We start from the raw sequence: 226,031 nt of genomic DNA, 5'->3' as shown, positions 1-226,031 counted from the left end.
GGCAGCACCAACTTCACCGCCAACGGCGTGTACCGCCAGGCCAACGTGGTGCATGTGCTGGACGACACCGTTGTCGCGGCCAGCTATCTGCAGACGTTCGAGCAGGTCTGGGCAACGCCGGCGGATGTCGGTGCCACCCGGGACTGGATCACCCAGCACAACCCGATGAACCCGGCGCAACCGCTGTTTGCCGGGTTCTCGCCGCGCAGTGGTGGTGCCGATCTGCGCGAGTTCGTCGACATCATTAACGCGGCGAGGAAAGACGTGCTGTTCGTCACGGCATTCGCCTTGCCCGACGCGATTCTCAACGCATTGCTCGGTCAGCCTCACGACGACATCCTGCGTTACGGCCTGCAAAATACGGTCAGCCGCATCACCGGGTTTCACGCTGACCGAACCGCTGAGTTCGCCGCCACCGCGCTGCTCAACACCGGGCTGGAAGGCTGGCTGAAAGAGAACATGAAAGGCCAGAAGGGCAACCTGCTGGTGCACACCAAGGCGATCGTCACCGACTTCACCAGCGACAGCCCGACCATCATCAGCGGCAGCCACAACCTCAGCACCTCGGCCAGCAACGGTAATGACGAGAACTACCTGATCATTCGCGGCGACACCGAACTGGCGGACCGTTACGGCCTTGAGCTGCTGCGCTTCTACGAGCATTACCGCTTCCGCTACTTCGCGAAAAAACTGGCGTTGAAGCAGGTGCAGCCGCTGGCGGCGAATGACAGCTGGACCAACGACTATTACGTCGAAGGGGATTTGCGTCAGCTGTCTCGCCTGCGGTTTGCCGGACGCTAGGGTTTATACATCCATTGCCTGACGGTACTGCCGGGTGCGGCGACTGAGATACAACCGGTCGCGAATCAGCGCCCAGAGTGCCGACACTTCGGGATGCGGCTGGCGACCCCGGCTCAGGCGGGCCATCTGGAAACGCACCACGGCCATGTTCGCCAGTGCGGCCAGCGGTTTGCGTTTCCAGCGGATCGGCGGCAGTTGCGGTTCGCTGTGGCGGCCTTCGCGCCAGTGTTTGACCAGACTCGGTTCGATGGCCAGCGCAGTGGCGATGCCGGCCATGGCGATACCGCTGTCGAGCACTTGTTCGACGATGGGCAGGCGCCGGATACCGCCGGTGACCATCACTGGCATGCGGGCCACACTGGCCAGTTCACTGGCCATCTCCAGAAAGAACGCCTCACGGGCCAGGGTGCGTCCGTCGCGGGCTTCGCCTTGCATCGCCGGCGCTTCGTAGCTGCCACCGGACAGCTCGAGCAGGTCGATTGGCTGTTCGTTGAGCCATTCGATCACATGACGGGCATCGTCCGTGTCGAAGCCGCCGCGCTGGAAATCCGCGGAGTTGAGCTTCACCGCCACGCAAAACTGTGGTGAAACGGCCTGACGCACAGCCTCGATCACCGACAGCAGCAGGCGCGCACGGTTTTCCAGCGAACCGCCCCAGCGGTCGGTGCGGCGGTTGGTCAGCGGCGAGAGAAACTGACTGAGCAAATAGCCGTGGGCAGCGTGGATCTGGATACCGCTGAAACCGGCTTTCTCGGCAAGCGCGGCACTCCTGGCGAAACGTTGAATGACCTCTTCGATGTCGTCCTCGGTCATCGGTTTGGGCTCGGCGAACAGTTTCGAGAACGAACCCATTTCCAGCGCCACTGCCGATGGCGCCAGCGCTTGCTGGCCCATATTGGCGAAGGTCTGGCGGCCGGGATGGTTGAGCTGAACCCAGACTTGTGCGCCTCCACTGCGGGCGATTTCGGCCCATTGACGGAAACGGTCCAGATGCCGCTCGTCTTCGAGCACCACGCCACCAGGGCCGGTCATGGCGCGGCGGTCGATCATGACATTACCGGTCAGCAGCAACCCGGCGCTGCCGTCGGCCCAGGCTTGATACAGGCGAAACAGTTCGCGGGAGGGAGCCTGGTCACGATCGGCGAGGTTTTCTTCCATGGCGGCTTTGGCGATACGGTTGCCGACGGTCTGACCGTTGGGCAGTTTCAAAATCTGGAAGGGCGACATTGCTTGACTCCTCATCAGTGATGGAGAAAGGCTAAGCTTAAAGTCAACTTTAATGTCAAGCAGGCAAATCGAGGCTGAAATGAAAATCGGTGAATTGGCGCAACGGAGCGGGCTGAGCGCATCTAGCATTCGCTTCTACGAGGCCCAGGGCCTGATTCCGAAAGTGGAGCGGCTGGGCAATGGCTACCGGCGTTACCCGCCGCAAGTGCTGCAAACCCTGAACATTATCCGCAGCGCCCAGCAGGCCGGATTTTCCCTGGAAGAACTCAAGCAGTTGCTGCCAACAGCCGGAACCGGCGAATTCAAGCACGAAGAATTGGTGGAAGGCCTGACGCGCAAGGTCGAGCAGATCGAAGTCATGCAGCAGCATCTGGCCCAAAGCAAGGCGCGGCTGCTGGAGGTGATCGACAGTATTCAATCCAGGCCCGAAGGCATGAGTTGCGGTGCGAATGCCGAACGGGTTCTCGCCGCGATCTATCCGGAATCCTGAGGCGACGGCGAAGGCGTACAGATTTTGAAATGATTTCCAGCTGTAGGAAAAGTCATCTGAGCCTGTACGCTTCAAGGCCTTTTTTCATTCAGGATTTGCATGAATACCCTCTCGGAGCCTCCCAGTTCTACTCAAAGAACAACGTTCCCTTCGCGCCATGGCGCGGTCTTGACGCACTCGCAGCATCCAGTCTTCCGACTCCCGACTATCGTTGATGGCGCAGCCTTCGAGCTTTCGCGCCGCACTTTGCCGTGTCCGGCAGCCTGAATTCACTGACGAGAGATAGAGACAGATTATGGAATGGTTAGCGGATCCCACGGCGTGGCTGGGCTTGTTGACACTGATCGTGCTGGAACTGGTGCTGGGTATCGACAACCTGGTGTTCATCGCGATCCTGGCGGACAAGCTGCCGCCGCATCAGCGCGATCGTGCGCGAATCATCGGCTTGAGCCTGGCGCTGATCATGCGTCTTGGCCTGCTGGCGAGTATTTCCTGGCTGGTCACCCTCACGGCACCGTTGTTCGAAGTGTTCGGCAAGAGCTTCTCCGGCCGTGACCTGATCATGCTGTTCGGTGGCGTGTTCCTGTTGTTCAAGGCGACCATGGAGTTGCACGAACGGCTGGAAGGCCATATCGGCGAGCGCTCGACCAACACCGCTTATGCGCTGTTCTGGCCGATCGTGGCGCAAATCGTTGTGCTCGACGCGGTGTTCTCCCTGGACGCGGTGATTACCGCTGTGGGCATGGTCGATGAACTGGCGGTGATGATGATCGCGGTGGTCGTGTCCATTGGTGTGATGATCGTTGCCAGCAAGCCGCTGACCCGCTTCGTCAACGCCCATCCGACGGTGATCATGCTGTGTCTGGGCTTCCTGATGATGATCGGTTTTGCCCTGACGGCCGAAGGCCTGGGCTTCCACATCCCGAAAGGTTATCTGTACGCGGCCATTGGTTTCTCGATCCTGATCGAGATCTTCAACCAGATCGCCCGCGCTCGTCGCAAGCGCTCGATGCAGGGCTTGCGCCCGATGCGCGAGCGCACGGCCCACGCGGTGATGCGTCTGCTGGGCGGTCGCAAACTGGCGGTGGAGGAGGTTGGCGAGGAAATTTCCGACTTGCTGGATAACGGTGAAGCGCCGAGTGCGGAGCTGTTCGACCGTCGCGAACGGGTGATGATCAGCGGTGTGCTGCAATTGGCCGAGCGACCGATCCGCGCCTTGATGACGGTGCGCGCCGATGTCGATCACATTGATCTGGCCGACGACGCTGAGGCGATTCGTACGCGATTGATGCATTCGTCCTACTCGCGCTTGCCGTTGATTCGTAACGGCGCGGTCGATGAGCCGCTGGGCTTCGTGCACAAGAAAGAGCTGCTCAAGGAATATCTGGCCGGCAACGAGCCGAACCTGGAACACCTGGCGCGCAAGACCGTCAATCTGCTGGACAGTTATTCGATCCTCAACGCACTGGAGCAAATGCGTGCGGCTTCGACCCACATTGCCTTTGTGGTGAATGAGTTCGGTGACTTTGTCGGCGTGTTGACCATGACCGACATTCTCGAATCGATTGCTGGCGAACTGCCGGATGCCAGCGAAATCGCCGGCCCGGACGTGGTCGAGGAGCAGGGCGGGTACATCGTCAACGGTGCGCTGAATCTGACCCGCATCCGCGAGCACACCGGTTTTCGCGCCGAGCCAACCGAGGATTACCAGACCCTCGCCGGGCTGGTGATGAGCCTGCTGGATCGCCTGCCGATGAAGGGCGATCGACTGGAACATGAAGGTTGGGGCATGACCGTGATGGCGGTCGAAGAACGTCGCGTGACGCGAGTATTGCTGGTGCGTGAGGCCTGACGGCCTCACTGATGAAAAGTGTACCGGTCCTTGCCGGTATGCTTTGACTCGTACAGTGCTTCGTCAGCCTTGATCAGCGCCTGGTTGAGGGTGTCGCCATCTTCGACCCGGGCCAGACCGATGCTGATGGTCACCGGGTGCCGGGTCGGTTGCTCACGCACCACCCGGCACAATTCTCCGGCCAGCGCCTCGACATCCTCGCGGCGCACACCGGCCAGATAGATCGCAAACTCCTCACCGCCCAATCGTGCATATTCGAAGCGTGACATCACGGTTTTGATGTCCGCCGCGATGCGCTTGAGCACCTCATCGCCGATGTCGTGGCCGTACACATCATTCACTTTCTTGAAGTTGTCGATGTCGATCATCGCCAGGTAATGGTCGTGTTCGCGCGGCACGGCTTGCAGGGTTTTTCCGGCGCGGGTCATGAATGAGCGACGGTTGGGAATTTCGGTGAGGGTGTCGTTATAGGCCTGGTCCAGCAACAGCTTGGACATGATGTAGTTGTAGAGCTTGGCCTCGCGCAGCTTCAAAAACGTATAGATCGTCAACCCGCAGAGAAACACGGCGTAAGCGATGGTCATCACGCCTTTGAGTTCGAACAGCCCGACTTCGGTACCAAAAAACGGATTGAGCACCAGCCATATCACCCCTTGCGAGGTGTAGAACGACCAGCGACTGATGGGCAGAACCGAAATGCTGTAAAGCATGCTCGAGGCGCCCAGCACCAGCCACGCAGGTTGAAAACTGGCGGGCAGGCCGTCGATCAGCAGTCGCACACCAACGGTCATGGCAACGACGAACAGGATGTTCAGGATGTCGAAATGGGCGGCCTTTCGCGTGAACAGCAGAATGACCGCCTGAATCGAAAACACCGTCAGAAACACCATCGATCGCCAGGTAAAACCCTGGCCTCCAAGGAAACTGACGATCAGATCGAAGACAATCCAGACACTGATGCTTGCCAGATAAATCAGCAGGCAGAATGTGTGCAGCCGCTCGAATTCATGCTGAATGAACTCGCTCCACAGTTCGGCGGGCGCGGTCTTCTTCAGGACTTCGTCTTCAATGGTTTTGTACATTGCTGCCCGGATGCTTGCGTTGATTATCGAGGATGACCGAACCCCACGGTCGGTAGCGCAGGGAAAACACCGCGTTCTGATGGCAGCCGGTCGAGGTCGCATCCGGGCTGGCCGGCTCGGCACGGAAGGGTTCGCCCTCGCGGCTGACCTGCCGGAAGGCTTCGCGCACGATACCCACGGAGCAGGGCAGTGCACTGGCGTAACCGTTGCGCACCAGCGGTGACAAACGACCGGTGCCCGCGCCGTCCTGCCACCAGATCTGCGCACCCGCCGCCGTCAATTCGCCCAGCCATTGACCGTTGACCGCCGGGGCCAGCTTGCCGGCACTGAAGGCGCTGACATGCAGCGGCGCATCCAGCTTCGCGGCAAAGTCCTTCAATTGGCGCTGAAGTGTGGCCCGTCGATCTGCCGCCAGAAAGTGCAGGTCGTCCAGTTCCAGCGGCAGATACCACCCGCTGACCTGCAGCTTCCAGTCCTGGCGGAGCTTCTGCTGCTGGGCCAGTGACTGGCCCAGTTGTGCCTGCCAGTAGGCGCCGAGACCGGCGCTGTCCAGTTCATCGATGCGTTTGTAGTAGGCCGGGTCCATCGCCAGGCCGAGCACCAGTTGCAGACCTTCCCGCTGAGCGAGTTTCAGGCTGTTGGCGAGCCAGCCATTGGCGCCGCCGAAGTCCGAGTCGCCATAGGCCGTCCACTGGACGATCACGGTTCGCGTGCCTTGCTTCGCGGTGTCTTGCCAGACTTTCTGCCACTGCGCCTGGGTCAGGCCGGCATCGACATTCAGCGGCTGATAGAAGACACGCTCATCGGCCTTGGCGACAGTGGCACTCATCAGCAGACACAAACACAACATCCATCGAGCCATCAGAAATTCCACTCCACGCCCAGCAGCGCACCGTTGCCGCCTTCATACAGATTGCCGCCCAGCGACTGTTGATATTCGGTGCGAACCGTCAGTTTCGACCGGTAGGCGTTGTAACGATCCTCGTCGTACCACCATTGCCAGCGCAGACCGACACCGGTGCGCAGGTCCTGGCGCCAGTCGTTGCTCGGGTCCTGGCTGGCAAACTCGAGGAAGCCGTAAGGCATGATCGTCTGGGCGCCACTGTCGGGAAGTTTCCAGGCGTGACCTTGCTGGAAGCGCGACAGCCACTGGTGATCGCCGGCCTTGGTCCACCACGCGGCGTCGAGGTAGAGAAAACGCTCGTCCCAATCGTTTTCATCGACCCGCCAGTCGTTGCGGTACTTGCCCTGATCGAGGAATGAGGCGGTGGCGCGCAGCAGGTAATCAGTGGTGGTGTGACCGTCCTTGCGGTGATCGTTGACCTGATCGAACAGCTTTTCCGGCACCAGCATCTGGCCGAGGCTCAGGCTGTGACTGTCGTCATCGTCGAGCTGGCTCTGCTTGTAGATCTCGCCGTAGAAGTTGATGTTCTGTGTGCCCCACGGTTTGTAGCGCAGGCCGACACCGGCGGCGAGGGACTCGGCGTAACTTGAGCGACCTTGTCCGCCCAGCAGGACGCGACCGTACACCGACAGCGTGCTGCCGGCGCGGCTTGGTTCTTCGCCCAAGGCGTGGTCCCACATTGCCAATTGCACATTCTGCGAATCCGAGCGACGGCGTGAACCTTTGCTGTCGTCCGGGCGCACGAAGTCGTTGGTCGAGATCCCGGCCGGCGACCAGGTGCTGGCAATCGTCCGGCTGTCACGCCGTGACAAGGTTTCATGGGCACGGCGCTGGCGATAACGGCGGGCCTCCATGCTGCCGTCTTCGTCATCGGCTGCCACCGGGTTCTGCTCCAGATCGATCACGCGGCGCAGTTCCTTGCGCGCGGAGGCGCTGTCTTCGACTTCGTCGTAGCGCCAGGCCAGGGTTTCGCCGAGACGGTAATCCTCGGGGAAATCCCGGGTCGCCTGTTGCAGATACGGAATCGCCGTGGCGCGCTCTTCGCGGGTTTCGGCACCGGCCAGACGCATGCCGTAGTCGGCGCGATAACGCGGGTTGTTCGGCTCGCGGCGTACCGCTTCGGCCAGCCACGCGGTGCTTTGTGGCAAGTCTCCGGCCTTTTGCGCGGTGACCGACGCGGCGTAGAAGTGCCCGGCATCCGGTGTCTGTTGCAGGGCCTGACGCTGACGTTGCAGTGCCTGGGCGTGATCACCCCGTGCGTCGGCGATGGCTGCGCCGAGGGCCCACTCATTGGCGCCGCGAGTGGTGCTTTGTTGCCAGTAGGTTTCTGCGGTCTGGCTGTCGCCGACATTCAGCGCGCTGCGACTGGCCGTCAGACGCGCGTTGTCGCTGAGTTCGGCGGTCGGGATGCTGCGCCAGATCGTCAGTGCACCGGCAGAATCACCGGCCGCTTCCAGGGCATAGGCCAGCGGCAGACGACTGCCGCGATCGCCGAGCTTTTCAGCCTGCTGGTAATAGACGACGGCTTCACCCGGGCGATCAGGCATGGCGCAGCGACCGAGCGCGCGGTAATCGCCAGCCGCTTGCGGGTGGCTGCCGATGGCTTGCTGCACGGCGTCGCACTGGCCGGTCTCCGCAAGTTGCGCGAGCAGTTGGCCGCGCGTGGCACCGTCCACCCGGTTGAGCAGGAGCGCCATGCGTCGCTGTTGCTCCGGCGTCGTGGAGGGCGCTGCGGCATACAAGCCGACCAGACGCTGCAACGCCGTCGCCGGCAAACGCCCGTCATGACGATCGAACGCAGATTCCAGCAACTGTTGAGCGTGCGCCCGATCACCGGCATTTACCGCAAGATAGGTGGCCTGATTGAGCGAGGAAAGATTGTCGGTCTGTCGGTAATGCAGTTCCCACAGGGTCTCCGCTTCGATCATCCGTCCCATGCGCTGCGTCAGTTCCGCACGGCGCTTGACGATATCGGGCGTCTGTTTCTGACCGGCCAGCCAGGCGTTGACTTCGGCACTGCGACCTTGCTCCTGCCAGATGTCGAGCACCTGTGTTTGTCGTCGACTGTCCCAAGGCTCCGGTAGACGGGTGCTTTGCAATAGATCCGAGGCTTGCAGGCGCTGGGCGAGTATCAGCCAGGTCTGTGGGTCGTCCGTCGGCGTACAGCTGCGCAGTTGCTTGAGTGCCGCTTCCGGATCCTGGCGCGACAGCCATTCCGCGGTTTCCAGGCAAGGCCGTTGCAGATCGTTGCTCAGGCGCTGCACGGTGGGCACGTCTTCGGTCTTGCGCGCCAGTTCCCACAGACGCTGACGCTGCGCCGGATCGGCGAGATCGCTGGCCGGCAGCGACTGCATCCAGCGTTGGGCCTGTTGCTCGTGGCCCATGGCGATGGCGCGGTCGACCATCGCCAGGCGAATGTTGCGTGCGGCCTCGGGACTCGGCGCCTGTTGCAGCAGTTGCTGCAGCGGCTTTTCATCGAGACGCTGCACGTAAGCGTTGGCCAGCCGTTGCCAGCCTTCGGCGTCCAGTTGTTTGCGTGCGGCCAGCGGCGCCAGTTGGTCGATGGTGCCGCTCCAGTCGCGCAATTGCTCCGACCAGTTGGCGCGGGCCAGGCGCAAGATGTTGTCGTCACCCTTGGGCGCCAGTTGTGCCAGCCAGTCATGGGCCTTGGCCGCGCCGCCGAACTTGGCCAGGCTCAGGCTGTAGGCCTGCCAGAGGCGTACGCGGTCATTCAGATTGCTGGTGGCCATCCAGCTTTCAACTTGCGTGCTGGTCGGCGGGTCCTGTTCGATCCAGGTCAGGCGCAGGTCGAGCAGGGCGTCGCTGTTGTCCGGCAACGCTTGCAGCGCTTCCTTGTAACGACGTTGCTTGGCCAGGGATTCCACCAGCAGTGCCCGGGCCTCGTCGTTTTTCGGGACCTTTTCCAGCAAGTGGCGCATCAGTCGTTCGACTTCTTTCCAATTGCCCTTTTTCGCCTCGCGATAGCTGCGGTCCATGTAGGGGTAGCTGCGGAACTGTTCAAAGTCGCTCAGCGGTGCAGCCTGCAGCGGATACGCGGTGCTCAGGCCCAGCAGCAGGCTGCCCATCAGCAAGGTTTGACGATGCACAGGCTTCATGCGACCTCCCGGACAATGCGGTAGGCGGCTTGCTGTTCGCTGGCCTGATCGGCCAGGGCCTGTTCCAGTACTTCCTGGGTAATCATGCCCCGGGAAATCAGGTGTTCACCGAGTGACATCTTCTCGGCATCGAAGTCGATCAGCGCCTGATTGAACAGGGTCGGCGGAACCATGCCGCGCACCTGCAACAGATTGCCCAGCAGCACTTGATGGCGGCTGACCCGTTCCAGCAGGGCTTCATCGTCCTGATGGCGCTCAAGCACTTCGAGCATATGACGCACTTCCTCATTCTGGCGGGGGCTGGCGTACCAGTAACGAATCCCCAATGTGACGCGGCCCTGAGGTGCGAGACGGCTGCGCACCGGGCGTTTCAATTGACGGCTGATGGCGCCGAGCGAGACCTGACTGACCGGGCCTTCGGAGGCCAGAATCAGGGTGTCGCCTTCTTCGGCCACCGGCAAAATGCCGTAGTGGGAGGCGACCCGGCGCGGTACGGCATCGATCAGGCGTTTGTCGAGCTTGAACGGATTGAGCGGCGCCCATTCCAGATCAAGCTGCTCGGCGAGGGTTTGAACCAGCTGAGTGCTGTCGATGTACTCACGCAGCAACAGTTCGCGGCCGAGTCGACGGCGTACGGGGCTGGTGATTGCCGCTTCCAGTTGCTCTTCGGTAAGCAGACCCTTTTCCACCAGTCGATGGCCGAGCGGCGTGCGCTGTGCCTTGGTCAGCGCCGGGAATTCATGGGTGGTCTTGTCCCAGGCCACACGTCGTGAGTCACCCATTTCCATGACCTGACGCAGGGCACGCAGGTTGGCGAAGAAATTGACGAAGTTGCTCCACATCATGCGCGGCGCCGACAGCAGACCTTCGACCAGACCGTAATAGCGGGTGACAAACCAGCCGCGCTGGAACAGGCGATTGAGCAGCATCAGGCCGTTGAGCCACAGCAGCACCGACAGCAGCGAACTGTCAGCGAGGATCGAGGGATAGCGCCACGAGTCCGGGGAAATGATCGTCACCGCCCACATCGCCAGCAGTACCAGGAACAGCAGGTTCACCAAAAAACTCAGCAGGTAGGCGATCAGCCCGCGACGGTCGCGCCACAGGAAGTAGTTGAGAAGACCCTTGCGGCTCCAGCCGAGGTTCTTGGTGCCCTGGAACACGATGCCGACAATCCACCGCGATTTCTGCCGGATTGCATGTTGCAGGTCGCGGGGAAAGTGTTCGCGGACGCAGATCACCTGGGAGAACTCGCGGTTCATCCCGAATACCCAGGGTTGCTCCAATGCCAGTTTCGGATCGCTGACCGAATAGCGGGCGAAGATGCATTTCATGCCTTTCTGCTTGAGGCGGAAACCGATGTCGTAGTCCTCGGTGAGACTCTGCACATCGAAGGCAATGCCATCGCCGTCTTCCAGCAGGGCACTGATGGCCTTACGGCTGAAGCAGGTGCCGACGCCGGCGCTGGGCACCTGGCCGGTGAGGGCTTCGCGGACGATCACGTCCTTGCCGTGGTTCTCGGCGAACTCATCGACGTAGTGCCCGGCGGTGAAGCCTTTCCACTCCGGCGCGTAGGGGTAGACCGGTATCTGGATCAGGTCTTTGTTCGGCAGCAGGTAGTTGTAGAGGCGCAATTCCATCGGCGAAATCACGTCTTCGGCGTCGTGCAGGATGAACCCGGCGAACTGGATTTTCGCCTCGCTCTCGAAGCGCAGGATCGCGTCGATGATGTTGTTCAGGCAGTCGGCCTTGCTGGTCGGGCCGGGGCGGGCGCACACCACTTTGTGCACGTTGGGGTAGTGCTGGCACACCGCGTCGACATCGGCCTGGGTTTCGGCATCGTTGGGGTAGGTGCCGACGAAAATCTGATAGTTCTCGTAGTCGATGGTCGAGGCGGCCAGACGCGCCATTTCACCGACCACGCCGACTTCGTTCCACGCCGGCACCATGATTGCCAGCGGTTTCTCGGGAATCGAATACAGGCGTTCCTCGTCGGCACGCTTGAATTTCTCGTAGATCCGCCAGCGCCGGATGAATTTGCGGCTCCAGTAAACGAGGTCGATGAACAGGTCATCGAGGCCGAGGATGAACATCAACAGGGCGAGGGCAATCGCCACATATTTGAGACCGAACAGCACATACGCGAAAAAATCGACCCAACCCAGACTCATACCCCTTTACCCGCCGCCGAGCGTGCGCTCAGCCAGGCGTAGAGGCGGTTGGAACAGATGTTGAGTGTGATGTCGGGCCACTGACGCAGAACCCGGGCCAGCGGGGCCATTTTGATGGCCTCCGGGCGAGTACCGAAAACCATCATGACATTAAAGGACATTGACCCCTCCTGGGACGAAGCAAGGCCGCGGCCAAAGGGCCGGCAGCACTTATCTCTTTCTGAGAAATAAAGAAAAGCAGCCGGATGGGAGCTTGTCCAATCCGGCTTCGAGGCTAGTTGTTACAGATCAATTGGAACGACGGTGCCATTTCCTGATGGCTCTTAGGTGGCACTTTCAGGAAAAGTTCCATCGTTTTGCGCGGGGGATGGTGCAGAGGGTGCTGAGGGTTTGGTGCAGCCAGGAGAGGGTGTGTCGGGGTTTGCGGCAAGTGGCGGGTGCTTTCACCTTGCCGATGTGTTCGGCGAAATGCTCATGAAGGGATCTTTCATCTCCAATGCCTTTGAGTTTTTTCCGCAGTTTCCCGTCCTGAAAGAAAAGCACCGTAGGGAATCCGTCGACATGAGAAATATTGGGCGACTTTTCCGCTTCGAGCATGTAGATGTTCGCCCGAAGTCGATAAGGCTCCGCGATTTCACGAAAAACCGGGCTGGCATAGGTACAGGCACCGCAGTGCTCGCTGTAGAAATACAGAATCACTGGACGCCATCCCTTCAACACTTTGCGGTAGGCGGGGTGCAACGTTGTGTGGGGGGGACGGGTTCTCATTGGAGCCTCCTGATCAATGAGTCTGGAAGGCCTTTGACGTTAAAGCAGGGCAAAACGGCGGTCTACTGTCAGAAATTACAGGTAGGTCCTACAAAGGATGATTTCGTCCTACTTTGATGCAAGAGCATTCCCTCAGAAGACTCAGGTCCGCAAAGGCCAGGCAGCTGGTATCGTTTTCAGACATTTATCAAAGGAGCTCCTGATGGGCAGCGACGCAGGTTTTAAAGCAGTTTCCGTAGTACAAACTGATGAGGAGCTTATGAATCGCCTTGAGGATCTGGAGCTGATAGCTCTCTGCAAGGAGTGGGAAAATGATCCGACCATAAAAGTTTCGATAGACGACCTTTGAGGTTGGTTCTCGGAAATAAACACTGCCCCTGAATCGATCACCCGTGCACCGACTGGGAACCTGCTACCCGCATTGTTGTAGCCAACGGTAGCGCACGCTCCGCTCTCTCACTGTTTCTCTATTTTTCCTATTTACGTATCTCTTTGATTCCTGTGAATTTTCAAACGGGTGCAGATTCCCCGCGAATCCTGTGGCACACTTTCTGCTGTCTATTCCGTAGTAACAAACCGTGTTCCGGTATAGCGGAATAAACAATTCTCTGGAGTGCTTGCCATGCATCGCCGACCTTCCTTGTTCAAAGCGTGTGTTTTTGTTCTCGCGGCTTCGTCCGCTGTCGTGGGTATGGCCCAGGCGGCTGACAGCAAGCTCGACAGCGTCCTGGCCCGTGGAAAACTGATTGTGGGCACCGGCAGCACCAATGCGCCGTGGCACTTCCAGGGCGCGGACGGCAAGTTGCAGGGCTTTGATATCGACATCGCCCGGATCGTCGCCAAAGGTCTGTTCAACGACCCGAGCAAGGTCGAGTTTGTTGTGCAGTCTTCCGATGCGCGGATTCCCAACCTGCTGACCGACAAGGTCGACATGAGCTGCCAGTTCATCACCGTCACCGCCAGCCGTGCGCAGCAAGTGGCGTTCACCCTGCCGTACTACCGCGAAGGCGTCGGCCTGCTGCTGCCGAACAACAGCAAATACAAGGAAATCGAAGACCTGCAGGCCGGTGGTGACGGCGTGACCGTGGCCGTGCTGCAGAACGTGTACGCCGAGGAGCTGGTGCATCAGGCGCTGCCCAAGGCCAAGGTCGATCAGTACGACAGCGTTGATCTTATGTACCAGGCGGTGAACTCCGGTCGCGCCGATGCCGCCGCCACCGACCAGTCTTCGGTCAAATACCTGATGGTGCAGAACCCTGGCCGCTACCGCAGCCCGACGTACGCCTGGAGCCCGCAGACCTACGCGTGCGCCGTCAAACGTGGCGATCAGGACTGGCTGAACTTCGTCAACACCGCCCTTCATGAGGCCATGACCGGCGTCGAGTTCCCGACTTATGCCGCGTCGTTCAAGCAATGGTTCGGCGTGGATCTGCCATCGCCGGCCATCGGTTTCCCTGTCGAATTCAAATGATCCCGTGAGAGTGGGGCGCCCTGATGCGCCCCGCTCAAGGTACTGTCGACCATGAACTATCAGTTGAACTTTGCCGCCGTGTGGCGCGATTTCGACACCTTGCTGGCGGGGCTCGGTCTGGGCCTCGAACTGGCGCTGGTGTCGATCGCCATCGGCTGCGTGATCGGCCTGCTGATGGCGTTTGCCTTGCTGTCCAGGCATCGCGCCTTGCGGGTGCTGGCATCGGTGTATGTGACGGTGATCCGTAACACGCCGATTCTGGTGTTGATTCTGTTGATCTACTTTGCGTTGCCAAGCCTGGGAATCCGGCTGGACAAGATCCCGTCGTTCATCATCACGCTTTCGCTGTATGCCGGGGCGTACCTGACCGAAGTGTTCCGCGGCGGTTTGCTGAGCATTCCCAAGGGCCAGCGCGAAGCGGGGCTGGCTATCGGTCTGGGCGAGTGGCAGGTGAAAGCCTACGTCACCGTGCCGGTGATGTTGCGCAACGTGCTGCCGGCGCTGTCGAACAACTTCATTTCGCTGTTCAAGGACACCTCGCTGGCCGCCGCGATCGCGGTGCCGGAGCTGACCTATTACGCGCGCAAGATCAACGTCGAAAGCTACCGGGTGATCGAAACCTGGCTGGTGACCACGGCGTTGTATGTCGCGGCCTGTTACCTCATTGCCATGCTGCTGCGTTACCTCGAGCAGCGTCTGGCGATCCGCCGATAGGAGGCTGCGATGTACGAATCCCCCAGTTGGTTGCATGAGTTGTGGATTGCCCGCGAAGCCTTGTGGCAAGGCTTTCTGACCAGCGTGCAGGTGTCGGCGCTGGCGATTCTGTTCGGCACGTTTATCGGCGTATTCGCCGGGCTGGTGCTGACCTACGGCAAGTTCTGGATGCGCGCGCCGTTCCGTTTTTATGTCGACCTGATTCGCGGCACGCCGGTGTTCGTGCTGGTGCTGGCGTGCTTCTACATGGCACCGGCGCTCGGTTGGCAGATCAGTGCGTTTCAGGCCGGCGCACTCGGGCTGACGCTGTTTTGCGGCTCCCACGTTGCCGAGATCGTGCGCGGTGCGTTGCAGGCGTTGCCACGCGGGCAGATGGAAGCCGGCAAGGCCATCGGCCTGACGTTCTATCAGTCCCTTGGTTACGTCCTGTTGCCTCAGGCACTGCGGCAGATCCTGCCGACCTGGGTCAATTCGTCCACCGAAATCGTCAAGGCCTCGACCTTGCTGTCGGTGATCAGCGTGGCCGAGCTGTTGCTCAGCACCCAGCAGATCATCGCCCGGACGTTCATGACCCTGGAGTTTTACCTGTTCGCCGGTTTTCTGTTCTTCGTCATCAACTACGGCATCGAATTACTCGGCCGGCACATTGAAAAGCGGGTGGCCCTGCCATGACTCAAGCTCAAGTTTCCAACGTCCAGAACGGTCAGCTCCTGCTGGACATCCGTGGCCTGCACAAACAATACGGCGCGGTCGAAGTGCTCAAGGGCGTTGACCTGAGCATGCAGCGCGGCAACGTGGTGACGCTGATCGGCTCCAGCGGCTCGGGCAAGACCACGCTGCTGCGCTGCGTGAACATGCTGGAGGAATTCCAGGGCGGGCAGATCCTGCTCGATGGCGAATCCATCGGCTATGACGAACTCAACGGAAAGCGCGTGCGCCACCCGGAAAAAGTCATTGCCCGTCATCGTGCGATGACCGGCATGGCGTTCCAGCAATTCAACCTGTTCCCGCACCTCACCGCGTTGCAGAACGTCACGCTCGGCTTGCTGAAAGTCAAAAAGATGCACAAGGACGAAGCCGTGGTCCTGGCCGAGAAATGGCTGGAGCGGGTCGGCCTGCTGGAGCGGCGCAATCACTTTCCCGGCCAGTTGTCCGGCGGTCAGCAGCAGCGCGTGGCGATTGCCCGGGCGATTGCGATGAACCCGAGCCTGATGCTGTTCGACGAAGTCACCTCGGCCCTCGACCCGGAACTGGTCGGCGAAGTGCTGAACGTGATCAAGGGCCTGGCCGAGGACGGCATGACCATGTTGCTGGTGACCCACGAAATGCGTTTTGCGTTCGAGGTCTCGGACAAGATCGTTTTCATGAATCAGGGGCGCATCGAAGAGCAGGGGCCTCCCAAGGAACTGTTCGAGCGTCCTCAATCGCCGCGGCTGGCGGAATTTCTCAAAAGCACGCGGTTCTGACTTTTCACTTTTTCAATCAGGAGAAACACCCATGAGCATTACTCGTTACGGCACCGGCAGCACCGCCGCTGGCGGCCAGCCACGTCCATTCGCCCGCGCTGTTGAGGCCGATGGCTGGCTGCACGTTTCCGGGCAGGTGCCGGCGGTGGATGGCGAGATCATTGTGGGCGGCATCGTCGAGCAGACGCACCAGACCATGAAGAACCTGATCGCGATTCTCGAAGAGGCCGGTTATGGCCTGGAAGACGTGGTACGCGCCGGCGTGTGGCTGGACGATCCGCGGGATTTCAGCAGTTTCAACAAGGTCTTCGGCGAGTACTTCAAGCCCGAACACGCACCGGCCCGGGCCTGTGTGCAGGCGAGCATGATGGTCGACTGCAAGGTCGAGATCGACTGCATTGCGTACAAGAAGAAGGCTTGAGTGATGTGGCGTCGCTGAGGCCATAGCCCCCTCACCCTGGCCCTCTCCCCCAGGAGAGGGGACTGATCTCTATCGATGCAGATTGTTGTGCCAGACGATGGCATTTGCATCGATACGGTCAGGCTCCCTCTCCCTCCGGGCGGTCCGACGTTTCGGGAGGGCGGGGGGTGAGGGCTGCGATCCAACTGACACAACGCCAAGGGCCAGTTACCATCCCGGCATCTTTTAAGGGAACCACAGAAATGACCGAAGACACCATCAAGCGCCGGGCACGCGGTCTGGACCGGGCGTTCGATATCCTCGATTTCCTCAAGGAAATCGGCCAGCCACTGCGCCCGAATGACATCGCCAACGGCATCGGCAGCCCGAAATCCACGGTCTACGAGCTAGTGGCGTCATTGCTCGAGCGGCGGATTCTGGAGCCGGTGGGCAAGGACGGTCACGTCTATCTCGGTCGTCAGCTGTACTTCCTTGGCCAGGCGCACTTGCGCCATTTCGACCTCAGTCGCGAAGCCGATCACGCCTTGCAGGAGATCGTCAGCCAGACCCGGGAAACCGCGCAGATGTGCCTGCTCAACGGGCGCAAATACACGGTGGCGCTGATGAAGGAGGGCGAGCGGCATTTCCGCATTTCTTCCGATATCGGTGAAAACGCGCCGATCCCGTGGACCGCGTCCGGGCGCCTGCTGCTGGCGCACTTGAGCGATCAGCAGATCAGTGACCTGATCGACCCAGACGATTTCATTCTGCCGGGTGGCGAACGCCTGCCGATGGAGACGTTTCTGGCGGAAATCCGTCAGGCCGGCATCGACGGTTTCTTCTCCTTCGACAGTGTCGCCGACACCTTCACCCATTGCTTCGCCGCCCCGGTCAAAGACCCTCAAGGCGTGGCCATCTGCACCCTGTGCATCGTCGCCCCGCGCGCCGATGCCAAGAACAATTACAACGACTATCGCCGGGTCTTGATCGAGAGCGCCAACAGCCTCGCCCGGCGAATCAACGAATAACCGCGCCTGCCTGCGGGCGCGACTGTGAGGAGTTCGACCATGACGACTGCCAACAACACTGCTGCCGTGGAAAAGGGCGATGCCGCCGTCGGCGCGCAACTGGTGCGTGACATCAGCCTGCCGGCGCTGGTGCTGCATCGCGAAGCGCTGGAACACAACATCCGCTGGATGCAGAAATTCGTCAGCGACAGCGGCGCCGAACTCGCGCCCCACGGCAAGACCAGCATGACCCCGGCGCTGTTTCGTCGTCAGCTCGACGCCGGCGCTTGGGGCATCACCCTGGCCAGCGCCACCCAGACCCGCGCTGCATACGCCCACGGCGTGCGCCGGGTGCTGATGGCCAACCAACTGGTCGGCACACCGAACATGGCGCTGATCGCCGATCTGCTGGCGGCCGATTCCGGCTTCGATTTCTATTGCATGGTCGATCACCCGGACAACGTCGCCGATCTGGGCGCTTATTTCGCATCGCGCGGCGTGCGGCTTAACGTGATGATCGAATACGGCGTGGTCGGCGGCCGTTGCGGTTGCCGCAGCGAGCAGGAAGTCATCGAACTGGCCAAGGCCATCGGCGCGCAATCGGCGCTGGCCCTGACCGGCATCGAAGGTTACGAAGGCGTGATCCATGGCGATCACGCGGTCAGCGGCATCCGTGAGTTCGCCGCCTCGCTGGTGCGCCTGGCGGTGCAGTTGCAGGACAGCGGCGCGTTCGCCATCGCCAAGCCGATCATCACCGCGTCGGGTTCGGCCTGGTACGACCTGATCGCCGAATCGTTCGAAGCGCAGAACGCTGGCGGGCGTTTCCTCAGCGTGTTGCGCCCTGGCAGTTACGTGGCGCACGACCATGGCATCTATAAAGAGGCGCAGTGCTGCGTGCTCGACCGTCGCAGCGACCTGCACGAAGGCCTGCGCCCGGCGCTGGAAGTCTGGGCGCACGTGCAGTCGCTGCCGGAGCCGGGGTTTGCGGTGATTGCCCTGGGCAAGCGTGACGTGGCGTTCGATGCCGGGATGCCGGTGCCGTTGCTGCGTTACAAGGCCGGCGTGCTGCCGGCAGTGGGCGACGATGTCGGCGCCTGCAAGGTGACGGCGGTGATGGACCAGCACGCGTTCATGACCGTGGCGCCCGGCGTGGAATTGCGCGTCGGCGACATCATTTCCTTTGGCACTTCGCACCCATGCCTGACCTTCGACAAGTGGCGCGTGGGGCTGCTGGTGGACGAGCAGCTGTCGGTGATCGAAACCATGGAAACCTGCTTCTGATGAACTCGCTCAGTGCATTGGGTCCGAACACCCCGCGCATCGCCCTGATCGGCGAATGCATGATCGAACTCCAGCAACGTGCCGATGGCAGCCTGCAACAGAGCTTTGGCGGTGACACGCTGAACACGGCGGTCTATCTGTCCCGCGCCATGGGCGACAACGCGCAGGTCGATTACGTCACGGCGCTGGGTGACGACAGCTTTAGTGACGCGATGTGCCGCAGTTGGGCCGACGAAGGCATTGGTCTGGATCTGGTCCAGCGTTTACCCGGTCGTCTGCCGGGTCTGTATTGCATCCAGACCGACGCCGCCGGCGAACGTCGTTTTCTGTACTGGCGCAACGAAGCCGCCGTTCGCGACTGCTTCACCACGCCGGCGGCCGCGCCGATTCTGGCAGCGCTGCCCGATTACGACGTGCTGTATTTCAGCGGTATCACGCTGGCGGTGCTCGGCGCGCAAGGTCGGGAAAAACTGATCGAGACCTTGATCGAAGCCCGTCAGCGTGACGCGCGAATCGTCTTCGACAACAACTACCGCCCACGCCTGTGGGCTTCGGTGGAAGAGGCGCGGGTGGCGTATCGCAGCGTGTTGCCCCATGTCGATCTGGCGTTGCTGACGGTGGACGACGAGCAGGCGCTGTTCCATTTCGAAGACTGTGACGCGGTGTTTGAAGCGTACGCGCAGATCGGCACGCCGGAAGTGGTGCTCAAGCGCGGGGCTGAAGCCTGTCTGATCCGTTGCGCCGGGGAAGCGTTCGAAGTCCCGGCGCAGAAGGTCGAGAAGGTGGTGGACACCACGGCGGCGGGGGATTCGTTCAGTGCGGCGTATCTGGCGAGTCGCTTGTCCGGCGCAAGCCCTGTGCAGGCGGCGGAGGCGGGGCATCGCTTGGCCAGTCAGGTCATTCAAGTGCCTGGGGCGTTGATCCCCAGGGATTGATGCCGATCCCTGAAGGCGCTGCCGAAAGCCGCGCCTTCAGGGCACTGGATCAGTCGCGGTAAAACACCTGCACCAGGTGATACCCGAACTTGCTCTTGATCGGCCCGTGCACGGTGCGCAGCGGTTTTTTGAAGATCACCGCATCGATCGCACCGACCATCTGCCCCGGCCGCACTTCACCCAGATCGCCGCCGCGCTTGCCGGACGGACAAGTCGAAAATTTCTTCGCCAGCACATCGAACGCTTCACCGTTGGCGATGCGTTGCTTGAGTTTTTCAGCCTCTTCGGCGGTCTTCACCAGAATGTGGCGGGCTTGGGCTTTCATCGTGCAATACCTGTAGCGGGGTGACGGCGGGGCGCGGATTATGCCTCAAGTCACGGGTTTTGGCTGATCATCGTGCGGATCTTGCCGGCCAGCTGTTCGATGGAAAACGGTTTGGCGACCATGTCCATGCCGTCTTCGAGGAAGCCCTGGCGCTCGGCGGCTTTCTGCGCGTAACCGGTCATGAACAACACCTTGAGCCCCGGACGATGCTGGCGGGCGATCTCCGCCATTTGCCGGCCGTTCATGCCCGGCAGGCCGACGTCGGTCACCAGCAGGTCAACCCGCAGGTCGGACTCCAGCAACGGCAGGGCACCCTTGGCATCTTCGGCCTCATGGGCGCGATAACCCAGCTCCTTGAGCAGGTCCATGACCAGCATGCGCACTGCCGGATCGTCCTCGACCACCACCACGGTTTCGCCAGTGGCGACAGCCGGAGCCTCGGCAACCGCTTCGATTGCCGGCAGCTCCGCTTCCAGTGCATACAAACGCGGCAAGTACAGGCGCACGCAGGTGCCCTGGCCCGGCAGGCTGTCGAGGCTGACGTGCCCACCCGATTGCTGGGCAAAGCCATAAATCATCGACAAGCCGAGCCCGGTGCCTTGCCCGATGGGTTTGGTCGTAAAGAACGGATCGAACGCTTTGGAACGTACTGAAGGCGTCATGCCGGTGCCGTTGTCGCTCACCGCCAGCATCAGGTAATCACCGGCCTTGATCGGTTCGAGGGTAGTGATGTCGTTGCCGTCGAGGTAGACGTTGGCGGTTTCGATCAACAGCTCGCCGCCGTCGGGCATGGCGTCGCGGGCGTTGATCACCAGGTTGAGCAGGGCGTTTTCCAGTTGGCTGACATCCGTACTGACGGACCATACGTTGTCGGCCAGGCGCAACTTGAGCTCGATCGGATCACCCTTGGTGCGGCGGATCAGGTCTTCCAGCGAGTGGATCAGTTCATTGACGTTGATGGTTTTGCGATCCAGCGACTGACGCCGGGAGAACGCCAGCAGACGGTGAGTCAGCGCGGCTGCGCGGTTGGCCGAAGACACCGCCGCGTCGGTGAAACGGCCGATCTCATCGGCGCGGCCATTGGCGATGTAGCGCTGCATCAGGTCGAGGCTGCCGATGATGCCGGTCAGCATGTTGTTGAAGTCATGGGCGATGCCGCCGGTGAGCTGGCCGACCGCTTCCATTTTCTGCGCGTGGCGCAAGGCATCTTCGGCGCGCTCGCGTTCGAACATTTCGTTCTGCAAGCGCTGGTTGGCCTGGGCCAGTTGCTCGGTGCGTGCACTGACGCGTTCCTCAAGAGTTTCATTGAGGTTGCGCAGGGCTTCTTCGGTCTTTTTGCGTTCGGTCTCGTCGATCACGAAGATGTAGAAACCGTTTACCGCACCGTCCGCGCCGTGACGCGGCAGGTAGTTCATCAAGGCATGCCGCTGGCTGCCGTCGCGGTGCGGCGTGTACAGGCTGAACGAGCAGGGCCGACCGGCGAGTGCTTCGGCGATGTACGGCGCCCGCAGGAAATAGGCCTCTTCGCCGATCACCTCACGGATCGTGCGACCGTACAGCTCTTGCGGCGTGAGCCCGTACCAGTCGAGGTACGCGGCGTTGTTCAGGCGAAAGCGTTCTTCGTGGTCGACATAGCTGATCAGGATCGGCATGGCGTTGATGATCAGTTGCAGCTCGGTCTGGCTTTGCCGCAGTGCCTGTTCGGTGTGCTTGCGTTCGGTCAGGTCCAGCGCCGCGCCGAGAAAACGTATCGGCCGGCCGTGATGATCCTTGTAGCAGCGCCCGCGGGCGAACACCCAGCGCAGCTCGCCATTGGCTTGCAGCAGGCGGTATTCCTCAGCGTATTCGGTGCCGTGGGTAATGCAATGCTTGATACTGCGGGCGATCATAGCGCGGTCTTCGGGGTGCACGCCGTGCAGGTACTCGCTGATCGGCAATTGACCGGCCAGGGCCGGATCGACACCGTGCAACTGGGCGAAATGCGCATCGGCGATGAAGCGGTCTTCGCCAATGTCCCAATCCCAGGTGCCGACCGCATCGGTGGCCGCCAGCGCCAGTTGCAGGCGCTCTTCGCTTTCGCGTTGGGCCTTGAGGCTGTCTTCGGAGCGCTGCTGCAGTTCCAGGGCGATGCGCCGGCGTTCGTTGGTTTCGATGGCGGTGACCAGAATCCCGGCCACTTGCGCGCTTTCGTCGCGGATCGGGCTGTAGGTCAGGTCCAGCCAGAAGTCGGAGTCCTGGCCGTCCCGTTGCAGGGTAAAGCGCCGTTCGCTGTAGGTTCGCACCTGGCCTTGTAGGACGGCGCTGTAAATCGGGTCGGTAAAGTCTCTAAGTTCCGGCCATATCTGGTGCGCCGGTTGTCCGAAAGCGTGCGGATGCTTGCTCCCGGCGAGCAGTGCAAAGCCGTTGTTATAGATCTGGGTGAGTTGCGGGCCCCACAACAGCAGCATCGGCATCGGCGAGTGAATCACGATGTCCACCGCGGTGCGCAGGCTCTGTGGCCAGGTGCCAGCGGCGCCCAGCGGGCTGCGGCTCCAGTCGGTGCGGGCAATCAATGCCTGGGCGTCGTTGGTGTTCGGTACAGCGTTCATCACATCAATCCTGGGCGTCGGTCGGTGAGGCGGCGTCTACTATCCTAGTGCGGTAGACGCTGTAAGGCACGTCGCGTCACGGCGCGGTCTTGTGTTCATTGAAAGCTTCGCAGGTGCTTTTGGCCATGGAAATCGATGCATTGCTCAAACAACTGGCGAGCCGCCACGGTTCGGATCTGTTCCTGTCCACGGGCGCACCACCCAGTGCGCGGTTCGACGGGGTGCTCACGCCCTTGAGCGAGCAGCCCTTCAAACCCGGTGAGGTGGCCAGTATCGCGGTCTCCCTGATGGACGCCGAACAACGACGGGAGTTCGACCGGGATCTGGAAATGAACCTGGCGATTTCCCGCACCGGGATCGGCCGCTTCCGGGTCAACATCTTCAAACAACGCAATGACGTGTCGATCGTTATTCGTAACGTCAAACTCGACATTCCGCGATTCGAAGATTTGAAACTGCCGCCGGTATTGCTCGATTCGGTGATGCTCAAGCAAGGCCTGATCCTGTTCGTCGGCGCCACCGACTCGGGCAAGTCGACGTCGCTGGCGGCGCTGATCGACCATCGCAATCGCCACAGCAGCGGGCACATCATCACCATTGAAGACCCGGTGGAATACATCCATCGCCACAAAAAATCAATCATCAACCAGCGCGAAGTCGGGGTCGATACCCGCAGCTTTCACGCTGCGCTGAAAAATACTCTGCGCCAGGCCCCGGACGTGGTGCTGATCGGCGAAATCCGTGATCGCGAGACCATGGAACATGCGCTGGCCTTCGCCGAAACCGGGCATCTGGTGCTGTCGACATTGCACGCCAACAACGCCAATCAGGCGCTGGACCGGATCATCAATTTCTTTCCCGAAGAGCGCCGCCCGCAATTGCTGCATGCCTTGGGCAATCACCTCAAGGCGTTCGTCTCCCAGCGTCTGGTGCGAACCCGGGACGGTCAGCGACGGGCCGCCGCCGAGGTGATGCTGGGCACGCCGACGATTGCCGACCTGATCCGGCGCAATGATTTTGGTGAGCTGAAAACCATCATGGAAAAATCGGCGGAACTGGGCATGCAGACCTTTGACGGTGCACTGTTCGCGCTGGTAGCAGAAGGGGTGATCGATGAAGACGAGGCCCTGAAAAATGCTGATTCGGTGAATAACCTGCGCCTGCGTCTGAAGCTGCACGCCGACACCATGCCGTCCCCACCGCCCTCGACCGGCGAGTGGGGACTGATGGACTGAACGGCGTCAGTCGCGAAGTTCAACCCGATCGCGAAACTGCTCAAGCGCTTGCGGATTGGCGAGGGCATCGGTGTTTTTCACCGGATCACCGTGCACCACATTGCGCACGGCCAGCTCCACCACCTTGCCGCTGATGGTGCGCGGAATGTCAGTGACCGCGACGATCTTCGCCGGCACATGGCGCGGTGTGGTGTTGGCGCGGATCACCTGGCGGATCTGCTGTTGCAGTGCCTCATCCAGCGTTAGGCCGTCCTTGAGGCGTACGAACAGCACCACGCGCACGTCGTCCTGCCACTGTTGGCCGATGGCTACGCTGTCCAGCACTTGCGGGACTTTTTCCACCTGCCGGTAGATCTCCGCCGTGCCGATGCGCACGCCGCCGGGGTTGAGCACAGCGTCGGAGCGGCCGTGAATCAGCATCCCGCCGTGGGGCAGTTGTTCGGCATAGTCACCCTGGGCCCAGACGCCGGGGAACTGGCTGAAATAGGATTTGCGCAGCTTTTCGCCATCGGGATCGTTCCAGAGTCCGATGGGCATCGCCGGGAATGGTCGAGTGCATACCAATTCACCTTTTTCGCCGATCACCGGTTGTCCGGCGTCATTCCACACTTCCACCGCCATGGCCAGGCTCTTGCCCATGATCTCGCCCCGGCGAACCGCCGACATCGGGTTACCGTTGACGAAGCAGGACACGATGTCCGTACCACCGGACATCGAGGACAGGCACACGTCCGGTTTGAAGTCGCGATAAACGAAGTCATAACTCTGCGGCGACAGCGCGGAGCCGGTGCAAAGCAGGGTTTTCAGGTGGCTCAGGTCGTAGCTTTCGCGCGGCTTGATGCCGCTGCTTTCCAGGGTCGCGAGGAATTTCGGGCTGGTGCCGAACACGCTGACCTGCTCGTCGTCGAGCAGCTCCAGCAATCGCTCGTTGTCCGGATAAAACGGTGAGCCGTCATACAGCACCACCGCGCTGCCGACCGCCAGCGCCGAGACCAGCCAGTTCCACATCATCCAGCCACAAGTGGTGTAGTAGAACAAACGGTCGCCGGGGCCGAGATCGACATGCAGCCCATGTTCCTTGGCGTGTTGCAGCAGCACGCCGCCGGTGCTGTGAACGATGCATTTCGGCACGCCGGTGGTGCCGCTGGAATACAGCACGTACAGCGGATGATCGAACGGCACCGGGACGAACTGCGGCTCATCGCCCGGTTCATAGAAGTCGTCCCACAGCGTGACGTTGGCGGGTGTCCGGTAATCCGTGGCATGGGCCTGGGGTCGCGCGTAGGGCACGATGATCAACTGCTGCAAGGTCGGCAGTTGTTCGAGGATTTCATTGATCTTGACGGTCTGGTCGATCTCTTTGCCGGCATAGCGGTAACCGGCGCAGGTGATCAGCACTTTCGGTTCGATCTGGCCAAAGCGGTCGATCACGCCGTGGGTGCCGAAGTCCGGCGATGAGCACGACCAGATTGCGCCGAGACTGGTGGTCGCGAGCATCGCCACCAGGGTTTGCCAGGTGTTGGGCATGCAGGCGGCAACCCGGTCGCCGACCACGACACCGGCTGCTTGCAGACTGGCCTGGAAGCCGGCGACTTGCTGGGCCAGTTCGGCCCAGGTCAGCAGTTCACGCTGGCCGTTTTCCCCGATAGCGATCACGGCGATGGCATCGTCGCGTCGGCTCAACAGGTGTTCGGCGAAATTCAACGTGGCGCCGGGAAACCATTCGGCACCCGGCATTTTCAGGCCTCCACGCAGAACGGCGTCCGGTTGGGTGTGAAAACTGATGCCGAAGAAATCCACGATCGCCTGCCAGAACGCTTCGCGCTGGTCGATGGACCATTGATGCAGGGCCGGGTAATCGTCGAGGTGCAGGTGATGGCGTTGATTGATGAAGTGCCGAAAGCCGTCCATGCGGGACCGGGCAATGCGTTTGGCATCGGGCTGCCAGAGAATGTCGGACATGGTTTGCCTCTTATTGTTGGTCAGAAGGCTCCCACGACAGCGTGGGAGCGATCAATTGCAAGCTTATTGCGCGAGCCACCCGCCATCGATATTCCACGCGGCACCACGCACTTGGCTGCCGGCCTCGCTGCACAGAAACAACACCAGCTCACCCAGATGTGCCGGGGTGACGAACTCCAGCGACGGCTGTTTCTCGGCCAGCAGATCGTGCTGCGCCTGCTGCGGGTCGACACCCTTGGCTGCGCGATCGTCGATCTGTTTCTGCACCAGCGGCGTCAGCACCCAGCCCGGGCAGATCGCGTTGCAGGTCACGTTGCTGGCGGCGGTTTCCAGGCCGACCACCTTGGTCAGGCCGATCACGCCATGCTTGGCCGCCACATACGCAGCTTTACCGGTGGAGCCGACCAGGCCGTGCACCGAGGCGATGTTGACGATCCGCCCCCATCCCTTGGCGCGCATGCCCGGCAGGCTCAGGCGAGTGCTGTGAAACACCGACGACAGGTTGATCGCGATGATCGAATCCCAGCGCTCTACCGGAAATTCTTCCACCGCCGCGACGTGCTGGATGCCTGCGTTGTTGACCAGAATGTCCACGCCGCCGAACTCGCGCTCGGCATAGGCGATCATGTCGGCGATCTGCGCCGGGTCGCTGACGTCCGCCGGGTGATGGCCGACCTTGCCGCCGTACTGCTCGACTTCGGCGATCACCTTGGAGGCGTCGCCAAAACCGTTGAGGATCAGGTTGGCGCCGGCCTTGGCCAGCGTCAGGGCGATGCCCAGCCCGATGCCGCTGGTGGAGCCGGTAACCAGTGCGGTCTTGCCATAAAGAGTCGTCATCAATACCTCACACAATGCCAGTGGCGTAGAAAGTGCCGATCACCACGAAAACCGCCAGGGTCTTGATCAGCGTAATACAGAAAATGTCCTTGTAGGCCTCACGGTGGGTGAGACCAGTGACGGCGAGCAGGGTGATCACGGCGCCGTTGTGCGGCAGGGTGTCCATGCCGCCGCTGGCCATCGCGGCCACCCGGTGCAGCACTTCCAGCGGAATGTTGGCGGCGTGGGCGGCGCTGATGAATTGCTCCGACATCGCTGCCAGCGCGATGCTCATGCCGCCCGAAGCAGAACCGGTGATACCGGCCAGCAGGGTCACGGTAATCGCTTCGTTGACCAGCGGATTGGGAATGCTCTTGAGCCAGTCGGCCAGCACCAGGAAACCCGGCAACGAGGCGATGACCGCACCGAAACCGTATTCCGACGCAGTGTTCATCGCCGCCAGCAGTGCACCGCTGACTGCGCTTTTGCTGCCCTCGGCGAGCTTGCTTTTGATCGCTTTAAAACCGAACGCCAGCACCATCAGAATGCCCACCAGCAAGGCTGCCTGCACCGCCCAGATCGCCGTGAGTTTGGCGATCTCGGTAGTGACCGGCGCGGCCATGCCCGGCAGCGCGAGGCTGTGGGTCTTGCCGTACCACTGCGGAATCCACTGGGTGAACAGCAGGTTCATGATGCCCACCGCCAGCAGCGGCGACAGGGCAATCCACGGGTTCGGCAGCTTAAGGTCTTCGGCGGTTTCCGGTTCGTTGCGCAGTTCGGTGCCGTAGCCTTCACCGGCACGCTGAGCCTTGTTGCGTTGGCGCTGCAGGAACAGCATGCCGGCGCAGAACACGAAAATCGTGCCGATCACACCCAGCCATGGCGCTGCCCACGCCGTGGTGTTGAAAAAGGTGCTGGGGATGATGTTCTGGATCTGCGGCGTGCCGGGCAGGGCGTCCATGGTGAACGAAAACGCGCCGAGGGCGATGGTCGCCGGAATCAGGCGCTTGGGGATGTTGCTCTGGCGGAACATTTCCGCTGCGAACGGGTAGACCGCGAACACCACGACGAACAGCGAAACGCCGCCGTAGGTGAGCAGGGCGCAGACCAGCACGATCACCAGCATCGCCTGGCGGGTGCCGAGCAGACGAATCGCTGCCGCGACGATCGAGCGGGAGAAACCCGACAGTTCGATCAGCTTGCCGAACACGGCGCCGAGCAGGAACACGGGAAAGTAGAGTTTGATGAAGCCGACCATCTTCTCCATGAACACCCCGGTGAAAGCAGGGGCGACGGCAGACGGGTCGGTGAGCAGCACGGCTCCGAGGGCGGCGATCGGGGCAAAAAGGATAACGCTGTAGCCACGGTAGGCCGCGAGCATCAGCAGCGCGAGGGCTGCCAAGGCGATGATCACACTCATGGTGTGCTCCTTCGATTGTTATTTTTGTGGGTGGAACGGGTGTGGGGAGGCCTGAAGCGAGATCTGTGCCAGATAGTTAAGTTGTTGAAATAAAAGGAATTAATTTGATATTCGGCGGTAGTTTTGGAGTTTTTGTCTCTGTTTGGAGACTTCTATAACTGTGAGGACGATATCGCGGGCAAGCCCGCTCCCACAGTTGTACGCATTCCCCCGGGAGAGCGGGCTCGCCCGCGATGCTTTTAATGTTGTCTCTATATGGGGAATGGTGTCTCTCTATTGAGACTCCGCGATCCCCAGTGCAATCATTTTCTTGTAAAGCGTCGACCGCCCCAGTCCCAGCCGCTCAGCCGCCTCGATCACCTTGCCCCCGCATTGCGCGAGGGTGGATTGAATCAACTGCCGGTCAAACCGCTCGCGAGCCTGACTGAAGGTTTCGTTGGTTATTGGCTCTGAGAGAGGCACCAGCGTTCGCTCAACCGGTGCGAACGTGCCAATCGCGGCACGAATGTCATCCGCCGTCAGCATCAAGTCATCACTGAGCAGTGCTGCTCGCTCCAGCACGTTTCGCAACTCGCGGATATTCCCCGGCCACGCGTGCTGTCCCAACAGCTCCAGCGCTTCGCGGTTCAACTCGTGCTGACTGCGCAACTCCTCAAGAATCGCTTCACTGAGTGCCGGCAGATCATCCAGCCGCTCCCGCAGCGGCGGCACCTGAATCGGCAACACGTTGAGGCGGTAGTACAAATCCGCGCGGAACTCGCCGCGCTTGATCGCCGCTTCCAGATCCGTCGAGGTCGCGGCAATCACCCGCACATCGCTCTGGATTACTTCATTGGAACCGACAGGTTCGAATTCCTTTTCCTGCAACACCCGCAGCAATTTGCTTTGCAGCGGCAGTGGCATGTCGCCGATCTCGTCGAGAAAGAGCGTCCCGCCCTGGGCAATCTGCAACTTGCCGGTGCGGCCCTTGCGATCGGCGCCGGTGAAGGCGCCGGGGGCGGTGCCGAAGAACTCGGCTTCGAGCAGCGCTTCGGGAATTGCCGCGCTGTTGATGCTGACGAACGCTTTGTGCGCCCGAGGCGACGCGCCGTGGATCGCCTGCGCCAGCAGCTCCTTGCCGCTGCCGGTTTCGCCCAATAACAGCACCGGCGACTCGGCGCTCGCGCTGCGACGGGCACGGCGCTTGACCTCGAGGCTGGCAGCGCTGGTGCCGATGAAGTGGGCGAAGTTGTATTTGGTCTGGCGGGCACGCAGCAGCGAGCGGGTCGAGGCCAGCTCTTCCTGCATGCTCAGGTAGCGCTTGAGCATCGGCGACAGCGTGCGCAGTTCGTCGAACAGGGCAAAACCGATGGCGCCGATCACCGCGCCGGCGTCGTCATGAATCGGCAGGCGCATCACCACCAGCGGTTCTTTCGGGGTGTCCTGCATGTCCAGCAGAATCGGCCGCCCGGTGCGCACCACTTCGCGCAGCAGGCTGCCGGGGATCACGCTTTCGCAAGGCTTGCCGATGGCCCCGGCGGCGGAGTCGAGCCCGAAGCGCCGCGCATAGCGCTCGTTCATCCAGACGATGTTCGCGTCGCGGTCGACAATCACCGTGCCTTCACTGGATTGCTCGATGATCTCGAACAACGAACGGATCGCCAGCGTGCGAACCCGTTGGTAATCCTTGAGGCTTTCGGTGGTGTTCATCGATGTTGTTCCAAAAGAGAGAAGTCGCTGACCATACCGTTCGTCAGAATAGTATCGCCACCTGTAATTTCTGACAGTTGTCGGGATTTTCAATCAAGCGCTGAATGCAGGCATTCGGCGCCAACGGCCTGCCCTCGGTCGGTCATGCGCCTGCTATAAAACAGGAGCATGCACATGGCCAGTGACGAAGCACTACCCGAGTCGCAACCAGCACCTGACAACGGTGTATTGGCGATAGACCCGATCTACATTCCGGGCCAGATTCCAGAAATTCACGATGCTGATGGAACACCAAACCCGAATCGGGTGGGAGTCAATCGCAGCATGATTACCTCCAATGCCAAAGGTTTGCTGGTGGATGTATTTCCCTACTTAAACTCTGAGGCAGGAGACAATATCAGGATTTACACCAGCCTTAATCCCGGGACTCCTTTGCTGTCATTCAATCTTCAGGCCGGGCAGGAAAACGAAATCTCGCACGTATTTATTCCTGCACATTTGTTGCTGATGGGATTTCAGACTATCTGGTACGTGATCATTCGCGACAGTAATAACTGGGGTGAGTCTGATCCCCTGCTGGTCTTTATCAGAGTTACGCTTCCTGGCGGTACGGATCCGCAACCTGATCGTCCCGGACATTACCGCCTGCCGGGGCCCACATTGCTCAATGTTCCAGCGGGTGGAGTAACCCTGGAACTCGCACAGTCCGCAGAAGGTGTACAACTTTCCATTCCAGCCTATCTGAACATGCGTCCTTGGGACGTGAATGCGGTCTTTTGGGGCGGGTATGTTTTTTATGTCACCGTGAAGCCCGACCAGGTCGGCCAGGCGATCGTGAGCAAGGTGCCCCTGGAGGTGATCCTGGCAGCGGGCAACGGTGACCACATTCTGACTTATCGCCCGCACGATGAGGTGCACAACATCGCCAGTGATCACTCGCTGCGGACACCGGTGTATGTCGAGGTTGAAGTTGGACTTCTGCGGCCGGTAATACTTGAGGCCGTCCAGGTAGATCCGGCGACCGGCGAACTTTTTTACGACTTGAGTGTGGTGGGCACCAAGGATATTCAATGCGATGTCGTGACCCGTTCACCGACTTTTGCAGTGGGTGATACGGTCGAGCTGAATGTGTCGTGGATCAAGGATGGCACTGAGATAGCCATTTTTACGAAGGCAGGTACTGTTACTCAGATTGACAGCACAGTTAGATTCTTCTTGCCCAATAGCACTTTTACACGGCTGGCCAGAGAGCATATTTATTTCCGTTACAAGTTGATCAGTAAAAGTGACGGTTCCGTACAGCACTCGAGTCGCACCACGGTTTGGCTTGCAGGCACGGCAGTGAACTTGTCAGCGCCGAAATACCTGCCAATCAACGGTATCAAACTGGACCCAAACAAGGCAGCGACCGGAATTGTCTCTCCTGATCCGGCGATTGTGGCAATGTCCTGGGTGCACTTTTTCGCGGTCGGCATTGCACCGGGAGGCGTTGTAAAACTGTTTGATTCCGGGCGCCGGATCAGCAGTTCCCAAGTGTCCCGAGACATGACGTTTCCGCTTTCTCTTGCCTATATTTCCGGACTGGATGGCGGACAGCTTGATGGTTACTACACGGTCGGTTCTGCCAAGGATGATCCCTCGGCGGCCAAGTCACTGGTGCATTCGGTCCGGGTGGGCGAACCCAAGCCTGATCTGAGGGCAGCTGTGGTGGTGGACGCGGTCGATGGTGTGCTGGATCCCAAACAGTTACCGCCTTTTGCCGATGCCGAGGTTCGGGTCCTGCCATTCATTAACATGAAAGGGCATACGGTTTTCCTGTGGTGGCAATCGGATAACCCACAGGACTCCCAGCGCTATGAAGATTCAATCGAAATCGATGATCGTGATCTCGATATCCCGGTATCGTTTTATTTGTTCATTGATTGGCTCAAGGAACAGATCGGGTTCACAGTCACTATCGGGTACTCGGTTGAGCCTTCCAACGGTTCGGGGCCGGAGCGATTCGGAGCCGAGACGCAAGTTCGTATCGGGGCCGGCGCCGGCAAGCTTTTGCCAGCACCCAAAGCGCTCGAGGCCGACGCAAACGGGGTTGTCAATCCGGCGGACACTGCAGCCAAAGGTCTGTCCCTCGTCTGGGAAGGCGCCGATCTGAAAAGTGGCGATTATGTGAAAGGGGACTTCGATGGTGACGCGATCAATGGCGATCACCACTTCGAGAGGCCGATTTCGCAGAGCGGTGAAGGGAAACCTTTTACTTATCAGATTTCTCATCAATACGTTCTGGCCAATCAGGAAAAAGCAGTAAGAGTCACGTGCTCGGTCGAACGAGCAAATGGTGGTGAGGACTTTTCAGATGTCTTGCTCCTGCGGGTGCAACGCGCCGTGTTGCCCGTCATTGCCTTCGCCGAAGCGAAAGGCCCGAACCTGGACTCGATCAACCTGGACGATGTGCCGGCCGCCGGCGGCAGTGCGATTATCTACAAGACTGCGCAGCTCAAGTCCGGAGATGTGGTCAAGATCATCCTCAGCAATAATCCAACACCCATCAGCAAGACGGTCGGTGCCGCCGACGTAGGTCAGGATCTGACGGTGAGGATTCCGCATAGCTATTTCGCTCAGCACAACGGCAGCAGCTTCACTGCAAGTTACTCGATTGCACGAGCAACGGGCGGGCCGGACGAACCTTCGGCGTTCAAGAGTTTCAGCGTGCAGCGCGACATTGGCTCCGGCAAGTTCAAAGTCATGGGGGCGCGCCACAATTCCAATACCTATCGATCTTCCAGCCTCTCGTGCCGCCTGATTGCACTGGACTCACAGAAATTCGCACCGAAGTTGGTCGAGTGGAGTTACGTGGGTGACAACGTGTGGACGGCAGGCAGCGACTTCATTGATACGGATTCGAGTAGAGAGCTGCGTGTTCGCTCAACGACCGATTCGGTGACGCTCAACCCGGTAAATGTCTGTGGTAATGGTGTCGATGGCAATACGACGGGGGCGGCGTCGGTATCGGTGTTGCGCGATGTTCGGGTGTCAGCTGGCGGGGTAGTTGGCGGACGTGACCTGATTGCCGCCGGACATGCGAGCTATGGCGGAGCAGTCCCCGCCAACCTGTTGATCCAGGAAAATCTTAAAGCCCTGCACTGCACCGGTGGCGCCTACGCGATATTGACCGCCAACAACGACATTGCGGCATGGGGTGAAGCTTCCGGTGGCGGCAACCTGGGCGCGGTGAACCCCTCCGGGATCAAGGAACTGGCGAGCAACAGCTATGCATTCGCCGCACTGGATCTCAATGGCAGCGTGCGCTGCTGGGGACATGCATCCTATGGCGGCACACTGCCAGCCGGTGGCCTGAGCAACATCAGCAAGGTCTATAACGGCGGGTTGGCATTCGTGGCGCGCCGCAACGATGGCAGCCTGACCGGTTGGGGCTCGGCGGCGGCCGGTGGTGTGGCCAATCCGGCCCCGGGCATTACTAACCCGAAAAGGCTGATTTGCTCTTACCACGCTTTCGCCGGGATTACTCAGACCAATCGCCTGTTTGCTTTCGGGGATCCCGCTTACGGAGGCAACGCATCGAGCGTCGCCTCGCGCACCGACATCGACCGCCTGTGCTGCGCCAACGCACGAGCGTTTGTGGCGCTGAGTGTCACCAAAAATGCAGTTGCGTGGGGCGATGCAGCCTACGGCGGCGTACTGGCCAGTTATCCGGGCATCGCGACTTTGCGGTTTGTCGATGTGGTGTCGACCTGGCATGCATTTGCCGGTGTCACCGAAAACAATCGCGTCGCCGCTTGGGGGCAGGCACCTGCGGGGGTGGTGCCCGCCAACATCGCTGCACTGACCAACGTCATCACGATCGCTGGCACATCCCATGCGTTCGCGGTGCTCTGCGCCGACGGCAAAGTGTATGCGTGGGGCAATGCAGCGCTCGGTGGTGACACCTCTGCGGTCAGCGGGCAGTTGGTCAATGTTGTTGCCATCTACACCAACTCCCACGGTTTTATCGCGCTGACGTCGGATAACCGTGTGGTGACCTGGGGCAATGCGACTGCGCTTTCCGGCTCGGCGGTGTTCAACGGATTCGTTTCTCACCTGAAGTCATAGGGCGACAAACGCTGCACATGCCGGCTTGCGATTCAGATCAAGCAACCCTGTGTACTCGCTGCTACCTGTGGGCAGCGAGTGCCTGACCGACTCCGAGGTGAATGAAATGTCCGAAGATATCGTTGTAAATGCCATGCTGCCCGCGGCGATTGTCGACGCTGCGAAAGAAGATGGAACGATGGAACCAGTGCAGGAGGGCGAGACAGCTGTCCGGATGGCTGGCGTTTATCCGGGTATGGCGGGAGGACAAAAGGCGCATCTGTTCATCCAGCCCCAAGGGGCTGCGAAGAGCGAGATCGATGCCATCGCAATCAGGGCCAATCAGACCAGCGCCCCGTACCTCTTCGTAGAGCTTGCGGTCTTCGCCCAATACGTGAGTCAGGCAATCACTGTGTTCTGGGAAATCCGCTCAGGTACTCAACTGTTGCATACGACCCGCGAATTGACGCTTAAGGTCGAAGGTGGCTTCGAAGGTGAGCAAACGTTGGATCTGACGAGCCAGAACTACGGGGTTGTTGTCGGTAAACCGCCGGCCAATTCACCACCGTTCACCCGTTTCAGTCGAGTGGCCACATGGGGTGTCGAGCCGTACGCTTACGCCAGCAGCGACGCGAATGTTGTCACGGTCGATCAACAAGGCGAAGTGACGGCCAATGGCGACGGTGTGGTCATCATCAGCGCAACGGATAGCCTGGGCCAGACCAAGCATTACGTACTGACTGTCAAAGGCATTCTTCTTTTTCACTTCCTGACTCCCGGTGCTTCCTGGCAGGGCGCAAACGATGCATGTAGAGCGGCTGGCCTGGACCTGCCGTCCGAGCGTGAACTGACGCGACTTGTGGACACCTATCCCGAGCATCGAGGATCGCTGACCGATTTCTTCGGCTTCCTTCCGTATGGGTTCTGGGCTGGCGATCTGAGCGGCGCCAACACGGCGCCTGTCGTGAACCTGGACAAACCGATGGACGATGATCTTGACCCCAATCCTTCTTCGGCGGACCTGAACGAGCATCACCAGGCCATGGGTGTCAGTCGGTCTTGAAAGTCAATCCGATGGACTGACATCGGGAGGGAATCATGAACATCCATCGTCTGCTGACTGGCGGCACGCTATCGCTTTGCCTGCTGTTTGGTGAAATGGCCTGGGGTATCAGCGGCCCCCAGGTCGCCCAGCTACTCAATACACGCTATGCCAACGACACCGCCAGATGTGCGGGAGATACAGACCCGACCCATTGCAGCGGCGCAATGGTGCGCCGTTCGCAGACAAGTCCCGGGCGGCCGTTCTGGATGCTCAGTCCGCAGGCGATCGGCGCCGGTTACGAACTGTTCGCCTACGTGCGCAAGGACATTCCACGGGGAGCCGGTTTGTTGCAGAACGGCTTTGTGCTGACCGACACATTCACCGCTATTGGCCTGGGTAAACCGCTCGATGTGCTGCAGCCAGACTTGAACGGCAAGGTGCGGGTCAAAAACTGGGATGAGCAGGCACCCAGGGCGCTACCGGTTCAAGCGCTGTACTACGAGCGCAACTGGGCGCCTGCGCTGCTCGCGGCACAGCGCGATCAATTGGATTACTTCCAGCGGACTGGGGAATGGCTGCCAATTCTGCGACTGGATCTGGCCGATCCTGCACAACAGATCTTCGGCTTCAATCAGCAGGAGCAATTGTATTACGGCTATCAGATCGCCTCTCGACTCAATGCACGTTTTCGCGATACCTCGCCAACTTGCCGCGATGGTTCACAGCCGCTCAATTGCAACGGTGTGATGATCCGTGGTGTCGCGGCTTCCCCTCAGTTTCATGCCTGGGATGCCAGCCCCAACTCGATAGGCCGCAACGGTGTGTCGTGGTCATGGGCGAGGGCCGATGTAGGCATGACGCAGATCGCCGGGACGCAGGGCCTGATCCTGCGTGATGGATCAGCGCCATCAGCCTTCAAGCCTGTGTTGCGTTGTCTGTACCCGTTCAATGCCGGCACCAGCGGCATTCCGGATAGCTGCCGTCGTTATTGCGATTCAATCGGTGTGAACACCGTGGCGACCTATAACTCGCTCGGGAGTACCTGCTCCCTGAACATTACTGCGCCCCAGGTGCAATTGAGCAATGACGTTCGCAACCGTAATCCGGCGTGGAACGAGCTGATCATTGCCGTCTGGCCTCTGAACATGGCCAGCCAGCTTCCGTTGGAAGCGCTGTTCTTTGTCAGCGGGTCTGCGGGCTTGAAAGATGCCCGGTTCATCCAGCGAGATTTCTATCAGCAAGCCAGCCGAACGCTACCGATCATGCGCGTAAACCTGGCTGCGCTGCCCCCGTTTGTCTACGACCCCGCCGACCAGAACACGGAGTGAGAAAGCACAGTTGATGCACGGCTGATCTCACAAGGAGCGTTTGTCATGACTCACCTCCAGAACGCAATCAAGTGGTTGTATCTCGTTGCTCTGCTGTGCGTGTTCAGCCCGGCGGCCAGCGCGCTGAGCGGACCGCAAATCGCTCAGGTACTCAACAATCGTTATCAGCAGGTCATGGTCGACTGCCCGGGAGGCAATAGTGTGTATTTTTGCAGCGGCGTATTGCTGCGTCGTACGCAGAATTCGCCGACGGTAGATTTCTGGAAGCTCACGCCGTCGGCGATTGCTGATGGTGTGGTGCCATTCGAGTATTGGCGAGGCGATCGCGCGCCTGCGCCAACTGGCGGCGCCAACGGTTTTGTATTTGCTGATGTCTTTACTGCAATCGGTTCGGGCAAGCAATTGGACGTGCAGGCATCCGCGGTGAATTCAGAAGCGCTGGTCAAGATCTGGAACGATGCGCAACCGACCAGCATGGCGATACAAGCGTTGTTTTATGATTTGGCGACGCCAGGTGCATTACGTGGCGCGCAAAGGGATCAACTGGCGTGGTTTCGCGCCACGGGCGAGTGGATGCCGGTTCTGCGGCTGCAACGCGACGATGCGCTGCAAACCTTGTTCGGGTTCAATCAGCTGGATCAGTTGTATGTGGGCTATCAAGTGGCAGCGCGTTTGAATGCGCGGTTTGCTGATACATCGCCAACCTGTCGGGATGGGCGGGCGGCGCACTACTGCAATGGTGTGTTGATCCGTACGACGGACCAGTCGACGGCATTTCACTCGTGGAATCCGAGTCCGAACTCCGTGCGCGGCAATGGGGCCTCGTTCAGTTATCTGCGTGCTGACGCCGGCGTCAGCCGATTCTATAAATCCCAGGGTTTTGTCATCCGTGAACAGGCTGCACCAGCCGGCAATCCCATGAGTTTGCGCTGTGCCTATCCGTACGATGCCGGCACCGGCGGCAGTCCAGATGTTTGCCGCACGCACGGTGGGCTGTGCAGCGAGTTGGGTATCAACAGTGTCCAAGCTTGGGTTGCGCGGTACGGAGGGGCAGTCAATCGCTCATGTGCCTTTGACCTTGATCCCCAACAATTTCAGCTGAGCATCGATGTGCGACAAAATCGCGGCGACTATTTCGGATGGAACGAGTTCATGGTCGCGGCGTGGAATCAGAACAAACCCGCACAATTACCCATCGAAGCCTTCTTTTACAATGTTCAGGCACTTGTACCTTCCAGTGGTCTGACTGGCGCCCAATATGATCAGAAGGACTATTTTCAAGTGACCGGGCGCTATGTCCCGCTCCTGCGAGCAACACTGGGTGCCGCAGGCGGGCAGGTGTTCGTTTTCAATCCCCTGGAGCAGGGCCTCCAATAGCTCACCCCGGATGCGCCGCCGCCAACAGCTCTTTGGTATAGGGATGCTGCGGTGAGTCGAACACGTCATGGCTGGCGCCGCTTTCGACCACCTTGCCGTCCTTGATCACGATCATGTCGTGGGCCAGCGCCCGCACCACGGCCAGATCGTGGCTGATGAACAGATACGTCAGGCCATGTTTTTCCTGAAGCTGGCGGAGCAGGGCGACCACCTGTTTCTGCACGGTGCGATCCAGTGCCGAGGTCGGTTCGTCGAGCAGGATCAGCGCGGGTTTGAGTACCAATGCCCGGGCGATGGCAATGCGCTGACGCTGGCCACCGGAGAACTCATGGGGATAGCGATGACGGCTTTCGGGATCGAGCCCTACTTCCTTGAGCACGCGGATCACCTGGTCGTCGCACTCGTCGGCAGTGGACTGGCAATGCACTTCCAGCCCTTCGCTGATGATCTGCGCCACCGACATGCGCGGGCTGAGGCTCCCGAACGGATCCTGGAACACCACCTGCATCTGCCGGCGCCACGGCCGCATCTGTTTCTGGTCGAGGCCGTCGAGGGCCGTGCCCTGGAAGCGGATGCTGCCCTTGGAGTCGAGCAGCCGTAGAATCGCCTGGCCGAGGGTCGACTTGCCCGAACCGGACTCGCCGACGATGCCCAGCGTCTTGCCACGCTGGATGTTCAGACTGATACCGTCCACCGCGCGCAGGTATTGCTTGCGCTGGAACAACCCGCCGCCGACCGTGAAATCAACCCGAAGGTCATCGACTTCCAGAACGTTTTCGCGTTCGTCCCGGGGCAGTGCTTCGCCTTCCGGTTCAGCGTTGAGCAACACGCAGCTGTAAGGGTGTTTCGGTTCGGTGAACAGGGTTTCGCACGGCGCCTGCTCGACGATTTCCCCGGCCTTCATCACGCACACCCGTTGGGCGATGCTGCGCACCAGATTGAGGTCATGGCTGATCAGCAGCAGCGACATGCCCAGGCGCCGTTGCAGGGACTTTAGCAGCAACAGGATCTTGCGCTGTACGGTCACGTCGAGGGCGGTGGTCGGCTCGTCGGCGATCAGTAATTCAGGTTCGCAGGCCAGGGCCATCGCGATCATCACCCGTTGGCGCTGGCCGCCGGACAGTTGATGCGGATAAGCCTTCAGCCGTTCTTTCGGTTTCTGGATGCCCACCAGTTCGAGCAGTTCGAGGATTCGCGCCTGAGCTTCCTTGCCACCGAGGCCACGGTGCAGCAACAGGGTTTCGCCGATCTGCTTTTCAATCGTGTGCAACGGATTGAGCGAGGTCATCGGCTCCTGGAAAATCATGGCGATGCGGTTGCCTCGCAGATCGCGAAGGGTCTTGGGATCGGCGCCGACCAGTTCCTGCCCACGATAACGGATGCTGCCGGTGGTCCGGGCATCGCATTCGGGGAGCAGTTGCAGGATCGAGTGGGCCGTCACCGACTTGCCCGAACCCGACTCACCGACCAGGGCCAGGCACTCGCCGGGGCGGATGTCCAGGCACAGGTTGCGCACCACGGTCTGGCCATGGAAGGCGACGCTGAGGTCACGGATTTCGATCAGGTTGTCAGTCATATCAAATATCCGTTCATGAGCGCGGGTCAAAGGCATCGCGCAGCGCTTCGCCGATGAATACCAACAGGGAAAGAATCAGCGCCAGGGTGAAAAATGCGGTCAACCCGAGCCACGGCGCTTGCAGGTTCTGTTTGCCCTGACCGATCAACTCGCCCAGTGAAGCGCTGCCGGCAGGCATGCCGAAGCCGAGGAAGTCCAGCGCGGTCAGGGTCGAAATCGCCCCGGTCAGAATAAAGGGCAGGTAGCTCAGGGTCGCGTTCATCGCGTTGGGCAGGATGTGCCGGACAATCACCTTGCGATCGCTCAAGCCCAGGGCCCGGGCAGCCTTGACGTACTCCAGGTTGCGCCCGCGCAGAAACTCGGCGCGCACCACGTCCACCAGCGCCAGCCAGGAAAACAGCGCCATGATCCCCAGCAGCCACCAGAAGTTCGGCTCGACGAATCCCGAAAGAATGATCAGCAGGTAAAGCACCGGCAATCCCGACCAGACCTCCAGCAAACGCTGACCGAGCAGATCGACCCAGCCGCCGTAATAGCCCTGCAGGGCGCCGGCCGCGATGCCGATCAGGGCGCTGACGAAGGTCAGCATCAGGGCGAACAGGATCGACACCCGCGCGCCGAAGATCACCCGAGCCAGTACGTCACGCGCCTGATCGTCGGTGCCCAGCCAGTTGACTGAAGTCGGCGGGCTCGGTGCCGGTTTGTTGAGGTCGTAGTTCGGGGTGTCGTCACTGAATGGAATCGGCGGAAACAATAGCCAGCCACCGTCCTTGCGGATCAGCTTCTGCACGTAGTCGCTGCGGTAGTCGGCCTGGAACGGCAGTTGTCCGCCGAACTCCTGTTCGGTGTGGCGCTTGAATACCGGGAAGTACCATTGGCCCTGATAACTGACGACCAATGGCTTGTCGTTGGCGATCAGTTCGCCGCCGAGGCTAAGCAGAAACAGGCCGATAAACAGCCACAGCGACCACCAGCCCCGGCGGTTTTTCTTGAAGCGTTCGAAGCGGCGACGGCCCAGAGGCGAGAGCTTGAACATCAGGCGTTCCTCGCGGCGAAGTCGATGCGCGGGTCGACCAGCGTGTAGCACAGGTCGCCGATCAGTTTTATCAGCAGGCCGAACAGGGTGAAGATGAACAGCGAGCCGAACACCACCGGATAGTCACGGGACACGGCTGCTTCGTAACTCATGCGCCCGAGGCCGTCGAGGGAGAAGATCACTTCGATCAGCAACGAACCGGCAAAGAACACGCTGATGAACGCCTGGGGAATGCCCGACACCACCAGCAGCATCGCGTTGCGGAACACATGCCCGTACAGCACCCGGTTTTCGCTCAGGCCTTTGGCGCGAGCGGTGACCACGTATTGGCGGGTGATCTCATTGAGGAACGAGTTTTTGGTGAGGATGGTAAAGGTGGCGAACCCGCCGATCACCAGCGCCGTGACCGGCAACACCAGATGCCAGAAGTAGTCGGCGATCTTGCCCAGTGTCGACAGGGATTCGAAGTTGTCGGACACCAGACCGCGCACCGGAAACCAGTTCAGCGAGGTGCCACCGGCGAACACCACGATCAGGAACATCGCGAACAGGAATGCCGGCATGGCGTAGCCGATGATGATTGCCGTGCTGCTCCAGATATCGAAATGACTGCCGTGGTGCACGGCTTTGCGGATACCCAGCGGGATCGACACCAGATAAGTGATCAGCGTCGCCCACAGGCCGAGGGAAATGGTCACCGGCATTTTCTGCAGGATCAGGTCGGTGACCGTGGCGCCGCGGAAGAAGCTCTTGCCGAAATCCAGCTGCGCGTAGTTCTTGAGCATCAGCCACAGGCGTTCATGGGCGGGTTTGTCGAAGCCGTACTGTTTTTCGATGTCCTTGATCAGCTGCGGATCGAGGCCGCGACTGGCGCGGGACGTGCCGCTCATGGTCTCGCTCGCACCGCCGCCGACACTGGCGCCGCCGATGCCTTGCAGGTGGGCGATGGCCTGTTCGACCGGACCACCCGGCGCGGCCTGGATGATCACAAAATTCACCAGCAGAATGATCACCAGCGTTGGAATGATCAGCAGCAGGCGTCGCAGTATGTAAGCCCACATCAGTGCGGCCCTCCGGGTCTGCCACGGCTGATTTTCTCGGCCGTCATCTGCTGGTTGGTCAGCGGCGTGCTGCTGATTTCCCACCAGCTCTCGATCGCTTCGTCATTGCTCGCCTGCACGGTGGGAATGCCGAAGCGGTTCCACCACACGGTCGACGTGCCCGGCGGGTAATAGTTGGGAATCCAGTAGTAGTTCCATTGCAGCACCCGGTCCAGCGCATGGGCATAACGCAGCATGTCGGCCTGGGTCGAGGCGCGGATCAGGCCGTTGATCAAGGTGTCGACCGCCGGGTTCTTCAGCACCATGTAATTGTTGGCGCCGGGATCGTTGGCCGATGCCGAACCGAAGTAGTTCAACAGTTCGCCGCCGGGGGAGGTGGTGACCGGGTAACCGGTGACGATCATGTCGTAGTCGCGGCTCATCAGGCGATTGACGTACTGCGAGGAGTCGATGCGACGGATGTCGAGGTTGATGCCGATCTGTTTCAGCGTGCGCTTGTAAGGCAGCAGCAGACGGTCCATCCCGTTCTGGCTGACCAGAAAAGTAAAGCTCAACGGCTCGCCGCGGTCGTTGACCAACTGGTCGCCATCGGGTTTCCAGCCGGCCTGTTCCAGCAGTTCCAGCGCTTGCAGTTGTTTGTCGCGAATAATGCCGCTGCCATCGGTCTTCGGTGCTTCGAAGACCTGAGTGAACACTTCGTCGGGAATCTGTCCGCGCAAGGGTTCGAGAATCTTCAGTTCGGCGGCATCCGGCAACTGGCGGGCGGCCAGATCAGTATTGGAAAAGTAACTCTGCTGGCGGATGTACATGTTGCGCATCATCTGCCGGTTGCTCCATTCGAAATCCCAGAGCATGGCCAGTGCCTGACGGACGCGGCGATCCTGGAATATCGGCTTTTGCAGGTTGAACACGAAGCCCTGTGCCGACTGCGGTGCTTCGGTGGCAAGATGAGCCTTTTGCAGACGACCGTCGCTCAGGGCCGGGCTCTCGTAGCCGATGGAGTAGCCGGTGGCGGAGAACTCACGGTTGTAGTCGTAGGCGCCGCCGCGCAGGACCTGGCGGGCGACGTCGGTGTCGCCGAAGTACTCGATGCTGAAGTGATCGAAGTTGTACAGGCCACGGCTGACCGGCAGGTCCTTGCCCCACCAGTCGGGATTGCGTTCAAAGGTGATGCTGCGCCCGGAGTCGACCTTGCCGACCCGATACGGGCCGCTGCCCAGCGGCGGTTCATAGCCGCCACCGCCGGCGAAATCACGGGTCTTCCACCAATGCTCGGGAAATACCGGCAGGGTCGCGATGTCCAGGGGCAGGGTGCGGTTTTCGTTGCTCTTGAAATCGAAACGTACGGTGAGCGGGGCTTCGACTTCGACGCCTTTGACGTCGGCGAACTGGGTGCGATAACGCAGGCTGCCCTGGGTCATCAGCAAATCATAGGTGTAGCGCACGTCTTCGGCGGTAATCGGCTTGCCATCGGCGAAGCGGGCCTTGGGATTGATAAAGAAGCGCAACGACAGGCCGTCATCCGAGCGTTCCATTTTCTGCGCCACGAGGCCGTATACGGTGTAGGGCTCGTCGAGCGAGCGCTGGGCCAACGGGGAATACAGCAGGCCGTCGATCTGGCTGACGCCGATGCCTTTGTCGATGTACGGCAGGACATGGTCGAAGTGGCCGATCTCGATGGCCGAGCGGCGCATCGTCCCGCCCTTGGGCGCCCGGACGTTGGTGTAATCGAAGTGACTGAAACCGGGCGGGTATTTTGCCGGTTCGCCATAGACGGTCATCGCATGCTGCGGTGCGGCGTCCACACCGGTGATCCCGAGCAGCAGGGTCACGGCAGTGAACATCAAAGTCGGGAAAGCCAGTCGCATTGTCAGCCTTAAAGCCGGGTAATCGATAAGCGCAATTTGTACGCGAGCGGCGCGCCGTTCGCCAGCGGTGTGGTGTAACCAAAACAAAACGGCCCGCCATCAGGCGGGCCGTTGCACAGCAGGTCGGGCTGAAATCAGTCCTGGCGGCTGGTGACTTCCAGCAGGTGGTAGCCGAACTGGGTCTTCACCGGGCCTTGCACGACGTTGATCGGTGCGCTGAATACCACGGTGTCGAATTCCTTGACCATCTGGCCAGGACCGAACGAACCCAGGTCGCCGCCCTGACGGCTGGACGGGCAAGTGGAGTTGGCCTTGGCCACTTCGGCGAAATCAGCGCCACCTTCGATCTGGGCCTTGAGTTCGTTGCACTTGGCTTCGCTGGAAACCAGGATGTGGCGGGCAGTGGCTTTAGCCATGGGGAAACTCTCCAATCAAATCAGTAAAAGGGGGAGCCTACCGGATTCAGTGGCCTATTTCTCGCCAAAGTTCCATTCGCTCGTCTGATACCGGCCCCTAGAGATTAGCTGCTTGCAGGCGCAGGGCGTGTTCGATGTAGAGCTCGACGGGATCGTTTTCTGTGGTGCGCTGGCCGATGCCCCGACGCAGGCTGCGCAAATGGTCGAGCGGATAATCGGAGCGGATCACGGTGCCGAGGTGAGAGCTGAAACGGCCGACAAAACCGTCGTTCTGCGCGGGTTCTGTAATGAAATATTCCGACAGGGCCAGGCAGATGCCTTGCACCGGGTCGAGGGACTGCACGGTCAATTCCGGCACAACGCCACTCCACGAATAATAGCGAACGCCATCGACCCGCTCGGCACCCTGGCCACCCCAGGTTTCGGGAAGGCCCTGCGGGTATTTGTCATTGAATTTGCCAACGCCCTCTGTCGTCAGCGCGTTGAGTGCAGCCAGCGCATTGCGAGGCAGTTTTTCTTGCCCGCTGACCAATGACAGAAAGTCGGCAAACAGCGTGGCGACGTTCTGGGCAACGGCCTCCGGCAGTCGTCCGGGGATCAACGCCTTGCGCAGGAAGTCTGCCAGCTCCGAGCCGTGGTTGGGGCCGCTGACCGAAGTCACGGACGCGACCTTGTTTGGGGCAAGCGCTGCAGCATATCGAGCAGACAGTGCACCCTGGCTGTGCCCGATCAGGTTGACTTTGGTGGCACCTGTGCCTCTTAGCACACATTCGATTTGCGATAACAGTTGCTCGCCTCGCATTTCGTTGTCATGGACGGCCGACAAGTGTGGCACGAATACCTGTACTCCGGCGGCCTTGAGTGCCTGTTTGACGTCATGGAACAGTTCGAAAGGGCCGATGCGCTCGAATCCGAACAGACCATGCACCAGCAGAACGGGATAAAGAGTCGTTGCATTTCGTTGCATTTTTCGTCCTTGATCGCAGAGATTCATCGAAGTTGTCTGCGTGCCACTCTAAAACAGTCGCTGCGCTTGCGATGCCTGAAGAATCCTCCTAATGCGTTGGAATCTGGATCAGTGTGTGTATGAAATTTCACTTTTGAATGAGGTCCCGTTCTGAATATTTGGAGGGTTCTCGCCTTATCCAGCGTGTTTTTCCTTTTTTTGCCTACTCGCTTCAGTGCAGTTAACCCTGTCCCGCCGGGTGTGGGGCTGACATCGGGTGATCGATGAAGCGCGTTAAATAGAGGCTCTTTCACGCTGCTCTTCGGCGGCGTGTCACTTCCAGGGAATGGAGCAGCTAATGAACATGACGGATGCACAGGCAACAGCTTCGCGGGAGCGAGCCAATGGGATGGATGCTGAAAGAGTCGGGGCGTTCGAGCATTGTCATGCACGCGAGCAGTCTTTATCACTGCCCGTACCCTCAATCGATTCGTTGGAGGGTGCTGTCCTTGATCCCTCACTGAGCCGGGTTGTCGTGCGGATTGCTCCCTATCCGGGTATGGCATGCGGGGACCGGATCGTGTTGAGCTGGCGTGGCCACGATATCGAAGGTCTGCCTTATCACCATGAAATACCGCGATTTATCAGCGAAGCCCAACTGGGAAGGGCGATCGTTCTGGTCGTCCGGGGCGCACACGTGGCAGCGCTGGACGGAGGTTCGCTGGAGATGTTCTGGACATTGACCAGTGCCGCGCGGCCGGAACCAGTGATTTCCTTGCGCAGGCAACTGGATGTCGGAGACGTTCGGTGCAGCCTGCTGCCAGCCACTCTCGAGGATGCCGTTGGGGGCAGCCTCGACCCCGCACGTGTGATCGATGGGACATCGGTCACGCTTCAGCCTTATGCGGGTATGAGTGCTGGCGACCGGGTGCGGTTGATCTGGGAGGGGGCCGTGCAGGGAGCATCACTTCGAGACACGCTGATCGTCGAGTCCTTTGCTGTCGGTCGGCCTCTGGTGCTGGGGATCGCGCCCGAATTCATCACGCCGCATCTCGGCGGGGAGGTGGTGGTCCGATACTGTGTCGAACAGCAGAGCGGCGCGATTCGAGAATCAGGTGAGACTCGAATCAGCATCGCCCCTCTTGAAAGAGGTGTATTGGCGGCGCCCCAGGTACTCGAAGCCGATGACGGAGTGCTCAACGTGGAGGCTGCAATCGACGGCGTGAGTGTGCTGATCAGCGATGCGCGGGTGGAAGAGGGTGAGCTGGTTTATCTCAAATGCGACGGTGAGTCATTTTTCCACCGCGATGATCGCGAAATAATCAACGGAATGGCGATGCAGCCGTTGGTTTTCATCGTGCCGTATCGATTCTGGCGCGAACATGTGGACACCCTTGTGCAAGTGTCCTATTCGGTCGAGAGGCTTGATGATGTGAGTCAAATGTCCGGCGTGAAGCTGCTGCGAGTAAAGGGTTGATGTGTCGACATTGAGCATCGGCTGGCCCTCCGGGTGAATGACACACCGGAGGGCGGCTTGGCTGTCAGGACTGTTGTCGAATGCGTTGCGCGGCATCCAGCAACAAGCGTTCTGTTGCATCGAACCCGAGACAGCCATCTGTCACCGAAACGCCATAACGAAGCGACTCGCTCAGGGGCTGGCATCCCTCGAACAGGTGCGACTCGAGCATCATGCCGATCAACGAGCGGTTACCTTGCAGTCGCTGCTCCAGCACATCGTTGAACACGCCCGGCTGGCGGAGCGGGTCCTTGCCACTGTTGGCATGGCTACAATCGACCATAATCCGGCTCGGGATCTTCAGGCGGTTCAACTCGGTGTTGATGACGGCAACGCTTTCGCGGTCGTAGTTCGGCCCTTGGTGACCTCCACGCAGCACCAGGTGGGTGTCCGGGTTGCCCGGGGTCTGGATGATTGCCGGGTGGCCCTGGCTGTCTACGCCGAAATGGCGATGGGCATGGGCTGCCGAACGCATTGCGTCAACGGCGACGGTCACACCGCCATCGGTGCCGTTCTTGAAGCCGACCGGCATGCTCAGTCCGCTGGCCATTTCCCGGTGGATCTGTGACTCGGTTGTGCGGGCACCAATGGCGACCCAGCTCAGCAAGTCATCGAAGTACCCGGCAGCCATGGGCTGCAGCAGTTCGGTGGCAATCGGGAGCCCGAGGCGGATCATTTCCAGCATCAGTTCGCGCGACAGCGTGAGGCCGGCAGCCATGTCGTCGCTGCCATTCAGATGAGGGTCGTAGGCAAGGCCTTTCCAGCCGACGGTGGTGCGAGGTTTTTCGACGTAGGCACGCATCACGAGCAGCATGTCATCACGGACTTCTTCGGCCAGGCGCGAAAGTTTGCTGGCGTATTCAAGCGCGGACTCGGGGTCGTGAATCGAGCAGGGGCCGACGATCACCAGCAAACGCGGGTCATGGCCATCGAGAATCGCGCGAACCGCCTGGCGGTGGGCGACGACTTGCTGGTTCAGCGCACTGCTCAGGGGCAATTGCTGTTTGAGTTGCAGCGAACTCGGCAGACGCAGGGTCAATGCTTCGTTGGCAGGGTTAAGGGTGGACAGTGGCAGAGCAGAAACGGACGAGTTCATATTCGGTCTTCCTGGGCGGACGGCGGGTGCTTCCCGCTCACTCGGCCCTACTGGGGTGTTCGACAATTGGCCGGATTGGCTACGTGTGTTGGCTTGCCACCTGTGGGTGACCGATCGGAGGCGGCAGGCTGTCCCGAGCGGAGGCTGGTAAATCGCCAGGCGGTAAAACTGTCGTAACGGTAATAAGTGGCGTAGTTCATTGGTTGAATCCTCAAAGTGTCTGGTGTGTTGCTGAAAAAATTAGGGCCTGAAAAAACAAAACCCCCGGTCGGGAGGCCGACCGGGGGTTGAGAAATCTCTGGTAGGCGACCCGTTCAAATGGGCGCCGGTTGGGTATCAGGCGCGCCAGTGGCTAAACCAATACCCAAAATAAAAGCTTGCAGGAGCAGCGCAGACGCCATTCGCCCGGGCAGCCGCAACCGAACGCGAGGCGCTGGCAGTACGAAGCTGTGAAAGGGCGTTGAACATGAACTGTCTCCAAAGAATGCGCCGAGCTTACTAGAGGCTGCTGCGCGTCAGCAATCAGAAAATGCTATTGAACGCGTAAGAGGGCCTCTATGGGTTGAGCGCCTGCAAAGGTGTGACACACTCTGCTTTCTGAACTTGCGCTCAAGGAAGGTGCGTGAACTTGACTAAGATCGAGGCAGGAATGAGTTTTGAGTTGCGCCAGGCAACGTCCGCCGACCTGTCGTTTGTACGAGAGCTGACTTGCCGAAACATGCTCCGCTACTACATTCACTATGACTTGCTGTGGCAGGACGAGGCGTTTGATGTCGCTTGGGCTGGCCGCGAAAGCTGGTTGATCCTTCGTGATGGCGAATTGACGGGGTATTTCAGTCTGAGTCGAGATGCGCGGGCTGTGTACATCCGAGAATTGCAGATCGTCGAAAGCGCTCAAGGCCAGGGCGCGGGATCCTGGGCGATCGATCAGGTTGTTGCGATGGCTCGGCGTGAGAGCCGCCCGGCCTTGCGCCTGACAGTTTTCAAAAATAATCCGGCGCAAAACCTGTATCGAAGAAAAGGAATGATTGTGCAGGGCGAGGACGAGTGTTTCCTGCGAATGCAGCTCGATTTCAGTACACCTGTGCTCTGAAACCCACGGCTGGCAAGCTCTCGATGAAAAGTTGAAACTTTTTATATGTTGCTTGCCGCTAGGTCTGCCCGGCACTTTTTGCTAAGGTGTCCGGCATCCCAATAAGACCATATCGCGAGGTGTCTGCTTGATTAGGGTGCTAGTGGTCGACGACCATGATCTCGTTCGTACAGGCATTACACGGATGCTGGCCGATATCGATGGCCTGCAGGTGGTAGGCCAGGCCGAGTCCGGGGAAGAATCCCTCATCAAGGCTCGTGAGTTGAAGCCCGACGTGGTGCTGATGGACGTCAAGATGCCAGGCATCGGCGGTCTCGAAGCCACGCGCAAACTGTTGCGAAGTCATCCCGACATCAAAGTGGTCGCGGTCACTGTGTGCGAGGAAGATCCGTTTCCCACACGGTTGTTGCAGGCCGGTGCGGCGGGGTATCTGACCAAGGGCGCCGGATTGCCGGAAATGGTTCAGGCCATTCGCCTGGTATTTGCCGGCCAGCGCTACATCAGCCCGCAAATTGCCCAGCAACTGGCAATCAAATCCTTTCAGCCGACCAACGATTCACCGTTCGATGCGTTGTCTGAACGGGAAATCCAGATTGCGCTGATGATTGTCGGCTGTCAGAAGGTTCAGATCATTTCCGACAAATTGTGCCTTTCGCCGAAAACCGTTAACACCTACCGCTACCGCATTTTCGAGAAGCTCTCGATCAGCAGCGATGTCGAACTGACGCTGTTGGCGGTTCGACACGGCATGGTTGATGCCAGCCTCTGACCATGACTGAAGCATTCGATTCGGGCGCCTTTCTTTCGACCGTCAGTGGGCGCCCCGGCGTGTACCGCATGTTCGACAGCGATGCGCGTCTGCTGTACGTCGGCAAGGCGAAGAACCTCAAGAAACGTCTGGCCAGTTACTTTCGCAAGACAGGCCTGGCGCCGAAAACCGCGGCACTGGTCGGGCGTATCGCCCAGGTCGAAACCACCATCACGTCCAACGAGACAGAGGCGTTGCTGCTCGAGCAAACCCTGATCAAGGAGTGGCGGCCGCCGTACAACATCCTGCTGCGCGACGATAAATCCTATCCCTATGTCTTTTTGTCTGACGGGCAATTCCCGCGCCTGAGCATTCATCGCGGGGCTAAAAAGGCCAAGGGCAAGTATTTCGGTCCCTATCCGAGTGCCGGGGCGATTCGCGAAAGTCTCAGTCTTCTGCAGAAAACGTTCTTCGTGCGTCAGTGCGAGGACAGCTACTACAAGAACCGGACCCGGCCGTGCCTGCAATATCAGATCAAGCGTTGCAAGGCGCCCTGCGTCGGATTGGTCGAGCCTGAGGTTTACGCCGAGGACGTGCGTCACTCGGTGATGTTCCTCGAAGGGCGCAGTCATGCGTTGACCAATGAGCTGTCGACGGCGATGGAAGAGGCAGCAATCAACCTCGAATTCGAACGCGCCGCCGAACTGCGCGACCAGATTGCCTTGCTGCGTCGGGTGCAGGATCAACAGAGCATGGAGGGCGGTACCGGCGACATCGATGTGATCGCTGCGTTCGTCAATCCGGGCGGTGCCTGTGTCCACCTGATCAGCGTGCGGGGAGGGCGGGTGCTTGGCAGCAAGAACTTCTTCCCACAAGTCGGGATTGAAGAAGAAGTGGCCGAGGTCATGGCCGCTTTCCTCGGGCAATACTTCATCAGCAGCCCTGAACGCGATTTGCCGAGCGAACTGATCGTCAACGTCGTGCACGAAGACTTCCCTGCGCTGATCGAGGCCATTCAGGCGCTGCGCGGACGTGAGCTGACTATCAGCCATCGGGTACGCGGCACACGGGCGCGCTGGCAGCAACTGGCTGTGACCAATGCCGAACAGGCGCTGGGCGCCCGGCTGGCCAACCGTCAGCACGTTGCCGCGCGTTTCGAGGCATTGGCAGAAGTGTTGAACCTCGATGAGCCGCCGCAACGGCTGGAGTGCTATGACATCAGCCACTCCAGCGGTGAAGCCACGGTGGCTTCCTGCGTAGTGTTCGGCCCGGAAGGGGCGATCAAGTCGGATTACCGTCGGTACAACATCGAAGGCGTGACCGCCGGCGACGATTACGCCGCCATGCATCAGGCCCTGACCCGACGCTTCAGCAAGTTGAAGGAAGGCGAGGGCAAATTGCCGGACATCCTGTTGGTGGACGGCGGCAAGGGGCAGCTGTCGATGGCGCGTGATGTGCTCAACGAGCTGGCTGTCCCGGATCTGATCTTGCTGGGGGTCGCCAAGGGTGCCACGCGCAAGGCGGGATTCGAGACTTTGTATCTGAATGATGCGGCGCACGAGTTCACTTTGCGGGGTGATTCGCCGGCGCTGCATCTGATCCAGCAGATTCGTGACGAAGCCCATCGCTTTGCAATCACTGGCCACCGCGCACGCCGCGGCAAGACCCGCCGCACGTCAACGCTGGAAGGCGTAGCAGGCGTCGGGCCAACCCGGCGTCGGGACTTGTTGAAACATTTTGGTGGATTGCAGGAGCTGTCTCGTGCAAGCATCGAAGAGATCGCCAAAGCACCGGGGATCAGCAAAAAGCTAGCAGAGTCGATTTATGCAAACCTGCATAGTGAGTAGAATGCCCATTCACCTCGTAGCCAGTTGTGCCGATGAATATCCCTAATCTGATTACCGTTCTCCGCGTCCTGCTCATCCCGATCTTCATTCTGTTGTTCTATCTGCCTTACCAATGGAGCTATCTGGCCTCAAGTTCGGTTTTCGCCTTTGCGGCGGCAACGGACTGGCTGGACGGCTATCTCGCGCGACGCCTGGAGCAGAGCACGCCGTTTGGTGCGTTTCTGGATCCTGTCGCAGACAAACTGATGGTTGCCGTTGCCCTGGTGCTACTGGTGCAAGAACACGGCAATCTTTGGCTCACACTTCCGGCGGCTGTCATCATCGGTCGCGAGATCGTAGTTTCGGCATTGCGTGAGTGGATGGCCGAGCTTGGTGCGCGGGCCCATGTGGCCGTGTCGAATCTGGGCAAGTGGAAAACTGCTGCACAGATGCTCGCGCTGGTGATCCTGCTGGCCAATCCAAAAGATTTCAGCTTTTGGGTTCTGGTCGGTTATGCGTTGCTGATGGTCTCTGCAGGCCTGACCCTGTGGTCGATGGTTCAATACCTCCGCGCTGCCTGGCCACATCTGAAGACCGATGTTGAAAAGAAATAAAACTTTTTTGAATCAAAGGGTTGACGGGGCATCTGGAATCTATAGAATGCGCCACACCAAGCGGGAATAGCTCAGTTGGTAGAGCACGACCTTGCCAAGGTCGGGGTCGCGAGTTCGAGTCTCGTTTCCCGCTCCAAGTTTGTACAACGTTTGTTGTTGCGCTACTGACAGCAAATGTTTTGAGGCCGAGTAGCAAAATGGTTATGCAGCGGATTGCAAATCCGCCTACGCCGGTTCGATTCCGACCTCGGCCTCCACTATAAACAAGCTCCGTAGATCCATGATTTACGGAGCTTTTTTATTTGCGTTGCACTGAAAGATTTAGTCTTTGAAACCGCAACTGCAAACTTGCTTCACCGGGAAGTGATGTATATATTTCCCCCTCTGCCGCCGACATGCAGTTCCTGTCAGGACTGTGAATCGTCGTCAGAACCAAGCAACGCCGCGCTACCGCCCGAATGGCGAAACTGGTAGACGCATGGGACTTAAAATCCCCCGCTCGTAAGGGCGTGCCGGTTCGATTCCGGCTTCGGGCACCATGAATATCAAGGGCTTGCGTGAGTTTACTCATGCAGGCCCTTATCATTTGCGCTCCGCAATTTCGGAGCCTGCTCCGCAACTCACTTGGTCGGGGTGACTTTCTTGCCGATCCTTTTCCGGGTGTCATTCTCCGTCGACACTTCGGTGGTGTGCCCGAGCTGCTCCTTGTTTTCCATAGCGCACAAGTATCGCGAAACGCGCACGGCTTTCTTTAACTCGGCCTAGCGTCGGGTTTTGTATTAAAGATTTCAGCTTTGCAGACGACATAGTGGTGTTAAGAACAATACGCCGGAGGAAAAAATGGGATTTTTCGACAAGGTCAAGGAGCTGGCTCTCAAAGCTAAATGCGGAGTCGGCATTCACGCCGGAGACTATGTCAAGGCTGTTAGTGGCCCGGCGTGTTTGCTGGAAAAAACATGCCCTGACTGTTTTGAGCATTTGACCAAACACAAGCATGAGTTTGGTGAGTTTACCTACAAGAACCATCATACCTGTACGATGATTCGCAACTGCGTACATTGCGAACACGAAGATTCAAAGGTGAAGCATGAAGATTTCGTCGAGATGGGCACAGATGATTTTTGCAAGGTGAAGGAAAAATGCATCAGATGCGGCTTCACTCAGGTGAAGAAGGAGGACCACTACATGACTGAGGTCTCCCGTAACGATACGCATAAAACGCTTTCGTGCATCCGGTGTAACAAGACCGAGACAAGGCAGTTAGAACGATACTGAGTTTGAAAACATCCAAAACCCGGCCACCGAGCCGGGCTTTTTATGCGCATGATTCTTGTCTGAACGCTGTTTTGAAAAGCCACCACCTTTTTCCCTTTCCTATCCCAGGTGTACTTTTCGGTCATTGCGAGCGAAGTGAGCTAGTGTTTCTTTCTGGCTCAACCGAACACAGGACAATGATGATGAAGCGACTGCTATTGAGCGTTTTGCTGATGTCTTCAGGCTTTGCTCAAGCCGGCATCCCGCTGTTGAACGCAACATGCCCGGGCAATATCGAGGTCCATGCTGACAAGGGCGGCCCGATCTATATCAACGGTAAAGAAGGGAAACTGAAGAAATTCAACGATAACGCCTTCGAAGCCAAAGGCAGTGGCGTGACCATCTCGCTGACAATCATGCCCGACGGCTCACCTGATGTTTCTTACACGGGCAAGAACAAAGCCAATGGGGTTTGTCAGGTGAAGGAAACAAAGTAATTCGGGTTGTTCCATTAATAAGCAATGATCAGCGGGGCGTTGAGCAAACAAAAAAATGGGCCGATTTAATCGGCCCATTTTTTTTGCTCAGACAAAAGTTTGCCCAGTAAACCCTCTAGGCAAGCGCTGAAGTCCGGCCATCGCGGTCAACCGCTCGATCCACTCCGAACGCCAGTCGGACGCGGAGTGTGCAGCCCTGGAATGGCGAGCCGCGCGCCGCGCCGCATTGCGCTGGTCTTTGCGCGCATCCTTGTATGCGTCGGTATTGCGGCAGCTGCGGCACTTCACACGATTGAGTTCGCTGCTGGAGGAGAGGTTGTTGCCCTTGTGCCCGCAGGCCAGGTGCCCGTCGACTTTGAAATGAATGACCATAAGACGTCTCCTTGGTGACGTGTAAAGGTATTGACCTCTAACGACCAAGGACGTTCTTTATTCGCGCACCGTGAATCGATGGCTTACCTGAAGCGTGGCAACGGCCGGTCGATCGGTTTGAGCGATGACAGGGTGCTGCGAATCAGCGGGGTATCCTTTTCGATATCGTTCAGCCGGTCGCGGATGCGCAGGGCGGTGGGGTGCCCGCCTTGATGGTCGACCCAGTCGGCGATCTCTTTGCAGGCCGCGGCCAGGCGTGCTTCGCGGGCATCGAGCAAGGTGAGGAGAGTGGTGATGGACTCTCTTTCGGACATGGAACACCTCCGTTCATTAATCCGCTCGGTGGCAGCAAAAAGCCCGCGAAGGGCGAGCTTTCTGCCGTTGGGGCGCTGCTCCTTCAGCTGGTTTGAGTATAGACCCGTAAATGACAGCTATCAGCCCGACGACTCGGGGGCGGTCACTCGCGAGCTGGCGGCGTTGAGCCGATGACATTCCTTGCGGGCGTCTTCTTCCCGATCGTAGCCATCGCCGATGAAACCGCCGGTTCGCGTGTCGCAGATGCGATACCAGCCCAGGGCTTCTGCGGGCTCATGGAGAGTCTCTCCGGCGCGCCGGCCATGGATGACGATCTTGTTGCAGCGCTTCACGACGAATATGTCTTCCATGGCGTCACCGCGGCTGATTCGTACCAGATCAACTATAGAAGCCCTGAGCAATCGTGCAAAAAATAGCCAAGTCAGTTCGTCGGGTGCAGTTGCCAGCCTAATGGGTGCCAGCGCAGATGGTGAGTCGGATTCAACGCCTCGAGGAAGTCCTGATCGTGGGAAACGGCGACAATGGCACCCGGAAATGACTGCAACGCCCGTTCGAACGCTTCCACCGACGGCAGATCCAGATGGTTGGTCGGCTCATCCAGCAGCAACAGCTGCGCAGGATCCGTTCGCCACAAGGCCAGCGCCAGTGCGGCTTTCAGGCGCTCGCCACCGCTCAACGAAACGCAGGGAGCCGTGGCGCGGCTTGCATCCAGCTGCAAGTGTGCGAGATAGCTGCGCAGGGTGCCCTCGGTCAGTGCAGTTCCTTGCATCATCAGCTGTTCGGTGATGGAACGCTGATCGTCCAGTTGCGCCAGTTGCTGATCCAGGAATGCGAATGGCACGTGAGTCGTGGCGGTTCCATCGACGGGTGTCAGTTCCCCGGCGAGCGCTTTCAACAGGGTTGATTTGCCACAGCCGTTGGGACCGCTGACAGCGATGCGCATCGGGCCGTGGATCGTAAGGCTCAGTGCGCCGTTTGACAGCCAGGGCAGCCGAGCGTCAACCAGCGAGCAGATCTGGCGGTTGTTCGGCACCGCGCTCCCGGGCAGGTTGATCAGCACGCTGTCCTCGGGTTGCACCTTGGCGTAAGCCTCGCGCACCTGGGCATCGAGCTCTGACTTGCGGGCCTGATGACCCTGACGTACATGCCCCATGATCTCTCGCGCGGCGCCCTTGATCGCCACGTATTCGAAACTGGCAATGTTGGCGGTTTCGGCGTTGCGCCGCGAGTTGGCGGCGTGGCGCTGTATCGTGTCGTGTTCGCGCCGTAGCCGAATCCGCTCTCGCTGGCGTTCGCTTCTGGCGTGGTCGAGGCGTGCCTGCGCCGCGGCTTGATGGATCCGCTGATGCTCGCGGAATGCCGAGTAATTGCCACCGAATTCGATAGCCCCCGACGCGCTCAACTCGACAATCCGCAGCATCCGGTCGAGCAGCTGCCGATCATGGCTGACGACGATCAAACCAGTGTGCCAGCGTTCCAGTAAGTTCATCAGCCATTGTCGTCCTGGTGCATCCAGATGGTTGGTCGGCTCATCGAGAACCAGCAGCGGAGCCTGACTCAAAAACGCGCCAATCAGTGCGATGCGCGCTTGCTGGCCACCACTGAGGTTTCCGGTCTCGTCGGTGAAGGCGACTTCGGCCAGGCCGGCGTCATCGAGCAGGCGGCGCAGACGGTCCGCCAGATCCCATTGTTCGCCAATGAGATCGAAATCCTCGACTGATCCGCAGCCCCGGTTCATTCGGTCCAGAGCCTGAAGAATCGCGGCGCTGCCGGTGGACTCGGCGACCGTCTCGCCGGGTGCAGCGACAAAGCTCTGCGCCACGTAGGTTGTCGCCACGGCGCGCGTCACGCTGCCGCTGGTGGGTTGCCATTCTCCGGCGATCAGGCGCGCCAGTACGCTTTTGCCAACGCCATTGCGCCCGACGATGGCGGTCGGGGTGTGATCGAATTTCAGATTGAGTGCAGTGAAAATCGTCTCGCCATTGGCGAACTGAAAACCCAGTTGATTCAGGGAGACGAGAGCAGGCGTACGCGAGACGTGAGTCATCGGCACCTCCAGAAAATGTCGTGAACACTGACACGCGCCATGAATGGCGTGTCGCGATTACATTTTTGAAGGCTTAGTTGTTCACTTCTGCGGTCGTCCCGGGGAGGTAGGAGGGCGTAGCCTAGTCGAGACGGCCGAAGGCTTCAAGGCGTGCCTGCCTGCTCGACCATCCGCTCAAGGAATAGCGCCAATGCGACTTCTTCCTTGCGCAGGCCTTTGCGGATGCGCGGCTTCGGCAGCTCGGCCAAGGCGCCGAGCATGAAATGCTCGACCACCGCCGGGTGGATGTAGCACTTTCTACAGACCGCCGGCGTGTTGCCCAGTTGGCGGGCGACGCCCTTCACCATCTCGACCACATGCCGCTTGGCCTCGGTCTCGGATTCCCATTGCAGCTCCCGCAGAACCGCCAAAGCGAGGGCGCTGCCGGCCCAGGTTCGGTAGTCCTTGGCGGTGAAATCCGCGCCGGTCAGGGTTTGCAGGTAGGTGTTGACGTCAGAAGAGCTGACGGTATGCCGCTCGCCATTTTCATCCAGATACTGAAACAGGTTCTGCCCCGGAATTTCCAGGCAGCGCTTGATGATCCGCGCCAGTCGCCGGTCCTTCACCGTGATCTGATGTTCGATGCCGCTCTTGCCGCGAAACTGGAACAGGATCGCGCTGCCGTTGACCTCGACATGCCGGCTGCGCAGGGTTGTCAGGCCGTAGGAGCGATTGTCCCGCGCGTATTGCGTGTTGCCGACGCGGATCAGCGTGGCGTCGAGCAGCGTGATGACCGTCGCCATGACTTTGTCGCGGCTGAAGCCCGGCGAGGCCAGCAGCGCCTCCAGCTGTTTGCGCAGTTTGGGCAGCGCCAGACCGAACTCACGCAGACGCGAATACTTGTCCGCGTCGCGCACTTCGCGCCAGCGAGCGTGATAGCGATATTGCTTGCGCCCACGTGCGTCCCGGCCGGTGGCTTGCAGATGGCCGCGCGGGTCGGCGCAGATCCACACGTCGACGTAGGCCGGCGGAACAGCCAGTGCGTTGATGCGTTTGATCTCGTCAGGATCGGTGATGCGCTGGCCTGCGGGGTCGAAATAGGCGAATTTTCCGCGCAGTTTTTTTCGGGTGATACCGGGCTGTGTGTCATCGACGTAATGCAGATCCGAAGGCAACACTTCGGTGAGCGCAGTATCGGGCATGGCGGACTTCCTTCGCGTCAAATCAGGCTGTTAAAGCCATTGACCGCACGCCATGACGGTCGTGCCCGCGGATTTACGCCAACACCGCGACGGCCTTGATCTGGGCCCACAATGACTGGCCCGGATGCACGCCAAGCTGATCCCGCGAGTAGCGAGTGATGCGCGCCAGCAACGGTGTCCCGCCGGCATCGAGGCGAATGAGCACGTGCGCGGCGTTGTCGGCCGGTTGTTCGCTGACGACCGTGACCGGCAGGCGATTGAGGATGCTGCTGAACTCACTGTTTTGCAGGGTCAGGCTGATGTCTCGCGCGTGAACCTTACATCGCAGTCTCTGGCCCGTCGTCATCGGCGCGTGGGTCACGCGAATGTTCAGTGACGAGTCCGGCAATCGCAGGGTAAGCAATTGATAGTCGGTATCGTAGCCGCTGACCTGGCCTTCGATGATCACCCCGGCGTCATTGTCCATGGCCAGGGGCAGGTCGAGTCGCGCCAGGGTTTCGCCAATCGGACCGCTGGCCAGCGCTTTGCCGTCGCTGAGCAACACCAAGTGATCGGCGAGCCTGGCCACTTCGTCCTGAGCATGACTGACATACAGCACCGGGATTTCCAGTTCGTCGTGCAGGCGTTGCAGGTAGGGCAGGATTTCGCTTTTGCGCTGACTGTCGAGGGCCGCCAAAGGCTCGTCCATCAGCAGCAGTCTGGGGCTCGTCAACAGCGCGCGGGCGATGCCGACACGCTGGCGCTCACCGCCGGACAAGTGCTGCGGATGACGATCGAGCAAGTGGCCGATCCCTAGCAGTTCTGTGGCTTGGGTCATGTCGACCCGGCGCTGTGCCTTGGCAATGCGCTTGAGGCCGAATTGCAGATTGGCCAGCACCGACAGATGCGGAAACAGGCTGGCTTCCTGAAAGACATAGCCGAGCGCGCGTTTGTGCGGCGGCACGAAAATGCCTTTCTCGCTGTCCTGCCAGACCTCGTCATTGATGCGGATAAAGGCCTGTGGCGCGCGTTCGAGCCCGGCGATGCAGCGCAGGCATGTGGTCTTGCCCGAGCCGGACTGACCGAACAGCGCCGTCACACCGCGACCGGGCATCTGCAGATCGACATCGAGGCTGAAGCCCGACCAAGCCAGTTTCAGACGTGCACCAATCATCGATCAGCTCCAGCCCGCGCGGGTCTTGCGGCTGGAATACAGCGCCAGCAACACCAGAAACGAAAACACCAGCATCGCCCCGGCCAGCCAGTGCGCCTGCGCGTACTCCATGGCTTCGACGTGGTCGTAGATTTGTACGGAAACCACCCGGGTCTTGTCAGGAATATTCCCGCCGATCATCAGCACCACGCCGAATTCGCCGACGGTATGGGCGAAGCCGAGGATCGCTGCAGTGATGAAACCGGGACGCGCCAGGGGCAGAATCACGCTGAAAAAGGTGTCCCAAGGATTGGCGCGCAAGGTCGCGGCCACTTCCAGTGGGCGAGTGCCGATCGCGGAGAAAGCGTTTTGCAACGGCTGCACCACGAACGGCATGGAATAGAGCACCGAGCCGATCACAAGGCCGGTGAAGCTGAACGTCAAGGTACCAAGCCCCAGCCACTGGGTGAAATGGCCAATGAAGCCATTGGGGCCGAGGGCCAGCAGCAGATAGAAACCGATGACCGTCGGTGGCAGCACCAACGGCAGCGCGACGATCGCGCCGATGGGGCCGCGCAGCCAGGAACGGCTGCGCGACAACCACAGGGCGATCGGCGTGCCGACGACCAGCAGGATCGCGGTGGTCAGGGACGCCAGTTTCAGGGTCAGCCAGATCGCCGCGAAATCGGCACTCGTGAGCGACATTTACAGGTGGTAACCGTAGGACTTGATGACCGCAGCGGCTTTCGGGCTTTTGAGGTAATCAACCAGCGCCTTGGCAGCGGCGTTGTCTTTGCCTTTGTTGAGGATCACTGCGTCTTGCTTGATCGGGTCGTGCATGCTCGCCGGAACGATCCACGCCGAACCGCTGCTGACCTTGCCGTCCTTGTAGATCTGCGACAGGGCGACGAAGCCCAGTTCAGCGTTGCCGGTGGACACGAACTGGTAGGCCTGAGTGATGTTCTGGCCTTCGACGATTTTGGCTTTGGTAGCTTCAGTCAGTTTCAGTTTTTCCAGCACCTGAGTGGCAGCCAGACCGTAAGGGGCGGCTTTCGGGTTGGCGATGGACAGGTGTTGGTACTCGTTTTTCTTCAGGACGTCGCCTTTGGCATCGACGTAACCTTCCTTGGCCGACCACAGCGCCAGGGTGCCGATGGCGTAGGTGAAGCGCGAACCCTTGACGGTATCGCCTTCTTTTTCGAGTTTTTCAGGGGTGGTGTCGTCCGCCGAGAGGAACACTTCGAACGGCGCACCGTTTTTGATCTGGGTGTAGAACTGGCCGGTGGCGCCGTACGCAGCGACCAGTTTGTGCCCGGTGTCTTTTTCGAAATCGGCGGCAATCGCCTGGATCGGCGCGGTGAAGTTGGCCGCGACAGCGACTTGCACTTCGTCGGCCTGCGCGGCGCCGATGGCGAATACCGCGAGCAGGGCAGGGGCAAAACGTGAGGCACGATTGATCATGTAACGGCTCCGTGGGTGGCAAGTGCAGTGGGCAGTTGTTATTGGAAGGAAGACTGCGCCGATGCGAGGGAGTGAAACGCTATATAGGGAAATATATAGCGAAATGCCGCCAAACGGGAAGCACTGCTTTTAAACCGGGTGAGAGCGCCACGCTCCTCACCCGTTCGGGTTCATCATCGCGTCAGTTTCGCCAGTGCGCCTTCCGCCAGTTGCCGGGTCAGTTCGGCGGTGCCGAGGTCCTTACCAAGTGTGAAGGCCTGGCCGGCCCAAAGGTTACTGAATTCGGCTTCACCCTTCGCGCGCAACGGCATCAAGGCACCGCCGGCCAGCGGAAAGGCGGGGGCCTTGTCCGACATCGGGCCCAGCTCGCGCATCACCCGATTGAGAATCCCCCGCGCCGGGCGCCCGGTAAACAGATTGGTCACCGCTGTCTCGCTTTCCTTGGCGGTGCGCAAAGCTTTGTGGTGAGAGGCACTGACTTTCGCTTCCGGGGTAAACAGATACGCCGTGCCGACCTGGACCGCCGAAGCTCCGAGCAGGAACGCTGCAGCCACGCCGCGCGCATCGGCAATCGCACCGGCAGCGATCACCGGCACACTCACCGCGTCGACCACTTGCGGCACCAGCGCAAACGTACCGACCTGACTGCTCAGGTCAGCGCTGAGGAACATCCCGCGATGGCCGCCGGCCTCGTAACCCATGGCGATGATCGCGTCGCAACCGTTCTGCTCCAGCCAGATCGCCTCATCGACCGTGGTCGCCGACGAGATGATTTTCGCACCGGTGGCCTTGACCCGATCCAGCAGGGATTTTTCCGGCAGGCCGAAGTGGAAGCTCACCACTTCAGGGCGAAACTCTTCCAGCACTTCGCAGGCGGCCGCATCGAAGGGCGCACGGTTGGACACCGGCGTGGGTGCATCGAAATCGACCCCCAGTTCGCGATAGTAAGGTTCCAGCAGGTTTTTCCAGTCACGGGCCTTTTGCTCATCGGCGGCCGGCGGTTGATGGCAGAAGAAGTTGACGTTGAACGGCTTGTTCGTGCCCTGGCGAATGGTCTTCAGCTCTTCGCGCAGTTGCTCGATGGTCAGCATCGCGGCCGGCATCGAACCCAGGCCACCGGCGTTGCACGCTGCGATGACCATGGATGAATTAGTGGCTCCGGCCATGGGGCCCTGGATGATCGGCAGTTCGATGCCGAACAGGTCAAGAATGCGGGTATCAGGCCATTGGCTCATGGAATAGCTTCTCCGACGACAAAACAGGGCAGGGACGGTAGCAGCCGGTTTTTTAACGCAAAGCCACCCCCATGACCAGCACAGATTTGTAGCTTGAACAGCCGGCGCCGGCTCGGCGTTCGGGCCCGATTGGCTAAAGGTCGAGTAGGGCAAAATGTTTCAGTGTGCTATTCCAAACCCTCGACATCCTGAATTCCACCCGTGAGAGGCAGTCATGTTCAAAGGCATTTTGATCGACAAAGACGACAGCGGTTATCGCGCCAACCTGCACGAGATCAACGACGAGCAGTTGCCGGAAGGCGATGTGACGGTTCACGTCGCGTACAGCACGCTGAACTTCAAGGACGGCCTGGCGATTACCGGCAGTAGCCCGGTGGTGCGCAAGTTTCCGATGGTGCCGGGGATCGATCTGGCGGGTACCGTCGAAGTCAGCTCGCACCCCGACTACAAGGTTGGCGATGCGGTGCTGCTCAATGGCTGGGGCGTCGGTGAAAACCACTGGGGCGGTCTGGCGCAAAAAGCGCGATTGAACGGTGACTGGCTGATTCCGCTGCCCAAGGCATTCACCGCCGCGCAAGCCATGGCCATCGGCACGGCCGGCTATACGGCGATGCTTTGCGTCATGGCGCTGGAGCGAAACGGCGTGACCCCGCAACAGGGCGAAGTGCTGGTAACGGGGGCCAACGGCGGCGTCGGCAGTTTTGCCATCGCATTGCTGAGCAAGCTGGGCTACCGCGTGGTCGCTTCGACCGGTCGGGTGTCGGAACACGAATACATGAAACAACTGGGCGCGGGCGAAATCATTGATCGCGCCACCCTGTCCGAACCCGGCAAGCCGCTGGCCAAGGAGCGCTGGGCGGGCGTCATCGATTCGGTCGGCAGTCACACGCTGGCCAATGCCTGCGCCAGCACCCGGGCCGAAGGCATCGTGGCCGCGTGCGGTCTGGCTCAGGGCATGGATTTTCCGGCATCCGTGGCGCCGTTCATTCTGCGTGGCGTGACGCTGGCCGGGATCAACAGCGTGACCCAACCCAAGGCGCGCCGCATCGAGGCTTGGGATCGCTTGGCGAAGGATCTGGATTTTACCCTGTTGCCGCTGATCAGCCATGAAATCGGCCTTGGCGAAGCTATCGACGCGGCACCGAAGTTGCTGGCAGGGCAACTCCGGGGGCGGGTTGTCGTTGATGTGAATCGCTGATTACTGTCGGGGTTTGCCTTCACGCTCGAGCAATTCGCGCTTGCGCTCCACGCCCCAGCGGTAGCCGCTGAGGTTGCCGTCGCTACGCACCACGCGGTGGCACGGAATGGCCACCGCGAGGCTGTTGGCGCCGCAAGCCTGAGCCACTGCGCGCACGGCTTTTGGCGAGCCGATTCGCAGGGCGATGTCCGCGTAGCTGGCGGTGCTGCCGACCGGTACTTCCCGCAGCGCCTGCCACACCCGCTCCTGAAATGCTGTGCCGCGCACATCCAGCGGCAAGTCCAGTCCGATGGCAGGCGCTTCGATGAAGCCGACGACGCGAGCGATCAGTTGTTCGAACTCGGCATCGGCACCGATCAGGTTGGCCCGGCGAAACTGGTCCTGCAGGTCGCACACCAATTGGTGCGGATCGTCCCCCAGCAGAATCGCGCAAATCCCGCGCTCACTCTGTGCCACCAGAATAGCCCCGAGCGAACATTGGCCGACGGCGAAGCGGATGTCGTTGTTCTGGCCGGCGGATCGGAAGTCGCCGGGTTTCATCCCCAGTACCTGATCGGCCGCTTCGTAGAAACGGCTGTTGGAATTGAAACCGGCGTCATACAGCGCTTCGGTCACCGAGCCGCCGTCCGCCAGACGCTGACGAACCCGGCGCGCGCGATGCGCGGCGGCATAGCCCTTTGGCGTCAGGCCGGTTGCGGCCTTGAAGACACGATGAAAGTGAAAGGCGCTCAGACCGGCGGTTTCGGCAAGATCGTTGAGCGCCGGCAGGCTTTCCGACGCTTCGATCTGGCGACAGGCTTCCGCGACGGTGGCGGCGTGTTGCGCTGCGACTTCGGTCTGATCCTTGCTCGCCCGTTTGCTGGGGCGATAACCCGCGGCTTCGGCGTCCTCGGCGGTGTCGAAAAACTCGACGTTCTGCGGTTTCGGCAAGCGCGCCAGGCTGCTGGGGCGGCAATAGATGCCGGTGGTTTTCACGGCATAGACAAACTGGCCGTCCGCCCGAGGGTCGCGTGCGACGACAGCGGCCCAGCGTGGATCGTCTTCAGTGTTCAGCGAGGTGGAAAGCGTTTTCATGATGGAGAGTCCGTTGACCTGTTGAATTTCAGGTTAACCAGTGCCACCGGCCGGAACACTCCGACCCTTGCGGTCAAACTTTGCAGGATTATCCGGCGGTGCGAAACGTCAGGTTGAAACGCTGTTCGCCCAGGCGCGGGTGCCGGCCGGGTTTGATCGGCAGGATGCCGTGATAGCGCAGCCGGTCTACGCCGCCCCAGATCACCATGTCGCCGTGCAGCAGCGAGATTTTCTGGCTCCTGTCGCCGCGTGCGAAACCGCCGAACAGGAATGTCGCGGGCAAGCCCAATGACAGAGAAACGATCGGCGCTTCGTAGGCGTTTTCGTCTTTGTCCTGATGCAACGACATCTTCGCGCCTGGGACATAACGATTGATCAGGCAGGAATCCGGCATGAAGTCGGCAAATCCGGCGCGTTTCGCTGCGGCCTGGGCCAGCTCGCGAAACACTTCGGGCATGGCTGGCCAGGGTTGGTGGCTCACGGGATCTTCGGATGAATAGCGGTAGCCGCTCCGATCGGTGATCCAGCCCAGTAAGCCGCAACTGCTGGTGGCCACCGACATGCTGAAGCCCCCGGGCGTCATCATGTGGCGCAACGGGGCGCAGGCGATGATCGATTCCAGGGCCGGCAACAATTGCTCGATTTGCGGCAGGGCAAACCCGCGCAGCACCCAGGACTGCTCGCCGATCTGTTCGGCGCGTCGGGGCTGCTCGGGTTCTGTGTCGGCGAACAGATCAAAGATGGTTTGCATGATCGTCAGGTCGCGTCGTGGAAAATGATGCCCAGAGTATGCCGTGTTCCGCTGTGCAGTCGGCTGACGCCGTGGCGCATGGTCACCCGATAGTCACCGCGCACGCCTTTGACCGGTCGCTGATTGACGGCAAAGATCAGCGCGTCGCCTTTTCTCAGGTCCATCACGAGTGGGCGCGACTGCATTCTCGGACGTTGCTCGGTCATGACGAATTCGCCACCGGTGAAATCAGTCCCGGGTGCTGACAGAAGAATCGCCACTTGCAGCGGAAAGACATGTTCGCCGTACAGATCCTGATGCAGACAGTTGTAGTCCTGCGGACCGTATTGCAGCAAGAGCGGGGTAGGCCGCAGTTGACCGGCGGCATGGCAGCGCTCGAGAAACTCGCTGTGTCGCTCTGGAAAACGTTCCGGCAGACCCATTCGCTTATGCCAGCGGTTGGCCAGAGGCACGAGGCGTGGGTAAAGCGCGCTGCGCAGGCGTTCCACCACGGGAGGAAGCGGATAGCGCAGGTATTTGTATTCGCCGCGCCCAAAGCCGTGGCGGGACATGATCACCTGTGACCGAAACGGTTCGCTGTGCGTGTAAAGCGCACTCAACCGATCGCAGGTCTGCGGACGCAGTAGCGTGCGGATGACGGCGTAACCGTCCTGATCCAGTTGCTGCTCCAGGGCGATCCAGTCGAGCGCATCGAGCGGGGAGGCGGGTGAGGGTGACATGCTGATTCCTTGGCGTACATTCAGGTATCAGTCTGGGTCGTCCACCCGGCCGCAACACTCCGCCGCTTGCGGTCGAATTTCGTCCGGGTCTTACAAGGCCTTGCTGACGCTGATGTCGCTGATCACATCGTCGCTCTGGCCGTGCAGAGCATCCAGTGCAGCTTTGGCTTCTTCCGGCGTGCCATTTTCCAGCTGGGCGAACTCGAAACGGCGCTCACCGTTGAGTTTGTACTTGATCACGTATTTGGTCGTTTGGGCCACGTTGATGCTTACCTGTCTGCGTTGGCGGAACCGCTCAGCTGAGTTTGGAGCTCGAGCGGCGAATGATCTTGATCGAGTGCGTCAAGGTCGGTTTGCGAGTCACGCTGATCGCGCGGCGGTTGACGGTGTCGATGGTGATGTTCCAGAAACCGGTGCTCGGCGCGGTGATACGGGCCGGGAACGTGTCGAAAGCGCCGCCGTGATAGGTGTGACGGCCGCCATTTTTGAAGCTGCGGAAGTTGGCGTCGTTCATCAAGCGGATGTTGCAGGTTTGCGAGCATTGGATGACGACGATGTCGTCTTCGTTGAGGTGCTCGCGCTGGTGAATGAATTTCATGGGCGCCTCCAGAAGGGCTTTTTCTACAAAATCAAAACGATAGCATTGTCGATTGGCGCAGTTTATCAGCCCGGACGGGTTATTATCCGGCCGTCGGGCGCCGCTTTGACAATTAAAAACAGATATTCACGATTTGATGTGGGTTAAATGCAGTGAGCCTCGGAGAAAAACGGCATTCGTGCTGTCGGAGGGTCTTTATTGGAGGTTTTGTATGAAATGGGGTGTGGTGATTCTGCCGTTGGCATTGGCAATGGGTGGTTGCGCAAGCGTTTCGGAAATCAATGAAACGCTGCCAACCATGAACGTCATTTCCGGCAAGAAACCCCATGAATATGCTGAGTGCCTGGCCGAAAAGCTGTCCGACAGCCGGGGTGCCTTGCAGGTCGAGCGACACAAGGATGAGGTTCGGGTCATCGTTCCAGGCAAGCTGGGATCGGGTCCGGCCGCGGTGTTTGACATCGAGGATCGCTCCGGCGGCAGCAGCATCAAGCTGCATGAGCGAATGTCCAATGTGCCGCTGCGCCCCTGGGATGTGCGCAAAGCCGCCACGGCCTGTATTTCCGGCTGATAGACTGTCAGCAGTCAGCATTGATGCCGTCACAGCGTTGCTGTGGCGGCATTGTCATTTCTGGAGAGGTGAATGAAGAGAGAGCAGGTGCGGGAGCGACACAAGGAAGGGCTCATTGCGGCGACCCATGTGATCCAGAACCCGGCGAATCCGGGGGAGTGGATTGTGTTTTTCAAGAAGAGCGCCGGCCGCAGTTACTTCCTGGTCGACGATAACGACGAAGTCGAGTCCTTCAACCGGCTCGACGACCTGATCGAGGTCGTGCGCGGGCTGGGGATCAAGTTCGCCGAAATTCATATGTAAGGCTATTTACACACGACCACCACGCTGCGGTTTTTGTAGTTGCCGACGTCGACGCCCAGTGTCTTGTCGTCTTCCTTGGGCGCCGGTGTGCCGTCGGTCCCGACGATGCGGTAGCCGGTTCCGGCGCAGGACGCGTCAGCCTTTTCATAGCAGGTGGCCCAGGAATTGGCTTCACCGGAACAGTCGATGCTCAACCCTTGTTCGCCGTTGTTCAGGTAGGTGGTCTGCGAGGTAGCGCAACCGGCCAGAGCCACGAGCGCAATCAAGGGCAGGAAGTTGATGCAGGGGCGGTTGATCATGGCGATGTCGTCTTCGAGAGGGAGAGGGGTAGACGCTATGACAGCGCCGACATGAAAAGGTTATAGCGATTGGCCAGTTCTTTGTGCGAAGCCCAAAAAAAGCCCTGCGCGAAGGCAGGGCCGTGATTTGCAGTCGTCGATCAGTCTTGATCCTTGCCGCGACGCTTCGGTGCAGGAGGCGTGTAATCAAGCACCGCGGCCACTTCAATCGCCATCGCTTCAGTGGGCAACGGACCGGACACATCTTCGCCGTTGGCGGCGGTGATATGCCACTGGCCATCTTTCGCCTTGGCGACGGTGTACCCATTGATGATTTTTGCTGCGGACATCTAGCGGCCTCGTTGGCTGGTTCAAAGGCGTCATGATAACGGTAAATCGGCGAACGGGCGCAGGTCGATGCGGTGTTCCGGCATCTTTGGGCTACGCTGAATGCGCAGCCTCCGTGTGCGGATTGAACTATCTGCCAGATTATTTCTCTATGTTGACATCGGTTAGCCAGTGCGGGGCATTGTAAGGTGCACGCCGCCTGATTAGACTGCGCCGAAACTCGTACACACAGCCCTTTCAAGGACTTATATGATCAAGAAATGCTTGTTCCCAGCAGCCGGTTACGGTACTCGCTTCCTCCCAGCGACGAAGGCCATGCCCAAAGAAATGCTGCCGGTGGTAAACAAGCCACTGATCCAGTACGGCGTCGAAGAAGCTCTGGACGCTGGTCTGACTGAAATCTCCATCGTGACCGGCCGTGGCAAGCGCGCCCTGGAAGACCACTTCGACATCAGCTACGAGCTGGAAAACCAGATCAAGGGCACCGACAAGGAAAAATACCTGGTCGGTATCCGCAAGTTGTTGGACGAGTGCTCGTTTTCCTACACTCGTCAGACCGAAATGAAAGGCCTGGGTCACGCGATCCTGACCGGTCGCCCATTGATCGGTGACGAACCGTTCGCTGTGGTGCTGGCGGACGACCTTTGCGTCAACCTCGAAGGCGACGGCGTATTGACCCAGATGGTCAAGCTGTACAAGCAGTTCCGCTGCTCGATCATTGCCATCCAGGAAGTCGATCCGCAGGAAACCAGCAAGTACGGCGTGATCGCTGGCGAAATGATCCGTGACGACATCTATCGCGTACACAGCATGGTCGAGAAGCCAAAGCCGGAAGACGCGCCGTCGAACCTGGCGATCATCGGCCGCTACATCCTGACCCCGGACATCTTCGACCTGATCGAACAGACCGAGCCAGGCAAGGGCGGTGAAATCCAGATCACAGACGCCCTGATGAAACAAGCCCAGAACGGCTGCGTAATGGCCTACAAGTTCAAGGGCAAGCGTTTCGACTGCGGTGGTGCAGAAGGCTACATCGAAGCAACCAACTTCTGCTTCGAGAACTTCTACAAGACTGGCAAGGCTTACTGATAAAGCCTGATCTGCCTGTACGAAAAAGCCACCTTCGGGTGGCTTTTTCATTTTCCGCCCCTATATCGGCAGGAGTGCTTGCCCAACGGACGACGGCGGGTATGCTGATCGCCTGCCGAGGAGATAGAAATGGCCTACGATTTTGACCTTTATGTGATTGGCGCCGGTTCCGGCGGTGTGCGGGCTGCGCGTTTTGCTGCCGGGTATGGTGCGAAAGTGGCGGTGGCCGAGAGCCGTTATCTGGGTGGTACTTGCGTCAACGTCGGTTGCGTACCGAAAAAACTGTTGGTGTACGGCGCCCACTTTGCCGAAGACTTCGGACAGTCCTCGGGTTTTGGCTGGAGCCTGGGCGAGGCGGATTTCGATTGGGCCACGCTGATTGCCAACAAGGATCGCGAGATCAATCGCCTGAACGGCATTTATCGCAATCTGCTGGTTAACAGCGGCGTGACGCTGCATGAAGCCCACGCGAAAATCGTTGGTCCGCACGAAGTTGAGGTCAACGGCGAGCGCTACACCGCGAAGAATATTCTGATCGCCACCGGTGGCTGGCCGCAGATCCCGGAGATTCCGGGGCATGAGCATGCGATCAGCTCGAACCAGGCGTTCTTCCTCAAAGAACTGCCCAAGCGCGTCCTGGTCGTCGGCGGCGGTTACATCGCCGTCGAATTTGCCGGGATTTTCCATGGCCTGGGCGCCAACACGACGTTGTTGTATCGCGGGGATCTGTTCCTCCGTGGTTTCGACGGTTCGGTGCGTAATCATCTGAAGGAAGAGCTGACCAAGCGCGGTCTGGATCTGCAATTCAATGCCGACATTGCCCGCATCGACAAGCAATCCGACGGCAGCCTGAAGGCCACCCTCAAGGATGGTCGCGTGCTGGAAGCGGATTGTGTGTTCTACGCCACCGGTCGGCGTCCGATGCTGGACAACCTGGGGCTGGAAAATACCGATGTGCAGCTAGACGACAAGGGTTTCATCAAAGTCGACGAGCAATATCAAACCACCGAGCCGTCAATTCTGGCGCTGGGCGATGTCATCGGTCGTGTGCAGTTGACGCCAGTGGCGCTGGCTGAAGGCATGGCGGTGGCGCGACGTCTGTTCAAGCCTGAGCAATACCGCCCGGTGGATTACAAGATGATCCCGACGGCAGTGTTCAGTCTGCCGAACATCGGCACCGTCGGCCTGACCGAAGAAGAAGCGCGGGAAGCGGGTCACGACGTCGTGATCTATGAAAGCCGCTTCCGGCCGATGAAGCTGACCCTGACTGATTGCCAGGAGCGCACGCTGATGAAGCTGGTGGTCGATGGCAAGTCCGACAAGGTGCTGGGCTGTCACATGGTCGGGCCGGATGCCGGCGAGATCGTACAGGGGCTGGCAATCGCGTTGAAGGCTGGCGCCACCAAGCGTGACTTCGACGACACCATCGGGGTACACCCGACGGCGGCCGAAGAGTTCGTCACCATGCGTACACCGGTCGGCGCTTAAGTCTTTTTCGGTTCTGCTGCGTCTGGCGCTGCCGCAGCGGTGGTGGCCAGGCGCAGGCTGTCTTGCGCCTTGGTCAATTCCTTTTCCAGTGACTGATTGAGCTGCGACTGTTCGTCGACGTTTTGCTTGAGCGTCTGGCTTTCCAGCAACGCCACGCGCAGGCGTTCCTGGAGGAGGGTGCGTTCGCTGTCGACGCGGGACGCTTGCTCCAGCAATTGATCCTGACGCTGATTGCTGTGCTTGAGCTGATCCTGCACCAAGCTCAGTTCACGCACGGTGCCGCGATTTTCGGTCAGCAGGCGCTCGTTGTCGCGGTGCAGCTGGGTGATCTCGTCCTGGCGTACCAGCGCACTTTGTTGCGCCTGACGCAACTCCATCTGCAACTGCTGCACCTGGCTTTCGTGACGGCTTTGCTCCTGCTCTCGCTGTTCCTTGATGGCGTTGCGGTAGTGTTCAAGCGCATCGCGGGCGTGCAGGTGTTTCTCTTCCAGCGAGCGGATCTGCTCATCCTTGTCCTGCAAGCGCAATTCAAAATCGGCCAGCGCCTGATTCAGTCCGGCATTGCGAGTCTGCTCGGTCTGCAGCATCGAGCGGGTATCGCTCAAGGCTTCGGATTCCTTGGCCAGCGCGGCGGCCTGGATGTCGTGCTTCTTCTCCAGTTGCGCGTGATCCTGACGAAGCTGATTCAGCTCGTCCTCCAGTGCCTGACGCTGTTGCTCGTACTGCTCGCGCGCCTGATCAATCGGCTCCTGCGCCTGTTCTTTCAGGCGTTGGGCAAGGCGCGTGACGAGTGCCAGCAGCTCGTCATCGATAGGTTCTGCTGAAGGATCGGCCGGTTCGCTGCCGTCATCCAGCTCCTTCAGGTAGCGATGAATCGTGGTTTTGGAACCCGTATTACCCAGCTCGATGCGTACTGCGTCGATGCTGGGGTGTTCGCCACGGGCGAGGATCGCTGTGCGCGCGATCTGAACTACTGCTTTGTTAACGCCGCCACGGGCCATATCTGCTCCTACCATTTCGTACTGTGGTACATGCCACCAAAGTACGCAGTGTACCATGTTGAAAATAAAGTGAAACAAGCACCGATAAACGGGCGGGATATACTGGTATTACCCCATGTGAAACCCCTAAAATCGGTTTCCGCACAAACCCTCATTACGCCACGAGAAAATCAGCCCATGAGCGATATCGATCGCTACCTGCAAGCCGCCACCCGTGACAACACCCGTCGCAGCTATCGTGCGGCCGTCGAGCATTTCGAAACGGTATGGGGTGGGTTCCTGCCCGCGACAGCGGACAGCATCGCGCGGTATCTGGTGGCGCATGCGGGCGTGTTGTCGGTCAACACGCTGAAGTTGCGTCTGTCGGCGCTGGCGCAGTGGCACAACAGTCAGGGCTTCGCCGATCCCACCAAGTCGCCGGTGGTGCGCAAAGTGTTCAAGGGCATTCGCGCCCTGCATCCCGCGCAGGAAAAGCAGGCCGAGCCATTGCAGCTGCGCGACCTTGAACAGACAGTTGCCTGGCTTGAGCAGGAAATGAAAGACGCCCGGGAACAACAGGACCGGCCGCTGCTGCTAAGAGCTTGCCGCGACCGCGCGTTGATCCTGCTGGGCTTCTGGCGTGGCTTTCGCAGCGATGAATTGTGTCGTGTGCAGATCGAGCATGTGCAGGCGCACGCCGGCAGCGGCATCACCCTGTACCTGCCCCGCAGCAAGGGTGATCGGGAAAACCTCGGCCAGACCTATCAGGCTCCGGCGTTGCTCAAGCTATGTCCGGTGCAGGCCTATATCGAATGGATCACTGAAGCGGCGCTGGTACGGGGCCCGGTGTTCCGCGCCGTCGACCGCTGGGGCAATCTGAGCGAGGAGGGCTTGCACGCCAACAGCGTGATTCCGTTGCTGCGCCAGGCCCTGGAGCGCGCCGGGATCTCCGCCGAGCGCTACACCAGCCATTCCCTGCGACGCGGCTTCGCAACATGGGCCCACCAAAGCGGCTGGGATCTCAAATCGTTGATGAGTTACGTGGGCTGGAAGGATATGAAGTCTGCCATGCGCTATGTTGAAGCGAGCCCCTTTCACGGGATGGCCCGGATTACGGATAAGCCGCTGTCGCCGTAGATATCGTTTTCTTCTATTAATACAGTCCGCTAATAGCGAAAACAAATCAGCAGCATCAGGTTTGCCAATGAGCCATCCGTCGAGTGACTGGGTAGGATTCACCCATCGAATTCACAACCCTGACGGAGAGTCATCAATGCCTATCATCAACAGCCAAGTAAAACCGTTCAAAGCTACCGCGTTCAAAAACGGCGACTTCGTACAAGTCTCGGACGCTGACCTGAAAGGCAAATGGTCCGTAGTGTTCTTCTACCCGGCCGACTTCACTTTCGTTTGCCCAACCGAGCTCGAAGACCTGGCTGACAACTACGCCGCCTTCCAGAAACTGGGCGTAGAGATCTACAGCGTTTCGACCGACACCCACTTTGCCCACGCTGCCTGGCACAACACTTCGCCAGCCATCGGCAAAATCCAATACACCATGATCGGCGACCCGACTCAGGTCATCTCCCGCAACTTCGACGTGCTGATCGAAGAAGCTGGTCTGGCTGACCGTGGCACCTTCGTGATCAACCCTGAAGGCCAAATCAAAATCGTTGAACTGAACGATGGCGGCGTTGGCCGTGACGCTTCCGAGCTGCTGCGCAAAATCAAGGCTGCTCAGTACGTCGCTGCTCACCCAGGCGAAGTTTGCCCGGCCAAGTGGAAAGAAGGCGAGGCCACTCTGGCTCCGTCCCTGGACCTGGTCGGCAAGATCTAAGTCTGTGACACACGCAATGCAGGGCGGGATTCCGCACCTACTTAAGTAAGCTGCACCGCCCAATAGAAAAGCCCGGGCGAGATTCGCTCGGGCTTTTTTTCGCCTCAAATAAAGTCAGGAGATCGCCCGTATGTTGGACGCCAATCTTAAAGCCCAGTTGAAATCGTACCTGGAACGGGTCACCCAGCCGATCGAGATCGTTGCTTCACTCGACGACGGTGCGAAATCCCGTGAAATGCTCGATCTGCTGAAAGACGTTGCCAGTCTTTCGCACCAGATTACCTTGATCGACAGCGGCGACGATGCACGCAAGCCGTCGTTCTCGATCAACCGCCCGGGTGCCGATATCAGCCTGCGTTTCGCCGGTATCCCGATGGGCCATGAATTCACTTCGTTGGTGCTGGCCCTGCTGCAAGTCGGCGGCCACCCTTCGAAGGCCAGTGTCGAAGTGATCGAACAGATCCGCTCGCTCAAGGGCGACTTCAACTTCGAGACTTACTTCTCGCTGTCCTGCCAGAACTGCCCGGACGTCGTTCAGGCGCTGAACCTGATGGCCGTGCTGAACCCGAACATCCGCCACGTCGCCATCGACGGCGCGCTGTTCCAGGACGAAGTCAATGATCGCAAGATCATGGCCGTGCCGAGCATCTACCTCAACGGCGAAAACTTCGGCCAGGGCCGCATGGGCCTGGAAGAAATCCTCGCCAAACTCGACACCGGCGCCATCGAGCGTCAGGCCGAGAAAATCAGCGCCAAAGAGTCTTTTGATGTGCTGGTAGTCGGCGGTGGCCCGGCGGGTGCTTCCGCGGCGATCTACGCCGCACGTAAAGGCATTCGCACCGGTGTTGCAGCCGAGCGCTTCGGCGGTCAGGTGCTGGACACCATGGCCATCGAGAACTTCATTTCCGTGCAGGAAACCGAAGGCCCGAAACTGGCGACCGCGCTGGAAGAACACGTCAAGCAGTACGACGTCGACATCATGAACCTGCAACGCGCCGACAAGCTGATCCCCGGCAAGAATGGCGAGCTGCATGAAGTCCGCTTTGCCAGCGGCGCGACCCTCAAGGCCAAGAGCGTGATTCTGGCGACCGGTGCACGGTGGCGTGAAATGAACGTGCCGGGCGAGCAGGAGTACCGCAACAAAGGCGTGGCGTACTGCCCGCACTGCGACGGCCCGCTGTTCAAAGGCAAGCGTGTGGCGGTGATTGGCGGCGGTAACTCCGGCGTCGAAGCGGCCATCGACCTGGCGGGTATCGTCTCCCACGTGACCCTGCTGGAGTTCGACGTTCAGCTGCGCGCCGACGCCGTATTGCAACGCAAGCTGCACAGCCTGCCGAACGTCACCGTGATCACCAGTGCGTTGACCACTGAAGTCACCGGCGACGGCCAGAAGGTCAACGGCCTGCGCTACAAGGATCGCAATACTGACGAGCTGCGCACGGTCGAGTTGGAAGGGATCTTCGTGCAGATCGGTCTGCTGCCTAACACTGATTGGCTCAAAGGCACCATCGAGCTGTCGCCGCGCGGCGAGATCATCGTCGACAACCGCGGTGAAACCTCGATCCCCGGCATCTTCGCTGCCGGTGACGTGACCACCGTGCCGTACAAGCAGATCGTGATTGCAGTGGGCGAGGGCGCCAAGGCTTCTCTCAGCGCTTTCGATCACCTGATCCGCACTTCGGCTCCGGCGTAAATCCCGGGCCTGAAAAAGAAAACCCCCATCAGTGATGATGGGGGTTTTTCTTTGCGGGGGGTGCTTTCTAGCCAGGTTCAGCTTTACAGCGGTGCCGGCTGGATGATCTCGACCCAGTAGTCATCCGGATCCTTGATGAACGCCAGACTCTTCATGCGGCCATCGGTCAGGCGCTTCTGGAAGTCGCAGCCCAGTTCTTCAAAGCGTGCGCAGGCAGCGACGATGTCCGGTACCGAGATGCAGATGTGGCCGAAGCCACGCGGGTCGGTGTTGCCGTTGTGGTAGGCAAAGTCCGCGTCGTTTTCGGTGCCGTGGTTGTGGGTCAGTTCCAGGATGCCGGGAATCGACTTCATCCACTCGGTGCGGGCAGCGGCGTCGGCCGGGATCTGCGATTTGTCGACCAGGGCGAGGAAGTACAGGCTGAATTCAGCTTCCGGAAAATCACGCTTCTCTACCAGCGAGAAACCCAATACACGGGTGTAGAAGTCCAGCGACTTGGTGATGTCTTTGACGCGCAGCATGGTGTGGTTGAACACGAAGTTGCGGGTTGCGCTGTCCGGGGTGGCGGTGACGCCAGGGAAGGTGTTCAGTTCTTGCAGGCTCATGGGCCCTCCGTAACAAATTGGGGCGAGTGAATGGGCGCAATGATACGCATGCCTGGCAGCATCGCCAAACCGAAAGCGCGGGCTTGCCCTGTGAGCGGGCGGGCCTCAGACTTTACGGCTCAATCCGCGAGTGCCTCTGGTAATGATCCGACCGTTCAAATCGCTGTTCGTTTTCCTGGGTTTTTCCCTGCTTGCTCTGCCTGCCTTTGCCGAGGCGCCGAGCATCACCTGGCCGGCTGGCTGGGAAGTCGAGGCGCTGCCTGAAACCTCCCCGGAAGTCTCCCGTCAGCGGGCAGTGAAGACTGACGCCGATGGCAATCAGGTGATGGTGATGGAGTTGACGATGACCCGCGTGGAAAGCGGCCATCAGGTCAACTTGCAAGGCGTGTTGCTGGAGATGCGCAAGTCGGTTCAGAAAGACTTTTTCCAGAGCGGTTATCAGAGTGTCTGCAACAAGGTTCACGCGAGTACGCTGGGCTCGCTGACCGCGCTTGAAACCACTTGTACGGTGACTGAAAACGGCCGCCATGTGTTGTCGCAAACATTGGTTGCAGCGGTCGAGGCGGATAAGGCTTACGTACTTTCGTATGCAGGGCAGGCAGAGGTTTATAAGGCGAGCGGCGACGACATAGTGGCTGCGCGAAACAGCTTGAAATTCTAGTCGTCTGTTCGTGGCCGGTCTGGTGTTAGATACCGGAACTGATTAAACATAAAGTTAACTCCGGCTAACGGGGCAACATTCGGAAGCATAGTTTCAGTGCGAGAGCGGTTTGAGACTCAACTTTCCCGCCAGAAAAATCGTTGTATTTGTTAAATATTGTCCAAAAAAAAGCCCTGCATATGCAGGGCTTTCATGTTTGCGAGGGATTAACCGCGCAACCAGGAATCAACGGTAGCTGCACCGTATTGTTCCTTCCAGGCCTTTAGGCCGCGATGGTTGCCACCCTTGGTCTCGATCAGCTCGCCGGTGTGCGGGTTCTGATAGACCTTGACCACGCGAGCGCGGCGGGTTTTAGGTGCGGCGGTCGATTGCAGACCGGATTTCGCCGGGTTCGGATCGAGAATGGCGATGATGTCTTTCAGGCCTTTGCCGTAGGTTTTCATCAGCCCCTGGAGCTTTTCTTCGAATTCGATTTCTTTCTTGAGCCCGGCATCGTTCTTCAGCGATTCCAGCTGCTTGAGCTGCTCCTGAAGGGCCTTTTCAGCTGCACGAAATTCAGCGAGTCTGGACAATATCTTTACTCCAATAGTGTGTTTGGCTGATACCAACCGCAAACAAAGCTATAAGCCAAGAGCCTTGAAGCGACTCGGTGATAATGGCTCACCTGCCCATCTTGCAACAGGTAAGAAAAATTGTAGTAGTTAATGCGACAAGAGTAAATCCTGACTTTTTCTTCATGTAACAATAACGCTGTTTTGTATCAATTTGGTGCGCGCTGTCGGCGAGTCTGGATTTATCCCGTCAAGTTAATGATGAGTTAATGCTTCGATGAAGTCTGCAGCCGGCATCGGTTTGCCGAAAAGGTAACCTTGCAGAAAGTTGACATGGTGAGCGGCCAGATAATCACACTGGGCTTGCGTCTCCACACCTTCGGCCACGATGCCCAGATCCAGTTTGGTAGAAAGCTCGATGATGGTGTCCAGAATGTGCCGCGACAGGGCATCTTTATCGATCATGGCCACGAATGTCTGATCGATCTTGAGGAAGTCGACATTGAAGGTCCTCAAATAGCCGAGGCTTGAATGACCGGTGCCAAAGTCGTCAATCGCGATCTTCACGCCCATTGCGCGCAGTTGCGCGAACAGTTGATGGGTGATGTCGGACGGCTCGATCAGCTCGCGTTCGGTCAGCTCCAGTACCAGGCTGATGCTGCCAGGCTGGAACGCTGACAAAAATTCACGGCAATCTTCAACCAGCTCCAGATCGTGGCAGTGGCTGGCGGTGATGTTGATGCCGATGTGGAAGGGCGCGGTAAAGGTCGATGACAGCGGCCCCAGCACAACAGCCGTTTGTTGCATCAAGGCGCGGGTCATCGGCACGATCAACCCGGAGTGTTCGGCAAAGGGAATGAACAGGTCCGGACGCACCAGCCCCTCCTTGGGATGTTTCCAGCGCATCAGCACTTCCGCGCCCGACCAGCGTTTGCTGTCGCCGTGCACCACCGGTTGAAAATAGGGAATGAATTCACCTGCTTCCAATGCCCGAAGCATTTCATGGCTGGGCGAGGTGGAGCGCTTCTGAACGATGTAGCCGATCGTTCCTGATACGGCGCCGAAGAACATCAGCAGACTGAACAGCGGCGGATACTCGTCTTTCATGTAGCGCCAGGTTTCGCCTTCCGGAAAAGCCGCTGTCACCGAGAATGCATAGTGTGATGAGTGCAAGATACTTTGCGCCACGGGCAACGCGGGCAGGGCCCCCTGATGCACTTTGCCGTCGGCGGAGAGCCAGTTGTTGCCGACTTGCAGCAACAACAACGTGTGCCGGCCGATCAGGCGCAGGATGTTGCTCAGGTGATAGCCGTCCAGCGTGCTCAGTGCGCCACCGCGTCCCTCGCTCAGGCGATACACCAGCAGCGCGGTGTTTGGCGTCACCGGGTTGCCGTTCATGAGCCACAACTTGCCTTGGGCGTAGTCGCCGGGATTCACGACTTCCTTGAAGTCGCCGAACAGCGAACTGCAATAGAGGTTGTCGTCCCACACCAGATTGGTCGAGCGCACAAACGGGCGGCGGGTGACTTGTTCGCGCAGGGCCAGTTTAACCGTCTCGCAGGTCTGGCCGGCCAGCGGCAGCAACTCCCGGGCGGCCTGGGCAGTGTTGTCGAGCATCAGTTCGAACTGCCGCAGGGCTTCATCGGCGGTGTGTTGCGAACTCTGCTGAAGGGCGCGTCCGGCCTGCATATAAAGAATCACGCTGCCGAGTACGATCGGCAGCAAGCCGCACAGCAATGTCACGATAATCCGTGTGCTGCGCTTGCGGCGGGGCCTGACGGTCAGTGGCATGGGCGCATCCTGTCGCGGTGGAGTGGGGCTCTTGATGGCAGGCGAAGCGTGCGCGCAAAGCCCGAGGTCTGAGCCCATGATAGATGGCCAATGACACCTGCGCCGCTCAACGATAATCCAGCCGGGTTGCCAGCTGAATGAATGCCAGCGTGGCAGGCGATGCCTGGCGCTGGTCCAGCACCGCCAGGCCGACCTGCCGGGTGACTACGGGGGACAGCGGTCGCTTGATGTATCGCGGTTCCGGATCGAAAGGCAACGAACCTTCGGCCACCACGGTCATCGCATCGCCCCGGCCCACGGTGTCGAGCGTGCTGAGCAGCTGCGAACAGCGATAGCGGATGTTGGGGCTCAACCGCGCGGCGTTGAACAGGCGCGAAACCAGTTCCGACGAACCCGCCTCGGTCAGCACAAACGGATCGTTGCACAGGTCTTTAAGACTCACTGAGTCGTGCGCCGCCAGCGGGTGACCGAGCGGAAGAAGGGCGACCATCTGATCTTCAATCAAGGTGAACGTGTCGAAGCGCTCCTCGGGCAGCACCACAAAACCGATATCGATCCGCCGCTCCTCCAGCCACTGAATGACCTGCCGATCCGGGCCTTCATCGATGTGCACTTCGATCCCCGGATGCGCCTCGCGATACTGCTGAAGAATCCGCGGCAACAATTTGATCGAAGACGTCGGCCCGAACGAGCCGATGCGCAGCGTGCCGCGTTTCATGCCGCGCGCATCCGCCGCCTCCTGACGCAAGGTGTTCGCCAGCCCAAGCATCGCCCGTGCCCGCAACAGCAGTTGTTCGCCGATGTCGCTCAGTTCCACTTGCGATTGATGCCGGCGCAGCAGCTCGACGCCCAGTTCCTGTTCCAGCGACTTCAATGCATGAGACACCGCTGACTGGGAAATTCCCAGACGATGGGCGGCGAGGGTGAAGCCGCGCAGTTCGGCCACCAGCGAGAAAATTTCGAGTTGGGTCAGGGTCATGAGTAAAGACTCATTTTACGATGATGAGGAATCAATCGAATGATACGTCATCCGTCAGTCTCATCGTTGGAGCGTTATGAGTTGTCATGAACCTGTTCGTCCGGTCGCCTCGGACATGCCCGTCTATTTGAACCTGGCCTTGGTCACCATGATCTGGGGCGGAACGTGGGTGGCCGGGCGTTTTCTGGCCGGCAGCCTGAGCCCGGTGTTTGCTGCCAGCCTGCGGTTTCTGCTGGCCAGCGTGGCGTTGCTCGTGTGTTTAAGGCTCGCTCGAATACGGTTGGCGCGGCCTACGTTCAGGCAATGGCTGCAACTGGCCCTGTTGGGGTTCTTCGGAATTTTCTTCTACAACCTGTGCTTCTTTTACGGGTTGCAATACATCAACGCTTCCCGGGCCTCGTTGATCGTGGCGCTGAATCCGGCGGTCATTGGTCTGGCGTCATGGCTGCTGTTCAAGGAGCGGCTGAGCCCGTTGAAGGTGACCGGCATCGCAATCTGCATCGGCGGGGCGGGTGTGGTGATCGTCAGTCGCAACCCGCAGCTGTTGAGCGAAACGCCGGACGCGTGGATTGGCGATCTGCTGATCCTCGGCTGCGTTTTGAGCTGGGGCGTCTATTCGCTGTTCTCTCGCGGCCTGAACCAGAGCATCGGTCCGGTGCAGACCGTGACCTTTTCGATTCTGCTGGGCACCCTGATGTTGTGGGCGCTGGCCCTGAGCCGGGGCGAAGTGGACGTTGCAGCGCTGGCGGCACTTGGCACACGCCAATGGCTGAGCCTGGCTTATCTGGGCGTACTCGGTTCGGCGCTGGCCTACATCGGTTACTACGATGGCATCCGTAAAATCGGCGCCACGCGTTCCGGCGTGTTCATTGCGCTCAACCCGCTGACCGCCGTGCTGGCCGGTGCAATCCTGCTGGGTGAACAGCTGACGCTGGCCATGTGCCTGGGCGGCGTGCTGATTCTGGCGGGCATCTGGCTGTGCAACAAACCCCTTGCACCGGCCGGAAAAAAGCGGATTTTATAGAGAGGGCAGACAACCCTATTTACGCTGTGTAGAATCGGGTTACGCATACAATAATAATCGTCTTCTGGCAGCAGAAGCCTCGCCCGCAAGAGCCTTGGGTCGACAATGAAGATATTCGGGTTTCAACTGATCTACGGTGACTTCCTCGCCCGCAGTGTGCGTGGCATCTCCTGTGCGCCACCCACCGGTCTCAGCATTACTGACAAATAACTCTGGTTAATTGATAAGAATGATGAGGCGCCAACCATGGCAGATTTATACGAAAACCCAATGGGCCTGATGGGCTTCGAGTTCATCGAGTTCGCATCGCCGACACCTGGCACCCTGGAGCCGATCTTCGAGATCATGGGCTTCACCAAGGTCGCGACCCACCGTTCCAAGAACGTGCACCTGTATCGTCAGGGCGCGATCAACCTGATCCTCAACAACGAACCCCACAGCGTTGCTTCGTACTTCGCGGCCGAGCACGGCCCGTCCGTTTGCGGCATGGCGTTCCGGGTCAAGGATTCGCAGAAGGCCTACAACCGCGCACTGGAACTCGGCGCCCAGCCGATCCACATCGAAACCGGCCCGATGGAACTGAATCTGCCGGCGATCAAAGGCATTGGCGGTGCGCCACTGTACCTGATCGACCGTTTCGGCGAAGGCAGCTCGATCTATGACATCGACTTCGTGTTCCTCGAAGGCGTTGACCGCAACCCGGTCGGTGCCGGCCTGAAGATCATCGACCACCTGACCCACAACGTGTATCGCGGTCGCATGGCCTACTGGGCGAACTTCTACGAGAAGTTGTTCAACTTCCGCGAAATCCGCTACTTCGACATCAAGGGCGAATACACCGGCCTGACCTCGAAAGCGATGACAGCGCCGGACGGCATGATCCGCATCCCGCTCAATGAAGAATCGTCGAAGGGCGCCGGGCAGATCGAAGAGTTCCTGATGCAGTTCAACGGCGAAGGCATCCAGCACGTGGCGTTCCTCACCGACGACCTGGTCAAGACCTGGGATCAGTTGAAGAAGATCGGCATGCGTTTCATGACCGCGCCGCCGGACACCTACTACGAAATGCTCGAAGGCCGCCTGCCGAACCACGGCGAGCCGGTGGATCAACTGCAATCGCGCGGCATCCTGCTCGACGGTGCGTCGGATAAAGAAGACAAGCGTCTGCTGCTGCAGATCTTCTCGGAAACCCTGATGGGCCCGGTGTTCTTCGAATTCATCCAGCGTAAGGGCGATGATGGTTTCGGCGAAGGCAACTTCAAGGCACTGTTCGAATCGATCGAGCGTGACCAGGTGCGTCGCGGTGTACTCGCTACCGAGTAATCCGCACCAGATGTAAAAAAGCCCGGCCTGCAATTGTGCAGGCCGGGCTTTTTATTGCGCGTCTTATGGGCCCCGCTGGCGCATCAGATGCTTGAAGCCTTCAAACACCAGCACCACCACGGCGAGCCAGATCGGGATGTAGGTCAGCCATTCTCCGGGCTTGATGCTCTCACCCAGCAGCAGCGCCACGCCGAGCAACAACACTGGCTCTACGTAACTCAACAAACCGAACAGACTGAACGGCAGAAGGCGACTGGCAATGATGTACACCACCAGCGCCGACGCACTGATCAGGCCGAGCAGCGGAATCAGCCATGTCAGCGCCGGGTACTGATCGAACACGCCGAAACCCTGTTCGCCGCCGCGCACAAACCAGTACGCCACCGGCAGCATCAGGGTCATGTCGACCCACAAACCGCCGAGGTTGTCGGTCTTGAGGTATTTGCGCAGCACGAAGTACAGCGGGTAACCGACGACCACCACCAGCGTCGCCCAGGAAAACCCGCCGACCTGATACAACTCGTTCAACACACCGAGGCTGGCAAAAAAAACCGCGACTTTTTGCAGGTATGACAGGTTTTCGCCATAAGCGATGCGTCCGGTCAGGACCATGGACAACGGCAGCAGGAAGTAGCCCAGCGACACATCGAGGCTGTAGCCGTTGAGCGGCGCCCACATGAACAGCCACAACTGCACGCCCAGCAGCGCTGACGAAAGAATCAGGCCGCCGATCAACTTCGGCAGCGCAGGGATCCGGCGCAGCAGCTCCAGCACCCGCCGCCATTCGCCGGAAACCAGCATGAACACGGTCATGCAGGGCACGGTCAGCAACATCCGCCAACCGAAGATTTCCACGCCGCTCAACGGGGTGAGCAACGAGGTGTAGTAATACATGACGGCAAACAGCGTCGATGCTGTCACCGATAAAGCAATGCCTTTAGACAAACTGTCCTCGCGGGGGTGATGGTGAAACGGGGCGCGCAGGATACGTGGTTTTTGTGCTGAATATTGGCCGAGTGATCAATATTTCCAACATTCGACACAGGTCCCGTGAGAGCGGGAACCTGTGTCGAAGCATAGGTGCTTAAGCCTGATGCGGTTTACGCCCCGACACAAAATGGCTCACATCATTAAACCCCGGCGTAGAAGCATGCCCCGGCGTCACCAGTGAGTCGATAAACGCTTCATCCTCAGCCGTAATCTTCACCGCCTGCGCCTTGGTGTACGCATCCCATTGTTCTTCAGTACGCGGCCCGACAATCGCCGACGTCACCGCGCCGTTGTTCAGTACCCAGGCAATTGCGAATTCAACGATCCCGACCCCACGCTCCTGGGTGTATTGCTGAATCTGCTGGGCAATGCGCAACGATTCCACCCGCCATTCGGTTTCCAGAATCCGTTTGTCCTGACGCCCGGCACGGCTGTTGGCGTCCGGGGTCACGTCCGGTGCGTACTTGCCGCTGAGCACGCCACGGGCCAGCGGGCTGTAAGGCACCACGCCAAGGCCGTAAGTCTGGGCGGCGGTGATCTGCTCGGTTTCGGCCTGACGGTTGACGATGTTGTACAGCGGCTGGCTGATCACCGGGCGATCGACGCCTAGTTTGTCCGCCACGCGAATCACCTCGGCAATCCGCCAGCCGCGATAGTTCGACAGGCCCCAATAACGGATTTTGCCCTGGCGAATCAGATCGCCAATCGCCGAAATCGTCACTTCCAGCGGCGTGTTGTGGTCTTCGCGGTGCAGGTAATAGATGTCGAGGTAGTCGGTGCCGAGCCGGGTCAGGCTGGCCTCCAGACCGTTGAAGATGTGCTTGCGGCTCAAGCCGCTGCGGTTCGGCACGCCATCCACCGGGCCGAAACCGACTTTGGTCGCCAGCACCCATTCATGCCGATGACGGGCGATGGCTTCGCCGACGATCTCTTCCGAGCGGCCGTTGGTGTAGACGTCGGCCGTGTCGATGAAATTGATGCCCTGATCCCAGGCCTTGTCGATGATGCGCAGCGAGTCTTCCGCGCTGGTCTGTTCGCCGAACATCATCGTGCCGAGGGTGAGGGTGGACACCTGCAATCCCGAGTGACCCAGTGTGCGATAGCTCATGCCGAAATCCTTTTGTCGGTGGGAAAGCTTCCATCAAATACCAGAAGCGCCCGGCGCGGCAAAGTGAATTTATCGGCGTAATGCCTCGCAGCGCTCGCGTAAAAACACCTGCAGCACCTTGACCCGTTCCGACACCTGCACCCGGTGCGGGCACAACAGATTGAACGGCACACTCTCGCCATGCCAGTCATCGAACAGTGTCATCAGTCGCCCGGCACGCACGTCTTCGGCCACGTCGAGCCAGGCCTTGTAGGCGATTCCGTGCCCTACGAGGGCCCAGCGGCGAGCGACTTCACCGTCGTCGCTGAGGTAGTCGCCGCGTACTTCGACCTCGACGGTTTCGTCTTCGCGATGGAAGCGCCAGGTGTTGTAAGGCCGACCGTTGCGCAGATAGAGCAGGGCGCTGTGCTCGCTCAATTCGGCAGGATTTTGCGGTGTGCCGTGGCGCTCCAGATACGCGGGGTTGGCGCAGGCCACACGCCGATGCTCAGGCAGAATCGGCAACGCCACCAGCGTCGAATCACTCGGCACGCCGAAGCGCAGCGCCACGTCCACCGTTTCGCGAAACAGATCCGCATGCCGGTCATTGAGCAGCAATTGCAGTTGAATGTGCGGGTGCTCGCGCTTGAAATCGTCCAGCCACGGCAGCAACACATTGCGCCCGAAGTCCGACGGCGCCGCCAGTTGCAGCACGCCGCTCAAGCCTTCGGTCTGCTGCTTCAGTGCCTGCTCGCCCTCGGCCAGTGTCGCCAGCGCCAGACGCACGCTTTCCAGATAGCGCCGGCCTTCTTCGGTCAGGCGCATGCTGCGGGTGGAGCGGGCGAAGAGGCGTATGCCGAGGCGGGTTTCCAGGCGTTTCAACGCGATGCTGGCGGCTGCCGGCGTCAGCTCCAGCGCCCGAGCGGCGGCGGAGATGCTGCCGGAGTCGGCGGTGCGGACGAAGATTTCCAGATCGAGGATTGAGCTCATTAGTAAAAATCCGTTGAAGATCCTTGGCGTTTTGCGGGATTTTTCCGGGATTGGCAAGCGCAGATACTGAAATCCTGAATAACCGCAGGAGACAGACATGACGTGGACATTTGATCATCTTGCTTTCAACACCGCTGACGGTCAGGCGCTGCAGGACGCTTTTGGTGGGTTGTTGGGATTGACGCCGGGGCGCCGGCCGCCGTTTCCGTTTCCCGGGCGGTGGTTGTATCAGGATGGGGAGGCGTTGGTGCATGTGATTGAGCAGCCTTTGTCCGAGGACGCTGCTTTGAGCCACATCGCGTTTCGTACTGATGAAGACGCGGCGGTGGTTTTGAAGCGGGTGCAGGGCAGTGGGTTGCCGTATCAGGTGGCGCAGGTGCCGGAGGACGGGGTCTGGCAGATTTTTGTGCAGATGCCGGGGGGAGTGGTTCTTGAGTTGGACGCGAAATCGGGTGGTTAGAATCAAGAGCGCCCTCACCCCAGCCCTCTCCCGGAGGGAGAGGGAGCCGAACGAGGTGTTCTCACAAGTTACGCCGACGTGAAATACCGAGTTGAACTCAGGCTTAGAAAAACACACCTCACGACTTATACCGACGTGGGATATTGAGTCGAACGCCGGCCTTGAAAAGCACCGAGATCGGCTCCCTTTCCCCCTCGCCCCCCCTGGGGGAGAGGGCTGGGGTGAGGGGGTAGGTTCTCAAGTACACCGCAGTGTTTAAACCATGCGTTTAAAGGACACTTCCAGACACGCACCCAGGCTACACGACCTTGCGCCGTTGCCTACGACTAAGCCAGAATCCGCCGGCTTGTGCGCTCAAGGGCCGGGTTTTATCGTTGTCCCGTCGCTGAAAAGAACAGCGATCGGGTTTGGTAGCCCGGGTCTTTAAGTGCAGAGTGCTCCATTTTGTAGAGTCTTTTGTCTCTGTTTTATGGTGGTCATTCGCAGGGCACCTTCGGGTGCGCCGTTTCTCCTAAGGCCCGGTCTACCAACCTGCGTCTGGCCACCACCATCGTTTGGTAGCGAGTGTGGTGGCTCCAATAAGCGCCTTAGGAGTTTCACCATGATCAAACCAACACCCAACCCACCCGAAACCGATACAACCTCACCCTACGAATCCCTCGACTCCAAGACCTTCCACGAAGCCGCCGAACGCGCCCTCGATCACTACCTCAATCCGCTGCTCCCCAGAAAACCGCTGCTCAAACCCAACACCCGCTACCTCATCGCCCCCGGCATCGACAGTGAAGAACTGCTGGCCGACGCCTCTGAAACCCTGACCTGCGCCAAAACCATGGCCACCGATTTCGCCGGACTGGTGGACGGCTCGCAGCGGCACGTATTGCTGGGCATTGCCCAACTGATCATGCTGAGTGAACTGGCGGTGAACCGGGCGCTGGATAATCTGGAACTCAAGACTGAAGCACCGCTGTAGCTAGATCCAAAAGAAAAACGGCCCGAAAAGGGCCGTTTCTGTATTTCGACTAATGCTTAAGCCCGCAACGTCCGCGTCATCCGCAGCGCCAGCAGACTCCCGCCAACAATCACACCCGCCAGCAGATACAACGCCGCATCGGTCGACCCAGTGCTGTCCTTCACCCAACCAACAAGGTAAGGGCTCAAGAACCCCGCCATCTGCCCCATGGAGTTGATCAACGCCAACCCACCCGCCGCAGCACCCGCGCTCAGCATGGCAGTCGGCACTGGCCAGAACATCGGCAGACCGGTCAGCGCGCCCATGGTCGCAATGGTCAGACCAAGAATCGCAATCGCCGGATTCGCCGCGAAGTTCACCGCAATCAACAGGCCGACAGCGCCCATCAACATTGGCACCACCAAATGCCAGCGACGTTCTTTACGCAAGTCTGCCGAACGACCCACCACCAGCATGAACACCGCCGCCAGCAGATACGGAATCGCACTCAACCAGCCAATCACGAGGTTGTCGCTGAAGCCGAGGTTCTTGATGATCGACGGCAGCCAGAAGTTGATCGCGTACACGCCGCTCTGGATGCAGAAGTAGATCAGGCCAAACGCCCAGATTGCCGGGTTCTTGAACACCGCGATCAGCGAATCGGATGTGGTTTTCGGTTTGTTCGCCAGGTCTTCTGCCTGATCCGCTTCCAGCACCGAACGCTCATGTGCGGTCAGCCACTTGGCGTTGGCGAAGTTGTCGCTGAGCAGGAAGTAGGCGAGTGCGCCCAGCACCACGGTTGGAATGCCCTGCAGCAGGAACATCCACTGCCAGCCGGCCAAACCACCCTGGCCGGCGGCGAAGTGGTTGAGGATCCAGCCGGAAAACGGGCTGCCGAGCAGGCCGGACACCGGGATCGCCGACATGAACAGCGCCATGATCCGGCCACGGCGGAAAGTCGGGAACCACTGCGAGAGATACAGCACAACACCCGGGAAGAACCCGGCTTCAGCCGCGCCGGTGAACAGGCGCAGGGTGTAGAACTGGGTCGGTGTGGTGACGAACAGCAGGCAGGTCGACAGCGTGCCCCAGGTGATCATCATCAGCGCGATCCAGCGCCGTGGGCCGAATTTGGTCAGGGCCAGGTTGCTCGGTACGCCGCACAGCACGTAGCCGATGAAGAAGATACCGGCCCCGAGGCCGTACACGGTTTCGCTGAATTTCAGCGCGTCGAGCATCTGCAGTTTGGCGAATCCAACGTTGACCCGGTCGAGGTAGTTGAACAGGTAGCAGATGAAGATGAAGGGGATCAAACGCAGAGTGATGCGTTTGTAGACGGCATTTTTATCGTCATCGATGGTCTGGGCGGCAGCGGCGCTCTGCGACATGGCGGCTCTCTCTTTATTATGATTTTTTGCGATGCAAAGGTTAACGTTGATCGCCCTGAGAGTCTCGGCCACCTTTGGCCGGATTGTCTTTGTGCCTGAGCACAGGGTTTGTTGCCAGACCCTGTGCGGGTGAACAACCGTCCGCGCCTGTTTTCAAGGATTCCAACCCTTATGTTCGAACTCGATCACGACCTCGCCCAGGACATCGTCGACCGGGCCATGGCCATTTTGCCGTACAACGTCAACGTCATGGACAGCCAGGGCTTGATCCTCGGCAGCGGCGAGCCGGAGCGGATCAACACCCGCCACGAGGGCGCGCAACTGGTGCTGGCCAACGGGCGGGTGGTGGAGATTGACGCGCAGACGGCGGTGCATCTGAAAGGCGTGCAGCCGGGGATCAATCTGCCGCTGTTGCTCGATCAGCGTTTGATCGGCGTACTCGGCATCACCGGCGAGCCGGAGCAGCTGCGTACTTACGCCGAGCTGGTGCGCATGACCGCTGAAATGCTGGTGGGCCAGCGCAACCAGCAATCCGAACAGCAATGGCGGCGGCAGCGTTGCGATGACTTGCTGGCGTTGCTGTTGAGCGAAGCGGGGGATTCGCCAAGGCTGGTCGACGAGGCCCAGCAACTCGGGCTCAAACCGCAACTGACACGAGTGCCGTATCTGTTCGAGTTGGGCCTGGAACACGGACCGGGGCAAACCGTCGAGGCGCTGAGTGCCTGGCTGATGTCGCGCTATCCCGACAGTTGGTGTGTGAGTTCGGCCAAGTCGTCGCTGCTCTGGTGCCGGCCGGCCAGTCAGAACGTCGAGCATGATCGCCTGCTGGAAAAACTCGATGGTCTGGGCTGGAACATTCTGCGCATCGCAGTGGGCGGGCAGGCCGATGGGCTGGCCGGGTTGCGCCGTTGCTATCGAAGGGTGGGCGACTTGCTCGCCTATGGCCGCGAAGTGCTGCCGCGCTCACGCCTGCTGACCCTCAATCGCTATCGTTTGCCGGTCATGCTCTGGCGTCATCGCAACGATGATGCACTGGATGAACTGCTCAAACCGTTGCGCAAGGTCATCGCCAAAGACAGCAACGGCCAGTTGCTCGCGACTTTGCGCAGCTGGTGCGATCACGACGGGCAGAGCCAGGCCTGCGCCGATGCCTTGGGCATTCACCGCAACAGCCTGCGCTACCGGATGGAGCGGATTGCAGAGTTGAGCGGGGTCGATCCGCTGAAGCTCGACGGGATGCTGGCGTTGTATCTGGGGGTGCAATTGCTGCCACAAACCGACGATTTGTCGAAATGAACAATAAACGCCTGCACGACTTGTGCAGCGGACAGGCGTCAACGCACAAGGCGACTGGCAGCATGAGGGCATTGGAACTGGAGAATTCGTATGAAAATCGTCATCGCCCCCGATTCGTTCAAGGACAGCCTGAGTGCCCAAGGCGTTGCAGAAGCCATTGCGTTGGGCCTGGCGCAGGTCTGGCCGCAGGCGACTCTGGTCAAATGCCCGATGGCCGACGGTGGCGAAGGCACGGTGGAGTCGATTCTCGCCGCGTGCGTAGGCGAACTGCGCCGCACCCGCGTGCGTGGCCCGTTGGGCGCAGCAGTTGAAGCTGCATGGGGCTGGTTGCCGCACAACCACACCGCAATCATCGAAATGGCTGAAGCCAGCGGCCTGCAACTGGTACCGCCGGGGCAGCGTGATGCGTGCATCAGCAGCACGTTCGGCACCGGTGAACTGATCCGCGCTGCGCTGGATGCCGGCGCACAACGCGTCATTCTGGCCATCGGCGGCAGCGCCACCAATGACGGCGGCGCCGGCGCGATGCAGGCGCTGGGCGTGAAACTGCTGAATGCTCAAGGGCAAGCTCTGGTGCCGGGCGGATTGGCGTTGGCGCAACTCGCACGCCTGGACCTGAGCGAACTCGACCCGCGTCTGGCTCACGTCCGTTTCGACATCGCCGCTGACGTCAACAATCCACTGTGCGGCCCCCACGGCGCTTCGGCGATTTTTGGCCCACAAAAGGGCGCATCACCGGCGCAAGTTCAACAACTGGATCAGGCCCTCGGCCACTTCGCCGGACTCTGCGCGCAGGCGTTGGGCAAGGACGTACGCGATGAACCGGGCAGTGGTGCCGCAGGTGGGTTGGGCTTTGCCGCCAAAGCGTTTCTCGGCGCACGCTTCCAGGCCGGTGTCGAAGTCGTCGCAGAACTGGTCGGACTGTCCGACGCAGTGAAGGGCGCAGATCTGGTGATTACCGGAGAAGGGCGCTTCGATGCCCAGACCCTGCGCGGCAAAACCCCGTTTGGCGTGGCGCGGATCGCCAAGCAACACGGCGTACCGGTAATCGTCATTGCCGGTACGTTGGGCGAGGGCTATCAAGCGCTCTACGATCACGGCATCGACGCTGCATTCGCGGTCACCAGCGGCCCGATGTCCCTGGAACAAGCCTGCGCCGAAGCCCCGCGCCTGTTGCGTGAACGTGCAACAGATATTGCTCGCGTATGGGGTATGGCAGCTCCAGCCTGACCTGTCAGTCATCATCTGAAGCGAAGGGTGTTTCACCGCTGAAACACCCGCAACACTTTGAAAAATATTTCATCTTTCCCCGCAATCTTCCTCAAGCCTGGCCGATACAGAAGTCAGGCGCACACAAGACTTCTTAAAACAGTGACGCCGGACTGAAGCCCGCCCCAAGGGCCAGTGATCACGGCATGGACGCTCGTAGTTTCATTCATCCGAGAGTCCTCCTATGTCCTTGCGTAATCTGAATATCGCGCCCCGTGCCTTCCTCGGTTTTGCTTTTATTGCCTTGCTGGTGATCGTGCTTGGCGTGTTCGCCGTCAACCGCATGTCGATCATCCGTCAGGCTTCCCTGGAGATGGACTCGACGCAGTTGCCAAGCGTCACCCAACTCGCCGTGGTCACGGAAAACGTCTTGCGTCTGCGCATTCTGTCGTTCCGCATTCTGGTCAACCGCGAACCGGCTGGTTTGCAGGAAGCCCAGACCCGCATCGGTGTGCTGGTGGACAAGGTGCGCGCTGCCCAGGCCAGTTACGCAGTCCTGCCGGCCGGCCCGGAGGAACGCGCGTTATATCAGGAGTTTTCGACGACTCTCGACAACTATGTGCAAGCGCAGAACCAGATGATGGAGCTGTCGCGCCAGGACAAGCTCGACGAGATGCGCGCCCTCATCAACACGAAGATCAAGGACGGCACCGACAAGATGGGCGAACAGCTCAACAAGCTGATTGCAATCAACGCCGCCGACGCGAAGACCGCTTCCACTCAGGCGGGTGAGTATTACAACAGTGCCATTACCGGCATTGTCGCCGTGGCCGTGATTGCCGCGTTGCTGACCGTGCTGTTGGCCTGGCTGTTGACCCGCAGCATCGTCACCCCGCTGAACCGCGCCGTCGCTGCCGCACAAACCATCGCCGGCGGCAACCTGACCAAAGTCATCGAAATCGACGGCAAGGACGAACCGGCGCGCCTGCTTGAAGCGCTGGCGGCGATGCAGACCAACCTGCGCAAAACCATCGAACAAATCGCCGGCTCCGCCACGCAACTGGGCGCCGCCGCTGAAGAACTCAGCGCCGTGACCGAAGAAGCGTCCCGTGGCCTGCAACAGCAGAACGACGAAATCGAACAGGCCGCGACCGCCGTCAACGAAATGACCGCTGCTGTGGAAGAGGTCGCACGCAACGCGGTGTCGACTTCCGAAGCCTCGAACCAGTCGACCCACGCTGCCCGTGAAGGTCGCGACCAAGTGGTGAAAACCGTCGATGCGATCCAGACCATGACCCACGACGTCCAGAACACCGCGCAAATGATCGAAGGCCTGGCCGCTCAGGGCCGCGACATCGGCAAGGTGCTGGACGTGATCCGCGCCATCGCCGAACAGACCAACCTGCTGGCGCTCAACGCCGCCATTGAAGCCGCCCGTGCCGGTGAAGCGGGTCGCGGTTTCGCCGTGGTGGCGGACGAGGTTCGCGCCCTGGCCCATCGCACTGCGCAATCGACTCAGGAAATCGAAAAAATGGTCGCCGGCATCCAGAACGGCACCGGCGAAGCGGTCGAATCGATGCAGCAAAGCAACCAGCGCACCCAGACCACCCTGGAAATGGCCCGCGCCGCCGGTGTTGCACTCGAGCAGATCACCCAATCGATTCACCAGATCAACGAGCGCAACCTGGTGATCGCCAGCGCTTCGGAAGAACAGGCGCAGGTGTCCCGCGAGGTCGATCGCAACCTGGTCAACATTCGCGACCTGGCCACCCAATCAGCTGCCGGCGCGAATCAAACCAGCGCCGCGACCCACGAACTGTCGCGTCTGGCGGTGGATTTGAATGCGATGGTGGCGCGCTTTGTGATTTGACCTAGGGTGAAGGCTGGAGACCGCGCAATCAGGAGACGTACATGCGCTATTCAGCCTTGACCCAACGAATCGCCGGGGAGGGAGCAGCAGCCTGGCGGATTCACGACCGAGCGCTGGAGCTGCGCGCCGAAGGGGTCGATGTGTTGCTGCTGTCGGTGGGTGATCCGGATTTCGATACGCCGCTGCCGATCATCCACGGCGCCATCGACAGCCTGTTGGCGGGCGATACGCATTATTCCGAAGTGCGCGGCCGGCTGGAGTTGCGCAGGCGCATCGCCGAGCACCATCGGCAACGCAGCGGCCAGGACGTCGATGCCGAGCATGTGATCGTGCTGCCCGGCGCGCAATGCGCGGTGTATTCGGTGGCGCAATGTCTGCTGGATCCGGGCGATGAAGTGATCGTCGCCGAACCGATGTACGTGACTTATGAAGGTGTGTTCGGTGCTTGCGGAGCTACCGTGGTGCCTGTTCCGGTTCGTCCGGAAAACGGCTTTCGCGTCGATCCGGCGGATGTCGCGACGCGGATCACTCCGAAAACGCGAGCCATGTTGCTCAACAGTCCCAACAATCCCTCCGGTGCGAGTCTGTCGCTGCTGATCTGGCAGGAGCTGGCGGCGTTGTGCATCCGTCATGACCTGTGGCTGATCAGCGATGAGGTCTACAGCGAATTGTTATACGAAGGCGAGCACGTCAGCCCGGCGAGCCTGCCGGGCATGGCCGAGCGCACCGCGACCATCAACAGTCTGTCCAAATCCCATGCGATGACCGGGTGGCGGATCGGCTGGATGATCGGGCCGAAACCCTTGGCCGAGCATTTGGTAAATCTGTCGCTGAGCATGTTGTTCGGTCTGCCGGACTTTGTGCAGAAAGCGGCGCAGATCGCGCTGGAGAAAGATCTGCCGGAAGTGATGCAGATGCGCGAGGAATACCGGTTGCGTCGGGATCTGGTGTGCGAGCGGTTGCGTGGTTGTCCGGGGTTGTACCCGATCAAACCGGATGGCGGGATGTTCGTGATGGTCGACGTGCGCCAGACCGGGCTCGGCGCGCAGGATTTTGCCGAGCGATTGCTGGAGGGTTATGGGGTTTCGGTGCTGGCAGGCGAAGCGTTCGGGCCGAGTGCGGCGGGGCATATTCGCATCGGGCTGGTGGTGGATCGGGTGAAGCTGGCGGATGCGTGTTCGCGGATTGCACTGTGCGCTGCGCAGCTTCTCCAGGTGCGCAGCGCCTGATCGCTTTCGCTGATCGTTCCCACGCTCTGCGTGGGAATGCCTCCGGGGACGCTCCGCGTCCCATGTGACGCAGAGCGTCACGGGCTGCATTCCCACGCGGACGGTTCGACGCCTCGACGTGGGAACGATCAATCAAGGGAGGGGGTTCACCAGATTGGCGGGGCTTTCTCCTGCCAACGCCGCCAACAGGTTCTCAACAGCACACCGCGCCATCGCCTCGCGCGTCTCATGGGTCGCCGAGCCCATGTGCGGCGTCGCCACCACGTTGTTCAGCTGCAACAACGGCGAGTCATGATTCAGCGGCTCACGCTCGAACACATCCAGCCCCGCCGCGCGAATCCGGTTATGGCGCAAGGTTTCGATCAGCGCGGCCTCATCCACCACCTTGCCCCGGGAAATGTTGATGAAGATGCTGTCCGGCCGCATCAGCGCAAACTGTTCCGCGCCAATCAAACCTTCAGTCTGCGCCGTCAACGGCAAGGTCAGACAGATGAAATCCGCCTCCTGTAACAGATTTTCCAGGCTGCGGTACTGCGCATCAAAACGTTCTTCAACCGCCGGTTTGCGCGACTGGCTGTGATAGATCACCGGCATCCCGAACCCGAAATGCCCGCGCTGCGCCAACGCCTCGCCAATTCGCCCCATACCGATGATGCCCAGCGTCTTGCCGTGCACATCGGTGCCGAAATGTGCCGGCCCGATGCTGCGATGCCAGTGACCGCCGCGCACCATGTTCGCCAGCTCCACCACGCGCCGGGCGATGGCTAGGATCAGCGCGAAACCGGTGTCGGCAGTGGTTTCGGTGAGCACGTCCGGGGTGTTGGTCAGCATGATCTTGCGGCGGGTCAGGTAGTCGATGTCGTAGTTGTCGACGCCCACCGAAACGCTGGAAATCGCTTCAAGCTTCGGCGCCAGATCGAGCAGCGCCGCGTCCAGTTTCAGGCTCGCGCCGAGCAAGCCGTGGGCACCGGGCAGGGCGTCGCGCAGTTTCATCAGGCCATCGGCGTCGAGGCTGTCGATCAGTGTCACATCGACCTGTTCCTCAAGACGCGCCATCAATTGCGGCGACAGTTTCTTGTACAGCACAACCTGCTTTTTCATCGCAGTCATCTCTCTATCAATTCAGGAATGAGCCGGCTGCGGACGCGGTGCGACGCGCTTGGCCGTCACCCGGTCGCTCGCGCCGGGTTTGAGAAAAATCGTCAGCACCACCGAGAGCATCAGCGCGCCGCTCATCAACAGGTACGAAGCGCCGGGCGAACCGGTGGAGCTGTTCAGGTAACCGACCAGATACGAACCGCCGAAAGAACCGAGGGCGCCCATGCTGTTGATCAGAGCCATGGCGCCACCGGCGACGTTGGCCGGCAGGATCTCCGGGACGATGGCGAAGAACGGCCCGTACGGCGCGTACATGCAGGCGCCGGCAATCACCAGCAGCGTGTACGACCACCAGAAATGCTCCGCGCCCAAGGCGTAGGAGCCGTAGAACGCCACCGAGGCAATCAGCAGCGGCGGCCAGACGAAACGTTTGCGCTTTTGCAGTTTGTCCGAGCCCCACGACACCAGCAGCATGCCGATCACTGCCGCCAGATACGGCAGCGCCGACAGCCAGCCTGCCTCGATCATGTCCATCTGCGCGCCGGCCTTGAGGATCGACGGCAGCCACAACACGAAGCCGTAGACGCCGATGCTCCAGCAGAAAAATTGCAGCGCCAGAATGATCACCTTCGGCGAACGGAAGGCTTCGGCGTAGTTCTTCACCGCTTTGATGCCGACCTGTTCGGCCGCCAGCGCGCTTTCCAGATCGTGCTTTTCCTGCTCGCTGAGCCACTTGGCCTGGGCCGGACGATCATCGGCGAGCTTCCACCAGATGAATGCCCAGAGCACCGCCGGCAAGCCTTCGATGATGAACATCCAGCGCCAACTGAAATGCTGCACCAGATAGCCCGAAACCACCGACATCCACAGCATCGTTACCGGGTTGCCGAGGATCAGGAAGGTATTGGCCCGCGAACGTTCGGCGCGGGTAAACCAGTGGCACAGGTACACCAGCATCGCCGGCATCACCGCCGCTTCGACCACACCGAGCATGAAGCGGATGACGATCAGCCAATAGGCGTTGGAGACCACGCCGGTCAACGTGGCGAGCCCGCCCCAGAGGATCAGGCTGACGAAGATCAGCTTCTTGACGCTGTGCTTCTGCGCGTAGATCGCGCCGGGCACCTGGAAGAAAAAGTAGCCGAGGAAGAACAGCGCGCCGAGCAGCGAGGACAGGCCCGGGGTGATCATCAGGTCGGCGGCCATCCCGGACGCGGCGGCGAAGCCGTAATTGGCGCGGTCGAGGTACGCCAGGCTGTAGGTGATGAACACGATCGGCATGATGTACCACCAGCGGCGGGTGGCGAGGGTTGCGGTTTTCATGGTCTTGCTCCTGAGCTTGTTGTTTTTGTCGCAGCAGGTTCAATGGTTTATTGCTTGCTCGTTCCCACGTCGAGGCGTCGAACCGTCCGCGTGGGAACGCCTCCGGGGACGCTCGGCGTCCCATGTGACGCAGAGCGTCACGAGCTGCATTCCCACGCAGGAGCGTGGGAACGATCAGCGGTGAGTTCGGATCGGGTCGGCAAACCCTCCATGTCGCCACGGCTCTGCACCGCACGACTGCCAATCCAGTTGGCGCGTCTGACGGCTTCGGGAAAACTCTGATGCTCCAGCAGGGCGCTGATCATCCCGACCGCAAATCCATCGCCGGCACCGACCGTATCGACCACGGTTTCAACCGGCACCCCGGCGACAAAACCCTGATCCAGATGCGTGCGGTAATACGCACCCTGCGGCCCGAGCTTGATCGCCACTGCTTCGGCACCCTGATCGAGATAGAACGCGGCGATATCCGCCGGATCTTCAAATCCGGTCAGCAGCCGGCCTTCGCTCAACCCCGGCAACACCCAGTGGGCGAGGGCGGCGAGGCGGTTGATCTCGCGGATCATCTCTCGCTCGCTGGCCCACAGGCTCGGGCGCAGATTCGGGTCGAACGAGACGCTGCGCCCGGCGTTGCGCATGCGGGTCATCAGTTCACGGGACATTTCCCGGGCCGATGCGGACAGCGCCGGCGGAATGCCAGTGGCGTGCAGGTGTCGGGCGCTTAATAACGTCGGGTTGATCGACTGCGATGACAGATGACTGGCTGCCGAGCCGCGACGGAAGTATTCGACCGTCGGATCGCTGCCGTCATCGTTGCGCGACTTGAGCTGAAAACCGGTCGGGTGCGCGTTGTCGACTTCGACATGGCTGCAATCCAGGCCTTCGCGGGCCAGGGTTTCGACGACAAATCGTCCCAGCGAATCGGCACCGACACGGCTCAGCCAGGCCACCTTGAAGCCCAGTCGAGACAGTCCGATGGCGACGTTGCTGTCGGCCCCGGCAATCCGCTTGTGAAACTGCTCGACGGAGGCCAGATCGCCGCTCTGTTCAGCGACAAACATGGCCATGGTTTCGCCGAACGACAGAATATCGATCTCAGACATGAGCAGGCTCCAGGCGGGACTGGCCGAGGCGGGTGAGGGCGGCGACGTGTTCGGTGGTGAGTTGCACCAGGTCTTCGCCCTGCAACGGGTATTCGGCGGCGCGCATGACCCCTTGGGCCATGTGCCGCAGCAGTTGTTCCCACAGATGCAGGTCAGTGGCGGCGGGCGGCACCGCGACCAGTTTGCCGTCGGCACGGCGGGCCACGGCTTTGCAATGCACGTAGCCGACGTGACGGCCCAGCAGGCGTGCGGCACTGGTGGCGGACTGGTCTTGCCACTGCCAGTTGCCGATGTCGAACGTCATCTTGATCGGCAGGTTGTGTTGCTCAACGGCGGCGAAGAAACGCTGGAACGGTTCGATGCGGCCGCCGTGCAAGGTCTGGTCGTTCTCCACCAGCAGTTGTACCGGGCTTTGCGCAAGGATTTGCGCCAGCGTCTGCAGATCGTTGTTGTCAGTGAAGAAACCAAGGGAAACCTTCAGCCACCTCGAGCCGAACGCTTCGGCGTTTTGCAGCGCGGTGATGAGTTCCGGATTGGGCCGCGACTGACCGGCTAGCCACAGTTCGGTCGGTGAGGAATAGATGCTTTGCAGGCCTTCAGCCTGTGTGGCAGCGGCCAGTTGCTCGGGGACTTCGTTGGTCAGCAACTCTTCGCGCCATTCGATGCGATGGGCGCCGGCAGCGGCCAGCACTTCGATGAAAGAGCCTTGGCCGCGACGGCGAACAAGATCGGCGCCGTAGCTGGACAGGCTGATGGAAACGGCAGGTTTATTCATTGTTATCTACCTCTGAAACCGGTTTCATTTTTGTTCAAAAAATTTTGGGTGGCCCCGCAGGGCCTTATTCTGCCTTGCTGCGCGTCGAACCGCGCTCAATCAGCACCGGTGCAAAATCCAGCGTCCGCGCCGCTTCATCATCCCCACGCAACCGCTTGAGCAAGCACTCAAACGCCCGCGCACCAATCTCCTCAGTCGGCTGAGCGAGGGCAGTAATCCCGCTGCCCACCAACGGATACCAGTCCAGATCATCCAGCGCGATCAACCCGACATCCTCGAACAACCGGCCGCCAATCTCGCGCAAGGCGAGGGTGCAAGCCAGCGCCGCCACGCCGTTGGCGCAGAACAGGGCTTTCGGGCCCGAATCAGGTGCGTTCAAAAAGGTTTGAAGATCGTTCGCAAGACTCGAACCGGTTTCCAGCACCGCGCCACGCATGTCTTTGCGCTGACCAATCTGCTGCTGAAAACTGCTGACCCGCTCGATCCGCGAACTGGTGCCGTCATAGGGTTCGGTCACCAGCAGCACATTGCGATAGCCACGCTGCTGAAGATGTTCGAGCGCCATCTCGATGGCCTGCGGGTTGTTCAATCCGACCATGTCACTGTCGAGCCCCTCGACCTTGCGATCCACCAGTACCAGCGGCATTTCCCGCTTCAGCCCATCCAGCTCATCCCGATGATGGCCCAGGGTGTTCACGATCAGCCCTTCGATGTTGTACGAGCGCAGCAGCGCCAGGTGCTGGCGTTCCTGCTCGTCATCGCGGTCGGTGTTGCACACCACCAGGCTGTAACCGTGCCGGCGGCAGGCGGTTTCCACACCGTGCATCACGGCAATCGAATAAGGGTTGCGGATATCGGCCACCAGCATGCCGATCAGGCGGGTGCGGCCGCGTTTCAAACCACGGGCCATTTGATTGGGGCGATAGCCGAGTTCGGCAATCGCCTGCTCGATGCGCTGGGCAATGGCATCGGAGAGCAGGGCGCGGTCATCGCCGATAAAGCGCGAGACGCTGGCCTTGGACACGCCAGCGTGTTCGGCGACATCGAGCATGGTCACGCGGCTGCGCTGGGCGGCGGAGAAATCGTTCACGGTTGAAAAAGCCTTTTTATTGGAATTGTTCGAGTCAGCACGGCAAGGCTGAAACCGGTTTCAGATAACCGCATTAACCATCGCTTCGTCAAGCCCGAGAGGATCTGAATCAGAAACAGCTGAAGGGTCAATTCCGACCAGCGGTCATCAAACCTGTCAGATCTGACAGTAGGCGAAAGCGCGGTTACTGCGTTTAATTTCTTCCGAAGCAAAGTGTTTTTTACGCCTCTGGAGAACAGTGGATGAGCGCCAAAAAATCCATCGGGACATTCGCCTTGCCGTTGACCATCGACGGGGTCGGCGCCGACAAAGTGCTGCCCCTGGATGCGCATATCAACGGCGTCACACTGCAAATCCCGCCGTGGGTTGCACCTTCGATCATTCCGGGCAGAAGTGATTTGCTGGAGATCTGGGTACTTGAGCCCGGGGCAACATCCGAGACGCGTTTCTACAACAACCTGTTTCCGGTTCCGGTGGTCTTTCCGGGCACGATCCACCTGCCTGCGCAGTACTTGCAAAAGACAGGCGACATCACGTTGAGGTACCGGGTGACCTCCGGCGACACCAGTAATGAAGATGACTCGATACCGCAAGTGTTCATCCTCAAGCGCCCGGTTCCGGTCAAATTGAAAGAGGTGGTTTATCCCGACGCGAACCTTTGGGGCTGGCTCATGTGTTTAACATTCCCGGCGATCTGGGATGTGGTGGTCGTGCGGGTTCCGGCGCAACCGGGAACGTTTCTGGCGAATGATGAGTGCGTACTGAATTGGGAAGGCTGCACGAGCCTGAACGGTGTCAACCCAATTCCGGGCACAGCGCTACGAATTCGAAAAACGCTGTCGCAACAGGAAGCGACCTCTCCCCAAGGGTTCGATTTCAGACTCGACAGTAGCTACTACGTCCAATACATCAAACCGATCGAATTCGGATCTGCGATGTGCACCTACACCCACTACCGAAACGGTGTTGCGCTGGCCAGTTCATATCCGGAATTCGTGAAGATCGACAGGCGCCTTTCCGGGAAACCGCCTTGCGGTCCTTGAATCAAGCAGTCCAAAAAAGCAGTGAAAAGCGATAGATCCAACAAAACGTTGGCAGAACGTCAATCCCAGGAACACGCAGCCCGCAGTCGCGAAATTCTTCATTGGGAAACAACGTTGATGGTTCAACAACACACTCATCGATGGAGTTCACGAACATGAATATGCAGGCTAAAACGGGTGGTGGTGCTCTGGCGTTGCCGCCAACGATTGTGGATCAGTTGGCAGATGGTCGACTGACGTATCAACAACTGAAAGTTGATAAAAAAGTGACCTTTCAGTTGGCGGACGTTGATGACAAAACTCCGGATGGTGCGCACCAAATTCAACTGTATATCTTTCCGGAAGGGGCGCAGCTGATACCGGGAGATCCGACTTATTTAGTGGACACTAAGCTTAAAGCCAGCCAGCCAGGAGGTGACTGGACTTTTCCGGTCAGTTTTGACCGGACCGACACGCAGCTCAGTATCTTCGTCGACAAGTTCTCGGCTAGCGGGGATTACAACAAGTTTTTTGCAGCGTTCGTTATCATTGACGCATTCGGGAACCTCGACAACTCTCAACCGCATCTCGTGATCCTCATCGACCTGACTGCACAATGGCAGCGCCAACCCGGCACTGGCAATGGCACCGGCAATCGGCCGCCGCAGATCAGCCTGACAGGTTTGCCAACCCTCATCGATGACGCTTGGTTGAACAACCCTGCCAACGCTGGCGGCTTGAACATCACCATTCCAACGGGCTGGACAAAATTCGAACCAGGCCTTGATCTGGTCAACTTCTTCATCTCCCAACTCACCACATTCACCGGCATGCAAGGTGAGGGCGCTGTTGTTGCAGATTTGCCGGTGCGGCCTGACGGCGTTATCAATATTTCACTGGTCATTCTGCAAGCGTTGAAGGATGGCGCGTATTTTTACTCCTACAACCTAGAGGATGCCGCGGGCAATATCAGCAACAACGCACCCATCACGCTGCTGTTCAATCGGGTCAGCGCACCGGCCCCGGTGCTGGGTATTCCAAGGATTCCGGCGACCGGTATCAACGGTCAGACGCCCATTACGCTCGCATCATTCAAATCTGATCCAGATGCAGTGGTAATGGAGATCGATTTCCCGACCAACTCGTTGCAAGATGACCGAATCCTGCCGCATATCATGGATTCGAAGGGTATTGTCCATGATCTTGCGGAACAGACAATCCCGGCGCCAGGCACTGCCGGGCCGCTGAAATTCGTGATTGATTACGCCTTTTGGGCGGTGGTCTTCGGCGACCCTAACCGGGACACCGAAGAGCAGGTCGAGTACTGGTACGAATTGATTCGCTCGACGATTACACCGAATCCGGTTTCCACGCCTCAGCAATTTGCTACTGTCGATTTTGCATACGCCGGGGATGAGCAGCCGAACCTTCCTGAACTGGAAAACCCCAATGCCATCCCGGTGATCGTTCAGGGTGGCGGCACGCCTGTGCCTGCACCCAACACGCTTGGCCCGGCTCAGGCCGGTCTTGATGCAACCATGATCTGGAACTTGTGGACAAATCCTCTGCGGCCGATTACCGGTCGAGAAATCGTCACGTTCTTCTATCAGGGCAAACAAGTGGGTCAGCCTGTGGGCGTGCAGGTTGGCGCGACGAGGGTCACCACGCGATTGCCTTGGGCCGAGATTCTGTTGGAAGGGAACGGCACCGGCGCTACCGCGCGCGAGGCCTACATTGTTGTCTCCTACCCCGGCAGTTCAAACGCGATGACGCAGACGCCTGTTACGCGTGTCAACGTGACAGCGATCGTGATCAATCTGCCGGCGCCGAAGATTGTCGTTTCGGCTTTCAGAACCCCCACCGGTGCGGTGGTTCCCGAGAGCTTCTTGATGTCCGTCAACTGCCCGTGTCTGGATCACCCGGCTGTCGCGAACGGACCGATGCCGCCGTATGAGGCTACACGCAGACTGCGGATCAGGGTCGAGCGGGATGCCAACATCCCGACAGGTGCAACGGTTGCGTTAAAATTTGAGGGGCGGACGACCAACGGAGCTGGCGGGACGGTGATACCCAACACGCCATTCACAGATTCCAAGCCCATGCCTGCAACGGGCCCTCTGGAATTTGACGTGCCATACACCAATGTCCGTCCGATCCAGCTGCCGAGCCCCGGCCCTGGCCAGCGTCCGGCGACTCAATATGCGTACATCGAGTATGGGGTCAACGGCATTACAGCGTCGGTCATCGTCCCTGTCGCGCTCTTGAACTCGAGCCTGGTGTATTGCGACCAGAACCGTCCTTGATCGTGCATCAACAGTACTTCGAGTGAAGTTTCCTGCGATGGGGACGGCAGTCAATACCGTCCCCATCGTGGGAATCGAAGTCAGATACGGGTGCTCTTACGGGACAAGGGGATAAGTCGTACGAAGATGGAGATTAGTCCTACATATCCCTCGGAAAGTTATCCGTAGTCTGGCGACCGCTTCAGTTCCGGCTCGCAACTCGTTTGAGTCGGACGCTCGTTCCTCACGGAATGTAATCGAGTAGGACTCAACCATGTCGCCCAAATTGAACACCCCGTTTCAGAAAACCTCGATCAGCTTGGGAATTTTGTCCCTGCTGCCCCTATTGATGAATTCGCCGCTCACCCAGGCGGGTACCGTTCCGGCGGGTACCATGCTTGCCATTGACGGCACGACGCCGGTGCAAATCTGGCAACTTCAAGACAACGCCATCCTGAATGCCACCAATGCCACGACACTGGAAATGAACAGCAATCCCGGTGGCCTGATCAATCTGACGGGCTCGAATGTCAACGCCGCAGCGGTCTCGGGGATTTCACTGGTCAACGCCAGCGCAACTCTGGACAACTCAACGGTTAACAATGCCACTGGCATCGGCATTTCGGCAGTACGCAATAACAACAGCGTAGGCGGTTCAAGCGTGACGCTGCGTAATGGCTCAGGTGTTCAGGGCTTGACGGGGGGCATTGCGGGCAACCGATTCAGCGTCATCAGTCTGCAAAACTCCACCGCCGAAGGCACTGGTGCGAACAGCTTCGGGATCAGGATGCTGGAAGGTTCACTGTCGGCCACCGGCAGTACGATTAGCGGCGGTCTTAATGGCGTGACGGTTGGCACTGACACTCAGGTGAACGCCGTTATCCCGACCAAAATAATTCTGGACGGCACTCGTGTCGAAGGCCAGACCGGCTCGGCACTGGTGGTCGGCATCAACGCGCCGAATTTCCCGACAGTGGCAGACATCGAAGTGCGTAACCGTTCGACGCTGGTGGCCGGCAACAACACGTTGCTTGAAGTCCGACAAGGTGCTTCGGCTGGATTCCTCGTCGAGAACAGTGACCTGACCGGTAACGTCACGGTGGTTTCGGGCAGTTCCGCGAATGTCACGTTGCAGAACAATGCGTCGCTGACCGGTGATCTGCAAAACGTCACGACCGCGGTGTTGAACAATCAGGCGCGCATGACCGGCAATGTGCTCGGTGCTTCGAGTGTGGCGCTCGACAACGGCTCGACCCTGACCGGCAATCTCGGCAACGTCGCCACGGTGACGATCAACAATCAGAGCGTCATGAACGGTGACGTCAATGCTTCTGCCAATAGTGCTTCGAGTCTGACGCTGGACAATGCTGCCACGCTCACCGGCCAGGTGAACAATGTCGCCAATTTTGCGATCAACAATCAGGCGCTATGGCAGATGACCGGCAGTCAATCGGTGAACAATCTGTCGCTGGGCAATGGCGGCACGGTAGGTTTCGGCACTCCTCAGCAATACTTTCAATTGAACGTCGCCAACCTGTCGGGCAACGGCACGTTCCGGATGGGCACCGACTTCAATCAGGGTCTCAGCGATCTGCTGAATGTCACGCGCAGTGCTTCCGGCTACCATCAGTTGCTGGTCACCAGTTCCGGTCTTGATCCGGTCAATGACTCGTCCATCAAAGTGGTGCAGAGCGTGGCGTCAGGCGCGCAGTACGGCCTGGTGAACAACCGTGTCGACGTAGGCGCATTCACTTATCTTCTGGTGAAGAAGGGAGATGACTGGTTCCTGCAACCGGACAAGACTGTTGTCAGCACACCGACACGCGCCGCATTGGCCATTGCCGGTACAGCCCCGACAGTGACCTATGGCGAAACGGTTCTGCTGAACAACCGCATGGGTGATTTGCGGGTCAATGGCGGGCAAACGGGCGGATGGGTGCGCTCTTTCGGCAGCCAGTACAGCATCAGTAACAATGCTTACGGAAATGGTTACAAACAACGACAGTATGGTTTCTCGATGGGCGTCGATACGCCGGTGCAAATCGCCGGCGAGCGTGTACTGCTCGGTGTGTTTGCCGGTTACAGCAAATCCGATCTGGATTTGAGCCGCGGCAGCTCCGGGGAAATCGGCAGCACCTCACTCGGTCTTTACGGCACCTGGCTGGGCGACAGCGGTTACTACCTGGACACGGTGGCCAAGCTCAATCACTTTCGCAACAAGGCCGACGTGATGCTGAGTGACAACACCAAAACCAAAGGCAGTTACAACAGTCTGGGTGCAAGCGCGTCGGTGGAGTTCGGCAAGCATATTGAGTTCGCGGATGGCTATTACATCGAACCGTTCACCCAATGGCAGGGAGCCTCGGTGCAAGGCAAGGATTTTCGTCTGGACAATGGTCTGAGTGTCGACGCTGATACAACCCGTTCCATGCTGGGCAAGGCGGGCCTGAACTTAGGGCGAGGCATGAAACTGGCGGATGGCAGTGTCCTGCAACCCCACGTGCGGGTGGCTGCCGTACATGAGTTCGTCAAAACCAACGAAGTGCGGGTCAACGACAACAAGTTCAACAATGATCTTTCCGGCACGCGCTTCGAAGTGGCCGCCGGCGCATCCTGGACCCTGAATGACCGCTGGCAGCTGCACGCGGAGCTGGACACCAGCAAGGGCGACAACGTCACCAAAGACTTCGGTGTGAACATGGGGGCGCATTACAGGTTTTGAGGGAACGGAAACTAAAAAGGGAAGCGATGGCTTCCCTTTTTTGTGCCTGCGGCTGCATCACTTCAAGACTTGAAAACCTCCCTTCAACTGGAAGGTAGTGCCATCGGCGTTCTCCAGCGTCACATTGAAATCGGCCGCGACATTCTTTTGATCGCTCGCAGGCTTGATCTCGATGTCACCTGAAATGCCTTCACTGATCGCAGTGCCGTCTTTATAGCTGACGGCTACGTCAGAGCGGCTGGTCAAGACATGTTTCCCGATCGGGAAACCATCGGGGACGATCAGGGTAAGTTCACGTGCCGGGTTTGTTTTGGCTTTCGTGCCCGAAGGTGGCCGATCAATGGCGGTTATCTCTACCGCGTCGATTTTGTCAGGGCCGACCTTTTTGGTTTCAATCAGTCGGGAAGAGGCAGTGAAGTCCGCGACAGGGGCTCCACCGTTGGCGAAAGCTTTTGCGGTCACAAAATTACCGGGGGCAAAACTGGTGCGTCTGATCACAGCGTTCATGAATTGGATCTCCGTTCACTTTGGGGAAGTATCCAAAGGCCATTGGGCCCTAACTCTGGATGCATCATAAAAGCGCGATTCAGGCGATCTGTACACTGTCAGACTTGACAGGTTACAGCCCTTGAAATCTGTGAGCGAATAGCCACTGACGCCAGCCCTCAGCCAAACAATCCGGCGGCGATGTTGATCGAGAAACCCAGAATCGCTGTGTTGAATACGAAACCGATCAGCGACTGCGCCAGCACGATCTTGCGGATCTCCCGCGTGGCCACGCCGACATCCGCCGTCTGCACCGCGACGCCGATGGTGAACGAGAAGTACAGAAAGTCCCAGTAATTGGGCGTCGTCAGGCCTTCGGCAAAGCGCAGCGCCGGCTCTTTGCCGTCCCAGGTGTAAAACAGCCGGGCGTAGTGGACGCAGAAAATCACCCCGATCAGCAGCCATGAGCCAATGACCGTCAGTGCGGTAAAACCGTAGTGCATCAATTTGTGGTGGGTATCCAGATCCTTGCTGCCGACAAGTTCCAGGGTGATGGCCGCCAGGCTGGCCAGCGCCGCAATACACACCACGAACAGCACCAGCCCGGCGTTTTCATCTTCGACGACGGCGATCTGCTTGACGTCCGGCGCCTTGGCCCTGGCGGTGAGCCAGAGCATCAGCGCCAGGTAGGTCCAGACCCCGGCATTCCAGCCAATGAGTATTTTACTGATGACGGAATCGGCGGGTACCAGAAGGCCGACGGCAAGGCCGACCAGGAACGCGGCAGAGAGGCGAGGGTGGGTGCGGGCGAGGAAGCGCATGGGCGGCTCTTTGTTGACGGCGTCGAGCAAACCATAGCATGGGTGTGGGTTCTGGCTGGCGCGGAGGACTGCAAAAAGAAACCTTGTGACTCTGTCAGCATCGACAAGAAGCCCAAGGTTTTTATGTTTCAGAAGGATGGGCGGGAAGCTGGATCAGTTATGGATCTGAAGCTTGCCTTTGGAGACTGTCACGGTTTTTGGAACAGCGTCACCGTTCTGGCCGAGGAAGTCGAACTCGGCTTCAATTTGCCCCTTCTCCGAGCCGGCAACAGGGAAGCTGAGAAAGGTGACTGTCCCTTGAATCGCTTTGTAAAAAGGATCGATACCAAGCGCGAGTCTTTCCACGAAAACCGCTCTGACCAGACTGACATCCGTATTCAAGTCGTAGGGGGTATTCAAACTGGCGGTTTGCACCACATTCAGAACAATACTCAGACTCCGTTGAGGACGACTCGGGCCATCAATCCACCATTCTCCCCTGGCTGACCAGGCCTCTTGTTTGAAAAGTTGATCGTATTGAGTCGTGAGGAGAACCGTTTCTGCCGTGTAGCTATCCTTCACTGGCGGCTCCAGGCCATCGACGTCAGCGGTCAAGCTACCTTCGGACACTGGTTGAGCAGCACTCATGGTTTTGCTCTCCCTTGGTCGTTCGGCACCAGATGCAGTTCTCCGTTGACAGTCACTTTCTCCTTTCCATCCTGCGACACCGCAACGAAGTCGAACGTTGCCATGGCTTCATCTTTAGCGGCGTCCACGGTGACAGTGACTGTGCCGCTTTGCGCAAAGAAAGGCGCCTCGACAGAGCTTGATGTACTTTTCCACCAGCTGCCTGACGCTTGGCGATCAGGATCGGCGAAATCGAAGGTCTGGTTTTCCATATCGCCCTTGTTTATGAAATTCAGGGCAATGTTTCTGCGTTCATTCGGCCATTGCACCAACGAGGCCCACCCCTGAAGGGAGCGGCCGATACCCAATGAGTAGAACTTTTCTTCTGCGTTAAAATTCCGGAGTTCGGGATCGCTCGTGGTGGCTGTGAATTTGCCATCTGCATTGCCCTTTACATTCGTCATGAGAAGCTCCTGATTCAAGTCAAACCGCTAAGTCAAACGTGACAGGAGCTAGCCTAAGTTTTTGGAGCAATTGGCGAACCTGTCAACTTTGACAGGTGTAAAAACCTATCGGCTTATAGCGAAACTTCATTTTTTGCCAGCCCACCGGGCTACGGCTTTCACCACCACCACAAAAAAAACCGGCACAAAAATCACCGCCAACGTCGCGGTAATCATCCCGCCAATCACCCCGGTACCAATCGCCTGCTGACTCGCCGAACTCGCACCCGTGGCAATCGCCAGCGGCACCACGCCCAGAATGAACGCCAGCGAAGTCATGACGATCGGCCGCAACCGCAGACGCGCCGCTTGCAGCGTAGCGTCAATCAGGTCATGCCCTTCGTTATACAGACTCTTGGCAAACTCGATGATCAGGATCGCGTTTTTCGCCGACAGGCCGATGATGGTGATCAGGCCGACCTTGAAGAACACGTCGTTGGGCATTCCGCGCAAAGTCACCGCCAGCACCGCGCCGAGTACGCCCAGCGGCACAACGAGCAGCACGGAGGTCGGGATCGACCAACTCTCATACAACGCCGCCAGGCACAGGAACACGATCAGCAGCGACAGCCCGAGCAGAATCGGCGCCTGACTGCCGGACAAACGTTCCTGCAACGACAGACCAGTCCATTCCTGACCCAGGCCTTTCGGCCCCTGAGCCACCAGCCGTTCGATTTCCGCCATGGCTTCGCCGGTACTGTGGCCGGGTTTAGGCTCGCCGGAAATTGAGATCGCCGGGTAGCCGTTGTAGCGGGTCAGCTGCGCCGGGCCCTGGGTCCATGTGGCTTTGACGAACGCCGACAGGGGCACCATTTTTCCGGCGTCGTTGCGCACATGCATTTTCAGCAGGTCATCGACCTGACTGCGACGGTCACCTTCAGCCTGCACGACAACGCGTTGCATCCGCCCCTGATTGGGGAAGTCGTTAACGTACGAAGAGCCAATGGCGGTGGACAGCACGGCGCCAACATCGGCGAACGAAACCCCCAGGGCATTGGCCTGCTTGCGATCCACTTCCAGCTGCACTTGCGGTGCTTCGGCCAGCGCGCTTTCACGCACGTTCATCAGGATCGAGCTTTTCTCGGCGGCTTCCAGCAACTGGGTGCGCGCCTCCATCAAGGTCGCATGGCCGAGGCCTCCACGATCCTGCAGGCGGAACTCGAAGCCGCTGGACGTACCGAGACCGTCAACCGGCGGCGGCAGCACGGCGAACGCCACGGCGTCCTTGATCTGGCTGAGGGCGATGTTGGCGCGGTCGGCAATCGAGCTCGCCGAGTCGTCGCTGCCGCGCTGCGACCAGTCCTTGAGCGTGGTAAACGCCAATGCGGCGTTCTGCCCGCTGCCGGAGAAGCTGAAACCGAGAATCACAGTGCTGTCGCCCACGCCCGGTTCGCCGGCGTTGTGCGCTTCGATCTGCTCGACCACCTGCACCGTACGGTTCTTGCTCGCACCGGGCGGCAGTTGGATGTCGGTGATGGTGTAACCCTGATCTTCAACCGGCAGGAACGAGGAGGGCAGGCGCGCGAAGCACAGGCCCAGACCCACCAGCAACACAACGTAGATCAGCAGATAACGACCGGTGCGTTTCAGCGCGTAACCGACCCAGCCTTGATAGCGATCGGTCAGTTGCTCGAAGCGACGGTTGAACCAGCCGAAGAACCCGGTTTTCTCGTGGTGTTCACCCTTGGCAATCGGCTTGAGCAAGGTTGCACACAGTGCCGGGGTCAAGGTCAGGGCGAGGAAGGCCGAGAACAGAATCGAAGTGGCCATCGACAGTGAGAACTGGCGATAGATGACGCCCACCGAACCCTGCATGAACGCCATCGGAATGAACACCGCGACAAGCACCAGCGTAATGCCGATGATCGCGCCGGTGATCTGGGTCATCGCCTTACGCGTCGCTTCTTTCGGCGACAGGCCTTCGGTGGCCATAATCCGTTCGACGTTCTCCACCACCACGATGGCGTCGTCCACCAGAATGCCGATGGCCAGCACCATGCCGAACATGGTCAGCACGTTGATCGAGAAACCCAGCGCCAGCATCGTCGCAAAAGTACCCATCAACGCCACCGGCACCACCAGCGTCGGAATCAGTGTGTAGCGGATGTTCTGCAGGAACAGGAACATCACCGCGAACACCAGCAGCATCGCTTCGCCGAGGGTATAGATCACTTTGGTGATCGAGACCTTCACGAATGGCGACGTGTCGTAGGGAATCTTGTATTCCACGCCCGCCGGGAAATAGCGCGACAGTTCATCCATCTTCGCCCGGATCAAAGTGGCGGTGCTGAGCGCGTTGGCGCCCGGCGCCAGTTGCACGCCGACGGCGGTGGATGGCTTGCCGTTCAGACGGGTGCCGAACTGGTATTCCTGGCTGCCGATCTCGACCCGCGCCACATCCTTGATGCGCACGGTGGAGCCGTCCGGGTTGGCCTTGAGCACGATGTCGGCGAACTCTTCCGGGGTCGACAGTTGTCCCTTGACCAGAATCGTCGCGGTGATTTCCTGAGTGCTCGGGTTTGGCAGATCGCCGATGCTGCCCGCCGAGACCTGGGCGTTCTGCGCGACGATGGCGGCGTTGACGTCGGCCGGCGTCAGGTTGAAACCGATCAGCTTCTGCGGGTCGACCCAGATCCGCATCGCCCGTTCGGCGCCATACAGCTGGGCCTTGCCGACGCCGTCGATGCGCTTGATCTCGTTCATCACGTTGCGCGCCAGATAATCGCTGAGCGCTACGTCGTCGAGCTTGCCGTCGCTGGAGGTGAGGGTGATCAGCAACAGGAAACCGGCGGAGACTTTCTCCACCTGCAAACCTTGCTGGTTGACCGCTTGCGGCAGGCGCGACTCGACCACTTTAAGGCGGTTTTGCACGTCAACCTGTGCCAGTTCCGGATTGGTGCCCGGCTGGAAAGTGGCCTTGATGGTGGCGCTGCCGAGGCTGCTCTGCGATTCGAAATACAGCAGGTGATCGGCGCCGTTGAGCTCTTCCTCGATCAGGCTGACCACGCTTTCGTCGACGGTCTGCGCCGAGGCGCCCGGGTACACGGCATAGATTTCGATCTGCGGCGGCGCGACGTCGGGGTATTGCGCGACCGGCAATTGCGGGATGGCCAGTGCACCGGCCAACAGGATGAACAGCGCGACGACCCAGGCGAACACCGGGCGGTCGATAAAGAACTGCGGCATAGAAGAGCGTCCTGCTTACTGACCAGAGGTCTGGGCAAGTGGAAGAGGGGTGTCGTCGACCTGCACCACTTCGCCCGGACGGGCGTGTTGCAGGCCTTCGATGACAATGCGGTCGCCGGCCTTCAGGCCGCCGGTGACGATCCAGCGGTCGTTCTGCACGGCACCAAGCTGAACCGGCTGCTGGGCGACGCGCATCTGATCGTCGATGGTCAGCACTTGGGCCACACCGGCGCTGTCGCGCTGCACCGCGCGTTGCGGCACGGTAAGGCCGTGCTGGATCACGCCTTGTTCCAGGCGCACGCGAACATAGCTGCCGGGCAGCAGATCGAGATCCGGGTTGGGAAACTCGCTGCGCAGGATGATCTGGCCGGTGCCCGGATCGACGGTGATGTCACTGAACAGCAATTTGCCTGGCAGCGGATAAAGGCTGCCGTCGTCCTGGATCAGCGTGGCCTTGACCTGATCCTGGCCGACCTGCTGCAACTGGCCGGACCGGAATGCCCGGCGCAGTTCGTTGAGTTCGCGGGTCGACTGGGTGAGGTCGGCGTGGATCGGGTTCAGTTGCTGGATCAGCGCCATGGGCGTGGTTTCGTTCTGGCCCACCAGTGCGCCTTCGGTCACCAGCGCGCGACCAACGCGGCCGGAAATCGGCGCGGTGACGGTGGCGTAACCAAGGTTCAACTTCGCGCGCTCGACGGCAGCCTTGTTGGCGGCCACGTCGGCGGCAGTCTGCCGGGCATTGGCGCGGGCGTTGTCGTAATCCTGTGCGCTGATGGCCTTGTCGTCGATCAACTGGGCGTAGCGCTGTTCCTGCAGTTTTGCCTGGAACGCGTTGGCCTCGGCCTTGCGCAGGGCGGCTTCGGCGCTATCGAGGTCAGCCTTGAACGGTGCCGGATCGATGCGGAACAAAACATCGCCCTTTTTCACGTCGCTGCCTTCGCGGTAGGTGCGTTGCAGCACGACGCCGGCGACCCGGGCGCGGACTTCGGCAATGCGCGGCGCGGCAATCCGCCCGCTGAGTTCGCTGCTGATCGACAGGGGGCGCGCCTCAAGGGTTTCGATCCGCACGGTGGCCGGCGGCGCCTGTTCCTCGGCGTTCGAGGATTTATCACAGGCACTCAGCGTCAGCGCCAATGCGATCAGGCCGAGCCCGGCCAGCAGATTCTTCGACATGTACAACCCCCAATATTGATCTGCGCATCCTACGGACAGTCGCCGAGGGTAGCGGTGAAGCTTTGTAGGCGCTGTGTGAAATTGTGTAAGGGTTTTGCTCCGGGACGAGTGAGGGCGTATATCCTTTACGCCTTGATATTTATTGCGACAGATAAAGCACCGCGAGCAGGCTCGCTCCCACAAGGGATTGCATTCCAAATGTGGGAGCGAGCCTGCTCGCGATAGCGGACGATGGGTCGCCACTGTATTTCTGGATCACCTCAATGCCCAACATTCTTCTGGTCGAAGACGACACCGCCCTCGCCGAACTGATCTCCAGTTACCTCGAACGCAACGGTTACTCCGTCAGCGTGATCTGCCGTGGCGACCATGTGCGCGAACGGGCGCGGCTCAATCCGCCGGATCTGGTGATTCTCGACCTGATGCTGCCGGGCCTCGACGGTTTGCAGGTCTGTCGCCTGTTGCGTGCCGATTCGGCCACGCTGCCGATCCTGATGCTCACCGCCCGCGACGACAGCCACGATCAGGTGTTGGGCCTGGAAATGGGCGCCGACGATTACGTCACCAAACCCTGTGAGCCGCGCGTCCTGCTGGCGCGGGTCCGGACTTTACTGCGGCGCAGCAGCCTCGGCGAGCCGATGACCGCCAACGACCGGATCCTGATGGGCAATCTGTGCATCGACCTGTCGGAACGCACGGTGACCTGGCGCGAGCAACCGGTCGAGCTGTCCAGCGGCGAATACAACCTGCTGGTGGTGCTGGCCCGTCATGCCGGCGAAGTGCTGAGCCGCGACCAGATCCTGCAACGTCTGCGCGGCATCGAATTCAACGGCACCGATCGCTCGGTGGATGTGGCGATCTCCAAGCTGCGGCGCAAGTTCGACGACCACGCCGGCGAGGCGCGCAAGATCAAGACCGTGTGGGGCAAGGGTTATCTGTTCAGCCGTTCCGAGTGGGAATGCTGATTCGATGTTCAGAATCCTGTTTCGCCTCTATCTGGTGACGATCGTCTCCTACAGCGCGGCGATCTATCTGGTGCCGGATCTGGTGGTGATGGCGTTCAAGCAGCGATTCGTCACCTACAACCTCGACTATTCCCGAGGCCTGCAATCGCTGATCACCAAGCAGTTTCGCGCGGTGCCGCAGGATCAGTGGCCAGCGCTGGCAGCATCGATGGACAAGGATTTTCAACCGCTGCACATCGTGCTCGCCCGTATTGATGACCCTGGCTTTACCGCCATCGAGCAAGAGCGGCTGCGGCGTGGTGAGAACATGGTGCGGGTGGGCGACTGGGGCTGGCGCACGCTGGCGGTCACGCCGCTCAACGACGAAATGGCGGTGCAGATGGTGGTGCCGCCGGATCCGATGGACGTGAACCTGCTGTACTGGAGCATCAACGTGCTGATCGGCGCCAGTCTGCTGGCGTGCCTGTTGCTCTGGTTTCGCCCGCACTGGCGCGATCTGGAACGCCTCAAGGGCACGGCCGAACGTTTCGGCAAGGGCCATTTGAGCGAGCGCACGCAGATTGGCGCAAGCTCCAACATCGGCAGTCTGGCCAATGTGTTCGACACCATGGCCGGCGATATCGAAAACCTGCTCAACCAGCAGCGGGACCTGCTCAACGCCGTGTCCCACGAATTGCGCACGCCGCTGACCCGCCTGGACTTCGGCCTGGCGCTGGCGCTGTCCGATGACTTGCCGCAAGCCAGCCGCGAACGCCTGCAGGGGCTGGTCGCGCACATTCGCGAACTGGATGAATTGGTGCTGGAGTTGCTGTCCTACAGTCGCCTGCAGAATCCGGCGAAGTTGCCGGAGCAGGTCGAAGTGTCGCTGGACGAGTTCATCGACAGCATTCTGGGCAGCGTCGATGAAGAACTGGAATCCCCGGAAATCGTCATCGATGTGCTGCTGCACAATCAGCTGGAACGCTTCTCCCTCGACCCGCGCCTGACGGCCCGGGCGATTCAGAACCTGCTGCGCAACGCCATGCGCTACTGCGAAAAACGCATTCAGATTGGCGTGCAGGTCTGCCCGAAGGGCTGCGAGATCTGGGTCGATGATGACGGCATCGGCATTCCGGAAGACGAGCGGGAGCGGATTTTCGAGCCGTTCTATCGACTGGATCGCAGTCGCGATCGGGCGACCGGCGGGTTTGGCCTGGGGCTGGCGATCAGCCGGCGGGCGCTGGAAGCGCAGGGCGGGACGTTGACGGTGGAGGGTTCGCCATTGGGCGGGGCGCGTTTCAGGCTTTGGCTGCCAACCCCGACCTGATGATCGCTGAGGTCCCACCCAGAGCGCTGATCGTTCCCACGCTCTGCGTGGGAATGCCGCCCAGGACGCTCCGCGTCCTTTGTGACGCAGAGCGTCACCGTATGCATTCCCACGCGGAGCGTGGGAACGATCAGCAAGTCGGTCAAAGCAGTTCAGTGGACTGGATCAACCCAACCCCAGCTACCTGCATCCGCTCGATCGCCGACGCCAGCGAGCCGTTCAAATCAATCGCCCGGCAAGCATCCAGCACCACAAACGCATTGAACCCCGCCGCCCGTGCATCCAGCGCGGAGAACATCACGCAGAAATCCAGCGCCAGGCCAACCATGTACACCGTGTCGACCCCGCGTTCCTTCAGATAACCGGCCAGACCCGTGGTCGTGACGCGATCCGCTTCCAGAAACGCCGAATAGCTGTCGATGTCCGGGTTGCAGCCCTTGCGGATGACCAACTGCGCGTGGGGCAGATCGAGTCCCGAGTGAAACTCGGCACCGCGTGAACCCTGAATGCAATGATCCGGCCACAGCGTCTGCTCACCGTACGGCAGTTGAATCACGTCGTAAGGCTGGCGGCCTGGATGGCTGGAAGCAAACGAAGCATGCCCGGCCGGGTGCCAGTCCTGGGCAATGACCACTTGCTTGAACTGCCCGGCGAGCCGGTTGATCAGCGGAACGATAAGGTCACCTTCGGGCACGGCCAACTGGCCGCCGGGAATGAAGTCGTTCTGCACGTCGATGACCAGCAGGGCTGTGCGTGGAGAAATCGGCATAAATCCATCCTTCGTGGAAAATCACCCGAGCAGCATAGTGACAAAATTCTTTAAACGTTCAGCTGGGTCTTAAACATTTTCGCCATCTCCTCCAGCTCGTAAGCCGGGTGGTGGCCGATCAGCATCCAGGCGTGTTCGCGTTCGGTCCAGTAAACCACGTTCATCCCGTGCCGGCGTTCATGGGCCAGCGGCTGGCTGCCGCTGTTGGTGCGCGTGACGCATAGCGCCAGCGGGCCGTGGGTGGCGTCGAGCCAGGTCATCTGGGCGATGGGCACGCCGTCATACTCGAGCAATTGCGCGCGTTTGAACTGTGCGCCCGGCAGTTTCAGTTTCGCCGGCGACAGGCTCACGCCCAGCCGCGCATCGACGGTTCGCAGCTGCGCCAGTTGCGAGGCTTCGTCGGTGGGCAGATGTTCGAGGGTCTGCGGCACATACAGCGCCATGTAATCGCCCACCAGCTCGCGCCAGTTGTGCGATTGCTGCGTTTGCCAGGCCAGGAACAAGCGGTCCGCCGCGACACCTGCGAGCGCCACGCCCGCTGCTGCGGCGCCTATGAACCAGCGCCGGCTCAAACCGGGCTCCTGCGGTGACGGCGCGGCATCGAGCCGGGCCTGCAAACGGCCGAGCGGCGCCTGTTGGGCCAGTTCGTCGTAGGCAGCCTTGAATGGCAGGTTGCTGCGACTCAGCCATTGCACGCGCAAACTCAGCAGCGGATCGTCGGCGATGAGGCTGTCGAGTTGGCTGCGCTGTTCGCGGTCAAGTTCATCGTCCAGATACGCCACCAGTTGCTCGTCGGAAGGCGCATTCATTGCCGGTCTCCTGCGGGGCTGTTCGGTACCGCTTGCAGCGGCGGGTATTCGGCCAGTTTCAGGCGCGCGGTGGCCAGCCGGCTCATGACCGTGCCGATCGGCACTTGCAGGATCTCGGCGACTTCGCGGTAGGACAGGCCCTCGACGTAGGCCAGATAAACCGTTTCGCGCTGGGTTTCCGGCAGCGCATCGACCCGGCGGATCACCTGTGCCGCCATGACGTGGGTTTGCGCGGCGTATTCGCCATCGAACGTCAGCTGGCTGTCGGCGTCCGTCACGCCCTGGCCCTGGCGCACCCGGCGGGCGCGCACTTCATTGAGCCAGATCGAATGCAGGATGCTCAGCAGCCAGCGATCCATGCGCGTGCCGGCCAGGTACTGGCCCGAACGCTCGAGCGCCCGCACGCAGGTGGCTTGTACCAGATCCTCGGCCACGTGCCGATTGCGCGACAGCAGCAAGCCGTAGCGCCACAGGCGCGCCAGGTGTTGCCCGAGTTCGGCTCTGAAGGCCTGATCGCTGAAAATGTTCGCCTCCGCGTGTCGTGTCAGGTTTTCGATGAATCGTTGATGGCTTCGGCCAGGTCCCGGTATTCCTCGCAGGTCGTGCCGCAGATCTTCTGGATGTGCTGCAACTGCTCCTGCGCCAGATCGACGCGGCCCTTGATCACATAGGCTTCGCCCAGGTATTCGCGGACTTGCGCGTACTGCGGATCAAGTTTGACCGATTGCAGGTAGTAACCGATGCCTTCGTCGGTGCGCCCCAGTTTGCGCGTGGCGTAACCGCGATAGTTGAGGGCCTTGGCGGTGTTCGGTTGTTCCAGCGTGTCGAGCAGGGCCAGGGCTTCTTCATAACGGCCGGCCTTGGCCAGACGGTAGGCGTAGTCGGTCCGGTCGGCGTCGGGCACCAGATGGCTGGTCTGCATCACGCACTTCTGGGTCTTGGTGTCGAACACCTGGCCTTTGGGGCAGTTGGGTTTCTGCACCGGCTCGTCTTCATCGCCGTGGGCCAGGGCCAAAGGGCTGGACAACATCGCGGCCACCAGCAACGGGGCGGCGAACATAACGGAACGGATAGTCATGGGCAAGGCTCCACAGGGGGTCATGTTTCACTTTGAACACCGCAGGGTGAAAATTTATTCATTGCTTTGTCAGGCTTTGTTAAAGGAAAGCCCTTTTTCCGGCGCTATGCTCGTCAGCATTCGTTGTCGATCTGCAGTTCTACCATGGGAGTTTGGCCATGAAAGATCAGGTTCACCACGCGGCCGCCAGCGGCTACAAAACCGCTGCCGACACCTACGTCAAAGGCCGGCCCGACTATCCGCCGGCCGTCAGTGAATGGCTGACGGGCACGCTTGGCCTCGATGGCCACAAGACCGTTATCGACCTCGGCGCCGGCACCGGCAAGTTCACCGGACGGCTGGTGGCGACCGGCGCCCAGGTGATCGCCGTGGAACCGGTGGCGCAGATGCTGGAAAAACTGTCGCTGGCCTGGCCGCAGGTGCTGGCCGTCAGCGGTACGGCAACGGGTTTGCCGCTGCCCGACGCCTCGGTGGATGCCGTGGTCTGCGCCCAGGCCTTTCACTGGTTTGCCAGCACAGAAGCGCTGGATGAAATCGCCCGGGTACTCAAACCGGGAGGCAAGCTGGGCCTGATCTGGAACCTGCGCGACACCCGGATCGACTGGGTGCCCAAGCTGGACGCCATCGTCAATGCGCTGGAAGGTGACACACCGCGCTTCTACACCGGCGAATGGCGCAAGGCCTTTCCCCATCCGGCGTTCGGGCCGTTGCAGGCGCAGCACTTTCAGCATGGCCATACCGGCTCGCCGGAGGATGTGATTTTCAACCGGGTGCGCTCCACCAGTTTCATTGCGGCGTTGAGTGACCAACAACGTGCGAAGATCGACGAGCAGATTGCTCAACTGATTGCCGGCGAGCCGCAGTTGCGGGGCAGGGAAGTGGTGACGGTGCCTTACGAGACCGCCGCCTTCGTCGCGGTGAAGAACGGCTAGAGTCCCGCATTTGGCCGAACCGCCGTGCTGATGCCTTGTTATAGTTCGGGCCTCATTTTCAGCCCGGTAAAGGACTTCTGCCATGACTCAATACACCGCCTTCAGCGTCGAACTGGCCGACAACATCGCCCATGTGCAGATCAATCGTCCGGAAAAGATCAACTCGATGAACGCCGCGTTCTGGAGCGAAATCGTCGAGGTGTTCCAGTGGATCGACGACACCGACGAAGTGCGGGTGGTGGTGCTCAGCGGCGCCGGCAAACACTTTTCCTCGGGCATCGACCTGATGATGCTGGCCGGCGTGGCCAATGAGCTGGGCAAGGACGTTGGCCGCAATGCGCGCCTGCTGCGCAAGAAGATCCTGACCCTGCAAGCATCCTTCAATGCGGTCGACAATTGCCGCAAACCGGTACTCGCGGCGATCCAGGGGTATTGCCTGGGCGGCGCCATCGATCTGATCGCCGCCTGCGACATGCGCTACGCCGCCGAAGACGCGCAATTCTCTATTAAAGAAATCGATATCGGCATGGCGGCTGATGTAGGCACTTTGCAACGGTTGCCACGGATCATCGGTGACGGCATGCTGCGTGAGCTGGCTTACACCGGTCGCACCTTTGGCGCCGAAGAAGCGCGCAGCATCGGTCTGGTCAATCGCGTCTACAGCGACAAGGACAGCCTTATCGAAGGCGTGATGGACATTGCCCGGGACATCGCCGGCAAGTCGCCGATCGCGGTCACCGGCACCAAGGAAATGATCAGCTACATGCGCGACCATCGCATCGACGACGGTCTCGAGTACGTTGCCACCTGGAACGCCGCCATGCTGCAATCCAACGATTTGCGCGTGGCCATGGCCGCCCATATGAGCAAACAGAAACCCGAATTTCTGGATTGAGAAACCATGACATCTCGCTGGACCACTGCAGTACTGGACACCGATCAACCCGGCGGCTGGGCCGTGGCGCGCAGCCCCGAGGGTTTCCTGTTCGATGACAACGGCGCGCTGTTCCCGCGGGAATGGCTCAAGCGCCAGGACTTGTCGATCCTTGCCGAGCACGGTATCGGTCATCTCGATGGCGAGCCGGTGTATCTGCTGGAACTGCGCAGCACCAGCGAGGTGCCGGGTTGCAACTGGAAAGGCCTGCGGGCGTTCATGCTCGATGGCGATCACACGATCTACAAAGTGCTGGGTTATGCCGCGCAAATCGGGACGTGGGCGCGCGAACACCGTTTCTGCGGCAATTGCGGTCAGGCCATGACCCAGGTGCCACGGGAGCGGGCGATGTATTGCCAGCCGTGCGACCTGCGCAGTTATCCGCGGATTTCGCCGAGCATGATCGTGCTGGTGACCCGTGGCGATGAAGTGCTGCTGGCGCGCTCACCGCGTTTCGTCACCGGGGTCTACAGCACGCTGGCCGGGTTTGCTGAACCGGGTGAGTCGGCCGAGGATTGCCTGATCCGCGAAGTGCGCGAGGAAGTGCAGATCGAGGTGAAGAACATTCAGTACATGGGCAGCCAGTGCTGGCCGTTCCCGCACTCGATGATGCTCGGCTTCCATGCCGAATACGCCGGTGGCGAGATTGTCTGCCAGGAAGACGAGATCGAAGACGCCCAGTGGTTCAACGTGCACGATCTGCCGCCGTTGCCGGCGTCCAAATCGATTGCCCGTTACCTGATCGACGTCTACGTGGCGCGGCGCTTAGGCCACGCTGAACCAGTGCTGCCAGGCTAGACGCACGGTCAACCCCAGCACCACGGTGATGAACACCGGACGAATGAACTTGGCGCCGCCGCTGATCGCGGTGCGCGCCCCGAAGAATGCGCCGACCATCACCGACAGGCCCATGCTCAGGCCGATGATCCAGTCCACCTGCCCGGAAAACACGAACACCGACAGCGCCGCAATGTTGCTGACGAAGTTCATGCTGCGCGCCACGCCGCTGGCCTTGACCAGATCGATCGGGTACAGCAGCAGGCTGCTGACCGTCCAGAACGCGCCAGTGCCGGGGCCGGCTACGCCGTCGTAGAAACCGAGGCTGAAGCCCTGGGTCGATTGCCACTTCTTCTTGATCGGTGCGTCGCTGTCCAGCGGCGCTTTCGGCGTGCCGCCAAACAACAGGTACAGGCCACAGGCGAAGACGATCACCGGCAGCATCTTGTTCAGCCACTCGGCGGGCAGGTAATGGGCGACGACGGCGCCGGTCAGCGCACCGACCAGCGTGCCGACGATGGCGTGCATCCACTGCCGTGGGTGAAACAGCTTGCGTCGGTAGAAGGTGAAACTGGCGGTGGCCGAACCGAAGGTCGAACTCAGTTTATTAGTGCCCAGCACCAGGTGCGGCGGCAGGCCGGCGGTGAGCAACGCAGGCGTGGTCAACAGACCGCCACCGCCGGCGATGGCGTCGATGAATCCGGCAATGAAAGCGACAAGGGCCAGAACGGCCAGGGTGGTGAGGTCAACGCTGAGTTCGAAAGGCATGGAATCGGCTTATTTCGGCAGGGCGCAGAGCTGGGCTGCGGGGAGGGCAGTCATGTTACTCATTTCCGAATGTTGCGGCGACCCATAAGACTCGACCAGCGACGGCTCAACTGTTGCCCACCCAACACGCACCCAACAATTCACCCTCTCACCATGCATGCCGATTTCCGGAGAAACCAATAAAACCGGGTCTCCCGCCGCTGGCACGCTTGCTGCTCTGGCTTACTCAACTTCATCAACTGTCCCGAGGACACGCCAATGAGTCAGCAAGCCGTGAAATTTGCCTACTGGGTGCCGAACGTCAGCGGTGGCCTGGTGGTCAGCAAGATCGAGCAACGCACCGATTGGGGCATCGACTACAACCGCAAACTGGCGCAATTGGCCGAGGCGGCGGGTTTCGAATATGCCCTGACGCAAATCCGCTTCACCGCCGGTTACGGCGCCGAGTTTCAGCATGAATCGGTTGCCTTCAGCCACGCGCTGCTCGCGGCCACCAGCCAACTCAAAGTCATCGCCGCCATCTTGCCCGGCCCGTGGCAACCGGCGCTGGCGGCCAAACAATTGGCGACCATCGATCAACTCACCAACGGCCGGATTGCGGTGAACATCGTCAGCGGCTGGTTCAAGGGCGAATTCCAGGCGATTGGCGAGCATTGGCTGGAGCACGACGAGCGCTATCGTCGTTCTGAAGAGTTCATCCGTTCATTGCGAGGGATCTGGAGTCAGGACAACTTCACCTTCCGTGGCGATTTCTATCGCTTCGACAATTACAGCCTCAAACCGAAACCGCTGGGCCGCCCGGAAATCTTTCAGGGCGGCAGCTCCCGTGCCGCACGTGACATGGCCGCGCGGGTATCGGACTGGTATTTCACCAACGGCAACAGCGTCGAGGGCATCAAGGCGCAGGTCGACGACATTCGCGCCAAAGCGGCAGCGAATCATCATTCGGTGAAAGTCGGGGTGAATGCTTTTGTAATCGCCAGGGATACCGAGGAAGAAGCCAAAACGGTGCTGGCGCAGATCATTGATCAGGCTGACCCGGAAGCGGTGAATGCGTTCGGTGATGCGGCGAAACAGGCGGGCAGGGCGTCGCCGGAAGGTGAGGGTAACTGGGCCAAATCGACCTTTGAAGATCTGGTGCAGTACAACGACGGCTTCAAGACCAACCTGATCGGTACGCCGCAGCAGATTGCCGAGCGCATCGTCGCGTTGAAAGCGGTGGGGGTTGATCTGGTATTGGCGGGGTTCCTGCATTTTCAGGAAGAGGTGGAGTATTTCGGTCAGCGGGTGTTGCCGCTGGTGCGGGAACTTGAGGCCAAAGCGCAATCGGCCCGGACTGCCGAATTCGCCTGAAAATCCCTCCTGCATACTGTGCAGGAGGGATCGGCTACTTAATTACAGACCCAGCTCGGACAATCCCGGATGATCATCCGGGCGCCGGCCCAGCGGCCAGTGGAATTTGCGTTCGCTTTCCTTGATCGGCATGTCGTTGATGCAGGCGTAACGCTGGAACATCAGGCCGTTGTCGTCGAATTCCCAGTTCTCGTTGCCGTAGGAACGGAACCAGTTGCCCGAGTCGTCGTGCCACTCGTAGGCGTAGCGCACGGCGATGCGGGTGTCGGAGTAGGCCCAGAGTTCCTTGATCAGGCGGTAATCCAGTTCCTTGGCCCATTTGCGGGTCAGGAAAGCCTTGGCTTCTTCGCGGTTGTTGGCGAATTCGGCGCGGTTGCGCCATTTGGTGTCCAGGGTGTAGGCCAGCGACACGCGCTCCGGGTCGCGGGAGTTCCAGCCATCCTCGGCCAGACGAACTTTTTCAATGGCCGATTCGCGGTTGAACGGTGGCAATGGCGGACGAACTTCGGCTGCAGTAGACATGTTTGTCTCCCGATCTATTAACAGTTAAACAACTTGTCAGGCTTATTAAGGTGTTACAGGTCCAATAACTTTCGCGCCATGCATTGCGCATTATCGGCGGCACTGTGATCACCCATCACAAGCGCTACGGTAATGGCACCGTCAATCAGGATCAGCAGCTGTTTGGCCAACAGTTGCGGATCCTCGGCACCATGTTCGGTACACAGCTCGCACAGGTAGTCGAGCAGTTTCTGTTTGTGGTCTTTGGCGACCAGGCGAACCGGATCCTCGGGATCGCCGGTCTCACCGCTGGTGTTGATGAAGGCACAGCCCCGGAAACCTTCCGAGGCGAACCAGCCCTTGAGCACGGTAAACAGGTTGAGCAGACGATCGGCCGGGGTTTCGGCCTGATCGACGGCGCTTCTGTACCAGTGCATCCAGCGCACGTCTCGTCGTTGCAGGGCGGCGACGGTCAGCTCCTCCTTGTTGGCGAAGTAGCGGTAGATACTCTTTCTGGAAACGCCGGCGGTTTTCACCAGAAGATCCATACCGGTGGCAGCGATGCCACTTTTGTAGATCAACTTTTCGGTGACATCCAGAATGATGTCTCGGGTCGTGTCGTTGCTGGTGATTTCGTTCATGTGGCGAACAGTAGAACGATCGTTCTCCTTGGTCAAGCAGTTATTTTATGATCGCTCTCGCGTTCTACTTGATCGTTCCCACGCTCTGCGTGGGAATGCCTCAAGGGACGCTCTGCGTTCCAGCTCTGGAAGGGACGCGGAGCGTCCCGGGCTGCGTTCCCACGCAGAGCGCGGGAACGATCAATCAGGCGGGAAGACCCGAAGGAGTTGATGGTGTAAGCTCTCGGTTCTTCGGATTCGACCCATTGCGAGCCCTATGCCGTTGCTTTTCAAACGCTCTCTGCTGCCCAAACTGCGCAGCTTTCCGCTGACCGCCGAGGCCGTGACGATCCTGCCCGGCGCCGCCGATTTCCGCCGTTGCCTGCTGGAGAAAATCGCCCAGGCGACCCAGCGCATCTACCTCGTCGCGCTTTATCTGCAAAACGATGAAGCCGGCCAGGAAATCCTCGATGCCTTGCACGCCGCCAAACTCAAGCGTCCCGAGCTTGAAATCGCGGTGGTCGTCGACTGGCTGCGGGCCCAGCGCGGCTTGATCGGTGCCGGCAAACAGCCGGGCAACTCGGTGTGGTATCAGGAAATGACCCGCACCCACCAGAGCGTGGTGCCGGTCTACGGCGTGCCGGTGCAGACCCGCGAGTTGTTCGGCGTGCTGCACCTCAAAGGCTTCGTGATCGACGATTGCGTGGTCTACAGCGGTGCCAGCCTGAACAACGTCTACCTGCACAAGTTCGACAAGTACCGTTTCGACCGTTATCACGTGCTGCAAAGCCGCGAACTGGCGGACTCGATGCACCATCTGGTCAAGCACGGCCTGATCGAATCGAAAGCGGTGCATCGCCTCGACCTGCCGAACCTGCCGACCACCCGCAGCCTGCGCAACGACATCGGCGATCTGCGCAGCCGCCTCAAATACGCGGCGTATGACACCAGTGCCGGCAGCACGGCGCATACCGGTCTGTCGGTCAGTCCGTTGCTCGGCGTGGGCAAGAACAACCCGCTGAACCGGGTGATTCTGGAGCTGATCGCCAGCGCGCAGAAGCAGCTGACCATCTGCACGCCGTACTTCAACCTGCCGCTCGGCGTGATCCGCGAGATCAACCGGGCGCTGGCCCGCGGCGTGAAGATCGACATCGTGGTCGGCGACAAGACCGCCAACGACTTCTACATCCCGCCGACCGAGCCGTTCAAGGTGATCGCCGCGCTGCCGTATCTCTACGAGATCAGCCTGCGCCGTTTCGCCAAGCGTCATCAGCGCAACATCGACAGCGGCCAGTTGAACCTGCATCTGTGGCGTGAAGGCGACAACAGCTATCACCTCAAAGGCATGTGGATCGACCAGCGCTATACGCTGCTGACCGGCAACAACCTCAATCCGCGGGCGTTCCGTCTCGATCTGGAAAACGCCTTGCTGATCGATGACCCGAAAGGCGAGTGGCTGGAACCGCGCCGCGTGGAGCTGGAAAACATCTTCGTTCACACCACGCGGATCGCACGTTTCCAGGATCTGGAAGCCTTGCCGGACTACCCGGCGGGCGTGGCCAAGTTCCTCAAGCGCGTGAGCCGGGTGCGGGTCGAGCGGTTGCTCTATCGCATTCTCTAAAACCGGCCCACAAAAAATCCCCCGAACGCAGCAAGCGTCCGGGGGATTTTTTTATGCGCGGACTCAGTTCAGCCCGAGTTTGCCACGCAATGTCGACAGGTCTTCAGCCAGGGTATTGACCGGGCCGACCAGCGCCTTGCGGTCGTTGTCCTTCACCTTGTCGTAAGTCTCGAAACCGCCGTCCTTGGTCTTGTACTTCGCCAGGATCTTGTCCACCGTGGCGAAGTTCTTGTCGACTTTGGCAACGAAGGCCTTGTCCTGTTTCTCGATCTGCGGACGGAACAGGTCGACGATTTTCTTCGCGCCGTCGATGTTGCCCTGAAAGTCGTACAGGTCGGTGTGGCTGTAGCGGTCTTCTTCACCGGAGATCTTGGTTGCGGCGACTTCTTCGAGCAGCGCAGCGGCGCCGCCGACGACTTTTTCCGGCGGGAAGGTCAGGCCGGCGACGCGGGTCTGCAGGTCCTTCACGTCCTTGTTCAGGCCATCGGCCAGGGCGTCCAGATCCTTGGTGCTCTTTTCCGAGAACAGCGAGTATTCGATGCGGTGGAAACCGGTGAAGTCTTCGGCTTTCACGCCTTGCTCGTGGTCGTCGACGCGGGAGTCGATGGACGCGTCTAGGTCACTGAACAGCTCGGCGATCGGCTCGATCGACTCGTAATAGACGCGGGTCGGTGCGTAGAGCTTCTGTGCGGTGGCCAGGTCGCCTTTTTTCACCGCGTCGGTGAACTGCTGGGTGTGGCTGGCCAGTTCATCCAGTTGTTCGGTGACGTAGATCTTGTAGTCCGACACCGGCCCCACCAGATCCAGAGGCGCGGTCGCGGCGAACGCCGACAGCGGGGTGTTGAGCAAACCTAGGGTGAGCAATAACGCAAGTGGCGTCTTTTTCATGGGGGCGGCTCCTGTTGAATGCTATGCAGTTGTTTTTGGTTGAGTAGCGTTGAGCAGCGAGCGACCAATGAAATCCTTGTCGCCCGTGACACCCGGCAGGGTGAAGAAGTAACCGCCGCCGACCGGCTTGAGGTATTCCTCCAGCGGCTCGCCGTTGAGGCGGGTCTGCACGGTGATGAAGCCTTTTTCCAGGTCGGCCTGGTAGCAGATGAACAGCAGGCCCATGTCGAGCTGGCCATTCTTGTTCACGCCGTTGGAGTAGTTGAACGGACGGCGGAGGATCAGGTTGGCCTGGCTCGCGGCGGTGCGCGGGTTGGCCAGGCGGATATGCGCGTCGAGTTTGGTCAGCTTGCCTTCCGGATCCTTGCTGTAATCCGGGACTTCGGTTTCATGGCTGGCGCCCATCGGCGCGCCGGTGGTTTTGACCCGGCCGATGATGCTTTCCTGTTCCTGCAACGGCGTGCGGTCCCAGCGTTCGACGAAGTTGCGGATGATCCGCACCGCCTGATAACTGCCGTGGGCCGCCCAGGCCGGTTCGTCGCTGCCCGGTTGCACCCAGACGATGCGGTCCATGGCCTTGCCGTCGTTGGAATCCGGGTTGGCCGAACCGTCACGGAAACCCAGAAAGTTGCGCGCCGATTGCGCCGGCACACCGGGTTTGGCAGGGGCTTGCGGCGGCACGCTGCCTTCCTGTTTCCAGCGCACCAGCAGCAGGTCCGGCAGGTTTTTCACGATGTCGCGCAGGGCGTGGATGTTGGTGTCGGCGGTGTTGGAGCAGAACTGCAGGCTCAGGTCGCCGTGGCAGCAATCGGCTTCCAGCGCATCGTTAGGGAAACCGACCATGCGCACCAGACGCTTGGGTTTGGCGGACGCGAGGCCGAAGCGCTCGTCGAACAGCGATTCGCCCACCGACACGGTGATGGTCAGGTTGTCCGGTGTCACCACCGGGCCGAGGATGCCGGAGTCCGGCGGCGGCAGCTTCGGATCGATCTGCGCCACCGGGCCGCCCTTCATCAGAAATGAGATGCGCTCGTTGAGGGTGCGGAACAGACGCTCCAGGTCTTCACGGTCGCTGGCCAGCACATCGAACGACACCAGCATGCCGGCCGCCGGACGCGGGGTGACGATGCCGCTCTGGTGCACGCCGTGAAAGTCGTGGTGATCCTGGGTCTTGTCGCTGCTCGGCGCTTCGGTGACTTGCGCAGGGGCAGCAGCCATCGCCGGGCAGCTCAACGCCGTGCCGGCCAGTGCGACGCCAGCGGCGCCCATGCCCATCAGTACTCGGCGACGTTGCAGGTTGAAGTGTTCGGAATCGTTCATCGGTATTCGTCTTCTGCTACAGGCCGGAGAGGCCGAGGGCGGGATCAATGTTGTCGAGGGCGTCGGCCAGGGCCTTGGCCTTGTCGGCGATCTGCTTGCGTTGCTCACCGTTGACGGTGTCGTAACTGGCGTAGCCGTCCTTGACCTTGAAGCCGTTGAGCGTGGTATCGAAATCAGCCAGCGCGCCGTCGATTTTCGGCAGCAGGTCGGCGGCGGATTTGCTCAGCAGCGGGCGCAGCAGTTCGACGACTTTGTGCGCGGTCTCCTGATTGGCCGCGAAGCCGTTGAGATCGCTGTGGCTGTAGCGTTCCTCTTCGCCGCTGGCGGCGCGCACGTCGGCGAGGGTGTTGAGGTTGCGCACGACGATTTCCACCAGTTGCTCCGGCGGCAGCGACTGGGCCAGCAGCTGTTGTTTCAGGGTGGTGACGTTGTCGAGCAAGCCTTGGGCAATGGGCGTCAGATCATCGAGTTTGCGTTGCTGGAACAGCGCGTATTCGAGACGGTGGAAACCGACGAAGGCCGGATCCTGCTCGCGTTTTTCGAAGTAATCGGCGCGGGCGTTGATGCTGTTGTCCAGCTCCGCCAGACGTTGTGCGGCGGGGGCCAGACGCTGATACGCGGCGCGGGCCGGCAAATACAAAGCCTGGGCCTGGGCCAGATCGCCGCTGTCGATGGCTTGATTCAGCGCCGTCACGGCTTTGATCAGCGCGCTGCCCTGGCTGGCCAGATACACGCGGAACTCCGACAGCGGCCCGACGAAGGCAACCATCGACGGCTTGGCCTTGGCGGCGGCATCCGAAGCGGCGGTCGGCGTCACGTGCAGCGTGCCGCGCGGGTTGCTCAGCAGGCCACAGGTGATGGCGTAGTCGCCGGGTTGCAGGTTGGCGTTGATCACCTGGCTCAGGCCCGGCGCGATGTTCTCGCGTTCTTCGATCACCAGCACGCCGTCGAGGATTTCCCATTCCACCGCCCGGTCGGAGCGGTTGACGATGCGAAAGCTGGCGTGGCCGGCCGGCACCGTCAGGGCGTTCGGCTCGCAACTGTGCGGATGGATGTTCACCACCACTTCGTCACGGTTGTGCTGACGTTTGGCGGCGGCCATTTTCGAGGCGTAGTAGAACAGGCCACCGGCGGCGATCATCACGACCACCGAACCGGCCACCGCCCAGCGCAAGGCGCGGGGAGGCGAGGCCTGAGGAGTATTAGGCTTTGACATGAAGGCCCTTATTGGCTGGAAACGGAAGACGATTGGGCAGCGGGCTTGGGTGCCGGCATGAAGAACATGACCAGCGCCACCAGCAGATAAATCAGGTAGGCGCCGAGGGTGCTGACGGTCGGCGCGTCCTGATAACCGAACATGCCGGCCAGCACCGAGCCCAGCGGGCCATCCATCGGCAGCGTCGCGCTGAAGTCGAAGAGCACGGTTTGCAGGTGGTTCCACACCCCGGCCTCATGCAGGGCCTGTACCGAGTTGGCGAGAATCCCGGCAGCGACCACCAGAATGAACAGCCCGGTCCAGCGGAAGAACGCCGACAGGTTCAAACGCATGCTGCCGCTGTAGATCAGGAAGCCGACGACAATCGCCAGGATCAGGCCGAGCAGGGCGCCGATCGGCGCGGCCGCGCCTTCGCTCTGCTGGAACACGGCAAGCAGGAAGAACACGGTTTCCAGACCTTCCCGGGCCACGGCAAAGAACACCATGGCGATCAGCGCGATGACCTGATGTTTCGAAGAAGTCAGCGCATGATCGAGGGACGCTTGCAGCGAATGCTTGATCGAACGCGCCACCTTGCGCATCCAGAACACCATTGAGCTGAGAATCCCCACGGCCACCAGCCCGACCACGCCTTCGAACAGTTCCTGCTGCTTTTGCGGGAATTCGGCACTGACCAGTTCCAGGCCACCGCCGACCAGCAAGGCCAGCGCGGCGGCGAGAAAAACCCCGATCCACACCGCCGGCATCCACTGGCCACGGCCGGTCTGTTGCAGGTAGCTGGCGATGATGCCAACGATCAGCGCGGCTTCGATGCCTTCGCGCAACATGATCAAAAAGGGAACGAGCATTCGACGATCACTGTGTAACGAAATGAGGTTACAAGTTGTAACATTATGAAAGTCATTCTCACATGGCATTCATTGACATTTAGCTGAACCGGAGCTGAACGAGTCTGAACATCCACGCCACCGAGTCAGCTGCGCTAAGATGCCCGCCACTCGAACAACAACAGGATTGCGCGCGTTCCATGTCGGAAAAAGACACCATCGCCATTCAACTGGTGCGCGAAGCACTGCTGCAAAGTTGTGCCCCGGGCGTGGCCACGGAAGAAGTCTTGAGCAAGGTCGGGATCGATCCGGCGTTGCTGGCCACCGACGACGCCCGCGTCCCGGCCAGCCAGTACGCGCGGTTGTGGCGCCTTTTGGCCCGGCGCGGCGATGACGAATTCTTTGGCATGGACCCGCGCAAGCTGAAATCCGGCAGCCTGGAATTCCTCTGCCGCAGCGCGATGGCCCAGCCGAACCTGGCCGCTGGGTTGAGCACCGGGTTGAATTTCCTGTCGTTGATGCTCGAGCGCCTGCCGGCGCAACTGGTGCATCAGCAGAGTCTGGCGGAAATCGTGCTGCTGGAAGACGACCCGGAACCGCGCCGCGCCTTCACCTATTTCACTTACTGGATGATCGTCCACGGCGTGGCGTGCTGGCTGGCGGGGCGGCGGATTCCGATCCTGGCCATCGAGCTGCGCTGCCCGGCGCCGGATTTCTGTGATGACTATCGGGTGATGTTCTCGGAAAACCTGCGTTTCGACCGGCCGCGCACGCGGATGATCTTCGCCGCCGACGTGCTGGATCTGCCAATCAAGCGCAGCGCCGAGGAATTGAAGCGCTTTCTGGCCCATGCCCCGGCCAACATTCTAGTGAAGTACCGCGACCCGGAAAGCCTTGCGAGCCGGATCAAGCAGGATCTGCGGCAATTATCCGCAGATAAGTGGCCGGAAACCGACGCGCTGGCCCAGCAGTTGTGCATGTCGGCCTCGACCCTGCGCCGGCGTCTGGCGGAAGAAGGGCAGACCTATCAGGGCCTCAAGGACAGCGTGCGCAAGGAACTGGCGATTACTTGGCTGGCGGAGCCTTCGATCAGTTTTGCCGAGATCGCCACGCGGCTGGGGTTTGCCGATGCAAGCTCGTTCTACAAGGCGTTTCGCAAGTGGTCGGGGACCAATCCTGGGCACTATCGCAGCTTGATCCTCAACGAAGCGGTCTGATCCACCGCTGACTCACCGCCCACCGCCAACTCTCGTTCCCACGCTCTGCGTGGGAATGCCTCAAGGGACGCTCCGCGTTCCAGCTCTGGAAGGGACGCGGAGCGTCCCGGCTGCATTCCCACGCAGAGCGTGGGAACGATCACATCCTCGAATCCACGCAAACCTTGGCCAAACCAGTCATCCACTTTGAGGGCTTTGACCATTGCCGCAGACGGCGTGCGGCGCGAGTATTCCTCTGTTGTTTACGGTTCCCCAACCTAATAAGAACAGAGGGATTCTGGCAATGCGCGATTACTTGTCTGCCACCAAACAGTTTGATTATCAGCACACCGTGGACGCCGCCCTCAGCGGCACGCTCGAGGCGCTTAACGCCTGCGTCGAATGTTGTGACCGCCACGCCTTGCCGGGGCGTATCGCGCTGTTCTGGGAAGGCCGCGACGGCGCCAGTGCGACGTATACCTTTAGCGACCTGCAGGACAAAGCCGCGCGTTTCGCCAATTTCCTTCTCGCCCAAGGCGTGCAGAAGGGCGACAAAGTCGCCGGCCTGCTGCCGCGCAACATCGAATTGCTGATCACCGTGTTCGCCACCTGGCGCATCGGCGCGGTGTATCAACCGCTGTTCACCGCGTTCGGCCCCAAAGCCCTTGAGCATCGCCTGAACAGCTCCGGCGCCAAAGTCGTGGTGACCGACGCCGCCAACCGGTCGAAACTCAGCGAAGTCGCCGACTGCCCGACGCTGGTCACCGTTGGCGGCCCGAAAGGCCAGGGCATCGTCCGTGGCGATTTCAGTTTCTGGGCCGAGCTGCCCAACCATTCAAATGTCTGCGAACCGGTGATGCTGACCGGCGAAGACCCGTTCCTGCTGATGTTCACCTCGGGCACCACCGGCCCGTCGAAAGCGCTGGCGGTGCCGCTCAAAGCCATCGTGGCGTTCCAGAGCTACACCCGCGATGCCGTGGATCTGCGCCCGGAAGATGCGTTCTGGAACGTCGCCGATCCGGGCTGGGCCTACGGCATCTATTTCGGTGTCACCGGCCCGTTGTCGATGGGCCATCCGATCACGTTCTACGATGGCCCGTTCACCCTCGAAAGCACTTGCCGGGTGATCAACAAGTACGGGATCACCAACCTCACCGGTTCGCCCACGGCGTATCGCCTGCTGATTGCCGGTGGCGATGAGTTCGCCAAATCGATCAAGGGCAAGCTGCGCATTGTCAGCAGCGCCGGCGAGCCGTTGAACCCGGAAGTGATCCGCTGGTTCGCCGACAACCTCGGCGTGGTCATTCACGACCACTACGGCCAGACCGAGCTGGGCATGGTGCTGTGCAACCACCACGGCCTCGAACACCCGATCCACCTCGGCGCCGCCGGTTTTGCTTCGCCGGGCCATCGCATCGTGGTGCTCGACGAGCAGAACAACGAACTCGGCGTCGGCCAGCCCGGCATCCTCGCCATCGACCGCACACAGTCGCCGATGTGCTGGTTCGCCGGTTACCAAGGCGCGCCGACCAAGGCCTTCGTCGGCAATTACTACCTGAGCGGCGACACCGTCGAGTGGAACCCGGACGGCAGCATCAGCTTCGTCGGCCGCAGCGATGACGTGATCACCACGTCCGGCTACCGGGTCGGCCCGTTCGACGTGGAAAGCGCACTGATCGAACACCCGGCCGTCGTCGAGGCAGCAGTGGTCGGCAAGCCCGATCCGGAGCGCACCGAACTGGTGAAAGCTTTCGTCGTGCTCAACCCGCAATACCGCGCGGAACCTGCGCTGGCCGAAGAACTGCGGCAACACGTGCGCAAGCGTCTGGCCGCGCATTCATACCCCCGTGAAATCGAATTTGTCAGCGAGTTGCCGAAAACCCCGAGCGGCAAATTGCAGCGCTTTATCTTGCGCAACCAGGAAATCGCCAAGGCTCAAGAGGCCGCGGCGCACAACGTTTCAGCTTGAATCCAAGGAAACAGTCATGCAGATCGAAAACAAGGTTTTTATCGTCACCGGCGGCGCATCCGGCCTGGGTGCCGCCACCGCTGAATTGCTGGTGAGCGCCGGCGCCAAAGTGATGCTGGTGGACATGAACGCCGACGCCGTCGCCGCCCAGGCCCAGCGCCTCGGTGCGCAGAGTGTGGTGGCCGACATCAGTAACGAAGCCGCCGCCGAAGCCGCCGTGCAGGCGACCGTTAAAGCCTACGGTAGTCTGAATGGTCTGGTGAACTGCGCCGGCATCGTTCGCGGCGAGAAAATCCTCGGCAAGAATGGCCCGCACGCCTTGTCCAGCTTCGCTCAGGTGATCAACGTCAACCTGATCGGCAGCTTCAACATGCTGCGTCTGGCAGCGGCAGCGATTGCCGAAAGCGAAGCCAACGCCGACGGCGAACGCGGTGTGATCATCAACACCGCCTCGGTTGCGGCGTTCGATGGCCAGATCGGTCAGGCTGCGTATTCGGCGTCGAAAGGCGCAATCGCCAGCCTGACCCTGCCTGCGGCCCGTGAACTGGCGCGCTTCGGCATCCGCGTGATGACCATCGCCCCGGGCATTTTCGAAACCCCGATGATGGCCGGCATGACCCCGGAAGTGCGCGACTCGCTGGCGGCTGGCGTGCCGTTCCCGCCGCGTCTGGGCAAACCTGCCGAGTACGCCGCGCTGGTGCGGCATATCATTGAAAACAGCATGCTCAACGGCGAGGTGATCCGTCTCGACGGTGCCTTGCGCATGGCCGCCAAGTAAGGAGGATTTCCCATGACCATCTCCAACGATCCGATTGTCATCGTCAGCGCCGTCCGCACCCCGATGGGCGGTTTTCAGGGCGAACTGAAAAGCCTGACCGCGCCACAACTCGGCGCCGCTGCGATCAAGGCGGCGGTCGAACGTGCCGGTGTGGCCGCCGATGCGGTCGATGAAGTGTTGTTCGGCTGCGTATTGCCGGCCGGTCTCGGCCAGGCGCCTGCGCGTCAGGCTGCGCTGGGCGCGGGGCTGGATAAATCCACCCGTTGCACCACGGTCAACAAGATGTGCGGTTCGGGCATGGAAACCACCATTCTGGCCCACGACATGCTGCTGGCCGGCAGCGCCGATGTGGTGATCGCGGGCGGCATGGAAAGCATGTCCAACGCGCCGTATCTGCTGGATCGCGCCCGTGCCGGTTACCGCATGGGCCACGGCCGGGTGCTGGATTCGATGTTCCTCGACGGCCTCGAAGACGCCTACGACAAGGGCCGCCTGATGGGCACCTTCGCCGAGGATTGCGCCGAAACCAACGACTTCAGCCGCGAGGCTCAGGACGCCTTTGCCATTGCCTCGACCACCCGCGCCCAGCAGGCGATCAAGGACGGCAGCTTCAAGGCCGAGATCGTTCCGCTGACCGTGACCGTTGGCAAAGAACAGGTTGTGATCAGCAACGACGAGCAGCCGCCAAAAGCCAAACTGGACAAGATCGCCTCGCTGAAACCGGCGTTCCGCGAGGGCGGCACCGTAACCGCAGCCAACTCCAGCTCGATTTCCGACGGCGCCGCTGCGCTGGTGCTGATGCGTCAGTCGCAAGCGCAGAAACAGGGTCTGAAACCGCTGGCGGTGATTCACGGCCACGCAGCCTTCGCTGACACCCCGGGCCTGTTCCCGGTGGCGCCGATTGGCGCGATCAAGAAGCTGATGAAGAAAACCGGCTGGTCGCTGGATCAGGTCGATCTGTTCGAAGTCAACGAAGCCTTCGCCGTGGTCGGCATGGCGGCGATGACCCACCTGGAAATCCCTCACGACAAGCTCAACATCCACGGCGGCGCCTGCGCCCTGGGCCATCCGATTGGTGCGTCCGGCGCGCGGATTCTGGTGACTTTGCTCTCGGCCCTGCGCCAGAAGGGCCTGAAGCGCGGCGTCGCGGCGATCTGCATCGGCGGCGGCGAAGCCACGGCGATGGCCGTCGAGTGCGTCTGAACCCGAGTTAAGGATTTGCCATGATTCCCAATGACGACCAGCAACAAATCCGCGACATGGCCCGGCAGTTTGCCGAGGAACGGCTGAAACCGTTCGCCGCCGAGTGGGATCGCGAGCACCGCTTCCCGAAAGAAGCCATCGGCGAAATGGCCGGGCTGGGCTTCTTCGGCATGCTGGTGCCGGAGCAGTGGGGCGGTTGCGACACCGGTTACCTGGCCTACGCCATGGCCCTGGAAGAAATCGCCGCCGGCGACGGCGCCTGCTCGACGATCATGAGCGTGCACAACTCGGTGGGTTGCGTGCCGATCCTCAAGTTCGGCAACGACGACCAGCGTGAGCGCTTTCTCAAACCGCTGGCCAGCGGCGAAATGCTCGGCGCTTTCGCGTTGACCGAACCACAGGCCGGTTCCGACGCCAGCAGCCTGAAAACCCGCGCGCGGCTGGAAGGCGATCACTACGTGCTCAACGGCTGCAAACAGTTCATCACCTCAGGGCAAAACGCCGGAATCGTGATCGTGTTTGCGGTGACCGACCCGAGCGCCGGCAAACGCGGGATCAGCGCATTCATCGTGCCGACCGACTCGCCGGGCTACAAAGTTGCCCGCATCGAAGACAAGCTCGGCCAGCACGCCTCGGACACCTGCCAGATTCTGTTCGAAGACGTGAAAGTGCCGGTGGCCAACCGGTTGGGCGAGGAGGGCGAGGGCTACAAGATCGCCCTGGCCAACCTCGAAGGCGGCCGCGTCGGCATCGCTTCGCAATCGGTGGGCATGGCCCGCGCCGCGTTCGAAGCGGCGCGCGATTACGCCCGTGAACGTGACACCTTCGGCAAGCCGATCATCGAACATCAGGCCGTGGCGTTCCGCTTGGCGGACATGGCCACCCAGATCGCCGTGGCGCGGCAGATGGTGCATTACGCCGCCGCCCTGCGCGACAGCGGCCAACCAGCGCTGGTCGAAGCGTCGATGGCCAAACTGTTCGCCTCGGAAATGGCCGAAAAGGTCTGCTCCATGGCATTGCAAACCCTTGGCGGTTACGGTTACCTCAACGACTTCCCGCTGGAGCGCATCTACCGCGACGTGCGGGTCTGCCAGATCTACGAAGGCACCAGCGACATTCAGCGCATGGTCATTTCGCGCAATCTTTGAGAAGGAATCTGCACATGAGTTACGAAACGATTTTGCTGGAAACCCATGGCCGCGTCGGCTTGATCACCCTCAATCGCCCGCAGGCGCTGAATGCGCTCAACGCGCAACTGGTCAGCGAAGTGAATCGCGCGCTCGATGGTTTTGAAGCCGACGCGAACATCGGCTGTATCGTCATCACCGGCTCGACCAAAGCCTTCGCCGCCGGCGCCGACATCAAGGAAATGGCCGATCTGACCTACCCGCAGATCTACATGGACGACCTGTTCAGCGACAGCGATCGCGTAGCCAACCGCCGCAAGCCGATCATCGCGGCGGTCAACGGTTTTGCCCTGGGTGGCGGCTGTGAACTGGCGTTGATGTGCGACTTCATCCTGGCCGGCGACAACGCCAAATTCGGCCAGCCGGAAATCAACCTCGGCGTGCTGCCGGGCATGGGCGGCACCCAGCGCCTGACCCGCGCGGTGGGCAAGGCCAAGGCCATGGAAATGTGCCTGAGCGGCCGCATGATCGACGCGGTGGAAGCCGAGCGCTGCGGCATCGTCGCGCGGATCGTGCCGAGTGCCGAGTTGCTGGATGAGGCGCTGAAAGTCGCGGCGGTGATCGCCAGCAAATCGCTGCCGATTGCGATGATGGTCAAGGAAAGCGTCAACCGCGCGTTTGAAGTGAATCTGACTGAAGGCGTGCGCTTCGAACGCCGCGTATTCCATGCGGCGTTTGCAACGCAGGATCAGAAGGAAGGGATGGCGGCGTTTGTGGCGAAGCGGCCTGCCGAGTTCCAAGGCAAATAACGCGGCGCCCTCAAAAGCCCCCTCACCCTAACCCTCTCCCAAAGGGAGAGGGGACTGACCGAGTTGTTTTCGGGAGTTGCACCGACCTGAGCTACCGAGTTGAACTCATGCTTGAATAGCGCGGGATTGGTGTCTTCGTTTGGCAATTCCATAATCGACCGGGATGTTTCAGGTCGATGTCAGACCTGAGACACCTCGGTCGGCTCCCTCTCCCTCCGGGAGAGGGCTGGGGTGAGGGAAAGGGGCCGACACGGTCACAACTGATAGTTCTTCAACTCCCGAGCAATCACCATCCGCTGTATCTCGCTAGACCCCTCATAAATCTGGGTAATCCGCGCATCCCGGTAGTACTTCTCCACCGGATAATCCTCCAGATACCCATACCCGCCATGAATCTGAATCGCTGACGAACACACCTTCTCGGCCATTTCCGAAGCAAACAGCTTGGCCTGTGAAGCCTCCGACAGACACGGTTTGCCCGCCGTACGCAGCCGCGCCGCATGCAAAATCATCAAGCGTGCTGCGTTGATCTGCATCTGCATGTCCGCCAGCAGGTTGGCGATGCTCTGGTGCTCGACAATCGCTTTGCCGAACTGCACCCGATCACGGGCATAACCCAGCGCCGCTTCGAACGCTGCGCGGGCGATGCCCAATGCTTGCGCCGCGATACCGATACGTCCGCCTTCCAGGTTGGAAAGGGCAATCGCCAGACCTTTGCCGCGTTTGCCCAGCAGGTTCTCTTCAGGAATGCTGCAATTGTTCAGCGTCACCGCGCAGGTGTCGGAGGCGCGGATGCCCATCTTGTGTTCGGTCCGGTCAACGATGAACCCCGGCGTATCGGTCGGCACCAGAAACGCCGAGATCCCGCGCTTGCCCAGATCCGGATCGGTCACCGCAAACACGATCGCCAGTTTCGCCCGTTTGCCATTGCTGACAAATTGCTTGGCGCCGTTGATTACCCATTGCCCGTCGCGCAGTTCGGCGCGGGTGCGCAGGTTGTGCGCTTCGGAGCCGGCCTGGGGCTCGGTCAGACAGAAGCAGCCGATCACTGCGCCGCTGGCCAGATCCGCCAGCCAGGTCTGCTTCTGTTCTTCGCTGCCGTAGTTGAGCACCGGCCCGCAGCCCACCGAGTTGTGAATGCTCATGAACGCGCCGGTGGCGCCGTCACCGGCGGAAATCTCTTCCACTGCCAGCGCATAGGCCACGTAGTCGACGTACGTGCCACCCCATTCCTCCGGCACCACCATACCCAGCAGGCCGAGTTCGCCCATCTTCGCCACCAGGGCGTCATCGATCCAGCCGGCCTTTTCCCAGGCTTGCGCGTGGGGGGCGATTTCGCCACGGGCAAAGTCCCGGGCCATGTCGCGGATCATTACCTGGTCTTCTGTCAATTCGAGATCGTGCATGGCTCAGCTCCCGCTCTCTTCGAAACCGTGGAAGAAACTCGCGACCTGCTCGGCGTGCAGCGCGGCAAGGGTCGGCGGATTCCAGCGTGGTGATTTGTCTTTGTCGATCAGCAAGGCGCGGACGCCTTCGATCAGGTCGCCACGTTCGAACCATTGGCGATCCAGATGCAGTTCGAGGGCGAAGCAGTGTTCCAGGCTCAGGTGCCGGCCGCGACGCAGCATTTCCAGGGTCACGCCCATGGCCAGCGGCGAGCGGGTTTCCAGCAGGTCGGCGGTGGTGGTCGCCCATTCGTGGCTGTCGGCGACGGTCACGGCGCGCAGTTGCTCGACGATGCTCGGCACGTCAGGCAAGGCGAAGAAATGGTCGATGGCCGGGCGCAAGGCCTCAAGCGGCGCATCCGGCAGGGTTTGCACGGCGTGGCGGGCCAGCAGGTTTTGCAGATCCTTCAGCGGCGTATCGTGCCACTCCAGGTGATCGAGCTGTTCGTCGAGGGTGCCGAGTTTGCTGCTCTCCAGATACCAGTCGGCCAGCCCGCAATACAGCGCATCCGCCGCACGGATCTGCACGCCGCTGACGCCCAGGTAAATCCCCAGCTCGCCGGGAATCCGTGGCAGGAAATAACTGCCGCCGACATCCGGGAAATAGCCGATCGCCACTTCCGGCATCGCCAGACGGCTCTTCTCGGTGACCACCCGCAGATCGGCGCCTTGCACCAGACCCATGCCGCCGCCGAGAACGAAACCGTCCATCAGCGCCAGCACCGGTTTGCGGTAGTGGTGGATCGTCAGGTCGAGGGCGTATTCCTCGACGAAGAAATCTTCGTGCAGCGTGTCGCCGCTTTTATGGCTGTCGTACAGGGATCGAATGTCGCCACCGGCACAGAAGGCTTTCTCGCCGGCACCGCGCAGCACGACCGCGTGAATATCGGCATCAGCGGCCCAGGCGTCCAGGTGTTGCTGGAGCTGGCGCACCATGTCGAGGGTCAGGGCATTGAGGCCGGCGGGGCGGTTGAGGGTCAGATGACCGATGTGATTGCGAACCTCGGCCAGCACTTCGTGTGGCGTGGCATCCATGGACGAAGTCCGCGGGGATGAAGCCTGAGCAGTCATCACTAACTCCCTGCTTTTATTGTCTTTATTCGAGAAGCTCGCGCGCGAGCGTTACCGGATCGTAACAGTGCAAATTTGCCGTGTACAACGGGGATATGTGCACGGGCTGTCTGCATTTTTACCTTAGGCCAAATGCACGCGATCGCGGCTTCTTTTCAATCGACAACGCTGACAGGGACTGGCTCTGGACTCAGCGGAACACCTGGCCAATGCTGCGCCGCTTGGCATGCAGTTCACTGGCATGAATCAACTGCTCCAGATCCTCCGGCGTGACATCGATGAATGCCTCCATATCGGCCAGTGCCAATTTCAGATCCTCGGCCGTGATGGACTGAATATCCACCGGGGCCACAGCCGGCGCGGGTTCGGCAGGGCGTTTCGGGTAGCGGATGCGGGTGAGGTTGTTGTAGGCCAGTGCGGCCAGCAGCAGGCACGCGGCGCTGAGCATCACCGGTTCCAGGGCTTTCCAGTCCATGGCGATGGTCATCGGGTCGGCCAGCACCATCGTCAACGCGACGGCGCCGGCCGGTGGGTGCAGGCAGCGTAGCCAGCACATCAGGATCAGCGCCATGCCGGCGGCGAGGCACGCACTGCCCAAGGTTCGGCCGAGGACGTGGGCCACCAGCAACGCAACGACGCCTGCGCACAGGTAGCCGCCGATGATCGACCATGGCTGGGCGAGGGCGCCGGACGACACCGCGAATAGCAAAACCGCCGAAGCGCCCAACGGGCCGATCAGGTGGTAGGCCACTTCAATGCCGAACACCTGACTGCACGCCCACACGCTGAACAACGTGCCCAGGGCCATGCCGATGGCGGCGCGGCTCCATTCGGTGGGGCGGGTGTTGATGGCGGCGGGTAACCAGCGAGCGAGCATGCAGAATCGATCCTTTGCGAAATTCAGGGCAAAAAAAAGGACTTGTCCGTAAACGCGGAAAGTCCTTCGAAGTGTTCCAACTATTGGGGGAGGAACGCGCACAGTGTGCCAAGCAATCACGATGCTGACAAATTCATATAAATGCAGTTTCAGTGCATTATTTATGCAGTAAAGCCACGCGTCGCCCGCTCATGAAACAAAGGAAACCGCCCATCGCCGTCAATGCGCTGAGCGCATAGAACATGGTCGGCGCCGGCGTGTGCATCAGCAGGAAGCCGCAAATTACCGGGCTCAGCGCGCCACCCAGCGCCGCCAGATTCTGCGCGCCGTAATAGCTGCCGCGCAGTTCTTCCGGGGCCAGGGTGTCGACGAACAGGAATTCCGACGGGTAAATGATCATTTCGCCGAGAGTGAAGATGAACATCGCGATGCACCACGTCACCAGGCTGTCGGCGAGGCTGAAGCCGATCAAACCGAGGATGAACAGGCTGGTGCCGGCAGCGATCCAGTAGCGCAGTTTTTCCCGGTTGAGGAAACGACCGATCTGGTATTGCAGCAGGATCACCGCGATGGCGTTGCAGGCGAGCAGGGCGGCCATGGTTTGCAACGCGCGCTGCGAGTCTTCGACCACCAGCAGGTATTGCGACAGGTACAACGTGAAACGCCCGTGAACCACGGTGCTGAGCAAACAGCCGCAGGTGAACATGATCAGCGTGCGGTCGTTTTTCAGGGTGATCAGCGTTTTCAGGAAGCTTTGCGGCTGGCCGATGGCGGCGACCGGGCTGGCGTCCTTCGGGATGCCGATCATCAGGAAGATGCTGCCGAAGGCGATGCCAGCGGCTATCAGGAACGGCGCAATCGGGTACACCCCGGCGATCACCACACCGAGCATCGGGCCCGTGGCGTAGCCGATGTTGGTCAGGGTATAGCGCAGGGAAAATGCCTTGGCCCGTTGGCCCATGGGCAGGTTTTCACTGAGGATCGCCTTGGAGCCGATCAGGAACAGCGCCGAGGCGGTTTCGGTGATGACCAGGGTGGCGGTCGTCAGGTACAGGTCTTTGGCGAATGTCAGCAGCACGAAGCCGATGGCGCTGGAGAGCATCGCCAGAATCAGCAACCGGCGCTTCTCGAGCCGGTCGATGATGTAGCCGCCGTACAGCGCGAGCAGGGTGGCGATGAACACCGCGATGCCCAGCAACAACCCGACATCCTGTTGGTTGAGGCCGAGCTTGTTGCTCAAAAACAGGGTGAGCAACGGACTGGTGATGGCGCGGCTGACGACGATGGTCAGCGAGACGATCATCAGGCGGCGGATAACGAGCGAGTAGGTGGCCACGGAAAATCAAATGTCCTTATTCGGTTAACAGGTGCTCGAGATCGCGCACGGAATCCAGCGTTTGCAGTTGCCGCAGCTGCGCCAGTAACGGCTCGGCCCTGACCGGAGAAATGACCCGCAACGCCAGACTGAAAAACTTCTCCTCCAGCGCCGCCTCGCTCAGCGGATTGCCCGGCGCGCCCAGCGGCACCTCGACACACAGGCTCGCCTGACGCCCGTCGCGGGTTCGAACAATGACCAGCGGCTCGCCATCCTCCGACAGACACTCATCCACTTCAAGGCGAATGCGCATCAGCCAATGGGCAATGCGCGGATCGTCGCGCGGCTGTTCGTCGTAAGCCTCGAGTCGGCAATGGCCGTGCACCAGTCGCGCGGCGAGGGCGTAGGGCAGGCTCATCTGCGCGGCGGCCAGACTTTGGATGTCGCGACCGCCGCACATGTCGAGCAGAAACCCGCACAGGTGCACCTGGATGTCTTCAACCTGATCGGCGCCAACCTGCAATTGCTCCAGCAACAAGCCGAGCGCATCGATCGCCGAATGAGTGCCACGGCAGGCGGCATAGGGTTTGATCGAACAGCGCGCGAGTTTCCAGACCTGTCCCAATTCGGCATCCAGCGCATCCGGCTGCGCGCTGCCCGGCGCCAGGGTTTTGAGAAACCCGCCCCAGACATCCTCGAACAACACCGACGGCCCGCTGACGCCTTCACGGGCAAAACGCGCCGCGAGCAAACCACCCTCGGCCGCACGACCGCTGTGCAGTTTCTTGCTTTGCGAACCGTCATGGATGAACGCCCACAACCCGCCGCTGAAACTGCCGGCGATGCCCAGTGCCGACACGGTTTGCCCGACATCCAGCGCAAAGATCCGTGCACAGGCCGCCGCCGCGCCGAACACGCCGCAGGTGGCGGTCGAATGCCAGCCGGCGCCGTTGTGTGCCGAATAACTGCCGCAGGCTTCCAGCACCCGCCGGCCGATTTCGTAGCCGATCACCACGGCGGTGATGAACTCGTGACCGTCCACCGACCGATCCACCAGTGACAGCGCCGCCATCACCGCCGGCAACACCACCGCGCCCGAGTGATCGCAACCGCCGGTGTCGTCCAGCTCCAGCGCATGGGCGGCGATGCCATTGAGCAATGCCGCATGCCCCGCGCCGACCCGCAACGATGAACCCCAGACCAACGCAGTGCCGGGTTCGGCGCCGAACACCTGCCGCGCCTGAAGCGCCACCGCGCTGTCGGCCCCGGCCAGTGCTGCGCCGAAGGTGTCGAGAATGTGTCGCTTGGCCTGTTCCACCAACGCTGGCGGCAGATCTTCAAACCGTGTGTCGACGCAAAACTGCGCCAGCCGCTGCATGCGTTCGGTCATACGAGGTAGTCCCGATAGTGGCGCTCATACACCGACGCCGGATGATCCTGCGCGACCGGCGCCGCCGTTTGCGCCCACCACTGCGCGACTTCGGCACCGGTGGCGATCCACACGCCGTCATGCTGCTGAATGCCTTGCAGCAATTCCCGCAGCACACCGATACGCCCCGGCGTGGCGATGATTTCCGGGTGCAGGCGCAGCACGTAGCACAGGCCGAAACGGTGGAATCCGGCGAAGTCCATTTGCAGGTTGCCCAGGGTATGGCTGTAGGAGGCGATCCGCGATTGCGCCGGCGGCACGGCCGGGCTCAGATTGAAGGCGAAGTAAGGCTCGTCTTCCAGTTCGTAATGCAGCGGCAACTCGACCACTTCAGGCGCAGTTGGATGCAAGAACGGCAGGTCATCGCCACGCCAAGATGACGACCAGAGAATGCCGTGAGCTTTCAAGGCTTCGATGAATCCCGGCGCACCGTTGCCCGCTGGAATCCGGAAACCGGTTGGATGCACGCCGGTCAATGCTTCCAGCGCTGCACAGCCCTTGGCGACTTCCGTGCTTTGCGCCGCCAGATCCAGCGTGTCGTAATCCTGATGGCGGTAACCGGCGCAGGCGATTTCATGGCCGTCAGCCTGGATGGCCGCTATGTGCTGCGGATTTTCCTCGGCAACGATGCCGGGCACGAACCAGCTGCTGCGCACCCCGAGTTCCCTGAACAGGCCGAGCAAACGCTCGACGCCGCGTTGCGTGCCATAGCGCCATACCGAGAGCGTCTTGTCGCGCCCGGCGACTTCCGGGGCCTGGGTGAGAATGCCGTGGATGTCGTTGTAATCGACGGTCAGCACCACCGCGCAGCGTTTGCCGGCGGGCCAGAGGTTGTCAGCGTCAGCCATGGTGATGCTCCTTCAGCCACCAGCGGGCGACGTCGCGGCAGGTGGCGAACCACACGTCATCGCGCTGGCGCATGTGTTCGAAGAGTTTCTCCAGCAACAGGATGCGCCCCGGTTTGCCGGTGATTTTCGGGTGGAACAGGGTGGTCAGGCACAGGCCTTCGTCCATTGCGCCGTCGTACTCGCGTTGCCAGTTGTCGAGGGTCAGCTCGTAGCTGGCGGTGCGGTCGAGCCCGGACGGGAAGTTCGGTGCGCGGGTGTAGGCGAGGGAGGCGTAGTCGTCCATTTCCCAGCGGCCGGGGATTTCCACCAGCGGCGTGTCGTGGCCGGGGACGTTGACCAGATACGGGCGGTCATCGCCGCGCATGCTGCTGGAATAGATGACGCCGTTGTCGGCCAGCATCGCCGGGGTTTCCGCGCGCCAGTCGCCAGACGGGGTGCGAAACCCCTCGGCGCGGATGTGCAGGTATTGCCAGAAGACGTCGCGGGATTTGTTCATTACGGCCTGCTGCTGGTCCAGCGTCAGGGCGTAGAAGGATTCGTGTTTGTAGCCGTGGTAGGCGACTTCATGGCCGCGCTCGACGATGGCCTGGCATTGCTTCGGCCAGTTTTCCACGACCCACGCGGGGACGAAAAAGGTGGTCGGGATCTTGAAGGCGTCGAGCAGGTCCAGCAGGCGTGGCAGGGCGCGGTAGGGGCCGTAGCCGCCGAAGCCGAAGTATTCGGGTTTGTGCCAGATCGAGCCGTTGAGCATGGCATCGCCGGTCGGGCCGTCGAGGTCGAAGGCCAGGGCGAGGCAGGCTTTGTGCTGGTCGGGCCAGGTGGGTTGGGGTGAGGAGGACATCACAGCGCTCCGATACTCATCTGTAGGAACTGCCGAAGGCTGCGATCTTTGTTCGGGACGCGGAGCGTCCCAGGCTGCATTCCCACGCAGAGCGTGGGAACGAGCAATCAAAAGATCGCAGCCGGGCATCAGTGGCGAAGCGTTACTTGCCCGCGTTAATAGTCACGTCCTTGATCGCACCCAACTCCAGATCCCACTTCTTCAGAATCGCGCCATAGCTGCCGTCATCCACCATGCTCTGCAACGCCACCTTCACCGCTTCACTCAGCTCAGGCTTCTTCTTGCTCACACCCAGGCCGGTGAACTGCACGGAGATCGGTTGGCCGACCGTCTTGTACATGTCCTTTTCCTGAGTCTTGAGGTACGACAGGGTTTCACTGCCCTGCATCGCCGCATCAATGCGGCTCTGACGCAGTTGCGCACGGGCGTCGGCCGAGCCTTCGGTGCCGATCACGTTGATTGCAGGTTTGCCGGCCGCTTCACAGTTTTCCTTGCTCCACGCGGCGATTTCCGCCGGGAAGGTGGTGCGGCGGCTGGTACCGACTTTCTTGCCGCACAGGTCGATGATCTCGTTGGTCGCCGCATTCTTCTGCAAGGTGTAGAACTGCGGGCCGCTGGTGAAGTAGTCGACGAAGGTCACGCTGGCCTGACGCTCGGCGGTGTCGGTCATGCCTGACAGGACCATGTCCACGCGGTCGGTGGTCAGGGCGTTGATCATTTGCTCGAAGCCGGTTTCCTGCCACTTGATCTTCACCCCGAGGCGTTCGGCCAGGGCGTTGCCCAGGTCGTAGTCAAGGCCGGTGAGCTTGTTGGTGGCCGGGTCCTTGAAGTCCATCGGCGGATAGTTGGGCATGATCGCGACGACGATCTCGCCTTTCTCCTTGATGCTGGCCGGCAACTCGGCGGCCACGGCGAAACCGCAAGACATGAGGGAGGTGAGTACTGCTGGAATGACGAAGTTCTTCATGGACGTTCTCTTATGAGTGTTGTGAAGGCCAAAGGGGCCTCAGGTTCGAACGGCAGAAATGAAGCTTTGGGTGCGCGGGTTTTGCGGACTTATTAGTATTTCTTCGGGGCTTCCAGCCTCCACGATCTGCCCGCCGTCCATGAACACCATGCGGTTGGAAACCTCCCGGGCGAAGCCCAGTTCATGGGTGACGACGATCATGGTCATGCCGGTCTGCGCCAGATCGCGCATCACCGACAGCACCTCACCGACCAGTTCCGGGTCGAGTGCCGAAGTGGGTTCATCGAACAGCATCAGTTTGGGGCGCATGGCCAGGGCGCGGGCAATCGCCACCCGTTGCTGCTGACCGCCCGACAACTCGATCGGGTAGCTGTTGCGTTTGTCGGCCAGGCCGACCCGGGCCAGCAGTTCCAAGGCTTCTTCGTGCGCCTCCTTGGGCGAACGCTTGAGCACCTGGCACGGGCCTTCGATGATGTTTTGCAGCACAGTCATGTGCGGGAACAGGTTAAAGCGCTGGAACACCATGCCGGTGGCCAGGCGCTGACGGGCGATCTGCGACTCGTTGAGTTCGTGCAGCTTGTGCCCGACCACGCGGTAGCCGACCAGCTCGCCGTCGACCCAGAGGCCGCCCTTGTCGATCTTTTCCAGCTGATTGACGCAGCGCAGCAGGGTGCTCTTGCCCGAGCCGGACGGGCCGATGATGCACAGCACTTCGCCTTGCTCTACCTCGATGTTGATGTCCTTGAGCGCGTGGTACTGGTCGTAATATTTGTTCAGGCTCACGGCCTTGACGATGTTTCTCATGTTCGACTCCTCAAGAACGCTTGCCGGCGCCGCGAGCGAAACGACGCTCCAGACGGCTTTGACCGAAGGACAGGACGGTGACGGTGGCCAGGTACCAGATACCGGCGACGATCAGCAGCTCCATGACCCGGGCGTTGGCGTAGTAAATGTTCTGGGCGTTGTAGAGCAGTTCCGAGTACTGGATGACGCTCGCCAGCGAGGTCATTTTCACCATGCCGATGAATTCGTTGCCGACCGGCGGAATGATGATCCGCATGGCCTGGGGCAGGATGATCCGGCGCAGCGCCTGCAGGCGTGGCATGCCGATCGACTTGGCGGCTTCGTACTGGCCGGTGTCCACCGAGAGCAGGCCGGCGCGCACCACTTCAGCGGTATAGGCGCCCTGATTGATGCTCAAGCCGAGCAGGGCGGCCACGAACGGGGTCATCAGGCTCACGGTGTCGAGTTCGAACAGGCCGGGAATGCCGATGGTGGGGAAGATCAGCGCCAGGTTGAACCACAACAGCAGTTGCAGAATCAGCGGCGTACCGCGAAACAGCCAGGTGTAGGTCACGGCCACGTAACGCAGGATCGGGTTGGCCGACATGCGCATGATCGCGGTGATCACCCCGAACACGATGCCCAGCGCCATGGCGAGTACGGCCATGATGATCGTGTTGAACAGGCCCCACATGATTGCTTCGGAGGTGAGGAACTGGCCGATGTACGACCATTCGATCTTGCCTTCGGCGAAGGCGCGCACCAGGCCGATGATGGCGATCACAATCAACGTGGCGAAGAAGATCCGCCCGTAATAACGCCGTGGCACATGCTGGTACTGGGTAATGTCGAACTGGTTTTCCGCCAGTTTGCGCTCCGCCTGGAGTCGTTCTGCCTGAGTCTGGCTCATGGTGTTTCTCCGTACACTGTACTTTTCGATCAACCCCCTCCCGGTGGGAGGGGGACCCGGCTTAGAGGCGGAAGCCCTGGTAGTTTTCGGTCCACTGTTGCTGCGCGGCGAGGGCGGTTTTCAGTCGGCCGATCTGCTCGCGCACCTGTTGCGGTGCGGTGCCTCCCCAGCCGCTGCGGGCAGCGATGGCGGCTTCCAGGGTCAGGCTGTCACGCACGTCTGCCGTGAGGCGCGGGTCGATCTCGGCCAGCAGCGCCGGCGAGGCTTCCCACAATTCGAGGTCGTGTTTTTCGCAGGCCTGCACCAGTGCGCCGGTGATTTCGTGTGCCTCCTTGAACGGCACGCCGCGCACCGCCAGCCAGTCGGCAACTTCGGTGGCGAGGGTGAAACCCAGCGGTGCCTGACGGCGCAGTTCCTCGACGTTGACGGTCATGGTCGCGACCATCCCGGCCATCGCCGGCAGCACCAGCAGCAGGGTGTCGACGCTGTCGAGCACGCCGTTCTTGTCTTCGCTCAGGTCGCGGTTGTACGACAGCGGCAGGGATTTGAGCGTCGACAGCAGACCGGTCAGGTTGCCGATCAGACGGCCAGCCTTGCCCCGGGCCAGTTCGGCGATGTCCGGGTTTTTCTTCTGCGGCATGATCGAGCTGCCGGTGGCGTAGGCGTCATCCAGATCGACCCAGCGGAACTGGCGCGACGACCACAGGCAAAACTCTTCGGCCAGACGCGAGATGTTTATCCCGAGCATGCTGGCGATGAACAGGAATTCGGCGACGTGATCGCGGCTGGCCACGGCGTCGATGGAGTTTTCGCAGACCCCGGCGTAACCCATTTCCTTGGCTGACTGCTGCGGCTGACGAGCGATCGCGGAACCGGCCATGGCCGCAGCACCGAGGGGCGACAGCGAAGTGCGCGCGTCCCAATCCACCAGACGCTGTACGTCACGCAGAATCGATTGGGCGTGGGCCAGCAGGTGATGGGCGAACACGATCGGTTGCGCCTGCTGCAAGTGGGTGAAACCCGGGCAGATGCTCTCGACGTGCTGCTCGGCCTGATCCACCAGCGCTGTTTGCAGGGCCAGCACTTCCACGGCCAAGGTGCGGACGTGATCCCGCAGGAACAGGCGCAGGTCGTTGGCAGTCTGGTCATTGCGCGAACGGCCGGCGCGCAGCTTGCCGCCCAGTGCGCCGAGGCGCTCGGTCAGCAAGCGCTCGATAAAGGTGTGAACGTCTTCGTCGTCCAGGGTCGGGGCGATGCGCCCGGCAGCGAAATCGGCACCGATGCCGTCCAGGGCTTCGATCATCGTGCGGGTTTCCTGCTCGTCGAGCAGGCCGGCACGTTGCAGTTCCCCGGCGTGGGCCTTGGAGCCGGCCAGATCGTAAGGCGTCAGGCGGAAATAGCGCTCGGGGCAACGGGACAGGGCCGCCAGGGCTGCGGACGGGCCGCTTTTGAAACGGGCACCCCAGAGACGGTCGGTGGTTTGAGACATTTGTTGTTTTCCTCGTCGGTAACGCGAACTGAAATCGATGTGCCGGGCCTGTCGAGCACGCTGAAAAGTGAGCAGACGGAATCAGGCCAAAGCAGTTTTCAAGAGGGCAGTTGCAAAGAGACAAGAGCTGATCGAAGTGTCAGCTTTTAATATTTGGCGATCAGTGAGTTGGCACTGATGTTCGGGATTTTCTGGCGGTTGCCAAGGCTGGTTTTCTGTGATCATTATTATTAGCCGGCGATGTTTTTGTTGTTGGACACAGATTGTTGAACATTGCGCCAGAGGTAAATCAGCATTATGGAAACCCCACTTTCCAATTCCGGAAACCCACCGGTCAAAACCGCTCACCGGGCACCTTTGGCCCTCAGCGGACTGGATTTCAAACTGCTCAAGGTGTTCAAGGCGGTGGTCGAGGCCGGCGGCTTCAGCGCGGCGCAAAACGAGCTGAACGTGGGCCTGGCCGCGATCAGCAAGCAGATCTCCGACCTGGAAATCCGCATTGGCATGCGCCTGTGTACCCGGGGCCGGGAAGGGTTTCACCTGACCGAAGAAGGGCGTCTGGTGTATCAGGCGTCGATCGATCTGTTTGCTTCGGTCGACAACTTTCGGGATCGGCTTAGTTCGGCACAGAACGAACTTATCGGCGATCTCGGAGTAGGGGTGATCGACAATACGATTAGCGACGATAATTCGCCGTTAGTTGCTGCGCTCAGAAAGATAAATGAACATTCGCCGAAAGTAAGATTTCAACTTCAAGCCACCCAGCTGGATGAAGTTGAAAGAGGCGTAGTTGAAGGGCGCTTAGTTGCCGGAATAGTCCCGGTTTATCAAAAGCGTGAAGAGTTCGATTATTACCCGCTCTATGAGGAACGCTCGCAGGCTTACTGCGCCGTCGGCCATCCGTTGTTCGAGATGCCGGCGGAGCAGATGGGTGGCAACGTGCTGCAGGATTACGAGTGCATCAACCACCGCTATGCGATCCATCGCGACAAGCTCAACTTTGCCCGCTACGACAGTTTTTCCGCCTCGGCGACCCAGGTCGAAGCGGTGGCGTTGCTGATCAAGACCGGGCGTTTCGTGGGCTTTCTGCCCCGGCACTACGCCGCCACGCTGGTGGCCGCCGGGCAGTTTCGCGCGGTGTGCCCGGAGCTGATCCACTTCGACACGCCGTTCAATCTGATCCTGCGGCATAACACCGTGCGCAGTCCGTTGGTCAAGGCGTTCGCCCAGGCACTGGGGGTTGATCTCAAGGCAACGGCGTGAGGATCAGACGCATAGCGCAACGTCGCTCGCCGGGCAATCCGTGAGTGATTTCATCGCGCAATACATCGCGCAGACGTGCGTCCGTGTCTTCGGTGTTCAATAGCGCAAAACCCATGCGTTGATAGAACGGCGCATTCCACGGCAAATCGCGAAAGGTCGTCAGCGTCACCGCCCGAAGTTGCCACAGACGCGCCTGTTCAATCGCCGCCAACAGCAACTTGCGACCGACGCCCCGGCCCTGAAAGTGTTGGCTGACGGACAGTTCCTCAATGTGCAACTGTTGGTCGACAGTCACCGCCTTTAAAAAACCTGCAAGTTGCCCGTCGTTGTTTTCCGCCACCCACATTTCGCCCCGTTCAATGGCCGGTAAATGCGCCGACGCCTGCGGCACGGCAGCACCCGCCAGCCAGGCCAGTGAAGGGTCGAGGCGAAACAGCGCGGCGGCCGAGCGCTCGATGGCGGGGAGGGCGATGGCGTCGGCTGCATGGGCCTGTCGCACGGTAAAGGTCATCAGTCTGCGGTCCCTCTCGAAATCACGTCGCGCAGGTTAAGGCGTCAGCCACAGCAACACATAATCGTTTTTGTCGAAACGCCCGCTCAGCACCGGCTGCAGCGTTCCGAGCGGCGTGCCTTGCAACGCCTGGAAGTCACTGCGATCCATCATCAGCCACGCCGGCCCCTTGAGCGCTTCGAGCGCTTGCGTGGTTTCAGTGAACAGCGGTTGCAGATCCTGCTCGACGTTGACCATGAACTTGATCGCCTTGGCGTCCTTGCCCATGCCGTGCAGCACCAGCGGCGCGGGTTGCGCGTGGATCCGCGCCAGCGACGCCTGGCTGAAGGTTCGCGTGTCATACAGCTGGCGCTCCACCGGCTCGAACACCAGCGCGTACGCCGACCAGACCGCCAAAACAGCGCTGAACGCGAGGACTTCGGTTCGCCAGCGCGGCAGCCACAACCGCGACAACGCGGCCAGTTGCAGCAATCCGAGCACGATCATTACCGGCATCAGGTCGGTCAACGTCTGGGGAAACCGTCGCTTCGCCACCCACAACAAGACGATCAACAATGCGGGAATCAACAACCACAATCCCTGCATGCCGACGCGCAGCCAGGCAAACACCCGACCATGCAACACCTGAAACGGATACGCCGCAATAATCGCCGCCATGGGCAGCATCGGCAGCAGATAACGGGCCTTTTTCGCCTGTGGAATCGACAGCCCGAGCATCACGATCAACCCCGCCGCGGCGCAATATTGCACCAGGCGCAAGGCCGGGCCGCGTTGCCGGGGCTTGCTCAGCCAAGCGGCCGCGAGTGCCAGTAACGCCAGCGGATACGCCAGCGCGTAGTTGCCCAGTGAGCTGGTGAAGTAATACAGCGAACCGCTGACGCCTTCGCTGCCGTCCATGCGCCCCATGAACTGCATGCGGATCACGTCCTGACGAAACGCCGGCCCGCCGCTGACTTCCGCCAGCCACAACAACAGCCCGACGCAGGCCGCCAGCAACAGCGAAGCCAGCACACCGAAGGTCAACAGGCGCGACCATTGGCGATCCAGCAGGTAGTAACTGCACAGCATGCCGGTCGGCACCACCAGCCCGATCGGCCCGCGAATGCCGAACCCCAGCAGCAACAGAATGAACACTAGCGGCCAGCGTCGAGCGGCAGCGAAATGGTCGTGGGCATAGCCGAGGTAGAACACCGAAAACGCCACGGCGGCGAGCATCAGGTCCTGCGACACCGCGCGGGTTTCGCTGATGAAGGTGCTGGTGAGCATCAGCAGCGCGATGCTGACCACCGCCCAGCGCACGGATGCGGGCGCGAGCAAGCGATACATCAACGTGACGATCACCGCGCCGGCGACAGCGCTCGGCAGCCACGCCGTCAGGCTGTTGACCGTCCCGAACGGCAACGACAACAGCCAGATGAACGAAGTCGAGAGCGACGAATAATCGGCGTACGGCTCACCATAGGTGGTGGGAAATACACCGGGCCCGTGCCGGAGCATTTCCTGGGCGAACAACACGAAGCGCGAGTCGAAACCGATGGGCGCCTGCCCGTACACGCCGGCGATGAACAGCAGAAACGCCAGCAGCCCTGCGATCAGGGACTGCCGGCGCAGGGCAGGGGTTAAACCGATCAAGCCACGTCCGAGGCGTGCGGCCATTGCTGCAACGGAATCGGCAGGGAGCGCGATTCGCCACGGCCCATCGGGAAGTAATGGAAGCCGTTGCGGGCCAGGCGTTCGGCGTCGTACAGGTTGCGGCCGTCGAAGATCACCGGGGCCTTGAGGCGTTGCTGGATCAGGTCGAAATCCGGCGCCTTGAACTGCTGCCATTCGGTGCAGATGATCAGCGCGTCGGAACCGGCGAGTACCGATTCCGGGGTGCCCATCAGCATCAGTTTCGATTCGTCCGGGTACAGATGCTGGGTTTCCTGCATCGCTTCCGGGTCGAACGCCCGCACACTGGCGCCAGCGGCCCACAGCGATTCCAGCAGAACCCGGCTCGGCGCATCGCGCATGTCGTCGGTGTTCGGCTTGAAGGCCAGCCCCCACAGGGCGAAAGTCTTGCCGCGCAGTTCGCCCTTGTAGAACGCGTTGATTCGTTCAAACAGCTTGTGCTTCTGCCGCTGGTTGATCGCTTCCACCGCTTGCAGCAAATCGCTGGAGCAGTGCGCCTCTTCGGCACTGTGGATCAGCGCGCGCATGTCTTTGGGGAAGCATGAACCGCCGTAACCGCAACCGGGGTAGATGAAGTGGTAGCCGATGCGGCTGTCGGCGCCGATGCCCTGGCGCACCGATTCGATGTCCGCGCCCAGGTGTTCGGCCAGCTCGGCGATCTGATTGATGAAGCTGATCTTGGTCGCCAGCATGCAGTTGGCGGCGTACTTGGTCAGCTCGGCGCTGCGCAGGTCCATGAACATGATGCGGTCGTGGTTGCGGTTGAACGGCGAATACAGGTCGCGCATCACGTCGCGCACTTCTTCGCGCTCGCAGCCGATGACGATCCGGTCGGGCCGGCGGCAATCGGCGACCGCCGAACCTTCCTTCAGAAATTCCGGGTTGGACACGATATCGAACTGCAACAGGCGCCCGGCCTTGATCAGCGCCTTGTCCAGGTGGGTGCGCAAGGTGTCGCCGGTGCCGACGGGTACGGTGGATTTCTCCACCAGAATCAGCGGTTGTTCACGATGCCGGGCCACGGCGTCGCCTACCGACAGCACGTAACGCAGGTCTGCCGAGCCGTCTTCTTTCGACGGGGTGCCGACTGCAATGAACGCGACCTTGCCGTGCTGCACAGCGAGTTTTTCATCGCAGGTGAATTGCAGGCGCCCGGCGTCCAGGCCCTCGCGGACCAGGCTGGCCAGCCCCGGCTCGAAGATGCTGACGTGACCCTGGCGCAGCAGCTCGACCTTTTTTTCGTCGATGTCCATGCACACCACGTCATGGCCGACTTCGGCCAGCACGGCGGCCTGCACCAGGCCGACATAACCGCTACCAAACACTGTGATTTTCATGGCGAACTCCTCAATTCGGGCGCACGGGCCGGACGAGTGTTGATGGTGATGACCCCGAGCATGACCAGCGCCACGCCCAGTGATTTGGAGAAACTGAAGGATTCGTTGAACAGCGGAAGGCTGGCCGCCAGCAGGTACACCAGCGCGTAGCTGATGCTCAGCAGCGAATAGGCCCGGCCCAGCGGCAGATCGCGCAGGGCGGCGAGCCAGCAGAGCATCGACAGCGCATAGGCGAAGATCGCCGCGAGCACCACGGCCAGCGCAACTGAATCGACGCTTTGTACGGACAGCCACTGATCCGGCCGGGGCAGACGCGTCATGCTCCAGCGCATGCTCAGTTGCGCCACGCTGACCAGCAGCACGCTGGCCAGGGCGAAGAAGATTCCACGACCCTGGTTCATGACTGTTGCCCCAAAAGCGCCACGCCACCGATTACCAGAAACACGCCGAACCAGTGTTGAACGTCGACGGGCTCCTTGAACACGAAGCGGGCGATCAGGGTGATGATCACGAAATTGAGGCTGAGCATCGGGTAGGCGATGCCGACGGGCAGGCGCTGCAACACCAGCAGCCACACCAGCAGACCGGTGCCGAGGGCAAACAGGGCCAGCCACAACCACGGCGAGCGCAGTTTGCGCGACCACGGCAAGCTCGCGCCGCGCCAGCGCTCGACGGCGAATTTCTGCGCGACCTGGCCCAGGCAGGTCAGCAGGCAGGCGAGCAACAGCAGCCACAGGCTCATGACGCCTCCTGCGGAAGAATCACGATCACCAGATTGCCTTGCTCATAACGAACGCCGTCCTTGGGCAGTCTGTCGAGTTCGTCCAGTTCGTCTTGCCCCTTGACCCGCATCACCACGCCGACCGAACCGGTCTTGCGGGCTTCGCGCATCCACTGTTGCACCTGATCGGTATCAACCCGCTGTTGAATGCCATCAGGATAGGCAAGGCCATATTTCAATTCGCCTATCGTGTTGTACATCGCCACCTGCGGGCGTTTGACTCGCCAGGACAGGGCCGACGCGGCGCCCAGGTCGTTGCTCAACAGGTGCGTGGTGGCCGCCAGTTCTGTTTGGTGGGCGAGCACGAACTGGTCAGGCATCTTGTTCGCCACCACCGATTTGGGCAGTGCCGCCGGCAGCAGCGCGATCAGCAGCAGGCTGCCCACCGCCGGTGCTGCCCAGCATTGCAACGGGCGGAAGGCTTGCAGCAGGTTGCTGATGATCCAGCCGGTCAGGGCGATGAACACCAGCACCAGACTGTGCAGTTCGTGGTCGTACAGCGGACGCTTGAGCTGCACGTAAACCAGCCCGATCAGCGTGACGATGCCCAGAAACAGGTTCAGCAGACCATTGAGGCCCAGCGCCCGGCCTTGCTCCACACGCAAGCGATCGGCCAGCGCGTGGCCCAGCAGCAACGCCAGCGGCAGCAGGCACGGCAGGATGTAGGTCGGCAGCTTGCCGTTGCTCAGGCTGAAGAACAGCAGCGGCATCAACAGCCACAGGCCGAGAAACGCGATGCCGGTTTCGCGGCGGGTCTGCCAGGCCTGCTTCAACGCCACCGGTAGCATCCCGACCCACGGCAGACTGAACGCCACCAGCAGCGGCAGATAGAACCACCACGGCGCGTCATGCTGGGCATCGTCGCCGGCAAACCGGCGGATGTGTTCGTGCCAGAAGAAGAACCGCCAGTAATCCGGTTCCTGACCGTGCACCGCCAGCACCCACGGCAGGCTGACGATGATCGCTACCGCGATGGCCACCGGGCCGTACAGCAGCAATTCCTTCCAGCGCTTTTGCCAGAGCATCCACGGCAAGGCGATCAGCACCGGCAGCAGCCAGGCGAGAAAACCCTTGGTCATGAAGCCCATGCCGCACGCCAGTCCCAGCACCGCCCAACCGGCGATGCGCTGACCAATGGAACGGCTGTCGAGGGCAAACCACAGCGCCACCAGACTCAGGTTGACCCAAAAGGTGAATTGCGGATCGAGGTTGGCGTAACCGGCCTGGCCGGCGACGATGACGAAACTCATGTAGAGCAGGGCGCAGACGAAGCTTTTGCGCGGGTCATTCCACAAACGGCGGGCGATGAGGAAGCACAGCAGCACGCTCAGCCCGGTGCTCAGGGCCGAGGCAAACCGCACGCCGAACAGGTTCTGGCCGAACACGGCCTGCCCGAGGGCAATCATCCAATAACCGGCCGCCGGTTTTTCGAAGTAACGCAGGTTCATGAAATGCGGCGACACCCAGTTGCCGCTCAGCAGCATTTCCTGGCTGATCTGCGCATAACGGGTTTCATCGGGAATCCACAGACCATGACTGCCCAGCGGCAGCAGATAGGCGAGCAGGAAAATCCCCAGCAACAGCGGCAATGCCCAGCGTTTGCTCATGCGCCTTGCACTCCCAGCCAGCCTTCGCGGCCTTCGAGGGCACCGCGTTGCACACGGCCGACGGGCAGGGTGTTGAGAAACTCGGGCAGCAAGTCGCCCAGCGGTTGAAAGTTGATGTTTCGCTGGCGTGCGTCGGCCAGCAGTCGACGAAAATCTTCGGCCATCAGAATCCCTTCTACTTCGGCGTGAATGGTGTAGACGTTGAGGTTGTCCGGGCGGAACCGGTCGAGGATGAAGGCGTTGAAATCCTTCGCCGCCACAGTCGTCCCGACCACTTCATCGAAGGTCGGCAAGTCCACCGGAATCTGCGGCGCACCGACCGAGCCATCGGCCAGCAATGGCCGGAACAGCCGCTGCCCACGGCAATCGCTGTTGTAGCGAAAGCCGAAGGCCTGTTTGGCTTCGATCACACGCTCGTCCGCACGCCAACCGGCGGCGGCCGAACACATGACTTTTTCGCCGAGGATGTCGCTCAAGGTGTCGACGCCCTGACGGATCTGCTCGACCAGTTGCGCATCGCTCCAGCGCCCGGCATTGGCCTGCCAACCGTGGTGATCCCAGGCGTGCAGACCGACTTCGTGGCCGGCGGCCCGGGCCTGACGCATCAGATGCCCGAGGTCGCGGCCGATCGGTTTGCCCGGCCACGCCGTGCCGGCCAGCAGGATGTCCCAGCCGTACAGGCCAGCGGCGTTGGAGCGCAGCATTTTCCAGAGAAACTGCGGACGGATCAGGCGCCACAGGTGCCGGCCCATGTTGTCCGGGCCGACACTGAAGAAAAACGTCGCCTTGATCTGCGCTTCATCGAGAATTTCCAGCAAGCGCGGCACGCCTTCGCGGGTGCCGCGAAAGGTGTCGACGTCGATGCGCAAACCGGCCTGCATCATCGCTTGCTCTCGATTTCGGCCATGGCCTCACGCAGGAAGAAATCCAGCGTGTTGCCGATGGTCTCGCGCATTTCCACGGTCGGCGTCCAGTCCAGCAGGCGCTTGGCGTTGGCGATGCTCGGTTTGCGGTGCTCGACGTCCTGGTAACCGGCGCCGTAGAACGCCTTGCTTTCCACGTCGCGGAAACCGGCGAACGGCGGGAAGTTGGAACGCAGCGGATGAGCCTCGAACTGGCGCAACAGTTCTTCGCCCAACTGACGAATGCTCGCTTCGTTGTCCGGGTTGCCGATGTTGATGATCTGGCCGTTGCAGACGTCGTTGTCGTTATCGATGATCCGCGCCAGCGCCTCGACGCCGTCGGCGATGTCGGTGAAGCAGCGTTTCTGTTCGCCGCCGTCGAACAGGCGGATCGGCGTGCCTTCCACCAGATTGAGGATCAATTGGGTGATGGCGCGGGAGCTGCCGATGCGCGCCGAGTCAAGGCGATCCAGCCGTGGGCCCATCCAGTTGAAGGGACGGAACAGGGTGAAGTTCAGGCCCTTGGCGCCGTAGGCCCAGATCACCCGGTCCAGCAGTTGCTTGGACACCGAGTAAATCCAGCGCTGCTTGTTGATCGGGCCGACGATCAGGTTCGAGCGGTCTTCGTCGAAGTGCTTGTCCTGGCACATGCCATAGACTTCCGAGGTAGACGGGAAGATCACGCGCTTGTTGTATTTGACGCAGTAGCGCACCAGTTTCAGGTTTTCTTCGAAGTCGAGTTCAAACACTCGCAGCGGGTTGCGCGTGTATTCGATCGGCGTGGCGATGGCCACCAGCGGCAGCACCACGTCGCATTTCTTGATGTGGTACTCGATCCACTCCGAGTGAATGCTGATGTCGCCTTCGACGAAGTGAAAACGCGGGTGGCTGCGCAGGCGGTCGATGGCGTCGGAGCCGATGTCCAGGCCATAGACTTCGTAGCGCTCGTCACGCAGCAGGCGCTCGGACAAATGGTTGCCGATGAAACCGTTGACGCCGAGGATCAGCACCCGTGTACGGCGCGGGCCACGGCCGGACTCGGCACCGCGCAGCAGCGAACCGTCCACCAGACCCAGTTCATTGGCCAGTTGCGGGCCGCTGAGGTACAGGCCGTTGTCGTTGCGCTGGCCGGCGTTGATCACCAGCGAATCTTCACCGCAGGCGATGCGCAGCGGATCGACACTGATGACCCGGCCCGGCGCCTGGCCTTCGTTGCCCTTGACCACGTCGGCGTTCCACACGATCAGCTTGTGCTCGCCCACGGCGCAGAAGGCGCCGGGGTAGGGCTGAGTCACGGCCCGCACCAGGTTGAACAGTTTTTCGGCCGGTTGCGCCCAGACCAGTTTGCCGTCCGCCGGGGTACGGCGACCGAACACGGTGGCTTTGGATTCGTCTTGCGGGGTTTCGGTGATTTTGCCCTGAAGCATCGCTGGCAGCGCGTCGCGCAGCAGGTCGTTGGCGGCCGTGCGCAGTTTGCCGTGCAGGCTCAGCGCGGTGTCGCTGCGTTCGATGGCCACGCGTTGCTGGGCGAGGATGGCGCCGGCGTCGGCACGCTTGACCATGCGATGCAGGGTGACGCCGGTTTCGGTTTCGCCGTTGACCAGCACCCAGTTGGCCGGGGCGCGGCCACGGTAGCGCGGCAGCAGGGAGCCGTGCAGGTTGAACGCGCCTTTTTTGGCGGTGGCCAGCAATGGCTCGCTCAGCAGGTTGCGATAGTAGAAGGAGAAGATGTAATCCGGATCGAGCTTGGCAATCCGCTCGATCCACAACGGGTGGTTGGCGTCTTCCGGTGCATGAACCGCGATGCCTTTGTTGGCGCACAGTTGCGCCACCGAGGCGTAGAACGCGTTTTCCTGCGGGTCATCGGCATGGGTGAACACCGCCGCAATGTCGTAGCCGCTGTCGAGCAGGGCTTGAATGCCGGCGCAGCCAATATCGTGGTAGGCGAAGACAACGGTTTTTGCGCTCATGAGAGAACCTGATCAGACGAGGAGTTGGAAGTAAGGCCGTCAACGGTGATGGCGGGGGCCGGCGTGGCGGGGTGCCCGCGCAGGACCTTTTCGATGAAGAATCGCGGGCGGGCGCGCACATCGCTGTACATGCGCCCCAGGTATTCGCCCAGCAGGCCCATGCCGATGAACTGGCCGCCGGTGAACACGAACAGCACGGCGAACAGCACGAACAGGCCATCGCCGGCCCATCCGGCACCAAAGGCCAGGCGCAGGACAATCAGCGCCGCCGCGAACAGCACGCCGAGCCCGGCCATGGCGAAGCCGACGATGCTCAGCAGGCGCAGGGGCGTGGTGGTCATGCAGGTGATCAAGTCGAACATCAGGTTGATCAGGCGCATCGGGCTGTATTTCGAATCGCCGTGTTCGCGCTCGGCGTGGGCCACGGTGATTTCCGTGGTGTGGCGGGCGAAGCTGTTGGCGAGGATCGGGATGAACGTGCTGCGTTCGCGGCAGGCGAGCATCGCGTCGATGATGGTGCGGCGGTAGGCGCGCAGCATGCAGCCGTAGTCGCTCATGGCGACGCCGGTGGAACGTTGCACGGCGAGGTTGATGAGTTTCGACGGATAGCGGCGCAGGGCCGAATCCTGACGGTTGCCGCGCACGGTACCGACCACGTCAAAGCCTTTTTCGGCCTCGGCCACCAGGCGCGGGATTTCTTCCGGCGGGTTCTGCAAGTCGGCGTCGAGGGTGATCACCACGTCGCCCTTGCACTGTTCGAAACCGGCCATGATCGCCGCGTGCTGGCCGTAGTTACGGTTGAGGATGACCGCCACGAACGGGCTGTCTTCGACTGACGCGGCGTCTTCGAGCAATTGTGCGGAGGCATCGCGGCTGCCGTCGTCGACCAGCACGATTTCGTAGTCATGCCGCAATTGCTGGCAGGCGGCCTGGGTGCGGCGCAGCAGCTCCGGCAGGCTGTCTTCTTCGTTGTAGACCGGGATGACGATCGACACGCAATGAATCGGATAAGGTCTCACGGGCGTTTCCCCATCAGGTGTTCAATGGCCCCGACGACCCGGTCCAGATCCTGATCGGTCATATCGGGAAACAAGGGAATCGAGCACAGCCGCGCCGAGTTCCACTCGGTGTCGGGCAGGGACAGGTGCGGATCACGCTGGCGATACCAGGTGTGCAGGTGGGTGGCGATGAAGTGGATGCCGGTGCCGATGCCTTGCTCCTGCAAACCCTTCATGAAGGCTTCGCGGTCCATGCCGCAGCGCTCGCTGTCGATGCGCAGGATGAACAGGTGCCAGGCGTGGGTTTGCGCGTAGGCAGGCACCGCCAGCGGTTGCACCGGCAGGCCTTCGAGTTTTTGCAGGTATTGCGTGGCCAGTTCGGTGCGACGGGCGTTGATCGCGTCCAGACGCTCCAGCTGCACCAGGGCAATCGCGGCGTTGATATCGGCCAGGTTGTATTTGAAACCGGGCTCGATCACCTGGGCCTGGGGTTTGCGGCCGTGGGTCAGGCGGTCGTACGCATCGACGCCCAGACCATGAAACTTGAGCATGCGCACGCGGTTGGCCAAAGCTTCATCATCGGTGACGAACATCGCGCCTTCGGCGCAGGTCATATTCTTGATCGCGTGGAACGAGAAGACCGCGGTGCCTTGCGAACCCACGTGACGGCCCTTGTAGCGGGTGCCAGCGGCGTGGGCGGCGTCTTCGATCACGGTGATGCCGTGCTTGTCGGCCAGGGCGTAAAGCGGATCGAGATCGAAAGCAGCGCCGGCGTAATGCACGGGAATGATCGCTTTGGTGCGCGGGGTGATGGCGGCTTCGATGCGCGCGGCGTCGGTCATCAGGGTGTCGCGGTCGACATCGACGAACACCGGCGTGGCGCCGAGCAGGGAAATCATGTTGGCGGTCGAGACCCAGGTCTGCGATGGGGTGATGACTTCATCGCCGGGGCCGATGCCCAGCGCCAGCAGGGTGATGTGCATGCCACCGGTGGCCGAGGACAAGGCCACGGCGTGCCGGCATCCGATGTACTGGGCAAACTGTTCTTCGAGGGCCTGGTTTTTCGGCCCGGTGGTGATCCAGCCGGAGCGCAGGACTTGCTCCACGGCGGCAATTTCTTCATCACCGATACTGGGGCGGGAGAAGGGGAGAAACGCCTGACTCATGCACACCTCATTGCAAAGAAAAAAGAAATAGATCCATTGAATAATTGGATCCAATCAAAGCGTAGACGCGAAAAAATCCTTTGCATCAATAAGTTGCCAAGACGACATAACGTCGGGTTCGGTTGACTTTTCAGGCATTGCCCGGCAGCTTGGGCAGCGCCGGCACAGGACTCAGTGGAATTAAGGTTATGCCCGTTTTTGTGAAAGGAACATGAAAAACCGGTCGGCGAATCGTTTATCTGAAACCCATACAGCCACTGTTCAGACTTCTACCGTTTATCGCGGTTTTTAGTAGAAAAGTCCTACGGAAGTGTTCCCCTTATATTAAGAATGTTGCAGTTGTTAGTTGCTGTGTTGAACTGCTTTTACTCAAGGCCCGACGTTTGATTGACTTACCCGTTGCATCCCCCGACACCCTGAAAACCAACCCGATGACCGTGTATCTGGCGCGTCTGGCTCCCTCCAGCCAACTCACCATGCGTTACGTTTTGCAAGATGCCGCCGACCGACTCGGTTTCGAAGACATGAACGTCGAAGACATTCCGTGGCACGCGCTGCAACCGGAAGATGTCGTTGCGTTAGTCGCTGCATTGCGCGCCGACAATTACGCACCGAATACTTCTTCGCTGTATGTAAACGCCATTCGCGGTGTAATGAATGAAGCCTGGCGCATGAGTCTTATCAGCCAGGACCATCTATTGAAGATGCGCTCGGTCAAAGGCATTGGCGGCACGCGACTGTCTCAGGGGCGCAATCTGAAGCGCACGCTGATTCATGAATTGATGGAAGTCTGCGCGGCCGATCCGCGACCACAGGGTTTGCGTGATGCGGCGGTGATTGCGCTGTTGTACGGCACTGGGATGCGCAAGTCGGAGTCGGTGGATCTTGACCTGAATCAGGTCGACTTCACCGAACGCAGTCTCTTTGTCACCGCCAAGGGCAATAAACAACTGATCAAGTACGCGCCGGCCTGGGCGTTCGCCAAACTCAATGCCTGGCTGGAGTTTCGCCGGTCAGAGCTCAAGGAAGGTGAGAGCGACGACGCATTTCTGTTCAACCGCATCCGCCGTGGCGGCCATATCACCCGCGAGCGCATCACCAAGCACGCGATCTATTACATCGCCCGCCAGCGCGGGACCCAGGTCGGGGTGAAGATCATGCCCCATGATTTCCGGCGTTCGTTCATCACTCGGGTGATTGAGGAGCACGACCTGTCGATTGCCCAGAAACTCGCCCATCACAGCAATATCCAGACGACTGCCAACTACGACGTGCGCGACGACAACGAGCGACGCCGCGCGGTGGATCGCTTCGACTTGTAGGCATTGCGTTTCGATCAGGAGGCGGGCGGGCAGCCGCGTGAGCCGGTGGAAGCCTGACTGATCAACGCAGCCAGGCGCTTGACGTTGTTCTGCTGGGCCACCACCAGATCGTCGATGGTCGGCCCGGACGGGGTTTGCAGCAGCGAGCGGCAGGCGAGCAGGGCGTCGTCTCCGGTGTTGGCCTGGCGCAGGCGCCATTTGACGTCGATCAGCCCGTATTGGCCGGGTATCGAATCGAAGCGTTGCACATCAATGCGCACCGAGGTCTTGCGCGGGCCGCCGGCATTACTGAGCTGATCCACCAGCGCGCTGCGCAACTCATCGCTGAGGCTGGCGCCCCACCATTCGGTCTCAAGGATTGCCAGGCCGCTGTTGCCCTGGCGGATGACGATCTGCGGCCGGTCGACCTGCGGCGGCACGCTGATGCCTTCGATGGCGATTTCCGAACCGGCGCGGCCGGTCATCGGTTGCGTCGGTGTCAGGGTGTGAAAGCTGATCGGGGCGCTTTTACAGGCGCCCAGCAGCAGGCCGATCGCGAGCACGGTGAACTTCAGCGGTAAAGCCATGGGACAGCTCCTGTGCTCAATTGCGCGGCGGCCCTTTTAGGTCCAGTGGCGCGGCGTTGTCGGGGCGGCCGCGAATCAACGATTCCGGATGACGGCCCAGATAATCGGACAGTTCACGCAACGAACGCGACATGCGCCCAAGCTCGTCGAGAGTCTCGGTCAGTTGTTCGCGTTGCGGCGAATCTTCGGCCAGGGTCGAGCTGGCCGACTGCAGGGTCTTGCTCAGGTCGGCGAGGGTGTTCTGCACGCCGGGCAGGGTCCTGGCATTGAACTGGGTCAGGCCTTTGCGCAATTCCACAAGGTTGCTGTCGAGGTTGCCGGCAATCCGTTCCACCGGCAGTTTGTTGAGCTTGTCGATCATCGCTTCGAGTTTTTCCTGCAACTGTTCGAGGCTGCCGGGGACGGTCGGAACGCTGATCGGGCGGGCGGTCGGGTCGAACGCGACTTTTTCGGCTTTGGGGAAGAAATCCAGCGCGATATACAGCTGCCCGGTCAGCAGGTTGCCGCTGCGGGCCTGGGCGCGCAGGCCGTTGTCGATAAAGGTGCCGATCAGACGCACGGCGGCGGCTTCGTCGTCCGGATTGTGCTCGAGTACCTTAAGCATCTTGACGTGAGCCTGACCGAGGCGTTTCGGGTAGATCACGATGCCGACGTTGAGCGGGAAGCTGCGTTTTTTCGGATCGAAGTCCAGGTTGACGCTCACTACCCGGCCGATTTCGATGCCGAGAAACTCCACCGGTGCGCCGACTTTCAACCCGCGCAGGGCCTGATCGAAACGCAGGGTCAGGTATTGCGCCTTGCCGTTGGGCGGGGCGAGGGCGGTTTGCTGGTCGTCGAACAGGTCGTAGGTTCTTTCTTCGGCGGCGGCAACGTCGTTGGGGCTGTACTCCGGCGCGCGGAAGGCGATGCCGCCCACCAGCAAGGTCGACAACGATTCGGTTTTCACCGCAAAACCGTTGGCGCCGACGTTGACGTCAATGCCGCTGGCGTTCCAGAACCGGGTGTTTTCCGTGACGTAGGCGTCGTTTGGCGCATGGATGAACACTTCGATGTTCACGCCTTTGCCATCGGCGTCCAGCGCGTAAGCCACGACCTGGCCGACCGGGATCTTGCGGTAATAGACCGGCGAGCCGATGTCCAGCGAACCGAGATCCGAGGCATGCAAATTGAAGCGTTTGCCCGGCTCGCCGTAGGTGATCGGCGGCGGGTTTTCCAGGCCTTTGAAGTGTTTTGCGCGCGAATTGGACTGACCGATATCGGCGCCGATGTAGTCGCCGGACAGCAACGTGTCGATGCCCGAAACACCGCCCGCACCGATGCGCGGGCGCACGACCCAGAACTGCGAGTCTTCGCGGGTAAAGGTTTCGGCCTGCTTGGCCAGTTTGATCGTGGCGTTGACGCTTTTCTGGTCGTCGCTCAGCTCGACGTCCGTGACCTGACCGATGACCACGTTGCGGTATTTGACTTCGGTCTTGTTGGCGGTCAAGCCGCTGCCGGTCTTGAAGGTGACGATGATGCTGGGGCCTTCCTGCATCAGGTTGTGCACCACCAGCGAGATGCCCACCAGCACCGCGATGATCGGCACGATCCACACCAGCGAGATGCTGAAACGCCGGGTCTTGACCGGCGCCTGGCCGGGCGCTCGCGGTTGATCGGCGGCTGACGACTCCATCCATGACCTCCAGGGTGTGTTGGGCACTGAGCGTCAGGAACGCAAAAGCACTTCATCAATATAGAAGTGCTTCGCGATAGAGCAAATGTGCAGGGCGCTTTAACCGGCAGGCCTCATCCCAGCAGGTCCCGCAGGCGATACCAGAACATGCCCAGTGCCAGCAGCGGCGAGCGCAGCGCCGGGCCGCCGGGGAAGGTCATGTGCGGCACGCCGCTGAACACGTCCATGCCCTGACTGTGGCCGGCATGAATCGCCTCGCCCAGCAGCTTGGCGCACCAGTGGGTGACGTTGAGGCCATGGCCGGAATAGCCCTGGGCGTAGAACACGTTCGGGTGCTGCTTCAAACGGCCGACCTGCGGGAAGCGGTTGGCGGTGATGCCGATTTTGCCGCCCCATTGATAGTCAATGCGCACATCCGCCAGCTGCGGGAAGACCTTGAGCATCTTTGGTCGCATGTAGGCGGCGATGTCCGCCGGATCCCGTCCCGAGTAATGGCAGGCGCCGCCGAACAGCAAGCGCCGGTCCGCCGAAAGCCGATAGTAGTCGAGGCCGACTTTCTGGTCGCACAGCGCCAGATTTTGCGGAATCAGCTCGGCGGCGCGTTCCGGCGACAGCGGTTCGGTGGCGATGATGTAACTGCCGGCGGGCAGGACCTTGCCGCTGAGTTGCTGTTCGAGTTCTTCCAGGTGCGCGTTGCAGCCGAGCACCAGACTGCCGGCGCGCACGGTGCCGCTTGGGGTGCGTACTTGAACGGTCGCGCCATGGACGATTTCCAGCACCGGGCTCTGTTCGAAAATCCGCACCCCGAGGGACGCCGCCAACCGCGCTTCACCCTGCACCAGGTCGAGCGGGTGCAAGTGGCCCGAACCCATGTCGATCAGGCCGCCCTTGTAGACACCCGCGTTCACCACTTGCTGACGAATCAGCTCAGGGGCAACCAGCCGCGTTTCATGGCGGTAACCCAGCTGCGCCAGGCTGTCCTGCTCGGCCTTGAAGGCGTCGAACTGCGCCGGCGTGTTCGCCAGCTCACAGAAACCCCAGCGCAGGTCGCACTCGATGGCGTTGTCGCTGATGCGCTGGCGCACCAGCTCCACCGAGTCGATCCCGGCCCGGTGGAGGTAGCGCACGCCTTCGGCGCCAACATGCCGCGAGAAACCTTCGACGTCATGACCGATCCCGCGAATCAGTTGTCCGCCATTGCGCCCGCTGGCGCCCCAGCCGATGCGCCGGGCTTCGAGCAGAATTACCGAAAGCCCGCGCTGCGCCAGTTCAATGGCCGTGTTGACGCCGGTGAAACCACCGCCGATTACGCAGACATCGGCGATCAGGTCACCCGCCAGTTCCGGATAAGGTGTGCTGGCCCGGGCCGACGCGGCGTAATAGGACTGGGCGTGTTCCTGGGTGTACTGATTCATTTGTTCGACTTCACTTTGCTCCAGGACCGGGTCATCAGACGCATGATCGACTGGGGCGGGGTAGAGGAGATGTAGAGCTTGTCGAGGACTTCCTGAGACGGATAGACCTCGGGATTGTTGACCAGCTCCGGATCCATGTATTGCTTGGCCGCCGGGTTCGGGTTGGCGTAACCCACCGAGGCGCTGACCTTGGCGATCACTTGCGGATCGAGCAGGTAATTGATGAAGGCGTGGGCTTCCTTGGTGTTGCCGGCATCGGCGGGAATCGCCAGCAGGTCGAACCACAGGTTCGCGCCTTCCTTGGGAATCGAGTAAGCGATGTTCACGCCGTTCTTGGCTTCCTTGGCGCGGTTGGCGGCCTGGAACACGTCGCCGGAATAACCGAAGGCCACGCAGATGTCGCCGTTGGCCAGATCGGACACGTATTTCGAGGAGTGGAAATAGGTGATGTACGGCCGGATGCTCAGCAGTTTCTCTTCGGCCTTCTTGTAGTCCTCGGGTTTCTCGCTGCGCGGGTCCATGCCCATGTAGTTGAGGATGGCCGGGAACACTTCATCGGCCGAGTCCATCATCGACACGCCGCACTGGGTGAGTTTCTTCAGGTTCTCCGGTTCGAACAGCACGGCCCAGGAATCGATGTGATCGATGCCCAGCACTTGCTTGACCTTGTCGACGTTGTAGCCGATGCCGTTGGTGCCCCACAGGTACGGCACCGAGTGCTCGTTGCCCGGATCGTTCTTCTCGAGCAGGGCCAGCAGTATCGGGTCGAGGTTTTTCCAGTTCGGCAGTTGCGAGCGGTCCAGTTTGAGGAACGCACCGGCCTTTACCTGACGGGCGAGGAAGTGGTTGGACGGCACCACCACGTCATACCCGGTGCGACCGGCGAGCAGTTTGCCTTCGAGGGTTTCGTTGGAATCGAAGACGTCGTAGATCACCTTGATCCCGCTGGAGGACTGGAAGTCGGCGAGGGTGGTTTCGCCGATGTAATCGGTCCAGTTGTAGACGCTGACCTGGGGTTGGGCGAGGGCACCGGCACTGCACGCCAGGGTCAGCGCGGCGGGGATCATGGATTTCAACAGACGCATATCGACACCTCTTCGATTGATCTTCCCATGCTGATCGTTCCCACGCTCCGCGTGGGAATGCAGCCCGAGACGCTCCGCGTCCCAAAGCGGACGCAGAGCGTCCATTGAGGCATTCCCACGCGGAGCGTGGGAACGATCGTTGGGTTGGGTTGTTTTTATTTTGGTTACACGCTCAGCAACAGGAACTCCCGCTCCCAGGAGCTGATCACGCGCTTGAAGTTTTCATGCTCGGCGCGTTTCACCGCGACGTAGCCGCGCACGAACTTGCTGCCCAGGTATTGCGCGACGGTGTCGCACTCTTCCATCTGGGTCAGGGCTTCTTCGATGGTGATCGGCAGGCGCAGGTTGCGGCGCTCGTAAGCCCGGCCTTCGACGGCGGCGCTCGGATCGATGCCTTCGACCATGCCGATGTAGCCGCACAGCAGGCTCGCGGCGATGGCCAGATACGGGTTGGCGTCGGCGCCGGGCAGACGGTTTTCAACCCGCATCGCCTCAGGGCCGGAGGTCGGCACCCGCAGGCCGACGGTGCGGTTTTCTTCGCCCCATTCGACGTTGACCGGTGCCGAGGTGTCCGGCAGGAAGCGGCGGAACGAGTTCACGTTCGGCGCGAACATCGGCAGCACCTTCGGAATGTACTTCTGCAGGCCGCCGATGTGATGGCGGAACAGGTCGCTCATGCTGCCGTCGGCATTGGCGAAAATTGGCTGGCCGCTGGCGATCTCGACCACGCTCTGATGCAGGTGCATGGCGCTGCCGGGCTCGTCGCCGATCGGCTTGGCCATGAAAGTCGCGGTCACGTTGTGCTTGAGGGCGGCTTCACGCAGGGTACGCTTGAACACGGTGATCTGGTCGGCCAGATCGAGCGCGTCGCCGTGGCGGAAGTTGATTTCCATCTGCGCCGGGCCGTCTTCGTGGATCAGCGTGTCCAGGTCCAGGCCTTGCAGTTCGCACCAGTCGTAGACGTCTTCGAACAGCGGATCGAATTCGTTGGCCGCGTCGATGGAGAACGACTGACGACCGCTTTCGGCGCGACCGGAACGGCCCAGCGGTGCCTTCAATGGCAAGTCCGGGTCTTCGCAGCGCTGGGTCAGGTAAAACTCCATTTCCGGCGCCACGATCGGCTTCCAGCCTTTGTCGGTGTACAGCTGCAGGACTTTCTTCAGTACGTTGCGCGGTGACAGTTCGATCGGGTTACCGAACTTGTCAAAGGTGTCGTGGATGACGATGGCAGTCGGCTCGATGGCCCATGGAATCACGTACACCGCGTCGCTCACCGGCTTGCAGACCATGTCGATGTCGGCCGGGTCGAGCAGGTCGTAGTAGATGTCGTCGTCGACAAAATCCCCGGTTACCGTTTGCAGCAGCACACTTTCCGGCAGGCGCATGCCTCGCTCATGCAGGAACTTGTTGGTCGGTGCGATCTTGCCGCGGGCGATGCCGGTCAGGTCGCTGACCACACATTCCACTTCGGTAATCTTGTGATCTTTCAGCCACGTGAACAGCTGATCGAAAGGGGCATTCATAAAGACCTCGTCGTTGGTTTTGTTGACGCGGGGGAAAAGCGATTTCATCTTTCGCAGACTTCCCCTGTGGCGCGTTGACGACTATCTTGGGCGGGCCTTGCCGTTCCATCTATCCACTTTCAGCAGCACCAAAGCGCACCAAAAGAGTGCGCAAGGTCTCCCATGACAACGTGTAATCCGCTACAGGTTCAAGCGTTCAACACCGCCGATGTCACCGAGCAAATCCGCGCCACGCCGGGTTGGGTTCAGCATTACCAGCAGATGTCGCCGGGGCATTTCGCCGGGCAGATCCGTTATCTGGATTTGCAGGGTGTGGAGGTTTACGAAGAACAGATGAACACCCGGGTCGAGCAGAATTTCAGCGCGCCGGAAGGCTCGCTGGCGTTCTGTTTCGATCGCAGCGACAACGCGCTCTATCTGCTCAATGAAGAGAGCCGCAACATCTGGATCACCCCGGAGAACTATCAGGAAATCGCCGTGGTGTTCGGCCCGGAATTCGTCCAGCGCAACGGCCTGGACGTGGCCAGGCTGGAAGGTCTGTTCATGGCTCCGCTCAATGGCGCGCAGAATGGATTGTTCAGCCGCTGGTTAAGCTCGACTCTCACGAAGTTGTCGCAAACCCTTGATCAGCCAAGCAAAGAAGCGCTGACCCAGCAATTGCTCGAGGACTGCCTGTTCATACTCGACAACGCGAGCGTGTGCCTGGACGGCGGTGGTTTGCAGCGCCGCGCCGAAGAGCGAATCACCCTCAAACGCGTAGGGGAGTGGGCGGCGGATTCACCGGAAGAAACCCTCAATCTGCTGGAGCTGTCGCGGGTGGCCGGGGTTTCCCTGCGTCAGTTGCAGCAGACCTTCAAGGCGTACACGGGGATGTCGCCGAGCCATTGGCTGCGTTTGCGCAGGCTCAACAGTGCGCGGCGGGAATTGCTCAAACGCTCGCCGGCAGATACGACGGTGGCGGAGGTCGCAATGAACTGGTCGTTCTGGCATTTGGGCCGTTTTTCAAGCAGTTACCGGGCGATGTTCAAGGAGTTGCCGAGCGAGACCTTGAAGCGCTCATCGTCGATGTGACGGGCACTCTGCACCACAAAAAAAAGACGGGAGAGGTTTCGGTATTCGCCGAAATCTCTCCCGTCTTTTTCATTTATCGATAGGCCGATGTTGCCAAGCCTGTTGCGCAGCCGACTAACCAACTCTGAGACGTTTGAAGGAGGATGAAAGGGATCTTTTCATCAGTCTGGCCATCGGGGTTTCTATTTCTTTATGGATGACATGGGAGGCACCTATCATCAAAGCGAGGGTGCCCCACAGCAGCACGTGAGGATTCACAGCCGGATAAGCCATATTGAAGATCATGAAGCCGATCATTTGATGCAGCAGGTAAAGCGGGTAAGTCAGGGCGCCCAACGCTGTCCAGTCGAACTTGCCCAAGGCTGCCGTTTTACGCGTCGAGATAAAAAGAAACGTCATGAAAAACAGGGCAATGACACCGCAGATAATCAAGGAATCGTATTCGGTCGAATATTTCAGCTCGATCGACTCGGCCCAGGTGATCGCGTTGAAGCTGGCCAATGCCTGCGCAGCCGCCAGCAGGGAAATACGCGCTTTGGTAAAACCCTTGTCCCAGATGATGTAGAACGTCGCGCCGGCGACGAAATAGGCCGCGTAGTCGGTGATCAGGACCGAGCGCAGTTTTTCGAAAGCAAAGACTTCCGCTGCGGCCGAGATCAGCAGCCAGAGCACAAGGAAGTTTTCTATTTTCTCTATCTTCTTGAAGGCCAACAGGACGGCGATCATCAGGTAGAACTTTATTTCGACGAACAGTGACCAGTAGACCCCGTCGATGGGTGGGACACCGATCAGGTCGCCGAGGAATGTCATGTTGATCATGTATTGATAAAAATCAGCCGAAAATCTTGGCTGACCAATGGCCAGCGTGACGAGAAAAGTGATCGTGCAGCACACCCAGAAAGCCGGGCAGAGGCGGATGACGCGGGAAATGAAAAACGCTTTGAGATCGTTGTTCGAAGCCGTCATCAGGATCACGAATCCGCTGATCATGAAAAACAGTTCGACGCCCAGGTAACCGTATTTGGCAACGTCAGCCAATAGCGGATAGGGCATTACCGACATATCGCCCCTCGCATAGCCGCGAAACGCATAGTGAAAAAACACCACGGCGATCGCGGCGAGGAAGCGCAGCAAGTCCAGTTCGTTCAGTCGTCGCTTGTTCATGTACAGGCGCTCCAGACTCGTCAGCGCGGATCGATCACTGAGGACTGTGTCGTGTGACATCCGACTCAAGGCCAAAGCGGCGTAGGGTGCTCAAGGACTGCGTAGCCACATGCGGATGTAATCGACTTCGAACGTGGAGGGCAGGTCAGCATCGTCGACCACGCCGAACCATTTCCACATGGCCTCACTGTCAAAGACGATCTGCATGGGGTAGAAAAAGTGTTTGTTCTTCGACTCCCTGACCAGTACGCCATCGACGTACCAGCGCAGGGTGTCGGGCTGCCAGTCGAAGCCGTAGACATGAAAGTCGCCGGCCAGCCGCCAGGGGCTGGTCCAGGTGCTGCCGTCGGCGATATGTTCGGTGCTCTGTGGCGTGGCCCAGAGGTGGGCGTTCATGTTGTAGGCGCGGTCCGAGGCCGCCTCTTTGGTCTTGCCGCCGATTTCAAAGATATCGATTTCGGTGGCGTTGTCGGCCATGCCTGTCCACGCCAGCCAGAACGCGCTGGAAGCCGCAGAGTTCATGGGTTTGGCTCGTGTTTCGTAATAGCCGTAGAAGCCACGTTCGAGGGTACGAACCATCGCCGAGGTGTAATCCTTGAAACCTAGCTGCACGTATTTCGGCGGCAGGGTTTCCTTGCGAAAGACAATCTTCAGATAGCCGTTGCCGACGCTGGCATTGCGCTCGGTGAACAACGCCGGCTTGCGTCCCAGCGACTCGTTGCCGATAGCATTGTTGACGTGCCAGCGCGTGCGGTCGAGGGTGGTGCCATCGAACTCGTCGGACAGCGTGGTGTTGAGCAACCACCGGCCGGCATTGGCCTGATCGGACAACGGCAGATCCGGATGGATGTGGGACGGCAGAGCGTCCAGCGGGCCCACACGTGTCCAGGTATCGGCCTGAACCGGTATGGCCACGGACCACTTGTCCGCCAGGTACCGAAATACGCGCTGGCGCTCCGCGAGCGAGGCAAACGGCCGGTCATACACCAGGACTTCGGCGATGTCGCCGCGAAAGTTTTCGGCATTGCCGACGGCATTGCGCCCCACGCCATACGGTCCCAGCGGGACGTCCTGCAGCTCAAGGACAGAAACCGTCGGCTCATAAGCACCGGTTTGCGGAAGGCTCACGGCGAAATTCGGCAGCACGTTATCGTTGCTGGCGGCCTGCGGTCGTGAACTGAACAAACGTTGCCAGGGATCGACCCCGGCCTGTTCCGGCAACCGCCGGGACACGATCAGTACAGTCGCAGGCCCTTTCGCGGTGCGCAGGGTCCGGCCGAGCAATCCAGAGTTGCCGCTCAAGCGCACCACCGAATGGCCATTGAGGCTGTTCTCCATCCGTTGTGGCGGCGAAGAAGCGCCATCGACGGTCGCGTCATTGGCCTTGCCTGACTTGTCGCTCCAGCGCTGGAGACGGTTCTGCGCATCCAGAGTCACTGTTGACGCATCCGCCGCGTCCAGCCACAACATGAGCCCGGTGGTCGGCACCGCAGGAGGTGCCTGCGCGGCGTTGCTGATCAGCGAAACTGAAAACAGCACGGCCAACAGACATTCTTTGAACATCGGCATCACTTCACCGCAATGGGTGCCGGAATCTTGAATGAAGATTGATATCCCTGCGGATTGCACGACTGCCAGCGCCAGGTATCGGTGATCATTTGTTCCAGGCCACGCAGCGCGCTCCAGCCCAGTTCGCGTCCTGCCTTGGCGGGATCGGCCCAGCACTTGGCGATGTCACCCGCGCGTCGAGGGACGAAACGGTAGGGAATGCTGATGCCGGTGATGTCTTCGAAGCTGTGGATGATTTGCAACACGCTGTAGCCAACGCCCGTTCCGAGGTTCCAGTAGTGAATGCCGTTGGCGTGCTGCAGCACCTGCAGGGCCTTGAGGTGACCGATGGCCAGGTCGACCACGTGGATGTAGTCGCGCACGCAGGTCCCGTCCACCGTGGGATAGTCGCTGCCGTACACCGTGAGTTCGGGTATCCGGCCTATGGCAACCTGGGTCAGGCACGGCAACAGGTTGTTGGGGCGGCCCCGCGGGTCTTCGCCGATCATTCCGCTTTCGTGGGCGCCGATCGGGTTGAAGTAACGCAACAATCCAATGCTCCAGCGCGGATCGGAGTTGCACAGATCCGTCAGCAACTCTTCGATCATCAGCTTGGTGCGGCCATAGGGATTGACCGGTTTGCCGGTGCCAAAATCTTCGGCAATCGGCGTGCGCGTCGGCTCCCCGTACACCGTGGCTGACGAGCTGAACACCAGCCGGAATACGTTATTGCGGGCCATCGCCTGACACAGGCCAAGCGTGCCGGCAACGTTGTTGACGTAGTAATCCAGCGGCTTGCGCACGCTTTCTTCGACGGATTTGAGACTGGCAAAGTGCACCACGGCCTCGATGTCGTGCCGGCTGAAGATATCGTCGAGCAGGACCGGATCGCGAATATCGCCCTTGATGAAGTCGACGCGGGTCAGGGTCAGTTGCTCAAGGCGCCGGATGCACTTTCGACAGCTGTTGCACAGGTTGTCGAGCACCAGCACTTTGTGGCCGGCGTTAATCAGGGCTAGCACAGTATGCGAGCCGATGTAGCCGGCACCGCCAGTAATCAACGTGGTTTTGCGCATGGTGAGGCCTTCCTGTCTCAGGGCTGAACTCAGCGGGAGGTGAAAACCGATTTGAATTCCTGCGGCCAGTGCGGGTGCAGGGCGCTGTAACCCACGGCATAACTCAGTGCGCCGAGCACGACGCTGCCGATCAAATGCACGTAGCCCTGGAGACCCAGCTGCGGTAGCACCAGCAGCACGGTTGCAGCCATGACCAGGGAAGCGATCACGCTGCGGTAACTGGCTTCGAAAAAGCCACGCCAGCTGTAGCCGATCGCCGTGTTCAGGCCGCGGATTTGCAACGGCGTGATGACCAGCATGCGCGCCAGCAGAGCGACGGCTGCTGCCATGCCGCCGTACAGGTTGCCGAGGGTGTAGACCAGCGCCAGGGCCAGCGCGGTGGTCAGCACTTCGGCCTTGATCGTGAGGTGGCTGCGGTTGACCGCCACCAGTGCGGTGGTGGCGTACATGGCGCTGTTGCCGATGGCGGCCGTGCAAGCCAGTACTTGCAGCAGCGGGATGGCCTCTGCCCATTTGGCGCCGAAGATCAACAGGATCAGGTCGTTTGCCGTGAGTGCGAGCCCGATGAACAGGGGCGTCAACACAAACCCGCTGACGGCGGTAGAATCGCCAACGATCCCGATCAATCGTTTGGGCTCTGCGCTGCGCCGGGAGAACGCCGGCAGCGCGTAGCTCAGCAAGCCGTTGTAGATTGCGGTGCGTGGCAGTTCGATGATGCGCATCGCCATGTTGAACATGCCGACAGCGTTCGCCCCGGCGGTGATGCCCAGCACCACGTTGACCCCGCGCTGCAGGGTTTGCGAGCTCAGTGCGTTGATGGCCACCGGTGCGCCTGACCTCAACAATTCACGCAGGATCGGACCATCGATGTAAAAAGGGATACGTCGCGGGTCGGCGCGCATCAACACAATGATCGACATCAATTCCATGATCAGCGCCTGGGCAATGACCGCCCACGCACCCAGCCCCCAAAGCGCAACGGCAATGCCACCGACTCCCCCCGCCACTTTGCCCAGCAATGTGCGCGAAGCCAGCATCCTGAAGTTGCTGCTGCGGCGCATCTGCGCCACATAGACCCGCGCCATCATGGTGAACAGGATCTTTATCGAGGCTATCGCCGTCATCCATTGCAGCACCGGGTCGGGGGTGTACAGCATGACCGCGCCCGAAATGACGCCAATGCTCGCCAGACTGACCAGCACCGCCGCCCAGTAGGCGGTGCAGATGTGCTTGTCTTCCAGCCGCTCAAGCCGTACCAGCGGGTCTTCCAGCACCGACGAGTACACCAGGCCGATCAGTTCGACGATGGCAATGATGACCGTGCCCACACCCAGCTCGGCAGGCGACAGCAGCCTGGCGTAGGCGACAAAGGTAATCATCGACAACAGGATCAGGCCGAATTTCTCGGTGAAGATCCAGGTCAATGTCGTCAGACGGTGGTTGGCCATGGCGGATACCGTATCAATGAGCCGTGGTTGACGCCGTTGCCTTGCGCAAGGTTCTGGCGCGGGCATAGAGGTAGCGCAAGGTCGGTTTGCCGCTGGCGAAGATCAGGGCCTGCCAGGAGCAATCCAGCATTCGCCGGTACACGCCGAGGACCTGGTCATGCTCGCCGCGTCGGGAAAACGCCTCGAGAAAATCGGTGTGGTTGCCCAGCACGAAATCGATCCGCTGCTGCCGGGTCAACTGCGCGCCGTAGCGGGCGAGGTACACCTCGATGAAGCGGATTTTGTTCTGGTAGTACTTTTTCGGATTCGCGGTCATGTTGCCGCCATTGACCGTGCGCTCCAGCAACACCTCCGGCACCGTGTGGATCTCCCAATGCTCGGCGATCCGGGTCCACATGAAACGGTCTTCGGAATAACGCAGGCTGGCATCGAAGCCGCCCAGTTGCATGATCACGTCACGTTTGACCAGCGCGGTAGAGACGCCATTGACGACGTTGGCATGGATGAAATCGTAGAAGTGCCTGCCGTTCTTCAACCGGTCGTCCAGCTGGCGCCTGCCATCGCTGTAATTGACTTGTGCATAGCAGTCGATCAGCCCCACCGGCCGGCCCTGGCGGGTGAGTTCGTCATACAGTGCCAGCTGTAACTCCAACTTTCGCGGATGCCATTGGTCATCGGCATCGAGCATTGCCACAAACGTTTCTTCGGAGTGCCGCATCCCATGATTACGGGCGCTGGCCTGGCCTTCGTTGGGTTGCTGTAACAGCGTCAAGCGAAACGGCGCGACAAAGTCTCTGACTCGCTGTGGTCCGTCATCGGTGGACCCGTCGTCGATGACGATGACGTGATCGGGCAGTCGGGTTTGCCGGGCCAGGGAGGTCAGTGTCTGCTCGATGCTTTCGGCGCCGTTGTACATCGGAATGATGACGCACACTGAATCTGCTGAACGGGGAGCTTGGTTTGGCACGGTGATTCTCCTTGGGTTACGCGCGGGCGGAATCGCGCGGCAGTGCGCTGCCCGACGAACGCTGACGCAGCGCTGCCGGTGAGGATTCGGGGTAGGTCGCGTGGTGGTGCCGGAAGGTCAGGGCCAGCGTGCAGAACACCAGAAACTCGGCGGAGCGGTAGTTGGGAATTACGTACGCCACATAATTGGTGACGACGAACAGGCCGATGATGACCAGCGCACTGGCACGAAACCGGGCTGCCTGATTCGCCGTCACGGCGCGGTATTGCTTGAACAGTGCCTCACCCAACATCAGCGCCAGCGCCGTCAGCTGGATGAGGCCACCGTTGAGCAGGGTCTCCATGTAGCCGCTGTGGGCGTTGCCGATATAACCCCAGCGGGTGATGAACGCATCGGCATCGGGGCTGGACCAGAAGGCGCCGAAGCCGTAGCCCTTGAGAAACTGGCTGTCGATAAAGGGCGCGAGCAGCTCCCAGATCAACGTCCGATCGGTCAGTGACGGGTCGCGACCGGCCATTTCCAGCAGCACCGCAAAGTTGCTGTACAGAAACAGACAGACCAACAGGTATAGAAGGGTGCATCCGAGGAACAGCAGCTGTGAGCGATTGATGCCCAGGCGGATCATTGTGAGGAAGTACCAGTAGCTGATCGTGCCGGAAATGATCAGCGCCACGCCGGTGGCTGACTGGGCAAGCAGGATCGCGAGCAGCGAAAAGAACGAACAGAAGAGCGCCCAGCGATTGCGCTGCCGGATCATCGGCAGCAACAGCACGATGGCGATCGCGTTGAGCCGGGCGCCGGCATTCTTTTCGGCGAAAACGCCTTTGAATGCGCCGTCGCGAATCCCCCCTGAGAGAAACGCCACTTCAGGCATGACCACAGCGAGCAACAACCCGATCAGCGCCGCTATGCCGATGGCGCAACCGAGCATGAAGGTGATTTTTTCGAGGGAGTAGTTATAGGCAAGAAAACCGGCGAAAAACACCACGCCGAGCAGGGCGATGAACCGCTTGAGGCTGAGCATCGGGTCGTGGGACCAGCCGATCGACGCGATGACGCAGAGCAGAAAAACCAGCAGGAAGAAGTTGCTGCGATAAAAGGTCTTGCTGAGGAATACCTTGTTGCGGATGAAAAAGAAGAGCGGCACCAGCAGCGTGATAAGGCCGCAGACCTGATTGGCGACGTTGCCTTCGAGGTCTTTATTGATGTCGCCAAAGCTCGCGGCACTGCCCAGACCGAGGACAAAAGTGATCACTTGTATGTAAAACAGGATCCCGAACACGGTGAAGGCGTCGCGTAACGTCGAATACCTGATCGTCAGTGTGCTCATGATGACGGGCTCCCGATCAACGCTTTGAGGTAGGTCTGCACCGCACTGGCACTCATGAATCGTGCGGCCGCATCAAGGCGTGACTGACGCTGCAGATCGCGCGGAATGGACAGTTGCTCGGCGATGGCCTGGGCCAGGGCGATCGGATCATCGACAGCGACAAGCGGCGCCACCACGCCGCCGCTGAGAATCTCCTGAGGGCCATGGGGGCAGCGGGTCGCCACCACCGGCGTACCCGTGGATAACGCCTCGACCAGCGCGTTGGGGCTGCCCTCGAAACGCGACGAGAGTACGAAGCAGTCGGCTGCGGCCACTTCTGTCAGGGGATCATCGGCATAGCCCGGCAGATCGAAGCGCTCCGCCACCCCCAGCTGTTTCGCCTGTTCAAGCAGTTCGGCCCGGAGGGCGCCTTCGCCAAAAATGATCAGGCGGGCATCGCGATCCGGCAGTGCGGCGAATGCTGTGATCAGCGTGTCGAAACCTTTTTGCGGTGCCAGGCGCCCCACGGCGACGATCACCGTGCCGGACTTTTCCAGCAGCCAGCTGTGGCGGGGCAGTCCCGGTGGCCTCTCGCGAAAGTCGTTGTCGAGCACCGGGTTGTCGGCAATGGTCACGTCCTGGCGTCGGGCGAGGGTGGTATCGACCAGGTCCTGAGCGACGCCGCGCGAAACGCAGATCACCGGATTGGGAATCAGCCGATACAGCAGCGGTGCCACCCGATATGCCATGCGCACCATGAAATCGGGGTTCACGTGCCGGTCATGGGAAAAGGCATTGCGCTCGCTGACGTGCAGCCGGGCCAGCGTGCCGGACAGTGCCGCCGCGACGATCGCCACCACGTTGACGTGGGTGAGGGCTGCCAGTTGGGCATCAAAGCGATTGGCACGCAGGAATCGCGTGAGTGCCGGCACCGCACGGACGCTGCGCGGACTGTGCAATTCAATCTTTTTCACACGCGGGTCGAGATGCGCTGCGTGAAGGCCGCCGCCGGTGAGCATCAGCAATGTCACGTCATTGCCCGCATCCACCAGTGCCTTGGCGAGCCGCGCCATCATTTTTTCAGCACCGCCGGCGCTGAGGTCATGGAGGATGATCAGTAACTTTTTCATTGATTCCAGACCTGGTAATACGCCTGCGCCGCGTACTGACTGGTGTACGGGCGCAGGGTGGCAGTGAGCGTCTTTTCGCCGGGAGCGATGTGACCTGAGGTCAGGTTGCGCAGCATGCCGTCGGCCAGTGCCTGTACGTCGTTGACGATCACCAGTTGACCGAGTCGGCCATGGTCCAGCAGTTCTCTGGGCCCGGTCTCGCAATCGCAGGCCAGCACCGGCGTGCCCAGCGCCAAAGCCTCGATCAGCACGGTCGGCATGCCTTCCTGCAGGGAGCTCAGAATGAACAGTCGGGCCTGCCTGAGCACGGGATAGGGATTGCTCAGAAAACCACTGAAGTGCACCCGTTGTGCGATACCCAATTGCCTGGCCTGGGTGACCAAGGCTTCGCGCAATGGGCCATCGCCGACGATCACCAGATCCGGCAGCGCCGCGCTGCGCAGCGCCAACGCGTAGGCATCGAGCAGCAGATGAAACCCTTTGGGTTCGACCAGACGCCCCAGACTCAGCCAGTAGTTGCGGGGCAAGTCGGCGGGCCGGGGCGCCCGGGCGGCTTGAAACAGTTGATCGGTGACGACCGCGTTGGGGCAATAACGGATGCGCTGTCGCCCCCAAGGCACGGCATCGGCAAGGGTCTGGCGCAACGCCGAGGACACCGTCACCACCTTGCCACTGCCACACAGGTACAAGGCGTAGAGCAGACGCAGGCTTGAGGGGCCGGTTTTCTGTTCGCTGCAGTCGAGGGTCGCATGGCGGCTGTAGATGACCTTGCAGGCACTGCCCAGGGTGGCGAACCACGTGCAGAGGTTGGCCTGCTCCTTGGCGGAAATGAGGTGGGTGACACCTTCACGCCGTATGAGCCGGCGCAGCAAAACGATGGACTTGAACAGGCCGACGAGGCCGCTGCCGCCACCGCTGAAGCATTGAATGTCCCGGGTGTCGGGCATGTCCGCGTTCATGACGAAAAAGCTCACGCGCCGGCCGTCCTTGAGAAACTGCTCGGACAACCGTTGCTGAACGCGCTCGACGCCACCGCCGGGCTTGAAATCCTTGAGGGTAAACAGGATGTGCATGGTCATTCCCCAACGCTGATGGCGACTTTGTGTCGAACGATCATGTTCAGCAGGTGCAAGAAGTTGCTCGGGTAATCGATGAGGTAGCGTTTGATCGTGTGGGGCTCGCGGTACATGCGATAGAACGCGCGCAAGTGCAGGCGATTGATCAGCGCCGGGTAGTACTGCCGCGTCGCCAGGGCTTCTTGCCGGATGAACCCGCCACAGCTGAAGGCGACCCCGCGAAAGCCTGCGCGCAGTGCATCCTGCTCGAACTGCTCTTGCCGTCCGGCGCCCAGGCCGACGATCAGAATGTCCGCTGCACTGCGACAGATGTCGTTCCGAATGCCTTCGGCCTGGGCGGCGTCGAAATAGCCGTTGTGATAGCCGGCGATGCTCAGTTGCGGATAAAGGCTCTTGATCTTGCTGATGAACAGGTCGAGTTCGGCTTGTCGGGCGCCGACGAAATAAACCCGTTTGCCCTGTTGCTCGGCGCTGCGCAGCACGACGTCGGCGATCGAGGTGAAGTCGAAGCTGACCCGGCCAATCGGTCTGCCGGTAATGCGAGACATGAAGGTCGACATCAGCATGCCGTCGCAAAAATAGGCAACGCTGCTCGGGTTCTGCTCGAAAAAACTGCCGATCGAGGCAAAGTTGATGAAGGAATAGGCCTGGTTGGCCTCCAGTAATTTCGCCGAGTACTGCCCGACTATCTCCAGTTTGAACATGGCGCGGCTCCTCTCAGAGAACTGAAGGGGTCTGCCGACCCACGGAGACGTAGGTGAAACCGCGTTTGCTCAAGCGCTGCGGATCGAACAGGTTGCGTCCGTCGAAAATCAACGGCTGTTTGAGCAACTGGCTGAGCCGGTCGAAATCCGGCGCCCGGAACGATTGCCACTCGGTGACGATGATCAGGGCGTCGGCATTTTTCAGCGCCGCCTCCTTGGTGCCTGTCAGGGTCAGGTCATCGCGCGAGCCGTAAAGGCGCTGGGCCTCTTCCATGGCTTTCGGGTCAAACGCCTGCACGCTGGCGCCGGCTTGCCACAAGGCCTCCATCAGTACCCGGCTGGGGGCCTCGCGCATGTCGTCGGTATTGGGTTTGAAGCTCAGCCCCCACAGGGCAAACGTCTTGCCGCGAAGGTGACCGTCGAAGTGATCGAATACTTTGCGATAGAGGCTGGCTTTCTGCTCCTGATTGCGCGCCTCCACGGCCTTGAGCACCCGGGCGTCGATGTCGACACCGTCGGCCGCGTGTATCAGCGCCTTCACGTCCTTGGGAAAACACGAGCCGCCGTAGCCCAGACCTGGGTAGATAAACTGGTAACCGATGCGTGGGTCGGCACCAATGCCGTGGCGCACCTTTTCGATGTCGGCGCCGAGCCTTTCGGCGAGGCAGGCCATTTCGTTCATGAAGCTGATCTTGGTCGCCAGCATGCAGTTGGCGGCGTATTTCGTCAGCTCGGCGCTGCGAACATCCATGACGATGATTTTTTCGCGGCTGCGATTGAACGGCTCATACAGTTCGCGCATGACTTCTTCGGCACGCGGGCTGTCGGTGCCGATGATGATCCGGTCCGGGCGCATGCAGTCTTCGACCGCACAGCCTTCCTTGAGAAATTCCGGGTTTGAAACCACGTCGAACGTCAGATCGCCGCGACCGTTGTCGGCCAGCACCTGCTCGATACACGCTCGAACTCGGTCCCCCGTACCGACGGGCACGGTGGATTTGTCGACGATGATCTGGTGCCGATCCATGTTCAGCGCGATGGTCTGCGCCACGCTCAGCACGTATTGGAGATCCGCTGAACCGTCTTCGTCGGGCGGTGTGCCGACGGCGATCAACAGCACATCGCCATGGTGAACGGCGTCCACCAGGTCTGTGCCGAACCGCAGTCGGCCGCTTTGGTAGTTGTCGCGCACCAGGCTTTTCAGGCCGGGTTCGTACAGCGGCAGCGTGCCCTCTTTCAATGCCTCGACCCTGCCGGCGTCGACGTCGACGCAGAGCACGTTGTGGCCGACCTCAGCCAATGCAGCACCCTGGACAAGGCCTACGTAACCAATTCCGAATACGCTCACATTCATGGTCGAACCTCAGGTCGTCGTGACGGTTATCAACGGTCGGGCAGGGGAGCGGCAGACGCGGGAAAGGGGCTCAGTAGATGTTTTTCGAGAACAGCGTGAAGGGGGTCTTGATAAGGATTTTGATATCGAGCCACAGCGACCACTGGTTGATGTAGTTGAGGTCCTGGGCGACGCGCAGCTGCATTTTTTCCACGGTCTCGGTTTCGCCACGATGGCCGGTGATCTGGGCCAGCCCGGTGATGCCCGGCTTGAGGCGATGCCGGGCCATGTAGGCGCGCACCTTGCCGGTGTAATAAAGGTTGTGGGTGACGGCATGCGGGCGGGGCCCGACCAGGGCCATGCGGCCGGATAGCACGTTGAACAGCTGTGGCAATTCGTCGATGGAACTGCGACGCAGAAAACCGCCGATCGGCGTGAGGCGATCATCGTTGCGGGTGGCCTGTCGTACCTGCTGGTCGTCGTGGACGTGCATCGAGCGAAACTTCCAGACCTTGATCACTTCGCCGTTGCAACCGTGACGGTTCTGCTTGAACAGCACCGGGCCGGCGGAGGTCAGCTTGACGGCTATGGCCACCACCAACAGCACCGGGCTGAGCAGAATAATCGCCAGGGCGGCGAGGCTTCGCTCAAACAGATCCTTACAAAACAGGCTGGCGGGGTGCGAACTGATCAGGCTCTCGTTGAGGTAGATGGCCGGCATCCGCTCGATTTCCGAGATCGAATGGTTGAGCAACACCATGCTGCCGAAATCCGGGATCCACACCACGTCGACGTTCATGTCCAGCAGGTCTATGTAGAGGGCTTCGATGGTGGCGGCATGGGCCATCGGCAGCACGATATAGACGCGGCGCACTTCCTGGCCCGTGATGATCTCGCGGATGGCGGAAACGTGGCCGAGCAACGGCAGAATGCTGGGGGCAGGGCCGCAGCTGTCCTCGGCGGCAATGAAGCCCAGCACCAGCGCGCGGTTCGGTCGGGACAGCTTTTTCGCCAGTTCATGGGCCGTCGGGCAGGTACCGATGATCACCGAACGGCGCCCGTTGCAGACCTTGCGCGAGTACAGGCGGGCCAGGTAATGCAGGGGCAGAAAGCTCAAGGCCTGAACCATGAAACCCAGCACCGCCCAGACCATGATCACCTGGCGTGAATAAATGGCGCTGGTCTGGGTGAAGAACGCAATCGCCGCCAGTACGGCCAGCAGGGTCAACCACCCGGCCAGCAACCTGCCAAGCCCGACCAGCAGGCCATGGCGTTTGTGGTAGACCTGCATCACGCTGTAGATCGGCACCGAGCCGAGCACCGTCAGAATGATCAGGATGCGGTATTCACTGGTCAGACTGCCGACGCGCCACTGCACGAGCAACATCAACAGCGCCGTCACCAGCGACAGCGCGCACAGCCACTGGCCCCAGAACGTCAGGCCTCGGCGGTGTGTCATGTGAGCGGTATAGAGCGAAGTCATGGGCTTAACCTCAAGGCAGCATTCATGCATCAGCGCGAATCGAGCAGGCACGGCGTGCCTCCCGATGGCTTTTCCGTAGCTCGGCGGAGGTGAAGCGAGTAGTGCGTTGGCAGAAGAGGGCGTAGCGGCGGGCGTATGCGCCCGATGGTTACCTGGGCGCGAAATCGTAGTTATAGAACGCCCGGGAATGGTGGTAGCCGTACTTGCGCGCCTTGCGCAGGTCGACCTGGTTGAGCACCGTGCCAAAGACCGGCACATGGCTTTGTTGCAACATGGCAATCCCTCGCTGAACCTGGCTGATCGAGGTGCTGTCAGCCTTGACGACATAGATCACCGCATCGGAATGTCTGGCCAGCAACAGCGCGTCACTGATCATCTCCGCAGGGGGTGAGTCGATAATGATGTGGCGATACCTTGATCTGAGCGCCTCGAGCATGCGCGCCATGCGCGGCGAGCTGAGCAAATCCTGTGGCGGCGGCTGAACCGGGTTGAGCGGATCGCCAGGGGACGGCAGGCGTGGCGCAACGAACATATCCAGCGACGGTGGCAAGACCTTCCCGGCCGGCAGCATGTCCAGATTGCCCACTGAAACAATGCAGTCTTCAAGCCTGGCCGTGCCGGCAATGACATTCGCCAGTCCGGGGCTGTCCGGTGGGAAATCGAAGTTCAGCGACAGGGTTGGCTGACGCATGTCGGCATCGATCAGCAACACGCGTTCCAGCGGTGTCAGCGAACTTGCGAGGTTGGTGGCGATGGTGCTTTTGCCCTCGCCGGCAACCGTGGAGGTCACGAGCACCACCTGCGAGGGCTTTTCGCTGCTTTGCAGCATCAGCCAGGTACGCAGGTTGCGAATGGTCTCGGAAAAGCGCGGGTTGTCGTTGTCCTCGAACAGGCGCGCCAGTTGCCGGCGACTTTTCTTTATCACCAGCGGCACGACGCTGAGCAGTGGAACATTCAACACGCTCTCGATCGATTCGTCGGTTTTGAAGGTATTGCTCAGGCTGTCGAAAAGCAGTGCCAGCCCGACGCCGATGACCGCAGCGATCAGCCCGACGATAGCGACAATCAAAGTCTTGCGCGGTTTGCTCGCGTCGACAGGAACGATGGCCGGGTCGACGATGCGCACTTTCGTCGAATCCATGTCGGCGGTGGCCGTGGTTTCTTTCAGGCGGGTGACGAAGGTTTCATACAGCGCGCGCGTGCTGTCGACTTCACGCTGGAATTCGCGCAACTGAAACTCTTTGCGCGCGATATCCTGGATCTGCGCCTTGTTGCTGTTGAAGGATTGACGCAGCGACGCTTCACTCGCGGTGGCGAGCTGGTATTGCCGCTCGATACCGGCCACCACTTGCTGCACCTGCAATTGCAGACTGGTGGTGGCGGTACGCAGCTCGGTTTGTGCGGAAATCAGGCTCGGGTGCTTCGGACCATAGCGCCCGGCCAGTTCATCAACCTTGGCTTGGGCCACAGCGCGATCGGCCTGGAATTTCTGCACCAGAGGGTTGCTCAAGACCGCCGGTACGCTGGAGAGTCGGCTCAGATCGCCGTTGCCCAGGGCCTTCGCCTGCCGGTACTCGCTCTCGGCTTCAGCGCGGTTGCGACGGGCATCGACCATGCGATTGCCGGTCATTTCCAGTTCGTTGGCGCTGATGGTGGCAACGCCGCCAACATCCACCAGACCTTGTTCTTCGCGGTAACCCTGGAGTTTTTTCTCGGCCGCCCGCAGGTTGTCGCGCAGCTTGATCAGACGTGTGTTCATCCAGGCCGTGGTGGTTTGCGACGATTTCTCGCTGGTATCGAGCTGGCTGTCGGTAAAGCCCTGAGCCAGCGCGTTGGCCGCCGCCGCTGCGAGAACAGGGTCTGGCAACTCGACTTCGATTTCGAGCAACTGGCTTTTGCCAACGAACTTGACGCTGGTGTGCAGCATGAGGTTCTGCGTGACCTGGTTGAAAACGTCTGCTTCAGTGAGTGGCTCTTTCTTTTGCGGTAGATATCGACCTAGCCCCGGGATCCATTGATCAAGGTCCAGATCGGCCAGCCATTGGCGCGGAGCAAACCAGGGCTTTGGCTGCTGGCGCGGATCGGTGACCGGGTGAGTCGTCAGCCCGAGTTTTTTCACCGCGCGTTCGGCAAGGTCCCGCGATTGCAGGAGCGCCTGCTGGGTCTGCAGGTAATCAGTGCCGCTGCTACCTGATTCCTTGACTTGCTGGAAGGACATCAGCGGAGGCGTTTTGTCGTTGAACAGCAGGGTGGTGCTGCCGATGTATTGCGGCGTGATGCTGGAAACTACGGCGGCCGCCAGTGCGCAGCTCAGCAGAACCAGCCAGCCGATGCTCCATTTGGCGCGCCAGATGACCCTCCACAGATTGAGCAGATCCAGGGTGTCCTTGTCTTCGCCGTGCTGCGGATGCAGATGCGCTTGAAGAGGACGTTCGACGTAGTTGCTTGGGCTGTTGTCCATGATCAGAAAAAGCCTTGTGCAATGGAAATGGTATCGCCGGGGGCGATCGTGGTGCTTCGCGTGATGTTGTCGGTCACGGTGGCGCCACCATCGCCGCGCAAGATGGTCACTCGCTTCATCGAGGCCCGTTCGGTCAGGCCACCGCCCAGCGCGATGGCCTTTTCCAGTGTCAGTCCGGGCACGAACGGATAGCTGCCGGGCTTTTTCACTTCGCCATTGATGTAGAACGAGCGGTATTCGATCTGGCTGAGACTGACTTTCGGGTCTATCAGATAACCCTGCTTGAGCCCGTCGACGATGATTTTCTCGACCTGACCGGGGGTCAGTCCCTTGGCGGATATTTCGCCGAGGAACGGGTAGGAAAAGGTGCCGGCATCACTGAGCCGGATCTTTTTCATGCTCAATTCCGGCTCACCGAAAACGATGATTCGCAACACGTCGCCGGCAGCGAGTTTGTATTGCGTATCGGGATCTGCCGCATAGGTGTGGGGCAAGAGAAACAACGCGAACAAAAGGACAAGTGTGCGAGTGTTCATGTCGAGACCCTCTTAAAGGCTGACGTTGAAGCTGATCTGGAACACGTTGCGGGTGAAGCTTTCATTGTCGGCATCGGAATCGTTGTCGCGGTACCGATAGCCCAGTTCGATATCCAGCCAACGGCGCATGGCGTACACCACGGCCAGGTTGTAGTCCTGAAGATTGTCGGTACGGCTTTGGCCTTCGTAGACATAACGCCCGTAACCGGCCTGGGCCACGGTAGTAATCCGTTCAGTCCAGCCGTGACGCCAGCCGACCTGGGTAAACGTCGACTTCACGGCATCCGCGCCGTCGTCACCCTCGGCGAGGGCCTGGCGAGCGACGAAGGTGAATGTCGAATAGGTCCGCGGTTTCCATTGCAGATCGACTTGCCATGTCGGGTTGTCGAGGTCTTTGGATTCACTGTTGTCGAAGTTCTTTTTCTCGTAACCGACGCGGACTTTACCCGTCGTGCGTGCCGTGAAATCCCATACGGCACCGGCCATGACGGCGTCGGATTTACTGCTGCGCGGGCTGTTGGCCTGCTGGTAATCAAAGTCGGTGTGGTTATATTCCACCAGACCCCGCGTGTTGCTGCCGATGCGGTGATACCAGGTGCTCGTCAGGGCAGTGGTATTGCGTTCCTTGTCGTCGTTGATGCCATCGGCGTTGTCGTAGCGCAGTTGTGCGTAACTGGCCCCGAGATCGATTTGGTTGTCAGCGCTTTTCGCCCCGAAGGTGTAGAGACCGCCCACCCGTTTGTTGTTGAGTTTGTCGTTGATGCCTTCGACTGCCGTCGATTCCGTGCGCTCCCATTTGCGGTATTCAGCGTCGAGCTTCAGACGATGCCGGTCAGTGAACTCCATGATGCTGTCCGCACGCACGCGTTGTGCCGTGTTCGAGGCATCCGACTCGTCGTGATAAATGTAGCGAGTGGGTTGCCAGATCAGTCGCGTGGCACTGTTGCGATCCTCGGCCTTGAGCTCGAAAGAAGGCGCCAGTTTGGTGACCATGGAGGACTGTTTGCTGTTTTCCAGTTCGCGAAAGTTGTCGTCATAACTTTCCGAAAACAGGAACGATGGCGTGAAGTCGAATCCATACACATCAATGGCTTGCGGATTGATGCTCCAGGCCATTTCGGGATAGAGACAGGCCATCATCAGTGCGACGGGGCATCGTGACTTCAAAGCCATGTTATAGCTCCTGAGCAAGGGCATATAAGGCAAGTCGTTAGTTGTAGGGGTGAAAACCGGCTTGTTGTCGTTCAATCACGCTGAGTGGCAGGCAGACCGGCTGCTCACGGTTGAGAAACTGCAAAAGGATCATCACGCGGTCGGTTCCGTGCAATCCGAGGAACACGCCCTCCAGTGGCGCGAGCGGGCCGCTGACGATCTGCAGATTCTCTCCGGGTTTCAGCGCTTCATCCGGCTCCGACAACGTTGATTCGAGGCAACGTGCACGCAGGTGTTCGATGACGTGCTCGGCCACTGTTGCGGGACCATGGTTGAATTCGACGAAACGACTGACTCCCCGAGTAGAGCGCAAGGGTGCCCAGTTGTCGTCACGACTGAGTTGGATGAACAGATACCCGGGAAAGAGGGATTCCTGGACTCGCTGTCGTTTCCCGCGAATGACGCGTTCACTGACGAGTTGGGGGTGAAAGACCACGTAATTCTGTTGCAGCAGGTTGAGGTGGGCACGCTCATCCTGACGTGGCTTGCATTGTAAAAGGTACCAATTAGGTTGGTCCGAGCTGATGACTGGCATGCTTGTAAACTCTTTGATGATCGAAAGTTTATGGCAGGCAGAAGCTCTATTGATGGCTAAGTAAGGGCAGTCAGCGAAAGTATTTTTTTATTATGGGTTTGTGGAGTGTTTCAATGTTGAATCACAAAGTGTTTCATTGGTGTGCATTGAGCAGTGAAGTTTCGCTCTGTTATGCGGCACCTCTGGAGGAATCATCGGTTCAACTTTTTAGAAGGCAAAGCTACCGCACGGTCTGTTCATGCAGGCTTAAGGTTAGGTAACTAAGTAGTTGTCCCTGAAGCGGCAGGGCGCGAGTAAGTGATTGCTCGCGCCCTGTAAAAAATCAACCTTGGTAGTTATCGGCCAGACTTTACGGTCTGTCAAACGTTAGCAGTCAAAAAACACGCCATCCATCCAGTAATGGTTCTACCGATGGATAACCAACTGTTTTTTAATGACTTATTCTTTTGGCTGAACGGTAGCAACTTTTTCTGCCTGTTATGGTCGCGACTATTATTTAGATCGAAAGCTTTCCCCACTATTGGGTGCTGTTATAAAACCTGGACTGAATAAGTCATTCAGCGCTATAACTTATCGCCTGTCGGCTTGTGTGGAGCAGGGATTATGACCGTTCTTGTTACAGGCGCTGCGGGCTTTATCGGGTATCACGCGGTCAAACGATTGGTGCAGCAAGGCCAGGAAGTTGTCGGTATCGACAACCTTAACGATTACTACAGTGTGGATCTCAAACAGGCGCGGCTTGAACAGTTGAGCGGTCTGCAGAGTTTCAGTTTTGAAACACTGGATATTGTCGACAAGCCTGCCTTGATGGCGTTATTCAAAGCGCACGATTTCACCGAGGTGGTGCATTTGGCCGCTCAGGCGGGTGTGCGCTATTCGCTCGACAACCCGGACGCCTATGCGCAATCGAACCTGGTGGGGTTTCTGAATGTGCTGGAAGCCTGCCGACATTATCCGCCCGCGCATCTGGTCTACGCGTCGAGCAGCTCGGTATATGGGGCCAACAGCAAGTTGCCATACAGCGTCGATGATGCGGTCGAGCACCCTGTATCGCTTTATGCCGCCACCAAGCGAGCCAATGAGCTTCTCGCCGACAGCTACTGCCATCTTTACGGCTTGAAGGCCAGCGGCCTGCGCTTTTTCACGGTTTACGGGCCCTGGGGCAGGCCGGATATGGCGCTGTTCAAATTTACCGAAGCCATTCTTCAGGGACGACCGATCGACATCTACAACCAGGGTCAGATGGCGCGGGACTTTACTTACGTCGATGACGTTGTCGAAAGCATCGTCCGCCTGTGTCCGAAACCGCCAGCGCCGGAGAAGGAGGCGAGTGGCGTGAACCGGATTTTCAACCTGGGGCGCGGCAAACCGGTCGCGTTACTGGATTTCGTCGACTGCCTTGAACAGGCACTGGGCATAAAAGCCCAGCGCAATCTGTTGCCGATGCAGGCAGGCGATGTCATCAAGACCTGGGCTGATGTTTCGGCATTGGAACAATGGATCGGGTTTTCTCCACGAGTGGAAGTTGCAGAGGGTGTGGCGCAGTTTGTGAGTTGGTATCGCCAGTACTATCGGATTTGAGCGGCGCTTTATGCTCCTGGAGTACGGTCATGAGCCGAGACCCACCCGGTTGTTGCGCATGATCGAAAAATTAAGCGCCGCAGCGACACACAGCCAGGCCAGATAAGGAAACAGGATCAACCCGGTGATCACATCCAGGCGCAGGGCCAGGACCACCATCACGGCGACGACCAGCCACAGCAGTACGAGAATGATCATCGCGGCAACGATCCGCTGCGCGCCGAAAAACACCGGCGTCCACAGCGTGTTCAGGGCAATCTGCGCCGCCCACAACGCCAGGACCATTTCGCTGCCGGGAATCATCGTCAAACGGTAACCGACCCAGGCCAGCAGTAGATAGATCGTCGTCCACGCCACCGGAAACACCCAGTTGGGTGGGGTGAACTTCGGTTTGTTGAGCTGCGCGTACCATTGGCCGGGCTTGAAAACCATGCCGGTGGTGGCCGCTGCACCGCAGGCGATCAGAAAAATCAGGAAATTCACCATTTATCACTCCTTGGCCGCAGCCAGTCTGCCTGGTTTATTCCGCCGCAGCGGTCGTTCATTCGGATCTTGAGCACATCAGTTCACTGACCCGCGCCACCAGCGTGTCGACCGCGAAAGGCTTGGTCAGCACCTGCATGCCGGGCCCCAACTGGCCGGCGCCGATCACTGCGTTTTCTGCGTATCCGGTAATGAAAAGTGTCGTCAGATTCGGCCGGATCTCTCTCCCGGCGTCTGCCAGTTGTCGGCCGTTCATGCCACCCGGCAGGCCGACGTCGGTGATCAGCAAGTCGATATGCACATTCGATTGCAGCACCTTCAGCCCGGCAACGCTGTCGCCTGCTTCGAGCAGGTTGTAGCCGAGATCGCCAAGCACTTCGGTCAACAAGGCGCGCACAGTCGGTTCATCGTCCACCACCAGAATGGTCTCGCTGGCCTTGGGTACTACCGCCGGCGCGATATGCTTGTCATCGTGATTCTGCACGGGATCGCCACGGTGACGAGGCAGGTAGATGCACATCGTGGTGCCCTGATCGACCTGCGAGTGCACGCGCACCTGACCGCCGGACTGTTTGGCAAACCCGTAGATCATCGACAAGCCCAGCCCCGTGCCCTGGCCCAGCGGCTTGGTGGTAAAGAACGGGTCAAAGGCCTTGGCGATCACATCCGCCGACATGCCGGTGCCGGTATCGCTGACGCACAGGCACACATATTCACCCTCGGGCATATCCAGCGCGCCGGCGGTCTCGGCGTCCATGATGCGATTGGCCGTTTCGATGGTAATGCGTCCGCCGTCGGGCATCGCATCGCGGGCATTGATGCACAGGTTGAGCAATGCGTTTTCCAGCTGACTGGCATCCACCAGTGTCGGCCAGAGCACCGGCGAGCCAATGGTTTCCAGAAGAATGCTCGGGCCCACGGTGCGCTGGATCAGTTCGGTCATGCCGGTCATCAGCATGTTGATGTCGGTGGGTCGCGGATCGAGGGTCTGGCGTCTGGAGAACGCCAGCAGGCGGTGGGTGAGGGCGGCGGCACGCTTGACCGCGCCCTGTGCGGTGACCATGTATTTGTCGACTTCGCTCAACCGGCCCTGACTGATCCGCGTAGTCATCAATTCCAGTGCACCGGAAACGCCGGCCAGCAAATTGTTGAAGTCATGAGCCAGGCCTCCGGTCAGTTGGCCGACCGCTTCCATCTTTTGCGACTGACGCAGTTTTTCCTCCGCTTGCATCAACTCGGCGGTGCGCGCTGACACCCGTTGTTCGAGTGTGTCGTTGAGCGCACGCAAGGCGGCGATAGCCCCGTCGCGCTCTGCCTCGACGGTGCGGCGTTCCTCGACGTCGATCAGTACGCCGGGGAAGCGCAGTGGTTTGTTGTCATCGGCACACTCAACGCGACCGTTGGCTTCGATCCACTGGTATCTGCCGTCCGCGCGGCGCACACGGTACTGATGGGAATAGGCGCCACCGCGGCCAATGGCTTCGTCGATCGCCGTGGTCAGGCTATCGCGGTCGTCGGGGTGCACGCTGGTGATCACCTGTTCGAGGCTGAGGCCTTCGCGCCCCAGACTCGGGTCGAGGTTGAACACCTGGGCGAAGCCTTCGTCGATGGCAAAACGGTCGGTCAGCAGATCCCAATGCCAGGTACCGATAATGGCGCCGGCGGCGAGGGCCAGTTGCACGCGCTCGACGTTCTCCCGGGCGATCGCCTCACTGGCGCGCAAGCGCTCCTCGGCGTCGCGCCGTTCGGTGACGTCGTTGAACAGGATCGCGATCTGCCGGTCGGCCGGATCGCCGACCCGCACGGCACGCACATCGAACCAGCGTTCGAAGGTATTGGCGTAATTCTCGAAGTTCGCCGGCTCCCCGGTCTTGGCCACATGGCCGTAGGTTTCGAACCAGAAGCGCTCAAGATTGGGCGCGAATTCGGTCACCCATTTACCGCGCAGGTTGACCCCGCACTGGCGCTCGAACGCCGGGTTGGCTTCAACGAAGTAGTAGTCGACAGGCTCGTCGTTGGCGTCGAATTTGACTTTGACGATGGCAAACGCCGATTCGATGGTTTCCAGAATGGTGCTGAAACGCTCTTCACTCTCGCGCAACGCCGTTTCGGCACTGCGCGAGCGCGTGAGGTCAAGCATCGCGCCGATCATGCGTTCGGCCTTGCCGGATTGATTGCGGATCAAGTGACCTCGATCGAGCACCTCGGCATAGGAACCATCCTGACAGCAGAATCGATACTCCGCGCTCCATGTCGTGCCGTCGCCATCGATGGCGGCGCGGATCGATGTCAGCACCCGCGTCTGATCTTGAGGATGGATCCGCGCGAACCGCCAGTCGCCACTGGGATCAACGTTCTCCAGCGCGAAACCGTACGCCTGTTGCAACGCCTGGTTCCAGATGATCTGGTTGGTTTGCAGGTCCCAGTCCCACACCGCATCGCTGGTGGCCATTACGGCCAGTCGATAGCGTTCCTTGGTTTCGATTATGGCGCGCCCGAACAGATGTTCCTGAGTACGGTCGCGGAGAATTTTCACGAAGCCCAAATGAGTCTGGTCTTCATCGTAGAGCGGCATCAGCTCGCCAGAGGCCCAGAATCGCTCGCCGTCCTTACGCAAATGCCATCGCTCATCGTAGGCACGGCCTTCGACAAGGGCGCGCTGCATTTCCTGTTCGACGCGGCCGGCGGCGCGGTCTTCAGGGGTGAAAAAGCAGGATGCGCTCTGACCGCGAACCTCTTCGGCGGACCAGCCCAGCACGTTGGTCGCGCCGCAGTTCCATTCCGTGATGTATCCGCCAAGGTCAGTGACGACCATCGCGAAATCCACTGCACTCTCGAAAACCGCCCGCTGCCGCGCCTCACTACGAGCGAGCGCGGCCTGACTGGCTTGCAGTCGCGCCGTGATGTCGCGCTCATCGTCGGCTTCAGTGCTCTGCAAGGCGGCGCGTAATCGCTTGACCTCGGACTCGAGCGCTTCGCGACTAAGGTGTTTGAGGGTGTCCATCTCGCCTTCTTGGTTGAATTTTTCAGGGGCCGATTCAGAGTGTCGGGCATGACCGACAGGTGCCGTCAATATCGGGAAGCGTTGTGGCTGCTGATCCGTTGACAGGTTGCTTCGTCGTTAAGTTTCACTGATGGAGCAAGGTCGTTTTGGGTGAACGCTGATTTCAAATCGATTCGCTGTCATCCAGGCGGGCCAGCAACGACTGGCCGCGTTGCCACAGTGCCTCTTGCTTGGCCTGCGGCATGCGGTCGAGGTTCCTGTACATCATGGCCATGCGCTGATTGCCGCGCAGCAGTTCGCCGTGGCGCATCAGGAAATGCCAATACAACGAGTTGAACGGGCAGGCATTGTCCGCCGTGCTTTCGCTGACCTTGTACGCGCAACCGCGGCAGTAATCCGACATGCGATTGATGTACTGGCCGCTGGCGCAATAGGGTTTGGAACCGAGATAACCGCCATCGGCGTGCATGACCATGCCCAGCGTGTTGGGCAGCTCGACCCAGTCGAAGGCGTCCATGTAGATCGCCAGATACCACTCGCAGATCTGGCTCGGCGCGATACCGGCGAGCAGGGCGAAGTTGCCGGTGACCATCAGCCGCTGAATGTGATGCGCGTAGGCGTGCTGCAAGCTTTGCCCGATGGCATGGCGCATGCAGTTCATTTGCGTCTCGCCGGTCCAGTAGAACTCGGGCAGCGGCCGGGTGTTGCCAAACGAGTTGCCCAGTGCGTAATCAGGCATCTTCAGCCAGTACACGCCCCGCACGAATTCACGCCAGCCGATCAATTGCCGGATGAAGCCTTCGGCAGCATTGAGCGCAATGCTGCCGGACCAGTACGCCGACTCCACGTCGCTGCACAATTGGCGCAGATCCAGCAGGCCGATGTTGAGTGCTGCGCTGACGCGTGCGTGGAACAGGAACGGCTCATCACTGGCCATGGCGTCCTGGTAATCGCCAAACCCGGCCAGACCGTAATCGAGAAAGTACGCCCAAAGAGCCTGCGCATCGGCATGGGTGACGGGATAGTTGAAGTCATCGAGCGCACCGTAGTGTTGGCTGAAGCGCGCTTTGACGAGTGCCAATACTTCGGCGGTGATGGCGTCATTACTGAAACGCGCCGGGTAGGGCGCTTTCACGCTTTTGGGCAGGGCCTTGCGATTCTCCGCATCGAAATTCCATGCGCCCCCCACCGGCGAGCCGTCGCCATTGAGCAACAACCGGCTCTTGCGACGCATCTCCCGGTAGAAAAACTCCATTCGCAGTTGTTTCTTGCCCTTGGCCCAAGCGGCGAACTCTTCGCGACCGCACAGAAAACGCGTATCGGCGTGCCAGTGAATTGGCAAACCGCATTCCTTCATCGATTGCTCCAGCCGCCAGTCGCCACACTCGGTGACGTGCACTTCTTCGGCCTGCAACAGCGCTTGCCAGCGATGCAATTCACCCGGCACCGAACCGCTGTTTTCCGGATCATCCAGCCTGACGTATTCAACGCGTACACCCTGGTCTCGCAACGCCTGGGCGAAATGGCGCATGGCGCTGAAGATCAGGGCAATCTTCTGTGGGTGGTGGGGCACGTGGCTGGCTTCTTCCATGACCTCAACCAGCAACACCGTGTCGCGCTCGGCATCGAGTGCCTGTAAGGAAGCCAGGTCGAACGATAACTGGTCGCCCAGTACCAGGCACAAGCGGCGGGTAGTGTTCATTTTACGGTTCATTGGCTTGCTTCGGCGCCCTGGCGGCTGAAGAACAAGGTCACCTGGCCGACTTCCACACCGAACTTGGACATGCTGGTGCGGTTGATCAACGTGTCCTCGTCCATCAGGTACATCCAGTCGTCCATGCTCATTTCATAGGTCGAGTCGTCGACCGGTACGTTCAGCCGATAACGCCAGTGAAATGTGTTGCCGGCAACCTGGCCTTGGGCAACCCCTACGACATCACCGGCGCGACCACTCCACCGTCCCTGGCCCTCGGGCGTCAATGTCCATACGCGGTGTTGGCGAGTACCGTCGCTATACAGAAAACGCTCGTCGAGAATCAGGTTGTTGCCTTCGCGACGGCTGACAATGTTGACTTCGAAGCGCTTGGTCACTTCGCCGCCGCGCTTCTGAAACATTCCCCAGGCCTTGACGGGCTGGCTGAAAAAACGCTGCAGATCGAGTGCCGGTTGTTGATCGGCATAGTGGGTGACATCCACGCTGGTGCAGCTTGCGATGCTGAGTAGCAGTGTCAGTAACAGCACTAATCGAGTCATTGCTTTACTCCCTGATGGCAGAGGGGGTCGAGGGACCGCGCTGGAGAGGGTTTCTTGTACGCCATGAAGCGCGCGTACAGGGTTGCGGCCGTCTAATTTCGCTTTCCCGCTGCAGTGTTGCGCGACATGGCGGATCAGCACCCCAAATAATTGTACGAGGACGGTATTTCTGTATAGGTTTTGTTCACGATAGGCGGAAAAAAGCCACCTGACAATCAAGTGGCAATTTTTTCGCGCAAATGCGCAGAACCGACATCACAAGCTGAAGGCTTGCCTGGGTAGCGGGGAGAGGGCGCGAATAGTGTTCACTGTGGTTTGCGGTGCTGTCGCCAGCAGGCGGAAAAAGGCCCGGATTCCTCCGGGCCAGTCATGCACATCAGTGCGAATCGGCCTCGCTCGCAGCCTCGGCAGCGGATCTTTCCCTGCGCCTCTGGAGCCAACTGTAGAACGCATGCACGGGATGAAGGACGGCGGTGAGTACGCCGAGCAGCAGGATGGTGAAAAGGATGATCAGTGGGATGCTTTCGTGCGAGAACATGGTGGGTTACTCCTGTAGTCACTATGTCGTAACCCGCAGACTAGACGCATCGAATCCTGTTTTCGATGAATGAATGTTCATCCTTGAACGCTTCGGGTGTGTTACGGCGAATCCTCCGGACGCATGGTCAGGATAATTTTTCCGACATTCTCTGAAGACTCCATTCGCCGGTGAGCATCGGCAGCCCGCGCTAGCGCAAATGTGCTGTCCACCACCGGTTCCAGGCTCCCTGCGCCGTCGAAACGATCGAGCCAATGCTCACGGAAGCGCTGGATCATGGCGTGCTTTTCCGGTTGTGTGCGGGATTTCATCACCGTGCCGATGATTTGCAGATGCCGATAGAGGATGTGTTCGAGCTCCACGCTTACCTGGCCGCCACCGCCGAGAATCCCGACTTGCACCAGTCGGCCACCGTGAGCAAGCGAGGCAATGTTGCGTGCGAAGTAGGGTTCGCCGATGAAGTCGATGACAACATCGACCCCTCGACCCTCGGTCTTGTCGGCAATGACTTGGGCGAAGTCCTGGGTCTTGTAGTCAATCGCGACGTCAGCCCCCAGATGTTCGACACGCGATAACTTGCTGCCCTCTGTGGTGGCATACACCGTGGCGCCGGTGGCGTAGGCCAGTTGCACGGCTGCGGAGCCGACACCGCCGGCCGCCGCATGAATCAACACCGAGTCGCCGGACTTGAGGCGAGCCAGGTGCATCATCGCTTCATGGGCGGTGACGAACACCTCCGGGATAGCCGCTGCGTGTACATAATCCAGCTGCGCGGGGATCGGCATGGCCATGCGGTAGTCGATGCGCGCCAGTTCGGCATAGGCGCCACCACCAACGACGCCCATCACTCGGTCTCCTGCGGCGTAGCCGGTCACTTCGCTGCCTGTCTGGATCACCTCGCCAGCGATCTCCAATCCGATGATCAGCGAGTCACCGAAATTCGGATGCCCATAACCACCGGTGCGATGGGTCAGGTCGGCACGGTTCACGCCAGCGGCGTAAACCCGCACCAGAAGGTCGGTGGGGCGGACTTCGGGGTCGGGCGCATCGACGAGCTCCAGGACATCTGCGGCGCCGAATTCTCTGATGTTGATCGCTTTCATAGCGGGTTCTTCTCCGAGTCGGAAAACGTGGCATTGGCGATGGCCGATGCAGTGATGGCGCCGGGAAAACCCACATAAAACGCCAGGTGGGTAATCGCTGCGGCAATTTCGTCCAGGCTGACGCCGTTGGTGATTGCCCGGCGCAAGTGAGCGGGCAATTCTTCTGAGTGACCGCCGGCGATCAACGCCGGCACGGTAATCAGGCTGCGGTCGCGGAGTGACAAGGCAGGATCGGCCCAGATCTGCGGATAAAGCGTTGCGTCGACGAAATCCGACAGCTTGGGCGTGAAGGCCCGGGCCGCTTCGCGAGGACTGCTGAAATTGATCGTGGACATGGGAGCTCCCTTAAACCTGACTGATGAATTTGTGGGTGAGGTAGTGCTCGATGCCTTCAACACCGCCTTCGGAGCCGTGACCACTTTCTTTCATGCCGCCGAACGGAAGCTCGGTGGCGACGATGCGGTACTGGTTTATCCCGATCATTCCGGCTTCCAGTCCGTCGGCCACGTCGATGGCTGTTCGTGCATTGGAAGTGAACGCATAGGCCGAAAGGCCATACGGCAATCGATTCGCTTCTTGCAGGCCGTCGGCCAGCTCGTCGAAAGGCATCAACACGGCGATGGGGCCGAAAGGTTCTTCGTGCATGATTCGGGCGTTCATGGGCACGTCTGCCAAAACGGTGGGCTGGAAGAAAAAGCCGTCTCCGGGAAGCGCCTCGCCACCGACCAAGACCCGTGCGCCTTTCTCGACGGCATCGGCTATCAATTGCTCCATCTTGACCAACTGCCTTGGGTTGGCGAGCGGGCCGACCTGAGTCTGTGGATCGAAGCCGTCGCCGATTTTCAGGGCTTTGGTGGCCGCGACGAAGTGATCGACAAACGCTTGATAGGCGCCACGCTGAACGATGAACCGGGTCGACGAGATGCACACCTGGCCGGTCCCGCGAAAGCGGTTCGCGACACCCTCTACCGCGGCTTTTTCGATGTCCGCATCTGCAAATACCAACACCGGGCCATGACCTCCCAGCTCAAGGGTAATGGGCTTCACGCCCTCGGCGGCGCGGGCCGAGAGCAACCTTCCAATGGGCACGGAGCCTGTGAATGTCACTTTTCGAATGATCGGAGAAGCAATGAGCTGGCTGGACACCTGATCCGGTACGCCGAAGACCACTTGCAGCACGCCTTTGGGCAGGCCTGCGTCGTCCAGCGCCCGTGCCAGGGCCAGCGCGGTGGAGGGACTTTCTTCTCCGGGTTTGAGAATCACGCTGCAACCCGCCGCCAGGGCCGCCGACAGTTTGCGGGCAGGCGTGATGGCCGGAAAATTCCACGGCGTGAAAGCTGCGACCGGGCCAATGGCCTGGCGTTTGACCAGTTGCAGTACACCGGGGCGGTTGGCAGGTACAACACGGCCGTCGATGCGCCGAGCGCTTTCGGCGAACCATTCGAAATACTCTGCGGCTCGCACCACTTCATCCATGCTTTCGCTCAGTGGCTTGCCTTCTTCCAGGGTCATCTGCGCTGCAATGTGCGGGGCTCGTTCCAGGATCAGATCGGCGGCGCGCTTGAGGATTTTCGCGCGCTGGTCCGGCACCGTCTGCCGCCATTGTTCGAAGCCCACTCGGGACACTTCCAGGGCGCGGTCAAGGTCGCCGGCAGTGGCGAGGGGAACACGTCCGATTTCACGCCCGGTCGCAGGGTTGACGACGGCTGCCGTAGAGCGACCTTGCGCATCGATCCATTCACCACCGATGAAAAGATAAAGCTGATCGTAGGAGTTGTTCATGGTGTGGCCTTTGGTTGGTTGTCAGGGACGGGCAAGCGCTCCGTGAAACCAAGTCTATGGAAGGTGAGTCGCTTGATTTAGCCGGCCACGAGGGAATCATTGTTGTCCCCAGAGGTAATATCGGTTGCCGGGGGGGAGGGTGTAGCATCCGCACTTGTCTCGAGCGGATTGCAGGTCTGAAGGACGATCAGGATGGATAAACTTTCAAATATGTCGGTGTACATAAAAGTGGTCGAGATGGGCAGTTTCACGGCCGTTGCGAACCATCTGGACTCCACTGTCGGCAATGTCTCGCGCGCCGTCTCGGCACTTGAAAATGTGCTCGATGCGCGTCTGTTGCAACGATCTACCCGACGTCTTTCGGTGACCGACGCGGGTCGTCGGTTCTACGAGCGATGCATCAAAATCCTGGCTGACCTGGAAAGTGCAGAAGCCGAAGCGAGCAATGCAGCCTTGAAGCACAGAGGAACCTTGCGCGTGCACTGCGTACCTGGACTCGCTCGGCACCTGGTGACCGGCGCAGTGCTGGCGTACCGCGATGAATTTCCGGACGTCACCGTGGATTTGATGCTCTCGCAACGCATGCCTAACCTGCTCGAGGACCAGTTGGATGTCTCGATCCTGATTGCTCGTACGCTGCCGGATTCAGCGTATGTCAGTCAGAAGATCGGCGTCAGTCATTGCGTACTGGCAGCGTCGCCCGAATATCTGGATCGACACGGAACCCCGACCACGCCTGACGAACTCAGCGCTCATCAATGCTTGCTGCTCGGAACGGTGGACTATGTGCGGGATGAGTGGCAGCTCAAGAGCAAATCGGGTGACGCGACCTTCGTTCCCACCGGACCGAGCTTCAGCGTGAATGACATGGACGCGATGGCTATTGCCATTCGGGAAGGGGCCGGAATCGGCTTGTTGGCCGGATTTACTGCCATCGATGATTTGCGCTGCGGAAAACTGGTGCGGGTTCTGCCTGACTACCATACGTACGAGCGCAACGTTTATGCCGTCTACACGTCACGACAGTTCGTCGATGCAAAAATCACTCGCTTTATCGATAGCCTGAAAGACCGCGTCGGTAGTCAGCTGGCAGCAACGGCTCAGGAACTTATCGGTTGAAAGACCGCAGGCAGCCTCGTTGATTCAGGGATGGCGAGCGGGATTGAATGCCGCGCATCCCTGGCTGCGCGGCGAGATATTGTTTCGATACTCACGAAGCGACCGCGAGATGAACGGCGTTTTTACACAGCAAACGCAGTCCCGCGAGTATTCACAAAAAGCGAGTAGATCGAGTGACTGCTTGCCATGAACAGCCTGTTCCCTTCGCGCCCCCCGAAGCACAGGTTCGGGCAGCGCTCTGGCAGCGAAATATGGCCGATGGCCTTGCCCTGTGGATTGAAAACCCGCACGCCGTCGAGTTTTTCCAGGTCAGCCCTGGGATCGCCATTGCCGCCCCAGCCGCACCAGAGGTTGCCCGCTTCGTCGCACTTGATACCGTCGATTGCCGCGTAGTCCAGCCCCTCGATGTGCTTGCGGCGCTCGCCCAGTGTGCCGTCTTCCTTCACGGCAATGGCCCAGATCAGGCGATTGGGTTTGGCGCGACCTTCGACGACATACAGGGTTTTCTCGTCGGGAGAAAAGCACAGACCATTGGGGCCGTTAAGGTCGTCGATCACCCGAGTGACCTTTCTGCTCTCACCATCGATGCGGTAAACGGCGTGCGGTTGGCTCGGGGTGATTTTGTGGCCTTCGTAATTGTTGCCAGTCTGGAATGGCGGGTCGGTAAACCAGATTGATCCGTCACTTTTGCAGACGATGTCGTTGGGCGAGTTGAAGGGCTTGCCATCAAAGCTGTCGGCCAGCACGGTGATCGTGCCGTTGTATTCGGTGCGCGTGACGCGGCGGCCTTCGCTGGTGGTGGTAGAGCCTTCGCAGACGATAAGCCGCCCTTGGCGATCCCGGCACATTCCGTTGGAGAAGTTCGAGTGTTCACGGTACACGGTGAAGGTCTCGGTGATTTCGTCCCAACGCATGATGCGATTATTAGGGATGTCGCTGACCAGCAAATAGCGGCCATCACCGACCCACACCGGTCCTTCGGCCCAGCGCATGCCGGTGGCGAGTTTTTCCACACTGGCGTTGAAAATACGCAAGTCGAGGAAGCTGTCGTCGAGGATGTGAATCAGTGGATCCGGGTAGCGTTGACTCAACGGTTCGGTGGCTTCAGCGAGACTGGGCAGCAAGGCAGAGCCGGTAGCGAGCGTGGCGGAAACAGCGAGGGATTTTTTCAGGAAGCTGCGGCGGGTATTGCCCTTTACCTGTTCGAGGCTTTCAGGCTTGGCGGACAGGGATGAGTCCATGTAGCAATCTCCGTGGTTTTATTTTTGTAGGGAGGCGTACTAATAACCTGTGATAGGACATCGTACAAGTTAATCGTTTGCTTGCCCCTACAGAGCATGGAGTGGAGCGCGCTTTGCTTAAGGGTGAGGTCTGGAATCCATATAGCCCAAGCGCAGCTTTTTATTCCCAAAACGAAGTTCATATTAATTTTATAGTGCGTTTTAATCTAATCAGGTTTTTCCTGATTGGAGCATTCGCACTTGAAGATCCCGACACATTTGACACTTGGCCTGGCGCTCGCCGTCAGTTGCGCTGCAGCATTTGCGGGGCCAACCCTTGATCGCGTGACGCAAAAAGGTGAACTCACCGGTGTCCTGATGGAGAGTTACCCGCCGTTCTCTTTTCTCAATGACCAGAACCAGCTCGACGGCTTCGATGTGGATGTCGCTAAAGCTGTGGCCGAACGGCTTGGGGTCAAGCTGAAACTTGAAACGCCTTCCTGGGACGTGATTGCCGCCGGGCACTGGAACGGTCGATACGACATCTGCGTGTGCTCGATGACGCCGAGCAAGGCGCGGGCCGAAGTGTTCGACTTTCCCGTGGAGTATTACCAGTCACCGGCGGTGATCGTGGTCAATGAAAAGGACAAGGACATTGCCACTGGCAAGGACTTGTCCGGCAAAAAAGTCGGTGTGATCAGTGCGTCGACTTATGAGGCCTATCTGAACAAGGATCTGGTCATTGAAGGCGCCGAGGACAAACCGTTGAGCTATCCGTTCGACAATGTCCAGATCGCGCCTTACGACAATGAAACCGTTGCCTTCCAGGATCTCGCACTCGGTACCGGCGTGCGCCTGGACGCTATGGTCACCAACCTGATCACCGCGCGTGAACGCATCGCTCAGGATCCGCGCTTCAAGATTGCCGGAGATCCACTGTATGCCGAACCGAACGTCGTGGCGGTCGAAAAAGGCGATGCGCAATGGAATGCGAAAGTCACCGAAGTCATCGCACAACTCAAGACTGACGGCACGCTAAGCAAAATATCCCGCAAGTGGATCGGTTCTGATATCAGCCAATGACAGCAATCAATCCGCATCCGGCCAAAGCGGCTGTTACCCCGCAAAAGCAGCCGCCACTGACACGTCAGCTGTTCGGTTTTCGCACGCGTCTGTATCTGACGTGGGCGGCGCTGTCGGGTCTGGGCGTGTGGTTTTTCATGCGCTTCGATCTGAAGTTTTCGATCATTCTGGAAAAGTGGCCGAACCTGGTCGGCCTGCATCTGGGGCCGAACGGGTTCTTGCAGGGCGCCGCGCTGACGATATTCCTGTGTTTCTGCTCGATCTGGTTTTCGTTATTGCTGGGCTTTGTCACCGCGTTGGCCAGGCTGTCGAGCAGCGCCGTGGCGTTTGGTATCGCCAGCTTCTACGCCTCGTTCTTTCGCGGCACGCCGCTGTTGATCCAGATCCTGTTGATCTATCTGGGGCTGCCGCAGCTGGGTGTGGTGCCAGGCGCAATCAGCGCCGGGATCATCGCGCTGTCGCTCAACTACGGGGCTTATCTCAGTGAGATTTTTCGTGCCGGCATCCTCGCGGTTGCCCCGGGTCAGCGCGAAGCAGCCGCCGCACTGAGCCTGAGACCCGCCGCAACATTCATCCATATCATCCTGCCGCAAGCCATGCGCACGATCATTCCGCCGACCACCAGCCAGTTCATTTCGATGCTCAAGGACTCGTCCCTGATTTCGGTCATGGGTGTTTGGGAAGTGATGTTTCTGGCGCAGTCGTACGGGCGTTCGTCCTACCGTTACATTGAAATGCTGACCACCGCAGCCGCCATCTATTGGCTGTTATCTATCGGTCTCGAACTGATCCAGCATCGCCTCGAACGCCATTACGGCAGAGGCTTCAAGCATCAGCGCTGAGCCATTCCGTTGAATGATTTCTTGCAGGAACCAAGATGTCCGATCCTAAACCTCTGCTGTTTGCACTCTATGAACAAGCCAGCGTCGGGTGCGGCGGTGCGCCGAGTCTGTGGACGCACCCGGCTGACGAACGCCTGGCGATCAACTCGCTGGGCTACTGGTCAAACCTGGCGCGGATTGCTGATCAGGCGCACCTCGATATGTTGTTCTTTGGTGATGTGCTGAGCTTCTACGATGTGCTGGGTGGCAACGCCGATGCGGCAGTGAAATGGGCGGTGGAAGCACCGGCCAACGATCCGTTGATGATCATTCCGGCGTTGGCGGCCGTGACGGAAAACCTGGCATTTGGTGTCACGGTGACCACCAGTTATGAGCACCCGTTTACCCACGCCCGGCGCTTCAGCACGCTTGATCACCTCACCAATGGGCGAGAGGGCTGGAACATCGTCACCTCTTACCTGTCCAGCGCCGCTCGCAATTTCGGGCTGGAGCAAATGATCAAGCATGACGATCGTTATGAGCGCGCCGAAGAGTTTCTCGATGTGGTGTACAAACTCTGGGAAGGCAGTTGGGCCGACGACGCCGTGGTTGCCGACAAGTCCCGCCAGCTGTATGCCAGAGGCGAGCGGGTGCGACCGATCAATCACAAGGGTGCGCACTATCGTGTCGCCGGGCCGCACCTGACCGCTCCGTCGCCGCAGCGCACACCATTGCTGATTCAGGCGGGCTGGTCGGGACGCGGTCGAGAGTTCGCCGCCAAGCACGCGGAACTGATCTTCATCGCCAAATCCAACCCGCAGGAAATCCGGCAGGGCCTGGAAGACATCTGGGCCCAGGCGCAGGCGCTTGGGCGTCAACGTGAAGACGTGAAATCGTTGACGGTACTGCGCATCGTCACGGCCAAAACCGAAATCGAAGCCCAGCGCAAATACGACGAGTTGCAAAGCAACTATCACTTGCAGGCACAACTGGTCAGTTACGCCGGCGACACCGGCATCGACATCAGCCGCTACGCCGACAGCGATGCACTCTCGACGCACACCGAAGGCCTGACCTCTTATGTGATGCGCCCCGATGGCAGTGGCAAGCCGCTGACGGCGGGTGATGTGAAAAAGCGCTTCGCCAGCGTTACCCGTGGCAGCGACCTGATTCTCGTCGGTACACCGCAGCAAGTCGCCGAGCGCATCGAAGAGCACGCGCGAATTTCCGGCACCAGCGGCTACATGCTCAACCCGTTGATCAGCCCGGGCAGTCTTGAGGACTTTGTCGAACTGGTTATTCCCGAACTGCAAAAGCGTGGGCTGTACCGGACTCAACCGCAGAGTGGCACTTTCCGCTCGCGGTTACGGGCAGATCACTCCAATCACCTGCCTGCGTCGGCCTATGGGGCTTCGTTCCGCTTCGACAAGGCGCTTTATGACTGACCCTATTTGACCGCATACACTTTGCGTACATAGCGCGTGCTTTTCCAGGCGCACGGTGCCCCGCGCGCAACAAACACGCTGTCGCCGGTATTGACGGTCACGCTCAAACCCTCAGGCGTCTGCAACGTTACGCTGCCTTCGATCAGGTACATCAGCTCATTGAGCTTGTGCGGGCGACCGTGACGTTCGTAGGGCGTCGAGTCCCACACGCCGACACGCAGATCGGTCGTGGCGTCTTCGAAGGCATTACGTGACCGGCATTGCGGTGTCGGACCGATCAGAATCTGTTGCTCTGGCGCGGCGGAGGGAGACAGGTGTGCCAGCGGATCAAGCAACGTCAGGCCGGGTGTCGCGGCTGCGGTGGCCATCGCGCAAAACGCCCACCGGGTGCCGGTCTTTGCTTCGATCCGCAGGGCCGTACCCCGGCCGATGACCGCGCTGGCGCCGACGGCCAGTTCCAGCGTCCGCTCCCGGGTTTTCAACGTCACATGCCCCGCATGGACTACGATCACCTCGGTGTGCGGGAAGTCCTCGATAACAAGGCTTGCGCCTGCTTCGACGATGCCTGCAGATATGCCGTCGCTCCCTGACCAGGCAACCTGACGTCCGGTCGGGAAAGGGTCTGCGGCGTTCAAGGGTTGCTGTTTGAAAGCGGTGTCGACGCGACTGCCATCGGCACGAGCCAACAGCATGATGCAAGGTTCGGACATACGGGTGAAGCTCCAGGTCTTGAGGGGATTTCTTGGGGGGCGACCAGCGCCAGCGCGATAGTCAGCCGATGGCTTGAGTGACCAGGGCAAACTGCCGAACGCCATGGTGTGCCTGCGGTGCTGCACCGCGGGACATTTGTGCCACGGTGTCTACTTTCTTCAGGCCGGCTGCTTCCAGCCAGTCGGAAAGGCCACAATCCGCTGGAATATCAATGCGCACAAAGGCATCCGGTATCCCGGCCAGCAATGTCGCGATCAGGTGTTGGGCTTGCTCAAGGTTTTCGGCGATCAGCGGGCCGATGCAACGACCGCGACCGAATGGGCGCAGCAGGGCGAAGGCCTGCAACTGACCGTCACGCACAATGCCCACCGAATGCTCGACGACGGCGAACAGATCGGTAAGCACCGCTCGCCGATCCAGTCCGCTCCCGGCATTGGCCAGTTCCAGCACCCGCGCATGATCCGACTCGCGCAATGGGCGGCATTCTTCACCGTCTGCCAATGGCCCGGGCAAAGGGGCTTGCGCCTGGCCCTGGTGCTGCTGAATCCGGCCAAACTCGACAAAACCCTGACTGGCATACAGCGGTGCGCCGGCCACGGTTGCATTCAATATCGCCGTGCTTGACTGGCAAGCCTGCAGCGCGTGTTCCATGAGCTTTCGCCCGATGCCCTGGCCCTGGTAATCGTCACTGACAATGACCAGGCCAATGGTCGTGAAATCACCTTGCGGACAGGCAAACGCGGTGCCGATCAAACGCTCGCCATCGAGTACGACAAAGCCTTCGCTGACCCGTTGCAGCATGGCCCAGTCGTCAAGTCGATGGGGCCACTTCAATTGCACGGACAGTGCATGAGCCTTGGGCAGGTCGTCGGCAGTCATCGGCCGATAGACGTAGGAAGGGAGCGGGGTGGACATGGCGATTCTCCGATCAAGAGTGTGCGCTGGCGCCGGGTTTTGCGCCGAGGTGAAGCCTGTATCCCATCTGGATGAAAGCCTGACAAGGGGGCAGGGAATATTCGGCAGATTCCGCGAAGCACGGTCCCGAAGACCACACTTACTACTTAATCCGGGCCTTGTGTCGGCAGCAAATGCTTGGGCCTTTTTACCCTATAAAAGGCTTGTACCGAGTCTCGTCGCTCAGGCGCAGGATGTAGGTTCAATCGCCTCGATTCAGAACCGGGCTGACCTGCGCCGCAGCAACTGATGCCAAGGCTGCGATGGGGCGCAGTTTCTGCGGGCAAAGTCGCTGTCGGAAATCAAAAGCGCCAGATAAAGGCCCATAAGTGCGCATAAACCGGGGCTTTGCCCAAGGCTGGAGCGCACCGCAAAGTCTGCTGAGTGGAATGACCAAAACGGTGATTTGTATCGAACGGAGGTCGCTTTTAACGCCATCTGCTGATTTCACGGTGTTGTAATGACGGTGTGCTGCAGCGTTGCATCGCTACTGCGCAAACCAGGCAAATGCTTGTAGCGCCATTGACCTCAACGAACTTCAGGAACGCACTCAATGAGCTTTCTTCGCCCCAAATTCATTACCTTCGACTGCTACGGAACGCTGACCAATTTCCACATGGGCACAATGACCCGCGAACTCTTCGCCGATCGCGTTCCCGCTGAGCAGATGGATCAGTTCGTCAAGGATTTCTCGGCCTATCGCCTGGACCAGGTCATGGGCGACTGGATGCCGTATGACGAGATTCTCAAGACCGCTCTGGCGCGTACCTGCAAGCGTTGGGGAATCGAATACCGCGAAGAAGGCCAGCTGTATTACGACGCCGTTCCGACCTGGGGCCCGCACCCGGACGTACCGGCCGGCCTGTCGAAAATCGCCGACAAGATTCCCTTGGTGATTTTCTCCAACGCCAGCAACAGCCAGATCATGTCCAACGTCGAAAAACTCGGCGCACCTTTTCACAAAGTCTTCACGGCCGAACAGGCACAAGCCTACAAACCTCGTCTGGCGGCGTTCGAGTACATGCTCGACAACCTCAACTGCGGCCCGGAAGACATCTTGCATGTGTCCTCCAGCTTCCGTTACGACCTGATGCCGGCCCACGACATGAAGATCAAGAACAAGGCCTTCGTCGCCCGTGGTCACGAAGTACCGGGCAACGCCTTCTACAGCTACCACCAGATCCCGGACATCGGCGGTCTGGCCGCACTGGTCGGCCTGTAACGACATCCTCATTGGCAAAGGCGGGATTGAACATGGGCAGTGAATCCTACTGGCTCGACAGCGCACCGGCCTTCACCGGCGCACAGCTCGGCGGTTTGCCCGGGCAAGTCGATGTGGCCATCGTCGGTGGCGGTTTCACCGGGCTGGCGGCGGCCCGGGCCCTGGCGCTCAAGGGCGCCAGTGTGGTGGTGCTGGAAGCCGGGCGGGTGATCGGCGAGGCTTCGGGACGCAATGGCGGGCAGTGCAACACGGGGGTGGCGCAGGATTACGCCAGCCTCAGCGCCAGCCTCGGTGCCGACCGGGCGAAAGCCTATTACCAGGCTTACGAAAGTGCCGTGCAAAGCGTTGTGTCGCTGGTCGAGCAGGAGCAGATCGCCTGTGACCTGCTGCGCAACGGCAAGCTGAAACTGGCGGCAAAACCGCTGCACTACGAAGGCCTGGCCCGCACCTGCGAGCTGATTCGCAACGAAGTCGATGCCGATGTTGAATTGCTGTCTGCCGAACAGACCCGCACCGAAGTCAACTCTGCGCAGTTCCATGGCGGCCTGTTGCAGCGCAATGGCGTGCAGATGCACGTCGGGCGTTTCGGCATCGGTCTGGCAGAAGCGGCGGTGCGTCACGGTGCACTGATCCATGAGGGCACCTCGGTGCTCGACTGGAAAGCCCGGGCCGGCGGTTATCAGGTCAACACCAGCAAGGGTTCGCTGCACGCCGGGCAGGTTCTGCTGGCGACCGGTGCCTGTCAGCACGGTGGTCTGGGCTGGTATCGGCGGCGAATCGTACCGGTGGGCAGTTTCGTGATTGCCACCGAGGTCCTGCCGCGGGCGTTGATCGATCAGTTGCTGCCGGGGCGCCGCGCTTATGTCACCAGTCGAATGATCGGTAACTACTTCCGCCTGACCCCGGATAACCGTTTGCTGTTTGGCGGGCGCGCGCGGTTTGCCATGTCCGACAGTGTCAACGATGCCAAGAGCGGCAAGGTGCTGCAGGCGGCGATGGTCCAGATGTTCCCGCAACTGGCCGGCGTCAGGATCGATTACTGCTGGGGCGGCCTGGTAGACATGACCTCCGACCGTTTGCCGCGAGCCGGCCAGCACGGCGGCGTGTTCCACTCGATGGGTTACAGCGGCCACGGCGTGCAGATGTCGGTGCACATGGGGCAGGTGATGGCCGATGTGATGGCCGGCAATGCCGAGGCCAACCCCTGGCGTGAACTCGACTGGCCGGCGATCCCCGGGCATTTCGGCAAGCCGTGGTTCCTGCCTTTCGTGGGCGCCTATTACCGCTTTCAGGACTATTTGCATTGAGCTGATGCTGTGGCTTTACCGTCGTTTGCGTTTCCAGGACGTTCCGGCCAACCGGAACACTTGAGCCTTCTTAATTTCGACAGGTAGCACTGAAATGACTGATCACAAGAACGACTCACCTCTGATCTCGGGCGAAGCAAGCCTGCGGGTGTTCGAAGGCCTCAATCGCGGCATGTCACGCCGTCACGCGTTGCAAATGCTCGGTGTGGCCGGCGTAGCGGCTGCCGGCGCCGGCAGCCTGTTTGGTGCTGCCGGCAAACTGTTGGCCGACGATACGGCGACGCCGGGCAAAGGCAAGCCGGGTGGGCGGATACGTGTCGCCGGCATGTCCAGCTCCACGGCTGACACCCTCGACCCGGCCAAAGGTGCGCTGTCCACCGACTATGTGCGGCACTACATGTTCTACAACGGCCTGACCCGTTTCGACGCGCACCTGGTGCCGCAACTGGAACTGGCCGAGCGCATCGACAACACCGATGCGACCCTGTGGACGATCACCCTGCGCAAGGACGTGACGTTCCACAACGGCAAAACCCTCAGCGCGGCCGATGTGGTGTTCTCGCTGTCACGACACAAGGATCCGCTGACCGGCTCCAAAGTCATGCCACTGATGGAGCAATTCGCCGAAATCAAGGCCACGGGGGCCAACGAAGTACAGATTCGCCTGACTGCACCGAACGCCGAATTGCCGTCGATTCTGGCCGTCTCGCATCTGCTGATCGTTCCCGAAGGCACCACCGACTTCAACCAGGGCATTGGTACCGGACCGTTCAAGGTCAAGGAGTTCAAACCAGGTGTGCGTTCGGTTGCCGCACGCAACACCGGCTACTGGAAGCCTGGCCTGCCGTACCTCGACGAAATCGAATTCATCGCCATTGGCGACGAGCCGTCGCGGGTCAACGCGCTGCTGTCCGGCGACGTGCACATGATCAACGAGGTCAACCCACGCTCCACCGACCGGATCAAGGCCAGCGCCAGACACCGGGTCGTTGATGCGCCGTCGGGCAACTACACTGATTTGATCATCCGTCAGGATCAGTTGCCGGGTCAGAACGCCGATTTCACCCAGGCGATGAAGTACCTGCTCGATCGCGAACAGATCAAGTCGGCGGTGTTCCGCGGCTTTGCCGTGGTCGGCAACGATCATCCGATCGCGCCCGGCTCGCGCTACTACAACAGCGACCTGCCGCAAACGGTCTACGACCCGGAAAAAGCCAAATTCCTGCTGAAAAAAGCGGGCATGGAAAACATCAGCATGGAGCTGTTTGCGTCGCCTGCCGCAACGGGTTCCGTCGATATCGCAGTGCTGTTGCAGCAGTCGGCCAAACAGGCCGGGCTCAAACTCGACGTCAAGCGCCTGCCGAGCGACGGCTACTGGTCCAACCACTGGATGAAGCACCCGATCAGCTTCGGCAACATCAACCCACGTCCGAACGCCGACGTGATGTTCTCGCAGTTCTTCCAGTCGAAGGCGCCGTGGAACGAGTCCGGCTGGAAGAACGAGCAGTTCGATCAGTTGCTGATGCTCGCCCGCGGCGAAACCGACGATGCCAAGCGCGGCAAGATGTATGCGGACATGCAGACTCTGGTGCACGACCACTGTGGCATCGGCATACCGGTGTTCATCAGCAACATCGACGGCGTCGATCAACGGATCAAGGGCTACGGCAGCAACCCGCTCGGCGGCTTCATGGGTTACATGTTCGCCGAGCAGGTCTGGCTGGACGCTTGAACAGAGCCGTCGAAATGAACGGCAAGCCAGGTGCAGGAGGGTAGGCGATGAATAGCAACACACTGTGGTTGATCGGTCGACGGCTGGGCGCCGCGATCGTGACTTTGTTGATCGTATCGATGGTCGTGTTCGCGATCACGGCGGTACTGCCTGGAGACGCGGCACAACAATCCCTTGGCCAGTTTGCCACCCCGGAACAGGTGGCGGCGCTGCGCCTGAAACTGGGGCTCGATCAACCCGGTGTGGTGCGTTACCTGCACTGGTTGATGAGCCTGCTCAGTGGCGATATGGGCGTGTCGGTATCCAACGCGATGCCGGTCGTCGAGCTGATGGCCGGGCGCGTACCCAACACCTTGATGCTGGCGGCCGCCACGGCGCTGGTGTCGGTGCCGGTGGCGCTGGTTCTCGGCATCGGCTCGGCGATGGGCCGGGGCGGGCGGATCGACAGTGTCCTGAGTTTCACCACCCTGGCCATGGTCGCGGTGCCGGAGTTTCTGGTGGCGACCCTTGCGGTGCTGATCTTTGCGGTAAACCTGGGCTGGTTGTCGGCGCTGTCCTACGCCAGCGACATCACTTCACCGTGGCAATTCATGCGCACCTACGCCTTGCCGGTGATGACGCTGTGCTGCGTGATCGTTGCGCAAATGGCGCGGATGACCCGCGCGGCAGTGATCGACCAGCTCGACAGCCCCTACGTGGAAATGGCCCGGCTCAAAGGCGTCAGTCCGATGCGCATCGTACTGCGCCACGCTTTGCCCAATGCCATCGGGCCGATCGCCAATGCGATTGCGCTGAGCCTGTCGTATCTGCTCGGCGGGGTGGTGATTGTCGAAACCATCTTCAACTATCCCGGCATCGCCAGCCTGATGGTCGATGCCGTGACCAACCGTGACATGGCACTGGTGCAGGCCTGCACCATGTTGTTCTGTACGGCTTATCTGGGTCTGGTGCTGATTGCCGACCTGTGCGCGATTCTGTCCAATCCGAGGCTGAGAAACCAATGAACAATCTCATTGTGAAATCGACGCCTGCGGCCCCCGATCTGTCAGCCGGCAAGGTGTCTCACGGTCCCGTGTGGCTGGGACTCATCGGCGCGGCCATCTGCGTTATCTGGTTGCTGGTTGCGTTATTCGGCCCGTGGCTGGCGCCGCATCCGGTCGGCGAGGTGATCTCGGGCAACGTGTTCGACAACATCAGCGCGGTGTACCCGTTCGGCACTGATTATCTGGGCCGCGACATGCTCAGCCGGGTGCTCGTCGGCGCGCGCTTCACCGTGGGCCTGGCGTTGATTGCGGCGGTGCTGGCCAGTGCGCTGGGCACCGGTTGCGCGCTGCTGTCGGTGGTGTCGCCGAAATGGCTGGACGAAGTGATCAGCCGCTTGATGGACGCCTTTATCTCGATCCCGAGCAAGATGCTCGCGTTGATCATGGTTTCGGCGTTCGGCTCTTCAGTGACCCTGCTGATCAGCACGGCAGTGTTGAGCTTCGCCCCGGGCGCGTTCCGTATCGCCCGCAGCATGGCGGTGAACATCGAAGCGCTGGAGTACGTGCAGGTCGCCCGAACCCGTGGCGAGCGGCGTTTGTACATTGCTTGCGTGGAGATCCTGCCGAACATGCTCAACCCGGTGCTGACTGACTTGGGCTTGCGGTTCGGTTTCATCGTGCTGCTGCTCAGCGGCATGAGTTTTCTCGGGCTGGGCGTGCAACCGCCGGATGCCGACCTCGGCTCGCTGGTGCGGGAAAACATCGGCGGCCTCAATCAGGGCGCCCCGGCCATCGTCATCCCGGCGCTGGCCATCGGCACCCTGACCATCGGCGTGAATCTGTTTATCGACAGATTGTCGTCGCGACGTAGTCGCCGCACGGGAGGCCATTGAAATGACCCAATTGATTCGAGTTGAAGACCTGCGCGTGGTCGCTTGCGGCGAGCACGGGGAAACCGAAATCGTCAAAGGCGTGAGCTTTGCCCTGGAACAAGGTGAAGTGCTGGCGTTGATCGGCGAATCGGGCTCGGGCAAGACCACCATTGCCCTCGCTCTGTTGGGGTACGCCCGACGGGGCTGTCGGTTGTCCGGCGGCGTGGTACAGGTCGGCGAGCACGACATGCTCGCGCTCAGCGAGCAGCAATTGCAGGGCCTGCGCGGTAATCGGGTGTCGTATATCGCGCAGAGCGCTGCGGCGGCTTTCAACCCGGCGAAGAAGCTGATCGACCAAGTGGTGGAGGGCGCCTTGATTCACGGCCTCGGCACCCGCGCCACCCTTGAGGCCAAGGCCATTGAGCTGTTCCGCGATTTGGCCCTGCCAGACCCGGATCACATCGGTCAGCGTTACCCGCACCAGGTGTCCGGGGGGCAATTGCAGCGGGTGATGGCGGCAATGGCGCTGATCAGTGATCCGTTGCTGGTCATCCTCGACGAACCGACCACGGCGCTCGATGTGACGACCCAGATCGACGTGTTGCGTGCGTTCAAGCGCGTGGTGCGTGACCGTGGCGCGACAGCGGTGTATGTGTCCCATGACCTGGCCGTGGTGGCGCAAATGGCCGATCAGATTGTCGTGCTCAATGGCGGCCAGATCTTCGAACAAAGCGCTACGGCGGCGCTCCTCAAAGGCCCGAGTCATGAATACACCCGCAGTCTGCTGGCGGCCGCGCGGCCGGACACGACGATCCGCCCACCTTGCGGAATTGCCGAAGAAACCCCGCTGCTGACCATTCGCGGTCTGACCGCCGGTTACGGCAACAAGAACACCCAGGGCATGCCGGCCATTCGTGTACTGGAAGACATTGATCTGACCGTGCGCCGGGGCCAGGCGATTGGCGTGATCGGCGAGTCGGGTTCGGGCAAGTCAACGCTGGCTCGCGTGGTGGCCGGCCTGCTGACGCCGGCATTGGGCGGGCTGACCTTTGACGGGCAACCGCTGGGCGGTTGTCTGTCCGAACGCAGCGACGAGCAATTCCGGCGAATCCAGATGGTGTTCCAGAACGCCGACACGGCGCTCAATCCGATGCACAGCATCAGCACGATTCTGAGTCGGCCGCTGAAGATGTATTTCAACCTCAAAGGCGCGGCGTTGCGCGAGCGTATCGGCGAATTGCTGGATCTGGTGCGCCTGCCGCGAGCCTTGGCCGAGCGTCGTCCGAGCGAGTTGTCCGGCGGGCAGAAACAGCGGGTGAACCTGGCGCGGGCACTGGCGGCCAAACCCGATCTGATCCTTTGCGATGAAGTGACCTCGGCGCTGGACACCGTGGTCGGTGCAGCGATTCTTGAATTGCTCCGCGACTTGCGTGAGCAGCTCGGCGTGTCCTACCTGTTCATCAGTCATGACATCTCCACCGTGCGCGCGCTGTGTGATGACGTAGTGGTGATGTACAGCGGCCATAAAGTTCAGGCCGGCAGCCGCCAGTCGTTTGCGCAGGCGCCGTTCCATCCCTACACCGATCTGTTGATTCACTCGGTGCCGGAGCTGCGCCAGGGCTGGCTGGAAACCTGCGGGACGACTTGCGGCGAACTGCCGCCCATCGGGCCCAAAGCCAATGTCGCCGAGCTGTGCACCTTCCTCAATCGCTGCCCGGTGCGCGTCGATGGCCTGTGCAACCGTACGGCACCCAACCGCCGAATCATCGACGGTGGCAGTGAAATTCTTTGCCACCACGACAGCGTCGAACTGCTGAAAACCCAGCGGGACGTGACCACCTTCAATCAGGGAGCCTATGCATGAGCGCTCGTTTTGTGAGACTGGCCGAGCAGGGCCGGGTGACCGTCGGGTTGACCGTGGATGGCGTGCCCATCAAGGCGTTGCAGGGCGACACACTGATGGTCGCATTGCTCACTCAGGGCGATGCGCTACGCCAGTCGGAATTCGATGCCGGTCGACGTGCCGGGTTCTGCCTGATGGGCGCCTGCCAGGATTGCTGGGTGTGGACGCGCAGCGGCGAACGTCTGCGTGCGTGCTCCAATGAAGTCCGTGAAGGGCTGGATCTCCTCACCACACAACCGGAGGCGACATGGCCACTGCACGGGTAGTTATCGTCGGCGCCGGCCCTGCGGGGATTCGCTGCGCCGAGACGTTGGTGAAGGCCGGCTTCAAACCGGTCCTGATCGATGAAAATCGCCGCGACGGCGGCCAGATCTATCGGCGCCAACCCGAAGGTTTCACCCGCGACTACCGCGCGCTGTACGGGACTGAAGCGGCCAAGGCGCGCGACCTGCACGAGAGTTTCGAGCGCTTGCGCCCACACATTGATTACCGCCCCGACACGCTGGTGTGGAATCTGGTGCCCAGGCAGTTGAGCTGCGTCAGTCAGGGTCACCATACAACGGTGGACTTCGACGCGTTGATCCTGTGCACCGGCGCCACGGACCGTTTGATGCCCATTGAAGGCTGGCAGCTGGCGGGCACCTACAGCCTCGGCGGGGCGCAGATCGCGCTCAAGTCGCAGGCGGTTTCCATCGGCCATCGCGTGGTGTTCATGGGCAGTGGTCCGCTGCTGTATCTGGTGGCCAGCCAGTACGTGAAGGCCGGCGCCAACGTCGCTGCGGTGCTTGATACATCGCCGATGAGCAAACGCATTGTCGCGCTGCCGAAGATGCTCGCGCGGCCCGGGGTGTTGTTTACCGGGATGAAACTGTTGGCGCAGTTGTACCAGGCGAAAATACCGGTGCATCTGGGGATCAAGCCGGAGCTCATATCGGGAGATGCCACTAGCGGCGTCAGCGGTGTGCGCGTGCGCTCAGCCAAGGGCGAAACCGTGGACATCGATTGCGATGCGGTGGCCCTGGGGTATCACTTGCGTCCGGAAACCCAGCTGGCCGATCTGGCCGGGTGTCGCATGCGTTTTGATGAAGCGTCCGGCCAGTGGTGGCTGGCGCTTGATGAAGAGGGCCGTACTTCGGTCAGCGGTGTGTACGCCGCCGGCGACGGGGCCAAGATTCGCGGTGCCGATGCAGCTGAACATGCCGGACGCCTGGTGGCGATGGCGCTGCTGGAGGATCAGCAACAACCGGTGGATGCCGGTTTTCGCACAGAGCAACGGCGCGCACTGGCGGTAATGGATCAGTTCCGCCTCGGTCTGGCGCAGGCATTTCCCTGGCCCGCCGAACAGGCCGGGGCGTTGCCGGATTCGGCGATCGTCTGTCGCTGCGAGATGATCAGCGCGGGCGAACTGCGCCGTACGGTCAGCGAAAAGGGTGCGTGCGAAGTCAATCGGGCCAAAGCTTTCAGTCGGGTCGGCATGGGCCGTTGCCAGGGCCGCTACTGCTCGCAGGCCGGCGCCGAAGTGATTGCCGCCGCGGCTGGCGTGAGTGTGCAACAGGTCGGTCGCCAACGCGGTCAGGCCCCCGTCAAACCGTTGCCGATGGTCATCATCGAGGAGCCGTCATGAACTCGCAGAAAAGTGATGTATTGATTATCGGCGGCGGCATCATGGGTGCGGCGTCAGCGTTTTTCCTGCGTCAGCGCGGGCACTCCGTGACGCTGCTCGAGCGCGACCAGATTGGCCAATACGCCAGCGGCGTCAACTTCGGCAACGTGCGGCGTCAGGGTCGTTATCTGGGGCAACTGGAGTTGGCCAACCGTTCGTTTGCGCTGTGGAAGCGCTTGCCGGAGCTGATTGACGACGATCTGGAATTCATCGCCAGCGGCCACATGCGTGTGTGTTACCGCGAAGACGAAATTGCCGAGCTCGAGGCGTATGCCGCTGCACCGGAGGCGGCCCAACTGGATCTGCAGGTCTATCGCGGCGCTGAACTGCATCGGCGCTTTCCGTTTCTTGGGCCGGACGTGAAGGGGGGCTCCTACGCGCCGCACGACGGTCACGCCAACCCGCGTCTGGCGGCGCCGGCATTCGCTCGGGCGGCGCGGCGGATCGGTGCGCGTATCGAAGAACAGACCGAAGTGGCCGAAGTGCAGAAAATCGGAAGCGAGTTCAGCGTCACCACCACCGATGGCCGGCAATATCGCGCCGCACAACTGCTGATCACTGCCGGCGCCTGGGGCGAGAAACTGTCCGCGCAGTTCGGCGAACCGGTTCCGCTGGACACCCATGGCCCGCAGATGGCGGTGACGGAACCGGTGCCATACGCCTTGCCGACGGTGATTGGGGTGTTCACCAAGATACCTGAGGAAGTCATTTATTTCCGGCAGATTCCGCGCGGCAACATCATCATTGGCGGCGGCTATCGCAGCAAACCGGACATGCTCAATCGCCGCGCTTATGTCGAGCCGCGCAGCATCCTCAACCAGATCCGGCAAATGCGCCGAATGTTGCCGGGTGTCGGCAATCTGAACATCATCCGGGTCTGGAGCGGCATCGAAAGCTATCTGCCGGACTCGCTGCCGATCATGGGGCCAAGCGGTACGGTCGATGGCCTGTATTACGCGTTCGGCTTCTGCGGTCATGGTTTCCAGTTGGGGCCGGGCGTCGGTGACGTCATGGCTGAGCTGATCAGCACCGGCAGCACTTCCACGTTGATCGAACCCTTTTCCATACGCCGGTTCGCCCCCTTGGCCGAACAACGGAGCAAAGCCTCATGAAACCCCGTGTACTGGAGATTCTCAAACGATTGATTGCGTTCGATACCGTGTCGTCGGAGTCGAACATGGCGTTGATCGAGTACGTTCGCGAGTTGCTGCTGAGCAAGGGCATCGAGTCGCTGATCGTCAAGGACGAAAGCGGCAAGAAGGCCAATCTGTTTGCCAGCACCGGCCCGAAAGACCAACCGGGCATTCTGCTGTCCGGGCACACCGACGTGGTGCCAGCAGCGGGGCAGGCGTGGACGGTTCCACCGTTCCAGGTGACGGAGCAGAACGGGCGGGTTTACGGGCGCGGCAGTTGCGACATGAAAGGCTTTATCGCGCTGGCCATCGACGCCATGCTTGAGGCTGCTGAACATTCCCTCAGCCGTCCGCTGCAACTGGCGCTGTCACACGACGAGGAAATCGGCTGCGTTGGCGTGCGGCGTTTGCTCGATGTGCTGCACCTGGCGCCGGTGCGGCCGTTCCTGTGCCTGATCGGCGAACCGACCAACATGCAGTTTGTGCTGGGGCACAAGGGCAAGGGCTCGTACCGCACCTATTGTCGGGGGCTGGAGGCGCATTCTTCGCTGGCGCCGCGCTCGGTCAACGCGATCCACGTGGCCTGCGATTTCATTGCTGCGTTGCGTGAATCCCAGCGTCAACTGCAGGAGCAGGGCGCCCGGGATGCCGATTACGACGTGCCTTACACCACCGTGCACGTCGGCCAGATCGGCGGTGGCCGGGCGCTGAATATCGTGCCGAATCTGTGCACGGTGGATTTTGAAGTGCGCAATTTGCCGGCCGATGATCTGGAACAGATTCTCGGCCAGATGCAGGAGCGTGCCGAGGGGATCGTGCGCGAGGCGCAGAAGCTCTCGAGTGTGGCAGCCATCGAGATTGAAACGGTCAACGTCTATCCCGGATTGGACACCCATCCGAGCGTCGAAGCGGTAAGGTTCCTGAAAAATTTCGCGGCGCCGGATACCGCGACGTCCAAGGTTTCGTTCGGTACGGAAGGCGGGTTGTTCAAGCAGCGTCTGGATGTGCCCGTAGTTGTCTGCGGGCCAGGTTCGATCGAGCAGGCGCACAAGCCCGACGAGTTTATCGAGATCAGCCAGATGGAAGCGGGGGAGCGCTTTCTGGAGGGTTTGCTCGGTTCGCTGAAGCGATAGAAAACAGCACTTCTGCTGTTCCACCGCCAATTTCAGCAGCCGACACTGTCCGCTACGCGCTTTCAGCATCCTTATCCGTCGAGTCTCCCTAGACTGGAATCTGTCTCGGATCAGGACTCGACCATGCTCAAGAATCGTTTGAAAGACCCCGGTCTTCTCGCAGAACTCGCTTATGTGAACGGCCAGTGGATCGGCGCCGATGACCGCGCGACCCTGGATGTCGTCGACCCGGCCAGCGGCGAATTGATCGGCCGCGTGCCCGCCATGCAAGGTGTGGAAACCCGACGCGCCATCGATGCCGCCGAGCGGGCCTGGCCCGCTTGGCGGGCACGACCGGCCGCCGAGCGTGCGGCGCTGCTGGAACGTTGGTATCAGGCGATGATCGACAACCTCGACGACCTGGCGCTGATCATGACTTGCGAACAAGGCAAGCCGCTGAATGAAGCCCAAGGTGAAATCCGCTACGGCGCGGGTTTCGTCAAATGGTTTGCCGAAGAGGCTCGGCGGATTTACGGCGAAACCATGCCGGCGCCCAGCGGCGACCGCCGACTGTTGACCCTCAAGCAACCGGTGGGAGTCTGCGCGGCGATCACACCGTGGAATTTCCCCAACGCGATGATTACCCGCAAGTGTGCACCGGCTCTGGCGGCGGGGTGCCCGATCATCGTCAAGCCGTCGGATCTGACGCCGCTGTCGGCGCTCGCGTTGGCGGTGTTAGCTGAGCGCGTCGGCATTCCGGCCGGGGTGTTCAATGTGCTGACCGGCATGCCCGCCGGGATTGGCGAAGAGCTGACCGGCAATCCGACGGTACGCAAGATTTCCTTCACCGGTTCCACTGCGGTGGGCCGTTTGCTGATGCGCCAGAGTGCCGAACACATCAAGCGATTGAGCCTGGAGCTCGGCGGCAACGCACCGTTTATTGTGTTTGACGACGCTGATCTTGAGCAGGCGATTACCGGGATCATGCTGAGCAAGTTTCGCAACGCCGGGCAGACCTGCGTCTGCGCCAACCGGATTCTGGTACAGAACGGCATTTACCCGCGTTTTGCCCAGCGTCTGGTCGAGGAAGTCGGCAAGCTCAAGGTCGGCAATGGCCTGCAAGACAACGTGACCATCGGCCCGCTGGTCAACAAGGCGGCCGTGAGCAAGGTGGCCCGCCACATCGATGATGCCTTGAGCCAGGGCGCGCAGTTGCTCTGCGGCGGCGTTCCCGAGGGTGACAGTCAATTTGTGCAACCGACGGTGCTTGGCGATGCCCACGCCGGCATGCTCCTGGCCAACGAAGAAACCTTCGGCCCGGTCGCGCCGCTGATGCGGTTCACCGACGAAGCCGAAGCCTTGGCGCTGGCCAACGCCACGCCGTTTGGCCTCGGCGCGTATTACTTCACTCAAGATTTGCGTCGCTCATGGCGTTTCGGCGAAGCGCTGGAATTCGGCATGGTCGGCCTCAACACCGGAATCATCTCCATGGAAGTCGCGCCGTTCGGCGGCATCAAGCAATCGGGGCTGGGCCGTGAAGGCAGCAAATACGGTCTTGATGAATACCTTGAAGTCAAAGCCTTCCACATCGGCGGCTTGTAACTTCACAACAACGGGGAGCCACAACTGATGAGCAAGGTCTTCAAGATCGCCGCGATTGCCGGCGACGGGATTGGCAAGGAAGTGCTGCCCGAGGGGCTGCGGGTGCTGGAGCAGGCCGCGAAAAAATGGCAGCTGGACTTGAGCATTGAAGTGCTCGACTGGGCGCATTGCGATTACTACCTGGAACACGGGCAGATGATGCCCGAGGACTGGTTCGAACAGCTCAAGGGCTTCGACGCGATTTACTTCGGCGCCGTGGGCTGGCCGGAGAAAGTGCCGGACCATATTTCCCTGTGGGGGTCGCTGCTGAAATTCCGTCGCGACTTCGACCAGTACGTGAATATCCGCCCGGTGCGCTTGTTCCCCGGGGTGCCATGCCCGTTGGCCGGGCGCGAACCGGGGGACATCGATTTCGTGGTGATTCGCGAGAACACCGAAGGTGAATATTCATCGGTCGGCGGCAAGATGTTCGAAGGCACCGAGCATGAGTTCGTGCTGCAGGAATCGGTGTTCACCCGCCGGGGTGTCGACCGGATTCTCAAGTTCGCCTTCGACCTGGCCCAGACCCGGCCACGCAAGCGCCTGACCGCAGCGACCAAGTCCAACGGCATTTCGATCAGCATGCCTTATTGGGACGAGCGCACCGCGCTGATGGCTGCGCAGTACCCGCAGGTGACGTGGGACAAGCAGCACATCGATATCTTGTGCGCGCGCTTCGTTCTGCAACCGGATCGGTTCGATGTGGTGGTGGCGTCGAACCTGTTCGGCGACATCCTCTCCGACCTCGGGCCGGCGTGTGCCGGAACCATCGGCATTGCGCCGTCGGCCAACCTTGATCCGCAGCGACGTTTTCCGTCGCTGTTCGAGCCGGTGCATGGTTCGGCGCCGGACATCTATGGGCAGAACATCGCCAACCCGATTGCGATGATTTGGTCCGGGGCGCTGATGCTCGATTTCCTGGGCAACGGTGACGAGCGTTATCGCGCAGCACACGACGGGATCCTGCAGGCGATCGAGCGGGTGATCGCCGAGGGCCCGATCACCCCGGACCTGGGCGGGAAGGGCTCGACCCAGGATGTCGGCAGGGCCATCGCCGAGTTCCTCTGAAGCATCGTCATCCTCTGCACGAGTGAGCCTGCTCGCTCGTGCAGAGGGTCTGAATCAGTAACCTTTGCTGCGGTCGATCTGACCGCTCATGGACTCGCCGCGCTCGAAGCGGCGGATGTTTTCCAGCAGGACAGCAAATGCGCTTTCCGGCTGGGTCATCGCCGCGATATGCGGCGTCAGCAGAATCTGCGGATGGCCCCAGAAGGGATGATCCGCCGGCGCCGGTTCGTTCTGCACCACATCCAGCACCGCGCCGCTCAGTTGCCCGCTGTCCAGCGCCTGGAGCAAGTCTTCTTCCACCAGATGCCCACCGCGCCCCATGTTGATCAGGGCCGCGCCACGCGGTAATTGCCGAAACAACTCACGATTGAGAATGCCACGGGTCTGCTCGGTCAGCGGCAATACGCAAATCAAAATGTCGCACTGGCTCAGAAACGCCGGCAGTTGCTCGCGACCGGCAAAGCACTCGACGCCGGCAATCCGATGCGCACTGCGCGCCCAGCCCTTGAGGGCAAAGCCCAGGGGCTGCAAGGTGGCGAGAATCTGCTGCGCCTGAGTACCGAGGCCCATCACCCCCACCCGACGCTGATGCGCCGGCTGCAGCAGGTGCGCCTGCCAACACCGCGCGATCTGCTGCTGGCGATAGCGCAACATGTCCCGGTGCAAAGCGAGCACGGCAAAACTGGCGTACTCGCACATGCCTTGGGTGATCCCGGGATCGAGCAGGCGCACCACCGGAAGACTTGGCGGGACACGGCTCAGGTCCAGTTGATCGACGCCGGCCGACAACGCGAATAACACCTGCAGATTCGGCAGCACCGTCTGCAGATCTTCTGGCGCCTGCCACGCCGCCAGGTATTTGATGTCTGCGGGATCGCCGATGTCCGGCCAGGCGCGCCATTCGATGTCCGGGGCATGTTCGGCGAACAGTGCTTTCCACCGTTCGCCGCGCACGGGGTCAGCTTTGTAGAGCAGGGCCATGGTCAATTCCTGAGGAGGTTGAAGGTGCTCCCATCATCGCCCAACCCCAGAGCAGGATCTGTCGAAAGCAGCGCTGCGAACACTGCGCGTCACCTCATATACGCACGCGCCCGGCAGATTCGGCGGCCTGAAGGAATCTGCCGTTTGGCAGGGTGAAAACAGTCGATCCGGATTTCTCAGGGGCCAAGTTCGGCGTAGTTCGTTACGCACAAGTCTTAATCTTAAGACCCTGTGTAACCACCTCCTGCATTCACTCCGGGCTGCCGGACTCACGAAGGGAAATGCCATGAACAGCCAAGTCGACCAAACGCCTCATTTACTCCGTCAGCGTGATCAGTTCGTGCCACGCGGACTGGTCACCGCTCACCCACTGGTGATTGATCGCGCCCAAGGGGCTGAATTGTGGGACGTGGACGGCCAGCGTTATCTGGACTTCGTCGGCGGCATCGGCGTGCTGAACATCGGCCATAACCATCCCAAAGTGGTTGCAGCGGTGCAGGCCCAATTGCAAAAAGTCTCGCACGCCTGCTTTCAGGTGGTGGCCTACAAGCCGTATCTGGATCTGGCCCAGCGTTTGTGCGAAATGATAGGTGGCGAGGAACATTACAAAGCGGCGTTCTTCACCTCTGGCGCCGAAGCCGTGGAGAACGCGGTGAAAATCGCCCGCGCTCACACCAACCGCTCTGCGGTGATCTCCTTCCGCGGCGGTTTCCATGGACGCACCTTGCTCGGCACCACGCTGACCGGCATGAGCCAGCCCTACAAACAGAACTTCGGGCCATTCGCGCCGGAGGTGTTTCACACCCCATATCCCAATGCCTATCGCGGCGTCACCAGTGAGATGGCGCTCAAGGCGCTGGACGAGTTGCTCGCCACCCAGGTTGCGCCGGAGCGGGTTGCGGCGATCATCATTGAACCCGTGCAGGGCGACGGTGGTTTCCTTGCGGCGCCGGCACCATTCCTCCAGGCATTGCGCGAGTTGACCCACAAGCACGGCATCGTGCTGATCCTCGATGAAATCCAGACCGGATTCGGCCGCACCGGCAAGTGGTTCGGTTTCCAGCACGCCGGCATCCAGCCTGATCTGGTCACCGTCGCCAAGAGTCTGGCCGGCGGGCTACCGTTGTCGGGCGTGGTCGGCAAATCTGAAATCATGGATTCGCCACTGCCCGGAGGCCTCGGCGGCACCTACGGCGGCAATGCACTTTCCTGCGCCGCGGCCCTTGCGGTGATCGACGCTTATGAAGAAGAGAAACTGCTCGAACGTGGCGATGCATTGGGCAAGCGTCTGCGTGAAGGTTTGCTGCAGTTGCAGCGCCGCCACCCGCAGATCGGTGACGTACGCGGCACCGGTTTCATGCTGGCCATCGAGCTGATCAAAGACGATGAAGCGCGCTCCCCGGACGCTGATCTGAACCAGCGGGTGATCGATGAAGCGCGCAAAGGTGGCTTGCTGGTGATCAAGTGCGGCGTCTATCGCAACGTCCTGCGCTTCCTCGCGCCACTGGTGACGACCGAAGCGCAGATCGACGAAGCGTTGCAGATTCTGCAGGCTGCATTGGCACGGGTATTGAACTGATGTCCGCCGGGTTCAGCGGCGCGGTCGCTGGCCAGCGTCGCTGAACCTTTTTGGCGCACGGATTGATGAAACGCATCATCGGAGGCTGTGTACACCATGGGGCTGACTGATTATCGAGCACTGCTCATCGATTGCGACGAAGTCCTGGTTGACCGTGATTCGGGTGTCTGGACAGCGCTGCAGCCGTTGCTCGACAGCCGGGGCGGGCGCCCGGACAAGGAACAGGTGCTGGGCGAATTTCGCGAGGTGGTGCAGGGACTCTATCCCCGCTTTGCCGAACTGGGCTTCAGTGGATTGCTGTGTTTTGCCCATCGCCAATTGGCCGAGCGCTGGAGCCTGAAAGCCAGTTGGGAGGAGGGCATGAGTTTCGCGCGCTCTGCTGCCAACTGGTCATTGTTCGAAGACGCACCGGGAGCGATGCTGTACTTGCGCAAGTTTTATCGCCTGTTGGTGGTGGGCGACCGGGATGCCGAGGATCGCGCCGTGTTGTGCGAGCATTTGGGGATTGTCGCCGATGACTTTATTTCGCTGGCCAGCGATCCGCTGCGGGACGAGGAATGGTTGAATGCCAACGAGCTGAAGCCGGTACACATTCTGCGGGTGACCCGACCCGCCGCCCGTGGCCCGGCGCTGACCGATGTATGTCTGATCGGGCGCGAACGGGGTAAACAACCGACCCCCTGCGCTGCGGATTATTGCATCAACAGCATGGCTGATCTGGTCGCACAGCATCAGCAGTGTTTACGGCGCTGATTTTGCTAGTAGATTGTCCTACAAATGGCAGTCAAGAGGTTCGCAATGGAAGGTTTAGTCAAACTGGACCGCATCGACATCAGTATCCTGGTTGAGTTGCAGAGGGACGGGCGCATGACCAATGTCAGCCTGGCCGATGCCGTGGGATTGTCGGCCAGCCCCTGTCTGCAACGGGTCAAGCGGCTGGAATCGGCCGGGTACATTTCCAGCTACAAGGCACACCTGAACCTGGCGAAGATCACCGAATCGGTAACGGTCTTCACCGAAATCACCCTGAGTGACCACAAGCGCGAAGACTTCGCCAAGTTCGAGTCGAATATCCGGCTGGTGGATGAAGTGCTCGAGTGCCATTTGATCAGCGGTGGTTACGATTATCTGGTGCGTTTCATGACGCGCAGTATTCAGCACTATCAGGAAGTGATTGAAAGCCTGCTGGATAAAAACATCGGCATTTCCAAGTACTTCAGCTACATCGTTATCAAGTCCCCGGTGCTCAAGGACGGTGTGCCGTTGCGCAAGTTGTTGCGTCACTGAAGCTCCCTACATCCATCAGGTGCGAACCAATGGGGGACAGCTGACTGTCCCCCATTGTGTATTAGCCACCAAAGCCGACGATGGCTTTGGTTTCCAGATATTCCTCAAAGCCGTAGACACCGAATTCACGACCATTGCCGGATCGTTTGTAGCCACCGAACGGGGCCATGGGATTCCAGGCCGGGTGGTTGAGCAGTACTTGTCCTGCGCGGATGCGTGAGGCAACGGCGCGTGCCTGATCAAGGTCGCGGGATTGAACGTGGGCGCTCAGTCCGTACACGGTGTCGTTGGCGATTGCGACAGCCTCATCGAGCGTTTCATAGGCAATGATGCACAGCACGGGCCCGAAGATTTCCTCCTGGGCAATGCGCATGCTCGAGTCGACCTCGGAAAAGACAGTCGGTCGGGCATAGAAGCCTGTTTCATGACCAGGCACGCGGCCTGGTCCGCCGCAGACGAGTTTGGCCCCTTCATTCAGGCCCGATTCGATCATGGCTTGCACGCGCTTGAACTGGGCCTCATTGGCTATCGGACCGAGTACCGTTTCTTCCGATTGTGGATCCCCCACGATGATCGCGTTGGCGGTTGCGGAGGCCAGTGCCTCGACTTCCGCCAGCCGGTCCCTGGGTACGATCATTCTGGTCGGGGCGCTGCAGGATTGCCCGACGTTGCGAAACGCCGTCATCACGCCCAGTGGCACGACGTTGGCGAAGTCGGCATCGGGCAGCAGCACGTTGGGTGACTTGCCGCCCAGTTCCTGGGTGACGCGTTTCACTGTAGGGGCGGCCGCCTGGGCGACCAGCGCACCTGCACGGTTTGAACCGGTGATCGAAATCATATCGATATCCGGGTGCGCAGCCATGGCGCCGCCGACCTCGGGGCCCGTGCCATTGACCAGATTGAAGACACCCGGTGGCAGGCCGGCGTCATGCACCAGTTGGGCGAAAAGAAGGGCGCTCAACGGTGACAGTTCGCTGGGTTTCAGCACCACTGTGCATCCGGCGGCAATTGCCGGGGCCACCTTGGCGGTGATTTGATAAAGCGGCCAGTTCCAGGGGGTGATGAGACCGCAGACGCCGATGGGTTCGCGTTCAATCGCGGTGCCGCCTTCAACCGTCTGGAAGCGATAGGTGGACAGCAGATCACGGGCAATCCGAACGTGTTCGGCCGCCAAAGGCACTTGCATCGCTCGGGCGAAACCGATGGCAGCACCCATTTCCAGAGAGAGCGCCTGCGCAAGCGACTCTTTTCGTTCAAGGATCAGGTCGTAAATCTTCCCAAGAAAACCCGCGCGCGTTTCGGCGGAGGTCGCAGACCAGCGAGGAAATGCCGCACGCGCTGCAGCGACGGCCCGATCAACGTCTGCGGCCGACCCGCTGGCAACCTCTGCAACTACGCTTTCAGTCGCTGGATTGACCACGGGCGAACTGCCAGGCGTTGCCGGCGAACACCAGCCTCCATTGATATAAAACTGTTGAGACGTATGCGAATCCACGGCGTAGGTATTCGAAGATTGTGTTGTCATCCAACTAGCTCCTTAAAGGACTGATGGGGGCTGTTAACAGCAGGGGAAGGGAGGGAAGAGCGGCGCCAGGGCACCGGTACATGCGGTGCCCTGTGGTTTGAATAAGCTAACAAAAGGGCTCAGTCGAAATATGCCGTTCTTGAAGTCGGCAAGGGATAATCTGCTGTATCTCAGGGGCGGACATTGTCTCTGTTTTATCTTTCCAACCTGACAGGTCGCACGCACTCATGCTCACCAACCTCTGGTACGTCGTTCTTCCATCGTCGCAGTTGACTGACGGACTGATGCCGGTTCGTTTGCTCGGACAGCCTTTTGTTGCGTTCCGTGATGACGCTGGCGTCGCTCACGTGCTTTCGGATGTTTGCGTGCATCGCGGCGGATCGTTGTCGGGCGGCAGAAGGGTGGGCAACAGTGTGCAATGCCCCTATCACGGCTGGCGATTTGGTGCGGATGGAGTTTGCACACATATACCTGCGCAGCCGGACCTGCGAATTCCTGCCAAGGCCCGCGTCGACGCCTATCCGACGCTGGAGCGTTACGGCTGGATCTGGGCATTTCTAGGGGACCTGCCTGAGCCTGAGCGTCCGCCGCTACCCGCACTCGACTGGATCGATGATCCTGCCGTGCGGGTGGTATCAGGCCATTTTGACTGGGAGGCCAGTTGGGACCGGATTATTGAAAACGGTCTTGATTTTGCGCATGCGCCGTTTGTTCATGGCTCAACTTTTGGCGATCCGGATCATCCCGAGATTGAATCGTTTGATGTCGAAAGCGATATGTGGAGCGGCAAGGCACAAATGCTTATGCGCAGGCCTGCGCGCAAAGGGCTGTTACGGCGCAAATCATCCACCGAGTTTGTCAGTGTGGTCACTGTGCCGGGGTTTCATTGGTCTGGTCCGTGTACAACGCTGGAGCTTGAGTTGCCGAATGGATGGCGGATCTACATCGTCTCGGCGCATGTCCCGATTGACGCCAATCGCACGCGAACCTGGTGGATGATGGGCAGAACATTCCTGCGTTCCCGACTGCTTGATCGCAGGTTCATTGCCAGCAATATCCGTATTTTCGAACAAGATCACGCTGTGCTGAAAAACGTGCGGCCCGAGCGCGTGCCGGACTCGTTTCAGCAGGAGGTTTCATTGAAATCCGATGCACTGCAGATTGCCTTTCGCAGAGGCGTGCTGGCACTGGAGCAGCGCGGCTGGCGTATCGATGAAGAACGTCTCGCGCGCACGTTTACGGGGCGTATGGCGTGCGCGGTTCCCAGCCCTGAACGTCGTCATGTTCGCGCTTGGGCGATTGAGCCCATTCCGTTGGTGGACGTTACCCGCGAACGAGAATAGAGGGGTGTCGATCTGGCACTCAGACACATGCCAGATACAAATGCCTTGCAGAATGGGACGGTACATCTGCAACGCCAGTCCAGAAGGAAACGCGCAAATGAAGTTCAAGCTGAATCTCTTCAACAATTGGGTACGCCAGATGGCACGCTTGATGGTGGGCATGCCTGATTACGATAACTATGTGGCACTCCGAACCGCCAGTCATCCAGGCGAGCCGGTAATGACCTACAAAGAATTTTTTGAGGAGCGGCAAAAAGCCCGTTACGGCGGACGGCAATGCACGACGCGTTGCTGCTGATTGGGTCCTCAGCGCGCTCGTCGTCCATCGCCTTCAGATGTCCTCCTCTATGACTTCCTGGGCGACGGCCTTGATTTGCTGCGGGTCATTGATGTCCAGCTGGACGGTGTCGATTCCCGGATTGGCCCGAGCAATCTCATCCAGCAGGGCCTGGCGACGGCCCGCGATGATGACCTGATTGCCGCGCTGGTGAAATGCCTCGGCCAAAGCGCGGCCAATGCCGGAAGCCTTATCGTCGACGGTCCCGTCTGGACGTCGGCAGGCATGACAGCCGCGCTGGACATGGCGTTGGGCATGGTGGAAAAGGATCTGGGCACCGACATGGCCAGGTCGGTGGCGCACAAACTGGTCATGCATCAACGGCGTTCGGGTGGGCAATCCCAGCATTCGGAACTGCTTGCGCTTGCTCCAAAGTCGGACCGTATTCAAAGCGCGCTGGAGTATGCGCGCACGCACCTGGACCGCGCGCTCAGCGTGGAGGAACTTGCCGACGTCGTGCACTTGAGTCCCAGACAATTCACCCGGGTACTTACTGCCGAGACAGGCCAGTCACCGGCCAAAGCTGTTGAAAGCCTGCGTCTGGAGGCCGCTCGCGTGATGATCGAGCAAAGTCGTCACAGCCTGGATCGCGTGGCGAAGGAAACGGGGTTTCGAGACCGTCGCCACATGCGCGAAGTATTCATGCGAGGGTTTGGCGTTCCGCCGCAGGCGGTTCGAAGGGATGCCAGGCGGATCGGCCAAGAGAATCCAGCTGATCGGGGCGATCATCCGTAAGCGCCCCGATCAGCCAGCAGCCAAAGCCAGGACTTGATTTGCGCGCAGACGGCGTCGGTGGAAATGCCGTAGCGATCATGCAGTGTCGGCAGTGCGCCGGCGTCGAGGAACGCGTCGGGCAACGCGATCTGCCTGAACGTCGGCGTCACTCCGTTGCGCAGCAGTACCCCGGCAACCGCTTCACCCAGCCCGCCAATAATCGAGCTGTTTTCTGCGGTAACCACCAGCCGGCCAGACTTGCGGGCCTCGGCGAGAATGGTCTGTTCATCCAGCGGTTTGATCGTCGGCACATGTAGCACGGCGACATCGACGCCATCAGTCTGCAGCGCCTTGGCGGCCTCCAATGCGCGCATGGTCATCAAACCGGTCGAGATGATCAGGACATCGTTACCGGTGCGCAGGGTCTTGGCCTTGCCGATCTCGAATTGATACCCGTACTCATCCAGCACCAGCGGCACGTTGCCGCGCAGCAGCCGCATGTAGACCGGCCCCTGATGCGCGGCGATGGCGGGCACGGCCTGTTCGATTTCCAGTGCGTCACAAGGGTCGACGATCATCAGGTT

The 226,031-nt window shown here is 60.3% G+C and carries 205 protein-coding genes, 3 tRNA genes and 1 pseudogene (2 of these 209 only partly in view); 86 read left to right on the top strand and 123 right to left on the bottom strand.

All coding sequences use genetic code 11. From position 1 onward, the window contains the following. A protein-coding gene (locus ABFB52_RS16155) for a phospholipase D-like domain-containing protein (RefSeq protein ID WP_129973280.1) crosses the window boundary here: on the top strand, positions 1–801 show its end. The gene continues 846 nt to the left of window position 1, outside the view; only the last 801 of its 1,647 coding nucleotides appear in the window; its start codon lies off the left edge, out of view; its stop codon occupies positions 799–801. Between the two features lie 3 nt (positions 802–804). Here ABFB52_RS16155 and ABFB52_RS16150 read toward each other — a convergent pair whose 3' ends face one another. Next, on the bottom strand, positions 805–2,028 hold the full coding sequence (locus ABFB52_RS16150) for an NADH:flavin oxidoreductase/NADH oxidase family protein (RefSeq protein WP_129973279.1): 1,224 nt from the start codon (positions 2,026–2,028) through the stop codon (positions 805–807). 79 nt (positions 2,029–2,107) lie between these two features. Here ABFB52_RS16150 and ABFB52_RS16145 point away from each other — a divergent pair, with 79 nt between their 5' ends. Together ABFB52_RS16145 and ABFB52_RS16140 are read left to right on the top strand one after the other, a co-directional pair. Further along, a complete protein-coding gene (locus ABFB52_RS16145) occupies positions 2,108–2,518 on the top strand; it encodes a MerR family transcriptional regulator (RefSeq protein WP_129973278.1) in 411 nt (136 codons plus the stop codon). 295 nt (positions 2,519–2,813) lie between these two features. Continuing rightward, on the top strand, positions 2,814–4,370 hold the full coding sequence (locus tag ABFB52_RS16140; protein WP_007960262.1) for a TerC family protein: 1,557 nt from the start codon (positions 2,814–2,816) through the stop codon (positions 4,368–4,370). 5 nt (positions 4,371–4,375) lie between these two features. Here ABFB52_RS16140 and ABFB52_RS16135 read toward each other — a convergent pair whose 3' ends face one another. The 6 genes from ABFB52_RS16135 to ABFB52_RS16110 form a co-directional block, all read right to left on the bottom strand. Next, positions 4,376–5,452: a GGDEF domain-containing protein gene (locus tag ABFB52_RS16135; RefSeq protein WP_007960261.1), complete on the bottom strand. Its 1,077-nt coding sequence runs from the start codon at positions 5,450–5,452 to the stop codon at positions 4,376–4,378. Beyond that, a complete protein-coding gene (locus ABFB52_RS16130; protein WP_085745501.1) occupies positions 5,436–6,314 on the bottom strand; it encodes a DUF4434 family protein in 879 nt (292 codons plus the stop codon). Before ABFB52_RS16130 ends, ABFB52_RS16135 begins: the two co-directional genes overlap by 17 nt. Continuing rightward, positions 6,314–9,472: a phage receptor gene (locus ABFB52_RS16125; protein WP_129973277.1), complete on the bottom strand. Its 3,159-nt coding sequence runs from the start codon at positions 9,470–9,472 to the stop codon at positions 6,314–6,316. Before ABFB52_RS16125 ends, ABFB52_RS16130 begins: the two co-directional genes overlap by 1 nt. Continuing rightward, positions 9,469–11,643, bottom strand: a complete 2,175-nt coding sequence (gene nrfB, locus ABFB52_RS16120; RefSeq protein ID WP_129973276.1) for a cyclic di-3',5'-guanylate-activated glycosyltransferase NrfB — start codon at positions 11,641–11,643, stop codon at positions 9,469–9,471. The genes ABFB52_RS16125 and nrfB overlap by 4 nt, the downstream gene beginning before the upstream one ends. Further along, a complete protein-coding gene (locus tag ABFB52_RS16115; protein WP_158247720.1) occupies positions 11,640–11,804 on the bottom strand; it encodes a hypothetical protein in 165 nt (54 codons plus the stop codon). The genes nrfB and ABFB52_RS16115 overlap by 4 nt, the downstream gene beginning before the upstream one ends. A 175-nt stretch (positions 11,805–11,979) precedes the next feature. Further along, positions 11,980–12,411 (bottom strand): thioredoxin family protein, encoded by a 432-nt coding sequence (locus ABFB52_RS16110; RefSeq protein WP_085745504.1) that lies wholly within the window; start codon positions 12,409–12,411, stop codon positions 11,980–11,982. Positions 12,412–12,613: 202 nt separating this feature from the next. Here ABFB52_RS16110 and ABFB52_RS16105 point away from each other — a divergent pair, with 202 nt between their 5' ends. The 9 genes from ABFB52_RS16105 (at position 12,614) to ABFB52_RS16065 (ending at position 19,685) form a co-directional block, all read left to right on the top strand. After that, positions 12,614–12,760: a hypothetical protein gene (locus tag ABFB52_RS16105; RefSeq protein ID WP_240871899.1), complete on the top strand. Its 147-nt coding sequence runs from the start codon at positions 12,614–12,616 to the stop codon at positions 12,758–12,760. Positions 12,761–13,033: 273 nt separating this feature from the next. Next, positions 13,034–13,882: a transporter substrate-binding domain-containing protein gene (locus tag ABFB52_RS16100; protein WP_102686073.1), complete on the top strand. Its 849-nt coding sequence runs from the start codon at positions 13,034–13,036 to the stop codon at positions 13,880–13,882. 51 nt (positions 13,883–13,933) lie between these two features. Further along, complete coding sequence (locus tag ABFB52_RS16095) at positions 13,934–14,596, top strand: amino acid ABC transporter permease (RefSeq protein ID WP_007960243.1); 663 nt, start codon at positions 13,934–13,936, stop codon at positions 14,594–14,596. Between the two features lie 9 nt (positions 14,597–14,605). Beyond that, a complete protein-coding gene (locus tag ABFB52_RS16090; protein ID WP_129973275.1) occupies positions 14,606–15,268 on the top strand; it encodes an amino acid ABC transporter permease in 663 nt (220 codons plus the stop codon). After that, positions 15,265–16,062, top strand: a complete 798-nt coding sequence (locus tag ABFB52_RS16085; protein WP_102718115.1) for an amino acid ABC transporter ATP-binding protein — start codon at positions 15,265–15,267, stop codon at positions 16,060–16,062. Before ABFB52_RS16090 ends, ABFB52_RS16085 begins: the two co-directional genes overlap by 4 nt. 31 nt (positions 16,063–16,093) lie before the next feature. Next, a complete protein-coding gene (locus tag ABFB52_RS16080) occupies positions 16,094–16,483 on the top strand; it encodes a RidA family protein (protein ID WP_007912330.1) in 390 nt (129 codons plus the stop codon). A gap of 242 nt (positions 16,484–16,725) precedes the next feature. After that, entirely contained in the window at positions 16,726–17,490 is a 765-nt protein-coding gene (locus ABFB52_RS16075; RefSeq protein WP_085603279.1) for an IclR family transcriptional regulator, read from the top strand. 39 nt (positions 17,491–17,529) lie between these two features. Further along, positions 17,530–18,750, top strand: a complete 1,221-nt coding sequence (locus ABFB52_RS16070; protein ID WP_129973274.1) for an amino acid deaminase — start codon at positions 17,530–17,532, stop codon at positions 18,748–18,750. Continuing rightward, the gene (locus ABFB52_RS16065; RefSeq protein ID WP_129973273.1) at positions 18,750–19,685 is read left to right on the top strand and encodes a sugar kinase; all 936 of its coding nucleotides are present in this window, start codon (positions 18,750–18,752) and stop codon (positions 19,683–19,685) included. Before ABFB52_RS16070 ends, ABFB52_RS16065 begins: the two co-directional genes overlap by 1 nt. A 49-nt stretch (positions 19,686–19,734) precedes the next feature. On the opposite strand, the gene ABFB52_RS16060 is transcribed toward ABFB52_RS16065, so the two are convergent. Next, the gene (locus tag ABFB52_RS16060) at positions 19,735–20,010 is read right to left on the bottom strand and encodes a peptidylprolyl isomerase (protein WP_007952044.1); all 276 of its coding nucleotides are present in this window, start codon (positions 20,008–20,010) and stop codon (positions 19,735–19,737) included. A gap of 50 nt (positions 20,011–20,060) precedes the next feature. Continuing rightward, entirely contained in the window at positions 20,061–22,598 is a 2,538-nt protein-coding gene (locus tag ABFB52_RS16055) for a PAS domain-containing sensor histidine kinase (protein ID WP_129973272.1), read from the bottom strand. A gap of 125 nt (positions 22,599–22,723) precedes the next feature. On the opposite strand from ABFB52_RS16055, the gene ABFB52_RS16050 reads away from it, so the two are divergent. Next, on the top strand, positions 22,724–23,833 hold the full coding sequence (locus tag ABFB52_RS16050) for a PilT/PilU family type 4a pilus ATPase (RefSeq protein WP_085745512.1): 1,110 nt from the start codon (positions 22,724–22,726) through the stop codon (positions 23,831–23,833). A 6-nt stretch (positions 23,834–23,839) separates the two neighbouring features. Here the strand turns inward: ABFB52_RS16050 and ABFB52_RS16045 are convergent, their stop codons facing one another. The 4 genes from ABFB52_RS16045 to ABFB52_RS16030 all read right to left on the bottom strand — a co-directional run bounded on the left by ABFB52_RS16045 (position 23,840) and on the right by ABFB52_RS16030 (position 29,720). Beyond that, positions 23,840–25,795: an acetoacetate--CoA ligase gene (locus tag ABFB52_RS16045; RefSeq protein ID WP_129973271.1), complete on the bottom strand. Its 1,956-nt coding sequence runs from the start codon at positions 25,793–25,795 to the stop codon at positions 23,840–23,842. A 63-nt stretch (positions 25,796–25,858) separates the two neighbouring features. Further along, positions 25,859–26,632, bottom strand: a complete 774-nt coding sequence (hbdH, locus tag ABFB52_RS16040; RefSeq protein ID WP_102718109.1) for a 3-hydroxybutyrate dehydrogenase — start codon at positions 26,630–26,632, stop codon at positions 25,859–25,861. A gap of 7 nt (positions 26,633–26,639) precedes the next feature. Then, positions 26,640–28,031 (bottom strand): GntP family permease, encoded by a 1,392-nt coding sequence (locus ABFB52_RS16035; protein WP_007952055.1) that lies wholly within the window; start codon positions 28,029–28,031, stop codon positions 26,640–26,642. Between the two features lie 273 nt (positions 28,032–28,304). Continuing rightward, positions 28,305–29,720: a sigma 54-interacting transcriptional regulator gene (locus tag ABFB52_RS16030; protein WP_102686081.1), complete on the bottom strand. Its 1,416-nt coding sequence runs from the start codon at positions 29,718–29,720 to the stop codon at positions 28,305–28,307. Positions 29,721–29,894: 174 nt separating this feature from the next. On the opposite strand from ABFB52_RS16030, the gene ABFB52_RS16025 reads away from it, so the two are divergent. The 4 genes from ABFB52_RS16025 to ABFB52_RS16010 all read left to right on the top strand — a co-directional run bounded on the left by ABFB52_RS16025 (position 29,895) and on the right by ABFB52_RS16010 (position 37,556). Beyond that, on the top strand, positions 29,895–33,827 hold the full coding sequence (locus tag ABFB52_RS16025) for a hypothetical protein (protein WP_129973270.1): 3,933 nt from the start codon (positions 29,895–29,897) through the stop codon (positions 33,825–33,827). 106 nt (positions 33,828–33,933) lie between these two features. Further along, on the top strand, positions 33,934–34,869 hold the full coding sequence (locus tag ABFB52_RS16020; RefSeq protein ID WP_129973269.1) for a hypothetical protein: 936 nt from the start codon (positions 33,934–33,936) through the stop codon (positions 34,867–34,869). 35 nt (positions 34,870–34,904) lie between these two features. Beyond that, positions 34,905–36,179, top strand: a complete 1,275-nt coding sequence (locus tag ABFB52_RS16015; protein ID WP_129973268.1) for a hypothetical protein — start codon at positions 34,905–34,907, stop codon at positions 36,177–36,179. A 45-nt stretch (positions 36,180–36,224) separates the two neighbouring features. Further along, positions 36,225–37,556, top strand: coding sequence for a hypothetical protein (locus ABFB52_RS16010; RefSeq protein ID WP_129973267.1), 1,332 nt, complete (start codon positions 36,225–36,227; stop codon positions 37,554–37,556). 1 nt (position 37,557) lies between these two features. On the opposite strand, the gene ABFB52_RS16005 is transcribed toward ABFB52_RS16010, so the two are convergent. The 6 genes from ABFB52_RS16005 to ABFB52_RS15980 form a co-directional block, all read right to left on the bottom strand. Beyond that, complete coding sequence (locus ABFB52_RS16005; protein WP_007952057.1) at positions 37,558–39,132, bottom strand: ABC transporter ATP-binding protein; 1,575 nt, start codon at positions 39,130–39,132, stop codon at positions 37,558–37,560. A 13-nt stretch (positions 39,133–39,145) separates the two neighbouring features. Further along, on the bottom strand, positions 39,146–40,168 hold the full coding sequence (locus tag ABFB52_RS16000; RefSeq protein WP_007952058.1) for an ABC transporter permease: 1,023 nt from the start codon (positions 40,166–40,168) through the stop codon (positions 39,146–39,148). Further along, positions 40,168–41,229 carry a microcin C ABC transporter permease YejB gene (locus tag ABFB52_RS15995; protein ID WP_346836083.1) on the bottom strand — a complete coding sequence of 354 codons (1,062 nt, stop codon included), beginning with the start codon at positions 41,227–41,229 and terminating at the stop codon, positions 40,168–40,170. Before ABFB52_RS15995 ends, ABFB52_RS16000 begins: the two co-directional genes overlap by 1 nt. Further along, positions 41,229–43,097: an extracellular solute-binding protein gene (locus ABFB52_RS15990; RefSeq protein WP_085745517.1), complete on the bottom strand. Its 1,869-nt coding sequence runs from the start codon at positions 43,095–43,097 to the stop codon at positions 41,229–41,231. Before ABFB52_RS15990 ends, ABFB52_RS15995 begins: the two co-directional genes overlap by 1 nt. A gap of 134 nt (positions 43,098–43,231) precedes the next feature. Next, a complete protein-coding gene (locus ABFB52_RS15985) occupies positions 43,232–43,513 on the bottom strand; it encodes a peptidylprolyl isomerase (protein ID WP_007952068.1) in 282 nt (93 codons plus the stop codon). A 97-nt stretch (positions 43,514–43,610) separates the two neighbouring features. Next, entirely contained in the window at positions 43,611–44,480 is an 870-nt protein-coding gene (locus tag ABFB52_RS15980; protein ID WP_102686085.1) for a triacylglycerol lipase, read from the bottom strand. Positions 44,481–44,817: 337 nt separating this feature from the next. Here ABFB52_RS15980 and ABFB52_RS15975 point away from each other — a divergent pair, with 337 nt between their 5' ends. After that, a complete protein-coding gene (locus ABFB52_RS15975; protein ID WP_129973266.1) occupies positions 44,818–45,936 on the top strand; it encodes a hypothetical protein in 1,119 nt (372 codons plus the stop codon). A 64-nt stretch (positions 45,937–46,000) separates the two neighbouring features. On the opposite strand, the gene ABFB52_RS15970 is transcribed toward ABFB52_RS15975, so the two are convergent. Further along, positions 46,001–47,071 carry a 3-deoxy-7-phosphoheptulonate synthase gene (locus ABFB52_RS15970; protein WP_085745520.1) on the bottom strand — a complete coding sequence of 357 codons (1,071 nt, stop codon included), beginning with the start codon at positions 47,069–47,071 and terminating at the stop codon, positions 46,001–46,003. A gap of 649 nt (positions 47,072–47,720) precedes the next feature. Between ABFB52_RS15970 and ABFB52_RS15965 the strand changes: the two genes are divergently transcribed. The 9 genes from ABFB52_RS15965 to ABFB52_RS15925 all read left to right on the top strand — a co-directional run bounded on the left by ABFB52_RS15965 (position 47,721) and on the right by ABFB52_RS15925 (position 53,103). Further along, positions 47,721–48,164 (top strand): GNAT family N-acetyltransferase, encoded by a 444-nt coding sequence (locus tag ABFB52_RS15965; RefSeq protein WP_102686091.1) that lies wholly within the window; start codon positions 47,721–47,723, stop codon positions 48,162–48,164. 127 nt (positions 48,165–48,291) lie between these two features. Continuing rightward, positions 48,292–48,933, top strand: a complete 642-nt coding sequence (gene uvrY / locus ABFB52_RS15960; RefSeq protein ID WP_032829778.1) for a UvrY/SirA/GacA family response regulator transcription factor — start codon at positions 48,292–48,294, stop codon at positions 48,931–48,933. Positions 48,934–48,935: 2 nt separating this feature from the next. After that, on the top strand, positions 48,936–50,759 hold the full coding sequence (gene uvrC / locus ABFB52_RS15955) for an excinuclease ABC subunit UvrC (RefSeq protein WP_085745521.1): 1,824 nt from the start codon (positions 48,936–48,938) through the stop codon (positions 50,757–50,759). 32 nt (positions 50,760–50,791) lie between these two features. Beyond that, entirely contained in the window at positions 50,792–51,352 is a 561-nt protein-coding gene (pgsA, locus tag ABFB52_RS15950; RefSeq protein WP_085745522.1) for a CDP-diacylglycerol--glycerol-3-phosphate 3-phosphatidyltransferase, read from the top strand. A gap of 60 nt (positions 51,353–51,412) precedes the next feature. Further along, positions 51,413–51,488: transfer RNA gene (locus ABFB52_RS15945), tRNA-Gly, on the top strand. Positions 51,489–51,535: 47 nt separating this feature from the next. Further along, a tRNA-Cys gene (locus ABFB52_RS15940) sits at positions 51,536–51,609 on the top strand. 195 nt (positions 51,610–51,804) lie between these two features. Then, positions 51,805–51,891 (top strand) — tRNA-Leu (locus tag ABFB52_RS15935). Positions 51,892–52,192: 301 nt separating this feature from the next. Further along, entirely contained in the window at positions 52,193–52,627 is a 435-nt protein-coding gene (locus tag ABFB52_RS15930) for a hypothetical protein (protein ID WP_085745523.1), read from the top strand. Between the two features lie 182 nt (positions 52,628–52,809). Then, positions 52,810–53,103, top strand: coding sequence for a hypothetical protein (locus ABFB52_RS15925; RefSeq protein ID WP_085745524.1), 294 nt, complete (start codon positions 52,810–52,812; stop codon positions 53,101–53,103). An 87-nt stretch (positions 53,104–53,190) separates the two neighbouring features. Here the strand turns inward: ABFB52_RS15925 and ABFB52_RS15920 are convergent, their stop codons facing one another. The 9 genes from ABFB52_RS15920 to ABFB52_RS15880 all read right to left on the bottom strand — a co-directional run bounded on the left by ABFB52_RS15920 (position 53,191) and on the right by ABFB52_RS15880 (position 60,846). Next, positions 53,191–53,475: a hypothetical protein gene (locus ABFB52_RS15920; RefSeq protein ID WP_085745525.1), complete on the bottom strand. Its 285-nt coding sequence runs from the start codon at positions 53,473–53,475 to the stop codon at positions 53,191–53,193. Between the two features lie 83 nt (positions 53,476–53,558). Continuing rightward, positions 53,559–53,789: a hypothetical protein gene (locus ABFB52_RS15915; protein WP_007958902.1), complete on the bottom strand. Its 231-nt coding sequence runs from the start codon at positions 53,787–53,789 to the stop codon at positions 53,559–53,561. Positions 53,790–53,909: 120 nt separating this feature from the next. Continuing rightward, a complete protein-coding gene (locus ABFB52_RS15910; protein ID WP_007958903.1) occupies positions 53,910–54,140 on the bottom strand; it encodes a hypothetical protein in 231 nt (76 codons plus the stop codon). A gap of 71 nt (positions 54,141–54,211) precedes the next feature. Continuing rightward, positions 54,212–55,837 carry an ATP-binding cassette domain-containing protein gene (locus ABFB52_RS15905; RefSeq protein WP_085745526.1) on the bottom strand — a complete coding sequence of 542 codons (1,626 nt, stop codon included), beginning with the start codon at positions 55,835–55,837 and terminating at the stop codon, positions 54,212–54,214. Positions 55,838–55,980: 143 nt separating this feature from the next. After that, positions 55,981–57,018 carry a DNA topoisomerase IB gene (locus ABFB52_RS15900; protein ID WP_085745527.1) on the bottom strand — a complete coding sequence of 346 codons (1,038 nt, stop codon included), beginning with the start codon at positions 57,016–57,018 and terminating at the stop codon, positions 55,981–55,983. 73 nt (positions 57,019–57,091) lie between these two features. Further along, positions 57,092–58,171 (bottom strand): molybdenum ABC transporter ATP-binding protein, encoded by a 1,080-nt coding sequence (modC, locus tag ABFB52_RS15895; RefSeq protein WP_129973265.1) that lies wholly within the window; start codon positions 58,169–58,171, stop codon positions 57,092–57,094. 3 nt (positions 58,172–58,174) lie between these two features. Beyond that, on the bottom strand, positions 58,175–58,855 hold the full coding sequence (gene modB / locus ABFB52_RS15890; RefSeq protein ID WP_007958914.1) for a molybdate ABC transporter permease subunit: 681 nt from the start codon (positions 58,853–58,855) through the stop codon (positions 58,175–58,177). After that, the gene (gene modA, locus ABFB52_RS15885; protein WP_129973264.1) at positions 58,856–59,611 is read right to left on the bottom strand and encodes a molybdate ABC transporter substrate-binding protein; all 756 of its coding nucleotides are present in this window, start codon (positions 59,609–59,611) and stop codon (positions 58,856–58,858) included. Positions 59,612–59,784: 173 nt separating this feature from the next. After that, positions 59,785–60,846: a nitronate monooxygenase gene (locus ABFB52_RS15880; RefSeq protein WP_102688026.1), complete on the bottom strand. Its 1,062-nt coding sequence runs from the start codon at positions 60,844–60,846 to the stop codon at positions 59,785–59,787. 214 nt (positions 60,847–61,060) lie between these two features. Between ABFB52_RS15880 and ABFB52_RS15875 the strand changes: the two genes are divergently transcribed. After that, positions 61,061–62,044, top strand: a complete 984-nt coding sequence (locus ABFB52_RS15875) for an MDR family oxidoreductase (RefSeq protein WP_129973263.1) — start codon at positions 61,061–61,063, stop codon at positions 62,042–62,044. Here ABFB52_RS15875 and ada read toward each other — a convergent pair whose 3' ends face one another. From ada to ABFB52_RS15850, 5 genes are all read right to left on the bottom strand, one after another. Beyond that, positions 62,045–63,118, bottom strand: a complete 1,074-nt coding sequence (gene ada, locus ABFB52_RS15870; RefSeq protein WP_129973262.1) for a bifunctional DNA-binding transcriptional regulator/O6-methylguanine-DNA methyltransferase Ada — start codon at positions 63,116–63,118, stop codon at positions 62,045–62,047. 88 nt (positions 63,119–63,206) lie between these two features. Next, on the bottom strand, positions 63,207–63,869 hold the full coding sequence (gene alkB / locus ABFB52_RS15865; RefSeq protein WP_129973261.1) for a DNA oxidative demethylase AlkB: 663 nt from the start codon (positions 63,867–63,869) through the stop codon (positions 63,207–63,209). Between the two features lie 5 nt (positions 63,870–63,874). Beyond that, on the bottom strand, positions 63,875–64,588 hold the full coding sequence (locus ABFB52_RS15860) for a 2OG-Fe(II) oxygenase (RefSeq protein WP_129973260.1): 714 nt from the start codon (positions 64,586–64,588) through the stop codon (positions 63,875–63,877). Positions 64,589–64,678: 90 nt separating this feature from the next. Then, complete coding sequence (locus ABFB52_RS15855; RefSeq protein ID WP_007958927.1) at positions 64,679–64,849, bottom strand: hypothetical protein; 171 nt, start codon at positions 64,847–64,849, stop codon at positions 64,679–64,681. Positions 64,850–64,883: 34 nt separating this feature from the next. Beyond that, the gene (locus tag ABFB52_RS15850) at positions 64,884–65,186 is read right to left on the bottom strand and encodes a DUF1883 domain-containing protein (RefSeq protein ID WP_007958929.1); all 303 of its coding nucleotides are present in this window, start codon (positions 65,184–65,186) and stop codon (positions 64,884–64,886) included. Positions 65,187–65,397: 211 nt separating this feature from the next. On the opposite strand from ABFB52_RS15850, the gene ABFB52_RS15845 reads away from it, so the two are divergent. Both ABFB52_RS15845 and ABFB52_RS15840 read left to right on the top strand, forming a co-directional pair. After that, on the top strand, positions 65,398–65,754 hold the full coding sequence (locus ABFB52_RS15845; RefSeq protein ID WP_085745535.1) for a hypothetical protein: 357 nt from the start codon (positions 65,398–65,400) through the stop codon (positions 65,752–65,754). A 72-nt stretch (positions 65,755–65,826) separates the two neighbouring features. Continuing rightward, complete coding sequence (locus ABFB52_RS15840; RefSeq protein WP_011334337.1) at positions 65,827–66,057, top strand: hypothetical protein; 231 nt, start codon at positions 65,827–65,829, stop codon at positions 66,055–66,057. A gap of 2 nt (positions 66,058–66,059) precedes the next feature. Here the strand turns inward: ABFB52_RS15840 and ABFB52_RS15835 are convergent, their stop codons facing one another. Together ABFB52_RS15835 and ABFB52_RS15830 are read right to left on the bottom strand one after the other, a co-directional pair. Continuing rightward, complete coding sequence (locus ABFB52_RS15835) at positions 66,060–66,356, bottom strand: hypothetical protein (RefSeq protein ID WP_085745536.1); 297 nt, start codon at positions 66,354–66,356, stop codon at positions 66,060–66,062. A gap of 140 nt (positions 66,357–66,496) precedes the next feature. Continuing rightward, positions 66,497–66,685 carry a hypothetical protein gene (locus ABFB52_RS15830; RefSeq protein ID WP_096821531.1) on the bottom strand — a complete coding sequence of 63 codons (189 nt, stop codon included), beginning with the start codon at positions 66,683–66,685 and terminating at the stop codon, positions 66,497–66,499. A gap of 247 nt (positions 66,686–66,932) precedes the next feature. Here ABFB52_RS15830 and galU point away from each other — a divergent pair, with 247 nt between their 5' ends. Beyond that, positions 66,933–67,772, top strand: a complete 840-nt coding sequence (galU, locus tag ABFB52_RS15825) for a UTP--glucose-1-phosphate uridylyltransferase GalU (protein ID WP_007912230.1) — start codon at positions 66,933–66,935, stop codon at positions 67,770–67,772. Between the two features lie 129 nt (positions 67,773–67,901). Beyond that, on the top strand, positions 67,902–69,260 hold the full coding sequence (gene gorA / locus ABFB52_RS15820; RefSeq protein ID WP_129973259.1) for a glutathione-disulfide reductase: 1,359 nt from the start codon (positions 67,902–67,904) through the stop codon (positions 69,258–69,260). On the opposite strand, the gene ABFB52_RS15815 is transcribed toward gorA, so the two are convergent. Continuing rightward, on the bottom strand, positions 69,257–70,261 hold the full coding sequence (locus tag ABFB52_RS15815; protein ID WP_129973258.1) for a DNA-binding protein: 1,005 nt from the start codon (positions 70,259–70,261) through the stop codon (positions 69,257–69,259). The two genes, gorA and ABFB52_RS15815, sit on opposite strands and share 4 nt — an antisense overlap. A gap of 177 nt (positions 70,262–70,438) precedes the next feature. Here ABFB52_RS15815 and ABFB52_RS15810 point away from each other — a divergent pair, with 177 nt between their 5' ends. The 3 genes from ABFB52_RS15810 to ahpF all read left to right on the top strand — a co-directional run bounded on the left by ABFB52_RS15810 (position 70,439) and on the right by ahpF (position 73,770). Continuing rightward, a complete protein-coding gene (locus ABFB52_RS15810; RefSeq protein WP_129973257.1) occupies positions 70,439–71,377 on the top strand; it encodes a site-specific integrase in 939 nt (312 codons plus the stop codon). A gap of 136 nt (positions 71,378–71,513) precedes the next feature. Next, positions 71,514–72,077 (top strand): alkyl hydroperoxide reductase subunit C, encoded by a 564-nt coding sequence (gene ahpC, locus ABFB52_RS15805; RefSeq protein WP_007958941.1) that lies wholly within the window; start codon positions 71,514–71,516, stop codon positions 72,075–72,077. 130 nt (positions 72,078–72,207) lie between these two features. Continuing rightward, a complete protein-coding gene (ahpF, locus tag ABFB52_RS15800) occupies positions 72,208–73,770 on the top strand; it encodes an alkyl hydroperoxide reductase subunit F (RefSeq protein WP_102688035.1) in 1,563 nt (520 codons plus the stop codon). 83 nt (positions 73,771–73,853) lie between these two features. On the opposite strand, the gene gloA is transcribed toward ahpF, so the two are convergent. After that, complete coding sequence (gene gloA, locus ABFB52_RS15795; RefSeq protein ID WP_129973256.1) at positions 73,854–74,375, bottom strand: lactoylglutathione lyase; 522 nt, start codon at positions 74,373–74,375, stop codon at positions 73,854–73,856. Positions 74,376–74,517: 142 nt separating this feature from the next. On the opposite strand from gloA, the gene ABFB52_RS15790 reads away from it, so the two are divergent. Then, the gene (locus ABFB52_RS15790) at positions 74,518–75,036 is read left to right on the top strand and encodes a DUF4946 domain-containing protein (RefSeq protein ID WP_007958947.1); all 519 of its coding nucleotides are present in this window, start codon (positions 74,518–74,520) and stop codon (positions 75,034–75,036) included. A 206-nt stretch (positions 75,037–75,242) separates the two neighbouring features. On the opposite strand, the gene ABFB52_RS15785 is transcribed toward ABFB52_RS15790, so the two are convergent. The 3 genes from ABFB52_RS15785 to ABFB52_RS15775 form a co-directional block, all read right to left on the bottom strand. Next, on the bottom strand, positions 75,243–75,608 hold the full coding sequence (locus tag ABFB52_RS15785) for a histone-like nucleoid-structuring protein, MvaT/MvaU family (protein WP_011334329.1): 366 nt from the start codon (positions 75,606–75,608) through the stop codon (positions 75,243–75,245). Positions 75,609–75,842: 234 nt separating this feature from the next. Continuing rightward, positions 75,843–77,378, bottom strand: a complete 1,536-nt coding sequence (locus ABFB52_RS15780) for an EAL domain-containing protein (protein ID WP_129973255.1) — start codon at positions 77,376–77,378, stop codon at positions 75,843–75,845. 106 nt (positions 77,379–77,484) lie between these two features. After that, positions 77,485–78,357 carry a LysR family transcriptional regulator gene (locus ABFB52_RS15775; RefSeq protein WP_085745544.1) on the bottom strand — a complete coding sequence of 291 codons (873 nt, stop codon included), beginning with the start codon at positions 78,355–78,357 and terminating at the stop codon, positions 77,485–77,487. A gap of 76 nt (positions 78,358–78,433) precedes the next feature. Between ABFB52_RS15775 and ABFB52_RS15770 the strand changes: the two genes are divergently transcribed. Continuing rightward, on the top strand, positions 78,434–79,381 hold the full coding sequence (locus ABFB52_RS15770; RefSeq protein WP_085745545.1) for a DMT family transporter: 948 nt from the start codon (positions 78,434–78,436) through the stop codon (positions 79,379–79,381). Between the two features lie 246 nt (positions 79,382–79,627). Continuing rightward, on the top strand, positions 79,628–80,704 hold the full coding sequence (gene hppD, locus ABFB52_RS15765) for a 4-hydroxyphenylpyruvate dioxygenase (RefSeq protein WP_007958955.1): 1,077 nt from the start codon (positions 79,628–79,630) through the stop codon (positions 80,702–80,704). A gap of 63 nt (positions 80,705–80,767) precedes the next feature. Here hppD and rarD read toward each other — a convergent pair whose 3' ends face one another. The 3 genes from rarD to ABFB52_RS15750 all read right to left on the bottom strand — a co-directional run bounded on the left by rarD (position 80,768) and on the right by ABFB52_RS15750 (position 83,771). Continuing rightward, positions 80,768–81,649, bottom strand: coding sequence for an EamA family transporter RarD (rarD, locus tag ABFB52_RS15760; protein ID WP_129973254.1), 882 nt, complete (start codon positions 81,647–81,649; stop codon positions 80,768–80,770). 139 nt (positions 81,650–81,788) lie between these two features. Next, positions 81,789–82,802 carry an aldo/keto reductase gene (locus ABFB52_RS15755; RefSeq protein WP_129973253.1) on the bottom strand — a complete coding sequence of 338 codons (1,014 nt, stop codon included), beginning with the start codon at positions 82,800–82,802 and terminating at the stop codon, positions 81,789–81,791. 69 nt (positions 82,803–82,871) lie between these two features. Continuing rightward, a complete protein-coding gene (locus ABFB52_RS15750) occupies positions 82,872–83,771 on the bottom strand; it encodes a LysR family transcriptional regulator (protein ID WP_129973252.1) in 900 nt (299 codons plus the stop codon). Positions 83,772–83,868: 97 nt separating this feature from the next. Between ABFB52_RS15750 and ABFB52_RS15745 the strand changes: the two genes are divergently transcribed. Together ABFB52_RS15745 and ABFB52_RS15740 are read left to right on the top strand one after the other, a co-directional pair. Beyond that, on the top strand, positions 83,869–84,231 hold the full coding sequence (locus ABFB52_RS15745; protein ID WP_129973251.1) for a hypothetical protein: 363 nt from the start codon (positions 83,869–83,871) through the stop codon (positions 84,229–84,231). A gap of 601 nt (positions 84,232–84,832) precedes the next feature. Then, on the top strand, positions 84,833–85,204 hold the full coding sequence (locus tag ABFB52_RS15740) for a DUF6124 family protein (RefSeq protein WP_134020225.1): 372 nt from the start codon (positions 84,833–84,835) through the stop codon (positions 85,202–85,204). A 56-nt stretch (positions 85,205–85,260) separates the two neighbouring features. On the opposite strand, the gene ABFB52_RS15735 is transcribed toward ABFB52_RS15740, so the two are convergent. After that, positions 85,261–86,571: an MFS transporter gene (locus tag ABFB52_RS15735; protein WP_129972960.1), complete on the bottom strand. Its 1,311-nt coding sequence runs from the start codon at positions 86,569–86,571 to the stop codon at positions 85,261–85,263. Positions 86,572–86,742: 171 nt separating this feature from the next. Here ABFB52_RS15735 and ABFB52_RS15730 point away from each other — a divergent pair, with 171 nt between their 5' ends. The 4 genes from ABFB52_RS15730 to ABFB52_RS15715 all read left to right on the top strand — a co-directional run bounded on the left by ABFB52_RS15730 (position 86,743) and on the right by ABFB52_RS15715 (position 92,175). Then, the gene (locus ABFB52_RS15730; protein WP_039768706.1) at positions 86,743–87,867 is read left to right on the top strand and encodes a sugar diacid recognition domain-containing protein; all 1,125 of its coding nucleotides are present in this window, start codon (positions 86,743–86,745) and stop codon (positions 87,865–87,867) included. Positions 87,868–87,957: 90 nt separating this feature from the next. After that, positions 87,958–89,097 carry a glycerate kinase gene (locus tag ABFB52_RS15725; protein WP_129972959.1) on the top strand — a complete coding sequence of 380 codons (1,140 nt, stop codon included), beginning with the start codon at positions 87,958–87,960 and terminating at the stop codon, positions 89,095–89,097. 223 nt (positions 89,098–89,320) lie between these two features. After that, positions 89,321–90,946 (top strand): methyl-accepting chemotaxis protein, encoded by a 1,626-nt coding sequence (locus ABFB52_RS15720; RefSeq protein ID WP_129972958.1) that lies wholly within the window; start codon positions 89,321–89,323, stop codon positions 90,944–90,946. A gap of 41 nt (positions 90,947–90,987) precedes the next feature. Then, positions 90,988–92,175 carry a pyridoxal phosphate-dependent aminotransferase gene (locus ABFB52_RS15715; RefSeq protein WP_102688048.1) on the top strand — a complete coding sequence of 396 codons (1,188 nt, stop codon included), beginning with the start codon at positions 90,988–90,990 and terminating at the stop codon, positions 92,173–92,175. Positions 92,176–92,307: 132 nt separating this feature from the next. Here ABFB52_RS15715 and ABFB52_RS15710 read toward each other — a convergent pair whose 3' ends face one another. From ABFB52_RS15710 to ABFB52_RS15690, 5 genes are all read right to left on the bottom strand, one after another. Beyond that, a complete protein-coding gene (locus ABFB52_RS15710) occupies positions 92,308–93,276 on the bottom strand; it encodes a D-glycerate dehydrogenase (RefSeq protein WP_129972957.1) in 969 nt (322 codons plus the stop codon). A gap of 21 nt (positions 93,277–93,297) precedes the next feature. Continuing rightward, positions 93,298–94,596, bottom strand: coding sequence for an MFS transporter (locus ABFB52_RS15705; RefSeq protein WP_085745556.1), 1,299 nt, complete (start codon positions 94,594–94,596; stop codon positions 93,298–93,300). A gap of 137 nt (positions 94,597–94,733) precedes the next feature. Further along, positions 94,734–95,699, bottom strand: a complete 966-nt coding sequence (locus ABFB52_RS15700; protein WP_129972956.1) for a sugar kinase — start codon at positions 95,697–95,699, stop codon at positions 94,734–94,736. After that, positions 95,692–96,474 carry a TIM barrel protein gene (locus ABFB52_RS15695; protein ID WP_129972955.1) on the bottom strand — a complete coding sequence of 261 codons (783 nt, stop codon included), beginning with the start codon at positions 96,472–96,474 and terminating at the stop codon, positions 95,692–95,694. The genes ABFB52_RS15700 and ABFB52_RS15695 overlap by 8 nt, the downstream gene beginning before the upstream one ends. 64 nt (positions 96,475–96,538) lie before the next feature. Further along, positions 96,539–97,564 carry a LacI family DNA-binding transcriptional regulator gene (locus ABFB52_RS15690; protein WP_129972954.1) on the bottom strand — a complete coding sequence of 342 codons (1,026 nt, stop codon included), beginning with the start codon at positions 97,562–97,564 and terminating at the stop codon, positions 96,539–96,541. Between the two features lie 242 nt (positions 97,565–97,806). Between ABFB52_RS15690 and ABFB52_RS15685 the strand changes: the two genes are divergently transcribed. The 3 genes from ABFB52_RS15685 (at position 97,807) to ABFB52_RS15675 (ending at position 103,590) form a co-directional block, all read left to right on the top strand. Then, positions 97,807–98,607, top strand: a complete 801-nt coding sequence (locus tag ABFB52_RS15685) for a hypothetical protein (protein ID WP_129972953.1) — start codon at positions 97,807–97,809, stop codon at positions 98,605–98,607. 155 nt (positions 98,608–98,762) lie between these two features. Continuing rightward, the gene (locus ABFB52_RS15680; RefSeq protein WP_129972952.1) at positions 98,763–100,889 is read left to right on the top strand and encodes a hypothetical protein; all 2,127 of its coding nucleotides are present in this window, start codon (positions 98,763–98,765) and stop codon (positions 100,887–100,889) included. Positions 100,890–101,262: 373 nt separating this feature from the next. After that, positions 101,263–103,590, top strand: coding sequence for an autotransporter outer membrane beta-barrel domain-containing protein (locus tag ABFB52_RS15675; protein ID WP_240871878.1), 2,328 nt, complete (start codon positions 101,263–101,265; stop codon positions 103,588–103,590). 57 nt (positions 103,591–103,647) lie between these two features. On the opposite strand, the gene ABFB52_RS15670 is transcribed toward ABFB52_RS15675, so the two are convergent. From ABFB52_RS15670 to ABFB52_RS15645, 6 genes are all read right to left on the bottom strand, one after another. Further along, positions 103,648–104,097, bottom strand: coding sequence for a hypothetical protein (locus ABFB52_RS15670; RefSeq protein ID WP_085745563.1), 450 nt, complete (start codon positions 104,095–104,097; stop codon positions 103,648–103,650). 158 nt (positions 104,098–104,255) lie between these two features. Next, positions 104,256–104,897, bottom strand: a complete 642-nt coding sequence (locus ABFB52_RS15665; protein ID WP_085745564.1) for a DUF1345 domain-containing protein — start codon at positions 104,895–104,897, stop codon at positions 104,256–104,258. Between the two features lie 153 nt (positions 104,898–105,050). Next, positions 105,051–105,524 carry a hypothetical protein gene (locus tag ABFB52_RS15660; protein WP_129972950.1) on the bottom strand — a complete coding sequence of 158 codons (474 nt, stop codon included), beginning with the start codon at positions 105,522–105,524 and terminating at the stop codon, positions 105,051–105,053. Next, complete coding sequence (locus ABFB52_RS15655; protein WP_129972949.1) at positions 105,521–105,967, bottom strand: hypothetical protein; 447 nt, start codon at positions 105,965–105,967, stop codon at positions 105,521–105,523. The genes ABFB52_RS15660 and ABFB52_RS15655 overlap by 4 nt, the downstream gene beginning before the upstream one ends. A 126-nt stretch (positions 105,968–106,093) precedes the next feature. Next, complete coding sequence (locus ABFB52_RS15650) at positions 106,094–109,192, bottom strand: efflux RND transporter permease subunit (RefSeq protein WP_129972948.1); 3,099 nt, start codon at positions 109,190–109,192, stop codon at positions 106,094–106,096. Positions 109,193–109,207: 15 nt separating this feature from the next. After that, positions 109,208–110,365, bottom strand: a complete 1,158-nt coding sequence (locus ABFB52_RS15645) for an efflux RND transporter periplasmic adaptor subunit (protein ID WP_129972947.1) — start codon at positions 110,363–110,365, stop codon at positions 109,208–109,210. Between the two features lie 263 nt (positions 110,366–110,628). Here ABFB52_RS15645 and ABFB52_RS15640 point away from each other — a divergent pair, with 263 nt between their 5' ends. Both ABFB52_RS15640 and ABFB52_RS15635 read left to right on the top strand, forming a co-directional pair. After that, a complete protein-coding gene (locus ABFB52_RS15640; protein WP_129972946.1) occupies positions 110,629–111,330 on the top strand; it encodes a response regulator transcription factor in 702 nt (233 codons plus the stop codon). A 4-nt stretch (positions 111,331–111,334) separates the two neighbouring features. Beyond that, entirely contained in the window at positions 111,335–112,636 is a 1,302-nt protein-coding gene (locus ABFB52_RS15635) for an ATP-binding protein (protein WP_085745569.1), read from the top strand. Positions 112,637–112,778: 142 nt separating this feature from the next. Here ABFB52_RS15635 and pncA read toward each other — a convergent pair whose 3' ends face one another. From pncA to ABFB52_RS15615, 4 genes are all read right to left on the bottom strand, one after another. After that, positions 112,779–113,405, bottom strand: coding sequence for a bifunctional nicotinamidase/pyrazinamidase (gene pncA, locus ABFB52_RS15630; RefSeq protein WP_102688062.1), 627 nt, complete (start codon positions 113,403–113,405; stop codon positions 112,779–112,781). 50 nt (positions 113,406–113,455) lie between these two features. Beyond that, a complete protein-coding gene (locus ABFB52_RS15625) occupies positions 113,456–114,214 on the bottom strand; it encodes a twin-arginine translocation signal domain-containing protein (RefSeq protein WP_129972945.1) in 759 nt (252 codons plus the stop codon). Next, positions 114,211–114,669, bottom strand: coding sequence for a sigma-70 family RNA polymerase sigma factor (locus ABFB52_RS15620; protein WP_240871912.1), 459 nt, complete (start codon positions 114,667–114,669; stop codon positions 114,211–114,213). Before ABFB52_RS15620 ends, ABFB52_RS15625 begins: the two co-directional genes overlap by 4 nt. Before the next feature lie 89 nt (positions 114,670–114,758). Further along, positions 114,759–115,292 (bottom strand): tetratricopeptide repeat protein, encoded by a 534-nt coding sequence (locus tag ABFB52_RS15615; RefSeq protein ID WP_011334294.1) that lies wholly within the window; start codon positions 115,290–115,292, stop codon positions 114,759–114,761. A gap of 158 nt (positions 115,293–115,450) precedes the next feature. Here ABFB52_RS15615 and ABFB52_RS15610 point away from each other — a divergent pair, with 158 nt between their 5' ends. From ABFB52_RS15610 to nudC, 3 genes are all read left to right on the top strand, one after another. After that, positions 115,451–116,224: a class I SAM-dependent methyltransferase gene (locus tag ABFB52_RS15610; RefSeq protein ID WP_129972943.1), complete on the top strand. Its 774-nt coding sequence runs from the start codon at positions 115,451–115,453 to the stop codon at positions 116,222–116,224. A gap of 82 nt (positions 116,225–116,306) precedes the next feature. Next, the gene (locus tag ABFB52_RS15605) at positions 116,307–117,119 is read left to right on the top strand and encodes a crotonase/enoyl-CoA hydratase family protein (RefSeq protein WP_085745575.1); all 813 of its coding nucleotides are present in this window, start codon (positions 116,307–116,309) and stop codon (positions 117,117–117,119) included. A 6-nt stretch (positions 117,120–117,125) separates the two neighbouring features. Further along, a complete protein-coding gene (gene nudC / locus ABFB52_RS15600; protein ID WP_039768669.1) occupies positions 117,126–117,956 on the top strand; it encodes an NAD(+) diphosphatase in 831 nt (276 codons plus the stop codon). On the opposite strand, the gene ABFB52_RS15595 is transcribed toward nudC, so the two are convergent. Continuing rightward, positions 117,924–118,703, bottom strand: a complete 780-nt coding sequence (locus tag ABFB52_RS15595) for a TSUP family transporter (protein WP_007951261.1) — start codon at positions 118,701–118,703, stop codon at positions 117,924–117,926. The genes nudC and ABFB52_RS15595 overlap by 33 nt on opposite strands. A 258-nt stretch (positions 118,704–118,961) precedes the next feature. On the opposite strand from ABFB52_RS15595, the gene sfnG reads away from it, so the two are divergent. After that, positions 118,962–120,056 (top strand): dimethylsulfone monooxygenase SfnG, encoded by a 1,095-nt coding sequence (sfnG, locus tag ABFB52_RS15590; protein ID WP_129972942.1) that lies wholly within the window; start codon positions 118,962–118,964, stop codon positions 120,054–120,056. Positions 120,057–120,098: 42 nt separating this feature from the next. Here the strand turns inward: sfnG and ABFB52_RS15585 are convergent, their stop codons facing one another. Then, positions 120,099–120,578, bottom strand: coding sequence for a nuclear transport factor 2 family protein (locus ABFB52_RS15585; protein WP_085745578.1), 480 nt, complete (start codon positions 120,576–120,578; stop codon positions 120,099–120,101). Positions 120,579–120,631: 53 nt separating this feature from the next. Next, on the bottom strand, positions 120,632–121,198 hold the full coding sequence (locus ABFB52_RS15580) for a TetR family transcriptional regulator (protein WP_007951264.1): 567 nt from the start codon (positions 121,196–121,198) through the stop codon (positions 120,632–120,634). Positions 121,199–121,454: 256 nt separating this feature from the next. On the opposite strand from ABFB52_RS15580, the gene pssA reads away from it, so the two are divergent. After that, a complete protein-coding gene (gene pssA / locus ABFB52_RS15575) occupies positions 121,455–122,798 on the top strand; it encodes a CDP-diacylglycerol--serine O-phosphatidyltransferase (RefSeq protein ID WP_129972941.1) in 1,344 nt (447 codons plus the stop codon). Between the two features lie 63 nt (positions 122,799–122,861). On the opposite strand, the gene efeO (ABFB52_RS15570) is transcribed toward pssA, so the two are convergent. The 4 genes from efeO (ABFB52_RS15570) to efeU are packed head-to-tail and all read right to left on the bottom strand — an operon-like array spanning position 122,862 to position 127,070. Next, positions 122,862–123,686, bottom strand: a complete 825-nt coding sequence (efeO, locus tag ABFB52_RS15570; RefSeq protein WP_085687128.1) for an iron uptake system protein EfeO — start codon at positions 123,684–123,686, stop codon at positions 122,862–122,864. A gap of 21 nt (positions 123,687–123,707) precedes the next feature. After that, on the bottom strand, positions 123,708–125,006 hold the full coding sequence (gene efeB / locus ABFB52_RS15565) for an iron uptake transporter deferrochelatase/peroxidase subunit (protein WP_102688069.1): 1,299 nt from the start codon (positions 125,004–125,006) through the stop codon (positions 123,708–123,710). A 16-nt stretch (positions 125,007–125,022) separates the two neighbouring features. Next, positions 125,023–126,222, bottom strand: coding sequence for an iron uptake system protein EfeO (gene efeO / locus ABFB52_RS15560; RefSeq protein ID WP_129972940.1), 1,200 nt, complete (start codon positions 126,220–126,222; stop codon positions 125,023–125,025). Between the two features lie 8 nt (positions 126,223–126,230). After that, positions 126,231–127,070 (bottom strand): iron uptake transporter permease EfeU, encoded by an 840-nt coding sequence (gene efeU / locus ABFB52_RS15555; protein WP_129972939.1) that lies wholly within the window; start codon positions 127,068–127,070, stop codon positions 126,231–126,233. Positions 127,071–127,249: 179 nt separating this feature from the next. Here efeU and ABFB52_RS15550 point away from each other — a divergent pair, with 179 nt between their 5' ends. From ABFB52_RS15550 to ABFB52_RS15525, 6 genes are all read left to right on the top strand, one after another. Beyond that, positions 127,250–128,266: an AraC family transcriptional regulator gene (locus tag ABFB52_RS15550; protein WP_129972938.1), complete on the top strand. Its 1,017-nt coding sequence runs from the start codon at positions 127,250–127,252 to the stop codon at positions 128,264–128,266. A 283-nt stretch (positions 128,267–128,549) separates the two neighbouring features. Continuing rightward, complete coding sequence (locus ABFB52_RS15545) at positions 128,550–130,214, top strand: AMP-binding protein (protein ID WP_129972937.1); 1,665 nt, start codon at positions 128,550–128,552, stop codon at positions 130,212–130,214. A 16-nt stretch (positions 130,215–130,230) separates the two neighbouring features. Then, positions 130,231–130,992 (top strand): SDR family NAD(P)-dependent oxidoreductase, encoded by a 762-nt coding sequence (locus tag ABFB52_RS15540; protein WP_085745584.1) that lies wholly within the window; start codon positions 130,231–130,233, stop codon positions 130,990–130,992. A 12-nt stretch (positions 130,993–131,004) separates the two neighbouring features. Beyond that, the gene (locus ABFB52_RS15535; RefSeq protein WP_085745585.1) at positions 131,005–132,195 is read left to right on the top strand and encodes an acetyl-CoA C-acyltransferase; all 1,191 of its coding nucleotides are present in this window, start codon (positions 131,005–131,007) and stop codon (positions 132,193–132,195) included. 20 nt (positions 132,196–132,215) lie between these two features. After that, on the top strand, positions 132,216–133,343 hold the full coding sequence (locus ABFB52_RS15530) for an acyl-CoA dehydrogenase (protein WP_007951274.1): 1,128 nt from the start codon (positions 132,216–132,218) through the stop codon (positions 133,341–133,343). Positions 133,344–133,357: 14 nt separating this feature from the next. Then, positions 133,358–134,131, top strand: a complete 774-nt coding sequence (locus ABFB52_RS15525; RefSeq protein ID WP_039768644.1) for an enoyl-CoA hydratase — start codon at positions 133,358–133,360, stop codon at positions 134,129–134,131. A 254-nt stretch (positions 134,132–134,385) separates the two neighbouring features. Here ABFB52_RS15525 and ABFB52_RS15520 read toward each other — a convergent pair whose 3' ends face one another. The 11 genes from ABFB52_RS15520 to argH all read right to left on the bottom strand — a co-directional run bounded on the left by ABFB52_RS15520 (position 134,386) and on the right by argH (position 146,106). Further along, positions 134,386–135,537 (bottom strand): acyl-CoA dehydrogenase family protein, encoded by a 1,152-nt coding sequence (locus tag ABFB52_RS15520; RefSeq protein ID WP_129972936.1) that lies wholly within the window; start codon positions 135,535–135,537, stop codon positions 134,386–134,388. 3 nt (positions 135,538–135,540) lie between these two features. Then, positions 135,541–136,647: an enoyl-CoA hydratase/isomerase family protein gene (locus ABFB52_RS15515; protein WP_129972935.1), complete on the bottom strand. Its 1,107-nt coding sequence runs from the start codon at positions 136,645–136,647 to the stop codon at positions 135,541–135,543. A 190-nt stretch (positions 136,648–136,837) separates the two neighbouring features. Further along, positions 136,838–137,524: an HPP family protein gene (locus ABFB52_RS15510; protein WP_102686096.1), complete on the bottom strand. Its 687-nt coding sequence runs from the start codon at positions 137,522–137,524 to the stop codon at positions 136,838–136,840. Positions 137,525–137,681: 157 nt separating this feature from the next. Next, on the bottom strand, positions 137,682–138,860 hold the full coding sequence (locus ABFB52_RS15505) for an MFS transporter (RefSeq protein ID WP_064596823.1): 1,179 nt from the start codon (positions 138,858–138,860) through the stop codon (positions 137,682–137,684). Between the two features lie 16 nt (positions 138,861–138,876). Further along, on the bottom strand, positions 138,877–140,229 hold the full coding sequence (locus ABFB52_RS15500; protein WP_129972934.1) for an MmgE/PrpD family protein: 1,353 nt from the start codon (positions 140,227–140,229) through the stop codon (positions 138,877–138,879). Then, positions 140,226–141,116: a polysaccharide deacetylase gene (locus ABFB52_RS15495; RefSeq protein ID WP_129972933.1), complete on the bottom strand. Its 891-nt coding sequence runs from the start codon at positions 141,114–141,116 to the stop codon at positions 140,226–140,228. Before ABFB52_RS15495 ends, ABFB52_RS15500 begins: the two co-directional genes overlap by 4 nt. Beyond that, positions 141,109–141,957, bottom strand: a complete 849-nt coding sequence (locus ABFB52_RS15490) for a polysaccharide deacetylase (protein ID WP_129972932.1) — start codon at positions 141,955–141,957, stop codon at positions 141,109–141,111. The genes ABFB52_RS15495 and ABFB52_RS15490 overlap by 8 nt, the downstream gene beginning before the upstream one ends. A 142-nt stretch (positions 141,958–142,099) precedes the next feature. Then, entirely contained in the window at positions 142,100–142,924 is an 825-nt protein-coding gene (locus tag ABFB52_RS15485) for an ABC transporter substrate-binding protein (RefSeq protein ID WP_102686101.1), read from the bottom strand. Positions 142,925–142,963: 39 nt separating this feature from the next. Then, positions 142,964–143,728, bottom strand: coding sequence for an amino acid ABC transporter ATP-binding protein (locus tag ABFB52_RS15480; RefSeq protein ID WP_039768627.1), 765 nt, complete (start codon positions 143,726–143,728; stop codon positions 142,964–142,966). A 10-nt stretch (positions 143,729–143,738) separates the two neighbouring features. After that, positions 143,739–144,617: an amino acid ABC transporter permease gene (locus ABFB52_RS15475; RefSeq protein ID WP_085610364.1), complete on the bottom strand. Its 879-nt coding sequence runs from the start codon at positions 144,615–144,617 to the stop codon at positions 143,739–143,741. A gap of 61 nt (positions 144,618–144,678) precedes the next feature. Then, positions 144,679–146,106 carry an argininosuccinate lyase gene (argH, locus tag ABFB52_RS15470; RefSeq protein WP_129972931.1) on the bottom strand — a complete coding sequence of 476 codons (1,428 nt, stop codon included), beginning with the start codon at positions 146,104–146,106 and terminating at the stop codon, positions 144,679–144,681. 297 nt (positions 146,107–146,403) lie between these two features. Between argH and ABFB52_RS15465 the strand changes: the two genes are divergently transcribed. Beyond that, the gene (locus ABFB52_RS15465) at positions 146,404–147,369 is read left to right on the top strand and encodes a LysR family transcriptional regulator (RefSeq protein ID WP_115078020.1); all 966 of its coding nucleotides are present in this window, start codon (positions 146,404–146,406) and stop codon (positions 147,367–147,369) included. Here the strand turns inward: ABFB52_RS15465 and ABFB52_RS15460 are convergent. From ABFB52_RS15460 to arnB, 10 genes are read right to left on the bottom strand one after another with little or no spacing between them, the layout of a single operon-like run. Beyond that, positions 147,353–147,880, bottom strand: coding sequence for a GNAT family N-acetyltransferase (locus tag ABFB52_RS15460; RefSeq protein WP_129972930.1), 528 nt, complete (start codon positions 147,878–147,880; stop codon positions 147,353–147,355). The genes ABFB52_RS15465 and ABFB52_RS15460 overlap by 17 nt on opposite strands. A 36-nt stretch (positions 147,881–147,916) precedes the next feature. Beyond that, positions 147,917–149,536: a glycosyltransferase family 39 protein gene (locus ABFB52_RS15455; protein WP_178082622.1), complete on the bottom strand. Its 1,620-nt coding sequence runs from the start codon at positions 149,534–149,536 to the stop codon at positions 147,917–147,919. Next, complete coding sequence (locus ABFB52_RS15450; protein WP_085745595.1) at positions 149,509–150,888, bottom strand: UDP-glucose/GDP-mannose dehydrogenase family protein; 1,380 nt, start codon at positions 150,886–150,888, stop codon at positions 149,509–149,511. Before ABFB52_RS15450 ends, ABFB52_RS15455 begins: the two co-directional genes overlap by 28 nt. Beyond that, positions 150,885–151,289, bottom strand: a complete 405-nt coding sequence (arnF, locus tag ABFB52_RS15445) for a 4-amino-4-deoxy-L-arabinose-phosphoundecaprenol flippase subunit ArnF (protein ID WP_085745596.1) — start codon at positions 151,287–151,289, stop codon at positions 150,885–150,887. Before arnF ends, ABFB52_RS15450 begins: the two co-directional genes overlap by 4 nt. Next, positions 151,286–151,630, bottom strand: a complete 345-nt coding sequence (gene arnE / locus ABFB52_RS15440; protein ID WP_102686105.1) for a 4-amino-4-deoxy-L-arabinose-phosphoundecaprenol flippase subunit ArnE — start codon at positions 151,628–151,630, stop codon at positions 151,286–151,288. Before arnE ends, arnF begins: the two co-directional genes overlap by 4 nt. Beyond that, positions 151,627–153,276: a lipid IV(A) 4-amino-4-deoxy-L-arabinosyltransferase gene (gene arnT / locus ABFB52_RS15435; protein WP_129972928.1), complete on the bottom strand. Its 1,650-nt coding sequence runs from the start codon at positions 153,274–153,276 to the stop codon at positions 151,627–151,629. The genes arnE and arnT overlap by 4 nt, the downstream gene beginning before the upstream one ends. Further along, on the bottom strand, positions 153,273–154,157 hold the full coding sequence (arnD, locus tag ABFB52_RS15430; protein WP_129972963.1) for a 4-deoxy-4-formamido-L-arabinose-phosphoundecaprenol deformylase: 885 nt from the start codon (positions 154,155–154,157) through the stop codon (positions 153,273–153,275). Before arnD ends, arnT begins: the two co-directional genes overlap by 4 nt. After that, entirely contained in the window at positions 154,157–156,148 is a 1,992-nt protein-coding gene (arnA, locus tag ABFB52_RS15425) for a bifunctional UDP-4-amino-4-deoxy-L-arabinose formyltransferase/UDP-glucuronic acid oxidase ArnA (RefSeq protein WP_129972927.1), read from the bottom strand. The genes arnD and arnA overlap by 1 nt, the downstream gene beginning before the upstream one ends. Continuing rightward, a complete protein-coding gene (arnC, locus tag ABFB52_RS15420) occupies positions 156,145–157,167 on the bottom strand; it encodes an undecaprenyl-phosphate 4-deoxy-4-formamido-L-arabinose transferase (protein WP_102686108.1) in 1,023 nt (340 codons plus the stop codon). Before arnC ends, arnA begins: the two co-directional genes overlap by 4 nt. Then, the gene (gene arnB, locus ABFB52_RS15415; RefSeq protein ID WP_129972926.1) at positions 157,164–158,312 is read right to left on the bottom strand and encodes a UDP-4-amino-4-deoxy-L-arabinose aminotransferase; all 1,149 of its coding nucleotides are present in this window, start codon (positions 158,310–158,312) and stop codon (positions 157,164–157,166) included. Before arnB ends, arnC begins: the two co-directional genes overlap by 4 nt. A 431-nt stretch (positions 158,313–158,743) precedes the next feature. Between arnB and ABFB52_RS15410 the strand changes: the two genes are divergently transcribed. Beyond that, positions 158,744–159,634: a tyrosine-type recombinase/integrase gene (locus ABFB52_RS15410; protein ID WP_129972962.1), complete on the top strand. Its 891-nt coding sequence runs from the start codon at positions 158,744–158,746 to the stop codon at positions 159,632–159,634. A gap of 14 nt (positions 159,635–159,648) precedes the next feature. Here ABFB52_RS15410 and ABFB52_RS15405 read toward each other — a convergent pair whose 3' ends face one another. The 5 genes from ABFB52_RS15405 to ABFB52_RS15385 all read right to left on the bottom strand — a co-directional run bounded on the left by ABFB52_RS15405 (position 159,649) and on the right by ABFB52_RS15385 (position 165,895). Then, positions 159,649–160,200 (bottom strand): PqiC family protein, encoded by a 552-nt coding sequence (locus ABFB52_RS15405; RefSeq protein ID WP_129972925.1) that lies wholly within the window; start codon positions 160,198–160,200, stop codon positions 159,649–159,651. Positions 160,201–160,216: 16 nt separating this feature from the next. Continuing rightward, positions 160,217–161,872 (bottom strand): MlaD family protein, encoded by a 1,656-nt coding sequence (locus ABFB52_RS15400; protein WP_129972924.1) that lies wholly within the window; start codon positions 161,870–161,872, stop codon positions 160,217–160,219. A 113-nt stretch (positions 161,873–161,985) separates the two neighbouring features. Beyond that, entirely contained in the window at positions 161,986–163,287 is a 1,302-nt protein-coding gene (locus ABFB52_RS15395) for an FAD-binding oxidoreductase (RefSeq protein WP_129972923.1), read from the bottom strand. Beyond that, entirely contained in the window at positions 163,284–164,372 is a 1,089-nt protein-coding gene (locus ABFB52_RS15390; protein ID WP_129972922.1) for a polyamine ABC transporter substrate-binding protein, read from the bottom strand. The genes ABFB52_RS15395 and ABFB52_RS15390 overlap by 4 nt, the downstream gene beginning before the upstream one ends. A gap of 164 nt (positions 164,373–164,536) precedes the next feature. Then, entirely contained in the window at positions 164,537–165,895 is a 1,359-nt protein-coding gene (locus ABFB52_RS15385) for a glutamine synthetase family protein (RefSeq protein WP_102686282.1), read from the bottom strand. Between the two features lie 162 nt (positions 165,896–166,057). Between ABFB52_RS15385 and ABFB52_RS15380 the strand changes: the two genes are divergently transcribed. Then, positions 166,058–166,966, top strand: a complete 909-nt coding sequence (locus ABFB52_RS15380) for a helix-turn-helix domain-containing protein (RefSeq protein WP_085745609.1) — start codon at positions 166,058–166,060, stop codon at positions 166,964–166,966. A 114-nt stretch (positions 166,967–167,080) separates the two neighbouring features. Here ABFB52_RS15380 and ABFB52_RS15375 read toward each other — a convergent pair whose 3' ends face one another. The 15 genes from ABFB52_RS15375 to rfaH all read right to left on the bottom strand — a co-directional run bounded on the left by ABFB52_RS15375 (position 167,081) and on the right by rfaH (position 184,948). Further along, a complete protein-coding gene (locus ABFB52_RS15375; RefSeq protein WP_129972921.1) occupies positions 167,081–168,130 on the bottom strand; it encodes an acyltransferase in 1,050 nt (349 codons plus the stop codon). Positions 168,131–168,220: 90 nt separating this feature from the next. Then, complete coding sequence (locus tag ABFB52_RS15370) at positions 168,221–169,693, bottom strand: family 16 glycosylhydrolase (protein WP_256656673.1); 1,473 nt, start codon at positions 169,691–169,693, stop codon at positions 168,221–168,223. A 5-nt stretch (positions 169,694–169,698) separates the two neighbouring features. Further along, on the bottom strand, positions 169,699–170,754 hold the full coding sequence (gene galE / locus ABFB52_RS15365; RefSeq protein ID WP_129972919.1) for a UDP-glucose 4-epimerase GalE: 1,056 nt from the start codon (positions 170,752–170,754) through the stop codon (positions 169,699–169,701). 29 nt (positions 170,755–170,783) lie between these two features. Further along, positions 170,784–172,202: an oligosaccharide flippase family protein gene (locus ABFB52_RS15360; protein ID WP_129972918.1), complete on the bottom strand. Its 1,419-nt coding sequence runs from the start codon at positions 172,200–172,202 to the stop codon at positions 170,784–170,786. A 13-nt stretch (positions 172,203–172,215) separates the two neighbouring features. Continuing rightward, positions 172,216–173,169 (bottom strand): glycosyltransferase family A protein, encoded by a 954-nt coding sequence (locus tag ABFB52_RS15355; RefSeq protein WP_085745614.1) that lies wholly within the window; start codon positions 173,167–173,169, stop codon positions 172,216–172,218. 16 nt (positions 173,170–173,185) lie between these two features. Beyond that, the gene (locus tag ABFB52_RS15350) at positions 173,186–174,499 is read right to left on the bottom strand and encodes an O-antigen ligase family protein (RefSeq protein ID WP_129972917.1); all 1,314 of its coding nucleotides are present in this window, start codon (positions 174,497–174,499) and stop codon (positions 173,186–173,188) included. Then, positions 174,496–175,608 (bottom strand): glycosyltransferase, encoded by a 1,113-nt coding sequence (locus ABFB52_RS15345; RefSeq protein ID WP_129972916.1) that lies wholly within the window; start codon positions 175,606–175,608, stop codon positions 174,496–174,498. Before ABFB52_RS15345 ends, ABFB52_RS15350 begins: the two co-directional genes overlap by 4 nt. Next, complete coding sequence (locus ABFB52_RS15340) at positions 175,605–176,681, bottom strand: glycosyltransferase (protein ID WP_129972915.1); 1,077 nt, start codon at positions 176,679–176,681, stop codon at positions 175,605–175,607. Before ABFB52_RS15340 ends, ABFB52_RS15345 begins: the two co-directional genes overlap by 4 nt. Positions 176,682–176,683: 2 nt before the next feature. Continuing rightward, positions 176,684–177,388 carry a WecB/TagA/CpsF family glycosyltransferase gene (locus tag ABFB52_RS15335; protein WP_129972914.1) on the bottom strand — a complete coding sequence of 235 codons (705 nt, stop codon included), beginning with the start codon at positions 177,386–177,388 and terminating at the stop codon, positions 176,684–176,686. Between the two features lie 13 nt (positions 177,389–177,401). Next, a complete protein-coding gene (locus ABFB52_RS15330; RefSeq protein WP_129972913.1) occupies positions 177,402–178,742 on the bottom strand; it encodes a UDP-glucose/GDP-mannose dehydrogenase family protein in 1,341 nt (446 codons plus the stop codon). Between the two features lie 70 nt (positions 178,743–178,812). Next, positions 178,813–180,204 carry an undecaprenyl-phosphate glucose phosphotransferase gene (locus ABFB52_RS15325; RefSeq protein WP_129972912.1) on the bottom strand — a complete coding sequence of 464 codons (1,392 nt, stop codon included), beginning with the start codon at positions 180,202–180,204 and terminating at the stop codon, positions 178,813–178,815. Between the two features lie 148 nt (positions 180,205–180,352). Beyond that, a complete protein-coding gene (locus ABFB52_RS15320; RefSeq protein WP_102686124.1) occupies positions 180,353–182,665 on the bottom strand; it encodes a GNVR domain-containing protein in 2,313 nt (770 codons plus the stop codon). Positions 182,666–182,667: 2 nt separating this feature from the next. After that, positions 182,668–183,201, bottom strand: a complete 534-nt coding sequence (locus ABFB52_RS15315; protein WP_085745621.1) for a polysaccharide biosynthesis/export family protein — start codon at positions 183,199–183,201, stop codon at positions 182,668–182,670. Positions 183,202–183,213: 12 nt separating this feature from the next. Continuing rightward, positions 183,214–184,374, bottom strand: a complete 1,161-nt coding sequence (locus ABFB52_RS15310; RefSeq protein WP_039768571.1) for an outer membrane beta-barrel protein — start codon at positions 184,372–184,374, stop codon at positions 183,214–183,216. Positions 184,375–184,411: 37 nt separating this feature from the next. Beyond that, positions 184,412–184,948 (bottom strand): transcription/translation regulatory transformer protein RfaH, encoded by a 537-nt coding sequence (rfaH, locus tag ABFB52_RS15305; protein ID WP_085745622.1) that lies wholly within the window; start codon positions 184,946–184,948, stop codon positions 184,412–184,414. A gap of 603 nt (positions 184,949–185,551) precedes the next feature. Between rfaH and ABFB52_RS15300 the strand changes: the two genes are divergently transcribed. Continuing rightward, positions 185,552–186,529 carry an NAD-dependent epimerase gene (locus ABFB52_RS15300; RefSeq protein WP_085745623.1) on the top strand — a complete coding sequence of 326 codons (978 nt, stop codon included), beginning with the start codon at positions 185,552–185,554 and terminating at the stop codon, positions 186,527–186,529. A gap of 27 nt (positions 186,530–186,556) precedes the next feature. On the opposite strand, the gene ABFB52_RS15295 is transcribed toward ABFB52_RS15300, so the two are convergent. The 8 genes from ABFB52_RS15295 to ABFB52_RS15260 all read right to left on the bottom strand — a co-directional run bounded on the left by ABFB52_RS15295 (position 186,557) and on the right by ABFB52_RS15260 (position 195,692). Next, entirely contained in the window at positions 186,557–187,012 is a 456-nt protein-coding gene (locus ABFB52_RS15295; RefSeq protein ID WP_085745856.1) for a TspO/MBR family protein, read from the bottom strand. 58 nt (positions 187,013–187,070) lie between these two features. Further along, positions 187,071–190,016, bottom strand: a complete 2,946-nt coding sequence (locus ABFB52_RS15290; RefSeq protein WP_129972911.1) for a hybrid sensor histidine kinase/response regulator — start codon at positions 190,014–190,016, stop codon at positions 187,071–187,073. A 163-nt stretch (positions 190,017–190,179) separates the two neighbouring features. Next, a complete protein-coding gene (locus ABFB52_RS15285; protein WP_129972910.1) occupies positions 190,180–191,718 on the bottom strand; it encodes a cryptochrome/photolyase family protein in 1,539 nt (512 codons plus the stop codon). 8 nt (positions 191,719–191,726) lie between these two features. After that, positions 191,727–192,269 (bottom strand): DUF3833 domain-containing protein, encoded by a 543-nt coding sequence (locus tag ABFB52_RS15280; protein WP_129972909.1) that lies wholly within the window; start codon positions 192,267–192,269, stop codon positions 191,727–191,729. Between the two features lie 376 nt (positions 192,270–192,645). Beyond that, the gene (locus ABFB52_RS15275) at positions 192,646–192,807 is read right to left on the bottom strand and encodes a hypothetical protein (RefSeq protein ID WP_165369533.1); all 162 of its coding nucleotides are present in this window, start codon (positions 192,805–192,807) and stop codon (positions 192,646–192,648) included. A 101-nt stretch (positions 192,808–192,908) separates the two neighbouring features. Then, entirely contained in the window at positions 192,909–193,910 is a 1,002-nt protein-coding gene (locus ABFB52_RS15270; RefSeq protein WP_129972908.1) for an NAD(P)H-quinone oxidoreductase, read from the bottom strand. Then, entirely contained in the window at positions 193,907–194,245 is a 339-nt protein-coding gene (locus tag ABFB52_RS15265; protein WP_129972907.1) for a carboxymuconolactone decarboxylase family protein, read from the bottom strand. Before ABFB52_RS15265 ends, ABFB52_RS15270 begins: the two co-directional genes overlap by 4 nt. A gap of 10 nt (positions 194,246–194,255) precedes the next feature. Next, complete coding sequence (locus ABFB52_RS15260; protein WP_085745628.1) at positions 194,256–195,692, bottom strand: NAD-dependent succinate-semialdehyde dehydrogenase; 1,437 nt, start codon at positions 195,690–195,692, stop codon at positions 194,256–194,258. Positions 195,693–195,884: 192 nt separating this feature from the next. Between ABFB52_RS15260 and ABFB52_RS15255 the strand changes: the two genes are divergently transcribed. Further along, positions 195,885–196,811, top strand: a complete 927-nt coding sequence (locus ABFB52_RS15255; RefSeq protein ID WP_129972906.1) for a LysR family transcriptional regulator — start codon at positions 195,885–195,887, stop codon at positions 196,809–196,811. A 122-nt stretch (positions 196,812–196,933) separates the two neighbouring features. Here the strand turns inward: ABFB52_RS15255 and ABFB52_RS15250 are convergent, their stop codons facing one another. Further along, positions 196,934–198,052: an SMP-30/gluconolactonase/LRE family protein gene (locus ABFB52_RS15250; protein WP_129972905.1), complete on the bottom strand. Its 1,119-nt coding sequence runs from the start codon at positions 198,050–198,052 to the stop codon at positions 196,934–196,936. 240 nt (positions 198,053–198,292) lie between these two features. Here ABFB52_RS15250 and ABFB52_RS15245 point away from each other — a divergent pair, with 240 nt between their 5' ends. Genes ABFB52_RS15245 through ABFB52_RS15235 form a run of 3 tightly spaced genes read left to right on the top strand, consistent with a single transcriptional unit; the run spans position 198,293 to position 201,380 of the window. Then, the gene (locus tag ABFB52_RS15245; RefSeq protein ID WP_085745631.1) at positions 198,293–199,114 is read left to right on the top strand and encodes an ABC transporter substrate-binding protein; all 822 of its coding nucleotides are present in this window, start codon (positions 198,293–198,295) and stop codon (positions 199,112–199,114) included. Next, complete coding sequence (locus tag ABFB52_RS15240; protein WP_129972904.1) at positions 199,111–199,956, top strand: amino acid ABC transporter permease; 846 nt, start codon at positions 199,111–199,113, stop codon at positions 199,954–199,956. The genes ABFB52_RS15245 and ABFB52_RS15240 overlap by 4 nt, the downstream gene beginning before the upstream one ends. 35 nt (positions 199,957–199,991) lie before the next feature. Further along, entirely contained in the window at positions 199,992–201,380 is a 1,389-nt protein-coding gene (locus tag ABFB52_RS15235) for an LLM class flavin-dependent oxidoreductase (protein ID WP_129972903.1), read from the top strand. Positions 201,381–201,382: 2 nt separating this feature from the next. On the opposite strand, the gene ABFB52_RS15230 is transcribed toward ABFB52_RS15235, so the two are convergent. Both ABFB52_RS15230 and ABFB52_RS15225 read right to left on the bottom strand, forming a co-directional pair. Next, positions 201,383–202,090, bottom strand: coding sequence for a cupin domain-containing protein (locus ABFB52_RS15230; RefSeq protein ID WP_129972902.1), 708 nt, complete (start codon positions 202,088–202,090; stop codon positions 201,383–201,385). 61 nt (positions 202,091–202,151) lie between these two features. Then, positions 202,152–203,006 (bottom strand): GNAT family N-acetyltransferase, encoded by an 855-nt coding sequence (locus ABFB52_RS15225; RefSeq protein WP_129972901.1) that lies wholly within the window; start codon positions 203,004–203,006, stop codon positions 202,152–202,154. Between the two features lie 592 nt (positions 203,007–203,598). Between ABFB52_RS15225 and ABFB52_RS15220 the strand changes: the two genes are divergently transcribed. The 12 genes from ABFB52_RS15220 to ABFB52_RS15165 all read left to right on the top strand — a co-directional run bounded on the left by ABFB52_RS15220 (position 203,599) and on the right by ABFB52_RS15165 (position 217,681). Beyond that, a complete protein-coding gene (locus ABFB52_RS15220; RefSeq protein WP_039768553.1) occupies positions 203,599–204,267 on the top strand; it encodes a haloacid dehalogenase type II in 669 nt (222 codons plus the stop codon). Between the two features lie 32 nt (positions 204,268–204,299). Beyond that, a complete protein-coding gene (locus ABFB52_RS15215; protein ID WP_085603587.1) occupies positions 204,300–205,574 on the top strand; it encodes an FAD-binding oxidoreductase in 1,275 nt (424 codons plus the stop codon). A 94-nt stretch (positions 205,575–205,668) separates the two neighbouring features. Further along, positions 205,669–207,306 (top strand): ABC transporter substrate-binding protein, encoded by a 1,638-nt coding sequence (locus ABFB52_RS15210; RefSeq protein WP_085603590.1) that lies wholly within the window; start codon positions 205,669–205,671, stop codon positions 207,304–207,306. 47 nt (positions 207,307–207,353) lie between these two features. Further along, positions 207,354–208,310: an ABC transporter permease gene (locus ABFB52_RS15205; RefSeq protein ID WP_085603594.1), complete on the top strand. Its 957-nt coding sequence runs from the start codon at positions 207,354–207,356 to the stop codon at positions 208,308–208,310. Continuing rightward, positions 208,307–209,182 carry an ABC transporter permease gene (locus tag ABFB52_RS15200; RefSeq protein ID WP_129972900.1) on the top strand — a complete coding sequence of 292 codons (876 nt, stop codon included), beginning with the start codon at positions 208,307–208,309 and terminating at the stop codon, positions 209,180–209,182. Before ABFB52_RS15205 ends, ABFB52_RS15200 begins: the two co-directional genes overlap by 4 nt. Before the next feature lies 1 nt (position 209,183). Further along, positions 209,184–211,025 carry an ABC transporter ATP-binding protein gene (locus ABFB52_RS15195; RefSeq protein WP_129972899.1) on the top strand — a complete coding sequence of 614 codons (1,842 nt, stop codon included), beginning with the start codon at positions 209,184–209,186 and terminating at the stop codon, positions 211,023–211,025. After that, positions 211,022–211,330 carry a (2Fe-2S)-binding protein gene (locus tag ABFB52_RS15190; RefSeq protein ID WP_129972898.1) on the top strand — a complete coding sequence of 103 codons (309 nt, stop codon included), beginning with the start codon at positions 211,022–211,024 and terminating at the stop codon, positions 211,328–211,330. The genes ABFB52_RS15195 and ABFB52_RS15190 overlap by 4 nt, the downstream gene beginning before the upstream one ends. Beyond that, positions 211,312–212,688: an FAD-dependent oxidoreductase gene (locus ABFB52_RS15185; protein ID WP_129972897.1), complete on the top strand. Its 1,377-nt coding sequence runs from the start codon at positions 211,312–211,314 to the stop codon at positions 212,686–212,688. The genes ABFB52_RS15190 and ABFB52_RS15185 overlap by 19 nt, the downstream gene beginning before the upstream one ends. Then, on the top strand, positions 212,685–213,839 hold the full coding sequence (locus ABFB52_RS15180; RefSeq protein ID WP_129972896.1) for an FAD-binding oxidoreductase: 1,155 nt from the start codon (positions 212,685–212,687) through the stop codon (positions 213,837–213,839). Before ABFB52_RS15185 ends, ABFB52_RS15180 begins: the two co-directional genes overlap by 4 nt. Beyond that, positions 213,836–214,993, top strand: a complete 1,158-nt coding sequence (argE, locus tag ABFB52_RS15175; protein ID WP_129972895.1) for an acetylornithine deacetylase — start codon at positions 213,836–213,838, stop codon at positions 214,991–214,993. The genes ABFB52_RS15180 and argE overlap by 4 nt, the downstream gene beginning before the upstream one ends. Before the next feature lie 123 nt (positions 214,994–215,116). Next, positions 215,117–216,574: an NAD-dependent succinate-semialdehyde dehydrogenase gene (locus tag ABFB52_RS15170; RefSeq protein WP_129972894.1), complete on the top strand. Its 1,458-nt coding sequence runs from the start codon at positions 215,117–215,119 to the stop codon at positions 216,572–216,574. Positions 216,575–216,601: 27 nt separating this feature from the next. Further along, entirely contained in the window at positions 216,602–217,681 is a 1,080-nt protein-coding gene (locus ABFB52_RS15165) for a tartrate dehydrogenase (protein ID WP_085745644.1), read from the top strand. 54 nt (positions 217,682–217,735) lie between these two features. Here the strand turns inward: ABFB52_RS15165 and ABFB52_RS15160 are convergent, their stop codons facing one another. Beyond that, entirely contained in the window at positions 217,736–218,662 is a 927-nt protein-coding gene (locus ABFB52_RS15160) for a glyoxylate/hydroxypyruvate reductase A (protein WP_102716811.1), read from the bottom strand. A 286-nt stretch (positions 218,663–218,948) separates the two neighbouring features. Here ABFB52_RS15160 and gabT point away from each other — a divergent pair, with 286 nt between their 5' ends. From gabT to ABFB52_RS15145, 3 genes are all read left to right on the top strand, one after another. After that, positions 218,949–220,241 carry a 4-aminobutyrate--2-oxoglutarate transaminase gene (gabT, locus tag ABFB52_RS15155; protein ID WP_129972893.1) on the top strand — a complete coding sequence of 431 codons (1,293 nt, stop codon included), beginning with the start codon at positions 218,949–218,951 and terminating at the stop codon, positions 220,239–220,241. Between the two features lie 96 nt (positions 220,242–220,337). Next, positions 220,338–220,994, top strand: a complete 657-nt coding sequence (locus ABFB52_RS15150; RefSeq protein WP_129972892.1) for a 2-haloalkanoic acid dehalogenase — start codon at positions 220,338–220,340, stop codon at positions 220,992–220,994. A 45-nt stretch (positions 220,995–221,039) separates the two neighbouring features. Further along, complete coding sequence (locus ABFB52_RS15145) at positions 221,040–221,528, top strand: Lrp/AsnC family transcriptional regulator (RefSeq protein WP_039768527.1); 489 nt, start codon at positions 221,040–221,042, stop codon at positions 221,526–221,528. A gap of 61 nt (positions 221,529–221,589) precedes the next feature. Here ABFB52_RS15145 and ABFB52_RS15140 read toward each other — a convergent pair whose 3' ends face one another. Continuing rightward, complete coding sequence (locus ABFB52_RS15140) at positions 221,590–223,053, bottom strand: aldehyde dehydrogenase family protein (RefSeq protein ID WP_129972891.1); 1,464 nt, start codon at positions 223,051–223,053, stop codon at positions 221,590–221,592. A gap of 227 nt (positions 223,054–223,280) precedes the next feature. Between ABFB52_RS15140 and ABFB52_RS15135 the strand changes: the two genes are divergently transcribed. Further along, positions 223,281–224,396, top strand: a complete 1,116-nt coding sequence (locus ABFB52_RS15135) for an aromatic ring-hydroxylating dioxygenase subunit alpha (protein WP_129974209.1) — start codon at positions 223,281–223,283, stop codon at positions 224,394–224,396. Between the two features lie 97 nt (positions 224,397–224,493). Beyond that, positions 224,494–224,694 carry a YbdD/YjiX family protein gene (locus tag ABFB52_RS15130; RefSeq protein WP_085745650.1) on the top strand — a complete coding sequence of 67 codons (201 nt, stop codon included), beginning with the start codon at positions 224,494–224,496 and terminating at the stop codon, positions 224,692–224,694. A gap of 33 nt (positions 224,695–224,727) precedes the next feature. Here the strand turns inward: ABFB52_RS15130 and ABFB52_RS15125 are convergent, their stop codons facing one another. Further along, positions 224,728–225,036, bottom strand: coding sequence for an SDR family oxidoreductase (locus ABFB52_RS15125; protein WP_256656689.1), 309 nt, complete (start codon positions 225,034–225,036; stop codon positions 224,728–224,730). On the opposite strand from ABFB52_RS15125, the pseudogene ABFB52_RS15120 reads away from it, so the two are divergent. Beyond that, a pseudogene (locus ABFB52_RS15120) lies at positions 224,926–225,468 on the top strand (helix-turn-helix domain-containing protein); the annotation flags it as partial. The gene ABFB52_RS15125 and the pseudogene ABFB52_RS15120 sit on opposite strands and share 111 nt — an antisense overlap. Here ABFB52_RS15120 and ABFB52_RS15115 read toward each other — a convergent pair. Further along, positions 225,459–226,031 carry the 3' portion of a transketolase family protein gene (locus ABFB52_RS15115; protein WP_129974208.1) on the bottom strand. Its footprint extends 480 nt past the window's final position, so 573 of the gene's 1,053 nt are visible here — the last part of the coding sequence; its start codon lies off the right edge, out of view — the gene reads right to left on this strand; its stop codon occupies positions 225,459–225,461. The pseudogene ABFB52_RS15120 and the gene ABFB52_RS15115 sit on opposite strands and share 10 nt — an antisense overlap.

This window comes from Pseudomonas sp. 9.2(2024), assembly GCF_039695385.1.
In the GTDB taxonomy this organism is placed as follows: Bacteria; Pseudomonadota; Gammaproteobacteria; order Pseudomonadales; family Pseudomonadaceae; genus Aquipseudomonas; species Aquipseudomonas paraglycinae.
The sequence above is the reverse complement of the archived record's forward strand: the minus strand, read 5'-3'. Positions and strand labels throughout refer to the sequence as shown.

What these genes read in the sequence shown, in the direction of transcription:
- ABFB52_RS16150 (WP_129973279.1), bottom strand. Translation starts at nt 2,028, where the DNA reads ATGTCGCCCTTCCAGATTTTGAAACTGCCCAACGGTCAGACCGTCGGC.
- ABFB52_RS16145 (WP_129973278.1), top strand. Translation starts at nt 2,108, where the DNA reads ATGAAAATCGGTGAATTGGCGCAACGGAGCGGGCTGAGCGCATCTAGC.
- ABFB52_RS16140 (WP_007960262.1), top strand. Translation starts at nt 2,814, where the DNA reads ATGGAATGGTTAGCGGATCCCACGGCGTGGCTGGGCTTGTTGACACTG.
- ABFB52_RS16135 (WP_007960261.1), bottom strand. Translation starts at nt 5,452, where the DNA reads ATGTACAAAACCATTGAAGACGAAGTCCTGAAGAAGACCGCGCCCGCC.
- ABFB52_RS16130 (WP_085745501.1), bottom strand. Translation starts at nt 6,314, where the DNA reads ATGGCTCGATGGATGTTGTGTTTGTGTCTGCTGATGAGTGCCACTGTC.
- ABFB52_RS16125 (WP_129973277.1), bottom strand. Translation starts at nt 9,472, where the DNA reads ATGAAGCCTGTGCATCGTCAAACCTTGCTGATGGGCAGCCTGCTGCTG.
- nrfB (WP_129973276.1), bottom strand. Translation starts at nt 11,643, where the DNA reads ATGAGTCTGGGTTGGGTCGATTTTTTCGCGTATGTGCTGTTCGGTCTC.
- ABFB52_RS16115 (WP_158247720.1), bottom strand. Translation starts at nt 11,804, where the DNA reads ATGTCCTTTAATGTCATGATGGTTTTCGGTACTCGCCCGGAGGCCATC.
- ABFB52_RS16110 (WP_085745504.1), bottom strand. Translation starts at nt 12,411, where the DNA reads ATGAGAACCCGTCCCCCCCACACAACGTTGCACCCCGCCTACCGCAAA.
- ABFB52_RS16105 (WP_240871899.1), top strand. Translation starts at nt 12,614, where the DNA reads ATGGGCAGCGACGCAGGTTTTAAAGCAGTTTCCGTAGTACAAACTGAT.
- ABFB52_RS16100 (WP_102686073.1), top strand. Translation starts at nt 13,034, where the DNA reads ATGCATCGCCGACCTTCCTTGTTCAAAGCGTGTGTTTTTGTTCTCGCG.
- ABFB52_RS16095 (WP_007960243.1), top strand. Translation starts at nt 13,934, where the DNA reads ATGAACTATCAGTTGAACTTTGCCGCCGTGTGGCGCGATTTCGACACC.
- ABFB52_RS16090 (WP_129973275.1), top strand. Translation starts at nt 14,606, where the DNA reads ATGTACGAATCCCCCAGTTGGTTGCATGAGTTGTGGATTGCCCGCGAA.
- ABFB52_RS16085 (WP_102718115.1), top strand. Translation starts at nt 15,265, where the DNA reads ATGACTCAAGCTCAAGTTTCCAACGTCCAGAACGGTCAGCTCCTGCTG.
- ABFB52_RS16080 (WP_007912330.1), top strand. Translation starts at nt 16,094, where the DNA reads ATGAGCATTACTCGTTACGGCACCGGCAGCACCGCCGCTGGCGGCCAG.
- ABFB52_RS16075 (WP_085603279.1), top strand. Translation starts at nt 16,726, where the DNA reads ATGACCGAAGACACCATCAAGCGCCGGGCACGCGGTCTGGACCGGGCG.
- ABFB52_RS16070 (WP_129973274.1), top strand. Translation starts at nt 17,530, where the DNA reads ATGACGACTGCCAACAACACTGCTGCCGTGGAAAAGGGCGATGCCGCC.
- ABFB52_RS16065 (WP_129973273.1), top strand. Translation starts at nt 18,750, where the DNA reads ATGAACTCGCTCAGTGCATTGGGTCCGAACACCCCGCGCATCGCCCTG.
- ABFB52_RS16060 (WP_007952044.1), bottom strand. Translation starts at nt 20,010, where the DNA reads ATGAAAGCCCAAGCCCGCCACATTCTGGTGAAGACCGCCGAAGAGGCT.
- ABFB52_RS16055 (WP_129973272.1), bottom strand. Translation starts at nt 22,598, where the DNA reads ATGAACGCTGTACCGAACACCAACGACGCCCAGGCATTGATTGCCCGC.
- ABFB52_RS16050 (WP_085745512.1), top strand. Translation starts at nt 22,724, where the DNA reads ATGGAAATCGATGCATTGCTCAAACAACTGGCGAGCCGCCACGGTTCG.
- ABFB52_RS16045 (WP_129973271.1), bottom strand. Translation starts at nt 25,795, where the DNA reads ATGTCCGACATTCTCTGGCAGCCCGATGCCAAACGCATTGCCCGGTCC.
- hbdH (WP_102718109.1), bottom strand. Translation starts at nt 26,632, where the DNA reads ATGACGACTCTTTATGGCAAGACCGCACTGGTTACCGGCTCCACCAGC.
- ABFB52_RS16035 (WP_007952055.1), bottom strand. Translation starts at nt 28,031, where the DNA reads ATGAGTGTGATCATCGCCTTGGCAGCCCTCGCGCTGCTGATGCTCGCG.
- ABFB52_RS16030 (WP_102686081.1), bottom strand. Translation starts at nt 29,720, where the DNA reads ATGAACACCACCGAAAGCCTCAAGGATTACCAACGGGTTCGCACGCTG.
- ABFB52_RS16025 (WP_129973270.1), top strand. Translation starts at nt 29,895, where the DNA reads ATGGCCAGTGACGAAGCACTACCCGAGTCGCAACCAGCACCTGACAAC.
- ABFB52_RS16020 (WP_129973269.1), top strand. Translation starts at nt 33,934, where the DNA reads ATGTCCGAAGATATCGTTGTAAATGCCATGCTGCCCGCGGCGATTGTC.
- ABFB52_RS16015 (WP_129973268.1), top strand. Translation starts at nt 34,905, where the DNA reads ATGAACATCCATCGTCTGCTGACTGGCGGCACGCTATCGCTTTGCCTG.
- ABFB52_RS16010 (WP_129973267.1), top strand. Translation starts at nt 36,225, where the DNA reads ATGACTCACCTCCAGAACGCAATCAAGTGGTTGTATCTCGTTGCTCTG.
- ABFB52_RS16005 (WP_007952057.1), bottom strand. Translation starts at nt 39,132, where the DNA reads ATGACTGACAACCTGATCGAAATCCGTGACCTCAGCGTCGCCTTCCAT.
- ABFB52_RS16000 (WP_007952058.1), bottom strand. Translation starts at nt 40,168, where the DNA reads ATGTTCAAGCTCTCGCCTCTGGGCCGTCGCCGCTTCGAACGCTTCAAG.
- ABFB52_RS15995 (WP_346836083.1), bottom strand. Translation starts at nt 41,229, where the DNA reads ATGTGGGCTTACATACTGCGACGCCTGCTGCTGATCATTCCAACGCTG.
- ABFB52_RS15990 (WP_085745517.1), bottom strand. Translation starts at nt 43,097, where the DNA reads ATGCGACTGGCTTTCCCGACTTTGATGTTCACTGCCGTGACCCTGCTG.
- ABFB52_RS15985 (WP_007952068.1), bottom strand. Translation starts at nt 43,513, where the DNA reads ATGGCTAAAGCCACTGCCCGCCACATCCTGGTTTCCAGCGAAGCCAAG.
- ABFB52_RS15980 (WP_102686085.1), bottom strand. Translation starts at nt 44,480, where the DNA reads ATGCAACGAAATGCAACGACTCTTTATCCCGTTCTGCTGGTGCATGGT.
- ABFB52_RS15975 (WP_129973266.1), top strand. Translation starts at nt 44,818, where the DNA reads ATGAACATGACGGATGCACAGGCAACAGCTTCGCGGGAGCGAGCCAAT.
- ABFB52_RS15970 (WP_085745520.1), bottom strand. Translation starts at nt 47,071, where the DNA reads ATGAACTCGTCCGTTTCTGCTCTGCCACTGTCCACCCTTAACCCTGCC.
- ABFB52_RS15965 (WP_102686091.1), top strand. Translation starts at nt 47,721, where the DNA reads ATGAGTTTTGAGTTGCGCCAGGCAACGTCCGCCGACCTGTCGTTTGTA.
- uvrC (WP_085745521.1), top strand. Translation starts at nt 48,936, where the DNA reads ATGACTGAAGCATTCGATTCGGGCGCCTTTCTTTCGACCGTCAGTGGG.
- pgsA (WP_085745522.1), top strand. Translation starts at nt 50,792, where the DNA reads ATGAATATCCCTAATCTGATTACCGTTCTCCGCGTCCTGCTCATCCCG.
- ABFB52_RS15930 (WP_085745523.1), top strand. Translation starts at nt 52,193, where the DNA reads ATGGGATTTTTCGACAAGGTCAAGGAGCTGGCTCTCAAAGCTAAATGC.
- ABFB52_RS15925 (WP_085745524.1), top strand. Translation starts at nt 52,810, where the DNA reads ATGAAGCGACTGCTATTGAGCGTTTTGCTGATGTCTTCAGGCTTTGCT.
- ABFB52_RS15920 (WP_085745525.1), bottom strand. Translation starts at nt 53,475, where the DNA reads ATGGTCATTCATTTCAAAGTCGACGGGCACCTGGCCTGCGGGCACAAG.
- ABFB52_RS15915 (WP_007958902.1), bottom strand. Translation starts at nt 53,789, where the DNA reads ATGTCCGAAAGAGAGTCCATCACCACTCTCCTCACCTTGCTCGATGCC.
- ABFB52_RS15910 (WP_007958903.1), bottom strand. Translation starts at nt 54,140, where the DNA reads ATGGAAGACATATTCGTCGTGAAGCGCTGCAACAAGATCGTCATCCAT.
- ABFB52_RS15905 (WP_085745526.1), bottom strand. Translation starts at nt 55,837, where the DNA reads ATGACTCACGTCTCGCGTACGCCTGCTCTCGTCTCCCTGAATCAACTG.
- ABFB52_RS15900 (WP_085745527.1), bottom strand. Translation starts at nt 57,018, where the DNA reads ATGCCCGATACTGCGCTCACCGAAGTGTTGCCTTCGGATCTGCATTAC.
- modC (WP_129973265.1), bottom strand. Translation starts at nt 58,171, where the DNA reads ATGATTGGTGCACGTCTGAAACTGGCTTGGTCGGGCTTCAGCCTCGAT.
- modB (WP_007958914.1), bottom strand. Translation starts at nt 58,855, where the DNA reads ATGTCGCTCACGAGTGCCGATTTCGCGGCGATCTGGCTGACCCTGAAA.
- modA (WP_129973264.1), bottom strand. Translation starts at nt 59,611, where the DNA reads ATGATCAATCGTGCCTCACGTTTTGCCCCTGCCCTGCTCGCGGTATTC.
- ABFB52_RS15880 (WP_102688026.1), bottom strand. Translation starts at nt 60,846, where the DNA reads ATGAGCCAATGGCCTGATACCCGCATTCTTGACCTGTTCGGCATCGAA.
- ABFB52_RS15875 (WP_129973263.1), top strand. Translation starts at nt 61,061, where the DNA reads ATGTTCAAAGGCATTTTGATCGACAAAGACGACAGCGGTTATCGCGCC.
- ada (WP_129973262.1), bottom strand. Translation starts at nt 63,118, where the DNA reads ATGAAAACGCTTTCCACCTCGCTGAACACTGAAGACGATCCACGCTGG.
- alkB (WP_129973261.1), bottom strand. Translation starts at nt 63,869, where the DNA reads ATGCAAACCATCTTTGATCTGTTCGCCGACACAGAACCCGAGCAGCCC.
- ABFB52_RS15860 (WP_129973260.1), bottom strand. Translation starts at nt 64,588, where the DNA reads ATGTCACCCTCACCCGCCTCCCCGCTCGATGCGCTCGACTGGATCGCC.
- ABFB52_RS15850 (WP_007958929.1), bottom strand. Translation starts at nt 65,186, where the DNA reads ATGAAATTCATTCACCAGCGCGAGCACCTCAACGAAGACGACATCGTC.
- ABFB52_RS15845 (WP_085745535.1), top strand. Translation starts at nt 65,398, where the DNA reads ATGAAATGGGGTGTGGTGATTCTGCCGTTGGCATTGGCAATGGGTGGT.
- ABFB52_RS15840 (WP_011334337.1), top strand. Translation starts at nt 65,827, where the DNA reads ATGAAGAGAGAGCAGGTGCGGGAGCGACACAAGGAAGGGCTCATTGCG.
- ABFB52_RS15835 (WP_085745536.1), bottom strand. Translation starts at nt 66,356, where the DNA reads ATGATCAACCGCCCCTGCATCAACTTCCTGCCCTTGATTGCGCTCGTG.
- ABFB52_RS15830 (WP_096821531.1), bottom strand. Translation starts at nt 66,685, where the DNA reads ATGTCCGCAGCAAAAATCATCAATGGGTACACCGTCGCCAAGGCGAAA.
- galU (WP_007912230.1), top strand. Translation starts at nt 66,933, where the DNA reads ATGATCAAGAAATGCTTGTTCCCAGCAGCCGGTTACGGTACTCGCTTC.
- gorA (WP_129973259.1), top strand. Translation starts at nt 67,902, where the DNA reads ATGGCCTACGATTTTGACCTTTATGTGATTGGCGCCGGTTCCGGCGGT.
- ABFB52_RS15815 (WP_129973258.1), bottom strand. Translation starts at nt 70,261, where the DNA reads ATGGCCCGTGGCGGCGTTAACAAAGCAGTAGTTCAGATCGCGCGCACA.
- ABFB52_RS15810 (WP_129973257.1), top strand. Translation starts at nt 70,439, where the DNA reads ATGAGCGATATCGATCGCTACCTGCAAGCCGCCACCCGTGACAACACC.
- ahpC (WP_007958941.1), top strand. Translation starts at nt 71,514, where the DNA reads ATGCCTATCATCAACAGCCAAGTAAAACCGTTCAAAGCTACCGCGTTC.
- ahpF (WP_102688035.1), top strand. Translation starts at nt 72,208, where the DNA reads ATGTTGGACGCCAATCTTAAAGCCCAGTTGAAATCGTACCTGGAACGG.
- gloA (WP_129973256.1), bottom strand. Translation starts at nt 74,375, where the DNA reads ATGAGCCTGCAAGAACTGAACACCTTCCCTGGCGTCACCGCCACCCCG.
- ABFB52_RS15790 (WP_007958947.1), top strand. Translation starts at nt 74,518, where the DNA reads ATGATCCGACCGTTCAAATCGCTGTTCGTTTTCCTGGGTTTTTCCCTG.
- ABFB52_RS15780 (WP_129973255.1), bottom strand. Translation starts at nt 77,378, where the DNA reads ATGCCACTGACCGTCAGGCCCCGCCGCAAGCGCAGCACACGGATTATC.
- ABFB52_RS15775 (WP_085745544.1), bottom strand. Translation starts at nt 78,357, where the DNA reads ATGACCCTGACCCAACTCGAAATTTTCTCGCTGGTGGCCGAACTGCGC.
- ABFB52_RS15770 (WP_085745545.1), top strand. Translation starts at nt 78,434, where the DNA reads ATGAGTTGTCATGAACCTGTTCGTCCGGTCGCCTCGGACATGCCCGTC.
- hppD (WP_007958955.1), top strand. Translation starts at nt 79,628, where the DNA reads ATGGCAGATTTATACGAAAACCCAATGGGCCTGATGGGCTTCGAGTTC.
- ABFB52_RS15755 (WP_129973253.1), bottom strand. Translation starts at nt 82,802, where the DNA reads ATGAGCTATCGCACACTGGGTCACTCGGGATTGCAGGTGTCCACCCTC.
- ABFB52_RS15750 (WP_129973252.1), bottom strand. Translation starts at nt 83,771, where the DNA reads ATGAGCTCAATCCTCGATCTGGAAATCTTCGTCCGCACCGCCGACTCC.
- ABFB52_RS15745 (WP_129973251.1), top strand. Translation starts at nt 83,869, where the DNA reads ATGACGTGGACATTTGATCATCTTGCTTTCAACACCGCTGACGGTCAG.
- ABFB52_RS15740 (WP_134020225.1), top strand. Translation starts at nt 84,833, where the DNA reads ATGATCAAACCAACACCCAACCCACCCGAAACCGATACAACCTCACCC.
- ABFB52_RS15735 (WP_129972960.1), bottom strand. Translation starts at nt 86,571, where the DNA reads ATGTCGCAGAGCGCCGCTGCCGCCCAGACCATCGATGACGATAAAAAT.
- ABFB52_RS15730 (WP_039768706.1), top strand. Translation starts at nt 86,743, where the DNA reads ATGTTCGAACTCGATCACGACCTCGCCCAGGACATCGTCGACCGGGCC.
- ABFB52_RS15725 (WP_129972959.1), top strand. Translation starts at nt 87,958, where the DNA reads ATGAAAATCGTCATCGCCCCCGATTCGTTCAAGGACAGCCTGAGTGCC.
- ABFB52_RS15720 (WP_129972958.1), top strand. Translation starts at nt 89,321, where the DNA reads ATGTCCTTGCGTAATCTGAATATCGCGCCCCGTGCCTTCCTCGGTTTT.
- ABFB52_RS15715 (WP_102688048.1), top strand. Translation starts at nt 90,988, where the DNA reads ATGCGCTATTCAGCCTTGACCCAACGAATCGCCGGGGAGGGAGCAGCA.
- ABFB52_RS15710 (WP_129972957.1), bottom strand. Translation starts at nt 93,276, where the DNA reads ATGAAAAAGCAGGTTGTGCTGTACAAGAAACTGTCGCCGCAATTGATG.
- ABFB52_RS15705 (WP_085745556.1), bottom strand. Translation starts at nt 94,596, where the DNA reads ATGAAAACCGCAACCCTCGCCACCCGCCGCTGGTGGTACATCATGCCG.
- ABFB52_RS15700 (WP_129972956.1), bottom strand. Translation starts at nt 95,699, where the DNA reads ATGTCTGAGATCGATATTCTGTCGTTCGGCGAAACCATGGCCATGTTT.
- ABFB52_RS15695 (WP_129972955.1), bottom strand. Translation starts at nt 96,474, where the DNA reads ATGAATAAACCTGCCGTTTCCATCAGCCTGTCCAGCTACGGCGCCGAT.
- ABFB52_RS15685 (WP_129972953.1), top strand. Translation starts at nt 97,807, where the DNA reads ATGAGCGCCAAAAAATCCATCGGGACATTCGCCTTGCCGTTGACCATC.
- ABFB52_RS15680 (WP_129972952.1), top strand. Translation starts at nt 98,763, where the DNA reads ATGAATATGCAGGCTAAAACGGGTGGTGGTGCTCTGGCGTTGCCGCCA.
- ABFB52_RS15675 (WP_240871878.1), top strand. Translation starts at nt 101,263, where the DNA reads ATGCTTGCCATTGACGGCACGACGCCGGTGCAAATCTGGCAACTTCAA.
- ABFB52_RS15670 (WP_085745563.1), bottom strand. Translation starts at nt 104,097, where the DNA reads ATGAACGCTGTGATCAGACGCACCAGTTTTGCCCCCGGTAATTTTGTG.
- ABFB52_RS15665 (WP_085745564.1), bottom strand. Translation starts at nt 104,897, where the DNA reads ATGCGCTTCCTCGCCCGCACCCACCCTCGCCTCTCTGCCGCGTTCCTG.
- ABFB52_RS15660 (WP_129972950.1), bottom strand. Translation starts at nt 105,524, where the DNA reads ATGAGTGCTGCTCAACCAGTGTCCGAAGGTAGCTTGACCGCTGACGTC.
- ABFB52_RS15655 (WP_129972949.1), bottom strand. Translation starts at nt 105,967, where the DNA reads ATGACGAATGTAAAGGGCAATGCAGATGGCAAATTCACAGCCACCACG.
- ABFB52_RS15650 (WP_129972948.1), bottom strand. Translation starts at nt 109,192, where the DNA reads ATGCCGCAGTTCTTTATCGACCGCCCGGTGTTCGCCTGGGTCGTCGCG.
- ABFB52_RS15645 (WP_129972947.1), bottom strand. Translation starts at nt 110,365, where the DNA reads ATGTCGAAGAATCTGCTGGCCGGGCTCGGCCTGATCGCATTGGCGCTG.
- ABFB52_RS15640 (WP_129972946.1), top strand. Translation starts at nt 110,629, where the DNA reads ATGCCCAACATTCTTCTGGTCGAAGACGACACCGCCCTCGCCGAACTG.
- ABFB52_RS15635 (WP_085745569.1), top strand. Translation starts at nt 111,335, where the DNA reads ATGTTCAGAATCCTGTTTCGCCTCTATCTGGTGACGATCGTCTCCTAC.
- pncA (WP_102688062.1), bottom strand. Translation starts at nt 113,405, where the DNA reads ATGCCGATTTCTCCACGCACAGCCCTGCTGGTCATCGACGTGCAGAAC.
- ABFB52_RS15625 (WP_129972945.1), bottom strand. Translation starts at nt 114,214, where the DNA reads ATGAATGCGCCTTCCGACGAGCAACTGGTGGCGTATCTGGACGATGAA.
- ABFB52_RS15615 (WP_011334294.1), bottom strand. Translation starts at nt 115,292, where the DNA reads ATGACTATCCGTTCCGTTATGTTCGCCGCCCCGTTGCTGGTGGCCGCG.
- ABFB52_RS15610 (WP_129972943.1), top strand. Translation starts at nt 115,451, where the DNA reads ATGAAAGATCAGGTTCACCACGCGGCCGCCAGCGGCTACAAAACCGCT.
- ABFB52_RS15605 (WP_085745575.1), top strand. Translation starts at nt 116,307, where the DNA reads ATGACTCAATACACCGCCTTCAGCGTCGAACTGGCCGACAACATCGCC.
- nudC (WP_039768669.1), top strand. Translation starts at nt 117,126, where the DNA reads ATGACATCTCGCTGGACCACTGCAGTACTGGACACCGATCAACCCGGC.
- ABFB52_RS15595 (WP_007951261.1), bottom strand. Translation starts at nt 118,703, where the DNA reads ATGCCTTTCGAACTCAGCGTTGACCTCACCACCCTGGCCGTTCTGGCC.
- sfnG (WP_129972942.1), top strand. Translation starts at nt 118,962, where the DNA reads ATGAGTCAGCAAGCCGTGAAATTTGCCTACTGGGTGCCGAACGTCAGC.
- ABFB52_RS15585 (WP_085745578.1), bottom strand. Translation starts at nt 120,578, where the DNA reads ATGTCTACTGCAGCCGAAGTTCGTCCGCCATTGCCACCGTTCAACCGC.
- ABFB52_RS15580 (WP_007951264.1), bottom strand. Translation starts at nt 121,198, where the DNA reads ATGAACGAAATCACCAGCAACGACACGACCCGAGACATCATTCTGGAT.
- pssA (WP_129972941.1), top strand. Translation starts at nt 121,455, where the DNA reads ATGCCGTTGCTTTTCAAACGCTCTCTGCTGCCCAAACTGCGCAGCTTT.
- efeO (WP_085687128.1), bottom strand. Translation starts at nt 123,686, where the DNA reads ATGAAAAAGACGCCACTTGCGTTATTGCTCACCCTAGGTTTGCTCAAC.
- efeB (WP_102688069.1), bottom strand. Translation starts at nt 125,006, where the DNA reads ATGAACGATTCCGAACACTTCAACCTGCAACGTCGCCGAGTACTGATG.
- efeO (WP_129972940.1), bottom strand. Translation starts at nt 126,222, where the DNA reads ATGTCAAAGCCTAATACTCCTCAGGCCTCGCCTCCCCGCGCCTTGCGC.
- efeU (WP_129972939.1), bottom strand. Translation starts at nt 127,070, where the DNA reads ATGCTCGTTCCCTTTTTGATCATGTTGCGCGAAGGCATCGAAGCCGCG.
- ABFB52_RS15550 (WP_129972938.1), top strand. Translation starts at nt 127,250, where the DNA reads ATGTCGGAAAAAGACACCATCGCCATTCAACTGGTGCGCGAAGCACTG.
- ABFB52_RS15545 (WP_129972937.1), top strand. Translation starts at nt 128,550, where the DNA reads ATGCGCGATTACTTGTCTGCCACCAAACAGTTTGATTATCAGCACACC.
- ABFB52_RS15540 (WP_085745584.1), top strand. Translation starts at nt 130,231, where the DNA reads ATGCAGATCGAAAACAAGGTTTTTATCGTCACCGGCGGCGCATCCGGC.
- ABFB52_RS15535 (WP_085745585.1), top strand. Translation starts at nt 131,005, where the DNA reads ATGACCATCTCCAACGATCCGATTGTCATCGTCAGCGCCGTCCGCACC.
- ABFB52_RS15530 (WP_007951274.1), top strand. Translation starts at nt 132,216, where the DNA reads ATGATTCCCAATGACGACCAGCAACAAATCCGCGACATGGCCCGGCAG.
- ABFB52_RS15525 (WP_039768644.1), top strand. Translation starts at nt 133,358, where the DNA reads ATGAGTTACGAAACGATTTTGCTGGAAACCCATGGCCGCGTCGGCTTG.
- ABFB52_RS15520 (WP_129972936.1), bottom strand. Translation starts at nt 135,537, where the DNA reads ATGCACGATCTCGAATTGACAGAAGACCAGGTAATGATCCGCGACATG.
- ABFB52_RS15515 (WP_129972935.1), bottom strand. Translation starts at nt 136,647, where the DNA reads ATGACTGCTCAGGCTTCATCCCCGCGGACTTCGTCCATGGATGCCACG.
- ABFB52_RS15510 (WP_102686096.1), bottom strand. Translation starts at nt 137,524, where the DNA reads ATGCTCGCTCGCTGGTTACCCGCCGCCATCAACACCCGCCCCACCGAA.
- ABFB52_RS15500 (WP_129972934.1), bottom strand. Translation starts at nt 140,229, where the DNA reads ATGACCGAACGCATGCAGCGGCTGGCGCAGTTTTGCGTCGACACACGG.
- ABFB52_RS15495 (WP_129972933.1), bottom strand. Translation starts at nt 141,116, where the DNA reads ATGGCTGACGCTGACAACCTCTGGCCCGCCGGCAAACGCTGCGCGGTG.
- ABFB52_RS15490 (WP_129972932.1), bottom strand. Translation starts at nt 141,957, where the DNA reads ATGTCCTCCTCACCCCAACCCACCTGGCCCGACCAGCACAAAGCCTGC.
- ABFB52_RS15485 (WP_102686101.1), bottom strand. Translation starts at nt 142,924, where the DNA reads ATGAAGAACTTCGTCATTCCAGCAGTACTCACCTCCCTCATGTCTTGC.
- ABFB52_RS15480 (WP_039768627.1), bottom strand. Translation starts at nt 143,728, where the DNA reads ATGAGAAACATCGTCAAGGCCGTGAGCCTGAACAAATATTACGACCAG.
- ABFB52_RS15475 (WP_085610364.1), bottom strand. Translation starts at nt 144,617, where the DNA reads ATGAGCCAGACTCAGGCAGAACGACTCCAGGCGGAGCGCAAACTGGCG.
- argH (WP_129972931.1), bottom strand. Translation starts at nt 146,106, where the DNA reads ATGTCTCAAACCACCGACCGTCTCTGGGGTGCCCGTTTCAAAAGCGGC.
- ABFB52_RS15465 (WP_115078020.1), top strand. Translation starts at nt 146,404, where the DNA reads ATGGAAACCCCACTTTCCAATTCCGGAAACCCACCGGTCAAAACCGCT.
- ABFB52_RS15460 (WP_129972930.1), bottom strand. Translation starts at nt 147,880, where the DNA reads ATGACCTTTACCGTGCGACAGGCCCATGCAGCCGACGCCATCGCCCTC.
- ABFB52_RS15455 (WP_178082622.1), bottom strand. Translation starts at nt 149,536, where the DNA reads ATGGCCGCACGCCTCGGACGTGGCTTGATCGGTTTAACCCCTGCCCTG.
- ABFB52_RS15450 (WP_085745595.1), bottom strand. Translation starts at nt 150,888, where the DNA reads ATGAAAATCACAGTGTTTGGTAGCGGTTATGTCGGCCTGGTGCAGGCC.
- arnF (WP_085745596.1), bottom strand. Translation starts at nt 151,289, where the DNA reads ATGAACCAGGGTCGTGGAATCTTCTTCGCCCTGGCCAGCGTGCTGCTG.
- arnE (WP_102686105.1), bottom strand. Translation starts at nt 151,630, where the DNA reads ATGAGCCTGTGGCTGCTGTTGCTCGCCTGCCTGCTGACCTGCCTGGGC.
- arnT (WP_129972928.1), bottom strand. Translation starts at nt 153,276, where the DNA reads ATGAGCAAACGCTGGGCATTGCCGCTGTTGCTGGGGATTTTCCTGCTC.
- arnD (WP_129972963.1), bottom strand. Translation starts at nt 154,157, where the DNA reads ATGCAGGCCGGTTTGCGCATCGACGTCGACACCTTTCGCGGCACCCGC.
- arnA (WP_129972927.1), bottom strand. Translation starts at nt 156,148, where the DNA reads ATGAGCGCAAAAACCGTTGTCTTCGCCTACCACGATATTGGCTGCGCC.
- arnB (WP_129972926.1), bottom strand. Translation starts at nt 158,312, where the DNA reads ATGAGTCAGGCGTTTCTCCCCTTCTCCCGCCCCAGTATCGGTGATGAA.
- ABFB52_RS15410 (WP_129972962.1), top strand. Translation starts at nt 158,744, where the DNA reads ATGACCGTGTATCTGGCGCGTCTGGCTCCCTCCAGCCAACTCACCATG.
- ABFB52_RS15405 (WP_129972925.1), bottom strand. Translation starts at nt 160,200, where the DNA reads ATGGCTTTACCGCTGAAGTTCACCGTGCTCGCGATCGGCCTGCTGCTG.
- ABFB52_RS15400 (WP_129972924.1), bottom strand. Translation starts at nt 161,872, where the DNA reads ATGGAGTCGTCAGCCGCCGATCAACCGCGAGCGCCCGGCCAGGCGCCG.
- ABFB52_RS15395 (WP_129972923.1), bottom strand. Translation starts at nt 163,287, where the DNA reads ATGAATCAGTACACCCAGGAACACGCCCAGTCCTATTACGCCGCGTCG.
- ABFB52_RS15390 (WP_129972922.1), bottom strand. Translation starts at nt 164,372, where the DNA reads ATGCGTCTGTTGAAATCCATGATCCCCGCCGCGCTGACCCTGGCGTGC.
- ABFB52_RS15385 (WP_102686282.1), bottom strand. Translation starts at nt 165,895, where the DNA reads ATGAATGCCCCTTTCGATCAGCTGTTCACGTGGCTGAAAGATCACAAG.
- ABFB52_RS15380 (WP_085745609.1), top strand. Translation starts at nt 166,058, where the DNA reads ATGACAACGTGTAATCCGCTACAGGTTCAAGCGTTCAACACCGCCGAT.
- ABFB52_RS15375 (WP_129972921.1), bottom strand. Translation starts at nt 168,130, where the DNA reads ATGAACAAGCGACGACTGAACGAACTGGACTTGCTGCGCTTCCTCGCC.
- ABFB52_RS15370 (WP_256656673.1), bottom strand. Translation starts at nt 169,693, where the DNA reads ATGTTCAAAGAATGTCTGTTGGCCGTGCTGTTTTCAGTTTCGCTGATC.
- galE (WP_129972919.1), bottom strand. Translation starts at nt 170,754, where the DNA reads ATGCGCAAAACCACGTTGATTACTGGCGGTGCCGGCTACATCGGCTCG.
- ABFB52_RS15360 (WP_129972918.1), bottom strand. Translation starts at nt 172,202, where the DNA reads ATGGCCAACCACCGTCTGACGACATTGACCTGGATCTTCACCGAGAAA.
- ABFB52_RS15350 (WP_129972917.1), bottom strand. Translation starts at nt 174,499, where the DNA reads ATGAGCACACTGACGATCAGGTATTCGACGTTACGCGACGCCTTCACC.
- ABFB52_RS15345 (WP_129972916.1), bottom strand. Translation starts at nt 175,608, where the DNA reads ATGAAAAAGTTACTGATCATCCTCCATGACCTCAGCGCCGGCGGTGCT.
- ABFB52_RS15340 (WP_129972915.1), bottom strand. Translation starts at nt 176,681, where the DNA reads ATGCACATCCTGTTTACCCTCAAGGATTTCAAGCCCGGCGGTGGCGTC.
- ABFB52_RS15335 (WP_129972914.1), bottom strand. Translation starts at nt 177,388, where the DNA reads ATGTTCAAACTGGAGATAGTCGGGCAGTACTCGGCGAAATTACTGGAG.
- ABFB52_RS15330 (WP_129972913.1), bottom strand. Translation starts at nt 178,742, where the DNA reads ATGAATGTGAGCGTATTCGGAATTGGTTACGTAGGCCTTGTCCAGGGT.
- ABFB52_RS15325 (WP_129972912.1), bottom strand. Translation starts at nt 180,204, where the DNA reads ATGACTTCGCTCTATACCGCTCACATGACACACCGCCGAGGCCTGACG.
- ABFB52_RS15320 (WP_102686124.1), bottom strand. Translation starts at nt 182,665, where the DNA reads ATGGACAACAGCCCAAGCAACTACGTCGAACGTCCTCTTCAAGCGCAT.
- ABFB52_RS15315 (WP_085745621.1), bottom strand. Translation starts at nt 183,201, where the DNA reads ATGAACACTCGCACACTTGTCCTTTTGTTCGCGTTGTTTCTCTTGCCC.
- ABFB52_RS15310 (WP_039768571.1), bottom strand. Translation starts at nt 184,374, where the DNA reads ATGGCTTTGAAGTCACGATGCCCCGTCGCACTGATGATGGCCTGTCTC.
- rfaH (WP_085745622.1), bottom strand. Translation starts at nt 184,948, where the DNA reads ATGCCAGTCATCAGCTCGGACCAACCTAATTGGTACCTTTTACAATGC.
- ABFB52_RS15300 (WP_085745623.1), top strand. Translation starts at nt 185,552, where the DNA reads ATGACCGTTCTTGTTACAGGCGCTGCGGGCTTTATCGGGTATCACGCG.
- ABFB52_RS15290 (WP_129972911.1), bottom strand. Translation starts at nt 190,016, where the DNA reads ATGGACACCCTCAAACACCTTAGTCGCGAAGCGCTCGAGTCCGAGGTC.
- ABFB52_RS15285 (WP_129972910.1), bottom strand. Translation starts at nt 191,718, where the DNA reads ATGAACACTACCCGCCGCTTGTGCCTGGTACTGGGCGACCAGTTATCG.
- ABFB52_RS15280 (WP_129972909.1), bottom strand. Translation starts at nt 192,269, where the DNA reads ATGACTCGATTAGTGCTGTTACTGACACTGCTACTCAGCATCGCAAGC.
- ABFB52_RS15275 (WP_165369533.1), bottom strand. Translation starts at nt 192,807, where the DNA reads ATGTTCTCGCACGAAAGCATCCCACTGATCATCCTTTTCACCATCCTG.
- ABFB52_RS15270 (WP_129972908.1), bottom strand. Translation starts at nt 193,910, where the DNA reads ATGAAAGCGATCAACATCAGAGAATTCGGCGCCGCAGATGTCCTGGAG.
- ABFB52_RS15265 (WP_129972907.1), bottom strand. Translation starts at nt 194,245, where the DNA reads ATGTCCACGATCAATTTCAGCAGTCCTCGCGAAGCGGCCCGGGCCTTC.
- ABFB52_RS15260 (WP_085745628.1), bottom strand. Translation starts at nt 195,692, where the DNA reads ATGAACAACTCCTACGATCAGCTTTATCTTTTCATCGGTGGTGAATGG.
- ABFB52_RS15255 (WP_129972906.1), top strand. Translation starts at nt 195,885, where the DNA reads ATGGATAAACTTTCAAATATGTCGGTGTACATAAAAGTGGTCGAGATG.
- ABFB52_RS15250 (WP_129972905.1), bottom strand. Translation starts at nt 198,052, where the DNA reads ATGGACTCATCCCTGTCCGCCAAGCCTGAAAGCCTCGAACAGGTAAAG.
- ABFB52_RS15240 (WP_129972904.1), top strand. Translation starts at nt 199,111, where the DNA reads ATGACAGCAATCAATCCGCATCCGGCCAAAGCGGCTGTTACCCCGCAA.
- ABFB52_RS15235 (WP_129972903.1), top strand. Translation starts at nt 199,992, where the DNA reads ATGTCCGATCCTAAACCTCTGCTGTTTGCACTCTATGAACAAGCCAGC.
- ABFB52_RS15230 (WP_129972902.1), bottom strand. Translation starts at nt 202,090, where the DNA reads ATGTCCGAACCTTGCATCATGCTGTTGGCTCGTGCCGATGGCAGTCGC.
- ABFB52_RS15225 (WP_129972901.1), bottom strand. Translation starts at nt 203,006, where the DNA reads ATGTCCACCCCGCTCCCTTCCTACGTCTATCGGCCGATGACTGCCGAC.
- ABFB52_RS15220 (WP_039768553.1), top strand. Translation starts at nt 203,599, where the DNA reads ATGAGCTTTCTTCGCCCCAAATTCATTACCTTCGACTGCTACGGAACG.
- ABFB52_RS15215 (WP_085603587.1), top strand. Translation starts at nt 204,300, where the DNA reads ATGGGCAGTGAATCCTACTGGCTCGACAGCGCACCGGCCTTCACCGGC.
- ABFB52_RS15210 (WP_085603590.1), top strand. Translation starts at nt 205,669, where the DNA reads ATGACTGATCACAAGAACGACTCACCTCTGATCTCGGGCGAAGCAAGC.
- ABFB52_RS15205 (WP_085603594.1), top strand. Translation starts at nt 207,354, where the DNA reads ATGAATAGCAACACACTGTGGTTGATCGGTCGACGGCTGGGCGCCGCG.
- ABFB52_RS15200 (WP_129972900.1), top strand. Translation starts at nt 208,307, where the DNA reads ATGAACAATCTCATTGTGAAATCGACGCCTGCGGCCCCCGATCTGTCA.
- ABFB52_RS15195 (WP_129972899.1), top strand. Translation starts at nt 209,184, where the DNA reads ATGACCCAATTGATTCGAGTTGAAGACCTGCGCGTGGTCGCTTGCGGC.
- ABFB52_RS15190 (WP_129972898.1), top strand. Translation starts at nt 211,022, where the DNA reads ATGAGCGCTCGTTTTGTGAGACTGGCCGAGCAGGGCCGGGTGACCGTC.
- ABFB52_RS15185 (WP_129972897.1), top strand. Translation starts at nt 211,312, where the DNA reads ATGGCCACTGCACGGGTAGTTATCGTCGGCGCCGGCCCTGCGGGGATT.
- ABFB52_RS15180 (WP_129972896.1), top strand. Translation starts at nt 212,685, where the DNA reads ATGAACTCGCAGAAAAGTGATGTATTGATTATCGGCGGCGGCATCATG.
- argE (WP_129972895.1), top strand. Translation starts at nt 213,836, where the DNA reads ATGAAACCCCGTGTACTGGAGATTCTCAAACGATTGATTGCGTTCGAT.
- ABFB52_RS15170 (WP_129972894.1), top strand. Translation starts at nt 215,117, where the DNA reads ATGCTCAAGAATCGTTTGAAAGACCCCGGTCTTCTCGCAGAACTCGCT.
- ABFB52_RS15165 (WP_085745644.1), top strand. Translation starts at nt 216,602, where the DNA reads ATGAGCAAGGTCTTCAAGATCGCCGCGATTGCCGGCGACGGGATTGGC.
- ABFB52_RS15160 (WP_102716811.1), bottom strand. Translation starts at nt 218,662, where the DNA reads ATGGCCCTGCTCTACAAAGCTGACCCCGTGCGCGGCGAACGGTGGAAA.
- gabT (WP_129972893.1), top strand. Translation starts at nt 218,949, where the DNA reads ATGAACAGCCAAGTCGACCAAACGCCTCATTTACTCCGTCAGCGTGAT.
- ABFB52_RS15150 (WP_129972892.1), top strand. Translation starts at nt 220,338, where the DNA reads ATGGGGCTGACTGATTATCGAGCACTGCTCATCGATTGCGACGAAGTC.
- ABFB52_RS15145 (WP_039768527.1), top strand. Translation starts at nt 221,040, where the DNA reads ATGGAAGGTTTAGTCAAACTGGACCGCATCGACATCAGTATCCTGGTT.
- ABFB52_RS15140 (WP_129972891.1), bottom strand. Translation starts at nt 223,053, where the DNA reads ATGACAACACAATCTTCGAATACCTACGCCGTGGATTCGCATACGTCT.
- ABFB52_RS15135 (WP_129974209.1), top strand. Translation starts at nt 223,281, where the DNA reads ATGCTCACCAACCTCTGGTACGTCGTTCTTCCATCGTCGCAGTTGACT.
- ABFB52_RS15130 (WP_085745650.1), top strand. Translation starts at nt 224,494, where the DNA reads ATGAAGTTCAAGCTGAATCTCTTCAACAATTGGGTACGCCAGATGGCA.